206 protein-coding genes, 1 tRNA gene and 2 pseudogenes (1 of these 209 cut by a window edge) are annotated in these 230,686 nt (G+C 63.8%); 72 read left to right on the top strand and 137 right to left on the bottom strand.

All coding sequences use genetic code 11. The features are described 5' to 3' along the window. The 6 genes from XH98_RS33910 to XH98_RS33885 all read right to left on the bottom strand — a co-directional run. Positions 1–133, bottom strand: partial view of a sugar kinase gene (locus XH98_RS33910; RefSeq protein ID WP_271603145.1) — the start only. It extends 833 nt beyond the left edge of the window; the window shows 133 of its 966 coding nt (coding positions 1–133); it begins with the start codon at positions 131–133; the stop codon falls past the left edge of the window. Positions 134–162: 29 nt separating this feature from the next. Next, the gene (gene denD / locus XH98_RS33905; protein ID WP_271621154.1) at positions 163–1,149 is read right to left on the bottom strand and encodes a D-erythronate dehydrogenase; all 987 of its coding nucleotides are present in this window, start codon (positions 1,147–1,149) and stop codon (positions 163–165) included. Positions 1,150–1,222: 73 nt separating this feature from the next. Continuing rightward, positions 1,223–2,146 (bottom strand): carbohydrate ABC transporter permease, encoded by a 924-nt coding sequence (locus XH98_RS33900; protein WP_271603147.1) that lies wholly within the window; start codon positions 2,144–2,146, stop codon positions 1,223–1,225. Further along, positions 2,139–3,056 carry a carbohydrate ABC transporter permease gene (locus XH98_RS33895; protein WP_442868668.1) on the bottom strand — a complete coding sequence of 306 codons (918 nt, stop codon included), beginning with the start codon at positions 3,054–3,056 and terminating at the stop codon, positions 2,139–2,141. Before XH98_RS33895 ends, XH98_RS33900 begins: the two co-directional genes overlap by 8 nt. Before the next feature lie 98 nt (positions 3,057–3,154). Continuing rightward, positions 3,155–4,474 carry an ABC transporter substrate-binding protein gene (locus tag XH98_RS33890; protein WP_271603149.1) on the bottom strand — a complete coding sequence of 440 codons (1,320 nt, stop codon included), beginning with the start codon at positions 4,472–4,474 and terminating at the stop codon, positions 3,155–3,157. 39 nt (positions 4,475–4,513) lie between these two features. After that, on the bottom strand, positions 4,514–5,575 hold the full coding sequence (locus XH98_RS33885; RefSeq protein ID WP_271603150.1) for an ABC transporter ATP-binding protein: 1,062 nt from the start codon (positions 5,573–5,575) through the stop codon (positions 4,514–4,516). A 206-nt stretch (positions 5,576–5,781) separates the two neighbouring features. Here XH98_RS33885 and XH98_RS33880 point away from each other — a divergent pair, with 206 nt between their 5' ends. From XH98_RS33880 to XH98_RS33860, 5 genes are all read left to right on the top strand, one after another. Then, positions 5,782–6,879: a LacI family DNA-binding transcriptional regulator gene (locus XH98_RS33880; protein ID WP_271621153.1), complete on the top strand. Its 1,098-nt coding sequence runs from the start codon at positions 5,782–5,784 to the stop codon at positions 6,877–6,879. 127 nt (positions 6,880–7,006) lie between these two features. After that, positions 7,007–8,836, top strand: a complete 1,830-nt coding sequence (locus XH98_RS33875; protein ID WP_271603152.1) for an IlvD/Edd family dehydratase — start codon at positions 7,007–7,009, stop codon at positions 8,834–8,836. Positions 8,837–8,964: 128 nt separating this feature from the next. Beyond that, a complete protein-coding gene (locus XH98_RS33870) occupies positions 8,965–9,696 on the top strand; it encodes an SDR family oxidoreductase (RefSeq protein WP_271603153.1) in 732 nt (243 codons plus the stop codon). 20 nt (positions 9,697–9,716) lie between these two features. Further along, entirely contained in the window at positions 9,717–10,463 is a 747-nt protein-coding gene (locus XH98_RS33865; protein WP_271603154.1) for an SDR family NAD(P)-dependent oxidoreductase, read from the top strand. Between the two features lie 7 nt (positions 10,464–10,470). Beyond that, a complete protein-coding gene (locus XH98_RS33860) occupies positions 10,471–10,863 on the top strand; it encodes a GFA family protein (RefSeq protein ID WP_057758215.1) in 393 nt (130 codons plus the stop codon). A 2-nt stretch (positions 10,864–10,865) separates the two neighbouring features. On the opposite strand, the gene XH98_RS33855 is transcribed toward XH98_RS33860, so the two are convergent. Continuing rightward, positions 10,866–11,777 carry a DMT family transporter gene (locus tag XH98_RS33855; protein WP_271621152.1) on the bottom strand — a complete coding sequence of 304 codons (912 nt, stop codon included), beginning with the start codon at positions 11,775–11,777 and terminating at the stop codon, positions 10,866–10,868. A 92-nt stretch (positions 11,778–11,869) separates the two neighbouring features. On the opposite strand from XH98_RS33855, the gene XH98_RS33850 reads away from it, so the two are divergent. The 3 genes from XH98_RS33850 (at position 11,870) to XH98_RS33840 (ending at position 13,979) form a co-directional block, all read left to right on the top strand. Further along, the gene (locus XH98_RS33850) at positions 11,870–12,736 is read left to right on the top strand and encodes a LysR family transcriptional regulator (RefSeq protein ID WP_271621151.1); all 867 of its coding nucleotides are present in this window, start codon (positions 11,870–11,872) and stop codon (positions 12,734–12,736) included. Positions 12,737–12,804: 68 nt separating this feature from the next. Continuing rightward, positions 12,805–13,485 carry a site-2 protease family protein gene (locus XH98_RS33845; protein WP_271603157.1) on the top strand — a complete coding sequence of 227 codons (681 nt, stop codon included), beginning with the start codon at positions 12,805–12,807 and terminating at the stop codon, positions 13,483–13,485. A 71-nt stretch (positions 13,486–13,556) separates the two neighbouring features. After that, positions 13,557–13,979: a hypothetical protein gene (locus tag XH98_RS33840; protein ID WP_271621234.1), complete on the top strand. Its 423-nt coding sequence runs from the start codon at positions 13,557–13,559 to the stop codon at positions 13,977–13,979. Here XH98_RS33840 and XH98_RS33835 read toward each other — a convergent pair. The 6 genes from XH98_RS33835 to XH98_RS33810 form a co-directional block, all read right to left on the bottom strand. After that, positions 13,967–14,782: an energy transducer TonB gene (locus XH98_RS33835; RefSeq protein WP_271603158.1), complete on the bottom strand. Its 816-nt coding sequence runs from the start codon at positions 14,780–14,782 to the stop codon at positions 13,967–13,969. The genes XH98_RS33840 and XH98_RS33835 overlap by 13 nt on opposite strands. A 10-nt stretch (positions 14,783–14,792) precedes the next feature. Beyond that, the gene (exbD, locus tag XH98_RS33830; RefSeq protein WP_220001949.1) at positions 14,793–15,254 is read right to left on the bottom strand and encodes a TonB system transport protein ExbD; all 462 of its coding nucleotides are present in this window, start codon (positions 15,252–15,254) and stop codon (positions 14,793–14,795) included. Positions 15,255–15,257: 3 nt separating this feature from the next. Next, complete coding sequence (gene exbB, locus XH98_RS33825) at positions 15,258–16,277, bottom strand: tonB-system energizer ExbB (RefSeq protein WP_271621150.1); 1,020 nt, start codon at positions 16,275–16,277, stop codon at positions 15,258–15,260. Next, positions 16,274–16,963, bottom strand: coding sequence for a Fe2+-dependent dioxygenase (locus tag XH98_RS33820; protein WP_057758231.1), 690 nt, complete (start codon positions 16,961–16,963; stop codon positions 16,274–16,276). Before XH98_RS33820 ends, exbB begins: the two co-directional genes overlap by 4 nt. A gap of 20 nt (positions 16,964–16,983) precedes the next feature. Beyond that, positions 16,984–19,545: a TonB-dependent receptor gene (locus tag XH98_RS33815; protein WP_271621149.1), complete on the bottom strand. Its 2,562-nt coding sequence runs from the start codon at positions 19,543–19,545 to the stop codon at positions 16,984–16,986. Positions 19,546–19,881: 336 nt separating this feature from the next. Beyond that, entirely contained in the window at positions 19,882–20,121 is a 240-nt protein-coding gene (locus XH98_RS33810; protein ID WP_271603162.1) for a hypothetical protein, read from the bottom strand. Between the two features lie 390 nt (positions 20,122–20,511). Here XH98_RS33810 and XH98_RS33805 point away from each other — a divergent pair, with 390 nt between their 5' ends. From XH98_RS33805 to XH98_RS33795, 3 genes and pseudogenes are all read left to right on the top strand, one after another. After that, positions 20,512–21,687 (top strand): efflux RND transporter periplasmic adaptor subunit, encoded by a 1,176-nt coding sequence (locus XH98_RS33805; RefSeq protein WP_271603163.1) that lies wholly within the window; start codon positions 20,512–20,514, stop codon positions 21,685–21,687. After that, positions 21,684–24,824: a multidrug efflux RND transporter permease subunit gene (locus XH98_RS33800; RefSeq protein WP_271603164.1), complete on the top strand. Its 3,141-nt coding sequence runs from the start codon at positions 21,684–21,686 to the stop codon at positions 24,822–24,824. The genes XH98_RS33805 and XH98_RS33800 overlap by 4 nt, the downstream gene beginning before the upstream one ends. Before the next feature lie 64 nt (positions 24,825–24,888). Then, positions 24,889–25,459, top strand: a pseudogene (locus XH98_RS33795) (invasion associated locus B family protein). A 19-nt stretch (positions 25,460–25,478) separates the two neighbouring features. On the opposite strand, the gene XH98_RS33790 reads toward XH98_RS33795, so the two are convergent. The 13 genes from XH98_RS33790 to XH98_RS33725 all read right to left on the bottom strand — a co-directional run bounded on the left by XH98_RS33790 (position 25,479) and on the right by XH98_RS33725 (position 41,284). Further along, positions 25,479–26,342: an FkbM family methyltransferase gene (locus XH98_RS33790; RefSeq protein ID WP_220001942.1), complete on the bottom strand. Its 864-nt coding sequence runs from the start codon at positions 26,340–26,342 to the stop codon at positions 25,479–25,481. 64 nt (positions 26,343–26,406) lie between these two features. After that, entirely contained in the window at positions 26,407–28,413 is a 2,007-nt protein-coding gene (locus tag XH98_RS41305; protein ID WP_442868666.1) for an O-linked N-acetylglucosamine transferase, SPINDLY family protein, read from the bottom strand. A gap of 268 nt (positions 28,414–28,681) precedes the next feature. Further along, a complete protein-coding gene (locus tag XH98_RS33775; protein ID WP_271621146.1) occupies positions 28,682–30,163 on the bottom strand; it encodes a porin in 1,482 nt (493 codons plus the stop codon). Between the two features lie 773 nt (positions 30,164–30,936). Beyond that, a tRNA-Gln gene (locus XH98_RS33770) sits at positions 30,937–31,010 on the bottom strand. A 266-nt stretch (positions 31,011–31,276) separates the two neighbouring features. Beyond that, positions 31,277–32,302 (bottom strand): 4-hydroxythreonine-4-phosphate dehydrogenase PdxA, encoded by a 1,026-nt coding sequence (pdxA, locus tag XH98_RS33765; RefSeq protein WP_271621145.1) that lies wholly within the window; start codon positions 32,300–32,302, stop codon positions 31,277–31,279. Beyond that, positions 32,299–33,405 (bottom strand): four-carbon acid sugar kinase family protein, encoded by a 1,107-nt coding sequence (locus XH98_RS33760; RefSeq protein WP_271621144.1) that lies wholly within the window; start codon positions 33,403–33,405, stop codon positions 32,299–32,301. The genes pdxA and XH98_RS33760 overlap by 4 nt, the downstream gene beginning before the upstream one ends. Positions 33,406–33,427: 22 nt before the next feature. Further along, positions 33,428–34,318: a dihydrodipicolinate synthase family protein gene (locus XH98_RS33755; protein ID WP_271621233.1), complete on the bottom strand. Its 891-nt coding sequence runs from the start codon at positions 34,316–34,318 to the stop codon at positions 33,428–33,430. Positions 34,319–34,578: 260 nt separating this feature from the next. Then, entirely contained in the window at positions 34,579–34,782 is a 204-nt protein-coding gene (locus XH98_RS33750; protein WP_220001937.1) for a hypothetical protein, read from the bottom strand. A 119-nt stretch (positions 34,783–34,901) separates the two neighbouring features. Next, on the bottom strand, positions 34,902–35,807 hold the full coding sequence (rnz, locus tag XH98_RS33745) for a ribonuclease Z (RefSeq protein WP_271603170.1): 906 nt from the start codon (positions 35,805–35,807) through the stop codon (positions 34,902–34,904). A gap of 48 nt (positions 35,808–35,855) precedes the next feature. Then, complete coding sequence (locus XH98_RS33740) at positions 35,856–36,839, bottom strand: antibiotic biosynthesis monooxygenase (protein WP_271603171.1); 984 nt, start codon at positions 36,837–36,839, stop codon at positions 35,856–35,858. Between the two features lie 10 nt (positions 36,840–36,849). After that, a complete protein-coding gene (gene guaD / locus XH98_RS33735; protein WP_057758260.1) occupies positions 36,850–38,247 on the bottom strand; it encodes a guanine deaminase in 1,398 nt (465 codons plus the stop codon). Next, a complete protein-coding gene (locus tag XH98_RS33730; protein WP_271621143.1) occupies positions 38,244–39,479 on the bottom strand; it encodes a multidrug effflux MFS transporter in 1,236 nt (411 codons plus the stop codon). The genes guaD and XH98_RS33730 overlap by 4 nt, the downstream gene beginning before the upstream one ends. 413 nt (positions 39,480–39,892) lie before the next feature. After that, a complete protein-coding gene (locus XH98_RS33725) occupies positions 39,893–41,284 on the bottom strand; it encodes a serine hydrolase domain-containing protein (protein WP_271603174.1) in 1,392 nt (463 codons plus the stop codon). A 449-nt stretch (positions 41,285–41,733) separates the two neighbouring features. Between XH98_RS33725 and XH98_RS33720 the strand changes: the two genes are divergently transcribed. Next, positions 41,734–42,708 (top strand): ABC transporter substrate-binding protein, encoded by a 975-nt coding sequence (locus XH98_RS33720; RefSeq protein ID WP_271621142.1) that lies wholly within the window; start codon positions 41,734–41,736, stop codon positions 42,706–42,708. Between the two features lie 225 nt (positions 42,709–42,933). Beyond that, positions 42,934–43,677 carry a class I SAM-dependent methyltransferase gene (locus XH98_RS33715; RefSeq protein WP_271621141.1) on the top strand — a complete coding sequence of 248 codons (744 nt, stop codon included), beginning with the start codon at positions 42,934–42,936 and terminating at the stop codon, positions 43,675–43,677. 49 nt (positions 43,678–43,726) lie between these two features. On the opposite strand, the gene XH98_RS33710 is transcribed toward XH98_RS33715, so the two are convergent. Both XH98_RS33710 and XH98_RS33705 read right to left on the bottom strand, forming a co-directional pair. After that, complete coding sequence (locus XH98_RS33710) at positions 43,727–45,841, bottom strand: methyl-accepting chemotaxis protein (RefSeq protein ID WP_271621140.1); 2,115 nt, start codon at positions 45,839–45,841, stop codon at positions 43,727–43,729. A 232-nt stretch (positions 45,842–46,073) separates the two neighbouring features. Next, positions 46,074–46,676 (bottom strand): TetR/AcrR family transcriptional regulator, encoded by a 603-nt coding sequence (locus tag XH98_RS33705; RefSeq protein WP_271603178.1) that lies wholly within the window; start codon positions 46,674–46,676, stop codon positions 46,074–46,076. Between the two features lie 202 nt (positions 46,677–46,878). Between XH98_RS33705 and XH98_RS33700 the strand changes: the two genes are divergently transcribed. Both XH98_RS33700 and XH98_RS33695 read left to right on the top strand, forming a co-directional pair. Then, a complete protein-coding gene (locus XH98_RS33700; RefSeq protein ID WP_271603179.1) occupies positions 46,879–48,120 on the top strand; it encodes an efflux RND transporter periplasmic adaptor subunit in 1,242 nt (413 codons plus the stop codon). Between the two features lie 170 nt (positions 48,121–48,290). Then, on the top strand, positions 48,291–51,491 hold the full coding sequence (locus tag XH98_RS33695; RefSeq protein WP_271621232.1) for an efflux RND transporter permease subunit: 3,201 nt from the start codon (positions 48,291–48,293) through the stop codon (positions 51,489–51,491). Positions 51,492–51,528: 37 nt separating this feature from the next. On the opposite strand, the gene XH98_RS33690 is transcribed toward XH98_RS33695, so the two are convergent. From XH98_RS33690 to XH98_RS33665, 6 genes are all read right to left on the bottom strand, one after another. Continuing rightward, complete coding sequence (locus tag XH98_RS33690; RefSeq protein ID WP_271621139.1) at positions 51,529–52,026, bottom strand: hypothetical protein; 498 nt, start codon at positions 52,024–52,026, stop codon at positions 51,529–51,531. Positions 52,027–52,120: 94 nt separating this feature from the next. Next, a complete protein-coding gene (locus XH98_RS33685) occupies positions 52,121–52,567 on the bottom strand; it encodes a MaoC family dehydratase (protein WP_271621138.1) in 447 nt (148 codons plus the stop codon). Between the two features lie 387 nt (positions 52,568–52,954). Further along, positions 52,955–53,377 (bottom strand): hypothetical protein, encoded by a 423-nt coding sequence (locus tag XH98_RS33680; protein ID WP_271621137.1) that lies wholly within the window; start codon positions 53,375–53,377, stop codon positions 52,955–52,957. Positions 53,378–53,389: 12 nt separating this feature from the next. Beyond that, positions 53,390–53,611, bottom strand: coding sequence for a hypothetical protein (locus XH98_RS33675; protein ID WP_057758280.1), 222 nt, complete (start codon positions 53,609–53,611; stop codon positions 53,390–53,392). A 113-nt stretch (positions 53,612–53,724) separates the two neighbouring features. Further along, positions 53,725–54,543 carry a lytic murein transglycosylase gene (locus XH98_RS33670; protein WP_271621136.1) on the bottom strand — a complete coding sequence of 273 codons (819 nt, stop codon included), beginning with the start codon at positions 54,541–54,543 and terminating at the stop codon, positions 53,725–53,727. A gap of 234 nt (positions 54,544–54,777) precedes the next feature. Next, on the bottom strand, positions 54,778–56,637 hold the full coding sequence (locus tag XH98_RS33665; protein WP_271603184.1) for a flavin-containing monooxygenase: 1,860 nt from the start codon (positions 56,635–56,637) through the stop codon (positions 54,778–54,780). Positions 56,638–56,861: 224 nt separating this feature from the next. Here XH98_RS33665 and XH98_RS33660 point away from each other — a divergent pair, with 224 nt between their 5' ends. Continuing rightward, positions 56,862–57,971 (top strand): glycoside hydrolase family 172 protein, encoded by a 1,110-nt coding sequence (locus tag XH98_RS33660; RefSeq protein ID WP_271603185.1) that lies wholly within the window; start codon positions 56,862–56,864, stop codon positions 57,969–57,971. 31 nt (positions 57,972–58,002) lie between these two features. Here XH98_RS33660 and XH98_RS33655 read toward each other — a convergent pair whose 3' ends face one another. The 4 genes from XH98_RS33655 to XH98_RS33640 all read right to left on the bottom strand — a co-directional run bounded on the left by XH98_RS33655 (position 58,003) and on the right by XH98_RS33640 (position 62,194). Continuing rightward, positions 58,003–58,869, bottom strand: coding sequence for an efflux RND transporter periplasmic adaptor subunit (locus tag XH98_RS33655; protein ID WP_271621135.1), 867 nt, complete (start codon positions 58,867–58,869; stop codon positions 58,003–58,005). Further along, positions 58,866–59,072, bottom strand: a complete 207-nt coding sequence (locus XH98_RS33650) for a DUF1656 domain-containing protein (protein WP_271603187.1) — start codon at positions 59,070–59,072, stop codon at positions 58,866–58,868. The genes XH98_RS33655 and XH98_RS33650 overlap by 4 nt, the downstream gene beginning before the upstream one ends. Beyond that, positions 59,069–61,120, bottom strand: coding sequence for an FUSC family protein (locus XH98_RS33645; protein ID WP_271621134.1), 2,052 nt, complete (start codon positions 61,118–61,120; stop codon positions 59,069–59,071). The genes XH98_RS33650 and XH98_RS33645 overlap by 4 nt, the downstream gene beginning before the upstream one ends. Before the next feature lie 165 nt (positions 61,121–61,285). After that, positions 61,286–62,194 (bottom strand): amino acid ABC transporter substrate-binding protein, encoded by a 909-nt coding sequence (locus XH98_RS33640; RefSeq protein ID WP_271603189.1) that lies wholly within the window; start codon positions 62,192–62,194, stop codon positions 61,286–61,288. A gap of 190 nt (positions 62,195–62,384) precedes the next feature. On the opposite strand from XH98_RS33640, the gene XH98_RS33635 reads away from it, so the two are divergent. The 3 genes from XH98_RS33635 (at position 62,385) to XH98_RS33625 (ending at position 65,342) form a co-directional block, all read left to right on the top strand. After that, positions 62,385–63,626: an amidohydrolase family protein gene (locus tag XH98_RS33635; protein ID WP_271621133.1), complete on the top strand. Its 1,242-nt coding sequence runs from the start codon at positions 62,385–62,387 to the stop codon at positions 63,624–63,626. A gap of 36 nt (positions 63,627–63,662) precedes the next feature. After that, complete coding sequence (locus XH98_RS33630; RefSeq protein WP_271621132.1) at positions 63,663–64,868, top strand: amidohydrolase family protein; 1,206 nt, start codon at positions 63,663–63,665, stop codon at positions 64,866–64,868. 150 nt (positions 64,869–65,018) lie between these two features. Then, on the top strand, positions 65,019–65,342 hold the full coding sequence (locus tag XH98_RS33625; RefSeq protein WP_271621131.1) for a hypothetical protein: 324 nt from the start codon (positions 65,019–65,021) through the stop codon (positions 65,340–65,342). Positions 65,343–65,356: 14 nt separating this feature from the next. Here the strand turns inward: XH98_RS33625 and XH98_RS33620 are convergent, their stop codons facing one another. The 6 genes from XH98_RS33620 to XH98_RS33595 all read right to left on the bottom strand — a co-directional run bounded on the left by XH98_RS33620 (position 65,357) and on the right by XH98_RS33595 (position 70,824). Beyond that, positions 65,357–66,274, bottom strand: a complete 918-nt coding sequence (locus XH98_RS33620; protein WP_271621231.1) for a DUF1932 domain-containing protein — start codon at positions 66,272–66,274, stop codon at positions 65,357–65,359. Further along, complete coding sequence (locus XH98_RS33615) at positions 66,271–67,140, bottom strand: ABC transporter substrate-binding protein (RefSeq protein WP_271621130.1); 870 nt, start codon at positions 67,138–67,140, stop codon at positions 66,271–66,273. Before XH98_RS33615 ends, XH98_RS33620 begins: the two co-directional genes overlap by 4 nt. Positions 67,141–67,184: 44 nt before the next feature. Continuing rightward, positions 67,185–67,898, bottom strand: coding sequence for a PIG-L deacetylase family protein (locus tag XH98_RS33610; RefSeq protein WP_271621129.1), 714 nt, complete (start codon positions 67,896–67,898; stop codon positions 67,185–67,187). A 49-nt stretch (positions 67,899–67,947) separates the two neighbouring features. Then, positions 67,948–68,832, bottom strand: a complete 885-nt coding sequence (locus tag XH98_RS33605) for an amidohydrolase family protein (protein WP_271621128.1) — start codon at positions 68,830–68,832, stop codon at positions 67,948–67,950. 29 nt (positions 68,833–68,861) lie between these two features. Beyond that, entirely contained in the window at positions 68,862–69,572 is a 711-nt protein-coding gene (locus XH98_RS33600; RefSeq protein WP_271621127.1) for a TetR/AcrR family transcriptional regulator, read from the bottom strand. Between the two features lie 106 nt (positions 69,573–69,678). Further along, a complete protein-coding gene (locus tag XH98_RS33595; RefSeq protein WP_271603196.1) occupies positions 69,679–70,824 on the bottom strand; it encodes a mechanosensitive ion channel family protein in 1,146 nt (381 codons plus the stop codon). 121 nt (positions 70,825–70,945) lie between these two features. Between XH98_RS33595 and XH98_RS33590 the strand changes: the two genes are divergently transcribed. Next, positions 70,946–72,196, top strand: a complete 1,251-nt coding sequence (locus tag XH98_RS33590; protein ID WP_271621126.1) for a DUF763 domain-containing protein — start codon at positions 70,946–70,948, stop codon at positions 72,194–72,196. Here XH98_RS33590 and XH98_RS33585 read toward each other — a convergent pair. The 3 genes from XH98_RS33585 to XH98_RS33575 form a co-directional block, all read right to left on the bottom strand. Beyond that, complete coding sequence (locus tag XH98_RS33585) at positions 72,097–73,404, bottom strand: cytochrome P450 family protein (RefSeq protein WP_271621125.1); 1,308 nt, start codon at positions 73,402–73,404, stop codon at positions 72,097–72,099. The two genes, XH98_RS33590 and XH98_RS33585, sit on opposite strands and share 100 nt — an antisense overlap. Positions 73,405–73,478: 74 nt before the next feature. Beyond that, positions 73,479–73,805, bottom strand: coding sequence for a hypothetical protein (locus tag XH98_RS33580; protein ID WP_057758324.1), 327 nt, complete (start codon positions 73,803–73,805; stop codon positions 73,479–73,481). A 106-nt stretch (positions 73,806–73,911) separates the two neighbouring features. After that, positions 73,912–74,685, bottom strand: a complete 774-nt coding sequence (locus XH98_RS33575; RefSeq protein WP_271621124.1) for a ferredoxin--NADP reductase — start codon at positions 74,683–74,685, stop codon at positions 73,912–73,914. A 158-nt stretch (positions 74,686–74,843) separates the two neighbouring features. On the opposite strand from XH98_RS33575, the gene XH98_RS33570 reads away from it, so the two are divergent. Continuing rightward, positions 74,844–76,040 carry an amidohydrolase family protein gene (locus XH98_RS33570; RefSeq protein WP_271621123.1) on the top strand — a complete coding sequence of 399 codons (1,197 nt, stop codon included), beginning with the start codon at positions 74,844–74,846 and terminating at the stop codon, positions 76,038–76,040. A gap of 273 nt (positions 76,041–76,313) precedes the next feature. On the opposite strand, the gene XH98_RS33565 is transcribed toward XH98_RS33570, so the two are convergent. The 8 genes from XH98_RS33565 to XH98_RS33530 form a co-directional block, all read right to left on the bottom strand. Continuing rightward, entirely contained in the window at positions 76,314–76,769 is a 456-nt protein-coding gene (locus XH98_RS33565) for a MarR family winged helix-turn-helix transcriptional regulator (protein ID WP_220001903.1), read from the bottom strand. A gap of 12 nt (positions 76,770–76,781) precedes the next feature. Further along, positions 76,782–77,486 (bottom strand): ABC transporter ATP-binding protein, encoded by a 705-nt coding sequence (locus XH98_RS33560; protein ID WP_057758333.1) that lies wholly within the window; start codon positions 77,484–77,486, stop codon positions 76,782–76,784. Further along, complete coding sequence (locus XH98_RS33555) at positions 77,483–78,274, bottom strand: ABC transporter ATP-binding protein (RefSeq protein WP_271621122.1); 792 nt, start codon at positions 78,272–78,274, stop codon at positions 77,483–77,485. The genes XH98_RS33560 and XH98_RS33555 overlap by 4 nt, the downstream gene beginning before the upstream one ends. Next, on the bottom strand, positions 78,271–80,160 hold the full coding sequence (locus XH98_RS33550) for an ABC transporter permease (RefSeq protein ID WP_057758337.1): 1,890 nt from the start codon (positions 80,158–80,160) through the stop codon (positions 78,271–78,273). The genes XH98_RS33555 and XH98_RS33550 overlap by 4 nt, the downstream gene beginning before the upstream one ends. 144 nt (positions 80,161–80,304) lie before the next feature. Beyond that, positions 80,305–81,507, bottom strand: a complete 1,203-nt coding sequence (locus XH98_RS33545; protein WP_271621121.1) for an ABC transporter substrate-binding protein — start codon at positions 81,505–81,507, stop codon at positions 80,305–80,307. Between the two features lie 49 nt (positions 81,508–81,556). Next, positions 81,557–82,141 (bottom strand): amino acid synthesis family protein, encoded by a 585-nt coding sequence (locus XH98_RS33540; RefSeq protein WP_271603204.1) that lies wholly within the window; start codon positions 82,139–82,141, stop codon positions 81,557–81,559. Positions 82,142–82,156: 15 nt separating this feature from the next. Further along, the gene (locus tag XH98_RS33535) at positions 82,157–83,053 is read right to left on the bottom strand and encodes a UPF0280 family protein (RefSeq protein WP_271603205.1); all 897 of its coding nucleotides are present in this window, start codon (positions 83,051–83,053) and stop codon (positions 82,157–82,159) included. Further along, on the bottom strand, positions 83,050–84,507 hold the full coding sequence (locus tag XH98_RS33530; protein WP_271621120.1) for a 6-hydroxynicotinate reductase: 1,458 nt from the start codon (positions 84,505–84,507) through the stop codon (positions 83,050–83,052). The genes XH98_RS33535 and XH98_RS33530 overlap by 4 nt, the downstream gene beginning before the upstream one ends. Before the next feature lie 244 nt (positions 84,508–84,751). Here XH98_RS33530 and XH98_RS33525 point away from each other — a divergent pair, with 244 nt between their 5' ends. Together XH98_RS33525 and XH98_RS33520 are read left to right on the top strand one after the other, a co-directional pair. Then, a complete protein-coding gene (locus tag XH98_RS33525; RefSeq protein WP_271621119.1) occupies positions 84,752–85,234 on the top strand; it encodes a (2Fe-2S)-binding protein in 483 nt (160 codons plus the stop codon). Further along, positions 85,234–88,749 (top strand): molybdopterin cofactor-binding domain-containing protein, encoded by a 3,516-nt coding sequence (locus XH98_RS33520; protein WP_271621118.1) that lies wholly within the window; start codon positions 85,234–85,236, stop codon positions 88,747–88,749. Before XH98_RS33525 ends, XH98_RS33520 begins: the two co-directional genes overlap by 1 nt. A gap of 1 nt (position 88,750) precedes the next feature. Here XH98_RS33520 and XH98_RS33515 read toward each other — a convergent pair whose 3' ends face one another. Continuing rightward, positions 88,751–89,719 (bottom strand): catechol 2,3-dioxygenase, encoded by a 969-nt coding sequence (locus XH98_RS33515; RefSeq protein ID WP_220001893.1) that lies wholly within the window; start codon positions 89,717–89,719, stop codon positions 88,751–88,753. 363 nt (positions 89,720–90,082) lie between these two features. On the opposite strand from XH98_RS33515, the gene XH98_RS33510 reads away from it, so the two are divergent. The 4 genes from XH98_RS33510 (at position 90,083) to XH98_RS33495 (ending at position 93,986) form a co-directional block, all read left to right on the top strand. Next, entirely contained in the window at positions 90,083–91,822 is a 1,740-nt protein-coding gene (locus tag XH98_RS33510) for an ATP-binding protein (protein ID WP_271621117.1), read from the top strand. A gap of 239 nt (positions 91,823–92,061) precedes the next feature. After that, positions 92,062–92,652 (top strand): peroxidase-related enzyme, encoded by a 591-nt coding sequence (locus XH98_RS33505; RefSeq protein ID WP_271603210.1) that lies wholly within the window; start codon positions 92,062–92,064, stop codon positions 92,650–92,652. After that, the gene (locus XH98_RS33500; RefSeq protein WP_271603211.1) at positions 92,649–93,128 is read left to right on the top strand and encodes an MgtC/SapB family protein; all 480 of its coding nucleotides are present in this window, start codon (positions 92,649–92,651) and stop codon (positions 93,126–93,128) included. The genes XH98_RS33505 and XH98_RS33500 overlap by 4 nt, the downstream gene beginning before the upstream one ends. A gap of 195 nt (positions 93,129–93,323) precedes the next feature. Further along, positions 93,324–93,986 carry a flavin reductase family protein gene (locus tag XH98_RS33495; RefSeq protein ID WP_271603330.1) on the top strand — a complete coding sequence of 221 codons (663 nt, stop codon included), beginning with the start codon at positions 93,324–93,326 and terminating at the stop codon, positions 93,984–93,986. A 481-nt stretch (positions 93,987–94,467) separates the two neighbouring features. On the opposite strand, the gene XH98_RS33490 is transcribed toward XH98_RS33495, so the two are convergent. The 3 genes from XH98_RS33490 to XH98_RS33480 all read right to left on the bottom strand — a co-directional run bounded on the left by XH98_RS33490 (position 94,468) and on the right by XH98_RS33480 (position 95,927). Continuing rightward, positions 94,468–94,701: a DUF6894 family protein gene (locus XH98_RS33490; protein ID WP_057758362.1), complete on the bottom strand. Its 234-nt coding sequence runs from the start codon at positions 94,699–94,701 to the stop codon at positions 94,468–94,470. Positions 94,702–94,758: 57 nt separating this feature from the next. After that, on the bottom strand, positions 94,759–94,959 hold the full coding sequence (locus XH98_RS33485; RefSeq protein ID WP_271603212.1) for a hypothetical protein: 201 nt from the start codon (positions 94,957–94,959) through the stop codon (positions 94,759–94,761). Between the two features lie 236 nt (positions 94,960–95,195). Continuing rightward, positions 95,196–95,927 carry a Crp/Fnr family transcriptional regulator gene (locus XH98_RS33480; protein WP_271621116.1) on the bottom strand — a complete coding sequence of 244 codons (732 nt, stop codon included), beginning with the start codon at positions 95,925–95,927 and terminating at the stop codon, positions 95,196–95,198. A gap of 150 nt (positions 95,928–96,077) precedes the next feature. Here XH98_RS33480 and XH98_RS33475 point away from each other — a divergent pair, with 150 nt between their 5' ends. Both XH98_RS33475 and XH98_RS33470 read left to right on the top strand, forming a co-directional pair. Next, positions 96,078–96,278, top strand: coding sequence for a hypothetical protein (locus XH98_RS33475; protein ID WP_271603214.1), 201 nt, complete (start codon positions 96,078–96,080; stop codon positions 96,276–96,278). A 439-nt stretch (positions 96,279–96,717) separates the two neighbouring features. Next, positions 96,718–96,873, top strand: coding sequence for a hypothetical protein (locus XH98_RS33470; protein ID WP_271621115.1), 156 nt, complete (start codon positions 96,718–96,720; stop codon positions 96,871–96,873). 17 nt (positions 96,874–96,890) lie between these two features. On the opposite strand, the gene XH98_RS33465 is transcribed toward XH98_RS33470, so the two are convergent. Next, positions 96,891–97,517: a ParB-like protein gene (locus tag XH98_RS33465; protein WP_057758369.1), complete on the bottom strand. Its 627-nt coding sequence runs from the start codon at positions 97,515–97,517 to the stop codon at positions 96,891–96,893. Between the two features lie 291 nt (positions 97,518–97,808). Here XH98_RS33465 and XH98_RS33460 point away from each other — a divergent pair, with 291 nt between their 5' ends. The 6 genes from XH98_RS33460 to XH98_RS33435 all read left to right on the top strand — a co-directional run bounded on the left by XH98_RS33460 (position 97,809) and on the right by XH98_RS33435 (position 102,720). Next, entirely contained in the window at positions 97,809–98,153 is a 345-nt protein-coding gene (locus tag XH98_RS33460) for a hypothetical protein (RefSeq protein WP_271603215.1), read from the top strand. A gap of 354 nt (positions 98,154–98,507) precedes the next feature. Further along, entirely contained in the window at positions 98,508–98,795 is a 288-nt protein-coding gene (locus XH98_RS33455) for an acyl carrier protein (RefSeq protein WP_007592476.1), read from the top strand. A gap of 10 nt (positions 98,796–98,805) precedes the next feature. Then, on the top strand, positions 98,806–99,276 hold the full coding sequence (locus XH98_RS33450) for a 3-hydroxyacyl-ACP dehydratase FabZ family protein (protein ID WP_220001881.1): 471 nt from the start codon (positions 98,806–98,808) through the stop codon (positions 99,274–99,276). Next, positions 99,273–100,478 (top strand): beta-ketoacyl-ACP synthase, encoded by a 1,206-nt coding sequence (locus XH98_RS33445; RefSeq protein WP_057758375.1) that lies wholly within the window; start codon positions 99,273–99,275, stop codon positions 100,476–100,478. The genes XH98_RS33450 and XH98_RS33445 overlap by 4 nt, the downstream gene beginning before the upstream one ends. Positions 100,479–100,499: 21 nt before the next feature. Then, positions 100,500–101,777 carry a beta-ketoacyl-ACP synthase gene (locus tag XH98_RS33440; protein WP_220001879.1) on the top strand — a complete coding sequence of 426 codons (1,278 nt, stop codon included), beginning with the start codon at positions 100,500–100,502 and terminating at the stop codon, positions 101,775–101,777. Between the two features lie 10 nt (positions 101,778–101,787). Beyond that, the gene (locus XH98_RS33435) at positions 101,788–102,720 is read left to right on the top strand and encodes a lipid A biosynthesis lauroyl acyltransferase (RefSeq protein ID WP_271603218.1); all 933 of its coding nucleotides are present in this window, start codon (positions 101,788–101,790) and stop codon (positions 102,718–102,720) included. A 300-nt stretch (positions 102,721–103,020) separates the two neighbouring features. On the opposite strand, the gene XH98_RS33430 is transcribed toward XH98_RS33435, so the two are convergent. Further along, the gene (locus XH98_RS33430) at positions 103,021–104,757 is read right to left on the bottom strand and encodes a tetratricopeptide repeat protein (protein ID WP_271621114.1); all 1,737 of its coding nucleotides are present in this window, start codon (positions 104,755–104,757) and stop codon (positions 103,021–103,023) included. 188 nt (positions 104,758–104,945) lie between these two features. Between XH98_RS33430 and XH98_RS33425 the strand changes: the two genes are divergently transcribed. Both XH98_RS33425 and XH98_RS33420 read left to right on the top strand, forming a co-directional pair. Beyond that, positions 104,946–109,484, top strand: coding sequence for an autotransporter outer membrane beta-barrel domain-containing protein (locus XH98_RS33425; protein ID WP_271621113.1), 4,539 nt, complete (start codon positions 104,946–104,948; stop codon positions 109,482–109,484). Next, the gene (locus XH98_RS33420) at positions 109,474–114,078 is read left to right on the top strand and encodes an autotransporter domain-containing protein (RefSeq protein ID WP_271621112.1); all 4,605 of its coding nucleotides are present in this window, start codon (positions 109,474–109,476) and stop codon (positions 114,076–114,078) included. Before XH98_RS33425 ends, XH98_RS33420 begins: the two co-directional genes overlap by 11 nt. A 122-nt stretch (positions 114,079–114,200) precedes the next feature. Here XH98_RS33420 and XH98_RS33415 read toward each other — a convergent pair whose 3' ends face one another. From XH98_RS33415 to XH98_RS33360, 12 genes are all read right to left on the bottom strand, one after another. After that, complete coding sequence (locus XH98_RS33415; protein ID WP_271603222.1) at positions 114,201–115,313, bottom strand: polyamine ABC transporter substrate-binding protein; 1,113 nt, start codon at positions 115,311–115,313, stop codon at positions 114,201–114,203. Positions 115,314–115,319: 6 nt separating this feature from the next. Further along, positions 115,320–116,498 carry an aminotransferase gene (locus XH98_RS33410; protein ID WP_271603223.1) on the bottom strand — a complete coding sequence of 393 codons (1,179 nt, stop codon included), beginning with the start codon at positions 116,496–116,498 and terminating at the stop codon, positions 115,320–115,322. An 8-nt stretch (positions 116,499–116,506) separates the two neighbouring features. Continuing rightward, entirely contained in the window at positions 116,507–116,833 is a 327-nt protein-coding gene (locus XH98_RS33405; protein WP_271603224.1) for a rhodanese-like domain-containing protein, read from the bottom strand. 158 nt (positions 116,834–116,991) lie between these two features. Beyond that, complete coding sequence (locus tag XH98_RS33400; RefSeq protein ID WP_271621111.1) at positions 116,992–118,920, bottom strand: potassium transporter Kup; 1,929 nt, start codon at positions 118,918–118,920, stop codon at positions 116,992–116,994. Positions 118,921–119,073: 153 nt separating this feature from the next. Next, positions 119,074–120,972 (bottom strand): potassium transporter Kup, encoded by a 1,899-nt coding sequence (locus XH98_RS33395; RefSeq protein ID WP_057758399.1) that lies wholly within the window; start codon positions 120,970–120,972, stop codon positions 119,074–119,076. A gap of 173 nt (positions 120,973–121,145) precedes the next feature. Continuing rightward, a complete protein-coding gene (locus tag XH98_RS33390) occupies positions 121,146–121,976 on the bottom strand; it encodes an OmpA/MotB family protein (RefSeq protein WP_057758401.1) in 831 nt (276 codons plus the stop codon). A gap of 25 nt (positions 121,977–122,001) precedes the next feature. Continuing rightward, the gene (locus XH98_RS33385) at positions 122,002–122,775 is read right to left on the bottom strand and encodes a motility protein A (RefSeq protein WP_271621110.1); all 774 of its coding nucleotides are present in this window, start codon (positions 122,773–122,775) and stop codon (positions 122,002–122,004) included. A gap of 212 nt (positions 122,776–122,987) precedes the next feature. After that, on the bottom strand, positions 122,988–123,812 hold the full coding sequence (locus XH98_RS33380) for an SDR family NAD(P)-dependent oxidoreductase (protein ID WP_271621109.1): 825 nt from the start codon (positions 123,810–123,812) through the stop codon (positions 122,988–122,990). 15 nt (positions 123,813–123,827) lie between these two features. Next, positions 123,828–124,547, bottom strand: a complete 720-nt coding sequence (locus XH98_RS33375) for an RraA family protein (protein WP_057759062.1) — start codon at positions 124,545–124,547, stop codon at positions 123,828–123,830. Between the two features lie 120 nt (positions 124,548–124,667). Continuing rightward, the gene (locus XH98_RS33370) at positions 124,668–125,549 is read right to left on the bottom strand and encodes a CDP-alcohol phosphatidyltransferase family protein (RefSeq protein ID WP_271621108.1); all 882 of its coding nucleotides are present in this window, start codon (positions 125,547–125,549) and stop codon (positions 124,668–124,670) included. 87 nt (positions 125,550–125,636) lie between these two features. Continuing rightward, the gene (locus tag XH98_RS33365) at positions 125,637–126,341 is read right to left on the bottom strand and encodes a phosphatidylserine decarboxylase (protein WP_271603331.1); all 705 of its coding nucleotides are present in this window, start codon (positions 126,339–126,341) and stop codon (positions 125,637–125,639) included. Between the two features lie 74 nt (positions 126,342–126,415). Beyond that, positions 126,416–128,371: an ABCB family ABC transporter ATP-binding protein/permease gene (locus XH98_RS33360; protein ID WP_271603229.1), complete on the bottom strand. Its 1,956-nt coding sequence runs from the start codon at positions 128,369–128,371 to the stop codon at positions 126,416–126,418. A 202-nt stretch (positions 128,372–128,573) separates the two neighbouring features. On the opposite strand from XH98_RS33360, the gene XH98_RS33355 reads away from it, so the two are divergent. Then, positions 128,574–129,179, top strand: a complete 606-nt coding sequence (locus XH98_RS33355; RefSeq protein WP_271603230.1) for a TIGR00730 family Rossman fold protein — start codon at positions 128,574–128,576, stop codon at positions 129,177–129,179. A gap of 88 nt (positions 129,180–129,267) precedes the next feature. Here the strand turns inward: XH98_RS33355 and XH98_RS33350 are convergent, their stop codons facing one another. From XH98_RS33350 to cysS, 4 genes are all read right to left on the bottom strand, one after another. Then, positions 129,268–129,645 carry a VOC family protein gene (locus XH98_RS33350; protein WP_271603231.1) on the bottom strand — a complete coding sequence of 126 codons (378 nt, stop codon included), beginning with the start codon at positions 129,643–129,645 and terminating at the stop codon, positions 129,268–129,270. Positions 129,646–129,785: 140 nt separating this feature from the next. Then, entirely contained in the window at positions 129,786–131,384 is a 1,599-nt protein-coding gene (cimA, locus tag XH98_RS33345) for a citramalate synthase (protein ID WP_271603232.1), read from the bottom strand. Beyond that, a complete protein-coding gene (locus XH98_RS33340; RefSeq protein ID WP_271603233.1) occupies positions 131,381–131,872 on the bottom strand; it encodes a GNAT family N-acetyltransferase in 492 nt (163 codons plus the stop codon). The genes cimA and XH98_RS33340 overlap by 4 nt, the downstream gene beginning before the upstream one ends. Continuing rightward, the gene (cysS, locus tag XH98_RS33335) at positions 131,872–133,269 is read right to left on the bottom strand and encodes a cysteine--tRNA ligase (RefSeq protein ID WP_271621107.1); all 1,398 of its coding nucleotides are present in this window, start codon (positions 133,267–133,269) and stop codon (positions 131,872–131,874) included. Before cysS ends, XH98_RS33340 begins: the two co-directional genes overlap by 1 nt. A 295-nt stretch (positions 133,270–133,564) precedes the next feature. Between cysS and XH98_RS33330 the strand changes: the two genes are divergently transcribed. Both XH98_RS33330 and XH98_RS33325 read left to right on the top strand, forming a co-directional pair. Further along, positions 133,565–133,900, top strand: a complete 336-nt coding sequence (locus tag XH98_RS33330; RefSeq protein WP_271621106.1) for a hypothetical protein — start codon at positions 133,565–133,567, stop codon at positions 133,898–133,900. Positions 133,901–134,031: 131 nt separating this feature from the next. Beyond that, positions 134,032–135,213 (top strand): DUF2865 domain-containing protein, encoded by a 1,182-nt coding sequence (locus XH98_RS33325; RefSeq protein ID WP_271603236.1) that lies wholly within the window; start codon positions 134,032–134,034, stop codon positions 135,211–135,213. 104 nt (positions 135,214–135,317) lie between these two features. On the opposite strand, the gene XH98_RS33320 is transcribed toward XH98_RS33325, so the two are convergent. The 3 genes from XH98_RS33320 to XH98_RS33310 are packed head-to-tail and all read right to left on the bottom strand — an operon-like array spanning position 135,318 to position 138,837. Next, entirely contained in the window at positions 135,318–137,075 is a 1,758-nt protein-coding gene (locus XH98_RS33320; RefSeq protein WP_271621105.1) for an NAD+ synthase, read from the bottom strand. A gap of 15 nt (positions 137,076–137,090) precedes the next feature. Then, positions 137,091–137,444: a diacylglycerol kinase gene (locus XH98_RS33315; protein ID WP_271603238.1), complete on the bottom strand. Its 354-nt coding sequence runs from the start codon at positions 137,442–137,444 to the stop codon at positions 137,091–137,093. Between the two features lie 4 nt (positions 137,445–137,448). Further along, positions 137,449–138,837, bottom strand: a complete 1,389-nt coding sequence (locus tag XH98_RS33310; protein ID WP_271621104.1) for a class II 3-deoxy-7-phosphoheptulonate synthase — start codon at positions 138,835–138,837, stop codon at positions 137,449–137,451. Positions 138,838–139,018: 181 nt separating this feature from the next. Here XH98_RS33310 and XH98_RS33305 point away from each other — a divergent pair, with 181 nt between their 5' ends. Both XH98_RS33305 and XH98_RS33300 read left to right on the top strand, forming a co-directional pair. Then, positions 139,019–139,915, top strand: a complete 897-nt coding sequence (locus tag XH98_RS33305; RefSeq protein ID WP_271621103.1) for an alpha/beta hydrolase family protein — start codon at positions 139,019–139,021, stop codon at positions 139,913–139,915. Between the two features lie 137 nt (positions 139,916–140,052). Further along, positions 140,053–140,841 (top strand): COG4705 family protein, encoded by a 789-nt coding sequence (locus XH98_RS33300; protein WP_271621102.1) that lies wholly within the window; start codon positions 140,053–140,055, stop codon positions 140,839–140,841. On the opposite strand, the gene XH98_RS33295 is transcribed toward XH98_RS33300, so the two are convergent. Then, positions 140,838–141,101 carry a hypothetical protein gene (locus XH98_RS33295; RefSeq protein ID WP_271603242.1) on the bottom strand — a complete coding sequence of 88 codons (264 nt, stop codon included), beginning with the start codon at positions 141,099–141,101 and terminating at the stop codon, positions 140,838–140,840. The two genes, XH98_RS33300 and XH98_RS33295, sit on opposite strands and share 4 nt — an antisense overlap. A 235-nt stretch (positions 141,102–141,336) precedes the next feature. Continuing rightward, entirely contained in the window at positions 141,337–141,909 is a 573-nt protein-coding gene (locus XH98_RS33290) for a hypothetical protein (protein WP_271603243.1), read from the bottom strand. A 158-nt stretch (positions 141,910–142,067) separates the two neighbouring features. Between XH98_RS33290 and XH98_RS33285 the strand changes: the two genes are divergently transcribed. Further along, positions 142,068–143,006: a LysR family transcriptional regulator gene (locus XH98_RS33285; protein WP_271621101.1), complete on the top strand. Its 939-nt coding sequence runs from the start codon at positions 142,068–142,070 to the stop codon at positions 143,004–143,006. A 7-nt stretch (positions 143,007–143,013) separates the two neighbouring features. Here the strand turns inward: XH98_RS33285 and XH98_RS33280 are convergent, their stop codons facing one another. The 5 genes from XH98_RS33280 to XH98_RS33260 all read right to left on the bottom strand — a co-directional run bounded on the left by XH98_RS33280 (position 143,014) and on the right by XH98_RS33260 (position 145,859). Continuing rightward, a complete protein-coding gene (locus XH98_RS33280; protein WP_271603245.1) occupies positions 143,014–143,586 on the bottom strand; it encodes a TIGR00645 family protein in 573 nt (190 codons plus the stop codon). Positions 143,587–143,629: 43 nt separating this feature from the next. Then, a complete protein-coding gene (locus XH98_RS33275) occupies positions 143,630–144,265 on the bottom strand; it encodes a TerC family protein (protein ID WP_271603246.1) in 636 nt (211 codons plus the stop codon). Next, on the bottom strand, positions 144,262–144,624 hold the full coding sequence (locus XH98_RS33270) for a hypothetical protein (protein ID WP_271603247.1): 363 nt from the start codon (positions 144,622–144,624) through the stop codon (positions 144,262–144,264). The genes XH98_RS33275 and XH98_RS33270 overlap by 4 nt, the downstream gene beginning before the upstream one ends. A 3-nt stretch (positions 144,625–144,627) precedes the next feature. After that, the gene (locus tag XH98_RS33265) at positions 144,628–145,083 is read right to left on the bottom strand and encodes a TerB family tellurite resistance protein (RefSeq protein WP_271603248.1); all 456 of its coding nucleotides are present in this window, start codon (positions 145,081–145,083) and stop codon (positions 144,628–144,630) included. A 395-nt stretch (positions 145,084–145,478) separates the two neighbouring features. Continuing rightward, positions 145,479–145,859, bottom strand: a complete 381-nt coding sequence (locus tag XH98_RS33260) for a nuclear transport factor 2 family protein (RefSeq protein ID WP_271603249.1) — start codon at positions 145,857–145,859, stop codon at positions 145,479–145,481. A gap of 174 nt (positions 145,860–146,033) precedes the next feature. Between XH98_RS33260 and XH98_RS33255 the strand changes: the two genes are divergently transcribed. The 4 genes from XH98_RS33255 to XH98_RS33240 all read left to right on the top strand — a co-directional run bounded on the left by XH98_RS33255 (position 146,034) and on the right by XH98_RS33240 (position 150,522). Then, positions 146,034–147,785, top strand: a complete 1,752-nt coding sequence (locus XH98_RS33255; protein ID WP_271621100.1) for an MOSC and FAD-binding oxidoreductase domain-containing protein — start codon at positions 146,034–146,036, stop codon at positions 147,783–147,785. Positions 147,786–147,802: 17 nt separating this feature from the next. Next, entirely contained in the window at positions 147,803–148,393 is a 591-nt protein-coding gene (locus XH98_RS33250) for a redoxin domain-containing protein (protein ID WP_271603251.1), read from the top strand. Between the two features lie 106 nt (positions 148,394–148,499). After that, complete coding sequence (locus XH98_RS33245) at positions 148,500–149,129, top strand: FMN-binding negative transcriptional regulator (RefSeq protein ID WP_271621099.1); 630 nt, start codon at positions 148,500–148,502, stop codon at positions 149,127–149,129. Between the two features lie 163 nt (positions 149,130–149,292). Continuing rightward, positions 149,293–150,522 carry a carboxylate-amine ligase gene (locus XH98_RS33240; protein WP_271621098.1) on the top strand — a complete coding sequence of 410 codons (1,230 nt, stop codon included), beginning with the start codon at positions 149,293–149,295 and terminating at the stop codon, positions 150,520–150,522. A gap of 13 nt (positions 150,523–150,535) precedes the next feature. Here XH98_RS33240 and XH98_RS33235 read toward each other — a convergent pair whose 3' ends face one another. Next, complete coding sequence (locus tag XH98_RS33235) at positions 150,536–150,841, bottom strand: hypothetical protein (RefSeq protein ID WP_271603254.1); 306 nt, start codon at positions 150,839–150,841, stop codon at positions 150,536–150,538. Positions 150,842–151,193: 352 nt separating this feature from the next. On the opposite strand from XH98_RS33235, the gene XH98_RS33230 reads away from it, so the two are divergent. Further along, positions 151,194–152,333, top strand: a complete 1,140-nt coding sequence (locus XH98_RS33230; RefSeq protein WP_271603255.1) for a hypothetical protein — start codon at positions 151,194–151,196, stop codon at positions 152,331–152,333. 164 nt (positions 152,334–152,497) lie between these two features. On the opposite strand, the gene gor is transcribed toward XH98_RS33230, so the two are convergent. From gor to rpiA, 3 genes are all read right to left on the bottom strand, one after another. Then, a complete protein-coding gene (gor, locus tag XH98_RS33225; RefSeq protein ID WP_271621097.1) occupies positions 152,498–153,886 on the bottom strand; it encodes a glutathione-disulfide reductase in 1,389 nt (462 codons plus the stop codon). Between the two features lie 128 nt (positions 153,887–154,014). Then, positions 154,015–154,530: a DUF2059 domain-containing protein gene (locus tag XH98_RS33220; RefSeq protein ID WP_271603257.1), complete on the bottom strand. Its 516-nt coding sequence runs from the start codon at positions 154,528–154,530 to the stop codon at positions 154,015–154,017. A gap of 21 nt (positions 154,531–154,551) precedes the next feature. After that, positions 154,552–155,250, bottom strand: coding sequence for a ribose-5-phosphate isomerase RpiA (gene rpiA / locus XH98_RS33215; RefSeq protein ID WP_271603258.1), 699 nt, complete (start codon positions 155,248–155,250; stop codon positions 154,552–154,554). A 163-nt stretch (positions 155,251–155,413) separates the two neighbouring features. Here rpiA and XH98_RS33210 point away from each other — a divergent pair, with 163 nt between their 5' ends. From XH98_RS33210 to XH98_RS33185, 6 genes are all read left to right on the top strand, one after another. Next, on the top strand, positions 155,414–156,103 hold the full coding sequence (locus XH98_RS33210; protein ID WP_271621096.1) for an HAD-IA family hydrolase: 690 nt from the start codon (positions 155,414–155,416) through the stop codon (positions 156,101–156,103). Between the two features lie 158 nt (positions 156,104–156,261). Further along, entirely contained in the window at positions 156,262–156,732 is a 471-nt protein-coding gene (locus tag XH98_RS33205) for a hypothetical protein (RefSeq protein ID WP_271621095.1), read from the top strand. 122 nt (positions 156,733–156,854) lie between these two features. Next, the gene (gene moaA, locus XH98_RS33200; protein ID WP_271621094.1) at positions 156,855–157,889 is read left to right on the top strand and encodes a GTP 3',8-cyclase MoaA; all 1,035 of its coding nucleotides are present in this window, start codon (positions 156,855–156,857) and stop codon (positions 157,887–157,889) included. 312 nt (positions 157,890–158,201) lie between these two features. Further along, the gene (locus tag XH98_RS33195; RefSeq protein ID WP_057758465.1) at positions 158,202–158,741 is read left to right on the top strand and encodes a TRAP transporter small permease subunit; all 540 of its coding nucleotides are present in this window, start codon (positions 158,202–158,204) and stop codon (positions 158,739–158,741) included. Then, entirely contained in the window at positions 158,738–160,339 is a 1,602-nt protein-coding gene (locus tag XH98_RS33190; protein WP_271621093.1) for a TRAP transporter large permease, read from the top strand. The genes XH98_RS33195 and XH98_RS33190 overlap by 4 nt, the downstream gene beginning before the upstream one ends. A 338-nt stretch (positions 160,340–160,677) precedes the next feature. Continuing rightward, positions 160,678–161,967: a M20/M25/M40 family metallo-hydrolase gene (locus XH98_RS33185; protein ID WP_271621092.1), complete on the top strand. Its 1,290-nt coding sequence runs from the start codon at positions 160,678–160,680 to the stop codon at positions 161,965–161,967. A 175-nt stretch (positions 161,968–162,142) separates the two neighbouring features. On the opposite strand, the gene XH98_RS33180 is transcribed toward XH98_RS33185, so the two are convergent. Continuing rightward, the gene (locus tag XH98_RS33180; RefSeq protein ID WP_442868667.1) at positions 162,143–163,510 is read right to left on the bottom strand and encodes a sensor histidine kinase; all 1,368 of its coding nucleotides are present in this window, start codon (positions 163,508–163,510) and stop codon (positions 162,143–162,145) included. A gap of 22 nt (positions 163,511–163,532) precedes the next feature. Next, on the bottom strand, positions 163,533–164,207 hold the full coding sequence (locus XH98_RS33175) for a response regulator transcription factor (protein ID WP_271603264.1): 675 nt from the start codon (positions 164,205–164,207) through the stop codon (positions 163,533–163,535). A 298-nt stretch (positions 164,208–164,505) separates the two neighbouring features. Between XH98_RS33175 and XH98_RS33170 the strand changes: the two genes are divergently transcribed. Beyond that, positions 164,506–165,879, top strand: a complete 1,374-nt coding sequence (locus tag XH98_RS33170; protein WP_442868665.1) for an epoxide hydrolase family protein — start codon at positions 164,506–164,508, stop codon at positions 165,877–165,879. A 21-nt stretch (positions 165,880–165,900) separates the two neighbouring features. Here XH98_RS33170 and XH98_RS33165 read toward each other — a convergent pair whose 3' ends face one another. The 7 genes and pseudogenes from XH98_RS33165 to XH98_RS33135 all read right to left on the bottom strand — a co-directional run bounded on the left by XH98_RS33165 (position 165,901) and on the right by XH98_RS33135 (position 171,960). Beyond that, complete coding sequence (locus tag XH98_RS33165; RefSeq protein ID WP_271603265.1) at positions 165,901–166,659, bottom strand: sulfite exporter TauE/SafE family protein; 759 nt, start codon at positions 166,657–166,659, stop codon at positions 165,901–165,903. Positions 166,660–167,081: 422 nt separating this feature from the next. Next, on the bottom strand, positions 167,082–167,585 hold the full coding sequence (locus XH98_RS33160) for a methyltransferase family protein (protein WP_271621091.1): 504 nt from the start codon (positions 167,583–167,585) through the stop codon (positions 167,082–167,084). 277 nt (positions 167,586–167,862) lie between these two features. Further along, a pseudogene (locus XH98_RS33155) lies at positions 167,863–168,294 on the bottom strand (RNA polymerase sigma factor); the annotation flags it as partial. 119 nt (positions 168,295–168,413) lie between these two features. Further along, entirely contained in the window at positions 168,414–168,620 is a 207-nt protein-coding gene (locus tag XH98_RS33150) for a YgaP family membrane protein (RefSeq protein WP_271621090.1), read from the bottom strand. Between the two features lie 419 nt (positions 168,621–169,039). Next, positions 169,040–170,131, bottom strand: a complete 1,092-nt coding sequence (locus tag XH98_RS33145) for a TRAP transporter substrate-binding protein (RefSeq protein ID WP_057758482.1) — start codon at positions 170,129–170,131, stop codon at positions 169,040–169,042. 194 nt (positions 170,132–170,325) lie between these two features. Beyond that, complete coding sequence (locus tag XH98_RS33140) at positions 170,326–171,468, bottom strand: Mrp/NBP35 family ATP-binding protein (RefSeq protein WP_271621089.1); 1,143 nt, start codon at positions 171,466–171,468, stop codon at positions 170,326–170,328. A 54-nt stretch (positions 171,469–171,522) separates the two neighbouring features. Then, complete coding sequence (locus XH98_RS33135; RefSeq protein ID WP_271621088.1) at positions 171,523–171,960, bottom strand: VOC family protein; 438 nt, start codon at positions 171,958–171,960, stop codon at positions 171,523–171,525. Positions 171,961–172,094: 134 nt separating this feature from the next. On the opposite strand from XH98_RS33135, the gene XH98_RS33130 reads away from it, so the two are divergent. The 5 genes from XH98_RS33130 to XH98_RS33110 all read left to right on the top strand — a co-directional run bounded on the left by XH98_RS33130 (position 172,095) and on the right by XH98_RS33110 (position 176,881). Further along, the gene (locus tag XH98_RS33130; RefSeq protein WP_271621229.1) at positions 172,095–173,027 is read left to right on the top strand and encodes an NAD(P)-dependent oxidoreductase; all 933 of its coding nucleotides are present in this window, start codon (positions 172,095–172,097) and stop codon (positions 173,025–173,027) included. Between the two features lie 12 nt (positions 173,028–173,039). Then, positions 173,040–174,317 carry a sodium:proton antiporter NhaD gene (gene nhaD, locus XH98_RS33125; protein ID WP_271603272.1) on the top strand — a complete coding sequence of 426 codons (1,278 nt, stop codon included), beginning with the start codon at positions 173,040–173,042 and terminating at the stop codon, positions 174,315–174,317. 136 nt (positions 174,318–174,453) lie between these two features. Continuing rightward, positions 174,454–176,049, top strand: a complete 1,596-nt coding sequence (locus XH98_RS33120; RefSeq protein ID WP_271603273.1) for a sensor histidine kinase — start codon at positions 174,454–174,456, stop codon at positions 176,047–176,049. A gap of 45 nt (positions 176,050–176,094) precedes the next feature. After that, a complete protein-coding gene (locus XH98_RS33115; protein WP_057758492.1) occupies positions 176,095–176,298 on the top strand; it encodes a DUF1289 domain-containing protein in 204 nt (67 codons plus the stop codon). Between the two features lie 28 nt (positions 176,299–176,326). Then, the gene (locus XH98_RS33110) at positions 176,327–176,881 is read left to right on the top strand and encodes a TIGR02281 family clan AA aspartic protease (protein WP_271603274.1); all 555 of its coding nucleotides are present in this window, start codon (positions 176,327–176,329) and stop codon (positions 176,879–176,881) included. 3 nt (positions 176,882–176,884) lie between these two features. Here XH98_RS33110 and dusA read toward each other — a convergent pair whose 3' ends face one another. The 10 genes from dusA to XH98_RS33060 form a co-directional block, all read right to left on the bottom strand. After that, positions 176,885–177,880, bottom strand: coding sequence for a tRNA dihydrouridine(20/20a) synthase DusA (dusA, locus tag XH98_RS33105; RefSeq protein WP_271621087.1), 996 nt, complete (start codon positions 177,878–177,880; stop codon positions 176,885–176,887). Between the two features lie 147 nt (positions 177,881–178,027). Further along, entirely contained in the window at positions 178,028–179,350 is a 1,323-nt protein-coding gene (locus XH98_RS33100) for an NAD(P)/FAD-dependent oxidoreductase (RefSeq protein WP_271621086.1), read from the bottom strand. A 53-nt stretch (positions 179,351–179,403) separates the two neighbouring features. Beyond that, complete coding sequence (locus XH98_RS33095; protein WP_271603277.1) at positions 179,404–179,622, bottom strand: hypothetical protein; 219 nt, start codon at positions 179,620–179,622, stop codon at positions 179,404–179,406. Continuing rightward, complete coding sequence (locus tag XH98_RS33090; RefSeq protein ID WP_271621085.1) at positions 179,619–181,082, bottom strand: aldehyde dehydrogenase family protein; 1,464 nt, start codon at positions 181,080–181,082, stop codon at positions 179,619–179,621. Before XH98_RS33090 ends, XH98_RS33095 begins: the two co-directional genes overlap by 4 nt. Positions 181,083–181,104: 22 nt before the next feature. Next, on the bottom strand, positions 181,105–182,295 hold the full coding sequence (locus XH98_RS33085) for an alanine racemase (RefSeq protein ID WP_271621084.1): 1,191 nt from the start codon (positions 182,293–182,295) through the stop codon (positions 181,105–181,107). Between the two features lie 12 nt (positions 182,296–182,307). After that, positions 182,308–183,180: a GNAT family N-acetyltransferase gene (locus XH98_RS33080; RefSeq protein WP_271603280.1), complete on the bottom strand. Its 873-nt coding sequence runs from the start codon at positions 183,178–183,180 to the stop codon at positions 182,308–182,310. Positions 183,181–183,470: 290 nt separating this feature from the next. After that, on the bottom strand, positions 183,471–184,349 hold the full coding sequence (locus XH98_RS33075) for an ABC transporter permease (RefSeq protein WP_220001814.1): 879 nt from the start codon (positions 184,347–184,349) through the stop codon (positions 183,471–183,473). Positions 184,350–184,387: 38 nt separating this feature from the next. Further along, complete coding sequence (locus XH98_RS33070) at positions 184,388–185,338, bottom strand: ABC transporter permease (protein WP_271621083.1); 951 nt, start codon at positions 185,336–185,338, stop codon at positions 184,388–184,390. Positions 185,339–185,411: 73 nt separating this feature from the next. After that, on the bottom strand, positions 185,412–187,082 hold the full coding sequence (locus XH98_RS33065) for a peptide ABC transporter substrate-binding protein (protein WP_220001812.1): 1,671 nt from the start codon (positions 187,080–187,082) through the stop codon (positions 185,412–185,414). Next, positions 187,079–188,770 (bottom strand): ABC transporter ATP-binding protein, encoded by a 1,692-nt coding sequence (locus XH98_RS33060; protein WP_271603282.1) that lies wholly within the window; start codon positions 188,768–188,770, stop codon positions 187,079–187,081. Before XH98_RS33060 ends, XH98_RS33065 begins: the two co-directional genes overlap by 4 nt. A gap of 654 nt (positions 188,771–189,424) precedes the next feature. Here XH98_RS33060 and XH98_RS33055 point away from each other — a divergent pair. Together XH98_RS33055 and XH98_RS33050 are read left to right on the top strand one after the other, a co-directional pair. Next, positions 189,425–190,750 carry an NAD(P)/FAD-dependent oxidoreductase gene (locus tag XH98_RS33055; RefSeq protein WP_271621082.1) on the top strand — a complete coding sequence of 442 codons (1,326 nt, stop codon included), beginning with the start codon at positions 189,425–189,427 and terminating at the stop codon, positions 190,748–190,750. 114 nt (positions 190,751–190,864) lie between these two features. Beyond that, positions 190,865–191,341, top strand: coding sequence for an Lrp/AsnC family transcriptional regulator (locus XH98_RS33050; RefSeq protein ID WP_057758516.1), 477 nt, complete (start codon positions 190,865–190,867; stop codon positions 191,339–191,341). Positions 191,342–191,357: 16 nt separating this feature from the next. On the opposite strand, the gene XH98_RS33045 is transcribed toward XH98_RS33050, so the two are convergent. Beyond that, entirely contained in the window at positions 191,358–192,734 is a 1,377-nt protein-coding gene (locus XH98_RS33045) for an aspartate aminotransferase family protein (protein WP_271621081.1), read from the bottom strand. A 340-nt stretch (positions 192,735–193,074) separates the two neighbouring features. On the opposite strand from XH98_RS33045, the gene XH98_RS33040 reads away from it, so the two are divergent. Continuing rightward, on the top strand, positions 193,075–193,764 hold the full coding sequence (locus XH98_RS33040; RefSeq protein WP_271603285.1) for a haloacid dehalogenase type II: 690 nt from the start codon (positions 193,075–193,077) through the stop codon (positions 193,762–193,764). A gap of 134 nt (positions 193,765–193,898) precedes the next feature. Here the strand turns inward: XH98_RS33040 and XH98_RS33035 are convergent, their stop codons facing one another. From XH98_RS33035 to XH98_RS33025, 3 genes are all read right to left on the bottom strand, one after another. Then, entirely contained in the window at positions 193,899–195,356 is a 1,458-nt protein-coding gene (locus XH98_RS33035; protein ID WP_271621080.1) for an NAD-dependent succinate-semialdehyde dehydrogenase, read from the bottom strand. Positions 195,357–195,561: 205 nt separating this feature from the next. Further along, positions 195,562–195,918: a cupin domain-containing protein gene (locus tag XH98_RS33030; protein WP_057758522.1), complete on the bottom strand. Its 357-nt coding sequence runs from the start codon at positions 195,916–195,918 to the stop codon at positions 195,562–195,564. Positions 195,919–195,931: 13 nt separating this feature from the next. Next, a complete protein-coding gene (locus XH98_RS33025; protein WP_271603287.1) occupies positions 195,932–196,855 on the bottom strand; it encodes a 2-hydroxyacid dehydrogenase in 924 nt (307 codons plus the stop codon). A gap of 326 nt (positions 196,856–197,181) precedes the next feature. Between XH98_RS33025 and XH98_RS33020 the strand changes: the two genes are divergently transcribed. Next, positions 197,182–198,060: a GNAT family N-acetyltransferase gene (locus tag XH98_RS33020; protein ID WP_271621079.1), complete on the top strand. Its 879-nt coding sequence runs from the start codon at positions 197,182–197,184 to the stop codon at positions 198,058–198,060. A gap of 52 nt (positions 198,061–198,112) precedes the next feature. Here XH98_RS33020 and XH98_RS33015 read toward each other — a convergent pair whose 3' ends face one another. From XH98_RS33015 to dapA, 11 genes are all read right to left on the bottom strand, one after another. Then, on the bottom strand, positions 198,113–199,066 hold the full coding sequence (locus tag XH98_RS33015; RefSeq protein ID WP_271621078.1) for a dihydrodipicolinate synthase family protein: 954 nt from the start codon (positions 199,064–199,066) through the stop codon (positions 198,113–198,115). Continuing rightward, on the bottom strand, positions 199,067–199,855 hold the full coding sequence (locus XH98_RS33010; RefSeq protein ID WP_271621077.1) for an amino acid ABC transporter ATP-binding protein: 789 nt from the start codon (positions 199,853–199,855) through the stop codon (positions 199,067–199,069). It lies immediately after the preceding gene. Further along, on the bottom strand, positions 199,852–200,583 hold the full coding sequence (locus tag XH98_RS33005) for an amino acid ABC transporter permease (protein WP_271621076.1): 732 nt from the start codon (positions 200,581–200,583) through the stop codon (positions 199,852–199,854). The genes XH98_RS33010 and XH98_RS33005 overlap by 4 nt, the downstream gene beginning before the upstream one ends. 19 nt (positions 200,584–200,602) lie before the next feature. Next, positions 200,603–201,436, bottom strand: coding sequence for an ABC transporter substrate-binding protein (locus XH98_RS33000; protein WP_271603291.1), 834 nt, complete (start codon positions 201,434–201,436; stop codon positions 200,603–200,605). 120 nt (positions 201,437–201,556) lie between these two features. Further along, the gene (locus tag XH98_RS32995) at positions 201,557–201,859 is read right to left on the bottom strand and encodes a DUF4286 family protein (protein ID WP_271621075.1); all 303 of its coding nucleotides are present in this window, start codon (positions 201,857–201,859) and stop codon (positions 201,557–201,559) included. Between the two features lie 10 nt (positions 201,860–201,869). Beyond that, positions 201,870–202,811: a dihydrodipicolinate synthase family protein gene (locus XH98_RS32990; RefSeq protein WP_271603292.1), complete on the bottom strand. Its 942-nt coding sequence runs from the start codon at positions 202,809–202,811 to the stop codon at positions 201,870–201,872. Positions 202,812–202,819: 8 nt separating this feature from the next. Next, the gene (locus XH98_RS32985; protein WP_057758536.1) at positions 202,820–203,251 is read right to left on the bottom strand and encodes a MaoC/PaaZ C-terminal domain-containing protein; all 432 of its coding nucleotides are present in this window, start codon (positions 203,249–203,251) and stop codon (positions 202,820–202,822) included. A gap of 3 nt (positions 203,252–203,254) precedes the next feature. Next, complete coding sequence (locus XH98_RS32980) at positions 203,255–203,662, bottom strand: MaoC/PaaZ C-terminal domain-containing protein (protein ID WP_271603293.1); 408 nt, start codon at positions 203,660–203,662, stop codon at positions 203,255–203,257. 10 nt (positions 203,663–203,672) lie between these two features. After that, positions 203,673–204,836 carry an acyl-CoA dehydrogenase family protein gene (locus tag XH98_RS32975; protein WP_271621074.1) on the bottom strand — a complete coding sequence of 388 codons (1,164 nt, stop codon included), beginning with the start codon at positions 204,834–204,836 and terminating at the stop codon, positions 203,673–203,675. Next, positions 204,836–206,023, bottom strand: a complete 1,188-nt coding sequence (locus XH98_RS32970) for a CaiB/BaiF CoA transferase family protein (RefSeq protein ID WP_271603295.1) — start codon at positions 206,021–206,023, stop codon at positions 204,836–204,838. The genes XH98_RS32975 and XH98_RS32970 overlap by 1 nt, the downstream gene beginning before the upstream one ends. A 13-nt stretch (positions 206,024–206,036) precedes the next feature. Further along, positions 206,037–206,945, bottom strand: coding sequence for a 4-hydroxy-tetrahydrodipicolinate synthase (gene dapA, locus XH98_RS32965; protein ID WP_271603335.1), 909 nt, complete (start codon positions 206,943–206,945; stop codon positions 206,037–206,039). Positions 206,946–207,129: 184 nt separating this feature from the next. Here dapA and XH98_RS32960 point away from each other — a divergent pair, with 184 nt between their 5' ends. The 6 genes from XH98_RS32960 (at position 207,130) to XH98_RS32935 (ending at position 212,739) form a co-directional block, all read left to right on the top strand. Next, positions 207,130–208,215 carry a LacI family DNA-binding transcriptional regulator gene (locus XH98_RS32960; RefSeq protein WP_271621073.1) on the top strand — a complete coding sequence of 362 codons (1,086 nt, stop codon included), beginning with the start codon at positions 207,130–207,132 and terminating at the stop codon, positions 208,213–208,215. Between the two features lie 3 nt (positions 208,216–208,218). Beyond that, a complete protein-coding gene (locus tag XH98_RS32955; RefSeq protein WP_271603297.1) occupies positions 208,219–208,587 on the top strand; it encodes a tautomerase family protein in 369 nt (122 codons plus the stop codon). Between the two features lie 12 nt (positions 208,588–208,599). Next, entirely contained in the window at positions 208,600–209,742 is a 1,143-nt protein-coding gene (locus tag XH98_RS32950; protein ID WP_271621072.1) for an acyl-CoA dehydrogenase family protein, read from the top strand. A gap of 16 nt (positions 209,743–209,758) precedes the next feature. After that, a complete protein-coding gene (locus XH98_RS32945) occupies positions 209,759–211,342 on the top strand; it encodes an acyl CoA:acetate/3-ketoacid CoA transferase (protein ID WP_271621071.1) in 1,584 nt (527 codons plus the stop codon). An 8-nt stretch (positions 211,343–211,350) separates the two neighbouring features. Next, positions 211,351–211,839, top strand: coding sequence for a MaoC family dehydratase (locus XH98_RS32940; RefSeq protein ID WP_271603300.1), 489 nt, complete (start codon positions 211,351–211,353; stop codon positions 211,837–211,839). Positions 211,840–211,902: 63 nt separating this feature from the next. Continuing rightward, on the top strand, positions 211,903–212,739 hold the full coding sequence (locus XH98_RS32935; protein ID WP_271621070.1) for a transporter substrate-binding domain-containing protein: 837 nt from the start codon (positions 211,903–211,905) through the stop codon (positions 212,737–212,739). A 216-nt stretch (positions 212,740–212,955) separates the two neighbouring features. On the opposite strand, the gene XH98_RS32930 is transcribed toward XH98_RS32935, so the two are convergent. The 10 genes from XH98_RS32930 to XH98_RS32885 form a co-directional block, all read right to left on the bottom strand. Then, the gene (locus XH98_RS32930) at positions 212,956–213,585 is read right to left on the bottom strand and encodes a 2-hydroxychromene-2-carboxylate isomerase (RefSeq protein WP_271621069.1); all 630 of its coding nucleotides are present in this window, start codon (positions 213,583–213,585) and stop codon (positions 212,956–212,958) included. A gap of 86 nt (positions 213,586–213,671) precedes the next feature. Further along, positions 213,672–214,358, bottom strand: a complete 687-nt coding sequence (locus XH98_RS32925; RefSeq protein WP_271621068.1) for a glutathione binding-like protein — start codon at positions 214,356–214,358, stop codon at positions 213,672–213,674. An 11-nt stretch (positions 214,359–214,369) separates the two neighbouring features. After that, the gene (locus XH98_RS32920) at positions 214,370–216,706 is read right to left on the bottom strand and encodes a N,N-dimethylformamidase beta subunit family domain-containing protein (protein ID WP_271621067.1); all 2,337 of its coding nucleotides are present in this window, start codon (positions 216,704–216,706) and stop codon (positions 214,370–214,372) included. A 59-nt stretch (positions 216,707–216,765) separates the two neighbouring features. Beyond that, entirely contained in the window at positions 216,766–217,131 is a 366-nt protein-coding gene (locus tag XH98_RS32915) for a hypothetical protein (protein ID WP_271603305.1), read from the bottom strand. A 79-nt stretch (positions 217,132–217,210) separates the two neighbouring features. Beyond that, a complete protein-coding gene (locus tag XH98_RS32910; RefSeq protein WP_271621228.1) occupies positions 217,211–219,532 on the bottom strand; it encodes a N,N-dimethylformamidase beta subunit family domain-containing protein in 2,322 nt (773 codons plus the stop codon). 62 nt (positions 219,533–219,594) lie between these two features. Further along, a complete protein-coding gene (locus XH98_RS32905; protein WP_271621066.1) occupies positions 219,595–221,244 on the bottom strand; it encodes a branched-chain amino acid ABC transporter permease in 1,650 nt (549 codons plus the stop codon). Between the two features lie 3 nt (positions 221,245–221,247). Next, positions 221,248–222,129 (bottom strand): branched-chain amino acid ABC transporter permease, encoded by an 882-nt coding sequence (locus XH98_RS32900; protein ID WP_271621065.1) that lies wholly within the window; start codon positions 222,127–222,129, stop codon positions 221,248–221,250. Positions 222,130–222,132: 3 nt separating this feature from the next. Then, positions 222,133–222,900 (bottom strand): ABC transporter ATP-binding protein, encoded by a 768-nt coding sequence (locus XH98_RS32895; RefSeq protein WP_220001781.1) that lies wholly within the window; start codon positions 222,898–222,900, stop codon positions 222,133–222,135. Further along, on the bottom strand, positions 222,897–223,685 hold the full coding sequence (locus tag XH98_RS32890; RefSeq protein WP_271603309.1) for an ABC transporter ATP-binding protein: 789 nt from the start codon (positions 223,683–223,685) through the stop codon (positions 222,897–222,899). The genes XH98_RS32895 and XH98_RS32890 overlap by 4 nt, the downstream gene beginning before the upstream one ends. Next, positions 223,673–224,956, bottom strand: coding sequence for an ABC transporter substrate-binding protein (locus XH98_RS32885; RefSeq protein WP_271621064.1), 1,284 nt, complete (start codon positions 224,954–224,956; stop codon positions 223,673–223,675). The genes XH98_RS32890 and XH98_RS32885 overlap by 13 nt, the downstream gene beginning before the upstream one ends. A 649-nt stretch (positions 224,957–225,605) precedes the next feature. Here XH98_RS32885 and XH98_RS32880 point away from each other — a divergent pair. Then, complete coding sequence (locus XH98_RS32880; protein WP_271603311.1) at positions 225,606–226,643, top strand: response regulator transcription factor; 1,038 nt, start codon at positions 225,606–225,608, stop codon at positions 226,641–226,643. A gap of 15 nt (positions 226,644–226,658) precedes the next feature. Here XH98_RS32880 and XH98_RS32875 read toward each other — a convergent pair whose 3' ends face one another. Both XH98_RS32875 and XH98_RS32870 read right to left on the bottom strand, forming a co-directional pair. Continuing rightward, complete coding sequence (locus XH98_RS32875; protein WP_271603312.1) at positions 226,659–227,807, bottom strand: MFS transporter; 1,149 nt, start codon at positions 227,805–227,807, stop codon at positions 226,659–226,661. 121 nt (positions 227,808–227,928) lie between these two features. Further along, on the bottom strand, positions 227,929–229,887 hold the full coding sequence (locus tag XH98_RS32870) for a primary-amine oxidase (protein ID WP_271603313.1): 1,959 nt from the start codon (positions 229,885–229,887) through the stop codon (positions 227,929–227,931). Between the two features lie 305 nt (positions 229,888–230,192). Here XH98_RS32870 and XH98_RS32865 point away from each other — a divergent pair. Then, positions 230,193–230,686 (top strand): AMP-binding protein (locus tag XH98_RS32865; RefSeq protein ID WP_271621227.1); only part of this gene is annotated, 494 nt, incomplete at its 3' end.

Genomic DNA, 230,686 nt, shown 5'->3' with positions numbered 1-230,686 from the left:
CCAGATACACCGCTGTGTTGAGCGTGTCGCCGCCGAAGCCGCGCGAGAACAGGCCACCGCCCTGCCCTGCCTGCCCACCCTGAGCCTGTCGAAGCTCGACCATGCATTCACCGATGCAAGCCACGCTCGCCATCGTCATATCCACGCTGTTCATCAGTTACGTCAGGCGACGAAGTTGCCGCCGAGCTCGTCTTCGATGTGAATGCGGATGATGTCGTCAAAGGTCTTCTCGGCCGTGGTGAAGCCGAGCTCGAGCGCCCGCTTTGGGTTGAAATTGCGCGGCCAGCCCCCGACGATGCCGACAATGAAAGGATCGGGCTCCCGCTTGATGCGGGCAGCGACCTTCTCGCCGGCAACGCGCTTCAAGGCGGCGATCTGCTCGCCGACGGTGGCCGACAGGCCCGGCATCGTCAGATTGCGGCGCGGGCCGACCGTGGCGAGGTCCATGGTACCGGCGTGGAGCAGGAAGCCGACCGCCGAGCGCGGCGTCGCGTGCCAGTGGCGGACATCCTCCGACACCGGAAGCACCGCTTCCTTGCCGGCGAGCGGCTCACGGAGGATATTGGAGAAGAAGCCTGATGCCGCTTTGTTGGGCAGGCCAGGCCGGATGCAGATGGTCGGCAGGCGAATGCCGATGCCGTCGAGGAAGCCGCGGCGCGAATAATCCGCGAGGAGGAGTTCGCCGATCGCCTTCTGGGTCCCGTAGCTGAGCAGCGGGGTGTGGAAGAACTCGTCGCCGATCGCATCCGGGAACGGGGCGCCGAACACCGCGATCGACGACGTGAACACCACGCGCGGCTTGTAGCCGCCGCCGACCAGGCGGATGGCGTCGAGCAGCATCCGCGTGCCATCGAGATTGATGCGGTAGCCCTTGTCGAAATCGAGCTCGGCTTCGCCGGAGACGATGGCGGCGAGATGGAAGATCACGTCGGGACGGCCGGCGATCAGCTTTTCGGCAGCGCCCGGCACGGCAAAATCGCCCGAGACAGTCTCGACGGCAAAACCCGCCTTCTCCGGCTTCTTGGGCTCGACCACGTCGTGCATGGTCATCTTGGTGATGTCGCTCTTGCCGAGCCGGCCGTCGCGCAAGAGACGTTCACACAATTTGCGGCCGACCATGCCGGCAGCGCCCAGAACCAGAATGTGCAAGAGCCTACTCCTTCTTATTGGCCTTATTGGCCGGAACGCGCCGGAACCGACGCGCTGCAACGGCCGGCCGCCATCATTCCTTCACGGCGCCGGTCATCGCCGACACATAATGCTCCACGAAGAAGGCGTAAAGGATAACCAGCGGCAGCGACCCTGCCAGCGCTCCCGCCATCAGCGAGCCCCAGCGATAGATATCCCCGTCCACGAACTCGTTGACGATCGCGACTGGCACCGTCTTGTTGCTGGTCGATTGCAGGAAGGTCAACGCGTAGATGAACTCGTTCCAGCACAGTGTAAAGCAGAAGATGAAGGCCGAGATCAGGCCGGGAATTGCGAGCGGCACGACGATCTTGATCAAGATCTGCCAGCGGCTCGCCCCGTCGATCAGCGCGCATTCCTCGAGCTCGAACGGGATGGTCTTGAAATAGCCCATCAACAGCCAGGTCGAGAACGGGATCAGGATGGTCGGATAGGTCAGGATCAGCGCCAGCGGCGAATCGAACAGGCCATACTGATATACGACGGTGGCGAGCGGAATGAACAGGATCGACGGCGGCACCAGATAGGCGAGGAAGATCAAGCCGCCGACGAGATTGGCGCCCTTGTAACGCAAGCGCACGATGGCGTAGGCGGCGAACACCGAGGCGACAATCGAGAGCACCGTGGCGCAGATCGCCACGTACATCGTGTTCCAGAGCCAATGCGGATAGTAGCTCTCGAACAGCAGCTTGTGGAAGTGCTTGAAGGTCGGATTCCAGGTCCAGAACGGATTGTACTTGTCGAGATCGAGCAGCTGCTCGTCGGGCTTCACGGAGGTCAGCGCCATCCAGTAGAACGGGAACAGCAGGATGACGACGATGATCGTGAGCGGCAGATACAGCGTCACGATCCTGCGCGGCACCGACTGCAGATAGCTCATACCCTCGCTGTTGTCGACGCGGGGCGGCGTCGACAGCACGCTCTTGAGATCGACTTTGGAAGCAGGAAGATCAGTCATTGCTTTCTCCCTGCTGCCATTTGCGTCGCTGCAGGCCGAACCAGGAGACCATGATCGCGGCGAGCAGGAACGGAATCATGGCGCTGGAAATCGCGGCGCCCTCGCCGAGCTGCCCGGCGATGATCGCGCGCTGATAGGACAGGGTTGCCATCAGGTGGGTGGCGTTGACCGGGCCGCCACGCGTCATCGCCCAGATCAGCTGGAAGTCGGTGAACGTAAAGAGCACGGAGAAGGTCATCACGACCGCGATGATCGGCGTCAGCAGCGGATAGGTGATGTACCGGAAGTTCTGCCAGCGCGTGGCGCCGTCGAGCGTCGCCGCTTCATAGAGCGAGGGCGAGACAGTCTGCAGTCCTGCGAGCAGCGTGATCGCCACGAAAGGCACGCCGCGCCAGATATTGGCAAAGATCACGCAAATGCGCGCCCAGGTTGTATCGCCCAAAAAGTTGATGTTCTGGCTGATCAGGCCAAGATGCCTCAGCGACCAGGAAATGATCGAAAATTGCGAATCGAATATCCACCAGAAGGCGAGCGCGGAGAGTACCGTCGGGACGATGAAGGGGATGAGCACCATCGCGCGCAGCATCGCCTTGAAGGGCATGTGCTCGTTGAGTAGCAGCGCAAGGTAAAGCCCGATGCCGAATTTGAAAGCGCTGGCGACGAAGGTGTAGAGCAACGTGTTGAACACCGACAGCCAGAAAATGGAATCGTCCCACAGCCACTCGTAGTTTTCGGTGGCGATGAAGTGCCCGACCCTGCCGATGCGCGTGTCCGTGAAGGACAGCCAGATTCCGAGCCCGAGCGGATAGGCCAGGAAGAAGATCAGGAACATCATGGCCGGCACCATGAACCAGAAGCCGAGCCAATTGCGGTTGTGCTTGAGCTGGGTCCACGCGCCAGCCTTGCTCATCTGAGGCTTGGCCCGGGAAATTGCGACATCAGCCATGCCCGTTTATCCCTGATCGAAATGTTGAGGGGCGGGCGGCCGAAACCGCCCGCTCCGTGACGTCAGCGATAGATGCGCTTCAACTGCCGTTCGGCTTCAGCCATCGCGCCCTTTGCGTCCTTCGAACCGGTGCAGTAGTTGGCGAACATGTCGACGACGATGAAATCGGCGATCGCGGTGGCCGCCTTCTCGCCGACCGTGCCGATGCCGGATGCTGGCAGGGTGCGCTTGGAGGCCTGCGAGAACACGGTGTTCTTGGGGTCTGCGGTCCAGACCGGCGCCGTCTCATAGGCGTTCAGGGTCTGCGTCAGATAGCCTTGCGCGCCTTCCAGCCACTTCTCGTAGTTTTCCTTCTCCAGCATGAAAGCGATGAAGGCCTTCGCCGCATTCGGATATTTGGTGAAGTTGAAGGAGAGGATCGGCAGAGCAAGCTGAAGCTCGGTTGGCTTGCCGACCGGACCGACCGGATGCAGCGCGTGATAGGTGTCTTCCGCCAGTTCCTTCTTGGTGGGATCGGTCTTGGCGGCAACATAGATCGAAATGCCGTTGAGGGTGCAATAGAGCTCACCGGCCAGGTACGCCTTGTTGTTGGAGGAGTCGTTCCAGGACGGCGTGCCCGGGATGAAGGTGTCGTATAGCGCCTTGCAATACTCCAATGCCTTCGCGGTCTCGGGCGAATTGATGACGATCTTGTCGTTCTGGTCGACCGTGTAGGCGCCGTGGCCCCACAGGATCCAGTGCAGCCAACCATTGGCGTCGCCGCTGGCGTGTCCGAGCGCGAAGCCCGCCGGCGTGTTGTTCGCCTTGAGCGCCTTGCACATCTCGAGGAAGCTCGGGAAATCTTTCGGGAATTCCTTGAAGCCCGCCTTGTCCATCGCCGACTTGCGGTAGGTCATGTAGCCGCCGTTGGTCGCGACCGGGATGCCCAGCCAGTCATCGCCAAGCTTACAGGTCTTTGCTGCAGCGTCCGTCCAGCCGCCATATTTCTTGCCGAGATAGTCGGCGACGTCGTTCATCTTCAGGACTTTGGTCGGGAACAGCTGCGGCAGCGTGTGCAGGCCCCAAGCGACGTCGAGGCCGGAGCCCGTGTTGGCTGCAACGGATGCCTTTGGCTGCACGTCCTCGAAGGACTCGCTGAATACGTTCATTTCGGTGCCGGTGGCCGACTTGAAGGCTGCAACCATGGCATTGAACGCATCATCCTCCGACGGGACGAAACGCTTCCAGCGCATCACGGTGAGCTTCGCACCGGACTCCGCCTTCCAAGGCGAATCCGCAGCCCAGGCTTTCGCGAATTCGAACAGCGCAGGCCCGGTCAGCATGCCGCCGGCGGCCAGTGCCGTTCCGCCCTGAAGCAAAGCCCGGCGGGTGAAGTCTTTCATGTCGTCCTCCCAGTGATGCTTTTTTTTGCTTTGTTCAGGCTAAATTCGTTTGCCTGTCGCCTCGTCAAACAAGTGGATCACGCCCGGATCGGGTTTCAGCTTGACCTTGTCGCCTGGATTGAACTGGTGGCGCTCGCGGAAGACCGCGACGACCTGCTCGCCCCCGAGCTTCGCAAACACCTGCGTCTCCGAGCCGGTCGGCTCGACCACGACGATCTCGGCGTCGGCGCCGTCATCGGCAATGGTGAAATGCTCGGGACGGACGCCGTAAACCACGGGCTTGCCGTCCGAGGCAGCCGGCGCGCTCTTGAGCGGCAGCTTGACGCCGTTTGGTCCTTCGAAGGTCGCAACGCCGTTGACGCGGATATGCCCCTTCAGGAAATTCATGGCCGGTGAGCCAATGAAGCCGGCGACGAACTGGTTTTCCGGCCGGTCATAGAGCTCGAGCGGCGTGCCCATCTGCTCGACGATGCCGTCATGCATCACGACGATCTTGTCGGCCATGGTCATGGCCTCGATCTGGTCGTGGGTGACGTAAACGGTGGTGGTCTTGAGCCGCTGGTGCAGCTCCTTGATCTCGGTGCGCATGGCGACGCGCAGCTTGGCGTCGAGGTTCGACAACGGCTCGTCGAACAGGAAGACCTGGGGATCGCGCACGATGGCGCGGCCCATGGCGACGCGCTGGCGCTGGCCGCCCGAGAGCTGGCGCGGGTAGCGGTCGAGCAACGGCGTCAGGGCAAGAATTTCAGCGGCGCGCTTGACCCGCTTGCCGATCTCGTCCGAGCCGGCGTTCCGCAGCTTCAGCGAGAAGCCCATGTTCTCGGCGACGGTCATGTGCGGATAGAGCGCGTAATTCTGGAACACCATCGCAATGTCCCGCTCCTTGGGCTGGACATTGTTGACGACGCGATCGCCAATCGAGATCGTGCCTGAGGTGATGTTCTCGAGGCCTGCGAGCATGCGCAGCAGCGTCGACTTGCCGCAGCCGGAGGGGCCAACCAGGACGACGAACTGGCCATCCTCGATCGGGATCGAGACGCCGTGCAGGACCTCAAAATTGCCGAACGATTTCCGCACGTCGCGGATTTGCACAGACGACATCTAGCTCCCTCCTTCGACCGAGACGACACATCTCTGCAGCGCCGCCGCGGACTTGTTTTTTCTGAACTTCGCTGACCCGAAGCCCTCTTAACAGGCGACATTGTCAGCAGTTTGTGCGGGTTTGGCAATTTGTCTTTGGTTATTCGTTGCTGGTAGCGCTGTCAACGATCCTTTGTTTGCGGGAATGGCTGTGTTATGAGCAACAAATGGGTCGAAAGCGCACCAAGTCTGGCAAGATTCGGTTGGCGGAAGTCGCCGAGCTGGCCGGCGTCAGCCCGATCACGGCGTCCCGCTTCTTCCGCAATCCCGAGGCGCTCTCGATGGCCAAGCGGACGCGGGTCGAAAGCGCGGCCCGGGAGCTCGGCTATGTGCCCAACCTTGCGGCACGTGCGCTGGCCTCGCAGCGCACCGAAGTGATCGGCGTCTTGATTCCGTCGCTGACCAACAACGTGTTTTCCGACGTGCTGCGCGGCATCTATGACGCGTCCGAAGGCAGCCGTTACTCGATCCAGCTGTCCAACACGCGCTACTCCATTCTCCAGGAGGAGAAGCTGCTGCGGCTGTTTCTGGCACAGAAGCCGGCGGGACTGATCGTCACCGGCATCGACCAGACTACCGAGTCCCGCGCGATGCTTGAGGCGGCCGACTGCCCGATCGTGCAGATCATGGAGATCGGGCCCAATCCGGTCGACATGATGATCGGCTTCTCCCACTATGATGCGGCGCGCGCGGCAATTGCCCATTTGTTCGCGCAGGGCCACCGCAGGATCGGCTTCGTCGGCGCCCGCATGGATCCCCGGGTGCAGCGCCGGCTCGACGGCTATGCCGCAGCCATGAAAGAGGCCGGCCTGTTCGACCAAAGACTGACCGTGACGACGGCTACGCCGACCTCGGTGACGCTTGGCGGCGCGCTGTTCGCCGATCTGATCGCGCGCGAGCCCGACATCGACGCGGTGTTCTGCGCCAATGACGACCTCGCGCTCGGCGTTCTCTTCGAATGCCGCCGGCGCGAGATCCCGGTCCCCGACCAGATCGCGATCGTCGGCTTCAACGACCTCGAATTCATGGCCTCCTCGGTGCCGACGCTGACGAGCGTGCGGACCAATCGTTACGAGATGGGCAGCACGGCTGCCGCGATGCTGATTGAAGCGATCGAGGGAAAGCGCCCTGAAAAGCCCGTGCTCGATCTCGGCTTCACGGTGATCGAACGACAGAGTTCGCAAGCACAGCGGCCGACGGCGAGCCCCCGCGCGGGCGAATGGGTGGCCGCCGTACAAAATGATAGCGTTACCAACGACCCGTGAGTAGTATCCCAACCATGAGGAAATGTTCGCCAGCAGGCGGGCCGTCTGACCATGCTCGCGCTGCCGGGCAGCGCACCGATCGACATCCTGAACGTCGGACCGTGCGTTTGCATTGAAGGAGAAACCCATGACAAAAAACCCAACCAATGGGCACGCGCCCGCCGGCAACGGCACCCGCCGCCATCTTCGCTCGCAGGACTGGTTCAACAATCCGCATAATCCGGGCATGACCGCGCTCTATATGGAGCGCTACCTGAATTTCGGCCTCACCCGCGCCGAGCTGCAATCCGGCAAGCCGATCATCGGTATCGCCCAGACCGGCAACGACCTGTCGCCCTGCAACCGCCACCATATCGAGCTGGCCCACCGCGTCCGCGAGGGTATCCGCGAGGCCGGCGGCATTGCGATGGAATTCCCGACCCACCCGATCCAGGAGACCGGCAAGCGCCCGACCGCGGCGCTGGACCGCAACCTCGCTTATCTGGGCCTGGTCGAGGTGCTCTACGGCTACCCGCTCGACGGCGTGGTGCTGACCACCGGCTGCGACAAGACCACGCCGGCCTGCATGATGGCGGCGGCGACCGTCAACCTGCCCGCGATCGTGCTGTCGGGCGGGCCCATGCTGAACGGCTGGCACAATGGCGAGCGCACCGGCTCCGGCACCATCGTCTGGAAGTCGCGCGAGCGGCTCGCCGCCGGCGAGATCGACTATGAAGAGTTCATGGAGATCGTGGCGTCCTCGGCGCCGTCGGTCGGCCATTGCAACACCATGGGCACGGCCTCGACCATGAACGGCCTTGCCGAAGCGCTCGGCTTCTCGCTGCCGGGCTGCGCGGCCATCCCCGCTCCCTATCGCGAGCGCGGCCAGATCGCCTATGAGACGGGAAAACGTATTGTCGAGATGGTCTGGGAAGACCTCAAGCCGTCGGACATCCTGACCCGCAAGGCGTTCGAGAACTGTATCGTCATCAATTCGGCGATCGGCGGCTCGACCAACGCGCCGATCCACATCAACGCGTTGGCCCGACACATCGGCGTCGAGCTGTCGATCGACGACTGGCAGAAATTCGGCCACGACGTGCCGCTGCTGGTCAACATGCAGCCGGCCGGATTCTATCTTGGCGAGGAATTCCACCGCGCCGGCGGCGTGCCCGCGGTGGTGCGCGAATTGATGAAGCACAAGCGCATCCATGAGGACGCGGTCACCGTCAACGGCCGCGGCATCGGCGAGAATTGCAAGAATGCGCCGGCGCCCGACAACGACGTGATCTGGGCCTACGACAAGCCGCTGGTGAAGGACGCCGGCTTCCTGGTGCTGAGGGGCAATCTGTTCGATTCTGCGATCATGAAGACCTCGGTGATCTCCAAGGAGTTTCGCGATCGCTACTTGAGCAATCCGAAGGATCTGAACGCCTTCGAGGGCCGCGCCGTCGTGTTCGAGGGGCCGGAGGATTATCACGCGCGGATCGACGATGCCTCGCTCGACATCGACGAGCATTGCGTGCTGTTCATCCGCGGCACCGGCCCGATCGGTTACCCCGGTGGTGCCGAGGTCGTGAACATGCAGCCGCCGGCGGCGCTGATCAAACGCGGCATCCTGTCCCTGCCCTGCATCGGCGATGGCCGTCAGTCCGGCACCTCGGGCTCGCCGTCCATCCTGAACGCCTCGCCGGAAGCCGCCGCCAACGGCGGCCTCGCGATCCTCAGGACCGGCGACAAGGTCCGCATCGACCTCAACAAGGGCAGCGCCAACATCCTCATCTCCGAGGAGGAACTGAAGAAGCGCCATGCCGAGCTGAAGGCCGCCGGCGGCTTCAAGCATCCGCCGAACCAGACGCCGTGGCAGGAGATCTATCGTAGCACTGTCGGCCAGCAATCGACCGGCGCCTGCATGGAGCTCGCCACGCGCTACCAGAACGTCGCCTCGGCGTTTGGCGTGCCGCGGGATAATCACTGACGCTGTCATTCCGGGGCGCGCGCAGCGCGAGCCCGGAATCCATCAATCCACAAACTTTGCCGCACAATGGATTCCGGGCTCGCGCCAAGAGGCGCGCCCCGGAATGACCAACTCAAAGGGAGAACACCATGGCCAACCGCCTCAAGGGCAAGCGCGCCGTCGTCACGGCTGCAGCGGCAGGCATCGGGCGCGCATGCGCGCTCGCATTCGCGCGTGAAGGCGCAACCGTCATCGCCACCGACATCAACGAGGCCGGCATCGCAAGCCTGACCAAAGAAGGCATCACGGAAGTCGCCAAGCTCGACGTCCGCAACACCGCTGACGTCAATGCCTTTGCAAAACGTATCGGCAAGATCGACATCCTGCTCAACGCGGCCGGCTTCGTGCACCACGGGACCATCCTGGATTGCTCGGAAGAGGATTTCGATTTCTCGTTCGACCTCAACGTCAAGTCGATGCACCGGACCATCAAGGCCTTCCTGCCTGACATGATCGCGGGCGGCGGCGGCAGCATCGTCAACATCTCGTCCTGCGCGGCGCTGCGTCCGCCGGCGAACCGCTACGTTTACAGCTCATCCAAAGCCGCGGTGTCGCTGCTGTCGCGCGCGGTCGCGCTGGACTTCATCACCAAGGGCATCCGTTGCAACGCGATCTGCCCCGGCACCGTCGAGACCCCCTCGATGCTCGACCGCGCCGCAGCCCAAGGGCCGCAGGGCAAGGAGATGTTCATCTCGCGCCAGAAGATGGGCCGGCTCGGCACTGCCGAGGAGATCGCATCCATGGCGGTCTATCTCGGCAGCGACGAGAGCGCCTTCACCACCGGTGTCGACCTCGTGGTTGACGGCGGCTACATGCTCTGACGCCCACCGGATCACATCTGATGAACAAGATTGATCTCAACGACCGCGTCGCCGTCGTCACCGGCGGCGCGCAGGGCTTTGGCCGCGCCATCAGCGAGCGTTTCGTCGCCTCCGGCGCCAGGGTCGCAATCTGGGATTTTGATTCAGATTTGGCCGAGAAGACCGCCGCGGAGATCGGCGACAACGTCCGCGTCTTCAAGGTCGACGTGACCGACACCGCAGGCGTCGAGCAGGCCCGCGATGCGACGCTGGCAGCCTTCGGCAGGATCGACATCCTCGTCAACAATGCCGGCATCGCCGGCGTCAACAAGCCGGTCTGGGAGACCGATCTGGAGGAATGGCGGAAAGTCCTGCGCATCAACCTCGACGGTCCCTTCATCGTCTGCAAGGCCATCGTGCCGGTGATGCTCAAGCAGAAATACGGGCGGATCGTGAACATCGCCTCGATCGCCGGCAAGGAAGGCAATCCGAACGCCTCGCACTATTCAGCCTCCAAGGCTGGCCTGATCGCGCTGACCAAATCGCTCGGCAAGGAGCTCGCCGCGCATGACATTCTCGTGAATGCGGTGACGCCGGCGGCGGCCAAGACCGCGATCTTCGACCAGATGACGCAGCAGCATATCGATTTCATGCTGTCTAAAATCCCCAAAGCGCGCTTCGTGCTGGTGGAAGAACTGGCGGCGATGGTCGCATGGCTCGCATCCGAAGACTGCGCGTTCTCGACCGGCGCGGTGTTCGATATCTCGGGTGGACGGGCAACCTATTGAGGACACCATGATCCGGGAAGGTGGATGCCTGTGCGGCGCAGTACGGTTCAAGGCGGAGGGCGAACCGCTGAACGTGCGCATCTGTCACTGCCGCATGTGCCAGAAGGCGATGGGCTCGCCCTATTTCGCCCGCGCCCAGTTCGACCAGAAGGCGCTGACAGTCGAGGGTGAGACCGGCCGCTACAAGTCGTCTGAGGCGATCGACCGCGTGTTCTGCAAGACCTGCGGCACGCGGCTGTTCTCCTGGCGGCGCAACGGCACGCTGGCCGGCGTCGCGCTCGCGACCTTCGACGACCGCAACGCCTTCGCGCCGACCGAGCACATCTGGGTCTCGGAAAAGCTCGCCTGGGTGAAGCTCGACGACGGCCTGACGCAGTATGAGACGACGATCCCGGCCTGAGGTCAGGGCTGCCTTGAAACGGTGATGCTTGCCGCCCGCACGCGCTTTCCCGTTGTCGTGGCTAACCAAATCCCTGCGAACACCGCGACAATGCCGGCCGCGAGGTTCCAGCGCAGCGGCTCATGCAGCAGCCAGGCGCCGACCAGCGATGCCGTGATCGGATTGACCGTGACCGAAATCGCCACGCGCGTCGGCGTAGTCCGCTCCAACGCGAAGGCCCAGAGATAGAAGGTCAGCGCCGCGCCGAAGGCGCCGAGATAAAGCGCAGCCAGCCATTGGGGCGTGCCGAAATCTGCAACGGGCGCGAAGCTGCCTCGAAAACTTGAAAGCAGGATGAGGCAGAGACCGCCCGCGGCCATGCTCATGGTCGTAAACCCGATTGGGCTGGAGCGCCGGATCAGCGGCTTCGACCAGATGCCATACAGCGCCATGCACAGCGCAGCCGCCATCATCAGAAGATCACCGCGCCAGGCCCCTGACGGCGCCGAGCTCAAGTCAGAGAGAAGCGCGACGGCAACGCCCGATGTTGCCACGACGACACCAATTGACTTGCGCCAGGTCAGGGCTTCGCTGCCGAGCGCGGCGCCAATCACGAGCGACAACAGTGGCAGCGTCGATAGCGCGAGCGCGCCGCGCGCGGCTGTCGTGAAGATCAGCGATGCATTGAACAAGATTGGAAACAGCGCGAAAAACAATATGCCGAGCCCGACGGTAGCCGCCCAGTCATCGCGCTCCGGCCAGCGGTCGCCGCGCAGCAGGGTCAGCGGCAGTAGCAGCAGAAAGCCAATGCCAAACCGGAATGAGCCAATCGCCAGCGGATCGATGCTGCCGACGAGATAGCGCGTCGCGCCAATCGAGGTGCCGCCCAGCGCGCTCGACAGCACCGCGGCCAGAACGCCGAAAATCTCGCTCACGATTGCTCCCTGACGAACGCGCTGACGAACAGCATACGGGCCGTGTCAAAACTGAGAATGGAATTTCCGTCATGCTGGGATAACGTTCCGTCATGACCGCGCCCGACCTCGATCCCGATCTGCTGAGGGCTTTTCTCGCCGTCGCCGAGCATCGCTCGTTCACGCGCGCGGCCGATCGGCTCAACCGCACACAGTCGGCGGTGAGCGTGCAGGTCAGGCGCCTCGAGCAGCGGCTCGGCACAAAGTTGTTTCAGCGTAATCGGGACGGCATCGTGCAGACCGCCGCGGGCAAAGAGCTGCGCGCCTATGCCCAGCGTATCCTTGCCCTTCATGCGGAAGCGGTCGACGCCTTGCGCGCGCGCAAGCCCGAGGCGGTCATTCGCCTCGGCGTGATGGACGATTATGGCACGATCGTCGTTCCGCCGCTGCTGGCGAGCTTTGCCAAGAATCATCCGACCGTCAGGGTCGAGGTCGAGACCGGGCTGACCGCCACCATGCCGGCCCGCCTAGGCGAGGCCTATGACCTCGTCATCGCCATGCATCCGGAAGGGCGTGGCGAGGGCGAGCTGTTGCGGCGCGAGCAGGCCGTCTGGGCAGCCGCCGCCGCTTGTCGTGCCATGGCGGAAGACACCCTGCCCGTCGCGCTCTACCCGCCGGGCTGCCTGTTCCGCCAATGGGCCGCGGAAGCACTTGATCACGCCGGCCGGCCCTGGCGGCTCGCCTTTGTCAGCCGGACGACGGCGGCGGTGGAAGCGATCGCAGCGGAAGGCCTTGTGGTGACCGTCGTGAAGGCCGGCACCCTGCCGCGCCGCCTTCGACCTCTCGGCTTACGCGACGGCCTGCCGCCGCTGCCGGTGGCGGACATCCGCCTCCATTGCGCGCGCGGCCTATCGCGCCCGGCGGCACTGCTCGCCGATCATCTGCAGCGTGGCATTTCGGAACCGGCCACCCTATGTTGAGCTGAAGCATTGCTGCACCGCCTGACGGTCGTCTGCAAGGCGACAGGCACAAACAGGCTGGATGCGACGTGAACGTTTCCTTTTATGATCTCTCGGTGTGGGTGCTGCCGCTGGTGCTTGCCATCACCTTCCATGAAGCCGCGCACGGTTTTGTCGCGCACCGGCTCGGCGACGACACAGCCTGGCAGCTTGGGCGCGTCAGCTTCAATCCTGCCAGGCACATCGATCCGTTCGGCACGCTGATATTACCGGCGATGCTGCTGTTTGCGCATTCCCCGTTCCTGTTCGGCTATGCCAAGCCCGTGCCGGTGAATTTTCGCAAGCTCAACAATCCGAAGCTGGACATGGTCTGGGTCGCTCTCGCCGGTCCCGTCACCAACATCCTGCTGGCGCTGGTCGCAGGTCTCGCCCTCCACGCTTTGCCCTTGGCGCCGGCAGGCTCCGCGCAATGGATCTTTGACAATCTCAAGAATGCGCTGCTGATCAACGCCGTGCTGGCGGTCTTCAACATGATGCCGATACCGCCGCTCGACGGCGGACGGGTCGCGGTCGGGCTGTTGCCCCGCGCGCTCGCCCTGCCGCTGTCGCGACTCGAGCCGTTCGGCATGATGATCCTGATCGGGCTTCTGATTTTGCTACCGTTGGCGGGTTCCCAGTTCGGTCTAAATCTTGATGTTATTTCAGCAATACTGCGAACGTTGACCGGTTATGTGATTCAAGCTGTTCTCTTGGCCACCGGCAATGCGTAGTTGAAACCGTACTTGATATCCCTGAAGACAAAGCCGAAGGGCTAGAGGCCAACTTGGTCAAAGCTGCCGATATGCTGATCGCGCGTCGCGCGGACACCCGTGCCCGAGCCGATTTCGCCACCTGGAAGATGATGGCCAAGCTGAACGGGTTGTCGGCGCTGCCCCCTGACGCACAGGGCTTCCTGGACGGCTACAAGAAGCTGCTGGAGCGGATGAGCGAGGCTGAGGCGACAGAGACCGCCATCGCCGAGGTCTACAAATCCTACTATCTGGAGATGGGCGGCGGTGGAAACCCGCCCGACGTCCGCACGCGGCCGGCCGAACCGGCAAGGGACAATGTTACCGCTTTCCGGCGCCCGGCTCCAAAGCCGAAAAAGGCCGGCTTCTTCGGGGCAACGACGGCCGGAGGAACCCAGAAGCGCCCGCTGCCGGTGGCGCTGATCTTCGCCTGCCTGGTCGTGGTCTATGTCGGGATCAAGTTCTACTGGCGCTGAGCGCTATCAGCCTGTTTCGACGGCTTCTTGAAGTTCACCGGCAGGCTGAAGGCGAACTGATCGTCGGTCAGTTCGGCCGGCGGAACCGGCACCGGATCCGACCGGCGCACCATGGAAATGGCCGCATCGTCGAAGGCGGGATCCCCTGAGGATTCCGCGACATTGACGGACACGACATTGCCGCGCCGGTTCAGGACCAGGCTGAGCGTCACCGTCGTCGTCTTGATCTTGTCCTTGGGATAGCGCTTGTGAATCTCGAAATAGGCGCTGATCCGCTTGCCCCACTCGGCGGTCAGCTTGCGGATGTCCTTGCCGATGCCCTGATGGGGCGCCGCCGCCTTCTCGTCCTCGCGCGCGTCCTCGTTCAGTGCCTGCCTTGCCGATTCCTGGGCGTTCGGCATCTCCTCGACGGCCTGGGTCTCGACCTTAGCCACCTTCGTGGTGTCCTCCACCGGCTTCTTGGAGTCATTCTCGGTGACGAGGCGGTCCGGGTCCTCGGCCTCCTGGGGAATCTCCTTCGGCAGGTCGGTCTCCTTCACCTCGGCCTGCTGCTGCATCTGCTGCGGCTGGTACTGTGAGGCTTCGCTGTCCGGACCGGGCGGCAGATCCGTCTCGGGAAGCTTCGGTGAGGTCATTTCGACGGCGTATTCCGCGCCGTTCGCGCCGAGGCCGTCGTCACCGTCGTCGGCACGTAGGTTGGCGAGCGCGAGCGCGGCCCCGCCAAGATGCAGGCCAATCGCTACGACAGCGGCCACGATCCACAACGGCCGCGAGGATTTTGCCTCGAACACAGGGTCGGTCATCGCGCCGCCATCAGGGTTGGACTGCCCCTTGCGCCGGCCCGGCCGCCGCAGGAGGTGCCTCTAGCGCCACCAGCTTGATCCGAGAATAGCCGCCGGATCGCAGGATTTCCATCACGCCCATCAACTCGCCATACGGCACCGCCTTGTCGGCGCGCAGGAACAGATATTTGTCCTTGCTCATATCGGCGATGGCATCGAGCGAGCTGACGAGGTCGGTGCGCTTGACCGGATTCTCTCCGATCGCCAGCGTCAGATCGGGCTTGATGCTGACATAGGTCGGCTTGTCCGGCTTCTTCTGCGGCTGCGCGCTCGACGTCGGCAGGTCAATCGGCAGATCGACTGTCGACAGCGGAGCTGCGACCATGAAGATGATCAGCAGCACCAGGATGACGTCGATGAACGGCGTGACGTTGATGTCATGCGTTTCGGAGAAATCGTCGTCGTCATCATTCTCGGTGAGCGAGACAGCCATGGCTTACTCCGCCGCGTGCGAATGCGCGCTGCCATGGCTGCGGTCGAGATCGCGCGACAACAGCCGGGCGGCGGCGCCCGAGGCGCGGCTGACGAGCTCGAGATAGCCCTTCGTCACGCGCGAGAAGTGATTGTAGATGATGACGGCAGGAATAGCGGCGACGAGACCGATGGCAGTGGCGAGCAGCGCCTCGGCGATGCCGGGGGCAACCACAGCAAGATTGGTCGTCTGCGACTTCGAGATGCCGATAAAACTGTTCATGATGCCCCAGACGGTGCCGAACAGACCGACGAAGGGTGACGTCGAACCGATGGTCGCAAGCACACCCATACCGACGCGGATGCGCCGCGCTTCCGCGCGCACGATCTCGGCGAAGCTCGACGCCGCACGCTCCTTGATGCCGCCGTCGCTGGACAGGCCCGCCGACATCCGCGCTTCGCGCAGCGCGGCACTCAGGAAGGACGGCAGGATGCCCTGCTTGGTGCCGAGCGCCATCTGGGCTTCCGCGAGCGACCGCGCCTCTGCAATCCTCTTCAGCGCCGAACGAAGCCTCGTGGAGGCGATCGACAGCTCGATCGATTTTGCGATGAAGACGGTCCAGGTCACAAGCGAGGCGAAGGCAAGCCCGATCATGACCGCCTTCACGATGACGTCCGCCGACATGAACATCACCCAGGGCGACAATTCCTTCATGGCCGGCGCGATGCCGGCCTTCGGCGCTGGCTCGGATGCCGGGGCGATGGCAGCCTCGGTCGCGGGAGCGCTGGGCGTCGCGGCCATGGGCGCCGCAGCCGTGGGCGTGGCAGCCGTGGCGGCTGCGGTCGAAGGCGCCGCGGTAGCGCTTGGTTGCGCCGCGGTAGCGGCAGTAGCCGGCGCCGGCAGGGCCGCCGCAGGTGCAGGCGCTGTGGGCCGAGCCTGCGCCGCCGCCTGGGGTTGTGTCTGGGCAGCAGCAGGCGCTGTGTGCCAGGTGGCCGCGAGCAGCGCGGTTGCAACGAGGCTTGCGTGGAAAGATGCGAACTTCATACTTCGGCCCAGTTGCGAATGAGGTTGTGATAGATACCCGTCAATTTGACCGTTTCGGGATCGTCGCGCCCGAGCCGTGCCACCAGCGCCTGAATGGCGGTGTCGAGGTCAAAGATCATGCTGCGGGCTTGATCGTCCCGTATCATGCTCTGGAGCCAGAAGAAAGACGCAACCCGCGCCCCCCTCGTCACCGGGGTGACCAGATGCAGGCTGGTCGAGGGATAGAGCACGCAGTCCCCAGCTGGCAACTTCACTTCGTGCGAACCGTAGGTGTCCTCGATCACAAGTTCGCCACCATCGTAATCTTCGGGCTCGCTGAGGAATAACGTGACCGACAGATCGGTGCGAATGCGAAGGCCGGTCAGGCGGTCGCCGCGGATCGCGTTGTCGACATGCAGGCCGAAATAGTGGCCGCTGTCCGCCGCATAGCGGTTGAACAGCGGCGGAAAGATCTGGAGCGGGATTGCGGCCGCCAGGAACCGCGGGTTCGCCGTCAGCGCCGAGATGATGCGATGGCCGAGCTTGCGCGCGACCTCACCGTCCGGCGGCAACTGCTCGTTGCGCTTGACCATGGCTGACTGCGCGCCCGCGGTGGAACGGCCGTCTTCCCATTCGCTGGCATCCATGATGCGGCGAAACTCCGCCACATCATCCTTGCTCAGGACGCCTTCAATGCATGTCAGCATGGCACCTCGTCAGTTCTCCATCAGTAGCGTGCGGACAGGACCAGATAGGCGGCGCGTCCCGGCGCCTCCAGCACGAACGGAGTCGCGCTCTGGTACAGCGCGTCGTAGTAGCGCTTGTCGAAGATGTTGTTGACGAACAGCTTCACCTGCCAGTTCTTGTTGATCTTGGCTTCCGCGAACGCATCAAAGCGCCAGTAGCTCGGAATCGACGTGCCCTGGTTGGCCGCGAGCAAAGTGCCGCCATAGATCTTGGAGCGGTACACCGCCTGCCCGCCCAACTCCCAGGTATCGTTGAGCTGGTACTTCGAGAGCAGGCTGAACGACTGGTGCGCGATGTTGGCAAGCGGACGCCCGACATTGGAGGCGTAGAGTGTCGTGTTGGCCGGCGGGGCCAGGGACTTCGTCACCTCCGACTGCATCAGCACGAGGCCGCCGAACACGCTCCATTTGTCCGTGATCTTGCCACCCACCCCGAGATCGATGCCGCGGACGCGATAGGCAGCGCCCGCCGTGATGCACGACACGGTCCTTGCCGGAGCCACAGGGGCGAAGGTACAGCCAAGCGCCGCCGCCGCGGCCGTGCTGCCGACGTTCTGCGCCTCGCGCGCGTTTTCCTTGGTCGTCTCGAACAACGCGGCAGTCAGCAGCAGGTGGCGATCGAACAACTCCCATTTGGTGCCGAGCTCGATGGCCTTGTTCTTCTCGGGCCCGAAGATCTGGTTGTTGCCACCGGCCAGATTCGGATTGATGCCGCCATAGGCGGTGCTGGTGCCGTCGAATTCCGAGCCTACGGGATTCGCCGAGGTCGCATAGGCGGCATAAACGCTGCCGTTGGGCAGTGGCTTCAGCGTGAGGCCGAGGTTGTAATCCGGAACCAGGAATTGCGCGGACTGCTGCCCGAAAGCACCCGCCGCCGTGAAAGCCGATGTCTTGATGCTGTAATCGTCATAGCGGAAACCGCCGTTGAGGATGAGGACATCGCGATAATTCGCGCTGTCCATGACGTAGCCGCTGATGGTTTCAATCCCAATCTTGGTCGGCCTACCGGTCAGGCCCCCCGGTATCGGGAACGGATTGTCGGTGGCCTGCGGATAAAACACGCTGACGCCGGACGTCGATCCCGAGCCGGTGAAAGGCGTCGTCCCGGTCGTGATCTCCGAGCCAAGCCCGGTGTAAGTGTCGATCGACGATCGCTCGTTGTCGTATTCGATGCCTGCAAGCAATGTGTGCTTGAAGCCGGCATGATCGTCGAACTTGTACGTCGCCTCGGTCTGGTTGGCGAACACGTCGGTGGCCTGGTAGCGGCTCTGCGGGTTGGCGCTCACAGTATAAGCCGTGAACGGAGCGCCTGCGGCCAGCGTCGGCGATTCCGGCAGTGTGCCGATGTAGTTCTGCGTCGAGTGCGATTCCCGGATCTTGTTGGTGAGCAGCAGATCGGGCGTGACCTGAACTTCTGCATTGATCGTGCCGATATCCTGGCCGGTCCGGTAGAAATCGCGATTGACGAAGCCGTAGAAATTATTCCGGTTGACCCCGAAGTCCGGGAAAGGCCCGCCTGATGTCGACGACGTGCTCGGCCGATAATACGGCACGCCGAAATCGGGAATGCCCGTCAGCTCGGTGTGGATGTAATTGCCGGTGATCTTGATGGCGTCGGTCGGCTTCCAGGTCGTGGCGACGAAGGCGCCATCGCGGTTGTCCTTGACGCGATCCCGCCCCGCAACGTCGGCATCCTGAAACAGGCCCCCGGCGCGAACGGCGAGCGACGGGTTGATCACCTGGTTGACGTCGAGCGTGACACGCTTGGTCTGGTCGGTGCCAAACGTCGTGTCCATGTTATAGAAGCTCTTCTCGGTCACTGCCTGCTTGGTGACGATGTTGATGGCGCCACCCGCCGTGCCGCGGCCCGCGAAGGACGACGCTGGACCGCGCAGGATCTCGACCTGCTCGGTGAAGAAGTTCTCGCGCACGCTGACGCCGGCATCGCGCACGCCGTCGATGAAGACGTCGTTGCGGGCGTCAAAGCCGCGGATGAAGAAGCGATCGCCGAAAGCGTTGCCGCCCTCGCCGGTGCCGAGCGTCACACCGGCCGTGCTCAGGATCGCCTGCTTCAGCGTGGTGGCGCCCTTGTCCTCGAGGACTTCCTTGCTCAGCACCGTGATCGACTTCGGCGTATCGACCAGCTTCTCCGGAAACTTGCCGCCGGCCTGGACGTGATCGACCTTGTAGGGCGCAGCCGGATCTGCATAGGGATTGCGATCGGGCGACGGTGCGGCCGCATCGACGACCGGGGCCACTGCAGCCTGCTGACGTTGTTGTGCCGCACGCCGCAGCGCGTTGCGGGCGCGGACCTGATCGGGCGTCGGTTTCGCGGTGGTGGAGCGCGGCCGCTCCTTGGGCGCGTCGACGTTGACGGGTGGCAGACTTGTCTGCTGCGCTTGTGCTGCGCTCGATACCGACGCGACTGCGATCAGGCCTGCAACGGTGGAAGCAGTCTTGCCAGCCGTACCATCGAAATTGCCGACCAATGCTTGCCGTACCGCGGTCGAACGCAACGACCGCGGAGCCCTTGCCATACCCATCCTACGCCCCCATTCCAATTGCTGCAGTGTGTCGCACCGTGACAGAGCGACACACTGGTCGTATCGAGCGGGGCAATGAGGGTCAACGCAGTCACGGCATGAGCAACGTTGAATCCATCCAGATCAAAACGATTCTAAATTTGGGTTTGAAACCGTTCTAAGCTCGAGCTTGTAAGCGTTCTAAACTGGAGCCGATGTTTGTCCTTGCGATGCGCGGTTCGTGCATCGCGCTTTGCGTCAAAGCACGGGACGCCTGTCGCAGCAGGCATTGTCGCGCGACACGTTGATGCAGCGGGACATAGCGACACTCGTCTTCGGCATCATCTTGCGCAGCCGTCAGTCGCTGCTCGGGGGCTTCATCAGCGAGAACAATTCATCGACGGTGCGCTGCGCGGTTGCACGCACGCGATCGGTGTTGTCCATGCCCACGATGTTGACGCCGCCAACGACGGCTTTGATCTCGTCGCGGAAGTCGGTGAGAAAGCGCAAGGGATCGCGCTGCTCATTGGCTACGCGAGCGATCAACCCCGTAATCAGAATCTGGCACGCGATCAGCTTGCCGTTCAATTCGTCCATTCCGCACTCCTGACGTGGCGGCGCCGATATGAACGATGCTGGTTTTGGTGACAACCGAAACGCGACCGGAGCGGTTTAGAACCGTTCTCGCGAAGGCAAATGCGCCCGCACCTGCACAGCGCGTTCGCTCGCGTCCTCCATCGCAACGTCACGACGCCTGCGAGTATTCTCTGTCTCTTGCACGCTCCTCGCTCGTCACAAGAGAATGCAGCACTGCACACCGGCGCGTCACCCGGTTGCCTACGGGGTGCAAAGCTTTCCAATTGTTTAGGATTCTCAACTGATAGTGCTGTTTACACTGGAACTTGGCGTGTAATATACAAGCCTTGCTGGAACCCTTTGATTGCCCCGCCATTCGTTGTTTTGGGCATACAAGCCGATACGCTCACAATGAAAAAGTCACGGCCGATCCTGTGGATTGTCATCATCGCAGCCGTGGCCGCCGGCGGCTATTACGGCTGGCAGCGATACCAGGCCGCGGAGGCCGGGAAAGCCCAGACTGCACAGAAGGGTGCGCCGCGCGCGCCCGCCGTGCCGGTCAGCATCGCGCCGGTCCAGAAGACCGATTTCCCGGTTTACCTGACTGGTCTCGGCACCGTTCAGGGCTTCAACACCGTACAAGTCCGGACCCGGGTGGATGGCCAGATCGACAAGATCGCCTTCACCGAAGGCCAGATCGTCAAGCAGGGCGAGTTGCTGGTCTCGATCGATCCCCGCCCCTATCAAGCCACGCTCGACCAGGCCAAGGCCAAGAAGGCGCAGGACGAGGCTAGCCTGGCCAATGCCAATCTCGAGCTGCAGCGTGCGATGAAGCTCGGCGAATTCGCGACCGCACAGCGCGTCGATACCCAGCGCTCGACCGTCGCCCAGCTCACCGCCCAGATCGCCGCCGACGAAGCCGCGATCGCCAACGCCCAGACCCAGCTCGACTACACCCAGATCACGGCGCCGATCACGGGCGTCGCCGGCCTGCGCCAGGTCGACATCGGCAACATCGTCAACGCCTCGAACCAGACCGGTGTCGTCACCATCGCGCAGGTCGAACCGATCACGGTGATCTTCACCGCGCCGGAGGACCAGCTGCCCTATATCAGCGAGGGCCAGAAATCCGGCGAGCTCAGGGTGATTGCGTTCACCACCGACGGCAAGAAGACGCTGGCCGAAGGCAAGCTTGCCGTCATCAACAACCAGGTTGATACGACCAGCGGGACGATCAGGCTGAAGGCGGTGTTCGACAACAAGGAGCACACGCTGTGGCCGGGACAATCGGTGTCGACGCGGCTGCTGGTGCGGACGCTGAAAGACGCGACCATCGTTCCCGATGACGCGGTCCAGCATTCGACCAACGGCCTCTACGCCTATACCGTCGGCCAGGACAACAAGGCCGAGGTTCGCAAGATCAAGGTCGCCTATTCCATCGACGGACGCTCGGTCATCGAGGAAGGCTTGAGTCCCGGCCAGCAGGTGATCACCGGCGGCCAGTACAAGGTTCAGCCCGGCAGTCTGGTCTCGACGACTGTCGCGAGTTCGGATCCGGTCCAGAAAAACAAGGTCCAACAGGAATGACCGACGGCGGGATTTCGGCACCTTTCATCCGTTATCCCATCGGCACATCGCTGCTGATGGCCGGCATTCTTTTTGTCGGCCTCGTCGCCTATCCGCTGCTGCCGGTGGCGCCGCTGCCGCAGGTGGACTTCCCGACCATCCAGGTCACGGCCAACTTGCCGGGCGGCAGCCCGGAGACGATGGCCTCGTCGGTCGCCCAGCCGCTGGAGCGCCAGTTCGCCCAGATTCCCGGCATCGCGCAGATGACCTCGACGAGCTATCTGGGCACCGCCTCGATCACCATCCAGTTCGACCTCAACCGCAGCATCGACGGTGCGGCGAATGACGTGCAGGGCGCCATCAACGCCGCCAGCGGCCAATTGCCGAAGAACCTGCCCTCGCCGCCGACCTACCGCAAGGTGAACCCGGCCGACTCCCCGATCCTGCTGCTGTCGGCGACATCGGACACACTGCCCCTGACCACGGTCAGCGATTCGATCGACGCCCAGCTCGCCCAGCAGATCAGCCAGATCTCCGGCGTCGCACAGGTCTTCATCGGCGGCCAGCAGAAACCCTCGATCCGCATCCAGGTCGATCCGGCGAAGCTGGTCGCCAAGGGCCTGTCGATGGAGGACGTGCGTAGCCAGATCGCGATCACCACGGTCGACAGCCCGAAGGGCAATATCGACGGCGAGAAGCGCGCCTACACGATCTACGCCAACGATCAGCTCACCCAGTCCAAGGACTGGAACGACGTCATCATCGCCTACCGCAACGGCGGCCCGCTGCGCATCCGCGACATCGGGCAGGCGGTCAGCGGCGCCGAGGATGCCAAGCAGGCGGCCTGGGCCAATGGCAAGCGCGGCGTATTCCTGGTGGTGTTCAAGCAGCCGGGCGCCAACGTCATCGAAACCGTCGACCGGATCAAGGCGACCCTGCCCCGCCTCGTCGCAGCGATCCCGCCCGCGATCAAGATCGAGCTCATCAGCGACCGCACCACGACCATTCGTGCCGCGGTCGAGGACGTCCAGTTCACGCTGCTGCTGACCATCGCCCTCGTGGTCATGGTCATCTTCGTGTTCCTGCGCAGCTTCTGGGCGACGGTGATTCCCACCGTCACGGTTCCGCTGGCGCTGCTGGGGGCCTGCGCCCTGATGTGGGTGTTCGGCTATTCGCTCGACAATCTGTCGCTGATGGCGCTCACGATCGCCGTCGGCTTCGTGGTCGACGACGCCATCGTGATGCTGGAGAACATCACGCGTTACATCGAAGAAGGCGAAAAGCCGCTCGCTGCCGCCTTCAGAGGCTCCAAGGAGATCGGCTTCACCATCGTCTCGATCTCCATCTCGCTGGTCGCCGTGCTGATCCCGCTGCTCCTGATGGGCGGCATCATCGGACGCCTGTTCCGCGAATTCGCGGTCGTGCTGGCGATGACGATCTTCGTGTCGATGTTCGTGTCGCTGACCCTGACGCCGATGATGGCCTCGCGCTTTCTGCGTGCCCATGGCGAAGTGACCCACGGCAAATTCTATAAGTGGAGCGAGAGCGCCTTCGACGCGATGCTGCGCGGCTACGAATGGGGGCTCGACCATGCCCTGGCCTGGCGGCGCACCACCCTCGTGGTCTTCTTCGCCACGCTTGGGCTGTCGATCTATCTCTTCGTCCTGATCCCGAAGGGCTTCTTCCCGCAGCAGGACGTCGGCCTAATAACGGCGACCTCGGAGGCCTCGCAGGACATCTCCTTCGCCGAGATGCAGCGCCGGCAGGTCGAGCTCGGCAAGATCGTCATGCAGGACCCCGACGTCGCGACGATCGCGATGAACATCGGCGGCAGCGGCCGCGCCGGCAACAACGGCAACATGTTCATCACGCTGAAGCCGCGCGACAAGCGCGAGGCATCGGCACAGCAGATCATTGCGCGGCTGCGCCCCAAGCTCGAGAAGGTATCGGGCGCCCGTCTGTACATGCAGGCGGCCCAGGATGTCCGCCTCGGCGGCCGGCCGACCCGCACGCAGTTCGAGTTCACCTTGCAGGATGCCGATCTCGCCGAGCTCAACGACTGGGCACCGAAGATCCTGGCCAAGATGCAGACGCTGCCGGAGCTGCGCGACGTCGCCACCGACCAGCAGACCCAGGGCACGACGGTTCAGCTCAAGATCAACCGCGACACCGCCGCGCGCTATGGCATCCAGCCGCAGCTGATCGACGACACGCTGTACGACGCCTTCGGGCAGCGGCAGGTGACGCAGTATTTCACCCAGCTCAACACCTACAAGGTGATCCTGGAGATCCTGCCGGAAATGCAGGGCAATCTCGACAGCCTCAACAAGCTTTATCTGAAGTCGCCGCTGACAGGCGACCAGGTGCCGCTCTCGACCTTCGCGACTTGGACCACCGACCCGGTCCGCCCGCTCTCGATCAGCCACCAGGGCCAATTCCCGGCGATCACCATCAGCTTCAACCTCGCCCAGGGCGTGGCGCTCGGCCAGGCCACCGAGGCCGTGCAGAAGGCGATGGCCGATCTCGGCGCGCCGGCGACGCTGAACTCGAGCTTCCAGGGCACCGCGCAGGCGTTCCAGCAATCGCTCGGCACCGTGCCGCTTTTGATCCTCGCGGCGCTGGTCGTGGTCTATCTGATCCTCGGCATCCTCTACGAGAGCTACATCCATCCGATCACGATTCTGTCGACCCTGCCCTCGGCCGGCGTCGGCGCGCTCGCGATCCTGATGGCCGCCGGATTCGAGTTCAGCCTCATTGCCTTGATCGGCGTCATCCTGCTGATCGGCATCGTGAAGAAGAACGGCATCATGATGGTCGACTTCGCCATCGCGGCCGAGCGCGACGAGCACAAGACGCCGGAGGAATCGATCCGGCAGGCCGCGCTGCTGCGCTTCCGCCCGATCATGATGACGACGATGGCAGCATTGCTGGGCGGCGTGCCGCTGATGCTCGGCCACGGCACCGGCGCCGAGATCCGCCAGCCGCTCGGCTACGCCATGGTCGGCGGCCTCATCGTCAGCCAAGCGCTGACGCTGTTCACCACACCGGTGGTCTATCTCTACCTCGACAAATTCTCCAACCTGTTCAAGGGCGGCTCTGCCGACGAGGATGGGCTCGAGACGTCGGAGCACGGCACCGTCAAGGAAGCCGCCGAGTAAGCTTGCGTCGCGACATCCGCGACGCTACAGCCAAGCCCTCGGTTCAAGCCAACGCGGTCACGCCATGCCCATGCAATCCAGACTTGTCGCCCTTGCCGCCGCTGTTCTGTTGTCGACGGGCGCTGCGTCTGCCCAGCAGGGCAGCAAGAAGAACGCGGCTTCCCCTGCCCCCGCCGCCCAGCCGACGCCTGCACCAACCCAACCGCAGGCCGAGAGCACGGCCGCCTCAGCCCGGCTGGATCGCGCGCTGCACCAGCGCGAGCCGCGACGCCCCGCTCGAATGCGCGATCGAGCAGAACGCAGTGCTGACCAAGACCGGCCAGACCATCGTCTTGATCAACATCCGCGTCGCGCCCGACACCCGCACGCCGGTTGCGCTGCTGCAGCTGCCTCTCGGCCTCAATCTCCCGCTCGGCGCCAAGCTTCAGGTCGACGAAGGCAAGACGATCGATCTGCAGATCCAGACCTGCGAGAACCGCGGCTGCTATGCCTCGACGCCGATCGCGCCCGACCTGCTCGCGAGCCTTCGCTCGGGCAAGCAGCTGAAGGTCTCCTTTCAGAACATGGCCAAGGAGACGATCGCGATCCCGATGCCGTTGAACGACTTCGCCGCGGCCTACGACAAGATCAAGTAATTTGCGCGGCCAGCTCTGATCAGCGTTGCGGAAGCTGGATGGACGCCATGTAGTCGCGGATCGACCGATCAGGGATCGACTTGCGCGCAATCAGGTGATGAATACAGTTCGCAGCAAGGTCGAATGAGCGGTAGCAATGATGGGCGATCATTGCCAGATGCTTGAGTTGCTCGACCGTCATGTCAGTCGGCCGCATGAAGTTTCGCACATAGACGATATCGGCCTCCAGCAGCTGGTTCATCGCCGCGTAGGGATTGGATGGGTCGCTCAAGGGAGCGATCATACGCCGGTTGATGGCCGTAAAGGCGTGAGGAACGAACCCCTGCTTGCGCAATTCGCCATCGATATCGCCGAATGTCGGCTGCTCCTTGTAAAGGCAAAGAAACGAGACCTCCGTTTGAATGGCGACGGCCTGCTTCAGCTTCTGCCGCCCGCTTCCGAAGACCGCCAGCTCGGAGCCCTGAACGTCGATTTTCAGGAAATCCAGATCCCGGATTTCGGCGATATCGTCGAGCCGGCGGGTCTGAACCGGATGTTCGCTGACGACGCTGCCCCATTCGGAAAATTTCGCAAAATGCGACAGCACATTCTGATCCGGAAGCAGCAGGCTCGTCATTCCCGGGATTCGGCACAGACGCAGCTTTGCCTTGTGCCCATTGCCGACGACATAGTGATAGTAGCTCTCGAGGTCGCTCTTGCGGGCATTGAGCTCTGCAAGCGCTTCGTCCTGCGGTTCAAAGCCAACGACGGTACAAAGCCTTCGTTGCAGCATCGCCTTGTAGGGCGGCTCGCCATCGATCGGATTGGCTCCGACATCCACGACCGCGGTCAGCCGTGCGGGCCGGATGAGATTATTGAGAAGGTCCGGTTCGTTGTCAGTCATTTCAGGAGAAGCCTCTGGAAGGAATGACATGAGGCTTCACGCCGAGGCGACCTCATGATGAGATTTACACGGCAAACGAGGCCGGCGCTTCGCCAGCGCAATGCCGACGCCACATTTCATCGAAAGCCTTTTCGATGTGCCGCGTCATGCGGGCGGTATCGAACAGCGGCGAAGTGGTCCGCTGCGACACCAGCTTGCTCTTCAGGGCGCTTCGAAGTTCGGAATCATGCGCGATCCGAAGCGCCAAGCTCTCATAATCGTTTAGCGATTGCGTCACCAGTTCAGGCAGGCCGACAGCGTTCAGGATGCTGGCTGCAACGCGTCCCGCAAAGGCGGTGCCGAGGCAGGTCACAACCGGCAAGCCGGCCCAGAGAGCGTCGCTGGCCGCCGTATGGGCATTGTAGGGCAGTGTGTCCAGGTACAGATCGGCGAGTTGGTGGCGCGCCAGGTGCGCGTCGGCAGCCACTTGTGGGGCGAACACGATCCTCTCTGCCGCGATGCCGCGCGCAACGGCCTCACGCTTCAGGTTCTCCCTGGCGATCGGGTCGCCATCAAGCAGCCAGAGGACGCTGCCGGCGGTCTCGGCAAGCAGCCGCATCCAGACATCGAACAGCACGGGCGTGATCTTGGATGTTCTGTTGAACGCACAGTAGACGAACGCATCGTCCCGCAGTCCGACCTCGCTTCTGGCAGGTACATTTGCAAGCGATCGCCTTGCGTCGGTCGCCTGATAGCTGTCCGGAAGGTAAATCACCTTCTCGGCGTAGTGCTTCTGCTCGGCTTCGGGAATGACGATCCGGTCGGCCATGATGTAGTCGATATAGGACGCGCCCATCGTGCCGGCAAAGCCGAGATAGTTGACCTGGATGGGAGCGGCCCGGTGCGCGAGGATTTTCGGCCTCGCGCCCGCGGTGAAGCCTCCGAGATCGACGAGAACCTCGATGTCGAGCTGGCGGATCAGCTTGACCACATCCTCGTCGGCAAGATGGCTGACATCTTCAAAGCGTTCGAATGCTGCCTCCATCCGGCGGCGCATCGCGCTGCGGTCATCTGGCCCGTAGGACATGGCGCTGACGGCGAAGCGCTCACGGTCGTGCGCCTCAAAAACCCCGGCCATCAAATTTGCGGTGGCGTGATTGCGAAAATCGGCGGACAAGTACCCGATCCGCAGCCGGGAAACCGGTGACGGCGTTCTGGGTCTCGCCGCACCTCGGTCTGGGGCGACCTCGGCGACGAATGTCTTCGCACAGGTCAATTGGCGTGCGGGAGACGACGAAGCATGAAGGAACATGAAGGGATCGACCGCCACGCCGGATTCGACGGCCTCGTCCAGGCCGGCCTGTTCACGTTCGAAATCGCGCCAATCGGCCCACTTCCGCCTGGCATCGACGAGCTTGCTCAAGGCGAACGGGAAGGCCTTGTTGAGTGCGACAGTTGTTTCGAGTGCTCCGATCGCTTCGTCGTGTCGGCCCATTTGGCCAAGGACCTCGGACAAGACGAAATGAAGCTGCGGATTCGACGGTGCAAGCGCGACGGCTCTTTGGTAGCTGCCAAGCGCTTCGTCGAGCTGACCGAGCTGCCGGAACGCACTGCCCCGGTTGGCGAACGCTGCGCTCGATGGCGCGATCGCAATGGCGCGATCAAATTCCGCGATGGCCCCGTGAAGCTCCTGCCGAGCCATCAGGATCGCTCCGCGATTGAGATGCGCATCGGCGAAATCAGGCGACAGGGCAATCGCTTTCGCGAACCAGGCCAGCGCATCGTCCGTCTTGTCCAATGCACGCAGCACGTTGGCATAGTTGAAAACGACGTCGGGATTGCCGGCATCGACGCGGGCGGCCTTCTTGAGCAGCGGCTCGGCGTCCGCCAAATTGCCGCGCTGAGCGTGCAACAGCCCCAACATATGCAGCGCGACAGGATGCGTCTTGCTTCCCTTCAGGACTGAAGTATAGGCCCGCTCCGCCTCCAACAGATTGCCCGAACGGTGCGCCGCAATGGCCTGGTCCAGACTAGCCGAGGGATGGAACGAGATGGGGGCCGACGCTCCCTTGTTGCGGCTTTGCTGCGCCATAAGACTGGTTCTGCACCCGACGACGGTTGGTCTCTTGGTGAATTGGTGCAAAAACTCTAGTCGCCTTCGCTAGAGAGAACAACGGCCCGCGCCATCGCGCTGCAAGGCACGAAATCACTGCGCAAATGCCCATTTTCGCACGCGGTAATCGATGCCGACCAACTCGGCTTTTCGATCCTTCGCGCGGTGACGATGTTCAAAGTGACCTGCAAAAAAATGACCCCCAGCGAAACCGCTGGGGGTCTTTGTCGTCGGCTCAGGACTGAGCTTAGAAGTTACGCTGAGCGCGGAGGAGCAGGGCGACCGAGTCCTGGTCCTTCAGCTCATAGAGAGCTGCCGGCTTGGCAGCGGCCGCAAGGCCCGGGCTCGCGATGGTGCCCGAGTACTTCTGGTCAAGACGCGACCAGCTCACGTCCGCCGTGAAGGCCAGGTTCTTCACCGGGGTCCACACGGTGTTGACACCGATCACAGCGAAGTTGAAGTCCGGGTTGCAGTTGCCCGTGAGACCAAGCAACGTGACCATGTTCGCGCAGATCGCGGCCTTGCCGCCGGAACCGTACTGAATGGCGCCGTAGCCACCATAGATCGCGCTCGCCCAGTTCGGGCTCCAGTTGTGGGTGTAGCCACCGCGGAAGCCCCAGGACTTGACGGATTCGATGCCAGAGCCGGTGGTGTAGACACCATCAGCAATGCCGGCGAAGCCGAGGCCCTGATAGGCAATGCCGCTACCGCTGTACATGAAGAACGTCTGCGGGAACAGGCTCTGGAAGTTGTAGCGGCTCGCACCGTCGGTGTAGACCGCCTGCAAGTTGATCGAGTCACCCGCACCAGTCGGGATGTTCTTGATCGACAACGAACCCTGGACCGCCCAGCCCCACTTGTCGCCCGGGTGACCCGTGGGTTCCGTCGCGCCGTAGTAGGCAGCATGCATGTCATGCGCGGCAACCGAGATCTGAGCCAGACCCCAGGCCTGGTCAACACGGATCGCACCGGTGATGTCCGGCGAGCGCGTGCCACCCCAGTTGTTGGCGCCGTACGCACCCGTGATCATGCCGGCCGCGGTCGCGCTCGACAGATTCCACAGGTTCGACTGACCACCAGCGGAGGTCGTTTCATCCTCGAGTGCGATCGAGCCGGTGATGCCCTGGCCGAAGTCAGCGGTATAGGCGACCTGGTTGATACCGGTCACGTGGTTGGAACCGCCCGGAAGGGTATCGGGACCGCCAGCCGGATAGCTCTGCCACGGGGCGTCGAAGATCGAGACCGTGCGGCCGAAGGTGAAGCCGGCGAACTGGATGAACGCATGGTACAGGCCGAGCGAGGCCGAAGTGTTAGGCGTACCATTGAGGGTCGACGGGTTGCTGTTGCTGACAGCTTGCGTATCCCAGGTGAAGACCATGTCGGCGAAGGTGCGAACCACGCCGTACTCGGTCGCCGTGCGCGTATCGACCGTGAGGTCCATACGAGCGCGCATGCCCCAGTAGTTCGTCAGACGGTTGTTCGAACCCTGGTTCGCGCCCTGACGGAAGCCATAGTCGCCGCCCTGGGCCCAGTAGTCAGCGCGGACGTAGCCGCCGAACTTGATGCAGGTATCGGTGCCCGGCATGTAGTAGAAACCCGCACCGTACAGGGAGCAGATCTTCACGTATTCGACCGCCTTGGCCTTCACGGGGAGATCGGCTGCTTGAGCTCCGCCCACGGCGATCAGACCCGCCGCTGAGCCGAGCAAAAGGCTCTTAACCAACTTCATGTTAAACCTCCAAGTTGCTCTTCAGGGAAGGTCACTGACCCGAACGGCCAATTCCCCAACCCCCTTTAAATCACCGCTTTGGCCGCCTTCGCGTCTTCGGACACACCCGCATGAACGCGAGGGACTTAAGCGAAAGACCTAAACGGGACGACCTTGGGATGCCCCCCTCCGTCGCCCGATCACCATGATGGATGGCCGATGCACACGCAACATCCGAACGGGCCCAAACACCGCCGAACAATCCGAATCCGGGCAGGTGTTGCACAAAAATCACGCAACATTTTTTCGGCCAAGATCGAATAATCATTTGATTTTACTTCATAAAATATCGATCACAGCTGCGTGACGCCCAGGGTCCCCGACGGAACCCGCCGCTATGCGGTTTGCAGGCGAACCCTGGAGACCGCACTTCAGGGCTTGGAAAGGTCGAATCGGGCCGCGTGGAAAGAGCGGTCCGCACCACACGTCATCGCAGCAGCGACACGCGCCTTTCAAATTATTACTGTTACGCGGACGCATCAGTTCACGAGCCGTATTTTGCGCGGCGAGTGAAGATCGCAGCTATGCGAAGGCGAATCGCCACGGCCCAGGTCGGTCACAACGCGATGAGCTGCTGAACAGAGATTGCCGGACGAGGATGGTGACCGCGTTCGCTCATCGCAACGTCGGAGCGCGGGCGCGCCGACAACGCGAGCGCGGCGCCGGGCGCGGATTCTGCCAGGTGTTCCGCGCTCGGCCGATCAATGGACGATCCAGGCCGGGAATCTGACGCTTGGCTGGGGAACCTGGATTCGAACCAAGACAAACAGAGTCAGAGTCTGTTGTGCTACCGTTACACCATTCCCCAACGGAATAGCCGAACAAATTCAACGTCTTACTGATTTGTCCGACTGTGGCCGGCAGCGCGGTTTGCGCAAATCGCGGCTCAGGCGTGCAGCCTTCTACCTGCTCAGCCATAGGCTGGCAAGCGCGGCTGTGCATCTGGAGGATCGCACGACGATCGCACTTGCCGGATCGATCGAACGCGAGTTCGGCGGGTTCGCCGCCGCCGCCGCTCGCGCGCGGCGACGACGGCTAGAACGCGACGAGATTGGGATCAATCATCATCGCGCTTCAGGAAGCGCCGGCGGCAAGACGCTCGGCATAATCAACGGCCTCGATCAGGCTGTGCTCGTTGGCGATGCCCCTGCCGGCAATGTCGAAAGCGGTGCCGTGATCGACCGAGGTGCGGATGATCGGCAGGCCCAGCGTAATGTTGACGCCTGAGAGTTCCTGCCAGCGACCGGTCGTGGGATCGACCTGGAAGCCGAGCAGTTTTACGGGAATGTGCCCCTGGTCGTGATACATCGCGACCGCTGCATCGAACTGGCCGGCGCGCAGCTTGACGAAGATGGTGTCGCCCGGCACGGGGCCGACGACGTCCAGACCATCGGCGACGGCTTTGGCGATCGTCGGCGCGGAAATGTCGATATCCTGCCGGCCGAACAGACCGCCCTCGCCGGCATGCGGATTGAGCGCGGCGATCGCGATCTTGGGCTTTGCAATGCCGAGCCGACGCAGCGCGTCATTGGTGAGATCAATCACCATGCGCAGTCGCTCCGGGGTCAGACGCTTCGGCACGTCCTCCAGCGCCACATGGGTCGAGACATGGCTGACGCGCATGTTGCCATGGGCGAGCAACATCACCGAGCCGCGCACGCCGGTGAGATGCGCCAGCATCTCGGTATGGCCCGGGAAGTGGTAGCCGGCCTTGTTGAGCGCTTCCTTGTTCAGGGGCGCCGTGACGATCGCCGCGGTGCGGCCGGACTGCGTCAGCCGGACGCCCTGCTCGATCGCCTTATAGGCAAAGCGGCCGCCATCGGCACTGAGCACGCCCGGCTTGATCGGATCGCCTTCGGCGTCGGCTTGCAGGTAGCAGAGATTGGGCCAGTCGCGATCGTCGGCGGTGACCTCCGGGATCGCAACGTTGGCGCCGAGCGTAGCCTTCGCGCCATCCAGCGCCGCGCCGCTGCCGATGATGAGCAGGCGGAGATCGCCTCTGGCAATCCGTTCCTTCAATCCGACGCAGGCCTTGACGATGATCTCTGGCCCGATTCCGGCGGGATCGCCCATGGTGACGGCGAGGTGACGAGAGGTCATGTCGGACTCTCCAAGTTGAGCAAATGATTGTCCCGCAGCAGATCGCGCCACAACTCGCGCGCGCCGAATGCCCCGGATTTCGAGATGACATCGACGTCGGCCCAGCGGCCACCCTGCAGCGTCGAGCGGGGCAGGCCGGGCACGATGCGACCCGTAACCTGAAGCGCATGCGCACCGAGCGCAACGCATACGGCCTTCAACGTCTCGCCGCCGGCAACGATCAGGGTTCCCGGCGGATCGAGGGCAGCGGTGAGCGCCGTCAATTCGCGAGCGATCCGTTGCGCGGCCTCGGCGCGCGACAGGTCATCGGGAAGCGCGAATTTCACCAAGGCCACGCCGCCGTCTTCGAGTTTGCGCTGAACGCGCATGCTGCTTTCACCTTCGGCCAACGAAATTGTCGCCTCACCGCACGCTGCAAGCTGCGCTGCGGTTGCGGCTTGATCCGAGCCGAACAATCCGAGCACGGGCCGCTTAAGTTGAGGCGAAGCATCGGCGCGATGATTGCGCGCAAGCGCACCGGCCAAACCGCCGCTGCCGCACCAGAGCACAGGTCCCGGCATGCGTCGCCCCATTTCGGCGACGCGGTCGAGATCGAGGTCGCTCTCAGCGTCGAAGACCTGAACACCGCCCTGTGACAGCGTGTCGGAACAACCCCGCTGCGCCGCGATGCCCTCCTGCCTTAGCTGATCCAGCAGATTGTCGCCAACGCGATGCCAGTCGCCCTGCACGGTGCGCGCATATTGCTGGCCCTCGACTGTGCGGCGTCCCTGATAGTCGAAAGCAGGTGCGACCACGCAAGACGCCCAATGGCCGGTGTTCAGGCAAGCGCCGAGTTCGGCCGCCCACGCACCACGAAGCAGGCTGTCGACTTTCTTGTAGGCGATCTCGCCGTCCTGAAGCAGCGGCGCCAGCCGAGTGACGATCTCCACACTCTCGGTCTTCGAACGCTCACGAGTGCCGCTGTCGATGGCCAGGCTCCGCAAGACTGACGCAGCGGACGCCTCCGACCAGATCACGTCGAACGGCCCGCACAGGCCGACGAACTCCGCCGCGGCGTCGAGCGCGCCGGTAAGATCGTCGGCAAGCATACGGACGCGCGTCATCGCCATGCCTTGTCGTTAGCCTCTAAGCGGCTTTCGCGAATGCTGCGGCACTTGCGAGCAATTCTTTCACTTGAGCTGCCGGCAAGGTCTCGAGCGGCGGCCGCAGGCGCTGCCAGCCGGCGTGACCTGTGCGCTCAGCCATCAGCGCCTTGAGCGACGGCATCTGCACGAAGCGCGAGACCAACTCGCGCGCCTTGACGATGCGCGCCTGCGCTGCGGCGAGGCTTGCATCGCCGTCGCTGTCGCGGAAATGCTTGAAGACATAGGCAAGGTCGCGGGCGACGAGGTTCGAGGTCGCGGTGATGCAGCCCGCGCCGCCCTTGCGCAGCAGCGGCAGCAGCAGCGGGTCGGCGCCCGTCAGCACCGCAAAGCCCGGGAAACGCTCGACCATCGCGGTCATGTTGGCGAAGTCACCGGAAGAGTCCTTGATGCCGACGATGGTCGACGGATAGTCCTTGCGCAGCCGCTCGATCAGCGCATGCGAGATCGGCTGCATCGACGTCTGCGGGATGTGATAGAGCACGATCCTGAGCCTGGGATTGGCGATGCGCTGGATGATCTCGCTGTAGGCGGCATAGACGCCGTCGTCGCTGACGTTCTTGTAATAGAACGGCGGCAGCATCACCACGGTCTCGACGCCGACCGACAGCGCGTGGCGCGTCAACGCAACAGTCTCGGTGAAGGCCGCGACGCCGGTGCCCGGCAGCAACTGGTTGGGCTTGATGCCGCCAGCGATCACGGCCTCCAACAATGTGGTCCGCTCGGAGACCGAGAAGGAGTTCGCCTCCCCCGTCGTGCCGAGCATTGCGATGCCGTCGCAGCCTTCTTCCAGCAGATAGCGGCAATGCGCGATGAAGCGCGCGTGATCAGGCGCGAGCTCGGCGTCGAGCGGCGTCAGCGCGGCGGAGAACACGCCATGCGGGTGCAAGGACTGTGAGTGCGAGGAGTCGGGTTGCAGCGATGATGTCGACAAAGCTTCCTCCGTTCGTTGGATCGACGTTGTTCGAAGTGCGAACATCCATGATCTGATCCGTTGGTAAGAGCCGGCCGCCGCGGCGTCAACGGCCGCGGCTGTCATGCAGGGCATTCGGGCACGGCCAAGGTGCCCGGTACAGGATCTCGCGATCAAGTCGGAACTATCGAGGTGATCGCGGGATGCGATCCAGGCGGCGGCTATTCCGGAACGAGCGTCGCAAGCCCGGCTTCGATGATGCTGATTTCCTCGCTGACCTGCGCGATGGCCTGCTTCGGGTCGACACCGGTCACGGCCACCAATTGCCGCAGGAGGTCCTGGCGATGCGTCAAAATACCTTCGAGCGCACGGCGATCGTTCAGCCTCACATAGCCCTCGACGATCAGTTCAACGGAACGCGACATCAATACTCTCAATACAACCTGATTTCTGATCTCGCGAAAATACCGCGCTGGCGCGCGGCTGCGGGAATGAAGTCGCGTCAACCTTGACCGGTAAGATTAATGAACGTGCAACGCACGGCCTAAACAGTGATCCGATCCAGATCAGCGGCGATCCTGACGCTCGGGAAGATCCTTGCAGCTTCGGCCAGGATCTCGTCGTTCTCATAACGACCCGACAGATGAGTCAGAACGAGCTGCCGGACGTTGTTGGCAGCCGCGAACCGCGCCGCCTCTGCTGCCGTGAGGTGGCCGTAGTCTCGCGCCGTCGCAGCATCCTTGTGCAGGAACGTCGCCTCGATCACGAGCAGATCGGCAGCCGCGACGTGCGTCGAAAGTCCCTCGGTGGTCTCGGTGTCGCCGATCACCACCAACTTCTTGCCGCCGCTTGGCGGCCCCAGAACATCCTCCGGGTCAATCGTCCGGCCCCCTTCAACGACGATCGGCCGACCTGCGGCCAGCTCACCGCGCATGGGTCCATCGGGCACACCAAGTGCTGAGAGACGATCAGACAACAGATGACGGCGCGCCGGACTCTGGAATGAGAAGCCGAAACTGTCGGTGTCGCGATGGCGGACCGGAAAGCAGTCGATGCTGAAGTCGCCTGCGTTGATGACCTGCCCTTCCGACAGGGGCACAAACTCCAGTGCTATCGGCGCCCTTCCCGCGCCCCACAGGCCTGCAAGCATGCGGATCACGATATCGAGCGTTTCAGGCCCGCCATGGATGGTCATCACGTCGGAAGTCTGCCGAAGCCCCATCGTCGAGAAGAGACCGGGGATGCCCAGCACGTGATCAAGATGTCCATGCGTGAGAAGAATGCGATCGAGCCGCCGAAAGCCGGCGCCACTTCGCAGCAACTGGCGCTGCGTTCCCTCCCCGCAATCGATCAGCATGCGCGTGCCCGCGGCCTCGAGGAGGAGCGCCGGATGATTGCGTTCAGCAGACGGAACGCTTGCGGAGGTGCCAAGGAATGTCAGGGCGAACATGGTGGTCAGTTGTCCAGCGGATCGGCCGAGGCCCGCCCCCAGACGGCCTCACCGTCCCCAATGCCACGTGAGCAGCAGTGCGTATAGCCCCATTGATGCGGCATAGAGTGCAGCAAGCAGTGCGTAGCCCGCGATCTGACGGCCAAACGCGGCCTTCGGCGCGATCCACCAATCGAGCGCCTTGAACGCAGTAGGCACGAGCCACCAGCCGAGCAGCTGAGTGCTGACGAGATTGCCGACGAAGAGCGAAAGCCAGATCGGCACCCCATGGCTGTCGATCAGCGGATGGCTGATGAAAGTGCCCCAGAGATAGACCACGGGATAGAGCACCAAGAGGACGATGAGGTTGCTCTTCCAGATCAGGTTCAAACTTTGCTCCGGGGCCTGGGCCTTGCCGGCCGGGAACCAGAAATTGAAGCCGTAGCTTGCCCTCTTCACGCTCATGCCGGCGTTGAAGCGCGCACCCTCTTTCAACAGCGTCTGCCGCAAGGGCGAGTCGAGCCAGGCGCTGAGGTTCGCATCGCTGTCGAACGACAGGATGATGATCCACTCATCGTGCAGGCCCGGAATTGGCCGCTCGATCTTGTGGCGGAGGAATCCCTTGAACTCGGCTTCTGCGGCCTGAATGCGCTGCTGCCATTTGAGGAAGTCGTCCTCCAACCCAACTGGCACCTTGAAGGAAATGACGGCGGAGACGGCGCTGTCGCGCTCGACGCCGGTATCGGGCAGGATATGGACATCCTCCGAACCGACGAAGTAGCGCTGCACCTCCGCGATCAGTTTCGCCCGCACCTCGCTCTGAAGCCAGGCGCGCGCCGCGGCCGGGCTCGCAAAACGCACGATCGTCACCCAGTCGACATGCGCCGGCGGCTGTGGCGGAACCACCTCCTGGCCGAGAAAGCCGGGCCATGCCTTGAGCACCTCGCCCACCTCGCCGTTCCATCGGGCGAACGCGGCAAAGCCATCGTCGGCGATCCGGCGCTGGATGACGAGTGCGACCGCCTGACCGGCCTTGTCGGGTGATCCGTTCATCGCGTCCGTTTCAACTCTTCTTGTAGAGACGCTTGCCCATCACCCAGGTCTCGTCGACGCAGCGATCGTCACCGACCATCATGACGGCGAACAGCATGCTCGCGGCCTCATCCATCGTGCGCGGACCGGCGCCGTCGGCGATCAGCGACTGGTGCCAGGCTTGCGCGATTTGCCCGCCGTTGGGATCGAGCGCGACGAAATCGGCCTCCTTGCCCGGCTCGAAATTGCCGAGCCTGTCGTCGATATAGAGACCTTCCGCCCCGCCGAGCGTGATCGACCAGAAGCCACGATAGGGCGAGAGCTTGTTGCGCTCGGCTTCGGCAAGATCCTTGCGCGCCGGATCAATGCTGCCATCGAGCAGCGTGTTGTTGCACATACCGACCTTGTAGGCGTCATCTAACACGGAGATCATCGAGAAGCGGTTGCCGCCGCCGACGTCGGTGCCGAACGACATTTTCACGCGATGCTCCGGATCGGTGGCGCGGCCGAGGCGGAACAGGCCGCTGCCGAGAAACAGGTTCGAGCACGGGCAGAACACCACCGCCGCCCCCTTCTTCGACATGCGGCGGAACTCGTTGTTCGAGAGGTAGACGCCGTGGCCGCCGGAGAATTTTGGGCCGACCAGATCGAACTTCTCATAGACGCCGAGATAATCCTGGCAGTCCGGATGCTCGACCAGCACCCCAGTGCACTCGGCCGGGTTCTCGGAGATGTGGGTATTGACCCAGCAGTCGGGATGCTCGTGCTTGAGGCGCTGGCACGCCTTCAGCAGCTCCGGCGAGGCGCCGAAAGCAAAGCGCGGCGTGATGGCATAGAGGTTGCGGCCCTTGTTGTGGTACTGGGCGATCAGCCGCTTGCTGTCGCGATAGAAATTCTCGGGAGTATCGATGAAATCGGCGGGTGCGTTGCGATCGATCCCGGTGAGGCCGGCGATAACGCGCATGTTGCGGCGAGCCGCTTCCTCGAACAGCTCTTCGGTCGAGACCGGCGAGGAGCTGGTAAAGGCCTGGCAGGTGGTGGTGCCGGACGCCAGCAGCGCGTCGAGGAAACGCTTCACGCCCTCGCGCGCGTAATTGCGATCGCGGTATTTGAGCTCTTCCGGATAGACCCATTTCTGCAGCCAGGGCAGCAGCTGCTCGCCATAGGCACCCAACACGCGGGTCTGCGGCAAATGGATATGGCCGTCGATGAAGCCGGGGACGATGATGCGGTCCTTGATGTCAGTGATCTCGACGCCCGGATGCGCGGCCGCGATCTTCTCGTAGGGCCCGAACGCCTTGATGATGCCGTCGGTGACGACCATGAGGCCGTCCTGATGGAAGCGCGCTGCGGCCTGCTCGTTGCCGACGTGCTTCCAGGGATCGTCGACGAAGTCGAAGAACGTGCCGCGAATACCGACTGTGGTCATGACGTGATTCCTTCTTGTGTCTGGGTGGCCTGGCGCGCCGCGGGCAACGAGATCGCGAGCAGCACGCCCGCGATGGCGCAGAGGCCGAGATAGAGCAGTCCGATCGGCGCCTGTGTCTCTTCGGGCAACACCGCCGCGATCGCCATGGCGCCGCTGACGGCGAGATAGCAGAGCGCGCTGATGAGGCCGCCGATCAGGCCATGGTCCCGCTCGAACAGGCCGAGCCCCATGCCGTACATCATCGGGCACAGCACGCCGCAGCCGCCGAGCACCAGCGCGCCGCCCAGTGTGATCGACGCGAAGTCGAGGCCGAGCGTCATGCCTGTTCCGGTCAGGACGCCGGCGCCGGCAACAAACAGCGCGAAGGCGCCGAAGCCGAGCATCCGGGCCGGCAAAAGCTGCGCGAAATGCGCGCAGCCGAGTTCGCCGGCGAGATTGACGCCGCCAAGGCCGAGCGCGACGAGGCCGTAGATGGCCGCGGAGTAACCGAGCCCGGTCTGATAGAAGAACGGCGCGACGACGCCGAACGCCAACTGCGCGCTGGCGGCCGCAGCGAAGACCAGCACGAAGGCGAGGAAGCCCGGACGCAGCAGCGCATCGCGCAGGATGCCCGCGGTGCGGCGCGGATCGAATGGCGCACGTCGTTCGGCTGGCAGCGTCTCGGGCAGGAGGAACACGACGATCATGGCGACGGTGCTTGCGGCGATGGCGATGACGATGAAGACACCGCGCCAGGATGTGAGGTCGACGATGAAGCCACCGGCCGCCGGCGCAAGCACGGGTGCGAGCCCCCAGGCGGCGCCAAGCAGACCGGAGATCGCGGTCAGCTCACGGCCGCGATAGCAGTCGGCGGCAACCGCATAGGCGACCACGAGGCAGGTGCAGCCGCCGATGCCTTGCAGGAAACGCAATCCCAGCAGCAGCGAGGCGCTGGTGGCCATCGCACAGGCGACGCTCATGGCGATGAGCATCGCAAGACCCGCGAGCAGGACGCCGCGACGCCCGAGCGTATCGGAGGCAATGCCGACAGGCACCAGCGCGAGGCTCATGCCGAGCATATAAGCGGTGACGGTGTTCTGCATCGACGCGGAGTCGGTCGCCAGATCCACCACCATCTGCGGCAGGCCCGGCGTATAGGCATCGAGCGGAATCTGGCTGAACGGCACGACGCACAGCAGGATCGGCACGATCCCCCGCTTGGCGCGACCGGCGTCCGAAGCAAGTGCAGTCATGAACAACGCCCCCACAGTGCCCGCGGGCCCCGTCTTTCGTGCGCGCAATGAGACGCGACGATGCGGGTTGCGGGTCTTGACGCGCGGGACCGTGTCACAACTTTATGTAGAAATTCTTAGAGGTCCGGTTTCGATGCGCTTAGCCGTTGTTCGGGCGCCTTGCGGCGTGAGGACGCCCAGTCGAAAACGCGAAAACAACCCCATGCACAGTACAAATCACTGGCGAATTTCGCGTCTCGCGCCGCGCGCCGCGCTGACGCCGGGAGGCTTGACACGTCGGGCAAAACAGGCGCGCGACGGCATAATCTCCAGTCGTGAATCCGCAATCGCTCCGAACCATTAACTGTTCGGAAGCCATCGCCGTTGCGAACGCGGCTTGCTCCGGACGTCGCGAGCCGATTGCTGCATGCAGATCACTGAGGCATCGCCATCCCGTCGATTTGCATGACACCAAGCTGGTCGAACAACTCGATCCGTTCACCGTTCAGCACTGGAACGTAGCAGCGACGTCTGGCATCCGAGATTAAGAGACAGAGCCTATCCCCCGCGACCGTCCATGTCCCGGCGGCAGGTCCGAAGGCCTCGTCCCAGTGCGGATAAGTCATCCGGCCGTCGGGCTCGAATCGCATTGTGAGCGGACCATTCCTGAGCTTGGCACCGAAGCTGATCGTCTTGCCCTGGAGTTTTGCGAGAAGGGTCTCACCTGTCGGTCGTTCGCCGGCCGCTGCGGTGAGCGAGGCATCGGGCCCCGGATCATAGCCCTCGGCCTTCAGGATCAGCCAGAACAGCCTGCCGATACTACGAAAAGAAGGTTCGGTGAAGGGCGTGTCGCGGTCGACACGATGCACCACGACGAGGTCGAGCGCGGGCACGACCAAGGCGTATTGGCCGCCGGCACCTTGGGCCAAAAAGCTGCCTTTCGGCAAAGTGACCGTAGGCGCAACGTCACCGCCCAGAAAACCGATCCACCAGAGATAGCCATAGCCCGGCAGGGGTGCCGCTTTCGAATGGCTGCGCGTGCTCTCTTCCACCCACTCCCGCGGCACGATCTGGTGTCCGGCCCAATTGCCTTTGCGCAGATAGAGAAGTGCAAAACGCGCCAAGTCCCGAGCGCTCATGCGGATCTCATAGGCGGGGTGGATAGATGCTTCGCCGCGGACGTAGCTGCCATCCTGTTGGCGGTAGTCCTGCATGCCGATTGGCTTTGCGATTCTTAGGTCGAGCGCCTCGAAGATGCCGCTGCCAGTTGCGTGCTCGTAGATCGTGCCGAGCGCGTTGAAGTCCCAATTGTTGTAATACCAGAAGGTGCCGGGCGGGTGGCTGCCGCGCGGCGGTCTCATCCTGGCCATATCAGGCGTCTCATAGAGCGCCGCGTGGTAGACCCCGGAACGCGCTTCGAGCAGTTCGCGCACCGTCGCGCCCTTCTCGAACCCGGTCAAGCCAGGCGGATTATCGTCGATGCCGAGTTCGCCAAGCGTGCTGTCGAGGTTGATCAGGTGATCCGACACTGCGATGCCGACCAGGGCGCTGAGCAGGCTCTTGCGGATTGAAGCGACTTCCATTGGCTTCGTCGTATTGCCCCACTCGGCCACCACCTTCCCGTGCTGAACGATCACAACCGCGCTCGAGCCAATCTGATCCGAAAAGGATCGCGCTTGGGCCAATTCGGTCTCTGACCAGCCCAATTCTGCAGGAGTGACGCGCTCCCACTCCGCTGCCGGGAAACCATCTTCAGCTGTGGCAGCCTCGAACCGAACCAAAGCGCCGAGCAGCACGAGGGCGAAAATAATCTGGCGAATATACATTGCATCCCACCCGCTGCGAGCCTGACCTGATCGCTGCACAATACTCATTGACGGATTGGCGGAGCCAGGCAGAACGCCTGTTGAAGTATTTTCTTTGGATTCCCGCCAGCGCAGAGACGCACTATCAACAGTACGGCAGATGCAAGTTGCCGCGGCCAGCCAGCAGATGCGCCGCGTCGTGGGCGTTGTCCCCATCTACGGTGTGCTAGGCGATCCGACGAGGTTGCCTCAGCTGGCGGCCTCCTTCATTTTGGAAGGTCGCTTGTAGGCCCATCTGCGAAGTGGCGCCTCGCCTGCCGGAGCTCTGCTCACTTCGTCAGAGCAGACCAAATTTGCTCAACCTGAGTTCTTCGCTGTTTGACCCTCAGCGGACGATCACGACCTGTTTTAGCCCTATCGAAAATTGGACCGAGCCGATAGGCTGCTACTATCTGGACCGGTAATAGCCCATGAGGCGACGTAGTGTTCTCGGCATTTTGAGTGGCGCGGCGTTGTTGCCGGTTGCGACGTATGGGCAAAAGCGAGCGATGCCGTTGCTTGGCTTCCTTGGCGTTTCGAGCCTCGCAGATCAACAACCCCGCGTCGATGCCTTCGTTCGGCGCATGCGCGAGCTGGGCTGGTTCGAAAACAAGACGATCTTATTTGAGTATCGATGGGCGGAAGGCCGGTCGGAGCGATATTCTGAAATCGCAGCTGAGTTTGCCAAACTCAAGGTCGATCTCATCGTGACCGCAGGTGCTGGGCCGGTATTGGCCGTTAAACGGGCGGCACCTGAAATCCCAGTCGTGTTTGCGATAGCGACTGATCCGGTCGCGACAGGAATCGTCAGTAGCCTTGCGCATCCCGGTGGCAATGCCACCGGCTTGTCTTATCTCGGGCCCGATCTTGCCGGCAAGCGCGTGCAGTTGTCGCGCGAGGTCATCCCTGGCTTGTCCCGACTCGGAATTATGGCCAATCGGCTTGCTCCCGGTCCGATGCTCGAGCTGCAGGACGTTGAAAACGCCGCCATCAAGATTGGTATCGCAGCCACTCTCTTCAAGATTGTCGCACTCGATGACATCGAAGCTGTGTTCACATCGTTTAAGGACCGATGCGATGCGCTTTATGTATGCTCCGATCCTCTAGTTAACGCTGGACGTTTTCGTATCGTCAGTCAGGGGCTCGCGGCGAGCGTACCAACGGTGTTTGGCGAACGCGACAGTGTTAGCGCCGGTGGGCTATTCTCCTACGGTCCAAACGTTCCTGACATGTATCGGCGTGCTGCGGATCTTGTTGATAAGATACTTCGCGGCACCAAGCCTGGAGAAATTCCAGTCGAACAACCCACCAAAATTGAGTTCGTGATCAATCTCAAGACCGCCAAGGCGATTGGCCTGGACGTTTCACCAATCATTTTGGCGCGAGCCGACGAAGTTATTGAGTAGACGATGGATCGGAGAATGACTGCTTATAGCCCGTATGCGAACCTTCTCGCGTCGCATCGGACGTCCGCTTCTAGGGGCAGAGCAGGCCTGTAAGTCGGCAGGCCAAGGTCTCGCGAAATGACGCCATAGCGATCCTCATGGGTTGCAGACGTCGATAATGCAGGTGACCTCTATCTGCGACTTCGATATGTTGCAGTTTGCTGCCAGGTTGAGGGGAGTCCAGCCATGGCGACGTCAACTGCCAACGGCTATTCGAGCAGAGTGAGCGAGTATGTCTCCGGGCGTCCCGAATATCCGGTGGCCTTGCTCTCTGACCTGCCGCAGTCCGACACGATCATCGATCTTGGCGCAGGCACCGGGAAATTTACTGAGCTGTTGGCACTGAGCGGAAAGCACATTCTCGCGGTGGAACCGATCGCTGAGATGGCTGCGCGCATTCCGGTCGATCGTCTGGCGGCAGTTGAAGTCCTTATCGGTAGTGCCGAGAGCATTCCGGCGCCTGATAGAGTTGCGGGTCTGGTTTGTTGCGCTACCGCCTTTCATTGGTTCGACTATGAAAAGGCGACACGGGAGATTTTTCGAGTTCTGAAGCCGAACGGCGCTCTCGCTTTGATCTGGAATGTGCGAGACGAGCGCGTACCCTGGGTCGCGGCGTTTTCTAGGATCATGGATGGCTATGCGAGTGATACACCGCGGCAGTCTACCGGCAAATGGCGCGTGATCTTCGACGATGCGCGCTTTCGCCACCTGGAGAGTAAAAGCTATCCATTCAGTCAATCCATGCCGCCCAGCGGAATCATGGACCGCGCCCTGTCGACCAGCTTCATCGCTGTCTTGCCGAGTGAGGAACAGGACCGCGTTCGCACCGCGGTTGATAGCATCATCCAAAATGATCCCGCGCTGATCGGGCACCACATCGTCGCGTTTCCTTACGTGACGGAGCTGCACCTATTCGCAAAACAGGGCTGACCGCAATCCTCGGCCCGTCGGTCGTATCCCATTCACTTGCTGCGGTGGGTTACGCCGCGCGCATGTCTTCCAGGAACTTCCCGACCTCGAGCTTGAGCCGGCCGGAGTCTGCGGCGAGCAACTGGGCGGTGGCCAACACATGCGAGGAGGCCGAGCCGGTCTCGCTCGCGCCATGCCGGACGTCGGTGACGTTTGCGGAGACCTGCTGGGTGCCGTTCGCCGCCTGCTGCACGTTGCGGGCGATTTCCTGCGTGGCCGCGCCTTGCTCTTCGACGGCGGCAGCGATGGCCGAGGAGATTTCCGACAGCTTCTCGATCGTGCCGCTGATCTCCCTGATCGCGCCGACCGATTCCTGTGTCGCGGACTGGACGCTGGTAATCTGTTGACGGATTTCCTCGGTTGCCTTCGCGGTCTGCTGCGCCAGCGCTTTCACCTCGGAGGCGACCACGGCAAAGCCGCGGCCGCTATCGCCGGCGCGCGCCGCCTCGATGGTGGCGTTCAGCGCCAGCAGATTGGTTTGGCTGGCGATCGAGTCGATCAGTTCCACGACGTCACCGATCCGACCCGCGGCCTGCGACAATTCGCTGACGCGTTCATTGGTGCGGCTAGCCTGCTCAACCGCGTCTCCGGCGATGCGTGCGGATTCCTGGACCTGGCGGCTGATCTCGTGGACCGAGGAGGTCAGTTCCTCGGTGGCGGAGGCTACCGACTGCACGTTGGCGGAGGCTTCATTTGAGGCGTCTGCGACCGCCATCGACAGCACCTTCGACCGATCGGCCGTGGTGTTCAGTGTACCGGCGGCAGCCTCGAGTTCGGTCGCCGCGGACGAAACCGTGTTCACGATCTCGCCGACCATGGCCTCGAAATTGCGCGTGATGGTCTCGACGCGGCGGCTGCGCGCGATCTGCGCTTCGGCGTCACGCGCGACTCCCTCGTCCGCGAGTTTCTTCGCGATCAGCGCATCCTTGAAGATCTGGAGCGCGTTTGCCATGGTACCGATCTCGTCGCCGCGATGTCCGTCCGGAATTGCGACATCGAGATCGCGGTCGGCAAGCCGCAGAGTCGCGCCCGTCAGTCGAGTCAGCGGGCGGATGACCTGGCGCATCACCGCGACGACGACTGCGAGCGAGGTGGCGAACACGACGAAGAGAGCCGCAAGAGCCCAGACGAGCCGGGTCTGCGCCTGCCCGATCGCTGCGTCATTGGCCCTGTGGGCAAAGCTCAAGGCGGCGTCGCGCAGACCCAGCACGCTGTTCAGGACGGTCCCCCAGTCGGCCTCGCCGACCGGGGAAGGACGCCCCTCGCGTGCGGCCGCGGCGACGTCGCGAAACCGTGGCTCGCCTTCATCCATCAGTGTCGTGCGCACCGGCTTGATGGCGTTCACGAGCTCAGGCGCATCTCCGGCATTGTGCACACCTTGCTCGATCTGCTTCCAGATCAGCGCGACCTGGCCGCTCAGCTCGGTCGCTTCGACGATCTGTGCCGCAGACATGGGCTGCTTACGGACCAGAAGTCCGAGGAGGGCCGCACGGGAGCCGTTGATCGCGCGCATGGCTTGCGCTCTTTGTGCGAGCTCCGCCGACGGCAGCAGATTTTCGATGTCGCTTCCGACGCGCGACAGGCTGATCAAGGCTTCGCTTGTCGCCGCCGTGAGTGCATCGACCGCGCGGGCCAGACCGTCGACGATGGCCGACTGGCTGTTGGCGGGGCGCTGCGCCTTGGGCTGCATCGCCGCCTGACGCGCGACATTGCGCGTATTCTGCAAGGCTGTTTCGGCGGCTTCGATCGATCCCGCCGGCAGCTCAGCCGCGCGAATGGCCTGCTTTGCGGCACCGATCGCGGCATCCGTGGCGGCGAGTGCCTTGTCCAGAGCGGACAGGTTCTCGGGCGTGGCAGCATCGGTCAAACCCATGACCGCGAACCAGGCGGAGCGTTCGGCCGGGATCCGGCTGTTGGCCTTCATCACCAGTTCGAATGCGGACAGCGCGCGCGCCGCACTTTCGCTCTTGCGGAGATCGCCCCATCCGCTCCAGGCGATTGCTGCCGCGAAAGCCACCGCGAGAAGGCTCGTGATCAGATTGCCGGCCAGCAACCGCCATCGCAGGCTGATGCCCTTCTGTCGACTGACGGATGAGCGTTCCGGCGAAAAGGAAAGATCTGACATCATGGCACCAGGCAAAATCGCGCGATTGAGCTGTGGAAGGTATCGATGGGTCGCTCGCCCGGGCACGGTACTTCGCAATCGCAACCAAACTCTTACGCTTCGAGCCCGCGCATTTACGGATGCCGATCATCGACCTGACGCACGGACTGACGTCCGCGATGATCTTGAACGGGCGATGCCATGCCCGACGCCTGCTCATCGCGAGGCCACCCCCTACCAACGGCGGCGTAGCCTAGTCCCGCGCCGACTGCGCCTCGACGGCCTGCACCGCTACGCTCGCCACCTGACGCAGCGCCTCTCGGTCGGAGCCCGACGATGCCATCACGCCCATGCCGACCGATACGGCCGACACATAGCGCGCGAGCGCGGCGGGATCGGATGCCGGCTTCAGGTCGCCCTCCGCCTTTGCACGGATGAAACGCTCGCGGAGCTGGTCTTCGTTCTGGGCTCTGCGCGCGGCAAGCTCGAAGGGGACGTTCTCGGAGCCAGTCCCGCAGGCGATGCCGCCTTGCACGAGCAGGCAGCCGGGCGGATTGGCGGGATCGGTCTGCTTCTCGGCGATGCCCATCAGCATCCGCTCGGCGACCTCGCGGGCGGTCGGTGCGGACACCACCTCGTCCATCCAGGCGCCGCGTAATTTGGTGTAGCGGTCGAGCGCGGCCTTGAGCAGGCCTTCCTTGTTGCCGAAACAGGCATACAGGCTCGGCGGGTTGATCCCCATGGCCTCCGTGAGCTGGGCAATCGTGGCGCCTTCATAGCCGTGGCGCCAAAACACTTCCATCGCCCGGTCCAACGCGACGTCAGCGTCGAATTCGCGGGGGCGTCCCATGCCCATGTCACTGATCTCCTCGGATTCGGCGCCGTCCCTCGATCTTAACGCCAGCTCCTATCTATTTGTTCTATCGTTCTTTTCTTTTCCGCCTTCCCATTCTTGCGGTAAGCAGCTACAATTTTCTTAGCGAACGGTACATAAGTATCTTGCGCTGCGATATCCAGCTCCACATCTGTAGTGAACACTACATATCTGGAGCGCGCAAATGCCCCCCACCCAAAAAGTCTCTCGTCCCGGCCGCATCCGCCGTCTTCTCGGTGGCGTTGCTGTTGTGGGCGCCCTCGCCGTGGCCGGCTCGATCGCGACCGGCCACTACCTCCGTTCGGCCCAGGCCACCGCAACGGCGGCGGCGGCCGAACAGGCCGTGCCGGTGACGGTCGCTCTGATCGAGCCGAAGCAGACCGTGCTGTGGGACGATTTCTCCGGCCGGCTCGAGGCCATCCAGCGCGTCGAGCTGCGGCCGCGCGTTGCCGGTGCGATCCTGTCGACCAATTTCACCGAAGGCGCGCTGGTGAAGGCCGGCGACGTTCTCTTCAAGATTGATCCGGCGCCTTATGCCGCCGAGGTGGACAAGGCTGCCGCACAGCTCGAAGCCGCGAAGGCGCGCGTCGTCTTCACCCAGAGCGAGCTCGAACGCGGCGCGCAGCTGGTCGGCAACGCCGTGGTGACGCGGCGCGATTACGACCAGCGCGACAACGCCAATCGCGAGGCCATCGCCAACGTCAAGGCGGCCGAAGCGACGCTGCAGACCGCAAAGCTCAATCTCGACTACACCGAGGTGCGCGCGCCGGTTGACGGCCGCGTCGGCAAGATCGAGGTCACCGTCGGCAATCTCGTCGCTGCCGGCACCGCCTCTCCCATCCTGACCTCGCTGGTCTCGGTCAATCCGATCTACGCCTCGTTCGATGCGGATGAAGAGGTCGTGCTGCGGGCGCTGAATTCGATCGCGGATGGCAGCGGCAAGCGCGGCAATCTCGACCAGATCCCGGTGGAGATGACGACGTCAGGCGGCCTTTCGGCCAAGGGCCACATCCAGCTCATCGACAACCAGGTCAACGGCCAGAGCGGCACCATCCGCGTCCGCGCGGTCTTCCAGAACGACGACGGGCGTCTGATCCCCGGCCAGTTCGCCCGCGTGCGGATGGGCCAGCCGATGCAGCAGACCCTGGTGATGATCGACGAACGCGCGATCGGCACCGACCAGGACAAGAAGTTCGTGATGGCTGTAGGCGATGACAGCCGCGCAGTGTATCGGCCGATCACGCTCGGCGGCGCGGTCGACGGCCTGCGCATCGTCACCGCGGGGCTGAAGACTGGCGATCGCATCGTCGTCAACGGTCTGCAACGCGTGCGTCCGGGCGCCCTCCTCAAGACGGAAGTGGCGGCGATGGGTGCGCGCGGGCAGCAAGCTTCCAACCACAGCAACCAGGACGTGGTGCAACGCTAGTGTTCTCCGTCATTCCGGGGCGCGCATAGCGCGAACTACGGTGCGCAATTGCGCACCTGAGAATCTGGAGATTACGAAACTCCGACTATCTCACCTCTGGATTCCGGGTTCGCGGGCTCTGCCCGCGCCCCGGAATGACGGGAGAGGTGTCTCTCGCGCAAGGCAAGTTCATGAATCTCTCGAAATTTTTCATCGATCGTCCGATCTTCGCCGGCGTGCTGTCGGTGCTGATCTTCCTCGCCGGGCTGATCTCGCTGTTCGCGATGCCGATCTCGGAATACCCTGACGTGGTGCCGCCCTCCGTCCTGGTGCGGGCGACCTACCCTGGCGCCAATCCCAAGGTGATCGCGGAAACGGTGGCGACGCCGATCGAGGAGCAGATCAACGGCGTCGAAGGCATGCTCTACATGTCTAGCCAGGCCACCACCGACGGCGCGATGACGCTGACGGTGACGTTCCGCCTCGGCACCGACCCCGACAAGGCGACGCAGCTGGTGCAGAACCGGGTGCAGCAGGCCGAGCCGCGCCTGCCGGCCGTGGTGCGCCAGCTCGGCATCATCACCAAGAAGTCGTCGCCCGACCTCACCATGGTCGTGCATCTGCTGTCGCCGAACAACCGCTACGACATGACCTATTTGCGCAACTACGCGGTGCTGAACGTCAAGGATCGCCTGGCGCGGATCGACGGCGTCGGCGACGTCCAGCTCTATGGCGCCGGCGACTATTCGATGCGGGTCTGGGTCGATCCGCAGAAGGCGGCCGAGCACGGTCTGACCGCCAGCGACATCGTCAAGGCGATCCAGGCGCAGAACGTCGAGGCCGCCGCCGGCGTGGTCGGCTCGTCGCCGAACGTCAGGGGTATCGACCTGCAGCTCTCCGTCAATGCGGAGGGGCGGCTCGCCAACGAAGAGCAGTTCGGCGACATCGTGGTCAAGACAGGCACGCGCGGCGAAGTCGTGCGCCTGCGTGACGTCGCGCGCATCGAGCTGGGAGCCTCCGAATACGGCCTGCGCTCGCTGCTCGACAACAAGCAGGCGGTGGCGATCCCGATCTTCCAGGCGCCCGGCTCCAACGCGCTGCAGATTTCCGATCACGTCCGTGCCACCATGGCGGAGATCAAGAAGAACATGCCGGAGGGCGTGTCCTACCAGATCGTCTACGATCCCACCCAGTTCGTGCGCTCCTCGATCGAGGCCGTGATCCATACGCTGCTGGAGGCGATCGCGCTGGTGGTGCTGGTCGTGATCCTGTTCCTGCAGACTTGGCGCGCCTCGATCATCCCGCTGCTGGCCGTGCCGGTGTCGATCGTCGGCACCTTCGCGGTGATGCACGTGTTCGGCTTCTCCATCAACGCGCTCAGCCTGTTCGGCCTCGTGCTCGCGATCGGCATCGTCGTCGACGACGCCATCGTCGTGGTCGAGAATGTCGAGCGCAACATCGAGGCCGGACTGTCGCCGCGCGATGCGACCTATCAGGCGATGCGCGAGGTCTCGGGGCCGATCATCGCGATCGCGATGGTGCTGATCGCGGTGTTCGTGCCGCTCGCCTTCATCTCCGGCTTGACGGGACAGTTCTACAAGCAGTTCGCGCTGACGATCGCGATCTCGACCGTGATCTCGGCGATCAACTCGCTGACCTTGTCGCCGGCGCTGTCGGCGCTGCTGCTCAAGGGCCACGACGAGCCGAAGGATCGGCTGACGATCATTCTCGAAAAGGGTTTTGGCTGGTTCTTCCGCCGCTTCAACCGGGCCTTCACCTACTCCTCGAACAGCTATAGCGGCACCGTGACCAAGGTGATCTCGGGCAAGGCCGCGGTGATGGGTCTCTACGTCGTCCTCGTCGGCGTCACCGCTTTCCTGTTCCAGCAGGTGCCTGGTGGCTTCGTGCCGGGCCAGGACAAGCAATATCTGGTCGGCTTCTCGCGCCTGCCCGATGGCGCCACGCTCGACCGCACCGAAGAGGTGATCCGCAAGATGAGCGACATCGCGCTGACCCAGCCCGGTGTCGAGAGCTCGGTTGCCTTCCCGGGCCTGTCGATCTCCGGCTTCACCAACTCCTCCAACGCCGGCATCGTGTTCTCGACGCTGAAACCGTTCGACGAGCGCAAGGATCCCTCGCTGAGCGGCCCTGCGCTCGCCGCCGAGCTGAACAAGAAATATGCCGGCATCCAGGAAGCCTTCATCGCCATGTTCCCGCCGCCGCCGGTCAACGGCCTCGGCACCATCGGTGGCTTCAAGCTGCAGATCGAGGACCGCGCGGGCCTTGGCTATGAGGCGCTGAACGACGCCACCAAGGCGTTCATGGCGGCGATGCAGAAGGCGCCGGAGATCGCCGGCGTGTTCTCGAGCTTCCAGGTCAACGTGCCCCAGCTGTTCGCCGATATCGACCGCACCAAGGCGCTGCAACTGGGCGTGCCCGTGACCGAGGTGTTCAACACGCTGCAGATTTACCTCGGCTCCTACTACGTCAACGACTTCAACAAGTTTGGCCGCACCTATTCAGTCCGGGTCCAGGCCGACGCGCCGTTCCGTGCCCGTGCCGACGATATCAGGCAGTTGAAGGTGCGCTCGTCCTCCGGCGACATGGTGCCGCTGTCGGCTCTGCTCACGATCCGCCAGAGCGCGGGTCCGGAGCGCGCGATCCGCTATAACGGCTTCCTGTCGTCCGACATCAACGCCGCCGCTGCGCCCGGTTACTCCTCCGGCCAGGCGCAGGAAGCGGCGACGCGCATCGCGGCGGAGGTGCTGCCACCCGGCTTTGCCTTCGAATGGACCGACCTCACCTATCAGGAGTTCATCGCCGGCAATTCCGGGCTCTGGGTGTTCCCGCTGGCGATCCTGCTGGTGTTCCTGGTGCTGGCCGCGCTCTATGAGAGCCTGACCCTGCCGCTCTCGATCATCATGATCGTGCCGATGGGCCTGTTGGCTGCGATGTTCGGCGTCTGGCTCTCCAAGGGTGACAACAACGTCTTCACCCAGATCGGCCTGATCGTGCTCGTGGGACTCTCCGCCAAGAACGCGATCCTGATCGTCGAATTCGCCCGCGAGCTTGAATTCGCCGGCCGCACGCCGATCCGGGCCGCGATCGAAGCGAGCCGGCTGCGCCTGCGTCCGATCCTGATGACGTCGATGGCGTTCATCATGGGCGTGCTGCCGCTGGTGCTCTCGACCGGCGCCGGTTCCGAGATGCGGCGCGCGATGGGCGTTGCCGTGTTCTCCGGCATGATCGGCGTCACCGTGTTCGGCCTGTTCCTGACGCCGGTGTTCTATGTGCTGCTGCGGACCGTCACCGGCATGAAGCCGCTGGTGCATCACGGCAGCGACATCAGCGCGGCACCGGTGCAGGGCTCGGTCGCCAATCCCGGGCACTAAAGCCTGATGGGACCGGACAACCAGATCGCGCCTCGATCTATTTCCGGTTCTCCTCGCAGAACTTCAGCGCGGCGAGCGCCTCGCCGGCGCGCGGGATCTGCATCTCGATGCTGTCGTCGTCATCGTCCTCGAAGTCCAGCGTCAGACGCTTGGCTCTCGAGAGGCGGTCCATGATGGACTGATCGTACTCGAAGATGCCGCGCACGGTGGTCTTGTCCATGACCTCCCACTTCGCCTTCGCCATGATGTCGACGTCGTCGGTGCCGACGTCGGCACGCAGGATCTCGCCGACCTTGTCCCACTCCCAGCCATCATAGATCATCACGATCACGATGGCCTTGTCCGAATAGGTGATGACGATGACGTAGTCGCGGTTCTCGTCGTCCTTGTCCTTGTAGCCGCGGCTCGCGTTGCAATGGGTGTCCTGGGTCCGTTTCTCGATGGTCCAGTCGCCGACCTTGGATTGCTGCGCCACCGCTGGCCCGGCGATCAAGGCCGCGGCGAACAGTCCAGCGGCAAGGCAGATTAGTTTCATGTCAGCCTCCAGCGCTTCCCCGCGCCAAGCTGACCACCTCTGCCGGAAAGCCGCAAGGGCCGGCTCGACGCGGCCGCCGGCGAAGGGGGGCCGGCTACGTTCGCCTTGGCACGATCGCGATCGGGGTGAAGGTGTAAACCTCCTCGCCGTTCTGATTGAACATCGTCCACTTCACCATGGCGATGCCCTGCGGCTTCGACTTCGACGGCGTCAGGCTCATGACCTCGCCGACCAGATGCAGCCGGTCGTTGGGCCGCACTGGAATGGTCCAGCGCAAGCCGTCGACGCCGGCGCCGATCAGCGGGTGCAGGCCGAAGGGCCGGGTCTGGATCGCCAGATTCATGGCGATCGCCGCGGTGTGCCAACCCGAGGCAGCCAGGCCCTTGAACAGGGTGTCCTTGGCGGCTTCGTGATCCAGATGCATCGGCTGCGGGTCGAACTCGGCGGCGAACCGCTTGATGTCGGCTTCGCTGACCACGACCTCGGGGGATTTGAAGCGCATCCCGACGGTGAGATCGTCGAACCAGGCGACCTGAGCCATGATTTTGCCTCGAAATGTGACATGCCGCGCGCGCAATGCACACGACCAAAAGGTGGATCGTTCAAGGGATGTAGCGGTTCGGCTGCCCGCAGGATAGGTCCCGGTTCCCCGCGAAACCCCTTTCCTATCTCGACGAAACACGCCTGAAACAGAGAGCCGGTTATCTAGTTGTCAAAATCATACAGGGACGTGCGCCATGCAATTCTTCCTCGACCTGATCAGCGAATATGCCTGCTGCCAGCACCTCGTCGCGCAGCCGCTTGGGGAGGACGACATATGATCGAGCTCATCTCCGTTGTCCTCGCCCTGTGCAGCATCGCCGTCTTCGCAGCGCACGCGGTGGACGCCTATCGCACCACCCACTTCTAGCCAACAGCGGCGGCGCGGTTAGAACGGCCGCCGGTAGAAGTGCTCTGAATGCGTCGCCGGCGGAAACCGGTTGGCGAGCGCGAGTGCCCCCTTTTCGTCCGTCTCGAGCGCGATCTTCTGCGCCAGCATGACGTCGCCCGGCACCAGGAAGCCTGACGGGACGAAGCACCACCCCATCGTTGCATTGCCTGACGCATCGACCTCGTGGACGTTGGCGGCCGTGCCGTAGTGGATGCGATAGCGCTTGCCGCTATCGCAGCCGATGACGTCGAAATGCCGGTACTGATCGAACTGAGCGCGCTGCTCGTCGGAGAGCCATTCAGCCAATAACCGCCTCCCCCGCGCCTCGGGCGTGTTCTCGCCGAAGAAGCGCCGGTAGAGCTCGCGGAGCGCGTGCAACCGCGCCCGCGCGGGCGCGCGGAGTCTGAAGACCGCGATCATGGACCGTTCAGATCAACCGCCGACCAGGCGGGGATAGAACAGCGTTTCGTGCGCGGTCGGGTCGAACGATTTGATACGCGTAACTTCGCCGGGGCCGGTCCGATACGCGGCGGTGAAGCCCGCACCGGTCAATTCCCGAAAGCGTTGTTCGGCCTGCGCCAACGCTTCGGCATTTTCGGGATCAAACTCGTGGCGTGTATCGCCAGTCTGGTCCATCACGATCTGGGTAGCCATGTTGAGTTCTCCTCATGCCCAGCCCTGAACTTGATCTAAGCAAACCTCGTGCCGTCGGTTCCTGAAAGCAACAACTTTCTCTCTGAGACGTCCAGTCACGCCTTGCGGAGCACTCAACGCACCGCCGCCGTCCCGCCACCCCCGTCGATCTGCCGGCCCATCAGCGCAATGGCCTTTTGGTAGACGCCGGCCGCATTCCAGGCCTGGATGGCGGCGAAATTCGGCTCGCCCGGCTGGTAACCGGCTCCCGCACGCCAGCCATTGGCCTTGAGGAAGTTCGCCGTCGAGCTCAGCGCGTTGGCGGCGACGTCGAGATTGCCGGTGCCATAGGCCAGGATGTTCTTGGGCATGAACTGGGTCTGGCCGACCTCGCCATGCATGGAGCCGCGGGTCGCCCCTGATAGCACACCGCGGTCGACCAGCTTCAGCGCCGCATAGAGCTGCTCGGTGAAGAATTCGGGGCGACGGCAGTCATAGGCCAGCGTTGCGATCGACGAGAGCATGTTCTGGTTGCCGCGCTGGCTGCCGAAGCCGGTTTCCATGCCCCAGATCGCGATCAGCGGTCCCGGCGGCACGCCGTAACGCTGCTCGATCGAGGCGAACATCGCCGCCTGGGATTGCTTCAGAGACCGGCCGCGCGCCACGATGGTGGTGGCGCCACGCTTGGCCAGGAACTGGTCAAGCGACAGCGAAAAACTGTGCTGGCTGCGGTCGGCATTGATGGTGGCGCTGGCGTAATTGGTCTGCATCAGCGCCGCGATCGCGGTCTGGCCGATGCCCTTGCCCTGCGCTTCCGCGCTGAACTCGCGCTTCCAGGCCTCGAAACCGCCGGGCCCGTTGCCGCATTGCGCAGCCATGGCCGAGGGAGCCAGGGACAACAGCAGCGCGGCCGCGCCGATCAACGCCGTCGCAACGGTCCTGCCCTCAGTCATTCCTGCGCTTCCTTCTCTCAGATTTGCGCGACCGGCTCGCGCGCGGGCATGATCCTACGTCAGCCGGATCAGCTCAAGCCCCGACCGGTGCAATCAATGCAAGCAATGCGCTTGACATGAATCAAAGGCTGCCGTCGGTCCCGAGCAGGAAATCCACCATGAGGCCCTGGTGCTGCCGGTACATGTCTGTTCCGGTCGCGGTGACGCAGCCGTAGGGGGCCGGGATCATGCCGTTCATGCGGAGATCGGAGCGCCGTCGCTCTTCGCGTCGGCGCCATAGGTCAATTCCAGTCCGTCCAGATTGCCCTCCTTGCGCCAGATGGCGAGCAGCCTGAGAAACGCCATCGGTCCGCGCCAATACTGGCTATTGCGCGCCGCGATCGGATCGAACACGCCTTCATTGTTGTAGTAGCCCGGCGTGCATTCGGCGAGATAGGTCTGGCGGCCCACCGCGGCCTTCACCACCTCATCGACCCAGGCGTTCTCGGCCGCGAGCGTCGGCTCCAATGTCCTTGCGCCGCGCTTGCGCGCCTCAGATATCACATAGGCGATGTGCTGCGATTGCTCGTCGATGATGTGCGGGAAGTTGGCGCTCTGGCCGGCCTGCACGGTCACGATCAGGAAGCAGTTCGGGAAGCCGCGGCTGTAGAAGCCGTGCATCGTCTTGACGCCATCGCGCCAGCGCGCGGACAGGCTCATGCCGTCGCGGCCGTAGACTTCAAACCCCATGCGGCGCGCATAGTCGGTGCCGACCTCGAAACCGCTGGCATAGATCAGGCAGTCGAGCTCATAGGCCTTGCCGCCGGCGACGACCGCATTCTCCGTGATGGCTTCGACGCCCCTGCCTTTGGTATCGACGAGATGCACATTGGGACGGTTGAACGTGTCGAGATATTCGTCGTGAAAGCACGGCCGCTTGCAGAACGCCTTGTACCAGGGCTTCAGCGCCGCTGCTGCCGCCTCATCCTTCACGATCGCATCGACGCGGGCGCGGATCTCCTCCATCTTGCGATAGTCGGCCTGCTCGATCACCTTCAGCGCCTCTTCCATCGAGGCGACCTTATGCTTCTGGCGGCGCGGCGCCAGCAGGATCTCGCCGAGCAGGCCGGTCCAGCCGTCCTGCACCAGATCCTGCTCGAACGGCTCGCCTGAAATCACCGCAGTGAAATTGTCCATCCGCTCGCGTTGCCAGCCGGGCTTCAGGCTTTCCACCCAGGCGGCATCCGTCGGGCGGTCGGCGCGCACACCGATCGCGGACGGCGTGCGCTGGAACACGTAGAGCTCTTTGGCCGAGCGGCCGAGATGCGGCACGCATTGCACCGATGTGGCGCCGGTGCCGATGATGCCGACGCGCTTGTCGGCAAGCCCGGTAAGACCGCCCTCCGCACTGCCGCCGGTGTAAGCATAATCCCAACGGCTGGTATGGAAGCTGTGACCCCTGAAGCTCTCGATGCCGGGGATACCGGGCAGCTTCGGCCGGCTCAGCGGGCCTCCCGCGAGAATCACGAAGCGCGCGCGGATGCGATCGCCCCGATCGGTCTCGACCAGCCAGCGCCCCTCCTGCTCCTGCCATGTCATGCACGAGATGACGGTCTGAAACAGCGCACGCGCGTACAGATCGAAATGGCGGCCGATGCGGCGCGAGTGTTCGTAGATCTCCGGCGCGCGCGCATATTTGCGAACCGGCATGTATCCGGTCTCTTCCAGCAGCGGCAGGTAGATGTAGCTCTCGGTATCGCAGGCCGCGCCCGGATAACGATTCCAGTACCAGGTGCCGCCGAAATCGGCGGCCTTTTCCACAATGCGGAAATCGTCGATACCGGCCGCGCGCAGACGCGCGCCACACAACAGGCCGCCGAAGCCACCGCCGACAACAAGCACTTCGGTTTCTTCGCTTAAGGCTTTGCGCGCAAAACCGGCATCGGCCCAGGGATCGTCGAGATAGCGGGCAAAGTCGCCTGTTACCTCGACATATTGCGCCTTGCCCTCGGAGCGCAGACGCAGGTCACGCTCGTCGCGATAACGCGCACGCAAGGCCTCGATGTCGATCGTAGGTATGCCGGCTGTTTCGGTCTTGTGTCTTTCCGCTGACATCGATCTCCTCCACCGCGGGCCGCTGCTTCGCCGGCAGCTTCCGCCACTTAGCCCCGAAAAAGTGACGCATGCAATCGCGTCCATCGGAGATGGCGGGAACGCCCTCTTCCTCTCGTCGTCGGCAACAGGGAGCGACCGTGCTTTCGCTACGCCGTCATCTTCATCTTTTGGTAGATTCGGCAGCGATATATCCCTGATATCGCTAACTCCTGATCGAGGACATCATGGCGTTTTCCGGATTGGGCCTGCATCTCGGCAATTTGTCGCGCCTGTCGGACGCGCAGACGCGGTCGATCAGCCCCGAGAATTTCACCGGTGAAAAGGGCAAGGGCGGCATCTCCGTCGATGGCCCGGCAGCGCGTCAGGCCCGCGACCTCGGCCGGGGCTGGAAGGTGTCTCCCTATGTCGTGATCGAGCCCGGCGCGACGTTCACGCTCGCGAACATCGAGGGCCAGGGCGCGATCCAGCAGATCTGGATGACGCTGGCGCGCGGACGGCTTCGCCATTCCATCCTGCGCATCTACTGGGACGACCAGGCGCAGCCGAGCGTGGAATGCCCGGCCGGCGATTTCTTCGCCTGTGGCTGGGAGGAATTTGCGCAGGTGTCGTCGCTCGCGGTCTGCGTCAATCCGGGACGCGCCTTCAATTGCTATTGGGAAATGCCGTTCCGCAAGCGCGCCCGCTTCACGCTGGAGAACCGCAGCGAAGAGGCGCTGACCGTCTACTACCAGATCAACTACACCCTGACCGAGGTGCCGGAAGACTGCGCCTATTTCCATGCGCAATTCCGCCGCACCAATCCGCTTCCTTTCAAGGAGGTCTACACCATTCTCGACGGCATCAATGGCCGCGGCCATTATGTCGGCACCTACATGGCCTGGGGCGTCAACAACAACGGTTGGTGGGGCGAAGGCGAGATCAAGTTCTTCATCGACGGCGACGGCGAATTCCCGACCATCTGCGGCACCGGCACGGAGGACTATTTCTGCGGCGCCTATAATTTCGATCCCCATGTCGCGCATGCCGGCCAGGGGCAATCCCGCTATGTGGAGTTCACAACGCCCTATGCCGGCCTGCCGCAGGTGATCCGGCCCGACGGCGTCTACAAATCGCAGCAACGGTTCGGCCTGTACCGCTGGCACATCCCCGATCCGATCCGCTTTCAGAGCGACCTGCGCGTGACCATCCAGGCGCTCGGCTGGCTGCCCGGCGTCAGGGAATCGAAATATCTCCCGCTGCAGGACGACATCGCCTCGGTCGCGTTCTGGTATCAGACACTGCCGACGGCAATATTCCCTGAGCTGCCCGGGCCGGACTATCTGGAAATAGCTTAGGGCGTGATCCAGAAAAGCGTGCAACGCGCCTTCAATTCAACACCTCCACCGTCGCCGAGCGCCCCGCGACCAGCGAGATTGCCTCGGGCACGGGATCCAGCGCGATGCGCACGGGCACACGCTGGGCGAGACGCACCCAGCTGAATGTCGGATTGACGTTGGCAAGCAGATTCGCACCCTCGGCACGGTCGCGGTCCTCGATGCCGGCAGCAATGCTCTCGACACGGCCGGTAAGGGTCGCCTTCTCGCCCATCAGACGAACCTGAACCTTGTCGCCGACGCGGATGCGCGCAAGCTTCGTCTCTTCGAAATAACCCTCGACATGCAGCGTGTCGCTGTCGACCAGCGCCATCACGCCCCTGCCCGCGGAGACGTAAGCGCCGGGCCGCAGATCCATGTTGGTGATCACGCCATTCACGGACGCCCGGACCTCGCTACGATCGAAATTGAGCTGGGCGACCGCGCGATCGGCGACCGCGGCATCGAAGGCGGCCTTGGCCTGAAGCTGGGTCGCGAGTACCTGCTCCTGCTTCTGCTGCGACACCGCGTCCGTCGTCAGCGCGGTATAGCGCTTCAGATCGGCATTGGCCTGGTCGAGCGTGGCCTGATGACCGGCGACAGCCGCATCGGCCTGCCGCAGCGCCAGCGCAAAGCGCTCACGATCGATCCTGAACAGCACGTCGCCGCGATGGACCTTCTGGTTGTCCTTGACCAGCACTTCGGTGACGAAGCCGGAGACATCGGGCGCGACCTGTACCACGTCGGCCCGCACGCGGCCGTCGCGGGTCCAGGGCGATTCCATGTAGTAGCCCCAAAGCTCGCGGCCGACACCGATCGCGGCGATAACAGCGATGATGGTCACCGCAAGCCGGCCGAGCCAGGCAAAATTTCCTTTCATGAGAGATACTCCGAGAGATAGACGACGCCGCCGAGCAGGCAGACGAAGACTGCGAAATCGAACAGCGCGCGGTGCCAGACCAGGCGATAGAGGTCGAAGCGCTGCATGATCCGGCGCAGGAGCGCGCTCAGCACATAGGCGACGATGATCCAGAGCAAGAGCGCCGGCACGAGCACACCGTAGATGTCGATCACATATCTCATGCCGCCACACTTGCATCTGCGCGCGGCCGATAGGCCGGCGCGTCCGGGAATAGGCCGCGCCTGATACCGACGAGGCCGATCAGCGCGTCTTCCCGCGCGGTGTCATTGGGATCCTTCACCGCCTGGCCCAGCGCTCGGTCGACGCTGGCCAGAAGCTCGCGCGGCATGCCCTCGCCCGCGTAGTTGCGGCAGGCGACGGCGAGCTGGTCGAGCATGTCGTCGATGACTGATATGGTCGACGCCGCGAGCCCGTAGCGCGCCCGGCGCAGATCGATGATGTTGATGCCGATGCGGAGCTGCACGAGGCTATCGGCGTCGCGCCGGTCGCTCTCGGACAGGAAGGCGATGCGCTGCACCAACAACCCGAGACGGTGCAGCATGAGCCCGGCGAACTCCGCGCGGTCGCGTTTGCCGCGCCGTTCGGCAGCGATCGCGATCGTGATCCAGCTCGACAGCACCAGGCGGTTGGCGATCCACTCGGCGCCCACCCCCCGCGCGATCCGCGTCACGACCTCCGCCATGATGACGCCGACGAAGAACGCGACAGCGGAATTGGCAAAGGACGCGAAGTCGGCCGCGTAGGTCGATTGCAGCGCGAGCAGCGTCGCGGTGTTGGCGGCGAGCGCCATGCCGGTGCCCGCCGTGGCGGGCCGGCTGATCAGCAAGCCATAGAGCAGGAAAGTCGGCGCCAGCGCAACGATCAGGACCTCGATATGGGAGATCGCGGGAATGATCGCGAACAGATAGATCGCGACCACGACGATGCCGACCAGCGACCACAGGCCGAAACTGCGGATGAATCGCGCGGGCTCATCCTGCGCGGCGAAGAACGAGCAGGCCACGGCCGCCATCATCGGCGCCGAGGCGCCGTCCGGCCAGCCCGTGCCGATCCAGAACGCGCAGGAGATCAGGATCGCCACGGTCGCGCCCGCTGCCGACCACAGTGCCAGGCCGCGATCGCGGTGACGCACCGGCGCAGCGCCAGCCTCGGATCGAAACGCCAGATCGAGCGTGGAGACGTTGCGGTTCTCGGCAATCGCCTCGGTCAGCGCACGGCAGTCGCGCGAGAGGTCAACCAGATCGCGCAACCGTGCCAGCAGGCTGGTGGTGATGATCCGTTCCCAGGACGCGCTGTCGTTCAGCCCCGCCTGCTGCTCCGCTATCGCGCCGCGGACACGGTCGGCCGGCTGCCGCGCGCTGACGTCGCTTCCAATCCATTGCGCAAGCTCGTCCAGCAGGCGCTTCAGCTCGGGCTGCCGCTGCAGGGCCTCCTCGCCCAATGCAGCCAGACGGTCCTCGATCGAGGCGATCACGGGCAGCAAGGTCAACATCCGCAGCCGGATTTCGCCGAGGCCGGTCACGGCATTGCGGTCGGTCAGGCGATCATAGGCAAGATGAGTTGAGAGCGTGTCGATCTCGACGATGTCGGTCGCGAGCTTGAGGCGCTTGTCGCGGCGCGTTTCGTCGGTCGCCTCCCGCAGCAGAACGACCTGGCTGAGGCGGCGTGCATCGGAAAGCCAGGTGTCCACGCGATGAGCCACGGCCGGCGCGACGCTGCGGGGGAACACGATGGTCGAGACCAGGCTGGCACAGATGATCCCGAGCGAGATCTCCTCCAGCCGCGCCACCGCGGTGTCGAAGATCGCACCTGGTTGGGACACCGAGGGAAAACCGATCAGGGCCACCGTGTATCCCGCCAGCATGAACAGATAGCTGCGCGGCGTGCCGTCGAGCAGCGACAGATAGAGACAGAATCCGACCCAGAGCGCGATCGCGAGGCATAGCAGTTCCGGCGCATTGACCAGATTTGGCACCAGCACCACCGTCATGGTGGCGCCGACCAGCGTGCCCATCACGCGGAAGAACGCCTTCGAGCTGGTGGCGCCGGCCAGCGGCTGCGAGGTGATGTAGACCGTCGCCATCGCCCAATAGGGCCGCGGCAGGTCCATGGCGAGCGCAATGACAAGCGCCAGCATCGAGGCGGCAAACGTCTTCAACGCGAAAATCAAGTCCGCGTGGCGGACCAGAAACGACTCACTTTCGCGCATGACTATTTCGCCTCTGGAAGCGCCGCTGCCCCGATGCGCTGTGCGTCGCGAAGGTTATCGCAAGTTCGTCCCCACCGATATCCTTCGGACCTCGCCCACCCCTTTCGGATGTAGCGTTTTGGCACGGGTCTCTCCCAGCGCTGAGAGGTGGAAGCCGCCCTCGCCTCACTTCACCGCATACACGTCCGGATCGGCGCTCGAGCTCGGGTTCTTGAAGGCGGCGCGCAAGGCCGGCGACATCGGAACGTTGTAATTGATGCCGTTCGGCGGGGTCGGCGATTCCAGCCACTTCCTGTAGAGCACCTCGATCTCCGGGCTTGCGTAGAGCTCGGCGGTCGCGCGATCGGCCAACGCCTTGAACGGCGCGTCGTCCCGACGCAGCATGATCCCGTAGGGCTCTGGCTTGGAGAAGGTCTCGTCGCTGATCATGAACTGCGCCGGCTCCTTCGAGCGCGCAATGGCGACCGCGAGCTGAATGTCGTCGAGCGCGTAGGCCTGCGCGCGGTCGGTCTCGAGCAGCAGGAAGGCCTCGGCCTGATCCACGGCCGGCATGATCTTGATGCCGAGATCGCGCTCGGTGTTGACCTTGGCGAGCTGGTTCAAATTGACCGAGCCCGCCACAGCCGTGACCGCCTTGCCCTTGAGGTCGTCGATGGTGTTGATCTTCGCGGCCTTCTTGGCGGCAAAGCGCGTCGCGCTGAGGAAGTGCGTGTTGGTGAAGGCGACCTGCTTCTGGCGGTCGGCATTGTTGGTGGTCGCCGAGCAGTGCAGGTCGAGCGTGCCGTTGACCATCAGCGGGATGCGGTTCGACGAGGTCACCGCGACATAGTCGACGGCAATGTCGGGCATGCCGAGTTGCTTCTTCACGGCGTCCACGATTCTGAGGCAGATATCCATGGCAAAGCCGACCGGCTTCTGGTTGCCGTCGAGATAGCTGAAGGGCACCGAGGCTTCCTGATAGCCCAGCGCAATTTTCCTGGTCTCCTTGACCTTCTGGAGCGTACCGGAGAGATCTTCGGCAGACGCTGCGCCGGCAAGACAGGTGACGGCCAAGAGAACGGCGGGTAGACGCATCGAAAGCTCCTGAAAAGGTCGCGCCGCCATGCCGGGCGCAATCGAGGCGGTGATAGCCCAGCCGCCCGCCAGCCACCAGACCGGCCTGGGTCTACCAGCTATCGCGGCTTTCGATATGGCGGCAGGCCCTTCGTCTCCGCTACATTGGCACGATCGTAGGACTCGCCGATCTATCAGCCAGATCTTCGCCATGACCGCACAGACCGCTTTCGACCTGATCTACCGCAATGCCCTGCTACGATCGTCCCCGACACCCGTCGATATCGGCGTGAAGGGCGGACGCATCGCTGCGATCGAACAAAAACTCGCCTGCGAGGCCGTCGAGGTCGATCTCGGAGGACGGCTGGCGGTGCCCGGATTCGTCGACACCCACATCCATCTCGACAAGGCCTGCCTGCTCGAACGCTGCGGGCACATCCACGGCACGCTCGGCGATGCCATCCGTGCCGTCTCGGCGATGAAGCGGGATTTCAGCACCGACGACGTCCATGCGCGCGGTGCCAAAGTGCTCGAACGCGCCATCGTGCACGGCACCACGCACATGCGCACCCATGTCGAGATCGACCCGCGTATTGGCCTGCGCAGCTTCGAGGCGATCAAGGCGCTCAAGCGCGACTACGGCTGGGCGATTGATCTTGAGCTTTGCGTGTTCCCGCAGGAAGGGCTGACCAACGATCCCGGCGCCGACGAGCTGCTGGTTCAGGCCCTGCGTGACGGTGCCGATGCAATCGGCGGCTGCCCCTATACCGACACCGACCCGAATGCGCATCTGGCACGCATCTTCGACCTCGCCCAGGAGTTCAATCTCGATGTTGACCTCCATCTCGATTTCGATCTCGATCCCTCCTGGTCGCATCTCGACGAAGTCGTCAGGCAGACCGATGAACGCAATTACGGAGGCCGCGTCGCAATTGGGCACGCCACAAAGCTTTCGGCCCTACCGCCGGAGCGGCTGAAGGCCGCCACCGCGCAATTGGCCAAGGCCGGCGTCGCCGTTACCGTGCTGCCGTCGACCGACCTTTATCTGATGGGGCGCGAGGCCACCCACAACGCGCCGCGCGGGCTGACGCTGGCGCACAAGCTCGCGGGCGAGGGCATCGTCTGCTCGATCGCGACCAACAATGTGCTCAATCCGTTCACGCCGTTCGGCGATGCCTCGCTGCTGCGAATGGCGAACTTCTACGCCAATGTCGCCCACGCCGCCGTCGGCGATTTCGACACCTGCCTCGATCTCGTCACCGAGCTGCCGGCGCGGCTGATGAATCTCGGGGATTACGGGATCGCGATCGGCAAGCCTGCCGATCTCGTCGTGCTCGATACCAACGACAGCCGCTTCGCCATTGCGGAGCTGCCGGATATCCTGATGGGATTCAAAAGCGGGCGGCAGACGTTTGAGCGGTCGCCGGCCAGGCTGCTTCGCCCGCGAAACTGAACCAGGCGCGACACATCGACCCGACGGAGCAACCGGATGGCCTTCGACAAGATCTTCCTGAACGCGCGCTTCGATGGCGGGGCGCGGCATCACATCGCGGTCAAGGATGGCCTGATCGCTGCGCTTCTGCCGGCCGACGCGCCCGCTGGCGGCGCCAAGACTATTGATCTCGGCAATGCCCTTGTCGTTCCCGGCTTCGTCGAAGGCCACATCCATCTCGACACCAGCTTCTACGGCGACGCCTGGCGTCCGCACAAGCCGTGCACCAATGGCTTCAACGTGCACGAACGCGTGGCCTTCCAGGCCGAGAACATGGCCGAGGCGGCGCCGATGGACGTGCGGGCGCGCAACCAGCTCGATCTCTGCATCGGCAACGGCTCCACGCAGATGCGCAGCCACGTCATGGTCGATGGCTCCGTCGGCCTGAAATCGCTCGAGACGATCCTGCGCGTGCGCGAGGAATACAAGAGCTTGATCGACATCCAGCTCGTCGCCTTTCCCCAGAGCGGCATCCTGACCAGCCCAGGCACGCCGCAATTGCTCGATGAGGCCATCGGCCTCGGTGCGAACCTCGTCGGCGGGCTCGATCCCGCCAGCTTTGATCGTGACGTCGAGAAGCACCTGGACGTCGTGTTCGGCGTCGCCGAAAAGCACGGTGTCGACGTCGACATCCACCTGCACGACATGGGCACGCTCGGCGGCTTCGAGATCGAGCAGATCGCCGCGCGCACGCGCGCGCTCGGCATGGAGGGCCACGTCGCCATCAGCCACGCTTACGGGCTCGGCGATATCACCCTGGACCAGCTCAAGAGCGTCGCCGACATCCTCGCCCGCTCCGGCGTCGCGATCATGACCAACGCCCCGGGCGCCCGCGCCTTCCCGCCGATCCTTATCCTGCGCAGCGCCGGCGTCACCGTGTTCAGCGGCAACGACAATATCAGGGATTCCTGGTGGCCCTATGGCGACGGCGACATGCTGCGCCGGGCGACGACGCTCGGCTATCGCTCGGGCTTCAACACCGATGAGGAGTTACGTGTCGCCTTTGACGTCGTTACCTTGTCAGGGGCCAGGGCGCTGCGACTTGAAGGCTACGGCCTGCATGTCGGCGCCCAGGCCGATTTCGTGGCGTTGAACGCCGAGCATGTTCCGGAGGCCGTGGTCGCCGTGCCGCAAGGCCGCGCTGTCTACAAGGCAGGTATGCTCGTCGCGCGCGACGGCAGGATTGCCGGGAAACGTCCCTGATCCCCACCGCTTTCCGGCCGGATTCATCGCCAATCGCCCCCAAGATGGAGTCCAGTAGAATCCCGGACCGTAGCTCCACGCGTTGCTAGAAAGGTGGCCCTAACCATAATTGGGCACGCGCACTGACCATCTGCGTTCTCCGGGGAAGTTATGGATACGTTCGGCGCATTCAGCAGCCTTGATTATCAATCCATCCGGGCCAGGACGCCCGCCGAGACCGCCATCAAGCGATTGAGCGGCATCGGCGAGGTGCTGTCGGGGCTCGACACCGCCACGATCCGCTCGCCGGACGATATGGCCCGCGCGCTGCGCACGCTCGATACCGCCGACAAGTGCATTCGCATGATCCTGACCGAATTCAAAAGCGAGCGTACCAAGGACGTCATCCGCGAAGCCGATCGCCTGATTGACTCGATCGAACTCGCCCGCGATGAAATCTCGGGCCTGCACCACGCCAGCGAAGCCGCGAGCTGAGCGCTTGCTCGGCCCTAACGCTTGATCTTTGCGAGAATACGATCCGCCTCGGTACGCCAATCCGCGCTGCGAGCGAATTCCTGCGTACCCTTCGGCCCGAACACCCCCTCATCCGCGAGATCTGCGACCCAGGCCTGACGCTCGGCGGTGCCCTCCGCCGACCAGGGCGTCAGGCCGGCCTCACGCACCGTCTCGGCGACCTCACGCACCTCTTCGGCGCGTCGACGGCCGTGCTCGATCACCCGCTGGAAGAAATAGGCGCCCTGCTTCTCCCAGTTGATGCCGGGAAACGTCTCCGCGAGTGAAGCCAGCACCGCATCCTCGACGCCATAAGCGCGTGCGGTCGTAAAACTTTCGATCACCATGGCCTCCAGGCCCTTGATCATGATGCTGCGGCACATCTTCACGGCCGAGGACACGCCGAGCCTGTCGCTGGCGACCTTGGCCGCGAAGCCGATCGCGTTCAGCAGCGGCTCCAGCTCCCTCGCGCCGGGGCCACCAAGCAGCAGTGGCACCTTGATGCGATACGGCGGCACCGAGGTCATCACGGCGCCCTCGACATAACGTCCGGCAGCGCCATCGATCAGCGCTGCTGCACGCTGCTTGGCGCCCGGCGAGGCTGAATTGAAATCGAGAAACCAGGTGCCCCTGATGATCGCATCAGCGCAGGCTTTTGCCACCGGCACGGCCTGGCTGGCGGTAACGGCCGAGATGATGAAGTCGGATTTTGCGGTCAGTTCGGCATGAGACGCTGCGAGCATCACGCCGAACCTCGCAGCATGTTGCTCCATCGCAGCGCCCTGCCCGCCTCCGAGCTTGATGTCGTAAGCCGCGACCTTGATGTCCTGCTGGCGCAGATCCTCGGCCAGGATCCGGCCGACCTCGCCATAGCCCACCAGCCCGATCTGCCACCGCTTCGGATCTGCCATCAGTTCAGTCCTCGTGTCGTCGCGTCAAAAAGCTCCTCGATCGCATAGCGGCGCGGAATCAGCGCCTGCTGGAATGCGTAGTCGACGATCAGCTCCAATGGTTTTCTGTTCGCTTCAATGCCGAACGGCAACAGATCGGGTGTCGCCGCCGGCCCCATCTGCTCCTTATTCCGCTTGAGCAGATCATAGACAGCAGCGACGATTTCGGGGCGCGTTTTCGCGAGGCCTTCGGTCACGACCACGAGATGATTGACCGGCACGACGCCGCGGCGCGCATACCATTTGGCGGCTTCCGTCGCGGGATCGGGGAAGAGCGACTTCAGCTCGGGATTGTCAGTGGTCTCGCCAAGGACGGCGTCGACCTCGCCATCCAGCAGCATCTGCAGGACCTTCTTGTCTGTCGGCGCCCGCTCGGTGGTGTCGACATATTCGGCGACGTGCGGATCCTCGAACGTCACCCATTTGATCTTGTCGAGATTGACACCGTAATCGTTGGCGAGGATGCCCCGGATCCAGGCCCCGGTCGTCGTGGTGAACGAGCGGATGCCAACGCGCTTGCCTTCGAGATCATCAGGTCCAAGCGTCCCGCGCGCGGGGTTGTACAGCGCATAGGCATGCTGGAAGCGGCCGAGCATGGTCGCCGGCAACAGCACCAGCGGCTTGCCGTGCGCCTTCGCCATCAGATAGGTGACGATCGCCATCTCGCAGACGTCGAACGCCTGCTCGCGCACCATCGGTTTGAACGCCGTGTTGGTCGGCGTGTACTCGATGAAGTCGAGTTCGAACAGATCGGCGCGAAGCTCGCCGCTCTTCACCGCCTTGACGTGAGGGTGATTGCCGAGCACGGCCCTCAGCTTGAGACGATCCATCGGCGCGCCCCCCGATCAGACGATGTTTCGAACGAGGACCGGCTTCATGCCAGCTCCTCCGCAACCGTCGGAAACAGGCGCTGATAGGCTTCGCCATAGGTCATGGGCACGCCCGTATTGCGGCTGCCCTGGATGCCGCGGTTGAGCGCGACGCGCTCGTAATAACCCCAGAGATGCTTTTGCGCGGCGAGGATCTGAAACGCCTCGTATTTCTCCTTCCAGACCTCGTCGATCTTGAGCAGCAGGTCCGGCTTGTAATTGCACTGCTCGGGCTGGTGCGGCTCGAACAGGAACACCGGTGGCGCGGAATATTTGTACTGCGCGCCGGGCTCATGGCCCATCGCCTGCGCAACCACGCGCGTCTCCTGGGCGAAATGCGCCGCGTTTGGATGGTCGAAATTGTAGGGGTCTTCCAGCGCGTGCGTCAGCACGAAGCTCGGATTGAGTTCGCGGTAGATGTCGACCATGCGGTCGAAATGCGCCTCGGTCAGCTTGAGCGGATAGTCGCCGCAATCGAAAAATTCGATCTCGGCACCGAGCAGCTTTGCCGCCCGCTCCGCCTCGTCCTTGCGGCCGGCCTTGACCGATTGCAGCGTCGCGCCCTTCTCCTTCCAGGCGAACTGGCTCTCGCCGCGCTCGCCAAAGGACATGCAGACGATCTTCATGCGATAGCCCTTCTTCGCATGCAGCGCGATAGCGCCGCCGGCACGCCAGACGAAATCGCCGGGATGGGCGGTGATCACGAGACCGGTTTTCATGGGAGAACCCCCTCTTCTGAAGTAGACGCCCTGTCGATCGCCACCGTGGTCATCCGTCGAATCCAAACAGGCGCGCGGGATTATCGACCAGGATCTTTTGCTGGAGCTTCGGCTCCGGCGCGAACAGCGGGATCAGGTCGACAAGATCGCCGTCATTCGGCATCACCTTGACGTTGGGATGCGGCCAGTCGGTGCCCCAGATGACGCGGTCCGGTGCGGTCTCGACGATCTTTCGCGCGAACGGCACGGCATCGGTGAAGGGCGGACCGGCCGAGGACACACGCTCCGAGCCGCAGGTCTTGACCCAGCATTTTTCATCGCGCCACAGCAGCTCGATCAGGATTTTGAACGGGAGCTGGTCGAGCCCTTCGGCGGCCTTGACCCGCCCCATATGGTCGATCGTGTAGCTCAGCGGCAGCCTGGTCAGCATGTCGGCATAGTCAGGCAGATCGATCGCATCGAAATGCAGATCGATGTGCCAGCCGAGCGGCGTCACCATCGCGACGATGCGGTCGAAAACGCGCTTGTCGGGCACGCCGCCGAGATGGCGGACGAAATTGAAACGGCAGCCGCGGAAGCCGCCTTCGTGCAGCACGCGCAAGCCCCGCTCGGTGATGCTGTCGTCGATATTGGCGACCGCGCGGTAGGCGCCGTTGCTCTGCGCGATGGCGTCGAGCGCCACCGTGTTGTCGGTGCCGTGCACGCTGGCATTGACGATGACCGCGCGCTCGACGCCGAGCTTGGCGTGCAACGCCTTGAAGTCCTCGAGCGGCGCATCCGGAGGCGTGTAGGATCGGTCGGGCGCGTAAGGATATTTCGCGCCGGGGCCGAAGATGTGGCAATGCGCGTCGCAGGACAGTTTTGGCAGCCTGAACTTTGGCGTGCGCGTGTTGGGATCGGGCGGTGGAATGGTGGGCGTGTACGTCATCGTCATCACTTGAACCGCCGAGCGAGACGTTTCTTTCAAGTCTTGTTGCTTGCGACAGTCGGCCGCCGCGCCGGCACGGCCTGATCCAGCGCTGGCGCCTGGAACGCGGCCACGGTCGCCTGCACCATCTGCTCGATGGCATTGGCGGCATCGCTGCCGTCGGCCTCGCCGCGCGACAGGCGCGAGACACGTTCGGGCGTCACGAGCGAGTAGTAAAGCGCGCCGAGCAGGAAGTGGCTGCGCCAGACGATGTCGGTGCGCGGAATGTGCGGCAGGCTCTCGTGGATCGCGTCGATGAAGGCGTGGCTGGTGTCGTCGAACGTCTGAGCAATGATCTTTCGCGCCACGTCGTTGCCCTCGGCCGACATCACCGCGCGCAGCCGCGTGAAACGAGCGCCGCCACCGGCAAGATCACTGCCCGAGGTGAAGGCCGGCACCACATAGGCCCGAACGATGGCTTCCAGCCGGTCCTGCAGATCGCGCACGCGCCTGGCGGCGGCGAGCAGCTCCGAGCGGCGCAAGTTCATCGGTCCGCAATGGCGCCGGTAGATCTCCAGCAGCAGGCCGTCCTTGGTCTTGAAATGATAGGTGACGCTGCCGGGATTGGCGCCGGCCGCGTGCGCGATGTCGCGCACCGAGACGGCGTTGAAGCCGTTGGTGGCGAACAGCTCCTCGGCCGCGGCGAGAATCGCCTCGCGCATGTTCGGCTTGCGGGCCGTTTCCTTGCTGGTGGGCTTGCGTGCCATGCTATTTGTACTATCGTACAAAAGAACAGGTCTCGTCAACAAAAACCAGCGGCAACGTCCGGAAAGCTGAAGGCTGCCGACATCCGCACTCAGCGAGGCTCTCCTCTCAGTTGTGCGCGCCCGCCCGCATCTTCTCCGGCGCGGCCGGACGCCGGAGCAACTCGGCATCATCGCCCCCACCCTGCGGGATCAAGATGGCGCGCTCGCGCGGCAGTGCCTCCGGCATCTCGTCGCGGATGAAGGCGATCAGCTTCTCCCTGACCTCGCAGCGCAGGTCCCAGGATTGCGGCGCGTTCCGCGCGCTGACCAGCGCGCGCAACTCGATGGTGCGCTGGTCCGCATCGATCACCTGGAGATTGACCACCGCACCGTCCCATAGCTTGGATTCCTTCACGGCTCCCTCCAGCCAGCGCCGGATGCGCGGCACGTCGGCGCGGTAGTCGACATGGAGCGCGATGACGCCGATCAGGGAGGCCGTGTCGCGCGTCCAGTTCTGGAACGGCTTTTCGATGAAATAGGACAGCGGCACCACCATGCGGCGCCAGTCCCACAGCCGGATCACGACATAGGTCGCGGCGATGTCCTCGACCCAGCCCCACTCGTTCTCGATGATCACGGCATCCTCGATGCGGATCGGCTGGGTGATGGCGATCTGCAGGCCCGCGATCAGATTGCTGAGCAGCGGCCGCGCCGCCAAGCCGACGATGATACCGGCCGCGCCGGCGGAGGCGAACAGGCTGACGCCATATTGCCTGACCGAATCGAACGTCATCAGCGCCGTCGACACCGTGATGATGACGATGATGATGTCGGTCACGCGCTTGAACACGCGCACCTGGGTCACGTGCTTGCGCGCAACGAAGTTTTCGCTGACGTCGCGAAAATTCTGCAAATAGCGCGCCGCGCTCATGTCGACGATGCGGATCGAGATCCAGCCAATCAGCGCGATGAAGGCAACCACGAACAGGCGCGTCAGCGGGTTGCGGAACGCATCGTCCAGCGGCGCGAGCGGCAGCACCAGCGCGACGGCGGCAAGACACAGCGCGAGCTGGGCCGGCCCCGCCGTGCGCTCGATGAACACGCTCAGCAGCGGAAGCCGGGTTCCGAAGGTGCGATTGAGCAGCCAGGCCGCGAGTCGATAGAACGAGAGCGCGATCAGCATCGCCCCGGCGACCAGGCCGAGACCGATAAACCATGACGGTATCCACCCGAACATCCTGTCGATGTCGGTCATGACGGCTTGGCGATTCATTCATGTCCCCGCAATTGCGTTGGCGACCCAACGCTCTTTCGGCGGCTTCGCTCCCACGCCCAGTGCAATGCAGCATCCCTCTGGTGCAACCGTCGCCGAATTGCGCTATGTGTGGGCAATCATGACTCGCCGAACCGGCAGCGCCGATCTTCCCTTGCACACCGGACGAGTTCCGCCGTGGCTGGCGAGCCGCATGGCATCGCTGGGTGCCATCGTCACGCAAGCGATCGTGCTGCATTATGGCCGCGACGCATTCATGCAGCGGCTGTCGCATCCGTTCTGGTTCCAGTCGTTCGGCGCCGTGATGGGGATGGACTGGCACTCCTCAGGCATCACGACGTCGGTGATCGGGGCGCTCAAGCGCGGGCTCGGCCCGCTCCAGGACGAGCTCGGCATCTATGTCTGCGGCGGCCGCGGCCGGCATTCGCGCAAGACGCCGGACGAGTTGTCGCAGCTCGGCGACCGCGTCGGCTTCGACGGCGCAGAGCTCACGCGCGCCAGCCGCCTCGTGGCCAAGGTCGACAGCGCCGCCGTGCAGGACGGTTTCGATCTCTATCTGCACGGCTTCTTCGTCACCGCCGACGGCAAATGGACGGTGGTGCAGCAGGGCATGAACGGCGACAAGCGCCAGGCCCGCCGCTATCACTGGCATTCTGAAGCGTTAAAGAGTTTTGTCGACGCGCCCCACAGCGCCATCGACGGGCCGCAGCAGGGCGAGATCGTCAATCTCACCGACCATCGCGCCGACATCTCGCGCAGCGCGCAGCTCGAGCTGCTCAACGAGCTCGGCCCCGATCGCATCCTCACCGAATTCGAACGGCTTTCGGGCACGACGCCCGAGCCGGAGCAGGCCATGCTGCCGCATCTGATCATGCCCGCGCATCATGACGTCAGGCCGAAAGACGTGTTCGCACGCCGCCTGCATGGCACGCTCGCGGCCGCAGCCGAGCGCGGACCGGTCGATTTCCCTGAACTGTTGCTGACGCCGGGCGTCGGTGCGCGCACCGTGCGATCGCTGGCGATGGTCGCCGAGGTCGTGCATGGCGCACCCTATCGGTTCAAAGATCCTGCGCGCTTCTCGCTCGCCCATGGCGGCAAGGACCGGCATCCCTATCCGGTTCCGATCAAGGTCTATGACGAGACCATCCGCGTGCTGAAGGGCGCGATCCAAAGCGCGAAACTCGGACGCGAGGAAGAGATCCAGGCGATCAAGCGCCTCGACGACCAGGCCCGGCGGCTTGAGCGCACCGCAAACGGGCCATCGGTCGAAGCCTATATCGCCGGTGAGCGTGAGGCCTCGCCCGATCTCGATGGCCGTTCCGTGTTTGGCTGGGAGCGCGATCTCATGGCGTCGCGCAAATCGACGGGCTGACGGTCGGACGCGATCACCGGGAGCTTCGCGATCGCACGCAGGCCCGGTCGCTTGCGCCAGTGAACCTGCGAAGCATCGACTGCGAGAGCAAGGCGTGGCCAGCGGGTGAACAGCGCCTCGAGCGCGCAGGCTGCCTCGATACGCGCGAGCTGATGGCCCAGGCAGAAATGGATACCCGTCCCGAACGACATGTGCCGGTTCGGCTTGCGTTCCAGATCCAGGCGCTCCGGCTGCTCGTGCACCGCCGGATCCATATTCGCGGCGGCGAGCATCACCATGACGCGATCGCCCTTCTTCAACGGCACTCCCGCAAGCTCGATGTCTCTACGCACGTAGCGTGGCTTCGAAAACTGCACCGGGGAGACGAAGCGCAAAAACTCCTCGACGGCGAGCGCGGCGCGGCTCCAGTCCTGTTCCATCCAGTCCCGCAATCCAGGATTTCTGAGCAGCTCGTAAACCGAGCCGCTGATCAGATGCGTGGTGGTCTCCGAGCCCGCCGCCAGCAGCAGGAACACCATCGATACCATTTCGTCCGGCGTGATCTCGCCGCCCTCGCGTTCGACCTGGACCAGTTCGGCAATCAGGCCCTCGCCGCCCCGCTCGCGCGCGATCTGCAACTGTTCCTGGAGGTAAGTCCGCATCTTGCGGAACGCGAACAGCAAGCGAAAGAAGCTGACGACGTTCGTCAGTGAGGACATCGCATTGGCCCAGGCGATGAAGCGCGGACGATCGGCCATCGGCAGGCCGAGCAGCTCTGAGATCACCGACAGGGGCAGAATGCGCGCATAGCGCTCAACCAGATCGGCGGGAGTACCGTTCGCGAACAGCTCGTCGGCCAGACCATCCGCAATGGCGCGGATGCGCGGCTCCATCGCAACGATGGCCCGGCGGCGAAAGGCTTCGTCCACAATGCTGCGCAGCCTGGTATGATCAGGCTCGTCCATCGTCAGCATGTTGTTGGCGACGGTCTTGACCAGCCCCGGCATCCACCAGCGCAGGCCGGCGATTTCGCCGTCTTCCTTGCGCAGCGTGAAGATCGTACTGTCCTTCAGCACTTGCGCCGTCGCATCGTGAGTGGTGGTGATCCAGACGTCACCGACGAGGGGGAAATGCGTGGCGACCACAGGGCCCTGCGCGCGCAGCGCGGCAATGGCCTTGGGCGGATCGCGAAAGAAGGCCTCGCTGGTGAAATCGAGGCGCGGTGCCATGGGATCACCAAATTGGTTCGTGGCGCCTCAACCAGATGGTGAGCGAGGCCACCGGCGCAAGGGCCGGAACCGGGCTATCCCCGCCCCGGCGAGCGTGGCCCCGCCTTGCGCTGCTGCTGCGTCGTATAGGCATCCCAATGGCTCCAGCTGCCATTGCTGAGGCTTTGCAGATCGGTGCCGAGCGGACGGCGCGTGCGCTTGTCATGCTCGGCGATGACGCGTTCGGACTGCGCAATCTTGCGCTTGAGTTCCCCGATGGTCTTCTGGGTCTCGCCGCTGCGCTTGGAGGACGCAATCTCGCCCATCGTGAAGCGCGCGGTCTCGAGCGCCTTCAACTCGGCGCGGTTTTTCTTCAACTGAACCCGGTGCCAGGCGATGTTGCTGTCGCTGTCCGCAACCATGTGGGAACTCCGCTGATTCGCTCCCACAGTGTATCAAGCGCCGAATCGGCAGGGCAACGCCCGGCCGAAGGCGAAAATGCGGAGATATTGCGAGAAAGCGCCGCTTTTAGCGTTCGGCAAACGCCTTTTCGACCACGAACTGGGCGGGTTCACCATGGTTGCCCTCGACGAAGCCGCGCTCGCCCAGCAGCACGCGGGTGTCGGCGACCAGCGCCGGGCTGCCGCAGATCATGACGCGGTCATGGGCCGCCTCGATGGCCGGCAGGCCGATATCGGTGAACAGCTTGCCCGAAGTAATGAGGTCGGTGATGCGGCCGCGGTTGCGGAAGGGATCACGGGTCACGGTCGGGTAATAGATCAGCTGGTTCTGGATGTACTCGCCGAGCAGTTCGTCCTTGGGCAGGTGCTCGGTGATCATCTCGCCATAGGCGAGTTCCCTGACGTGACGGCAGCCGTGCAGCAGCACGACCTTCTCGAACCGCTCATAGGTTTCGGGGTCCTTGATCACGCTCAGGAACGGCGCGAGACCGGTACCGGTGCCGACGAGATAGAGGTTGCGGCCCGCTTCCAGATTGTCGATGACCAGCGTGCCGGTGGCCTTGCGGCTGACGATGATCTCGTCACCTTGCTTCAGATGCTGGAGGCGCGAGGTCAGCGGACCATCGGGCACCTTGATCGAGAAGAATTCGAGCGTGTCCTCGTAATTGGCGCTGGCGACGCTGTAGGCCCGCAGCAGCGGCTTCTCGCCGACCTTGAGCCCGATCATGGTGAATTCGCCGTTGCGGAAACGGAAGGTCGGGCTGCGGGTGGTCTTGAAGGAGAACAGCGTGTCGGTCCAGTGGTGGACGCTCAAAACGCTTTCCTGATTGAAATTGCTCATCTCACCCTTCCGTTTCGCTTCTCACGCGGTCTCGAGGCGGTCAGCTATGCGTCGTTTGTATACGATCATTCGTATACTAATGAATAATCCCGCTTGATCCCGCGGTCAAGGCTGCCCAAGATCGAAAGCGTTGCAGTTGGGAATGAGGAGCCCTTTCCATGGCGCATGACGCACCCCAGGCCACCGGACCCTCGAAGCTGGTGATCCGCAATATCGGCCTGATTCTGTCCGGCGCGCTGGAAAAACCCATTCTGGACGGCGACACCATCGTCGCCGAGAACGGCAAGATATCAGCCGTCGGGCGTTACAAGGACCTCAACACCGAAGGCGCGACCACCATCGTCGACGCCAACGGCACGACGGTCACCCCAGGCCTGATCGACAGCCACGTCCATCCTGTCGCGGGCGACTGGACGCCGCGGCAGAACCAGATCAACTGGATCGACAGCTCGCTCCATGGCGGCATCACCACCATGATCTCGGCGGGCGAAGTGCACATGCCCGGCCGCCCCCGCGACGTCGTCGGGCTGAAGGCGATGGCGATCTTCGCCCAGCGCGCGTTCTGGACGCTGCGTCCGGGCGGTGTGAAGGTTCACGCCGGTGCGCCGGTGATCGAATGCGAGATGGTCGAGGAAGACTTCAAGGAAATGGCCGCCGCCGGCGTCAAGCTGCTCGGCGAAGTCGGGCTCGGCGGTGTGAAGGACGGCCCGACGGCGCGCAAGATGGTCGGCTGGGCGCGCAAATACGGCATCCAGAGCACCATTCACACCGGCGGCCCCTCGATCCCCGGCTCCGGCCTGATCGACAAGGACGTGGTGTTGGAGGCCGATACCGACGTGGTTGGCCACATCAATGGCGGCCACACCGCGCTGCCGGACGACCAGATCCGCTGCATCTGCGAGGGCTGCAAGCGCGGGCTCGAGATCGTTCACAACGGCAATGAGCGCTCGGCGCTCTACACGCTGCGCATCGCGCGCGAGATGGGCGATCTGCACCGCGTCATCCTCGGCACCGACGGGCCGGCCGGCTCCGGTGTGCAGCCGCTCGGCATCTTGCGCATGGTCTCGATGCTGTCCTCGATCGGCGAGCTGCCGGCCGAGCTCGCGTTTTGCCTTGCCACCGGCAACACCGCGCGGATGCGACAGCTCGATTGCGGCCTCATCGAAGTCGGCCGCGCCGCCGACTTCGTCATCATGGACAAGGCCCAGCACTCGCCCGGCAAGAATATCCTGGAGAGCGTCCAGCTCGGCGACCTCCCCGGCATCGGCATGACCATCATCGACGGCATCGTGCGGACGCAACGCAGCCGCAACACGCCGCCGGCCGGGAGAGTGCCGGAGGTGGTGGCGAAGTAGGCGGGGAAATAGTGCCGTAGGGTGGGCAAAGCGAAGCGTGCCCACCATCTTTTGTAAGTCGCAAAGAACGTGGGCACGGCGCAAGAGCGCCTTTGCCCACCCTAGGAGACCGTCACCGCACCTTGTTCAGCAACGCCATCAAGAGTGCCGTAGGGTGGGTTAGCCTTGTGGACTGCGCGAAGCGCAGACCGCGAGGCGTAACCCACCAACTTCGCTCAGCCTTCGCGGAAACATGGTGGGTTACGCCTTCGGCTAACCCACCCTACGGGACCGTCACCGCAGCTTGTTCAGCAGCGCCATCAACAGCTCGCGCTCTTTCGCATCGAGCGGTGCCAGCGTTTCGCGCGTGATCGCAATCGCGTTCGGCGCGAGTTTCTCGGCAAGCTGCTGACCGGCGCGCGTCAGGCTCACCAGCAGCCGCCGCCCGTCTTCGGGATCCTGGCTGGTCTCGGTGAGGCCGCGGGCCGTGAGGCGGTCGATCACGCCCTTGATGGTCGCGACGTCCATCGCAGTCAGCCGTCCGAGCTGGTTCTGCGAGCACGGCCCGGTCTCGGCAAGCTTCGACAGCGCTGCCCACTGTGTCGGCGTCAGGTTGATGCCGATGTCGCGGGAGAAGATCGCGCTGTGGCGCTGCCAAACCTGGCGCAGGATGAAGCCGACCTGCTCGTCGAGCACATAAGGCGGTTTTGCCGGTTTGACGTTCTTCTTCGCCGTAACGCTTCTCGCCATCCGTCCCCGCCCTCACAACGACAAATGCGCGTCACGAATATCCGGACGCGCGTCAAGCTCGGCCATGGTGCCGCCGAAGCAAATGCGGCCGCGCTCGATGATATAGGCGCGATCGGAAATCAGCCGTGCAAAATGCAAATTCTGCTCGGAGACGACGATGCTGACGCCTTCCTTCTTCATGGTCAGGATGGCATCGACCATCTGCTCCACGATCTTCGGCGACAGGCCTTCCGAGGGCTCATCCAGCAACACCAGCGATGGATTACCCATCAGCGTGCGCGCGATGGTCAGCATCTGCTGCTCACCGCCGCTCATGCGGCCGCCGGGACGATTCTTCATTTCGCCCAGATTCGGAAACAGCGCGAACAGTTTTTCGCGATCCCAGTGCGGCGCATTCGGCCGTTTCGGCTGGCGGCCGACTTCGAGATTCTCCTCCACCGTCAAATCGGTGAAGATGCGCCGCTCCTCCGGCACGTAACCGAGCCCCTCGCGCACGATCTCATGCGTCGGCTTGGCCGAGACGTCCTTGCCCTCGAACATGATGCGGCCGGTGCGCTGCGCGACGAGGCCGACGATCGAGCGGAACGTGGTCGACTTGCCGGCGCCGTTGCGACCGAGCAGTGCCACGACCTCGCCCTCACCGACCTCGAAACCGATGTCGAACAGGATATGCGCAGGGCCGTAATGACTATTGAGGTCTTGCACCGCGAGCTTCATGCCGAAGCCCCCTCGCGATGCCCGCCCTCGTACAGCAGCCCCTCGCCGAGATAGATCGCCTGCACCTGCGGATTGCCGCGCACCTCGGCCGGCGAGCCCTCGGCGATCAGCGTGCCGCGATTGAGCACGATGATGCGGTCGGCATGCTCGAACACCACGTCCATGTCGTGCTCGGTAAAGAGCACGCCGATCGACTTCTCCTTCGCGATCTGCGCCGTGAGCCGCATCAGCTCGACGCGCTCGCGCGGCGCCATGCCGGCCGTCGGCTCGTCCATCAGCAAAAGCTTCGGATCGTTGGCGAGCGCCACCGCAAGCTCGAGGCGCTTGAGGTCGCCATAGGCGAGCTCGCCGCAGGGCCGGTCCGCATAGCCGCTCATGCCGACCAGCTCGAGCAGCCGGCCGGCCTCGTTGCGGTCGACGTCAGGCGCCGAACCCCAGAAATTGAACAGCTGCCTGCCATGCGAGATCAGCGCGACCTGCACGTTCTCGCGTACCGTCATGGTCGCGAAGGTCGCCGTGATCTGGAAGGTGCGCCCCACGCCCATGCGCCAGATCTCGCGCGGCTTCTTGCCCGTGGTCTCCTCGCCAAGCAGGCGCACTTGGCCGCTATCAGGCTTGTTCTGGCCGTTGAGCATGTCGAAGCAGGTGCTCTTGCCCGCGCCGTTCGGGCCGATCAGCGCCAGGATTTCGCCTGATCGCAGCGAGAACGAGACGCCGCGCACGGCGTGGATGCCGCCATAGGATTTGGTCAGGCCTTCGACCGCGAGAAGTGGGGGTGCGAGGCTCATTCGGCAGACTCGATCGGCTTGGCGAGTAAGGAGGATCCCGGCGGCGATGACTTCCTGCGGCGCTGCGCCAGCACCTCGAGCATGCCGACGATGCCTTTGGGGAAGACGACGACGATCAGCACGATGAAGCCGCCGAGCACGAGCTTGGACAGATCGGTCTGGCTCACCAGCCAGATGTTCAGCGCCTTGTAGACGATGGCGCCGATCACCCCGCCGGATACCGTTTCGACGCCGCCGAGCAGCACCATGACCAGCGCATCGACCGAGAGCGAGATGCCGAGATTATCAGGGAATACGCTGCCCTTCAGATAGGCGAACAGCGCGCCGCCGATGCCGGCAGTGGTGCCCGCGATCACGAACGCCGTCCACTGGATGCGCTTGGCATCGATGCCGACGGCCTCACTGCGCAGCACCGAGTCACGCGTGGCGCGCAGCGCGTAGCCGAACGGCGAGAACACTGCGATCCGCAGCGCAATGGTGACGAGCGCCGCAACGCCGAGCGCCAGCCAGTAGAAATGCGACGGGCTCGCAGCCCAGCTCGCGGGCCAGACGCCCAATATGCCGTTGTCGCCACCTGTGACGCTGACCCATTGGAACGCGATCGACCACACGATCTGCGCAAAGGCCAGCGTCAACATCGCAAAGTAGACGCCGGAGAGCTGCACCGCGAAGAAGCCGAACACGGCGGCCCCCATGCAGCCGAGCAGCGGGCCGAGCAGCAGGCAGACAATCATCGGCAGTCCCGCCAGCTTGGCGAGGAACGCGACGCCATAGGCGCCGAGGCCGAAATAGGCGGCGTGGCCGAACGAGGCCAGCCCGCCGACCGACATCAGGAAATGCAGGGAGACGGCGAAGATCACGAAGATCGCGATCTCGGAGCCGACGGTCAGCGCGTAATTGCCCGCGAACAGCGGCAGCAGCGCCGCGACGACGAGCGCCGCCAGCGACGCCAGCCGCTCGTTCGACGTCAGTGGCCGCCACGGATTGACCGTGAGGCCCGGCGTCTTGCGCGCGGCCGCCTCCGGCTTGCCGAACAGGCCCCAGGGCCGGACGATCAGCACCACGGCCATCACCAGGAAGACCAGGATGATGGAAATTTTTGGAAAGATCAGGATGCCGAACGCGTTCAACTCGGAGACCAGCACCGCCGCAACGAAGGCGCCGACGATGCTGCCAAGGCCGCCGATCACGACGACCACAAAGACCTCGACGATGATGCGCAGATCCATGGCGTGATGCACGGCATCGCGCGGAATCTGGAGCGCGCCGCCGAGGGCGGCAAGGAAGACGCCGACCGCGAACACCGACGTGAATAGCCATTTCTGATTGACGCCGAGCGCGGCGACCATGTCGCGGTCCTGCGTCGCCGCGCGCACCAGCACGCCCCAGCGCGTGCGCTGGAACAGCAGCCAGAGAATGCCGAGTACGACGGGCCCGAGCACGATCAGGAACAGATCGTAGCTCGGGATGTTCTGGCCGAAGAAATCGACCGCGCCCTTGAAGCCCGGCGCGCGGCGGCCGACGAGATCGTCAGGCCCCCAGATCAGCACGACGAGATCCTCGACCATCAGTGTGAGGCCGAAGGTGCCGAGCAGCTGGAATAGCTCGGGGGCGTGATAGATGCGACGGAGCAGCACCATCTCGACGAGGACGCCGATCAGCGCGACCGCCAACGCCGCCGCGACCACCCCGCCCCAGAAGCCGAACGCTCCGGAGAAGCGCTCGGTCAGCGTGAAGGCGATATAGGCACCGATCATGTAGAAGGCGCCATGCGCGAAATTCACGATCCGCGTCACGCCAAAGATGATCGACAGGCCCGAGGCCACCAGGAACAGCGACGCTGCGCTGGCGAGTCCGGTCAGAAACTGTACGACGTAAAAGGCCATCGGCGGTCCGGGTTAGGTGGACGTAGGGTGGGTTAGCGCAGCGTAACCCACCATCTTTTCGCGTGTAGCACCTAAAGTGGTGGGTTACGCCCTGCAGATGCGCTTTGCGCATCTGCAGGGCTAACCCACCCTACGGCACCGCGGTCAATCCTTCGGGCGCAGCTTCTCGACTTCGGCATCACCAGGCAGATAGTCCGCGCCCTTCTTGTAAGCAGCATCCACCATCACGCCCTTGCCGTCCTTCTGCGCGGTCTTGCCGACGAAGGCGCCGAGCGTCGACTGGTGGTCGATCTTGCGGAAGGTGATCTCGCCGAACGGCGACGGCATCGAGATGCCTTCGGCGGCCGCGATCATCTTGTCGGTATCGGTCGAGCCGGCCTTGGCCAGGATCGCCGCCGCCGCCTTGATGGTCTGGTAGCCGACGATCGAACCGAGGCGCGGATAATCGTTGTACTTGGCCTGATAGGCCTTCAGGAACGCATCATGCTCGGGCGTCTTGATCGAGTACCAGGGATAGCCGGTGACGATCCAGCCCTCGGGAGTCTCGTCCTTGAGCGGATCGAGATATTCGGGCTCGCCGGTCAGGAAGGACACGACCTCGCGCCCCTTGAACAGGCCGCGGGTGTTGCCTTCACGCACGAGCTTGACGAGGTCGGGACCGAAGGTGACGTTGAGGATGGCCTCCGGATTGGCCTGCGCCACAGCCTGCACCACCGGACCTGCATCGATCTTGCCCTGCGGCGGCCACTGCTCGTCGACCCATTGGATGTCAGGACGCTTCTCCGACATCAGCTTCTTGAACACTGATACCGCCGACTGGCCGTATTCATAGTTCGGCGCAATCGTCGCCCAGCGTTTTGCCGGCAACTTGCTGGCGGCTTCCACCAGCATGGCGGCCTGCATGTAGTTGGAGGGACGCAGGCGGAAGGTGTACTTGTTGCCCTTCGCCCAGGTCACGGCGTCCGTCAGCGGCTCGGCCGCGAGGAAGAACACCTTCTTCTGGTTGGCGAAGTCGGAGACCGCAAGGCCGATATTCGACAGGAACGTCCCCGTCAGCATCGCAACGCCCTCGCTGGAGACGAGCTCGTTGGCCGCGGTCTGCGCATCGGCCGGCTTGCCGCCGTCGTCCTTGGAGACGACCACAAGCTTCTTGCCGTTGATGCCGCCAGATGCGTTGATCTCTTCGACCGCGAGCTGCCAGCCCTTGCGGTAGGGTTCGGTGAATGCAGGCAGCAGCGAGTAGCTGTTGATCTCGCCGATCTTGATGTCCTCCGCCAGGGCCGAATGGCCCATGCCGGCAGCCAGAAGCGCAAAGGCAGCGCCGACGACGTAATTTCTTGCTCGCATCCCAACCTCCAGTTTTTAACTCGCCAAATCTTCTGTTTCAGACCATCTTCTATTTCAAACCGTCTTCGCCCTTGATCTCGGCCACCGTCAGCCCGCCGACGCGCGGCAAAGGACGGCCGCTGTCGGTGACGGCGACGGCCACCATGATCTCGTTGGCGCGCGGCGCGTCGTTGATCTGCACTTCCATGCCGTCGAAATGGCTGCGCACGAAGGCGGCGTCCTTATGCCCGAGCGGAATGTCGAGCGTGGTGCCGGGGCCGCTGCGCTTCTTGGACGATGGAATCAGCGCCGCACCCTTGCCCAGAACTTTTCGCACCGGCGCGCCCATCTTGGGATGAAGGATCGCGGCGGCATGTTCGAGCTCGCCGTTCTCGCCGACCGCGGCGGCCTTGCCGTAGCTGTGCGCCTTGGCGCCATCGATGCCGAGCGCAGCCACCGCGCGCTTCGCCAGCAAATCACCAAGCTCCTCGCCGATCGCGATCAGCGGCGAGAGATCCTCGACATATCTTCCGGCAAAGGGATTCTCGATCACGGCGATCGCCGCCGCGCGTCTGGTCGGCGGCGAAACCTGACGGCCCATCTCCATCTGCGTCTCTTCGACGACGGTGACGATCTTGCGGATGATCACGCTCATGCTTCACGTCCCTGTTCAGGCATCGACCGCGTTCTCCAGCATCAGCGGGCGCGATCGCTGCTCCTCTATGGTCCTGGTTCCGATGACAAGCATATCACCACAAAGCCTGAGCACGGCCCCCTCGATCAATCCGCGATCGAACAATTGCCGTGCACATTCCGCGCCAGATTCGAGCGCGGCGCCGATCTCTGCTTGCGACAATTCCCCGACGTCGCGGGTGACGAGACGCGCGCCGAGATCGCTGTCGGGCTGAAGCTCGTTGGCGGGTTGCCTGACGATGGCGGGATGGCCGGGCAGATCGACGGCATTGGCGATCACGGTCGCCGCCGCATCGGCCTGCGAGGCGGTCGCCGCCAACACCGTCACTGCATCGGCAATGCCGAGCGAAAAGCTGCGGCCATGGCGGCCGCTGGTGGCGATGCCGCGCACGGGATCGTCCGCATCGATCCTCATGGCGCGCATCACGCCATCGCGGTCGGGCCGATCCATCAGGCCGACGGAAAAATGCTCGCCCCGCCCGAGATGCAGGGCGATGTCGCCGCCATTGTTGACATAGGCACGGTCGAGCGACGCGGCGCCGAGCATCGCGCCGAGAATCTCCTCAGCCACGCTGCCGGCCACTGCTGCCATGGGCGTGATGAAACAATCGGCGGCGTAGGGCGCGACAGCTGCATGCATCCGGCGCGCAACGATGCCCTTCAGCGAAGTTCGCGCCTCGGCGGCCTTGCGCAGCTCCGGCAGTTCCGTACAGAGCTCATCGAGCAGTCCGGTGAACCGCCGCGATGCAGCCTCATAGGCCGCGCGCACCTGATGCGCCGGGCCCCTCGCCTCGACGATCAGGTCAATCGGTCCATCCTGCAAATGCAGCCGCCGGCCATCAGACAGCAATGCGATTTGCGGGAGCCGTGTCATGCCCGTCGTCCCGGGATCGGATGCTGCCAGGGCAGCTGACGGACATCGTCGCCGCCTTTCACCTCGGACAGCGGCTTGACATAATCCATGTGCCCGCCGAGCGCGGCATAGTCGGACAGTTTCATCGTGAATTCGATCGGCGCGACCAGTGCCGGCGTCGGCACATAACCGAACGCGCCCGCGGGCATCTGCGTCACGTCGACCATGTAGGTGATGCCGCCGCCCGGCCAGACATAAACCGCCGCACCGCCGCTGGTAACGCGCGTCAGCGCGTCCTTCACCGAGCGCGTCAGCCGCACCGGGTTGTCAGTGACGCCGGCGCGCAGCGAACCGCCCGCACCGGCCATGAACAGCACCGTGCACAGCGCCGGCTCACAATTTTCCTGGATGCGCTCGACCGTGAATTTCAAATCGGCCGGCATCTCGGTCTCGACCGGCTTCAAGGCCTCGTCGAGCACGTAGTAGGACGAATGCTCGCCCGTCGTGGACACCATCAGCATCGAGAGGCCGGGCTTGGCCTCCTTGGGATCGAACGGCCCGAGGATCGCAAGCGGATCGGAGATATTGGTTCCACCCCACCCGGTGCCGGGATCGGCGACCTGGAAATAGCGGCCGGGCGTCGAGCGCCGGCCCTTCATCTTGATGCCGGTGTCGGCGATGTCGAGCAGCTTTCCCGCCTGATGCTCGGAGAGCACGCCGGTGATGTGGTCGTCCACGACGACGACCTCATCCACCTTGCCGTGCCATTGTTTGGCGAACATGCCGATCGTCGCCGAGCCGCAGCCGACGCGCATGCGCTCTTCCTTCACGCCGTTGACGATCGGCGGCTGGCCGGCCTGCACCACAATGCTGGCGCCGCCGTCGATGGTCAGCTCCACCGCCTTGCAATTGGCAAGGTCCATCAGCGTGTCGCAGGTGACGCGCCCCTCTTTCTTGGAGCCGCCAGTCAGATGGTGCACGCCGCCGAGCGACAGCATCTGCGAGCCGTATTCGCTGGTGGTGACGTGGCCGACCGCCTCGCCCTGCGCGCGCACGGTCGCGGTCTCCGGCCCGAGATAGCGGTCGGTGTCGATCTTCACCTTGACGCCGCAATAGGAGAAGATGCCCTCGGTGACGACAGTCACCATGTCGACGCCGTCGACCTCGGAGGAGACGATGAAAGGCGCCGGCTTGTAGTCGGGGTAGGTTGTCCCCGCGCCGATCGCGGTCACGAAGGTCGAGGGCTCGTGGACGAGCTTGCCGTCCCAGTCTTCGCTGCGGCTGAACGGCACCAGCTTGCCGCCCTGCGACACGGTACGTTCCAGAATAACGTGCGGATCGACGCGGACGAGCTTGCCATCGTGGTTGGCATAGCGGTCGCAAGCGCCCGCCGCGTCCGGCTTGATGTAGCACATCACCGGACAGGCATCGCAGCGGATCTTGTCGGTGGCCGCGCTCGTCGTTTCCATCACCATGTCAAAGCCAGCAGAGCGTGCGATTATCATTCGTATACGAACGATGTTGCGCGCGGTCCCGATAGCTGTCAAGCGGCGCCGCGCGCGAAAAGGCGCGCCTGCCGAATAAAACCTCATTTGCCTCCCGGCCTTGTCCACAAAGCGGGCAGCCACGCTGCACTGCGGCATGACGGCTTGCACGTTTGTGTACAAACGGTATCGTCGCGACGTAGAAACTTTACGACCGCAGGGTTTGGGAACGAGGATGACGCAGCCACCGATCCGCCTCACCGTGAACGGCAGGATCCACGACGTCACGGCGGAGCGCCAGACGCCGCTGCTCTACGTGCTGCGCAACGATCTCGGACTCAACGGGCCGAAATATGGTTGCGGCCTCGGTGAATGCGGCACCTGCACTGTCCTGATCGACGGCGCGGCCGCCCGCTCCTGCGTGATTCCGGTCAGCGGTTGCGCCGGGCGCGACATCGTGACGCTCGAAGGCCTCGGCACAAGCGACAAGCCTGACGTGGTGCAGCAGGCCTTCATCGACGAGCAGGCCGCGCAATGCGGCTACTGCCTCAACGGCATGATCATGACCACCAAGGCGCTGCTCGCGATCAACCCGCAGCCGACCGAGCAGGAAGCGCTCGCGGCGTTGCGCTACAATCTCTGCCGCTGCGGCACGCATGTCGAAATCCTGCGCGCCGTGATGCGCGCCTCGAGCCAGCTCGCCGAGGCCGTTGATTGATGGCCTCTCTTGCTTCGAATGCAGCTGCGCGAGGCTCGCTCATCGTCGTCCGCACGGTGGACGAGGTCACATCGGAAACCTTCATCCGCATCACCGCGGACGGTTCAGTCACGGCCTATAACGGCCACGTCGATCTCGGCACAGGAATCCGCACCGCGCTCGGCCAGATCGTCGCCGAAGAGCTGGACGTCTCCTTTGCGCGAGTCATCGTGGTGCTCGGCGACACCGCCGTCGTACCGAACCAGGGCGCCACGATCGCCAGCGAAACCATCCAGATCACGGCCGTTCCGCTGCGCAAGGCTGCAGCGCAAGCGCGACAGTTCTTGATCGCGCGCGCGGCCGAGCGGCTGGAGCTGCCGGAGACTGAGCTCAAGATCGAAGACGGCCTGGTGCGCGGTCATAATCACAGCGTCAGCTATGGCGAGCTGATTGGCGGCGAAACCATTCGTCTCGAACTGGCCGATGACGTTACCGTCAAGGCCGCCAGCGACTACGCCATCGTCGGCCAGTCGATGCCGCGCGTCGATCTTCCCGCCAAGGCCACGGGCGAATTGACCTTCGTGCACGATATCCGCCTGCCCGGCATGCTGCATGGCCGCGTGGTGCGCCCACCCTACTCCGGCGTCGATGCCGGCCCGTTCGTCGGCACCTGCCTGATCGCCGTCGATGAAGCTTCCGTGCGCGGCATTCCCGGCATCGTAGCCGTCGTCCGCATCGGCGATTTCGTCGGTGTCGTCGCCGAGCGCGAGGAGAACGCGATTCGCGCCGCCGAGCAGCTCAAGGTGAGCTGGAAGCCGACGCCGGCGTTGACCGATCTCGCTGATGTCGAGACCGCGCTGCGCGCCCAGCCGTCGACGCCCCGCACGCTGATCGACAAGGGCGACGTCGATGCGGCGATCTCGGGCGCGGCCAAGCCGATGCGGCGCACCTACGTCTGGCCGTACCAGATGCACGCCTCGATCGGCCCGTCCTGCGCGGTCGCGGACTTCCAGGACGGCAATATCCGGGTCTGGTCCGGCACGCAGAATCCGCATGTGCTGCGCGCCGATCTCGCCCTACTTGTCGAACGTCCCGAGAGCGAGGTCGAGGTCATCCGCCTGGAGGCCGCCGGCTGCTATGGCCGCAACTGCGCCGACGACGTCACCGCGGATGCGCTGCTGCTGTCGCGCGCGGTCGGTCGGCCCGTGCGCGTGCAGCTGACGCGCGAGCAGGAGCACGCCTGGGAGCCCAAGGGCACCGCGCAGCTGATCGACGTCAATGGCGGGCTCGATGCTGATGGCGGCATCGCCGGCTACGACCTCGCCACGCGCTATCCCTCGAACGCAGCGCCGACGCTGGCGCTGCTGCTCACGGGGCGCATCTCGCCCGAGCCCGCGGTCCTGCAAATGGGCGACCGCACCGCGATCCCGCCTTACGACTACGACCACATGCGCGTCGTCGCCCATGACATGGCGCCGATCGTGCGCGCGTCCTGGTTTCGCGGCGTCTCGGCGCTGCCGAACACCTTTGCGCATGAATCCTACATCGACGAGGCCGCGACCGAAGCCGGCGTCGATCCGATCGAATACCGCCTGCGTTATCTGAAAGACCAGCGCGCTGTCGATCTCGTCAATGCGGTGGCCGAACGCGCCGGCTGGACGCCACGTCCGGTGCGCGAGGAGAAGGACGGCGAGATCGTGCACGGGCGCGGTTTTGCCTACGCACTCTACGTCCACAGCAAATTCCCCGGCTATGGCGCCGCGTGGTCGGCCTGGGTTGCGGACGTTGCCGTGAACAAAACCACCGGCGAGGTCAGCGTCACCCGCGTCGTCGCGGGGCAGGACTCCGGCCTGATGATCAATCCGGACGGCGTGCGCCACCAGATCCATGGCAACGTCATCCAGTCCACCAGCCGCGCGCTGATGGAAGAAGTTTCGTTCGAGCGGGGCGCGGTGGCGGCGCGCGAATGGGGTGCTTATCCGATCATCCCCTTCCCCGACGTGCCGAAGATCGACGTCCTGATGCTGCCGCGACAGGACCAGCCACCGCTCGGCGTCGGCGAGTCCGCGTCAGTCCCGAGTGCGGCCGCGATCGCCAATGCGATCTTCGATGCGACAGGCGTGCGCTTTCGCGAGCCACCCTTCACGCCGGATCGTATCCTCAAGGGATTGCACGGCGAGACATCGCCCCTGCCGCAAGCCCTGCCCGCGCCCGCCGCACCGCCTCCATCGCGCATCTGGGAAAATCCCTTCGCCAAGCGCGCCGGCATTTTCGCAACGATCGCGGCCGTCTGCACCGCCGCGATCGGCATCGGCACAGCGCTGCTGCCGGGCCGCGCCATCGCGCCGATCGCTCGGCCCGACGCATCGATCTATTCCGCGGCTACGATCGCGCGCGGCCAGGAGCTCGCAGCGCTCGGCAATTGCGCGGAGTGCCACACCAACCTTGGCGGCGTGCTCAACGCAGGCGGCCGCGCGCTGGAGACACCGTTCGGCACGATCTATTCGACCAACATCACGACTGATGTCGAGACTGGCATCGGCGCCTGGTCCTATCCCGCCTTCGAGCGCGCCATGCGCGAGGGGCTGCACCGCGACGGGCGGCAGCTCTATCCCGCGTTCCCCTACACGCACTTCGCCAAGACCAGCGACGCCGACATGCAGGCGCTCTACGCTTACCTGATGGCCCAGCCTGCGGTGCGCGCGACGGCCCCTGCGAACACGCTCGCCTTCCCGTTCAACATCCGCCCGCTGCTCGCGGGCTGGAATGCGCTGTTCCACGACACCCAACAGTTCAAGCCCGATCCGGCAAAGTCCGCGCAATGGAATCGCGGCGCCTATCTGGTCGAGAGCCTCGGTCATTGCAGCGCCTGCCATTCGCCGCGCAATACTGTTGGCGCCGAGCAGCGCCAGGCCTATCTCGCCGGCGGCTTTGCGGAAGGTTGGGAGGCGCCGCCATTGACCTCGCTCTCGCACGCGCCGATCCCGTGGAGCGAGGACGAGCTGTTCACCTATTTGCGCACGGGCCATTCGCGCTATCACGGCGTCGCGGCCGGCCCGATGGCGCCGATCATCAGGGATCTCAAGGCCCTGCCCGATCAGGACATCCGCGCGATGGCGGTCTATCTCGGCTCGTTCAACCATACCGTCGCCGATGCGCCCGCACTCGCGACGAAGCTCGAGAGCGCAACCCAGGTCACCGTGACATCATCGACCGGCGCGCGGCTCTATCAAGGCGCCTGCGCCGTCTGTCACGAGGTCGGTGGCCTGCCGCTGTTCGGCAGCCGGCCTTCGCTCGCGCTCAACAGCAATCTGCACAGCGCGACGGCGGACAATCTGGTGCAGGTGATCCTGCAGGGCATCAGCGAACCCGTATCGAGCGACCTCGGCTACATGCCCGCGTTTGGGAATAGCATGAGCGATGCGCAGGTCGGGGAGCTCGTCACCTTCCTGCGCGGTCAGTTTGCGCCGGACAAGCCGGCCTGGACCGGCTTGCGCGAGACGATCGCGCGCGTGAGATCGTCAACGACGCACTAAATCAAGCGCGCGTCTTCATCTCCACCGGAGGCGTGCCATGGGTGTGGAACGACTCGATCGTCTTCAGCCCCCAGGCCTGGCCCTTCTTGCGCTCCTCTTCCGTCCATACGATCGGCTTCCAGTCCGGCGCGAGGATCAGGCGCGCGCCGGCATTGGCGACTTCGACGCGGTTGCCGCCGGGCTCGTAGACATAGAGGAAGAAGGTCTGCTGGATCGCGTGCTTGTGCGGTCCGGTCTCGATATGCACGCCGTTCTCCAGGAAGATATCAGCCGCGCGAAGAATCTCCTCGCGGCTGTCGAGCGCGTAGGTGACGTGGTGGAAGCGGCCGGGCGTGCCGGAATGGTCGAGCGAATAGGCGAAATCGTAGCTCTTGTTCGACATGGTCAGCCACATCGCAGCCTCGCGGCCGTCATTGAGCACGATCTGCTCGGTCAGCCGGCAGCCGAGATAGGTCTCGAAGAACTCGCGGTTGGCCTTGATGTCGACGGCGAGGCAGTTGAGATGGTCGAGCCGGCGGACATTGACGCCGCGCGCGGGAAAGCGCTGCGCCTGATTCTTCAGCGCCGGCTTCAGCTCCGGCGGCGCCTGATACCATTCGGTCTCATAATAGAGTTCGACGATGTGTCCGTCGGGGTCGCGGCAACGGAACGTCGGTCCCTGCCCCATGTCGCCGTCGATCCAGCCGATGTCGAAGCCGGAGCCTTTCAGCGCGGCGACGCGGCGCTCCAGTGCCTGCTGGCTGCGCGCGCGCAGTGCCATATGCTCCATGCCTGACGTCTTCGAGGCCGTCAGCTTGAGCGAATAGCGCTCGTAATCGTCCCAGCCGCGCAGGTACACCGACTCGCCCTTCCGCCCGCTGATGGTCATGCCCATGACGTCGACGAAGAACTTCAGGCTCTCGTCGGGTTTCGGCGTCAGCAGCTCCATGTGGCCGAGATGAGCGAGATCGAGGATCGGTTCGGGCTGCATGGGTGTTCTCCAAAGCCTCGGCGGGCGCGGCTCATTTGTACTAATGTACAAATGATTAGGTCTCGTCAACAAACCCGTGCGTGCCGGCCGACGAGCAGCCCCGCCTCGTCACTGCGAGGGTCATTCCCCCGACGGCGGGCGGACTGCCCGAATGGTAAAATTTTCCTTAATTCGAATGAGGCTCAAGGGCCTGGAAAACCGGCATTTTCGGGCGGTTTCCGGCAGCAAGCATGCACTCGGAACAACTCTAGCCGTCGAATTGTAGCGGATTTAACAAAGCCCCCACGACTGCCGTTTAACCGTTTGTGCAGCGACGCCCCCGCATAGTCGCAGAAACAGTCTGACTTTTCAGGTTCATCCATCGTGACATCCTTTGGACGCGTGATTTCGGTACGTGGATCGCTCGCCCGGGTCGGGCTTCTGGCGCAGAGCCAGATGTCGATCTCGGAGGTGCGGGCCACGGTCGGCCGCTTCGTCAGCATCCGCTGCGCCAGCTCGGTCATCGTCGCCATGATCACCGAAGTGTCCTGCGAGAATCTCGCGAGCACCGGCGAATACGTCGCGATCGCCTCGGTCGACCTGCTCGGCGAAATCCTCAACGCCGCCGACAAGGCCAAATTCCAGCGCGGCGTCACCAATTATCCGACCATTGGCGATGCCGTCGACCTGATCACCAGCCAGGAGCTGCGCACGATCTACGCGCCGACCGGGTCGGACCAGATCAATGTCGGCTTCCTCCAGCAGGACCGCTCGGTCATCGCCTATGTCGACATCGAGGAAATGCTGTCCAAGCATTTTGCGGTGCTGGGATCGACCGGCGTCGGTAAATCGACCGGCGTGTCGCTGCTGCTCAACGAGATCCTGAAGGCGCGGCCGAACCTGCGCATCTTCCTGCTCGACGTGCACAACGAATATGGCCGCTGCTTCGGCGACCGCGCCCTGGTGCTCAACCCGCGAAACCTGAAGCTGCCGTTCTGGCTGTTCAATTTCGAGGAAATCGTCGACGTGCTGTTCGGCGGCCGCGCCGGCGTGCCGGAGGAACTCGACGTCCTCGCCGAGGTGATCCCGATCGCCAAGGGCATCTACACGCAATATCAGAACACCGACCGGCTTGGCCTGAAGCGCGTCGATCCGAAGCAGATCGGCTTCACCGTCGACACGCCGGTGCCGTACCGTCTGGTCGATCTGGTCTCGCTGATCGACGAGCGCATGGGCAAGCTGGAAAACCGCTCCTCGCGCATCATCTATCATAAGCTGATCTCGCGCATCGAAGCCGTGAAGAACGATCCGCGCTACGCCTTCATGTTCGACAACGCCAATGTCGGCGGCGACACCATGGCCGAGGTGATCAGCCATCTGTTCCGCCTGCCCGCCAACGGCAAACCGATGACGGTGATGCAACTGGCCGGCTTCCCGGCGGAGGTCATCGATTCCGTCGTGTCGGTGCTGTGCCGCATGGCCTTCGACTTCGGCCTGTGGAGCGACGGCGTCTCGCCGATGCTGTTCGTCTGCGAAGAGGCGCACCGCTACGCCTCCGCCGACCGCAATATCGGCTTCGGGCCGACCCGCAAGGCGGTCTCGCGCATCGCCAAGGAAGGCCGCAAATACGGCGTCTATCTCGGCCTGATCACGCAGCGCCCTGCAGAGCTCGACGCCACCATCATCTCCCAGTGCAACACGCTGTTCACGATGCGTCTTGCCAACGACCGCGACCAGGCGCTGCTGCGCGCCGCCGTCTCGGACGCGGCCGCGAACCTGTTGTCCTTCGTACCCTCGCTCGGCACCCGCGAGGTGCTGGCGTTCGGCGAAGGCGTCGCGCTGCCGACGCGCCTGCGCTTCAAGGAAGTGCCGCCGCATCAATTGCCGCGCGGCGAAGCCACCATTTCGAGTGTGCCGTCGATCTCTGCCGGTCACGACATGCATTTCGTCGGCGCCGTGCTCGAGCGTTGGCGCGGAGCGACCTCGCAACGCGACGTGCCGAACGATCCGGTGTTCGCCGCGCCGCCCGCCAAGACGCTCGCGCCGGCCGAAACACCGATGCTGCAGCCCTCGCTGGGCCTCGACCCCGACCGCTTCTCGCTGCTGAAGAAGCCGCTGCGGTAAGGCCTCGCTCTATCCACGTCGTCATTGCGAGCGCAGCGAAGCAATCCAGAGTCTTTCCGCAGAGGGTCTGGATCGCTTCGCGGAGCCGTCATCGGGCCGCGCTTCGCGCGGACCCGGTGGCTCGCAATGACGGTGCAAGAGGCGCCAGCGCCGCTTCTTCGATCGGCGTGCTGCTGGCACATTGAGGCCCCGGTCCGCATCGACTATGGTTTCCCGCCCCCAAGCCGGAATCCATGCCAATGACAAAATCCGCAGCGCAACGCTTCTCCGCACCCGCCATCGACAAGTTGCCCGACGACATCCGCACCCGCCTCCTCGCCGTGCAGGAAAAGAGCGGCTTCGTGCCCAACGTCTTCCTGACGCTGGCCTACCGGCCTGACGAGTTCCGCGCTTTCTTCGCCTATCACGATGCGCTGATGGAAAAGGATGGCGGCCTCACAAAGGCCGAGCGCGAGATGATCGTGGTGGCGACCTCCGCCGCCAACCAGTGCCAATATTGCGTGATCGCCCATGGCGCCATCCTGCGCATTCGCGCCAAGAACCCGCTGATTGCCGACCAGATCGCGATCAACTATCGCAAGGCCGACATCACGCCGCGGCAGAAGGCGATGCTCGATTTCGCGATGAAGATCTCGGCGGACGCGCAGCGCATCTCCGAGGAGGATTTCGCAAGCCTCGCCCCGCACGGCTTTAGCGACGACGACATCTGGGACATCGCCGCGATCTCGGCCTTCTTCGCGCTGTCCAATCGACTGGCGAATTTCACCGGCATGCGGCCGAACGACGAATTCTACCTGATGGGCCGCCTTCCGAAGACCGAAAAGCAATGACCGAGCTCGACTGGAGCGAAATCCTGCTGCGCCTCGGCGTTGCCACACTTGCCGGCAGCGCGATCGGGCTCAACCGCGATTTGCAGGGCAAGCCGCTCGGGCTGAAGACGCTCGGCGTCGTCGGCCTCTCCACCGCGACCGTGGTGCTGCTCGCGCTACAGCTCTCCGAGCCCGGCAAGGTCGTCGATGCCACCAGCCGGGTCATCCAGGGCGTCCTCACCGGCATCGGCTTTCTCGGCGCCGGCGTCATCGTCCATGAAAGCGAGCGGCTTCGCGTTCGCGGGCTGACCAGCGCCGCCTGCACCTTCCTCGCCGCCTGCCTCGGCGTGGTCTGCGGCGCCGGACAGTGGAAGACCGTCGCGATCGCGCTGGCGCTGACCTTCGTGTTGCTCACGATCGGCCGCCGGATCGAGCGCCACCTGCACCGCATGCTCGGCGGCAAGGACGAGCCGCACGAGGACAACAGGCAGGCGTAGAGCATGATCCGGAAAAGTGTGAGGCGGTTTTCCGAAAAGATCATGCTCAAACAAAGAGCTAAAGCGCGATGAGATCGCGCTTTAGCAGCCCTTGCTCAAATCTTCCGCTCGCATATTGCTCCGACGCGCTGATAATTGCCGCGAAAGATTTCGCTGATGCCCGCCACCGGCGACCGTTCGAACCTGAGAGACATGATGGATACCAGCGCTCACGACCCCGGCGACGTCACGTTCGACTTCCGCGAACTGTCCGCGCGCGACAAATACAAGCTCTTGATCGGCACCGTCGTGCCGCGGCCGATCGCGCTGGTGACGACGGTCGACCCCGACGGGAAGATCAACGCCGCGCCGTTCAGCTTCTTCAACTGCCTGTCGGCCGATCCGCCGATTCTTGCGCTCGGAGTCGAGAACCATCCGGACATGCGGTTCAAGGACACCGGTCTCAACATCCGCCTGACCGAGGTCTTCACCGTCAACATCGTCTCGCACGCCATCGCCGAAGCGATGCATGTCTGCGCCGTGCCGTTCGCGCCGGAGCAGGATGAACTTCAGGCCGCGGGCCTGACTGCGATGCCGGGCAAGACCGTGGCCTCACCCTGGATCAAGGAGGCGCCGGCCGCCTTCGAATGCCGCCGACATGTCACGCTCGAACTCGGCAAGTCGCGTCAGATCATCCTGGGCGAGATTCTATTCGCGCATTACCACGCGGAGGTCGTGGATGCCGAGCGCCTCCACATCGACCCGGCGAAACTCGATGCCATCGCCAGGCTCGGTGGCAGCACCTGCTCCACCATTCGCGACCGTTTCGACATGGAAACGCCGACGCTCGACGACTATTGGAGCCAGCGGCAGTCGTAGGCGATCGTCGATCACGGGGTCCTTGTTGCGCGAGATCTAAGCTACCCGCGAGTTCCTGCAACCTCGAGAAAGAGCGGCCCTCGCTCAAGGGGTTCGAGCGAAGGCAAAGGTAGGGAGGGGACGGGTCGCCAATCGTGGTGCGATGCCGTCGTTCCTAAGTCGGAGGCCGAAGTCCGGGCGAAGAGACCCAATCGTCCAGATGCGCCGTGGTGTCCGCGTTGCGCGCTTGCTTGAGAAGCTGGTCCCGCTCGATGCCCGCTGGCAGCGCCTCGGCGCGCTTACGCATCGCGAGGGCAAGCCTCGCCAAGGTCTCTCGGAGTGTCTCGGCTTGTTGGACGCGACGCCAGTGCTTCATGTCGCCCCCCGTCCAATCAGGGATCCCGGGGTCCGGGCAAGGATCCCTGGTTAACGCTACGACCGAACAACGCGGCGTTCTCCAACATAGGTTATGGCTGCACTGCGATTTAGACGGCCGCGACCGTCAGCCGAGGCTTGCGCGGATCGATATCTGCAAGACGCGCGCACCGTCCTCGGTCTGCACCTCCAGACGCCAATCATCGTCGGGCTGCAGATCGCCATCGAGGTCGCGCAAGCAGTCGCCGGCGTACCGTGTCGCGACTTCCCAGGCCGCACGTCGATCCGGAAGTTCCTGGCCAAGCTCGTCGCGGTCGTTCAACCGATCGCCGCTACAGATGTTGAAGTAGAATTTGGGCATCGCCAAACCCCGTCCCGGGATTCCTGACGGGTAAAGTAACCCATGTTAATTTCGTTCCTATTCGCCCTGCTGGCCTGACGTGGCCAACCATCCGTTGATGCTTCGTGCAATCTCCGCCTGACGCGCCTTCTGCAACATGATGTTGCGAGCTTCACCCAGCGGAAGGCTTACCGCCGCCTTGCGCGCCGCTACCGCCGCCTGCTCCAATCGATCGTCGAAGGGTACGGTCTGCTTACGACGGTTGCGCTTTTGTGTCATGGAAACCTCCAGTCCGGTTTCCACGCTGCGCCTCGACGGCGCCGATGTCGCTAACCTGGGTTACAGCGCATTGACCTATAAATTTGCACTTCGGAGGAACAATTACGCCTTCTTCGCGTCTCGCGCCAAGACGCCGGAACTAGCCGTCTGCCAGCTCTTCGACCGCGAGCGGGATCCACATCGGGGATGAGACGGCTGTCCTCGCGGATATCAAATAAAAGCGCGGCATCCGGGCCTCAGAGGGTTGGCGATTGATGCAGGTAACGGGGTTCGAAATCCGCTAGTTCCTGAAACTTCCGCTCGTCGAGCACGGTGACGCGGCCGCGATTGAGCTCGACGATCCCCTCCTGGCGCAGCTGTCTGATCACCCGGTTGGCGTGCACTGCGGTGATGCCCAGCGCCTCGCCGATCTGCTCCTGCGTCAGAGGCATTTCAAAGCTGTCGCTGTCCAGCCGCCCGATCATCCTGAGGCGCTCGCGCAGCTCGATCATGACATGGGCGAGCCGTGCCGGTGCGGGACGTTGGCCGACATTGACGATCCATTCGCGAAACATCGCGGAGTCGATCAGCGTGTCGCGCCAGAACATCTCGGCCACGCGCGGGCTGCGCCGATGCAATTTTTGCAGCGCCTCATGACTGATGAAACCGAGCGTCGCCGGCGTCAGCGTCGATAGATCATGGTCCATCACGTGCAGAAACAAGCTCATGAGATCAGGGATCTCGCCGGGAATATGCAGCGAAAGGATCTGCCGCTTGCCATTCGCGAGGGTCTTGGAGCGCGCGCAAAATCCGTCCACGATCAGGCAGCAGTCGGTCGCACGCTCGCCATCGCGCACCACCGCCGTCTCGGCCGGAAACTGCCGCACCGAGATCGGAAGGGCTTCGACCTCCTTGATATCCTCCTCCGCAATTGCGGAAGAAACGCGCAGTCGCTCGATGAGCGCCGCGCGGATCGCGTCGCTGGGCACTTTCTCTGGCTCCCGTCGTGGAGAAGGAACTCAAGGCGCCGCAGCGCCCGCCGGGACAAAACCCGCGATCGCCTCGCACGGTTCCAACAAAAGTTAAGGACGCGGCTTGGTGGCGCGTGGTTGGCTTGGCGCTCGAAAGGGCAATTCATCATGAAGAAGCGCAATCGTACGCGACCGGCCCAGTCCCTTCAGGAACGCCTGACCAGGTTCACGCAGAACGCCCGCGCCGCGGCCAACAATCTTCCGGTCGGCGCCGAGCGTCACGCACTGCTGCAAAAGGCACGCGACGGCGAGGCCGCCGCGGCGATGGAGCGTTTGCTCTCCTCCCCCGACCCACAAGGTCCGAAATAGGCGGGCCGGGCGGCTGGATCGCTAGTGCTTTACCATCAGCGGGAGCGCAGGTGCGAAGCGCTCCTCGAACGTCAAAGTCCTGGCCTGGTGGACCGCCGCGAACGACGCCGAGATTCCTGCTGAAGCAACCACGGCCAAGCCAATTGCGAAAACCAGACGGCGCATGTGAGCCTCCCTTGTGAGCTCGACTACCATGATTAAGTGGAGCGGCTCTGTTTCAGGACGGTTTCGTCAGCGCGGAAAATGATTGCGTTCAAGCGGCTGTGATGAGGTCGGCCTCGTCGGGCCGCATGCCATCACCAACTGATGAGTATCGCCGTTGTCTTGCAGCGAGCGCGAGGAGTGGCGGGAATTTCCAGCCCGCGAGCGCGATCGGATATCGCAAGGACAGAGCGACAGGCACACCCTGCTTGCGTGCCGCGCCTTCGAGGAAACTCACATGAAGATCGTGATTCAAAAGCTCAATGGTCTGTGGCACCTCATCGTCGGGTCGTGTCGAATCCGTACCCCCTTTCTGGAGACCCAGGACCGCGCGCTGGTCGTGACATACGCCAGGCGCGCCTACCCTGGCGCCAAGATCTTCCAGCGCGACTGATGGAAGCGTTGCGCGCCTCAATCGTCCGATGCCGGCCCGCACCAGCCGGGCAGGTAGATTGCATCCTTGCTCTTGGCCGCAGCCAGCGCCTTCTCGAGCGCCTTGTCGAAATTGGCGTCCACCGCCTTGCGCGACAACTTGCGGCGCAGGAAGTCGGCCCATAGAAATTCGGAGAACGGCGTAGTGTCCTTGGCGAAGCCGCCCATGCGGCGGAGTTCGCCGGCGAGGCTGCGGAACGGATCGTCCTTGAGATCGGCGACCGATTTCGGCAGATCGCGGAATGACCGGCGCTCGCCCTTGGAGTCATAAGGGTAGACCCAGCGCTTGTTGTCCATCACGCCCCAGAACGCTTCTTTCTCGACCATGCGAAGGTCGCCGACGACAGTGACCAGCACCTGCTTGATGCCCTCGTCGTGGAGCGCGCGGCCGAGATGGTGATGGTCGATGACGTAGTAGCGTCCGTCAGGGCCGGCGACGACGGGGATCATGTGGGTGCCAAGCAGGTCGGACTGCTTGTTCTTGCCGTGCTCGCGCCAGCGCTTGCGCTTCTCCTTGACCTCGCGCATGCCGACCGTCATCTGCGTCGGCCGAAGCGACAGGATCGGTACCGGGTGCACTCTCGGCTCGCGCGCGTTGGTCGTCATGATCGAGGGCCTCTCATCTGGTTGCAAGCTGTCGTTCGGGTTCCCGATTATGCCATGGGCCTTGCGGCGGCAACATGCGTTCGGGAGACACCAAGCGCGACCCGGACCCGCAGTGTTGCAGCGCAACCCAGAGGTTCCTGATGCCGGGATGACAACCGGGGCCGGTGATGACGCTTCTGTCCAGGAAGATCATTCCAACGCGCAATGCACGTGCGCGTTGAGAAGATTTTCTGCACCCACGAAGTCGCCTGTGCTATCTAAAAATCGCTGCTTCGGAGTGATCCCCGCCCCATGAAATCCCAGCGGCCCATAACCTCGGACGACGAGCACCAGGTGCTCCAGTTCAGGCCGCGCACGACGCCCGCTCCGGTGATCCGTCGGGGCAGCGGCGTCGTCCAGAAGCTGCATGCAGCGGCGCCCGAGCCGCTCGACCTGTCGCGCTACCAGCAGCCCCGCGCCGAGCCCGACGATTACCGGCATCGCATGCTCGCCAACGTCGCCGCGCTCGCCTTTACCATCGCCCTGACTGCGATCGGGATCTGGCTCGCGGTCAGCATCGCCGATCTGCGCCGCACACAGGATTGCGTGCTGATGGGCCGCCGGGACTGCGTCAGGATCACGACACCGCACATCTAGGCCCGGCCGGGGACGTCGTCGTGCCCGGGCTGGTCCCGCCTGCGCGGCTGAAGCCGCTTCGGCGCGGCGAAGGCCCGGGCATCCACGTGTTTTGGGCAGCTGACAAGGCGTGGATGGCCGGGACAAGCCCGGCCATGACGGTGCGACCACAGAACGCCAGTACGGGGATGGGGCAGCATCCCCAGCCCTGTCCCCCACCCCGTCCGGCTCCATTGAACTCGGGGCGGCGCTCCGATATACGGGCTCTCGACCCGTCCAGAGGGGGGTTTGAGGGCGTCATCAGGGGCGCGATGCCCACCCACCGTGCCGCTCTGGGAACCTGACAAATATCAGCAATATATCAAAGGCTTAGTGATGTCCTCCACATTCGATCAGGTCGCTACGATCATCGCTGAAACCTGCGACATCCCGCGCGACACGATCACGCCGGATAGCCATGCCATCGATGACCTCGGCATCGACAGCCTCGATTTCCTGGACATCGCGTTCGCGATCGACAAGCAGTTCGGCATCAAGCTGCCGCTGGAAAAGTGGACCCAGGAAGTCAACGACGGCAAGGCGACCACCGAGCAGTATTTCGTGCTGAAGAACCTGTGCGCGCGCATCGACGAGCTGGTTGCCGCCAAGGGCGCGAGCGCCTGATCGGGCGGTCATGCAACTCGAATACTTCCACATGATCGATCGCATCGTCGACCTCAAGGTCGACGAGAAGACGATCGTCGTCGAGGCCCAGGTCCCCAAGGAGAGCACCGTCTTCGAGGGGCACTTCCCGGGCTATCCCCTGATGCCCGGCGTGCTGCTGATCGAATCGATGGCACAGGCCTCGGGCTTTCTCCTGCTTGGTGTGCTCAAGTTCGAGCGCATGCCGATTCTCGCTGCCGTGAAGGAAGCCAAGGTCCGCGGCTCGGTGTTTCCGGGCGACCTCATGACGCTCGAGGCGAGCGTCGCCCATGAGGGCTCGGGCTACGCGATGACCGAGGCGAAGCTCCGGGTTGGCGGCAAGCTCCGCGCGAACTCGAGCCTCACTTTTACGCTGATCCCCTTCCCCAATTCGGATATGCGCGGATACATGGACGCGGTCGCAACCCGCGTCGGCTTTCCGCAACAGGCCGTTTCGCCATGACTGACACCGTTTCGAAGCCGGGCCAGACCGAAGTCTGGATCACCGGTATTGGTCTTGCCACCTCGCTTGGCGAAGGGCTCGACGCCAACTGGGCCGCGCTCCAGGAAAAGCGCATCAATGTCGACGAGACCGGCTTTGCGCCCTTCATCGTGCACCCGCTGCTGCCCGTCTCCTTCGACAGCCAGATCCCGAAGAAGGGTGACCAGCGCCAGATGGAAGCCTGGCAGCGCATCGGCGTCTATGCCGCGGGCCTCGCGCTCGACTCGGCCGGCATCAAGGGCAACAAGGATATCCTGTCGAAGATCGACATGGTGGTGGCTGCCGGCGGCGGCGAGCGCGACCTCAACGTCGACACCGGCGTACTGAACGCCGAAGCCAGGGGCGCCAATGCCCCCGGCTTCCTCAACGAGCGGCTGATGAGCGATCTCCGGCCGACGTTGTTTCTGGCCCAGCTCTCCAATCTGCTCGCCGGCAATATCGCCATCGTCAACGGTCTCGGCGGCACCTCCCGCACCTTCATGGGCGAAGAGGTTGCGGGCGCCGATGCGCTGCGCATCGCGCTGTCGCGCATCGCCTCGGGCGAGAGCGACATTGCGCTGGTCGGTGGCTCGCATAATGGCGAGCGCAAGGACCTGTTGGTCCTCTATGAATTCGGCGACTTCAACCTAAAGGACAAGTTCGCTCCGGTCTGGGCGCGCAAGGACCATCCCGGCTTCGCGCTCGGCTCGGCCGGCGCCTTCCTTGTGCTGGAATCGAAAGCGCACGCGGAAGCGCGCGGCGCCAAGCCTTACGCAAAGCTGTCGAGCGTGGTGACCGATCTGGCCCGCCGCAAGCAGTCCGGCGACATGGAAGCGACGCTGGAGAAGCTCTGGGACAAGCTGCCGAAGCGCGCGGGCAAGGGCGCGATCATCTCGGGCGCATCAGGCGCAGAGCCGGCGACCTCGGAGGAGCGCGACTTCCTGAAGAAGCACACCGACTTCCCGGTACGCGCGACCGGTACGATGTTCGGGCACACCATGGAAACGCAGTTCCCGCTCGGGATTGCGCTCGCCGCGCTCTCGATCTCGCGTGGGGCGCTGTTCCCGCCGAACGATTCGACCGGGACCGAGATTGAAATGCAGGGGGCGCCCACCCAGATTGTCGTGGTGGGAGCCGGACACTGGCGCGGCGAAGGCATGGCGCTGGTCGAGGCGGTTGACTAGCTTCATCGGGGGACGATCGACATGACTGCACCACGCGACAAACTCGGGCGTCCCGTCGTCGTCGTCACCGGCATGGGCATCATGACCTCGCTCGGTGCCGGCAAGGCCGACAATTGGTCGAAGCTCGTTGCAGGCGAATCCGGCATCCGCACCATCACGCGCTTTCCGGTCGACGGCCTGAAGACCACGATGGCCGGCACGGTCGATTTCGTCAGCGTCGATCCGTTCTCCTCGACCGGCCTGTCCGAGCGGATGGCCGAGCTCGTCACGGAGGAAGCCCTCGAGCAGGCCGGCATCGGCGCCAAGGGCGATTTCCCGGGTCCGCTCTTCCTCGCGGTTGCACCGGTCGAAGTGGAGTGGCCGCAGCGCCGCGAGCTCGGCCGCACCGTGGGCGCGCCCGACTTCACTTACGACGATCTCTTGCGCATCTCCGGCGGCGGCAAGTTCAGCGCCTATCATCATCGCTTCATGTTCGGCTCGGTCGCAGCCCACCTCGCCGAGACCTTCGGCACCAAGGGCTCGCCGATCTCGCTGTCGACGGCCTGCGCATCCGGCGCGACCTCGATCCAGCTCGGCGTCGAGGCGATCCGCCGCGGCGAGACCGATGCGGCGCTGTGCGTCGCCACCGACGGCACCGTGAATCCGGAAGCGCTGGTGCGCTTCTCGCTGCTGTCGGCTCTGTCGACCCAGAACGATCCGCCGCAGGCGGCCTCCCGCCCCTTCTCCAAGAACCGCGACGGTTTTGTCATGGCCGAAGGCGCCGGCGCGCTGGTGCTGGAGAGCTACGAAGCAGCTCTCGCGCGTGGAGCAAAGATTCTCGGCGTGATCGCCGGCTGCGGCGAGCTCACCGATTCCTTCCATCGCACCCGCTCCTCGCCCGACGGCAAGCCGATCATCGGCTGCATGAACAAGACCCTGGCCGATGCCGGCATGACGCCCGACCAGATCGACCACATCAACGCGCACGGCACCGCGACGCCCGAGAACGACAAGATGGAGTTCAACACGACCTCGGCCGTGTTCGGCGATCTCGCGCAGAAGATTCCGGTCACCTCCAACAAGTCGATGGTCGGCCACACCATCTCGGCGGCCGGCGCGGTCGAGGCGATCTTCTCGCTGCTGACGCTCGAGCATCAGCGCATTCCGCCGACCATCAATTACGAGACGCCGGATCCCACCATCCTGTTCAACGTGGTCGGCAACAAGGCGCGCGATGCCCGCGTCACCGCGGTGATGTCGAACTCGTTCGGCTTCGGCGGCCAGAACGCATCGCTGATCCTGACCCGCGAACCGGCCTGACCAACGCAGCATGGCGCTGATTCCCATCAGCACGAAGATTCGCGCGCGCAATGCAGCCAAATCGATCGCCGGAGGCCTGATTGGCGCCGCCACCGTCGGCATGCTGCGCACCACGCGCTATTTCGACCCGGTCAAGACCTCGGACTTCTTCGCGCGCGTCACCAAGCTGGTCGGCCCGCGCCTGCGCGAGCATCGCATCGGCCGCGCCAATCTCACCGCGGCGTTTCCCGAGAAGTCGCCCGAGGAGATCGAGCAGATCCTGATGGGCGTGTGGGACAATCTCGGCCGCGTCGGTGCCGAGTTCGCCCATATCGACCATGTCTGGGATTACGATCGCGCGCATCCGGAACGCAGCCGGATCGAGTTGTCGCCGCGCACAATCGAGCTGTACGACCAGATCCGTGACGACGGCAAGCCGGCGCTGATCTTCGCCGCGCACCTGGCCAATTGGGAATTGCCCGCGCTCGCCGCGCCCGCGCACGGGCTCGATGCGGCGATCCTCTACCGCCGGCCGAACATCGCCTCCGCCGACCGCATCATCCAGGAGATGCGCCAGGTCAACATGGGCACGCTGATCCCGGCGGGCCGCGACGCGCCCTTGCGGCTCGGACAGGCGCTCAAGGACGGCAAGCACGTCGCCATGCTGATCGACCAATATCTGACCGGCGGCGTCGAGGTCACCTTTTTCGGCCGCAAGACCCGCGCCAACCCGACACTGGCGCGCCTGCTCCGCCAGGTCGAGTGCCCGATCCACGGCGTGCGCGTCATCCGCCTGCCAAACTTCCGCTTCCGCGCCGAGCTGACCGAAGAGATTCCCCCGGTGCGCGACGCCGACGGCAAGATCGACATCCAGGGCACGATGCAGGCGATCACGAGCGTCGTCGAAGGCTGGGTGCGCGAACATCCCGAGCAGTGGCTGTGGCTGCACCGGCGGTGGCGGTAGGCGCTTGTCATTGCGAGCGCAGCGAAGCAATCCAGAATCCCTCCGCGGAAAGACTCTGGATTGCTTCGCTGCGCTCGCAATGACGATGCTATTCGTCCCGTCATCCTGAGGTGCGAGTTGCGCAGTGCATTTGCACTGCGCGGCGAGCCTCGAAGGATGCATGGCCCCGATGCAGCCGGGCCGCCGCCCTTCGAGGCTTGCTCTGCGGCGCGGCGCGCCACAGAGCGCGCACCTCAGGTTGACGGTCTGACTTTCTCTGACAGGAAGCGAGGAAGGCTCGACGCCGGACGGAGCGCGCCCTCACTCCTCCGGCAACCCCGCATCCACCTCGGCCTGCACGACGCGTTCCCAAGCCGCGACACAGATCGGGCTTGCGTTCTTCATCGGCGGCCAGACGCTTTGCCTGTTGGTGCCGGGCCGCAAGCGCAGGCCTTCCGCGATCGCCGCCCTCGCCTCCTCGTCCCGGCCTAATCTCTGATAGGCGGCGGCGAGCAGGAAATGCGAGCGGCCGGTCCCCGGCGTGATGGCGATCGAACGCTGCAGCCACGGCAGCGCTTCCTCGTAGCGGCCCATCAAGGCATTCGCCGTGCCTGCGCCGAGCAGCCAGGTCCAGCGCGAGGCCGGCGGCGTGTCGTAACGATCGGCCTGCTGGAACGTGGTGAGCGCATCGTCGAAGCGGCCGAGATAGATCTGGCCCAATCCGATCAGATAGAGCGCCGCCCCGTCCCACGGATCGAAGCTCAAGGCTTTGGCGCAGGTGACGAGGCTTTCGACGAAATGGTTGGTGGCGCTGAGGAAGCGGCAAGAGGCCTCCAGCACCGGGATCGAATTCGGCCTCGATCGCAACGCCTGCTCCAGCGTCGCATTGGCCCTCGCCTCGACCGCGACCGCCTCCTCCGGGCTGAACCAGACCATCTGGATGCCGCGCATCTGCAGCGAGGCGAGCGCGACCGCGATGTCGAGATTCTCAGGGTCGTCGTTCAGCGCCTTCTGCAGCATGGCCTGCGCCGCGCCAAAACGCTCGCGCGTGGTCTGGTTGATCGAGGCGAGCGCCTGCTCGACCGCCACCTTGTCGCCGCCCGCCGACATCATGCGGCGCGCCGATGACGATGCACGCGGCTCCAGGATTTCATTGAGACGGCGCGCCAGCACATGGCCGACGCCCGCCGCGAGTCGCGCCTGCGCACGCTGCGCGTCCACCCCCTCGACATTGACCGACACTGTCGCGACCGACTGTACCTCGCCGCTCGCAGTCTTGATGATGCGCGCCCGCAACGTCCAGGATTGATCGGCAAGCTGCAACTCGCCGCGCAGCTCGTAATCGGATGAGGTGGCAGGCGCGGCCGAGCTCTCGCCGCCCGCGACGACCGCGATCCGCGGCGCTACCACGCTGATGTTCTGGATCCTGGCAAAACCGTCGGTCAGACGGCCGGTGACCTCCCCCGCCATGGCCACGCCACTTGGGTCGTTGCTGGCATCAACGATCGGTATCACCGCAATGCGCGGCGGCGCCGGCTTGAACAGCAGGTCCGGCTTCAGCACGGGCGCGGCCACCGCGAGCCCCATGACGATCACGCCAAGCCCCGCCACAACGGCGGCCACGGCACGATGACTCAAACCGAAGATGGGGCGCTGAGGGCGCGCAGGCTGCGCCATGACCACGGCCGTCGGCTCGGGCTCACCCGCCTCGGTCGCAGCCGACAACGCTGCCTCGGCCTGCGCCGTGACATCAGGCGCCTCCGCGACTTCCGCCGCCAGCAGATAGCCGCCGCCGGAGGCGAGCTTGATCAGCTGCCGCCGTTCGTCGCCAAGCGCGGCGCGGAGCTCGCGGATGCACTGGAACAGGCTGTCCTCGCCGACATGGACGTTCGGCCAGACCGCCTCCATCAGCTCCTGCTTGCTCAGCACCCGGCCGCCGCTGGTTGCAAAGAGCCGCAGCATCTCGAATGTCTTGGGCCGGAGCTTGATTGCAACGCCATCGGCCGAACGCAGCTCCGCGCGCTGCTGGTCCAGCTCGAAGCCGGCGAAACGAAGCAATTGAACCCCCGAAGCGTCTGTCTGGGCGGCTCCTATAGAGGAACTGTGTCGAAAAAGCCCGGAAAAATGTCCTGAAGCGGAAATATCAGAAATCTTCAGAAAGCTCCCACCCCCTTATCAGGACACCACCCCGACCCCGATGCGATGAATCAACCCGTGGACTCGTGGGTCGTGTGCTGGGGGACGTGGTGCGGACGGGGAAAGATTGTTTCAAGGCCGGCAGCCGTCTGCGGGCCGCGCTGCTGACGTCATCGGCGCTGGCCCTGGCCTGGGCGCTGCCGGCCTCGCCATCGCGCGCCGCGTCGAATGGCACCTGGCTCACCTCCCCCGGCAGCAACGATTACAGCAACGGCGCCAATTGGGACGGCGGCTTCGTGCCGGTGGGCACGGCCTCGTTCGGCACCTCCAATACCACCAGCCTGGTGATTACGAGCGCCAGCAGCGTCGGCGGCTGGACCTTCAATGCCGGCGCCTCGAACTACACGTTCGACGCCGGCGGTCAGCTGAACTTCACGGGTGCCGGAATCACCGTCAACGGCGGTGGTGTCACGATTAACTACAACAACGGCATGTCGTCATCGTTCACCGGTTCAAGCACCGCCGGCGACGCTACCCTCAACATCAACTACCTCGCCGACCTTGTGTTCTCCGGCAACAGCACGGCCGGCAATGCCGCCATCAACAACAACAGTCAAATCGAGTTTACCACGACCGGTCCCGTCACGGCCGGCTCGATCTCGGGCAGCGGGTATTTCGACCTCGGCGGCAACCAACTGACGGTCGGCTCCAACAATCTGTCGACCGAAGTGACCGGCGCTATTTTCAACGGCTCGCTGGTCAAGATCGGCAGCGGCACGCTGACCTTGTTGGGCGCCAAAACCTATGCCGGCGGCACCACGATCAACGGCGGCACGTTACAGCTCGGCAGTGCCGGCGGCGGCGGCGCCATTCTGGGGAGCGTCACCGTTGGCGTCGGCGGCACGTTCAGCGTCTTCAACGGCGACACCAGCGGCATCACCGGCATCACCAACGACGGAACCACGATCTTCCACAACGGAAGCAGCGCGGGCAGCGCCACCATCACCAACAGCGGCACCCTCTCGTTCTACGACGATGGCACGGCGGGCGCTTCAACCATCACCAACACGGGACACGGCACCGTCGACTTCTACGACCGCAGCACGGCCGGAAACGCGACCATCAACCATAGTCCCACCGATTACACCGCCGCTGTCACCTTCCACAATTCCAGCACCGCCGGAACCGCCAACATCACCAACGATGGCGCCGGCTCGGTTTATTTCCGCGACGCAAGCACGGCGGCAAGCGCAACCATCAACAACAACCTCAACAGAACGATGGCGTTTTACGACGCCAGCACGGCCGGCAGCGCGACCATCAACAACTACGGCGGTCTGACATATTTCTACGGCACGAGCACGGCCGGCGGCGCCACCATCACCAACTTTAGCTACGGCCAGCTCAGCTTCAACGACTCGACCTCGGCCGCAAACGCCAACATCACCAGCGGTCACTACGGCTTCGTTGGCTTCTTCAATTCGAGCACGGCTGGCAGTGCCACCATCAACATCAACGACTTCACCGGCATGCTGACTTTTCACGGCGCCAGTACGGCCGGCAGCGCCACCATCACCAGCACCGGCAATACGATATTTTACGATACCAGTACCGCTGGCAGCGCGACGATCAATAACAACAGCATGCTCTCCTTCTACGGCTCGAGCACGGCTGGCACTGCTGTCATCACCAACACCAACTCGGTCACTTTCAATCAGATGAGCTCGGCCGCGAGCGCCGGCATTACCAACAACGGCGTCCTGTCCTTCAGTGGTTCGAGCACGGCGGCAAGCGCAGCGATCACCAACAACCTTGCAACCAATTTCGCCGGCGCCAGCACGGCGGCAAGCGCGAGCATCACCAACACCTATAATATCCTTTTCAGCGGCAATAGCACGGCCGGCAACGCCGTCATTACCAACAATGGCGGCGGTCCCTTCCACAATTCCGTCGGAAACACCTCTTTCATGGACAACTCGACTGCGGGCAATGCGCAGTTGATCAACAACGACCCGAGCGCCGTCTTCGATTTTTCCCGCAGCTCCGGCCCGAACGGCGATCACAAGCTCAGCGCCGGTTCGATTGCCGGCAATGGCACGTTCTATCTCGGCGATAACGAACTTACGGTCGGCGGCAACAATCTGTCGACCGCCGTCAGCGGCGTCATTGCCGATGGTGGCAGCACCAGCGGCACCGGCGCCTCGCTGGTGAAATCAGGCACCGGCACGCTGACGCTGTCCGGCGCCAACACCTATACCGGCGGCACCACCTTCGCCGGCGGAACGGTCAGCGTCTCCTCGGACGCCAATCTGGGCGATGCGGCGGGCAGCCTGACCTTCAAGGGCGGCACCTTGCAGGTCACCGGCACGACATTCAACACCACCGCACGCACCGTGGTTTTGGGGGTCGGCGGCGGCACGCTTGATATTGCTGACGCGACCAACAATTTCGTCGTCAGCCAGAGCATCAGCGGCAGCACGCTGACCAAGACCGGCGCCGGCACGCTGACCATGACCGGCGCGGCAGGTTTTTCCGGCGCGACGGTGTCCGCCGGCACGCTGGCATTCCTCAACGCCTCGGCCGGTAGCGCAGACATCACCAACAACGCGCAATTGGCATTCTACGGCAACTCCACGGCCGGCAACGCAATCATCAACAACAGCGGCAATGTGCTGTTCGACGGCAATTCGACGGCCGGCAGTGCGCAGCTCATCAACACTGCGTCCAGCGCCGTCATCAACTTCTTCACCCCCGGCCCGAGCAGCGACGGCAGGATCAGCGCCGGCTCGATCGCCGGCAGCGGCCACTTCAACCTCAACGGCGGGGAACTGACGGTCGGCGGCAATAATCTGTCGACCAATGTCACCGGCGTGCTCACCGGCGACGGACACAACACCGGAACATCGCTGGTCAAGGTCGGCGCCGGCACGCTGACGCTTTCGGGCATCAACACCTACACCGGCGCGACGATCGTCAACGGCGGCACGCTATCGGTGAACGGCTCGCTCGGCTCATCGAGCGGCATCACTGTGAACAGCGGCGGCACGCTCAGTGGCACCGGCACCGTCGGCAACACGACCATCGCGAGCGGCGGCACCCTGGCGCCGGGCAATTCCATCGGCACACTCAGCGTCAGCGGCAACCTCGCCTTCAGCGCCGGCAGCTTCTACCGGGTCGAGGTCTCCACCACCGCCGCCGACCGGACCAATGTCTCGGGCACCGCGACGCTCACCGGCGCCACCGTGCAGGCGGTGGCGATCCCCGGCAGCTTCCGCAGCCAGACCTACACTATTCTCAACGCGACCGGCGGCCTTGGTGGAACGCAGTTCGCCGGGCTGAGCGTCAGCGGCAGCTTCAGCCCCGCGCGCAATCCGCACCTCACCTACGATCCGAACAACGTCTATCTCGTGCTCGATCCCGGCGCGATCGTGCTGCCGGCGGGCACCGGCGCCAACCAGAGCAACGTGGCCGGCGCCATCAACGGAGCCGTCGCGGGCGGCGGGACGCCGCCCGCCGGCTTCGACGCGCTGCTCAACATGGGCCAGCCGCAGCTCAACCACGGGCTCAGCCAGGTCTCCGGCCAGCCCGGCGCCGCCGGCACGCAGGCCTCGTTCAATGCCATGCAGCAATTCGTCGGCATGCTCGATCCGCTGGGTGGCGGCGCGGATGGCGAACGCGGCGGCACGGCTGGCGACGGCGGGACGCTGGGCTACGCGTCCACCCAACCAAACGACGCCCGGGTACGCGAAGCCTACGCCGCAGTGACGCCGCGCGCGGCGAGCGGCGAGGTCATCGACCGGCGCTGGGGCGTGTGGGCCTCTGCTTACGGCGGCGCCAGCACGTTGAACGGCAACACTGCATCAGGTTCGAGCACCACCACCAGCCGCATCTACGGCACCGTCGTCGGTGCCGACTATCGCCTCTCGCCGAACACGCTGCTCGGCTTCGCGCTCGGCGGCGCCGGCTACAATTTCGCGCTGTCCGATAGCCTCGGCAGCGGCCGCGCCGATCTGTTCCAGGCCGGCTTCTATGCCCGTCACAATTTCGGGCCAGCCTATCTCTCAGCGGCGCTCGCCTATGGCTGGCAAGACGTCACCACCGATCGCACCGTGACGGTGTCAGGCACCGACAAGCTCACCGCCAACTTCAAGGCCAGCACCTTCTCGGGCCGCCTCGAAGCTGGCTGGCGCTTCGCACCGATCCCCGCCTCCAGTTTCGGCGTGACGCCCTACGCAGCGGTGCAAGTCACCACCTTCCACGTCCCCGGCTACGGCGAGACCGCGATCGTCGGCAGCAACCAATTCGCGCTGTCCTACACCGCGCAGGACACGACGAACGTTCGCACCGAGCTCGGCGCCCGCACCGACCAGCGCTTCCTCGTCAGCGACGGCGTGCTCACCTTGCGCGGTCGCCTCGCCTGGGCCCACGACACCAACACCAACCGCCTGGTCAGCGCCGCCTTCCAGACGCTGCCGGGCGCTGCCTTCACGGTCAACGGCGCGCAGCCGGCGGCCGACTCCGCGCTGGTCGGTGGGCGCGCGGAGATGAAATGGCGAAACGGCCTCTCGCTCGCCGGCACGATCGAAGGTGAGTTCTCCCAGAGCACGCAGACCTACACGGGCAAGGGCACGGTGCGGTATGAGTGGTAGGCGTCCGATCGGTCTTGCCGCGATTGTTTTGATCGCTGGTTTGCTGGCCACCCCGGCACGTGCGCAAAGCGGTGGCGCCGGCGGTGACGGCGACTATGCGCAGACGGGACAAACCGGCGGCGCCGGCGGCGTTGCGGGCATCAATGGCGGGGTCGGAGGCAACGGTGGCGCGCCGAACCGGTCGTGTGTCTGCACTGGCGGCGGCGGCGGTGGCGGCGCTGTGGGTGCAGCGGGCGGAGCCGGTGGCCCGGGCGGCTCCAATTCGCTTCCCACCGGCGGCACCGGTGGGGGCGTCGGACAGGATGGGACTGATGGAACGGGTTTGAACTATACGGCCAGTGGAGGCGGCGGTGGCGGCGGCGCCGCCATCGGGCTGAGCGGCGCGAGCTTGAACAATTCCGCGACGCTGACGGGTGGAAATGGCGGCAAGGGCGGAAATGGCGGGGTCAGCGCCGACGTCGCGGGCGGCGGCGGTGGTGGCGGTGCGGGCAGCAGCGCATTCACCGTCACCGGCGCCGGAATCGTGTCGAACAGCGGCGGCATCACGGGCGGCGCGGGCGGCGCGGGTGGCGCCGGCGCTATCGCCGGCAACGGTGGTGACGGCGGCAACGGGATCGTTGTGACGGCGACGGGCGTGACCGTCAACAATTCGGGAGCGATTTCTGGCGGCGCCGGCGGTGCTGGCGGCGCACACATCTCCGATCCCTATACGCTGGCACGGGCCGGAGCGGCAGGCATCGGAGGCGCCGGCATTATCGGCGCCGGCCTGACCATCACCAACAGCGGCACGATTGCCGGCGGCGCTGGATACGGTGTCGGAGGCAACGCCATCAGCTTCACGGGCGGCGCCAACACGCTGACGTCGGTTGGCGGCACGCTGACCGGCAATCTCGGCCTTGCCAATGGTGTCGGCGCCGGCTTGACCTTTGCGCAGACGACCGCGGCCGGCGCCTCAGGCGACGTGGCGATCTCCGGCATCACCGGCCTCACAGGCGGCGCCACCGATGCCTCGGTGGCTATCAGGCTCGACGGCGGACGCTCGCTCACCATCACCGGTGCCAGCACCTATAGCGGCGGTACCGCGGTGAGCGACGGATCGACACTCATCATCGGCAACAGCAATTCACTCGGCACCGGCACGCTGACGATGGGCGAGACACTTGCCGGAGTCACCAGGCTGGTATTGGCCGGCGACGGTCTTACCATTGCCAATACCATCGTCATCAACAGCGATCCCATCATCACCGTCGCGGCAGGCACGACCAATACGATGTCGGGGCCGATCAGCGGCGCCGGCGACATCGTGCTCAATGGCGGCGGCACATTGGTGCTGTCAGGCGCCAATACATACACCGGCGGCACCACGATCTGCGGCACCGCCTGCGGCGCGGCGGGCGGCAGCAGCGTGCTTCAGATCGGCGTCGACACTGTCGGCACGCCGGGCGCTATCGTCTCCTCGGCGATCGGCACCGGTACGCTCACCTTTGATGGTGGCACGCTGCAAGCCGGCGGCAATTTGACCGTCGCCAATGCTGCGCAGATCAATGCCGCCGGCGCTACGATCGACTCCAACGGATACACCTTCACCTATTCCGGCAACATCGCCGACGCTGCAGGTCAAACGGGCCGCCTGCTGCTCAAGAACACCAACGGCACCGTGATCCTGTCTGGCACCAACACCTATTCCGGCGGCACCACGGTCGCCGGCGGCACGGTGCGGGCGACCAACGGCAGTGCGCTCGGCACCGGCACGATCACCCTGCAAAACGCCCGATTCCAGGCCGGCGGCACAAGCGACCTGACTTTCGCCAACAACTTCAAGATCGATCAGTCAACCAACGGCAGCATCTTCGACGCCAACGGCAAGACGCTGACGATCGCCGGCAATATTACCGACGGCACCGGCTCCGGCCAGGTGACGATCGCGGACTTCACGTACCACCGGAACAAGGTGGTGTTGCTCGGTACCAACACCTACAGCGGCGGCACCAGAATCGGCTCACCGCTGGTGCTTGGTGATGCCACCCACACCGCGTCCATCATCGGTCAGGTCGTCAACTACGACAGTCTCTACATCCGGAATGCCGACACCTCGGCGATTACCAGCCTGATCACAAACGGGTCCAGCTACACGGAATTCTCGGGCACGACGACCGCGAGCGCCATGACCGTCAGCAATCTCGGCGCCGTCTACTTTCTCAATATGAGCAGCGCCGGCAACGCTACGATCACTAACAATTACTTCTACATCGGCGGGCCGATTGTCTATGGCAACGTGCAGTTCGGCACGATGGGAGGAACCGATACCAGCACCGCGGGCCGTGCGACGATCAACAACAACGGCGGCTACACTGCCTTTTACGGGGCGACCAATGCCGGGACCGCCACCATCATCAACGACTCCGGCTCGACGACGTTTATGGATCAGTCGTCGGCGGCCGGAGCGACGATCACGAACCGTAATGGTGGCACTACCTCTTTCGGCGGGTGTTGCGTCAACGAAAACGTGACGGCAGGCAATGCCGCCATCACCAACAACGATGGGGGTTGGACCGTTTTTCAGGGCAGTGCGACCGCGGGCAGCGCCGTCATCACCACCAATTCCGGCGGCCAAACCATCTTCTACCAGAATGCAACGGGCGGCGACGCACAGTTCATCACCAATGGTACCGGCTATGCCGACTTCTCCTTCAGTCGCGGCACCAACGGCGGTGGCCGCATCACAGCCGGCTCGATTGCCGGCTCCGGTTCCTATTCCATCGGCGGCGGCAACACGCTCGTGGTCGGCAGCAACAACCTTTCGACGACGGTCAGCGGCGTGATCTCCGATTTCAATACCGCCCCATGGTGCGGTTGCGGCACGACCGGTCCGGGTAATCTGGAGAAGATCGGCACCGGCACGCTGACGCTCTCGGGCACCAACACCTATACCGGCACCACCGTCGTCAACGGCGGCATGCTCCAGATCGACGGTTCGATCGCATCCTCGGGCCTGACCAGAGTGAACGCGGGCGGCGTCCTCTCCGGCGCCGGCACCCTCGGCAACACCGTGATCGCCAACGGCGGCATCCTGCTGGCCGGCAACGGCACGCCGGGCTCGTCCTTGACCGTCGCAGGCAACCTCGCCTTCCAGTCGGGCGCGCTGTATCTGGTGACGGTCAACGCGAGCGCGGCCTCATCGGTCAACGTCACCGGCACGGCCACACTCGGTGGCGGGATCGGCGTGAGCATCGCTACCGGCAGCACCGTTGCCAAGCAATACACGCTGGTCTCCGCGGCCGGTGGCCGCAGCGGAACGTTCACCAGTTTCGCGGTAACAGGCGTGCCGTCCGGCCTCGCTGCGAGCGTCGGCTACGATGCCGGTCACGCCTACCTGAATTTCGCGCTCGATTACGGCACCCGAACCAACCTCGATACCAACCAGAAGACGGTCGCGGCCGCGCTGCAGAACTTCTTCGACGCCAATGGCGGCATCAACTCCGCCTTCGTCGGGCGCTCCGCAAATGGCCTGTCGCAGCTTTCCGGCGAGAGCGCGACTGGATCGCAGCAGACCACGTTCGGCGCCATGAGCCAGTTCATGGGATTGCTGATCGATCCGTTCGTCGTTGGGCGCGACGGCGGCGCTCCCGCCGTGCCATACGCCGACGAGAGCGCTTCGTTCGCCGATCAGGCGCGCAGCGGCGACGCCCGCGACGCCTTCGCCAGCATTTCGCGCAAGGCGCCGCATGCGGAGTCCGCCTTCGACCAGCGCTGGAACGTCTGGGCGGCGGGCTTCGGCGGCTCGCAGACCACCAGCGGCAACACGTTGGCTGGCTCGAACAACACGACGAGCAGCCTCTACGGCACCGCTGTCGGCGCGGACTATCGCTTCTCGCCGAACACCATCGCCGGCTTCGCGCTCGCCGGCGGCGGCACCAGCTTCAGCGTCAGCGGCCTCGGCTGGGGCCGCTCGGATCTGTTCCAGGCCGGCGCCTTCCTGCGCCACCATTTCGGCCCGGCCTATCTCACCGCGGCGCTCGCCTATGGCTGGCAGGACGTCACCACCGATCGCATCGTGACGCTCACCGGCACCGACCGCCTGCGCGCCGAGTTCAACGCCAATGCCTGGAGCGGCCGCGTCGAAGGCGGTTATCGCTTTGTCGCGCCGTGGACCGGCGGCCTCGGCCTCACGCCCTATGCCGCAGGTCAGTTCACGACGTTCAACCTGCCGGCCTATGCGGAGTCAGTCGTCTCGGGGAGCAATGCTTTCGCTCTCGCCTACACCGCCAGCAGCGTGACCGACGCCCGCAGCGAGCTCGGCCTGCGCACCGATAAATCCTTCGCCATGGCGAACGGCGTCCTCACCCTGCGCGGCCGCGCGGCCTGGGCCCACGACTTCAATCCCGACCGCAACGTCGCCGCGACTTTTCAGGCGCTCCCCGGCGCGAGCTTCGTCGTCGGCGGTGCGCGACCGGCGGCCGACTCCGCGCTCACCACGGCGTCCGCAGAGATGAGATGGCTGAACGGCTGGTCGGCGGCAGTAAGCTTCGAGGGCGAGTTCTCCGACGTGACGCGTTCCTACGCCGGCAAGGGGACGGTACGCTACGAGTGGTAGGTGGCGCCTGCTCTCTCGCGATGCTGCGAGCTGGTGTTTTGCCCGACGTGTCAAATGACCGGAGCCTAGGCGGCAGCGGTTCTACTGTGCATGGGGTTGTTTTGCGGAAATGGATTCGCGCCTCATCGCCCCGTCTTCACCTTGGTCCAGAGGCGGTTGATGATGCGCTGGGTGGCGGGATCGCGGGCGGTGATGACGAACAGCTTTGCGAGCGTCGCCTCGTCAGGATAGATGTTCTTGTCGTTCAAAATCTTCGGGTCGACCAGTTTCTGGCTGGCGAGATTGCCGTTGGCGTAGGACAAAAAGTCCGAGTTCTTGGCGGCGACGTCGGGGCGATAGAGATAGTTGATCAGCTCGTAGGCTTCCTTGACGTTCTTGGCATCCGCGGGGATCGCGAGATTGTCGAAGAACATCTGCGCGCCCTCCTTCGGAATGGTGTAGCCGATCTCGATGCCGCTCTTGGCCTCGGCCGCGCGGGCGCGGGCCTGCATGATGTCGCCGGACCAGCCGACCACGAAGCAGATCTCGCCGGTCGCGAGCGCGCTTAAGTATTCCGACGAGTGAAACTTGCGCACGGACGGGCGGACTTTTGCGACGGCGTCCGCGGCCTTCTCGAGGTCGGCCTGCTTGGTCGAGTTCGGATCGAGCCCGAGATAGCTCAGCGCCGCCGGAAAGATGTCGTCGGCGGAGTCGAGCATATGCACGCCGCATTCTTTGAACTTGGCGAGGTTCTCCGGCTTGAAGACGATGTCCCAGCTGTCGATCTTGGCGTCGGGACCCAGGATCTGCTTCACCTTGGCGACGTTGTAGCCGATGCCCGTCGTGCCCCACATGTAGTTCGCGGCGTAGACGTTGCCGGGGTCGTAGGTGGCGAGGCGCTGCGTCACCACGGGCCAGGCGTTGGCGAGGTTCGGCAGCTGCGACTTGTCGAGCTTCTGGAAGATGTTCGCCTTGATCTGACGCTGCAGGAAATAGGCCGTGGGCACCACGACGTCATAGCCGGACTTGCCGGCCATCAGCCGCGTCTCCAGCGTCTCGTTGGCATCGAAGGTGTCGTAGACCACCTTGATGCCGGTCTCCCTGGTGAAGGCCTCAAGGACGTCGGGCGCCATGTAGTTCGACCAGTTGTAGAAGTTGACGACCCGCTCCTCGGCGCCCGCCCCTTGCGAGAGCAACGTCAGCGCCGCGGCGATCGCAAGACCAAGGCGAAACCTGGAGCGGCTGACGTTGGTCATCTCTGTCTACCTCTTGCGTCCACGTATCGCATCCGACAGCCGCTCCAGCGCGGTGTCGAGCGTCTGGTCTTTCTTGGCAAAGCAGAAGCGCACCACCGAGGTCACAGGGTCCTGCTCGTAGAATGCCGAGACCGGAATCGCCGCGACCTTGTAGTCCTTCACGATCCGCCAGCAGAACTCGGTATCGCTCTCGTTGAGCCCGAGCGGCGACAGGTCGACGGTGAGGAAGTAGGTGCCTTGCGACTTCAGCACGGGGAAGCCGAGGCTCTCGAGGCCCCTGGTCAGGCGATCCCGGCTCCGCGTCAGGTCTTTCCGCATCGACAGGAAGTAGTCGTCGGACTTGCCGAGGCCGTAGGCCACGGCGGCCTGCAGGTTCGGCGCGGTGGTGAAGGTCAGGAACTGGTGCACCTTGGCGGCGACGCGCAATAGCGGCGGCGCGGCGCAGACGAAGCCGATCTTCCAGCCCGTCAGCGAGAAGATCTTGCCGGCCGAACCGACCTTGATGGTGCGCTCGCGCATGCCGGGGACGGTGATCAGCGGGATGTGTTTGTGCTCGTCGAAGGTGACGTGCTCCCAGACCTCGTCGCAAATCGCGATGACGTCGAACTCCTGGCAGTACCGCGCCAAGAGCTCGAGGTCCTCGCGCGGATACACCACCGCCGATGGATTCAGGGGATTGTTGAACAGCACCGCCTTGGTCTTTGAATTGAAGACGCTTTTCAGCATGTCCTCATTCAGTCGCCAGTGCGGCGGCTCGAGCCGCACCAGGCGCGGAATGCCGCCGGCCTGGCGGATGATCGGCAGGTAGGAATCATAGACCGGCTGGAAGCAGACCACCTCGTCACCGGGCTGCACCACCGCCAGGATCGCCGAGGTCAGCGCCTCGGTGCCGCCTGACGTCACCATCACCTCGCTCATCGGATCGAGCTTGAGGCCATGCCAGTGGCCGTAATGGGTCGCGATCGCCTGACGCAGCTCCGGGATGCCCATCATCGACGGATACTGGTTGTAGCCGTTGAGCGAGGCGTCGGCCGCGGCGCGGCGGATGTCCTCGGGGCCGGGATCATCGGGAAAGCCCTGGCCGAGATTGATGGCGGCATTGTCGCGCGCGGCCTGCGACATCGCCTCGAAGATGGTGACAGGAAGGTCGGCGAAGACCTTGTTCAGGGAAGAGCTTTTGGACATCGACCCGATCAGCCACCGACCTTGCTGGGAAGCCCGGCCGCCTTCCAGCCAAGCATGCCGCCGGCCAGATGCTTGTTGTAGGGCAGGCCCGCCGCTTGCGCCGCCAGCGAGGCGGTCACCGAGCGCTTGCCGGAGCGGCAGGCGAACACGACGTCCTTGCCTTGGGGATCAGGGATTGCCTTGGGATCGAAGGTCGAGAGCGGCACGACCACGCCGTACGGGTAAGCCTCGGCCTCGACCTCGTTCGGCTCACGGACGTCGACCAGCAGATAGCGCCCTTCCGCGACACCCTTGGAGACCTCGTCCGGGGTCAGATCCTGTACTTGATTTGCCACATCATCCTCCAAAGTCGGGGGCGCTCGCCGGAGTGATCCCGGCCGGCGGCAACCTCGCCTCTCGGCAAGCGAAAATCAAGCGCTACAAAGGCTTGAGCTGCCTTGCGCAAGTTAAAGCTAAATCGCAGCGACTTGAAGTGCGGCTTTGAATCCGGGCGCTAGATCGTGACCTGCGTGCCGACCTCGACCACGCGCCCCGAGGGGATCTGGAAATAGTCGGTGGCATCGTTTGCCGAACGGCTGAGCGAGATGAACAGCCGGTCCTGCCAGCGCGGCATGCCCGAATGGGCGGCAGGCTTGAGCGCCCTGCGCGACAGGAAGAACGAGGTCGACATGATGTCGAACTGCCAGCCGAGCTTGCGGGCGATGGCGAGGGCCTTCGGCACGTTGGGCGATTCCATGAAGCCGAACTTCAGCCTCACCTTGGAGAAGGTCGGTGAGATCTGCTCCAGGCGGACGCGCTCGGCCGGATCGATGCGCGGGGTCTGCGCGGTCTCGATGGTGAGAATGACATTCTTCTCGTGAAGCACTTTGTAGTGTTTCAGACTATGCATCAGCGCAGTCGGCGCGCTCAGGGGATCGCTGGTGAGGAACACCGCGGTTCCAGGGACCCGCTGCGGTGGCCGCTTTTCCAGCATCGCCACGAGGTCGGCGAGCGGGAATTCGAGCTTGCGCGACTTCTCGAACAGCAGCCGGCTGCCGCGCCGCCACGTGTACATCAGCAGGATCATGAGGGAGCCGAGCGCGAGCGGCACCCAGCCGCCCTCGAACACCTTGAGCAGGTTGGCGGCGAGGAACGTCAGGTCGAGGAACAGGAACGGCGCGATCAGGGCCGCGGCTCCCAGCGGAGACCACTTCCAGGCCTTCCAGATCACGACAAAGCCCATCAAACCGGTGACCACCATGGTGCCGGTCACGGCGATGCCGTAGGCCGAGGCCAGCGCGCTGGAGGAGCGGAACAACAGGACCATCAAGATCACGGCAACCAGCAGCAGCTGGTTGATGCGCGGGATGAAGATCTGGCCGGAATGGGCTTCGGATGTATGGCGAATTTCAAAGCGCGGCAGCAGCCCGAGCTGAATCGCCTGCCGCGTCAGCGAGTAGGCGCCGGTAATGACGGCCTGGCTGGCGATGACGGTGGCGGCGGTGGCAAGCACAACCATGCCGCCGCGGACCCAGCCTTGGGGGAACAGCTGGAAGAACGGACTCTCGATCGCGGCGGGATCGCCGAGCACGAGAGCACCCTGCCCCAGATAGTTCAGCGCCAACGACGGCAGCACGACGAACAGCCAGGCGGTCTGGATCGGCCGCTTGCCGAAGTGGCCGAGGTCGGCATAGAGCGCCTCGGCACCGGTCACGGCGAGAAACACGGCGCCCAGCGTGACGAAGCCGATAATGCCGTGGTGGAGCATGAAGGAAACGGCATAGAACGGGTTCAGGGCGAGCAGCACCTGCGGCTGCCGGATGATCGGACCGATCGCCGCGATCGCGATCACCGCGAACCAGACGCACATCACGGGTCCGAAGAACGCCGCGACGCGGGCGGTGCCGCGCGACTGCACGGCAAACAGGACGACCAGGATCACGACGGTCAGCGGAACGATGTAGGGCTCGAACGTCAGCGTGACGTCCTTCATGCCTTCGATCGCCGACAGCACGGAGACCGCCGGCGTGATCACGGCATCGCCATAGAACAGCGCGCCGGAAATGATACCGAGCAGGACGATGGTCGCCCCGCCGGTGCCGACCGCGCGCTGGGCCAGCGCCATCAAGGCGAGCGTGCCGCCCTCGCCGTTGTTGTCGGCGCGGAGCAGGATCACGACGTATTTCAGCGTCACCACGACGACGAGCGCCCATAGAATCAGCGAGACGACGCCGAGCACGGCGACCGTCGTGGGCGCGCCTTCCGCGCCCGATGCCGCCATCACCGCCTCGCGAAACGCGTAGAGCGGGCTGGTGCCGATATCGCCGTAGACGACGCCGATGCTGCCGAGCGTCAGCGCGCCGAAACCGACGGTGGTGTGGGCGTCGCCACGCCCATTGGCCGCCGCCGTTTCCGGGGCGGGAACTGCTACGTCACTTGTCATGGGAGAGCCTGGTGGCCTCTAAAAATGCTTCACTGCACAACGGCTGAAGAGAGCGCGCGGCTTATAGTCCTGCGCTGCCGGCATGGCCTAGCCCGATTCTGGGCCCTAGGCATGCAAAATTCACATAGGTCCGCCATTGCGTCCCATTTGCCCTCAAATGGTGACTTGGGTTCCGACTTCAACCACCCGGCCGGTCGGAATCTGGAAATAGTCGGTGGCGTCGTTGGCCGAGCGGCTGAGCGCAATGAACAGGTGGTCCTGCCAGAGCGGCATGCCCGATTGCGCCGAGGCCTTCAGCGAGCGCCGCGACACGAAGAACGACGTCGACATGATGTCGAACTGCCAGCCCTGCTTGCGCGCGATCGCGAGAGCCTTGGGCACGTTAGGCTGCTCCATGAAGCCGAAGCGCAGCCGCACCTTGGAGAACTTCTCGCTGATCTTCTCCATCTTGAAGCGCTCGGAGAGATCGACCCGCGGCGTGTGCGCGGTCTCGATGGTCAGGATCACGTTGTGCTCATGCAGCACCTTGTTGTGCTTGAGATTGTGCAGCAGCGCGGTCGGCACGAAAGCGGGATCGCTGGTCAGGAACACTGCCGTGCCCTTGACGATGTGCGGTGGCCGCTTCTCCAGGCTGCGGATCAGGTCGTCCAGTGGCACCTCGATCCGGCGCGTCTTCTGGATCAGGATTGCCGAGCCGCGCCGCCAGGTCCAGATCGTCGCCGCCATCGTCGCACCGAAAAGCAGCGGGACCCAGGCGCCTTCGAGCAGCTTCAGGAGATTGGCGCTGAAGAAGGTGATATCGACCATGACGAAAGGCAGGATCACCACGGCAGCGGTCGCAGCCTTCCAGTTCCACAATTTCCAGATCACCACAAAGCCCATGATGCCGTCGGCGACCATGGTGGTGGAGACCGCAATGCCATAGGCCGAGGCGAGATTGCTGGGCGTGTGAAACAGCAGCACCAGCAGCATCACGCCGATCAGCAGCAGCCGGTTGACCCGCGGCAGATAGATTTGGCCGGCATGGGTCTCCGACGTGTAGCGCACTTCGAAGCGCGGCAAGAGGCCGAGTTGCACGGCCTGATAGACCAGCGAATAGGCACCGGTGATCACCGCCTGGCTCGCGATGACGGTGGCAGCAGTCGCGAGCCCGACCAGCGGCAGCACCAGATGCTCGGGCACCATGCGATAGAACGAATGCTCGATCGCGCTGGGATCGGACAGCACCAGCGCGCCCTGGCCGAAATAGTTGATCAGCAGCGAGGGCAGCACGAAGAACATCCAGGCCGATTGGATCGGCTTGCGGCCGAAATGACCGAGGTCGGCATAGAGCGCTTCACCGCCGGTCACGGCGAGAAACACGGCGCCAAGCGTCACCAGGCCGATCGTGCCGTGCGACAGCAGGAATTGCAGCGCGTAATAGGGATTGATCGCAGCCAGCACCGACGGGTCGTCGGCGATGTGAATGACGCCGAGCACCGCGAGACATCCGAACCAGACCACCATCACCGGTCCGAAGGCCGAGGCCACCAGCGCCGTGCCCTTGCTCTGCACCGCAAACAGCAGCACCAGGATCAGCACCGTGAGTGGCACGACATAGTGCTCGAATGCGGGCGTCGCGAGCTTGAGTCCGTCGACCGCCGATAGCACCGAGATCGCCGGCGTGATCATGGAATCACCGATGAACATCGAGGCGCCGACCACGCCGAGCGCGAGCAGGAACCAACTCCGCCGCCCCAGCGCGCGCTGGCCGAGCGCCATCAAGGAGAGCGTGCCACCCTCCCCGTTATTGTCGGCGCGCAGCAGCAGCAGCACGTATTTGGCGGTGACGACGATCAGCAGCGCCCACAGGATCAGTGACAGCACGCCGAGCACCATGATCCGCGTCACCGGCGCGCCGTGCGCCGCGCCCCTCACCGCCTCGTGAAACGCGTAAAGCGGCGAGGTGCCGATGTCGCCGAAGACGACACCGATGCTCCCGAGCGTCAGGGCCCAAAAACCTGATGTGACCGGCCCCTCCTGGGTCTCGGTCTGTGTGATGCTCGCCGTCATGCGGGTGGAAAACGTTTCGTCCCTGGAATTGATCCGGCGCCTTTCGACGCTTCAGACGCGCCTGTCAATCGGCCCGCCACCATAGCAGGAGCCGCGGCAGATGCTGTGACGGCGCAGCCACGTTCGCCAGCATGGAGACCGGCCGCCTGAGGTAAAATGGTAGCGCAAGGGATTTAGGGCTTCAAGTTCGGCGGCAGCGGCGGATCTTCGCGCATCAGGGTGATGGTCACGCGGCGGTTCGCCGCGAGCGATGGATCGTCCGGGAACAACGGCTGGGTATCCGCCTTGCCGGAGACGGCGAAGATGTGCGATGGCGGCAGGCCCTCGCGTTCGAGGATCTGGCGCACCGCGTTGGCGCGATCGGCCGACAGGTCGAAGGCACCATAGTCGCTGCGCGTCGGCACGAAGCCGGCCGCGGTGTGGCCCGCGATGGAGACACGCAAGGGCGTGGCCTTGAGCGGGACCGCGAGCTTCTCGATCAGGCGCCGGGTGCGATCGTAAGGCACCTTGGACCCATCCGCGAACATCGAGCGGCCGTCCTGGTCGACGATCTCGAGGTTGAGGCCCTGCTTGGTCTCCTCGAACATGATGTGCTTGGACATTTCGGTCAGTTCCGGCATGTCCTGCAGCGCCTGACGCAGCGAGGCCGCGGCCAGTGCGAAATTGCGATCGATCTTCATCTTCGCGCCCTGGGTGCGGTCGCGATCTTCCTGGTCCGGCGTCGGCGTGTTGGAGGCGTCCTCCGGCTCGATGTGATCGACGTTCTTCAGCCGCGGCCGGGTCGGCAGACCATCGGACTCGACGATGCCGGCGTAGCGCGCCTCGCTCTGGACGCCGAAGGCGTCACGCATCGAGCCTGCGACGACCTTGAGCTTGTTGGCATCCTGGGTCGAGAATGCGACGAGCATCACGAAGAAGCTCATCATCAGTCCCATCAGGTCGGCGAAGGTCACGAACCAGCCGTGACCGCCTCCGTGAGCATCGCCGCGCTTCTTCTTGGCCATATCTCGATATCCGGACCGGGCAGCCTTATGCCGGCACCGGCTCGCCTTCGGCGTGGCGATGCTTCTCCGGCAGATAGGCCAGCAGCATTTCGCGCACGAGCGTCGGGCTCTTGGAGTCGCGGATCATCAGGATGCCGTCGATGATCAGCGTGCGGTTGGTTTCCTCGTCGAGCAGCTTGCCGTGCAGCTTGTCCGCGATCGGCAGACAGAACAGGTTCGCCACCAGCGCGCCGTACAGCGTCGCGAGCAGCGCGGTTGCCATGAACGGGCCGAGCTTGGACGGGTCGGTCATGTTCGCAAACATCTGCACCATGCCGATCAGCGTGCCGATCATACCGAACGCCGGCGCGCAGTCCCCGATGGCGCGGTAGATCTTGCTGCCCTCGTCGAGGTGCATGAGGAAGTTGTCGCGATCACGCTCGAGATTGTCCCGGATGAAATCGAGGTCGTAGCCGTCCGCGACGTAGCGGATGCCCTTGGCAAGGAACGGCTCGTCGGTCTCGACCTTTTCGAGGCCGACCGGTCCCTGCTTGCGGGCGATCTCGGCGATGCGGGCGAGCTCGTCGACGAGGTCGTGCGCCGACAGCCGGCTCATGGTGAAGGCGAATTTGGCGCCGAGCGGCAGGCCGTGCATCAGCGCCGACAGCGGAAAGCGGATCATGGTCGCCGCGATCGAGCCACCGAAGATGATGATCATCGCATGTTCGGAGATGAACATGTGGAGATCACCGCCCAAGAGCATCATGGTGGCGATGACGCCAAAGCCCACCACAAGGCCCACGCCGGTCATGATATCCATGGCAGACTCCAACGCGAACGCAACAACGGCCATCCTGGCCGCTGGCACGGTCCAACCCGAACCGCATCGGAAACCCTAGAGGGGCGCCCTTAAAGCCGCGTAAAGGTTAAGTTCATCCGATGCGACCGAGCGGCGCAATGCGACGGAACGACCGTGGCTTTGCCCTTGTGCGACATGAATCTCAACGCTTTGCTAACCATAATTGAGGCGCGTCAGGACGACAGTCCCGTCAGCTCCAGGCTGAGCGCGCGCAGGCGGCGGCGCGCATCGGCATCATAGGCCTGCGGATTGGCGCGTGCCTCGTTCATGCCGTTGAAGAACAGGCCGCTTCGAGCGGCAACGTCGTCGCCCTCGACCAGATGCAGGATCGCCGCGCCGCCCTGCTCCACCGTCGACATCGGCGTGATGCCGCCGGCGCGCACCATCGTGGTGTTCATATAGGTCGCCGGATGCAGCGCATTCACGGTGATCCGGTCGCTTTTCAATTCCTCCGCGAGATCGATCGTGAACATGATCTGCGACAGCTTGCTCTGCGCATAGGCGCGCGAGCCGCTATAGCCTTTCGTGATCATGACGTCGTCGAAATCGATCGGATGCTGGCCGAGCGAAGCGACATTGACGATGCGCGAGGGCGCCGCGGCCTTCAGCAACGGTAGCAGCAAATGGACCAGCAGGAAGCCTGAGAGATAGTTCACGGCAAAGCGCAGTTCGTGACCATCGCGGCTCTCCTGCCGTTGCGGCCCGTCATTCTGCGAGCCGATGCCGGCGTTGCTGACGAGGACGTCCAGGCGTTTGTGGTCACGGATCACAGCCGCCGCAAGCTCGCGCGTGCCTGCCATTGACGATAGATCGGCCTGATAGAAGGTCGGCGCGGCGTGACCGGCCTTCACGATCTCGTCGATCAGCGCCTTTGCGCGCTCAGCACTCCGGCCATGGATTAGGACATCAGCGCCTTCGGCGGCAAGGCGGGTTGCAACATAGCGCCCGACACCATCGGTCGAGCCCGTGATCAGCACCGTCTTGCCGCGCATGTTCATGACGTCACTCCTGGACTAGTGAATCTCCGCCGAGCGTTTCAGCGCGGCCTTGAGCTTCTCCAGCGAAAAGTCGGGGCTGCGCGCGATCTCGAGGATCGGCGTCTCGCGGCGGCCGCAGAGCTCGGCGGCTTCAGGCAGTTTCGCAGCGACGTCGAGCGGGATCACGATGGCGCCATGCCGGTCGGCGTGGATCAGATCGTCCGACCTCACGGTCATGCCGGCGACGCGCACCTCGCCGCCGAAGCTCTCGGCATGCACCCATGCATGCGACGGGCCGATCGAACCGGCCAGCGCCTGGAAACCAGGAGCCCATTGCGGGATGTCGCGGATCGAGCCGTCGGTGATGACGCCGAGGCAGCCGAGCGCCTTGTGCACGTTGCTTTGCACCTCGCCCCAGAACGCGCCGTAGCCAACGTCGGGGCCGTCGATGTCCTGGATCACCGAGATGCGCGGACCGTGGCCGGTTCCGACATACTCATAATATTCGATGCGGCGCTTCGACTGTTCCTCGGCCGGGAGCGAGGATTTCAGGACCGAGCGGATCGCAACCGTGCGGGCATAGCCGACGATCGGAGGCAGATCCGGGAACGGGCAGACCAACTGTTTGGTGGTGTAGCCGATCAGGCGGCGCTCCGGCGCCACGATCTCCATGGCATTGCAGATCGTCGGCGTGTCATAGCGGCCCAGCGCTTCGAGGACGGAAGCGGGCAGCGGCCCGGTCGCGGTATTGGTCACGGCGTTCTCTCCCAGATTGGCGGCTGATTGACGCGATGCCGCCGACACAGGGCGATATAGCCGAGATCGGGCCTTAACCCAACTCGGGTGGCCTCATGGCAGATATCCGCGTGCGATCGCTCAGTGCAGCCGTCCGGGCCGGTCGTCGTCGTGCGGCGGCTCCGACAGGCTTGTCAGTGTCGGCGCCGACGGCGGCGACGGGACTTCGCCGCTGGGCGGCGTGGTGGCCTGCATCGCGCGCGCCTGGTCACGGTAGGATTTGTAGCCGAGCGGCAGGGCGAGCAGATACAGCACCGTGCCGATCGACAGCACGTACCAGGGATAGCTGATCAGAAGCGCAATGAAGAAGATCACCGCGACGAACGCGGGCAGCACGAGTTCGGGAGGCACCCGCATGCGCATGCTCTTGCCGGAGAACACCGGCAGCCGCGACACCATCAGGAAGGCGATCAGCAGCGTGTAGCCGGCCGTCAGAGCCGCAGGCCAGCGCCCGAGATCCAGGAACGCCGCATAGATCGGCAACATCACCGTGATGGCGCCGGCCGGCGCCGGCACGCCGGTGAAGAAATTGGCGGCGAATGCCGGCTTGTTCGGATCATCAAGCGTGGCGTTGAAGCGCGCGAGCCGCAGGCACATGGAGATCGCAAACACCATGGCCGCGATCCAGCCGGCATTGCCGAGCTCGTGCAGCTGCCAGAAGTACAGCATCAGTCCCGGGGCGACGCCGAAATTGACGAAGTCGGCGAGGCTGTCGAGTTCGGCACCGAATTTGGACTGGCCCTTGATCAGCCGCGCGATGCGGCCATCGATGCCGTCGAGCGCGGCCGCGAACACGATGGCGTAGACGGCGAGCGTCATCCGCCCCTCGATCGAGAGCCGGATCGCCGTCAGCCCGGCGCAGATCGCCAGCAGCGTGATGACATTGGGCACCAGCATCCGCACCGGGATCGGGCGGAACCGCCGGCGGCGAATATCTGGATCTCGGTCGTCGTAGGGCGTCATTGGCTCGTCCTTACCTCTGGGCGAGATATAGCAAGCCGTGCTCCCCTCCGCCATCGCGGCGGAAGGCCCCCGACAGCGGCGTCTTGGTCAACTGGCGCGGTAGGTGCGGCCGGGGTCGTCGCCGGTGAGGTCGGCCAGGATGGTCTCGCCCGCAATCGCTGTCTGCCCTTCCGAGACCAGCGCCTTGGTACCGACCGGCAGGTAGACGTCGAGTCGCGAGCCGAAGCGGATCAGGCCGAACCGCTCGCCGGCACCGACCGCCTGCCCTTCCCTAACGAAGCAGACGATGCGCTTGGCCACCAGGCCCGCGATCTGGATCACGCCGATGCGGCCCTGCGGCGTCGAGATAACGAGCGAATTGCGCTCATTGTCCTCGCTCGCCTTGTCCAGCTCGGCGTTGATGAACAAGCCCGGCCGATAGGCGATGCGGTCCACCCTGCCCGCGACGGGAGCGCGATTCACGTGGCAGTTGAACACGCTCATGAACACCGAGATGCGCGGCAGCGGCCGGTCGCCGAGGCCAAGCTCGGCCGGCGGCAACGCCATGGTGATCATCGAGACCCGGCCGTCGGCCGGCGACACCACGAGCCCGTCGCGCTGCGGCGTCACGCGAACGGGATCGCGGAAGAACAGCGCGCACCACACGGTGAGGATCGTGCCGATCCATCCCAGCGGCGACCACAGCCAGAACAGGACCAGGCTTGCCAGCGCAAAGCCGCCGATGAAGGGATAGCCCTCCTTGTGGATCGGCGGGATCTGACGCTGGATCGAATCGAGAATGGACATCGCTATCTGCCGCTGGAGGGGTTGGTGGCGCGGGTCGTCGCGCCGGCCTGTTTAGGCCAGAGTTGGGACCGGAGACAAGCTCACTCCGCGGCCGCCTGCGCCGCGAGGGCGTCCTCGACCGGCGGCGGCTCCCGGTTGGGCGCCTCGCTGCTGTCGGCCATACGAGCCAGTTTCTCGCGCGCGGCCTCGGCCTCGCGCTGCCTGTTCCACATGCTGGCGTAGAGTCCGTCCTGTGCGAGCAGGCTGGCATGGGTACCGCGCTCGGCGATGCGCCCCTGCTCCAGCACGATGATCTCGTCGGCGCCGACGATGGTCGAGAGGCGGTGTGCGATCACCAGCGAGGTGCGGTTCTTCGCGACGCGGTCGAGCGCGCCCTGGATCTCATGCTCGGTGTGGGTGTCGAGCGCCGACGTCGCCTCATCAAGCACCAGGATCGGCGGCGCCTTCAAGACGGTGCGCGCGATCGCGACGCGCTGCTTCTCGCCGCCCGACAATTTCAGGCCGCGTTCTCCGACCTGGGTCTCGTAGCCCATCGGCGCCATGCGGATGAAATGGTCGATCTGCGCAAGACTTGCGGCTTCCTCGACCTCGGCATCGGTCGCATCCCAGCGGCCATAACGGATGTTGTAGCGGATGGTGTCGTTGAACAGCACCGTGTCCTGCGGCACCATGCCGATCGAGGCGCGCAAGCTCGCTTGCGTGACCTGCCGGATATCCTGGCCATCGATCAGGATCTTGCCGCCGGAGACGTCGTAGAGGCGGAAGAGAAGGCGCGAGATGGTCGACTTGCCGGCGCCTGACGGGCCGACGATCGCCACCGTCTTGCCGGCCGGCACCTCGAAGCTGATGCCTTTGAGGATCGGCCGCTTCGGCTCATAGGCAAAGCGCACGTCCTCGAAGCGCACGGTGCCGGCGGAAACGACCAGCGGCCGCGCACCGGGCGCGTCCTTGATCTCGGCCTCGCGGTGGATCACGTTGAACATCTTCTCGATGTCGATGATCGCCTGCTTGATCTCGCGATAGACCATGCCCATGAAATTCAGGGGTTGGTACAGCTGGATCATCATGGCGTTGACCAGCACGAAATCGCCGACCGTGTTGGTGCCGTTGCGCACGCCGATCGCGCACATCAGCATCGTCGCGGTCAGCCCCAGCGTGAAGATCACGGCCTGCCCCGTGTTGAGCACGGCGAGTGATGTGTAGGCGTGGACGCTCGACTCCTCGTAGCGCGCGACCGAGCGGTCGTAGCGTTGCGCCTCGCGCGCCTCGGCGCTGAAATATTTGACGGTCTCGTAATTGAGCAGGGAGTCGATCGCCTTGGTGTTCGCGTCGGTGTCGGAATCGTTCATCTTGCGGCGGATGCCGATCCGCCACTCGGTCGCGACGTAGGTGTAGTACATGTAGACCGCCACCGTGATCAGCGTCGCGACCACGTAGCGCCAGTCGAACTGCCACAGCAGCACCGCCATCAGCAGCGAGACCTCGACAATGGTCGGGATCAGCTGAAGGATCACCATGCGCACGATGACCTCGATGCCCGCGCGGCCGCGCTCGAGCACGCGCGTCAGGCCCCCGGTCTTGCGCTCGAGGTGAAAACGCAGCGAGAGCTCGTGCATATGGATGAAAGTGATGTTCGCGAGCTTGCGCACCGCATGCATGGCGACACGCGCAAAGATGCCGTCGCGCCATTGCGTCAGCACCGCCATCACGATGCGCATGAGGCCGTAGCTCGCCGTCAGCAGCAGCGGCGATGCGACCACCCAGAGGTGCCAGTTGCCGGCCTGCACCGGCGCTGTGTTGGCCCCGGTGAGCGCATCGGTTGCCCATTTGAAGCTGAACGGCACCGTCAGCGTGATCAACTTGGCCGCGAGCAGCAGCACCATCGACCAGACCACGCGCATTTTCAGGTCGAAGCGGTCGCTCGGCCAGATATAGGGCCACAGATGCGCAAGCGTGCCCATCAGCGTGGCCCGCTCCAGCGGTCCGGCAGCGGAGGCAGGAACGTCGGTGCCGTCTAGCGATTGAGGTTGGTCCATCAAGAAAGCCTGAGGGCCCACCAAAGGCGGGCGGCGCTGCGATTAACGATTTGTGCCCCCCATATAGAGACTTCCCGATGCCAAAGCACCCCGCCAGATGGCGAATCTTCGATTGTTTGTCGCCGTTTACCGGTAGATTTCCGGGTGGTCCGAATCACCTGAAGGGCTTGACGCCACTTCGCTGCAATGCATCATGACAGCAATGAGCACCATTAAAACCGTTTGTGTCTATTGCGGCTCCGGCCCCGGAACCAATCCCCACTTCACCGCAGGCGCCAAAGCGTTCGGCAAGGCGCTGGCCGAGAACAATATCCGCCTTGTCTATGGCGGCGGCTCGCTGGGCCTGATGGGCTCGGTCGCGACGTCAGTGCTGGACCACGGCGGCACCGTCACCGGCATCATTCCCGAATTCCTGCGCAAGCGCGAGAATGCGCTGACGCGCGTGCAGGAAATGATCGTCACGCCCGACATGCACGAGCGCAAGCGGCTGATGTTCGAGCGCTCCGACGCCTTCGTGGCGCTGCCCGGCGGGATCGGCACGCTGGAGGAGCTGGTCGAGCAATTGACCTGGAAGCAGCTCGGCCGGCACGCCAAGCCGGTGCTGCTCGCCAACATCGACAATTTCTGGGAGCCGCTGTTCTCGCTGCTGTCGCACATGCGCCAGACCGAGTTCATCCGCGCCGGCCTCTCGGTCGACATCCTCAAGGCCGATCGCGTCGAGGAGATCCTGCCGAAGCTGAAGGCGGCTGCGGCACAGATCGCCGAGACGGAAAAGCAGATGGCGCCGGAAGTCGCGCGCAAGCTGTAGAGCTTTTTTGCTTGCGCATGATCTCCGCGCAAACGCGTTCCGCGTTTGTCGCGAGGGAAAACCGCCACACACTTTTCCGGATCATGCGCTACTCCTGCGGAAACGTCACCGCCTCGATCCGGTTGCCGTCGGGGTCGACGACGAAGGCCGCGTAATAGCGCACGCGGTCATGCGGACGGAGGCCCGGCGCGCCGTCGGAGGCGCCGCCGTTCGCAACCGCAGCAGCGTGGAATGCATCGACCTCTCCTGTCGTCTTCGCCCGCAGACAGATATGCACACCGCTCTCCGGGGGGACTGGCGGCATGGCCTCGCGCAGATTGATCCAGAATTCAGGATAGGCCTTGCCGAAGCCGACCGTGCGCGGCCGGGTGACCAGGCGCGTGAGCCCGAGCGTGGCGAGCGTGGCCTCATAGAACCTTGCGGAGCGATCGAGATTGCTGACGCCGACGGAGATGTGGTCGATCATGACTTGCTCTCTCCTCATTCTCCGCTGTCATCGCCCGGCTTGACCGGGCGATCCAGTACTCCGAGACGCCGCGGCGTTACGGAGAAGCCGCGGCGTACTGGATACCCCGCTTTCGCGGGGTATGACAGCCGTCGTGGGGTTTACGCCGGCGCGCCCGACTTCACGAGCTTGTAGATCACCGAATCCATCAGCGCCTGGAACGAGGCGTCGATGATGTTCGGGGACACGCCGACCGTGGTCCAGCGGTCGCCGTTCTCGTCCTCGCTCTCGATCAAGACGCGCGTCACCGCGCCGGTGCCGCCATTGAGGATACGGACGCGGTAATCGATCAGCGTCAGGCCCTCGATGTATTTCTGGTATTTGCCGAGATCCTTGCGCAGCGCGACGTCGAGCGCGTTGACGGGACCGTTGCCTTCGGCGGCGGAGATCAGGCGTTCGCCGGCGACGTCGACCTTGACCACGGCGAGCGCCACGGTGACGCGCTCGCCGAGCGCGTTGTAGCGCTGCTCGACATTGACGTCGAACTGTTCGACCTCGAAATAATGCGGCACCTTGCCGAGCGTCCGGCGCGCCAGCAGGTCGAACGAGGCATTGGCGGATTCATAGGCGTAGCCCTGCGCCTCGCGCTCCTTCAACTCCTCGACCAGTCGCGTCAGCTTCGGATCGCTCTTCTCGTAAGGAATGCCGGCACGATCGAGCTCGGCGATGACGTTGGAGCGGCCGGCCTGGTCCGACACCAGCACCTTGCGGTGATTGCCGACCAGTTCAGGCAGCACATGCTCGTAGGTCTGCGGATCCTTCATCACGGCGGAGGCGTGGATGCCTGTCTTGGTGACGAAGGCGCTCTCGCCGACATAGGCCGCATGGCGGTTCGGCACGCGGTTGAGCATGTCGTCGAGCGTGCGCGAGACCTTGACGAGCGTCGCCAGCTTTTGCGGCGTCACCGAGATCTCGAAGGCGTCCGAAAATTCCTTCTTCAATTTCAGCGTCGGGATCAGTGAGCAGAGATTGGCATTGCCGCAGCGCTCGCCGAGGCCGTTCAGCGTGCCCTGGATCTGCCGCGCGCCGGCGCGCACCGCGGCCAGCGAATTCGCCACCGCTTGCTCGGTGTCGTTATGGGCGTGGATGCCGACATGGTCGCCGGGAATGTGTCTTGTCACTTCAGCGACGATGGTCTCGACCTCGTGCGGCATGGTGCCGCCATTGGTGTCGCACAGGACCACCCAGCGCGCGCCGGCATCGAAGGCCGCCTTGGCGCAGGCGAGCGCAAAGCTGGCATCTTCCTTGTAACCGTCGAAGAAATGCTCGCAGTCGAGCATGACCTCGCGGCCCGCGGCCTTCGCCGCCGCGACGCTGTCGCGAATCGAGGCGAGGTTCTCCTCCTTCGTCGTCTCCAGCGCGACGCGCACCTGATAGGCCGAGGACTTTGCCACGAAACAGATCGCGTCGGCCTTCGCCTCCAGCAGCCCGGCGACACCGGGATCGTTGGAGACCGAGCGCCCTGCCCGCCGTGTCATGCCGAACGCGGTAAAGCGCGCATGGTTGAGTTTCGGCCTGGAGCCGAAGAACTCGGTGTCGAGCGGATTGGCGCCGGGATAGCCGCCCTCGACATAGTCGATGCCGAGATCGTCGAGCATGTCAGCGATGACCTGCTTGTCGGCCAGGGTGAAATCGACGCCGTTGGTCTGCGCGCCGTCGCGCAGCGTGGTGTCGAACAGATAGAGGCGCTCCTTACTCATTGCGTCGCTCCGAGCGTCTTTTTCATGGTGGTGTTGGCGAGCCACTCATCGTTGACGGTGACGCTGTTGCGCTGCTGGGCCGTGTAGCCGCGCTTGGCGAAGAAGTTCTGGGCGGTGTCGCTGGCATCGACCGTGAGGTTAGTGGCGCCGCGGCCGCCGGCAAGCTTCTCCAGCGCGTCGACCAGCAGGGTTGCGATACCCTGCCCCGCCGCGGCCGGATGAACATAGAGCATGCGGATATGGTCGGCGCCGCGCAGCGAGGCAAAGCCGACGGGGGAGCCGTCGAGCGTCGCCACCAGCGTCAGGTCGGACGCGAGGTGCTTGCCGAACTCCTCGTCCTCCGCCATCTCCATCCAGGCCTGCTGCTGCGCCTCGCTGTAGTCGTCACCGGTCAATTCCTCGATGCTGGCAGCGAAGATCGCGGCCAGCATCGGAACATCGGCCGGCAGGAACGGCCGCAAGCCGGGCTTGGGATGCGCTTGTGCCATCACGCCAGCTCCCAGGTCGTCACCGGCTTGCCGTCGGCATCCTTGCCGTCCTTGAGCACCACGCCCTTGGCGGCGAGCTCGTCGCGGATCCGATCGGATTCCCTAAAATCCTTTCGCGCGCGCGCAGCCGTGCGCTCCGCAATCAGGCGGTCGATCTCGCCGGCATCGACGCCGCTCGCCTCGCGCTTGCGGCCTTCCCATTGCGCCAGGCTCTCGGACAGGAAGCCGAGCAGACGCAGCGAGGCCGAAAGGCCGGCCGCATCGGACGCATTGCGCAGACCATGCAGCGCCGCGATTGCCTGCGGCGTGTTGAGATCGTCGAGCAGCGCGTCGACCACAGACGCCGCGGGCTTGGAGGGCGCCACGTCGGCCGCAAAGCGATACCAATCGTTGAGCGTCTTGGCGCTCTCCTCCAGCGACTTCATGGTCCAGTCGATCGGCGAGGTGTAATGCGTCTTCAGCATGTTGAGGCGCAGCGCTTCACCCGGCCAGTCCTTGAGCAGCTCGTGGATGGTGACGAAGTTGCCGAGGCTCTTCGACATCTTCTCACTCTCGACCTGCAGGAAGCCGTTGTGCATCCAGGTGTTCGCCATGCGCTGCTGGTGGAAGGCGCAGCAGGTCTGGGCGATCTCGTTCTCGTGATGCGGAAACACGAGATCGATGCCGCCGCCATGGATGTCGAACTGCTCGCCGAGATGCTTCCAGGCCATGGCCGAGCACTCGATGTGCCAGCCCGGACGCCCCTCGACCTTGATGCCTGATGGCGACGGCCAGGACGGCTCGCCGGGCTTGGACGGCTTCCACAGCACGAAGTCGGTCGAATCCTTCTTGTAGGGGGCGACGTCGACGCGGGCACCGGCGATCATCTCGTCCAGCGAACGCTTCGACAGCGCGCCATAGCGCGGCAGTCCGTCATTGACCGCATTCATCGCCTGCGGCGAGAACAGCACGTGATCCTCGGCGACATAGGCGAAACCGCCCTTGACCAGCCGTTCGATGATCTCGCGCATCGCGCCGATATGCTCGGTCGCGCGCGGCTCGACGCTTGGCCGCAAGCACCCAAGCGCGTCCACGTCGGCGTGAAACTGCTTGCCGGTCTGCTCGGTAACCTTGCGGATCGCCTCGTTCAGCGGCAGGCCGGGAAAATCCCGCGCGGCGCGGTCGTTGATCTTGTCGTCGACGTCGGTGATGTTGCGGACATATTTGACGTGGGCCTCGCCATAGAGATGGCGGAGCAGCCGAAACAGCACGTCGAACACGATCACCGGCCGCGCATTGCCGATATGGGCGTAGTCATAGACGGTCGGTCCGCAGACATACATGCGGACGTTGTTCGGATCGAGCGGCACAAAGGGCCGCTTTTCTCTGGTCAGCGTATCGTGAAGACGCAATTCCATATGGACACCCATCGGCTGTTGGCCGGGCGTCCAGTGCTCTCAATGTGTTTTGAGAAAAGACGGCTCCAGCCAGCGAATCGCTAGCTCGTAATCTCGCGGCAAATAATGCAGATGGCGAGGAGACCGTTCATGCGGCGACATATGGGCCCTGAGGCCGGCTTTCGTCAAGAGAGCCACGGAAATGCCGCTTTATTTCCGCAAAGCCCGTCGCCCCCGCCGGGATGGTTCATCATCCTTAACCATTTGAGCCCATTCTGGAACCGGCGGTTCCTGTTTTTTGCCCCAAGGTGTTTTCATGCGATCCTTGCTCGCGCTCATTTGCTGCGCCTCGATGCTTGGCGCCTCAATCCTTGGCGCCTCGATCCTTGGCGCCTCCAGCGCCTGCGCCGAGACCCGCATCTTCATCATTTCTAACCAGCCCGACGGCTATGGCGTCGACCAGTGTCTGGCCAAGGGCGAAAAATGCGGCGCGCAGGTCGCCCGCAGCTACTGCCAGTCACGAGACTTTGCACAGGCATCTAGCTACCGCCGAGTCGATCCCGACGAAATTACCGGGTCTGTCCCCAAATCCGGCGCAAATTGCTCCCATGGCCATTGCGACGAATATGTCGCAATCACGTGCCAGCGCTGAATTTCGCTCGGAGCTGGCGGACCTTAGGACCTGTCTTCGGCCCCTGAAACGACGTGACGATGCCGCCGGAAGCGGCTATTGGAGGGCGCGCGTCGGCCCCCCAGATCACTGAGGGCCGTGACCTCGCTAGAATGGCGGATATGCCTGAATTTTTGTCTCTGTCCCGTCCCCGCTTCCTCATTGCCAGCACAGTGCTTCTCAGCCTCGTGCTCGCGACTGATGCCTTCGCACAGGCTGGCCCGCCGGGCGCGCCGCCGCCTCCACCTGCCCAGGGCGGCCTCGGCCCGAACCCGATGTGCGTGCGCCTTGAAGGTCAGCTCGCCGCGCTCGACCGCGGGACGGGCGGCGATCCCGCACGCGAGGACCAGATCCGTCGCTACCAGGATTCCCAGGCCAAGCAGCAGGCCGAGCTCGACCGCGTCACCATGCAGGCCAAGCGCATGGGCTGCGACTCCTCCGGCTTCTTCTCGCTGTTCAACGGCCAATCCGCACAATGCGGTCCGGTCAACACCCAGATCCAGCAGATGCGCGCCAATCTGGACCAGATCACCGGCAATCTCGAGCGCCTGCGCGGTGGCGGTCCCGGCGGCAGCCCCGAACGCGACAGCCAGCGCCGCTCGGTGCTGATGGCGCTGGCGCAGAACAATTGCGGCCCGCAATACGCCAATGCCGTGCAGTCGCAGGGCGGCAACTTCCTGAGCAATCTGTTCGGTGGCGGCAACAACCCCAACAATCCGCCGGGCGCGCCGCCAGCCGATTTCGGCGGCCCGCAGTCCGGCACCTATCGCACCGTCTGCGTGCGCACCTGCGACGGCGCCTATTTCCCGATCTCGTATGCGACCGTGCCCGCGCGCTTCCCCGACGACGAGAAGACCTGCAAGGCGCTTTGTCCAGCGGCCGAAGCCACCCTCTACGCCCACCGCAATCCCGGTGAGGACATGAGCTCCGCGGTCTCCATCAGCGGCCAGCCCTACACGGCGCTGCCGACCGCCTTCAAATTCCGCAGCGAGTTCAACCCGTCCTGCTCCTGCAAGGCGGCCGGCCAGAGCTGGGCCGACGCGCTGAAATCGGCCGACGACAAGGCCGCCGTGGAGCAGCAGGGCGACATCATCGTCACCGAGGAGAGCGCCAAGAAGATGCAGCAACGGCAGCTCACCAAGGGCGCGCCGGCGAATGCAAAGAAGGGCGCAGCGCCGGCCACCGCCGCCGCACCGGCCGCGACCCCGCCTGCGGATGCGAGCCCCACGACCACGTCGGAGAACAAGCCGATCCGCTCGGTTGGCCCGCAGTTCTTGCCGCAGCAGCAAAAGTAATCAGCCACACCACGGCGACCGTAGGGTGGGCACAAGCGCGTAGCGCTGTGCCCACCGCTCGAAATGGTGGGCACGCTTCGCTTTGCCCACCCTACTCTGTCAACTCATCCCTCGAACGCGTCGATCGACGCCTGACCGCCGCGCGAGATCAGCGTCTCGTCGGGTGCGGGCAGCTTTTCGCCCCGATCGCGGAAGCGGTTGGTGATGGGATAGCGGCGGTCGCGGCCGAAGTTTTTCCGCGTCACCTTCACGCCCGGCGCGGCCTGGCGGCGCTTGTATTCGGCGACGTTGAGGAGATGGTCGATCCGGGTCACCGTCTCGCGGTCGAAGCCGGCTGCGATGATCGCCTCGAGCGGCTCCTCGTGTTCGACCAGACGTTCGAGAATCGCATCGAGCACGTCGTAAGGCGGCAGTGAATCCTGATCGGTCTGGTTGTCGCGCAATTCGGCCGTCGGCGGCCGCGTGATGATGTCGGGCGGGATCACCTCGCCCGCGGGCCCCAGCGCGTCGTCGGGCCTCCAGCTGTTTCGCAGCGCCGCCAACCGGAACACCTGCGTCTTGTAAATGTCCTTGATCGGATTGAAGCCGCCGTTCATGTCGCCATAGAGCGTGGCATAGCCGACCGACATCTCGGACTTGTTGCCTGTCGTCACCACCATCAGCCCGGTCTTGTTGGAGATCGCCATCAGCAGCGTGCCGCGGGTGCGGGCCTGGAGATTCTCTTCGGTGATGTCAGGCGGCAGGTTCTTGAACAGGCCGGACAGGATGGTCTCGAAGCCGTTTACGGCTTCCGCAATCGGCAGCACTTCGTAACGGATACCGAGATGGCCGGCGAGCTCGCCGGCATCGGCAATCGAGTGTGCTGCCGTGTAGCGATAAGGCAGCATCACGCCGTGCACCTGATCGGCACCGAGCGCATCGACCGCGATCGCCGCACACAGTGCGGAATCGATGCCGCCGGAGATGCCGAGCAGCACGCCGGGAAAGCCGTTCTTGGTCACATAGTCGCGCAGGCCCAGCACGCAGGCAGCGTAATCGGCGCGGTCGCCTTCCGGCTGCTCGGCGATCGGACCGGTGCAGCGCCAATCGCCGCCGTTCCTGGTAAAGCGCAACGTCGTGATGCTCTCTGCGAACGCCGGCAATTGCGCGGCGAACGAGAGATCGCCATTGAGCGCGAACGAGGCTCCGTCGAACACGAGCTCGTCCTGGCCGCAGACCTGATTGAGATAGACCAGCGGCAGGCCGCTCTCGGTGACCCGCGCGACCGCCACCGACAGGCGCACATCGTTCTTGTCGCGGGCATAGGGCGAGCCGTTCGGCACCAGAATGATCTCGGCGCCGGTCTCGGCGAGCGTCTCGACCACGTTCTCGTAATCCTCGGACTCTTCCAGCCAGATGTCCTCGCAGATCGGCACGCCGATCCGCACGCCGCGCACGGTGACAGGGCCCGAGGCAGGTCCGCGCGAAAACAACCGCTTCTCGTCGAACACGCCGTAATTCGGCAGATTGCACTTGAAGCGAAGGCCCGCGATGCGCCCACCATCGAGCAGCGCGCAGGCATTGTAGAGCTTGCCGTCCTCGACCCAGGGCGTGCCGACCAGCAATGCCGGGCCGCCGTCAACGGTTTCGCGCGCGAGCGCCTCGATGGCCGCGCGGCAGGCGGCCTGGAAGGCCGGCTTCTGCACCAGATCCTCCGGCGGATAGCCGGCGATGAACAATTCCGGAAACAGCACGAGGTCGGCGCCATCGGCGATGGCGCGCGCTCGTGCGATGCGAACCTTCGCGGCATTGCCCTCGATGTCGCCCACGGTCGGATTGAGCTGGGCGAGCGTGACCGCGAATGCGCTGAGACGTTCGGTCATGGTCGTCTCGTCCAGCTAGAGGAAACCCAATCGCTCGATGATGGCGATGATCCAGAATGCGCCGGCCATCAACAGCGCGACGCCCACTGCGGCCGAGCCCATGTCCTTGACCCGGCCGATCTGCTTGTCGTGGTCCATGGTCAGGCGATCGGCGAGCTTCTCGATCGCGGTGTTGAGCAGCTCCACGACCAGCACGAACGCAACCGCACACACCAGCTCGACGGCGCGCATCGCGGTGGCGGCGACGAACCACGCCACCGGCAGCGACAGGATCAGCGCAAAGATCTCCTCGCGGATGGCCTGTTCCGAACGGAACGCAAAGGCCATTCCGTTGCGGGAATTGATCGTGGCCTTCCAGAATCGCAGCAAGGTCCTAGAGCCCCGCTGCGGCCGGCATCGGCCGAACCTTGCCGGCGCGTTCCTGCTTCAGCAGTTCGGCGACCAGGAAGGCCATGTCGATGGATTGCTCCGCATTGAGACGGGGATCGCAGACCGTGTGATAGCGGTCGTTGAGATCCTCGTCGGTGATGGCGCGGGCGCCGCCGATGCACTCGGTGACGTCCTGGCCGGTCATCTCCAGATGCACGCCGCCGGCATAGGTGCCTTCCGCGGCGTGGATCGTGAAGAACGACTTCACCTCGGACAGCACACGGTCGAACGGCCGCGTCTTGTAGCCCGTCGTGGAGGTGATGGTGTTGCCGTGCATCGGATCGCACGACCAGACCACCACCTTGCCCTCGCGCTTCACCGCACGGATCAGGCCCGGCAGATGATCGGCGACCTTGTCGGAGCCGAAGCGGTTGATCAGGGTCAGCCGGCCGGGCTCGTTGTCGGGGTTGAGCACGTCGATCAGCTTCAACAGCTCGTCGGGCTTGAGCGAAGGGCCGCACTTCAGGCCGATCGGGTTCCTGATGCCACGGAAATATTCGACATGACCATGATCGAGCTGACGGGTGCGGTCGCCGATCCAGATCATGTGACCCGAGGTCGCATACCAGTCGCCGGTGGTGGAATCGACCCGGGTCATGGCCTGCTCGTAGCCGAGCAGCAGCGCCTCATGGCTGGTGTAGAAATCGGTGGCGCGCAGCTCAGGATGGCTCTCGAGATCGAGGCCGCAGGCGCGCATGAAGTTGAGCGCGTCCGAGATGCGGTCGGCCAGCTCCTTGTAGCGGCGGGACTGCGGTGAATCCTTGAGGAAGCCAAGCATCCACTCGTGCACGCTGCCGAGATTGGCGTAGCCGCCGGTCGCGAATGCGCGCAAAAGGTTCAGCGTCGCGGCCGACTGGCGATAGGCCATCAGCTGGCGCTGCGGATCGGGAATGCGCGCTTCCTTGGTGAAGGCGATGTCGTTAACGATGTCGCCGCGATAGCTCGGCAGCTCGACGCCATTGACCTTCTCGGTCGGCGACGACCGTGGCTTGGCGAACTGGCCGGCGACGCGGCCGACCTTCACCACCGGCACCGCGCCGGCATAGGTCAGCACCACCGCCATCTGCAGCAGCACGCGGAAGAAATCGCGGATGTTGTTGGCGCCGTGCTCGGCGAAGCTCTCGGCGCAATCGCCGCCCTGGAGCAGGAAGGCATCGCCGGCGGCAACGCGCCCCAGCGCCTTCTTCAGGTTGCGCGCCTCGCCGGCGAACACCAGCGGCGGAAAGGTCGCAAGCTGCGCCTCGACGTCGGCCAGGGCCTTGGCGTCGGGATAGTCGGGCACCTGTAGCACCGGCTTGCTGCGCCAGGACTCGGGCGTCCACCGCTCGGACATCGCAATCTCTCCGTGAAGCAAAAAGTGCAACCTGATCTGTGGGTTGCGAGGGCCGCCTTATACACAGGCTGGCACGACACCGCCAGTTGTAAATCCATTTTGCAACGCAAACCCTTGCGAGCAAAGCCGAATTCGCATTTGCTAGGGGGCGGCAGAAGAAACCGGCAAGACAGCTTCCCCCATGGACGCGCCACTGGACGACGTTTTCATCGACGAGATCAGCTTCCCGGCGACCGACGGATATGCGCTAGCAGGCACGCTGTTTCTGCCTCGCGGCGCCAAGCGCAATGCCGTCCTGATCAATTCGGCGACCGCCGTCCCGCGCAAGATCTACAAGGGCTTTGCCTCCTACCTTGCCCATCGCGGCTGCGCGGTGCTCACTTACGACTATCGCGGCATTGGCGACTCCCGCCTGCCGGCGATGGTCGGCCACATCAAGCCGAAATCGCTGGTTGGTTTCAAGGCCTCGATGTCGGACTGGGCCGCGCAGGACGTCACCGCCGCGGTGCGCTGGATGCGCGAGCGCTATCGCGGCCTTCCGCTCGCTTACGTCGGCCACTCCTTCGGAGGCCAGGCGCTCGGGCTGATCGAGAACAACAGCGAGATTTCGCGCGCGGCGTTCGTGGCCTCGCAGGCTGCGACCTGGCGGCTGATGACGTCGCCTGAAAAATACCGCGTCTTCGCCTTCATGAATTTTGTCGGCGTGCCCCTCACCCATGCGCTCGGCTACGCGCCGGGCTGGGCCGGCATCGGCGAGGATTTGCCCAAGGGGGTGTTCCTGCAATGGGCCGATTGGGTTTCGAGCCCGCGCTATCTGTTCGATTCGAAACTGCCGGCGCTGGAGAACTTTGCCAGGTTCAAAGGCGAGTTGCGCGCGCTCTGCTTCTCCGACGATCCCTGGGCGACGCGCCCCGCGGTCGAGCTGCTCACGTCAGGCTTCACTGCGATCAAGCCGGAAGTGCTGACGGTGAAGCCGTCCGACGTCGGTGCCAGGGCGATCGGCCATTTCGGCTTCTTCCGCCCCGAACACCGCGACACGCTGTGGCGTGGCCTCGCGGAATGGATCCAGGGAGAGTGAGCGTCACGCCTTGTTGAAGGCAGCCGCCTCCTTCTCGTCATTGATGCAATGAAACTGATCTCCGCCGTTGCCGTTTGGCAACTGCTACGACGTCGGCAACGCGATTCATCGCGTATGCGGGACGCCGCGAGGAGATCATGCAAGATTCCGCCAAGAGCGCTGTTGCAAGCGAAAGCAAGGTCCCCGAGGTCACGCTCGGCTTCTGGATCATCAAGATCGCCGCCACGACGCTGGGCGAGACCGGCGGCGACACTGTGACGATGACGCTGAACTGGGGTTATCTCGCCGGCACGTGCCTGTTCCTGGGGGCGCTGGTCGTCCTGGTCGCGGCACAGATCCGCGCGCAGAAATTTCATCCGGCGCTGTATTGGGCAACCATCGCGGCCTCGACCACCTTCGGAACCACGATGGCCGACTTCGCCGACCGTTCGCTCGGGATCGGCTACACCGGCGGCGCGACGCTGCTGCTCGCCTGTCTCGTGCTGGTGCTGGTTCTCTGGTATCGCACCGAAGGCACGATCTCGGTCAACAGCGTCAGCACGCCGCGGGCGGAAGCCTTCTATTGGGGAGCGATCACCTTCTCGCAGACGCTGGGCACCGCACTCGGCGACTGGATCGCCGACACCGGCGACATGGGCTATCGCGGCGGCGCGCTGATCTTTGCGGCCGGGCTCGCCATTGTCGCAGCACTCTATTTCTGGACGCGTGTCTCTCGCGTGACCCTGTTCTGGGCCGCCTTCATCCTGACGCGACCGCTGGGCGCAACCGTCGGCGATTTCCTCGACAAGCCGCTCTACCAAGGTGGGCTGGCGCTCAGCCGGCCGCTGGCCTCGATCGTGATTGCGACATTCATGGTGATCTGCCTGCTGCTGATCCCGCAGCGCGCGGGGCAGCATCCGGGCGATCACGCAACCGAGCGCGCCTAGCGGATGATCGTCGTCAGCGACGAGTAGCGCTTGTTCGGCCTGGCCTCGGCCGCCGAGAACTGCGCAAAGGCGTCGCTGACACGGGTCGCCGGCGGCGTGTCGCTGGCGAAGCGGAATTCCTGTGGCCGCGGCGCGTAAAAGCTGGCGCTGTAGTAGGAATCATCGAAGCGCGCCTCTCCGATCCCGAACAATGCGTCGCATGCGTACAGGAGCGCGTAGACTCCCACGACTGCGACGACGACCTCCTTGAGAACTGCCATGTTGATGCCCTGCCCTTTTGCGGCAGAATGCAGGCCGGTTCCAAAACTCTGGTTTAAGGCGCCGCGCTTCTTGTCCGCACGGTTTGCCTCTCCTGAGCGGATTGCAGACAATTTTATCGATCTCGAAAAGAGAGCGCCTCGCGATTTGCTTCCGAGGCGACAGGAGCGGCGCCGGGCTGGCCGGCGGCGCAACTTGTCCGCCATAGGCAACAAGGCCGCGGCTTGCAACTCTGGGTCAGAAAACCGGCTCGTCCTTCAGCGCCGCGATCACCTGCTGGCCCGGCGCGGTGAGACGATACGTCACCAGCGGACGGCTCGACGGCGGCTTGCGGTCGATCTCGACGATGTAGCCGCGCACCATCAGCGCTTCGAAGCTGCCGTAATAGCCGTACATGCTGATCTGGTTCTGCCTCAGCAGCTTGAACTCGCGCAGCAGGCGGATCTCGTTGCCCGAAAGCAGCGAGCGTCGCACCCGCTGCACGAAGCTCGCGCGCTGCTCGAACCAGGTCGCATCGGGCAGCTCGCGCGCAGCAGGCACGGCGTCGCGGTCGCAAGGACGCGCCTCGACATCCGCCTTCACTGCCGGGACCGACGGCAAGCTGCTGCCGACCGCTTCCCTGGCATCGTCGAGCAAGGCGATCGGCCAGCGCCGCTTGTTGTCGATCATGACAGGCGGCGGCACCACGTTGTCGCGCACCAGCTGCTCGAAGCGGCCGGCGGTGACGCCGACATAAGCAGCCGCGCGGCGGCGATCGACCAGGCGGGCCTCCCGCCCGTGCCCCAGCTCGCAAGCGATCGTCTCGTTCACCCCAAATCCCCCACCGCATCGTTGCGGGCGCGTCGCCGCGCGGGCCCGAAGGGCCCGTCGGCGGATGACACTAGGGTGAAATCAGCGTTCTCAAAAGGCAGAGAGATTCGTACAGGTTGCTGCCGTTTCGGCAACAGCTATAGTGGACCAGGGGTCCCATGCGCTTTCATTCACCTTCCATCCAGTATTTCCACGCCGTCCGTCGCACCGGCTCGATCCGGGCTGCGGCGCGCCTTTTGAACGTGGCTTCGTCAGCCGTCAGCCGCCAGATTCTCAAGCTTGAACAAGAGGTTGGATCTCCGTTGTTCGAGCGGACCGCGCGCGGCCTGACGCTCACGACCGTGGGCGAGATGCTGGCCCGCCACGTCATGAACGTGCTGCAGGACCTCGATCGCTTCCGTTCCGACGTCGCATCGCTGTCCGGGGCCTGGCACGGCACCATCAGCATCGCCTGCATCGAGTCCCTCACGGAGTCGGTGCTGCCGGATCTGATTGCCTCGCATCGCAGCAGGGCCCGGCGCGTCAGCTTCACCACCGAGGTGATGGGGTCATCCGACGTGCTCGAGGCCCTGCGGCGGGGTGAAGCCGATATCGGCATCGCCATCGCGCTCAGGCACCCGCCCGACCTGCGCCAGGTCGCGTTGAAGCGGTTTCGCCTCGGTGCCCTCATCGCCCGCGAACATCCGCTGGCGCGCCGCAAGACCGTGACGCTGGAGCAATGTCTCGCCTTCCCCGTCATTCAGGCGCTGCCGGAGCTGTCGATCTATCATCTGCTGCAGCCCTTGATCGCACAGCTGTCCGAGACGCCGGAGCCGGCGATCCTGGCCAACTCGATCGACCTGATGCGCGAGCTCGCCGCGCGCGGCGTCGGTATCGCCTTCCAGACCCAGCTCGGCATCGGCAGGCTGTCGCGCGACGCGCAGCTTGTGTTCCTGCCGCTCGACAATGCCGGCAGCCCGGTCTGGTCGGATCTCGGCATCTATGTCCGCGCCGAGCGCACCCTGCCCGCCTTTACGGACTCATTTCTCCAGGAGCTGGTGCGCGAGCTGGGCGAGCGCGAGCGGCGCGAGAGCGCGGCGTACCCGCACGTCACGTGATGCGCGCTCAGGCGTGACCGTTCTCCCTGCGATGCCCGACATCGCTGAGGCGGTCGACCCAGGCGATGCCGATCGCCGAGATGATGAAGGTCAGATGGATCAGCACCTGCCACATCACGCCGGTCTCGGTGAAATTGCTGCGCGTGGTTCCGAGATTGCCGGCCTCGATGAAGGTCCTGAGCAGCGAGATCGAGGAGATGCCGACGATCGCCATCGCGAGCTTGATCTTGAGCACGCTGGCATTGACGTGACTCAGCCATTCCGGCTCGTCGGGATGGCCGCGCAGATTCAGGCGCGAGACGAAGGTTTCGTAGCCGCCGACGATCACCATCACGAGCAGGTTCGAGATCATGACGACGTCGATCAGCCCGAGCACGACCAGCATGATCTGCTGCTCGCTGGCGTCGAACGAGTGCGCGACCAGGTGCCAGAGCTCTTTCAGGAACAGCAGCACATAGACCGCCTGCGCGACGATCAGGCCGACATAGAGCGGCAATTGCAGCCAGCGCGAGCCAAAAATCAGCCGCGGAAACAGGCCGACCGGCGGGTTCGCCAAAGCTGCTTTGGGTTCGGACGACATCGATGACTCCAGGAAGGCGAAGCAGGAAAAACCAAGGTGTGATTTAGAGACTTGCGATGACAGGCACGAGCTCGAGCGAGCCGCGATAGATCATCTCGAAGGCGACGTAGACGATGATGGCGAGGCCGACATAGGCGATCCAGCGCTGCGTCTGCAGCAGGCGGCCGAGCAGATCGGCGGCAACGCCCATCAGCGCGACCGACAGCAACAGGCCGAACGCCAGGATGTAGGGATGCTCGCGCGCGGCGCCCGCGACCGCGAGCACGTTGTCGAGCGACATCGAAACGTCGGCGGCAACGATCTGCATCGCCGCCTGCCCGAACGTCTTGCGCCGCACCTCCGTGTTGCCACTATTGCCATGACTGAACGCGAGCTGGCTGGAATGCGCCGCCTGCTCGCGCAGCTCGCGCCACATCTTCCAGCACACCCATAGCAGCAGCACGCCGCCGGCCAGCAGCAGGCCGATCACCTGCAAAAGCTGCGTTGCAACGCCGGCGAAGACGATACGCAACGCGGTCGCGGCGGCGATGCCGACGATGATGGCGCGGCGACGCTGTTCGGACGGCAGACCGGCGGCGGCAAGGCCGATGACGACGGCGTTGTCGCCGGCGAGCACGAGGTCGATCAGAACGACCTGGAGCAGCGCCGTCAGCGCGTCGGCCGTGATGAAGTCAATCATGTCTCGTCATTCTTCGGATCTGACGGGTCCAGCCAGTGCGGCTTGCGGCGCTCGATCCAGTCGAAGGCCTTTGAGCGCGACGCGCGTAGCGCCGGCACGTCCTCGGCGAGCAGCGCGAGGCCGAGCGGCAGCATCCAGATGCCAAGCACCGGCAGGAACGACAGCACGCCACCGACGACGAGCAGCGCGCCGGAGGGAATCCGGATCCAGCGGCTGGACGGTTGCAGGAGATAGTCGACGGTGCCGGCAAGGCGCGGCGGTAACCGATGGACGAGCGCGTCGAGCCGCGGGTCGCCGCCGGCAGGTCTGCCGCTGGCGCCCCCGGATTTCGTCCTCTGTTCGTTCGAAGCTGTGCTCATCGATCACCCCTTCGCGGCGGTACTGGCCGCTCCGACCGGCTTGGCGCGCGGCAGCACCAGCGTCAGCAGGCGCAACAACTTGATCGCCTGCACCTCGTGCGGATGCACGTCTTCGTCCGCCGCCGCGACGCGCTCCGACAGCTCGATGAGATGGGACGACAGCGGCAGATCCGAGACCGGACGCAGTGTGTCGATGACGACATTGGCGAAGTCAGGCTCCTCGAGCCGTGCGGCGAGCTCGTCGAACATGGACGACAGGCGGTCATCACTGATGTGCGGCGCCAGACCGCGCTCCCTGATGAAGCGGATCACCTCGTCGCGCTCGACCGGTGACACGCGGCGATCGGCGACTGCAACCAGCGCGCCTGATATCACCAGCGCTACTGCAGCCTGCTCGTTGAAGCGCGACGGCTCGGTGATCTCGGCTTCGATGGAATTGGTGTCGTTGGCGTCAGACATCGTCGCTCCCAGTGCTTGCGAAATGGCCGCGCGGAGCTTGCGATGGGGACGATGAGGTCGGAGAGAGGTCAAGAAGGCCCGACAATCGGCTGATCCATCGCATTCGCGCGGGGACAGGTCATCCGACATCGCGAGGTTTTGCTGAGAGGGTCAGCGTCCTCGCCAGAGGGGCCCGGATTCTTGTTCGCTCGAGAGATAAAGATGAGGAGGAGGGAATCAAGCCGGCCGACGTGCGGCGAGCCGCCGCAGCGAGGTTCCATGTTGCCATATTCCTCGCCGTCATCGCCCGCGTAAGCGGGCGATCCGGTACTCTGTGACAACAGTGATCCGCCGATAAGCCGCGGCGTACTGGATTCCCCGCCTGCGCGGGGAATGACAGCGGAGTGTTCGCGCGTCTACCCCACCCGCTCCACGAGATCCGCGCGCGATGGTGACGGATCGAACCGGTCGCCGAAATATTGCGTTTCGTGCGCCACCAATCCGTCACGCAGTTCCATGATGCTGACGACGTAGGACGGCACCCCGTCATAGGTCAGGACGAACTCGCTCACCCAGAGATCGCCGCCGCCGATGATCCGCCGCACCGTAAAGCGCTTCTTGTTCGGCTGCACGAAGCGGCTCTGCTGAATGTTCCGGCGTCCGCGGATGCGTTCGCCGGACTGCGGATAGTCGAGCACGGCATCGTCGCGATAGATGTCATGCTCGGCCTCGAAATCGTTCGCGTCCGAAGCGTCCCAATGACGCTGCAGCGCCGCGCGTGTGGCCAGGTCATCCATCGCGATCTCCCGCCTTGTCGTTTCCCGCTTCTAGATCAGCGTGCAGGCGGGCGGCGGCAAGACCCCCTAGCAAAGTCTAACAACGCCTAACGCGCCAAAGCCACGATCCGGGTGCAGATTGAGACTGCCTCGATCCGGAATCCGCCGGGTCGACGGGCGGCGCCGGAGACAGAAATGGCACGCTTGCTGTCCGTCAATGTCGGCCTGCCGCGCGACGTCGCCTGGCAAGGCAGGACGGTCCATACCGGCATCTGGAAGGCTCCCATCGAGGGCCGGCGCAGGGTGCGGCAGCTCAACATCGATGGCGATGGCCAGGGAGATACCGCGGGTCACGGCGGCGAACAGCGCGCGGTGTACGTCTATCAGGACGCATCCTATCGCTACTGGCAAGGACATATGGGGCGCTCGAACCTCGTCCCTGGTCAATTCGGCGAGAACTTCACGGTCGAAGGCCTCGCCGATACCGACGTCTGCATCGGAGATCGCTACAGGATCGGCTCTGCCTTGTTTGAAGTGACCCAGCCGCGCGTCACGTGCTACCGGCTCGGCATTCGCATGCAGGAGCCCGACATGGCCGCACTGCTGGTCAAGCACGGCCGGCCCGGTTTCTATTTTCGCGTGATCGAGGAAGGTGACGTCGGGGCCGGCGACGAGATCATTCAGGTCGCGCGCGGACCTGAAAGCATGAGCGTGGCCGAGATCAATGCGCTGCTTTACCTGCCCCCTCACCCGCGCGACCGGCTCGAACGCGCGCTCAGGATTCCGGCGCTGAGCCGTGGCTGGCGTCATTCCTTCGAGGCCCTGCTTGGCCAGAATGCGCCAGCCGGCAATGCCGGGCTCGGCCCGGCGGCGGGCCCGCCTCCGGCATGGCGCGGATTCCGGCCGTTCCGCGTCGAGCGCAAGATCGTCGAAACCAACGACGTGACGTCGTTGGTCCTCGAACCTGCGGATGGACACGCCGGGGCCGCCGCCCTGCCCGGTCAGTTCGTCATCATCAGGTTCGGGCCTCCCAACACGGCGGCAATGACCCGCAGCTATTCGCTATCGAGCCGGGCTGATGCGGCGTCCTACCGCCTCAGCATCAAACGGGAGCCGCACGGCATCGCCAGCACATACGTCGCCGACCAGCTCCGGCCCGGCGACGTCGTGCAACTCGGTGCGCCCCGCGGCAGCTTTACGCTACGACAAGACACGCAACCCGTCGTCCTGCTGAGTGCCGGCATTGGCGTGACGCCGGTGCTCGCGATGCTTCACGCGCTCGCAGCAGAAGCATCGCAACGAGATGTCTGGTGGCTGCATGGTGCCCGCAACCGCCGCGAGCATGCCTTCGCGGTCGAGGTGCGCGAACTCCTGACCAGACTTCCCCACCATCATAGCCATGTCTGCTACAGCAGGCCCGATCCCGGCGACCGGCCGGAAATCGATTTCGACAGCGTAGGACATCTGGATGCTGCCCTGCTCCGGCAACTCGATTTGCCAGGCGACGCCGACTTCTATCTGTGCGGACCGGGCCCCTTCATGAGCGACCTCACCTCGGGGCTCCGCGCGTCGGGCGTGGCGCCCGATCGTATCCACACCGAGTTGTTTGGCGCCAGGCCGTCGCTGACGCCGGGCATCGCGACGTCGACGAAGAAGATGTCCCCGCATAGGCCGGCGGGAGCGGCGGGTCCCGGGCCCATGGTGTCCTTTGCCCGTAGCGGCCTCAATGTCCGCTGGGCGCCGTCCTATGCCAGCCTGCTCGAGCTGGCCGAGGCCTGCGACATCCCCGTGCGCTGGTCATGCCGGACGGGAGTGTGCCACAACTGCGAGAGCGGCCTCATTGCCGGTGACGTCAGCTATCAGCCCGATCCGCTCGACGCGCCGGCGGACGGAAATGTGCTGATCTGCTGCGCCCGGCCCCACAGCGAGATCGTGATCGATCTCTAAAGACACAGGAGAGCCTCATGCGACCCGACATGATGCCAGGAGCGACCTTCCCCGACTACGAGCTCAGCGACCACACCGGCAAGCACCGCAGGCTCTCGGAACTGCAGGGCATCGATCCCATGATCGTCGTGCTAGGCCGCGGCGGCTTCTGTCCGAAGGACCGTCGCCAGACCGAAGGTCTGCTGCAGCTCCATCGCGAGATGGAGGTCGGCTATTGCCGGCTCGTCACCATCACCACCGATACCATCATCCAGACCAACGAATACCGAACCGGCGCCGGAGCCCACTGGCCTTTCCTGTCCGATCCCAGACGGATCGTGCAGAAGGATCTCGACATCGCCGAATACACCGATCCCGTCCACAATCCCATGATTCCCCATGTCATCGTGCTGGCGCCCGGCTTGCGTATTCACAAGATTTATAACGGCTACTGGTTCTTCGGTCGCCCGACCGTCGAAGAGCTTCGCGGGGATCTCAGAGCCGTCAGCATGAGCTGCCGTCCGGATTGGGACATCACCGCGCCCGGGTTCAGGGCGCAGTGGGACCAGGGCCGCAAGGAGCACTTTTATCCCTACGGCAAGACTTACGCCGAAACGCTCGGCGAATAGGGTGAAAACGCAGGCGATTGCCGATCCGGCCTGATGAAATCATTGAGAACCGGCGGTTTATGACAGGCCGGATTCCGGCTATCCGTATCAGGAACGGAGACCCGCCATGTACATCCCCCCGGCTTTCAGGGACGACGACATCGAGAGCATCCGCGCAACCATTCGCGCCGCCGGCCTCGCAAGCCTCGTCACGGCGACCACCGATGGTCCGGTCGCGACCCCGTTGCCGCTTTTCCTCGACGAGGCCGAAGGTGAGCGCGGCGTGCTGTACGGGCATGTCGCCAAGGCCAATCCGCAATGGAAGCTGCCGCCGATCGGCGATGCGCTCGCGATCTTCTCAGGTCCCGACGCCTATGTGACGCCGTCCTGGTACGCGACCAAGCAGGAGACCGAGAAGGTCGTGCCGACCTGGAACTACGTCGCCGTGCATGCCTACGGCCCGGTGGAATTCTTCCACGAGCCGGAGCGCCTGCTCGAGGTCGTGACACGGCTGACCAGCAAGCACGAAGGCGCGCGCGCAAAGCCGTGGGCGGTTCGTGACGCGCCTGCGGATTTCATCGCCGCGCAGCTGCGCGGGATCGTCGGCGTGCGCATCCCCGTCATCAGGTTCGAAGGCAAGCGCAAGATGAGCCAGAACCGGCCGGAGGCCGATCGCATCGGCGTCGCGCAAGGTCTTGCGGCGAGCGACAACGCCGGGGATCGCGAGGTCGCAAGCCTGATCCCGCTTCCGACCTAAACGGCGCCTTACATCACCGAGCCCGAGCATCCATCGATCGCGCGCAGCCGAAGCTGCGAAAATGGTTCCGCTCGGCCTTGCAATTTCCAGCGGCTCCAATGCGGAACCGGCTCCCCATCCGACGGATTATCGCCCGCAGGTAGTACCATCGCCGGTGGCACGGATGACAATTGCTTCGGATGTGTTGAAATTGCTGCGCCTCGATTCCTCCGACGACAAGCAGCATCTCGTCATTCGCTCCGCTGGCGGGCGTGGCAAGGCGGCCGACTATTCCTTCGGCATCGAGGAGGAGTATTTCCTCGCCGATCGTCGCACCCTCGAGGTCGCGATCCGGACTCCGAACGAGCTGTTCGAATCGGCGAACTGGTCGACCGGCGGCCAGGCCATGCGCGAGATGCTGCAATCCCAGCTCGAGGTCGCCACCAATGTTCACGTCGACGTCAATGACGCGCGGGAAGAGCTGAGATTCCTGCGCCGCGAGGTCGCCAACGTTGCCGCACAATATGGCTTTGCCATCATGGCCTGCGGCACGCACCCCACGGCGGTCTGGCGCATGTCGCAGCCGAGCCCGAAGCCGCGCTATGCGGAGATGATCGAGGATCTGCGCAGCATCGGCCATCGCAACCTGATGTGCGGCATGCATGTCCATGTTCAACTGCCGGATCCCGAGAAGCGGATGGCGGTGATGCGGGCAATGCTGCCGCATCTGCCGCTGTTCATCGCGCTCGCGGCGTCCTCGCCGTTCTGGAATTCGCACAAGACGGGACTGAAGGGCTACCGGCTGGCGGCCTATTCCGAGCTGCCGCGCACCGGCCTGCCCGAGTTGTTCGAGAGCAAGCGCGACTACGACGACTATGTCGGCGCATTGCAGCGCTCCGGCGTGATTCCCGACGAGAGCCACATCTGGTGGGCGATGCGACCATCGATGAAGCATCCGACACTGGAGCTTCGCGCGCCCGACACCTGCACCTTCGTCGACGACGCCGTCGCCATCGCTTCGCTGTATCGCTGCCTGACGCGGCATCTCTATCTGCGGCCGCATCTGTCGAAGCAGGTCACCGCGGTCGAACGCGCCATTGCGGTCGAGAACAAATGGCGCGCCCAGCGCTACGGCACGGATTGCATCTTTGCATCAAGGGAGGGTCCGGTGACGATCTCGGAGATGCTGTCGCGACTCATCGACGACACCTCCGAGGATGCGGATGCCCTGGGATGCTCCGCCGAAATCGCGCACTGCCGCACCATTGTGGACCGCGGCAGCTCCGCTGAATTTCAGCTTCGCGCCTATCGCGAAGGCGGCGACGATATCGCAGCCGTGTCACGATGGATCGCGACATCGACGATCTCAGGAACGAGCGCGCCGATCGGGCGTAGTGCTCAAGCGCCGTCATAGCGCGCCATTCGCCTTAAGCCCGCGCCACCAGGCGTGGGAACACCGACTCGACAGTCGGCGCCTGTGCAGCAGCCAGCTTTCGCGCCGACCTGCGCCGCGGAATGAAGAAGCTGCTCACGACGATCGGATCGAAATCGCCGAGCGCGGTCCGCTCCTTCACCAGCAGGCTCATGACCGAGCGCATCTTGATGACCTCCTGCGCCACGAAGCTGCAGTCCTCATCGCGGTTGATCTGCTCGTGCATGATCGCCTCAGCCTCGCGCATGCTGACGCGAAGCGCCCTGATGGTTCTGCGGATGTCATTGATGCGGTTGTCCATGGCTGCCTCCCTCTCGGTCAAAGCATAAGAACAAAACATGAACAAGATGTCAATCACCGCCGCGACCAGTTGCGGTGTCCCGCGCGATCCGCCGACGGCGCCACTGCACGTGCACTGAGATGCTTGCCGACAAATTAGACAAGTCATCCGCTATCCGGAAATCGCAGGGCTCGTGAGGAGTGCCCTGCGTTCGACCTCAGCGGCCGATCTAACCTCCCGTGCAGCCACCGGATTTCTTCCTGAACGGCTCACCGCACGCCGGCACCAGGCGTGCTTGCTGCTTCGCAAATCAACTGGCCCAAAATTCGCAATGACATTGCGAGCTTGGCAATGGCGCAGAGCGGAGAACGTCATGAACGTGCATGCTGCGGGCGATCTCAAGACATCAGGCCTCACCCATCCGAACGGCGCGCCGCTCCGCCTCAACACGCAAGACTTCGTTGCGATCGATCGCGACAAGAACGCCAAGTTCGAAGCGACCTATCGGCCGCAAGCGCTCTACAACAGAGCCAACGAAGGCTTTCACGCCAACAACGAGACCTTCCTGCTCCACGAGGTCGCGACCAATTTGCCGATCTACCGCCCCGACACCGGCCCCACCGACTTCCATCTGCATCTGCCGCCCGGCGGCTTTCAGCTCGTGCTGGTGACCTCGGGCGCATTCACCTTCGATTACGACGGGCGCTGGTACAATGTCGGCCCCGGCGCGGTGATGCTGCAAAGCGCCATCGTGCATCGCCAGCTGTTCTATACCTGGTCAGGCCTTTCGACCGAAGAGAACTTGAAAACGCCGCAGACCGTGGTGCCCGATCCGATCTCGATGGGCTATTCCGGCAAATTCCTCGAGGCCTTCATCACCGATCCCACCACCTTCCCGAATCCGACCATCGTCGGACCGGACCAGATCAACGAAGACGAAACGCCGCGCGTGGCCTGGAGCCACCCGCTGCATGATCGTCCCGCCGATGCCGGCTTCTGGCTGCAGGATCCCCTGGCACTGGATGCGCTCTACAAGCCGCTCACCGAAGGTCCGGTCAAATCGGCCCTGCAGGTTTATGTGCGCGACATCGGCATCGAGATTCCGAGCGGCCATCTCGTCACCGGCCACGTCATCGCCACCGACCCGCGTGGGCACGCCCTGTTGCCGAAGAGCACGTCGGCCGCCGCGGATGCAACGTGCTTTGCCAAGGGTGAGGTCGCGATCTATCGCGTCATTCGCGGCACCGCCGAGTTCAAGAGGAAGTCTGGCGAGAGCTTTGAACTCTCTGCTGGCGATGTTGTGACGGCGGGCAAGGACTCGATCAGCCTCGTCGGCCTTGGCGAAAACACCCAGGTGCTGCGGCTCGGCCTGCTCAAGGGCATCAACGATCTTCGCAGCTGGACACCGACGCAGCGCGACGAGATCGACGGTCTCGCCGGCCAGATCATCACGCACAAGGACATTCGACCGCTGCGCACCGAAGGCAAGCCGGTCGGATATTTATACGGCTGAGCGCATTTGGTAAGTCAGTTTGCGTTTCTCCCGTAGGGAGAGGGTCGGATCGCATCAAAGATGCGATCCGGGTGAGGGGTTACAGTCTCACGGAGCGCTGCGGCCCCTCACCCGGATTGCTCCGCAATCCGACCTCTCCCCGCTGGGGAGAGGTGAACCAAGCCCTACTCCGCCGCCTGGCGCACGTGGCGCGCGGTCGGGGTGCGCATGGTCACGAGCTCCTCGGCCGCGGTCGGATGCAGTGCGATGGTCGCATCGAAATCGGCTTTCGTCGCCTTCATCTTCACCGCGATCGCGACGGCTTGCGTCACCTCGGCGGCGCCATCGCCGACGATGTGACAGCCGAGCACGCGATCGGTCGAACCGTCGACCACGAGCTTCATCAGCACGCGGGTGTCGCGGCCCGACATCGTCGCCTTGATCGGGCGGAACGTCGTCTTGTAGATGTCGACGTGGCTGAACTGCGCGCGCGCCTCGGTTTCGGTCAGGCCGACCGTGCCGACCTCCGGCTGCGAGAACACCGCCGTCGGGATGTTGGAATGATCGACCTGCACCTCGCGCTTGCCGAACACGGTGTCGGCGAAGGCATGGCCCTCGCGGATCGCGACCGGCGTCAGGTTGAAGCGATGGGTGACGTCGCCGATCGCATAGATGCTGTCGACCGAGCTCTTGGAGAAATGATCGACTGCGATGCCGCCGTTGTTCGGATTGATGGCGACACCGGCGTTCTCGAGGCCAAGATTGGCGACGTTGGGATGGCGGCCGATCGCGAACATGACCTGGTCGGAAGCGATGCTCGAGCCGTTCGACAGATGCGTGGTGAATTCCTCGCCGTGACGATCGACCTTCGTCACCGTGCAGCCGGTGAGAATGGTGATGCCCTGCTTTTCCATTTCGCTGCGGACATGGGCACGCACGTCTTCGTCGAAGCCACGCAGAATGTTGTCGCCGCGATAGATCACGGTGACGTCGGAGCCGAAGCCGGCAAAGATGCCGGCGAATTCCAGCGCGATGTAGCCGCCGCCCTGGATCACGATCCGCTTCGGCAGCTTCTTCAGATGAAACGCCTCGTTGGACGAGATCACATGCTCGATGCCGGGGATCGCGACGCCATGATTGGGCGCACCGCCGGTGGCGATCAGAATATATTTCGCAGTGATCTTCTTGTCGTCCGCGAGCAGGCGGACGGTGTGCTTGTCCTCGATGACAGCACGGCTTTTGACCACTTGCGCGCCCGACTTCTCGACATTGGTCGTGTAGGCCGCCTCCAGCCGCGCGATCTCCTTGTCCTTGTTGGCGATCAAGGTCGGCCAGTCGAAGCTCGCGGGCGGAACGGTCCAGCCGAAACCGGCGGCATCCTCGAGCTCGTGACGAAAGTGCGAGCCGATCACGAATAGCTTCTTCGGCACGCAGCCGCGGATCACGCAGGTGCCGCCCATACGGTACTCTTCCGCGATCATCACGCAAGCGCCGTACCCGGCCGCGATGCGGGCGGCACGCACGCCGCCCGAACCGCCACCAATGACAAAGAGGTCGACGTCGAATTCAGCCATTGTCCACTCCGACCCCTTTCAGAGCATGATCCGGAAAAGTGTGAAGCGGTTTTCCGAAAAGATCATGCTCAAACGACAACCTTAAGCGCGATGCCGCGCTTTAGGGATTTCCGATCAGATAGGTACGGTCAGATATCCTTGCCACGCTTCTTCATCTCGGCCCGGAAGGCGCTGGCGACGACTTCCGAGAAGTGCTGCGCCCACTCGTTCATGACCTGCATGCTGAGGTTGATGGCCTTGGGTTCGGCGGTGAGCAGCTTCTGGCCGAGCGGCGACCTGTAGAAGGTGACGAGATCCTTGAGCTCCTGCTCGGTGAACATGCCGGCATAGACCCCCACCATGCCGTCGCCGATCTCCTGCTCGCGGCCGGCCAGCTGCTTGGCGATAACAGGGGCGAGCTCGTTGAGGTCCTTCTGGTAGTTGAGGTTCTGCCCGATCAGCGTGGCCTTGACCTTCTCGACCATGCCGGGCACCGCGCCGGCGTACATCGCGCTGGCATTCTTCAGCGTCAAAATCTCCTTTGCCGCGGCAATGGCGGCCGGAGTCAATGGGGCCGGCTGCTGTTGCGCGGTCGCGGGTACGGCCCCCAGCGCCAGCGCGAAGGCGAGGCACGCGGCGGGCACGATCTTCAAAACGCTCTTCATTCCTAGTCTCCTTTTGGCGGCTTATCGCCGTTCAATCACGCGGATTCCGTCGCCACCCGCCAAAACAGCCGAGCTGGCCAAGCCGATGAACAACCCATGCTCGACCACGCCGGGGATCGCGCTCAGCGCCTTGGCGAGGCTCGCCGGATCGGCAATACGCCCGAGCTGGGCATCGACGATCCAGTGGCCGCCATCGGTGACGAAAACGTGGCCATCTTTGGCCTTGCGGACCGCCATTTGCCCGGAAACGCCGCATTGCGCAAATGCCTTCTCGATGGCGCGGCGGGTCGCCCCGAGGCCAAACGGGATCACCTCGACCGGCAGCGGAAAGCGCCCGAGCGTCGGCACCCATTTGGTGTCATCGGCAATGACGATCATGCGATCCGAAGCGGCCGCCACGATCTTCTCGCGCAGCAATGCCCCACCGCCGCCCTTGATCAGATTAAGCTGCGGATCGATCTCGTCGGCGCCGTCGACGGTGAGGTCGAGGTGGTCGATCTCGTCGAGCGTGGTCAACGGCACGCCACAGCGCTCCGCATCCGCGCGGGTCGCTTCCGAGGTCGGCACACCGATCACATTGAGCCCGGCGGCAACGCGCTCTCCCAGCAGCTCGACGAAATGCTTGGCCGTCGAGCCGGTCCCGAGCCCGAGCTGCATCCCGTCACGCACCTCGTCCAGCGCGCGCGCCGCGGCCTGCCGCTTCAACTGGTCCATATTCACGTCTGCGCCCGCCTCTCGAAATCAGGTGTGCCGCCGATAGCCGCTTGCGGCGGCCTATGTAGCCTCGTTTTTCCCCCGAGAACAGGGCCCGGAACAGGCCCATAAGCTGATCTTACGGCCCTGCCCCTTGCGTCGGCCCGGGCGGACCGATAGCGCTTTTTGCATGACCTCCAAAGACAACATCGGCCCCTACACCCTCGTGTTCGATCTCGACGGCACGCTTGTGGATACGGCGCCAGACCTGATCACCGCCCTGAACTACGTGCTCGACCGTGAAGGCCTGCCGCCGGTGCCGATGGCCTCGGCCCGGAATATGATCGGCGCCGGCGCCCGCAAGCTGATCGAGCGGGGCCTGGAGGCCGAAGGGCGGACGGTCACGCCTGGCGACATGGACCGCATGACGGCCGATTTCATCGCCTATTACGCCGACCATATTGCGATCGAATCCCGCCCCTTCGAGGGGTTGCTTGACGCGCTCGACCTGTTCGCCGCGCAGGGCCATCGGCTTGCGGTCTGCACCAACAAGCTGGAATGGCTGTCGAAGCGGCTTTTGGACCAGCTCGATCTGAGCCGCCGCTTCGCGGCGATCTGCGGGGCGGATACGTTCGGCGTCCAGAAGCCGGATCCGACCATTTTTCGCCAGACCGTGGCGCGGGCGGGCGGTGAGATCAAAGCCAGTATCATGGTGGGGGATGCCGGAACCGACGTCGGCGTGGCCCGGCGCGCCGGCGTGCCCGTCATCGGGGTCAGCTTCGGCTATACGGACGTGCCCATCGCCGAGCTGAAGCCGGACCGGCTGATCCATCACATGCGCGACCTGCCGGCTGCCGCCCGCAGCCTGATGACCGCCTAGCCGTCCGGCAAGCTCCTGAGATAGCTCGATTATCCCAGCGGAACCCGCGTTAACCATCTATTAACTATGCATTGTCCGCCGGTTGCTTGCCCGGAACGACGCCCCTAAGGTCCGCGCGGGGTTATGTGGCGGTTCGTCGCAGTAGAAGTGGATGGGTCATGCGTCGTGTCATCGCGATTGCGTTAGCGGGAGCGAGCCTCGGTGGCTGCTCCTCGATGTCTTGGGACATGTTCAAATCGGCGCCGCCGACCCTTCAGGTCCGGCTCGAATCAAATCCCCCCGGGGCCGATGCGACGACCTCGCTGGGTGGAGGCTGCAAGACCCCCTGCTCCGTCTCGATTCCTGCCCCTGAGGCGCCGTTCACGGTCACCTACGCGCTGCCCAAATATCAGCCGACCACCGTGCCGGTGAACGTAATCAAGACTCCCGGCGATCTCACCACCTCTGCGACTGTGGCCACCGACCCGAATCCGGTCTTCGGGGAACTTCAGCCTGCAGTGCCGCTGAAGCCCGTGAAGAAGAAGCCGCACCGGCCGAAGACGCCGAAACCGGTCGCAGCCGCGCCCGCCGATGCTGCAGCGCCCGCAGCCGCCACGGCGTTCCCCGATCCGAACGCCGGCAAGCGCTGATCTTCCGTGCACTGCACGATTGTCCTTGTGGCATACCATGCTTAGATTGGCCGCTGAGCATCGCTTGAAGCAGCGGTGCGCCCGTCGCCGTCAGTGACAAGGCATTTGGCAAGGCATTTGGTATGAACGGATCCACTGCGAGTCCCCTCGCCGCGCTGTCGAGCCCGATGACCGATCCGTTCGGTCGCACCATTTCCTATCTGCGCGTCTCCGTCACCGATCGCTGCGATTTGCGCTGCTTCTATTGCATGTCGGAAGACATGACGTTCCTGCCCAAGGCGGACCTCCTAACGCTCGAGGAACTCGACCGGCTCTGTTCCGCCTTCATCGCCAAGGGCGTGAAAAAGCTGCGGCTCACCGGCGGCGAACCGCTGGTCCGGCGCAACGTGATGTCGCTGGTGCGCTCGCTGTCGCGGCACCTTGAGAGCGGCGCGCTGGGCGAGCTCACGCTGACCACCAACGGCACGCAACTGGCAAAATATGCGCAGGAGCTTGCCGATTGCGGCGTCCGCCGCATCAACGTCTCGCTCGATACGCTCGATCCCCGGAAATTTCGCGAGATCACGCGCTGGGGCGAGATCGACAAGGTGCTGGAAGGCATCGAGGCCGCGCGCGCTGCGGGCCTTGCCGTGAAGATCAACGCAGTGGCGCTGAAGAACCTCAACGAGGACGAGCTCCCCGACCTGATGCGCTGGGCCCATGGCAAGGGTATGGGCCTGACCCTGATCGAGGTGATGCCGATGGGCGAGATCGGCGCGGGCCGCATCGACCAATATCTGCCGCTCTCGCTGGTGCGCGCGCGGCTTGCCCAGCAATTCACGCTGACGGATCTGGCCGAGAGCACCGGCGGGCCGGCCCGCTATGTCAGCGTCGCCGAGACCGGCGGCAAGCTCGGCTTCATCACGCCGATGACCCACAATTTCTGTGAATCCTGCAACCGGGTGCGCATCACCTGCACCGGCACGCTGCACACCTGCCTCGGCCACGAGGATGCCTCGGACTTGCGCAAGCCGTTGCGCGCCTCCAGCGACGACATCCTGCTTGCGGATGCGATCGACCGCGCCATCGGGCTGAAGCCCAAGGGCCACGATTTCATTATCGACCGCCGCCACGACCGCCCCAGCGTCTCCAGGCATATGAGCGTCACCGGCGGCTGAGAATTCGCCGCCGGCGCGGTTGCCTTAAGCTTTTGCGATCTTAAGCTTTTGACCCGCCGTCAATTTGCCCATTTTCCGATTGACGGCGCACAAGCCCGCTGATTTGGTGCGACCGCCTTTGCTTGCCCGGCAGCCATAAGCCGGCCCGCCCCTTTGGCGGTCGCGGTCAAGACAGCAAGGCGCGAGGGGAGGACTGACGCCGCAATCGCTTTCGGTCTGCGATCCGTGCGGTCGCGTGCTTTTGCACGCCGGCCGGGCGTTGCGTGCTGAAGCCTCCCGTGAAGTGTTAGGCCGCGACGGAGAGAAGGTAAAATGCGTCCATTGCTGGCGATGAGTAACGCCATCGACGCCCTCAATGAGAAGATTGGGTACGTCTGTAACCTGCTCGTGCTCTTCGCATGCCTGGTCAGCGCGGCCAATGCCATGATCCGCTACGCGTTCAGCTACTCGTCCAACGGCTGGCTGGAGCTGCAATGGTACATGTTCGCGATCCTGGTGATGTTCGGCGCGTCCTACACCTTCAAGCGCAACGAGCATGTGCGGGTCGAGATCCTCTATCTGATGCTGTCCGAGCGCGGCCAGCTCTGGCTCGACCTGATCGGCACGCTGTTCTTCCTGATCCCTTCCTGCCTCCTGCTCGCCTATCTGTCCTGGCCGTTCTTCATGCAGGCTTATGACGTCGGCGAGATGTCGGGCAATGCCGGCGGCCTGGTCCGCTGGCCCATCAAGTTCGTGATCCCCGCCGGCTTCGTGATGCTGGCGCTGCAGGGTGTTTCCGAAGTCATCAAGCGTATCGCGGCTCTCCAGGGCTATGTGACGATCGACGCCAAGTACGAGAGGCCGACCCAATGATTACGCTGGAGATGATGCCGCCGTTGATGTTCGGCGGCCTGGTTCTGGCGATGCTGCTTGGCTTCCCCGTCGCGTTCACGCTTGCCGCGGTCGGCCTCTCCTTCGGCTTCCTCGCCATCCATCTCGGATTCTTCGACCTCAACTTCCTGCAGGCGATCCCGGGCCGCGTGTTCGGCAGCGTGCTCTCCAACGAGCTGCTGCTCGCGATCCCGTTTTTCACCTTCATGGGCGCCATATTGGAGAGATGCGGCCTCGCCGAGGACATGCTGGACTCGATGGGCCAGCTGTTCGGCCCTATCAGAGGCGGCCTCGGCTACTCCGTCATCATCGTCGGCTTCATCCTCGGCGCCATCACCGGCACGGTGGCGGCGCAGGTCATCGCCATGGCGCTGATCTCGATGCCGGTGATGATCCGCTACGGCTACAACATGCGCTACATCACCGGCGTGCTGGCGGCCTCCGGCACCATCACGCAGCTGGTGCCGCCCTCGCTGGTGCTGATCGTGCTCGCCGACCAGCTCGGCAAGTCGGTCGGCGACATGTATCTCGGCGCCTGGGGCCCCTCGGTGTTCCAGATCCTGCTGTTCGCCGGCTACACCTTCATCCTCGGCCTGATCAAGCCCGAGCACGTGCCGCCGGTGCCGAAGGAAGCGCGCACGCTGACCGGCTGGGCGCTGTGGAAGAAGTGCCTGATGGGCATCATCCCCTCGGCCGTGCTGATCTTCGTCGTGCTCGGCACCATGATGATGGGCCTTGCGACCCCGACCGAAGCCGGCGCCATGGGCGCGGTCGGTGCCATCGTGCTCGCCGCGATCCACCACAAGGATTTCACCTCGACCGACCGCAAGGTGCTGATCATAGGCGTGGTTGCTGCCGGCATCGGCACCATCGTCGCGATGTTGTTCACCGAGAACGTGATCTTCAAGATCGCGTTCGCCATCGCCTATCTCGCGGTCGCCTGGATCTGCATCCAGGCCGCGCGCATCCCCGACCTGCGCGACCTGATCAAGCAGGGCTACGAAACCACCATGCGCATCACCTGCATGGTCACCTTCATCCTGATCGGCTCGACCTGCTTCTCGGTGGTGTTCCTCGGCGTCTCCGGCGGCGTCTGGCTCGAGCACATGCTGACCTCGCTGCCCGGCGGTGTCTGGGGCTTCCTGATCTTCATCAACCTCTTCATCTTCTTCCTGGCGTTCTTCCTCGATTTCTTCGAGATCGCCTTCATCATCCTGCCGATGATCGCGCCGATCGCGCAGAAGATCCTGGGGCCCGTCGTCGGCGACGGACCTGCGCTGATCTGGTTCGGTGTCATGCTCTGCGTCAACATGCAGACCTCGTTCCTGCATCCGCCGTTCGGCTTCGCGCTGTTCTACCTGCGCGGCGTCGCGCCGAAGGAAGTGAAGAGCTCCGACATCTATTGGGGCGCGATGCCCTGGATCGGCCTGCAGTTGATCATGGTGCTGATCGTGATCGCCTTCCCGATCACCGTGACGGGCCTGCTCGACAAGCCCGTCAATGTCGACCTCGACAAGGTCAAGATCGAGGTGCCCCAGATCGACCTGCCGCCGCTGGATTTGGGACCACCGCAGAAGTAGCCTTCTTCCTTCTCCCCTTGTGGGAGAATAGGCGGCCTTCGGCCGCCGTTCTCAAGAACGCCGAAGCGAAGCTTCGGCTGTGGCGCCGGATGAGGGGTTCTCTCCACGGGCGCAGATATCGTAGGGTGGGCAAAGCGAAGCGTGCCCACGCACTGCAAACTTCGGTTAGAGATGGTGGGCACGGCGCAAGTGCGCCTTTGCCCACCCTACGATTCCGGATTCGCGGAGAGAGACCGCTCACCCGTCTCGCCGCTATCTCGGCGACAGGCCGACCCGCGTGACACGTGCGGCAAACACGGGCATACCGGACATTCCTCGAACTCACACGGAATGCCCGTATGCCCCGCTTGTACTCTGCTCCTTCGCTCGCCGGTTCGCTCATCGCCTCGCTCTGGCTCGCCTGCGCCGCAACTATCGCGCACGCCGAACCGATGGCCGACATCCATGCGCTGGCCCAGAAGGAGCGGCAGCCGCTGCTCGATACGCTGCGCGATCTCGTCAACATCGAAACCGGCAGCGGGGATGTCGAGGGCCTCAATGTGATCGCGGGCCGCGTCGCCGACCAGCTCAGGCAGATCGGCGGCGAGGTGGAGATCCTGCAACCCACCGACATCTATCGGCTCGATGACACGCCGGAGAAGATTGGACCTGCCGTGCACGCCACCTTCAAGGGCAGCGGCACCAGGAAGATCATGCTGATCGCCCACATGGACACGGTGTATCTGCGGGGCATGCTGAAGGACCAGCCGTTCCGCATCGACGGCGACAAGGCCTATGGCCTCGGCATCGCCGACGACAAGCAGGGCGTCGCGCTCATTCTCCACACCGTCGCGATGCTGCAGAAACTGAACTTCAGGGATTACGGCACGCTGACGGTGCTCACCAATAGCGACGAGGAGATCTCCTCGCCCGGCTGGCGCAGCACCATCACCAAGTTCGCTTCCGATCAGGACGTCGTGTTCTCGTTCGAAGGCGGCGGCACCGACGGCTCGGTTCGGCTCGCCACCAGCGGCATCGGCTCGGCCTATCTGACGGTGACAGGCAGGTCGTCGCATGCCGGTTCCCGCCCCGAGGGCGGCATCAACGCGCTCTACGAGCTCTCGCACCAGGTGCTGCAGATGAAGGATCTGTCCAAGCCCGAGCAGGGCCTGAAGCTGAACTGGACCGTCGCGAAAGCCGGCACCAACCGCAACGTGATCCCGGCCGAAGCCACCGCGCAGGCCGATGCGCGCGCGCTGAAGGTTTCCGATTTCGACGAGCTGGAGAAGACTCTGCAGCAGAAGATCAAGAATCGCCTGCTGCCGGACTCCAAGGTCGAGCTGAAATTCGAAGTGCGGCGCCCACCGCTCGAGGCCAACGACGCCTCGCGCCGCGTGGCGGCCTACGCCAGGACGATCTATCAAGAGCTCGGACTATCCATGAACGTTGCCGAGAAGGCGACGGGCGGCGGCACCGATGCCGCATTTGCCGCGCTCAAGACCAAGGGCGCCGTGGTCGAAGGCATGGGGCTGTCAGGCTTCGGCGCGCATTCCAATGACGCCGAATATGTGAAGCTCGACACCATCGTGCCGCGCCTCTATCTGACCACGCGGATGATCATGGATCTGTCGACCGGCAAGCTGAAATAGCCGTGCTGTCTTCCTTCTCCCTTTGTGGAAGTAGTGGTTCTCTCCACGAGCGCAGATATCGTAGGGTGGGCAAAGCGAAGCGTGCCCACGTACTGCAAAATCCGGTTAGAGATGGTGGGCACGGCGCAAGTGCGCCTTTGCCCACCCTACAATTCCTGAAAGCAAGGGAAGAGGGCTAAGCCCCCTCCTCCGCCAGCCTGAACCGCAGCGTGAACTCGGCGCCGCCGCCGGGGAGATTGTCCACCGCAACCGTTGCGGCATGATCGTCGGCGACGCCCCGCACGATCGAGAGGCCGAGGCCCGCACCGTCGCTGCGCTGGCGATCCCTGCGCCAGAAGCGCTGGAAGATCAGCTCGCGCTCGGCCTCGGTGACTCCGGGGCCGCAATCGCGCACCCGCACCGAACCGTCGTCGCCGACCTCGACGTCGACCGACGTCTCCTTCGCGGTGAACTTGATGGCGTTTTCGGCGAGGTTGAAGACCGCGCGCTGCAGCATCTCGGAATTGCCGTGGATCAGCACGGGCGCCTCGGCGCCCTTGAGCGCGATGTCCTTGTGCTGCGCAATCGCAAGGGGCGCGATCGCGCCGACCACCTCGGCGCAGACGGCGCGCAAGTCGGCGGTCTCGCCGGGATCGAGCACCAAGGTGTCGAGCTCGGCGATCTCCAGCAGCTGGGCGACGATCCGGCTCATGCCTTCGATGTCGTCATGCAGCGCCTGCCGCACCGCATTGTTACCGAGCGTCTCGACCCGCGTGCGCAGGATCGCGAGCGGCGTGCGCAGCTGATGCGCGGCATCGGCGGTGAACTGGCGCTGCAGGCGAAAGCCGTCCTCGAGGCGATCGAGCGCCTGGTTCACCGCGGTGACGAGCGGCATGATCTCGCGCGGAATCTGCTCCGTCGGAAGACGGACGTCGGTGCGAGCAGGGCCGATATTGCTGGCTTCTTCCGAGGCCTTCCAGAGCGGCGCAATGGCGCGGCGGAAGATGAAGATGTCGATGGCGAGCAGGATCAGAAGAATGGGAATGGTGATCCAGCCGACCCGTCGGAAGAAGTTGGACACGATATCGTCGGTGATGACGTCGCGATGGGACAAATCTTCCCCGACCCTGATGCTAACGGTGGTGCCGTCGATCGTCTGCGTCACTTCGGCACCCGAGATCGTGTCCGACCGCGCATCGCCGGTCTTCTTGTGCGATGAGAACAGCAGGCGGCCGTCGACGTCGCGGATATCGTACTGATAGCGGCCATAGGCTTCCGAATAGAGTCCCCGCAGGCTGTCCGGCAGATTGAACGTCACCTTGCCGTCTGGCTGGACGGAGATGCGCTCGGCAAGGGTCTCGGCCTGGGCCCGCATCGCCGCACGATGCAGCTGGTCGATCTCGGAGTTCAACAGCCAGATCAGGACCAGCGGCAGGAAGATCGCCACCACCGCGACCGCGATGATGTGCAGGAACACGATGCGCGAGATCAGCGATTTGAACGACGGGGCCCGGAGTCTGGATCCGGTCTTGTATCCGGCCCTGTCTCCGGTCCTGGACCCGATCTGGAATCCGCCCCAGGCCACGCTATTTCTCCTCGGCCATCATGTAGCCGACGCCGCGGATCGTGTGGATCACGACCTTGGCGCCGTGTTCAGTGAGCTGCTTGCGCAACCGGGAGACATAGACCTCGACCGCATTGGAGGCGACCTCGCCCTCGAGCCCGAAGATGTGATCCTCGACATTCTTCTTCGGCACCACCCGGCCCTGCCGGCGCAGCAAGATCTCCAGCACGGAGGTCTCGCGCGAGGAGATGATCCGCGGCTTGTCGTCGACGAAGATCTGGCGGCTCTCGGTGTCGTAGACGAGATTGGCAAGCCGCAACGACCGGCCGAGCAATTGCCCCGGACGGCGCAGGATCGCTTCCAGCCGCGCCACCAGCTCCTCCATCGCGAACGGCTTGGCCAGATAGTCGTCCGCGCCGCTGCGCAGGCCGTTGACGCGATCCTGCAAGCCGCCGCGCGCGGTCAGCACCAGCACCGGCAGCGGCTCCATCTGCCGTCGCAGCTCACGCAGCACCATTAGGCCGTCGCCGTCGGGCAGGCCGAGGTCCAGGATCATCGCGGCGTAGGCCACGTTGCGCACCGCCCCACGCGCCTCCTCGGTGCTACCGACGATATCGCTCTCATAGCCGGCAGCTGCCAGCCCGCTGGCAACCAGCCGCGACAGCTCGACATTATCCTCGACGATCAGAAGGCGCATGCAGTAAACTCAAGCTTCCGGCATTTCCGAACCGCGCGCACGCGGCGATTGCCGATCTGTTCCACCATTCAGCGGATTGGGCCAGCGAAAAATGACGCGGTCGGGCTTTCTTCCGGGCGCATCTTTAGCGGCCTGGAACGACGAGACGCCGCCTGAAAGCGCCGACGCAACAAAGGCTAACGACCTCTCACAACTCATAACAGGCGCGTCCCGCGCTTTGGCGGGATGATCCGGACGAAGCGCCAAAGCACATCCCAAAGTACATCCCAAGGCACATCCCAGGCAAAGGAGAGGTTCCATGAGGACGTTCATCAGACCGCAGGCCGCCGCTACGGCGGTGATGTCCAGCAACGAAGCCGTCGACCACGATAGGCGCAAGCTCCTCACCACGGCCACTACCGGCATCATGGCGGCCGGCGTCGCAACCCTGCTTCCGGCCCGCCCGGCACCAGCCGCAACGAAGGACGCGATCCGCCCCTTCAAGATCAATATCACCGACAAGGCGCTCACCGATCTCCGACACCGTCTCGCCATCACCCGCTGGCCCGACAAGGAGACCGTCGACGACGACTCGCAAGGCGTGCCTCAGGCCACGCAACAGGCGCTCATCCGCTATTGGCAGACCGACTACGACTGGCGAAAGGTCGAGGCGCGGCTCAACGCGTTGCCGCAATTTCTGACCGAGATCGACGGCCTCGACATTCATTTCCTGCACATCCGCTCGAAGCATCCGAACGCGCTGCCGATGATCGTGACGCATGGCTGGCCCGGGTCGGTGATCGAGCAGCTCAAGATCATCGATCCCCTGACCAATCCGACCGCGCATGGCGGCGGCGCCGACGACGCCTTTGATCTCGTCATCCCCTCGATGCCCGGCTATGGATTTTCGGGCAAGCCGACCACCACGGGCTGGGATCCGCAGCGCATCGCGCGGGCCTGGGTCGTGCTGATGAAGCGGCTCGGCTACAGCAGGTTCGTCGCGCAGGGCGGCGACTGGGGCTCGCCTGTTACGAACGAGATGGCCAAGCTCGGCGCGCCGGAACTGATCGGCATTCACGTCAACCTGCCCGGCGTCGTGCCGCCGGAGATTTTCAAGGCCGTGGCCTCGGGCGACCCTGCACCGGCCGACCTTACCGACGAGGAGAAGCACGTCTTCGCCCAGCTCAAGATTCAGTTCACGAAGCGGCGCGCCTATGCGCAGATCATGGGCACGCGGCCGCAGACGCTGTCGGGCCTTGCCGATTCCCCTGCCGGCCTTGCCGCCTGGCTGCTCGATCACGGCGACGGCTACGCCCAGCCGGCCGCGGCGATCGCCTCGGCCGTCGCAGGGCGTACCGTCAACGGGCATTCAGCGGGAGCGCTAACGCGCGACGACGTGCTCGACAACATCTCGCTGTACTGGCTGACCAACACCGCGATCTCCTCGGCGCGCCTCTATTGGGAGAACAAGATCAATCTCTATCTGCCGGCCAATGTCACCATCGCGGCCGCCGTGACGGCGTTCCCCGGCGAGAGCTTTGTGGCGCCGAAGAGCTGGGCCGAGCGGGCCTATCACAAGCTGATCTACTTCCATCAGGCCGAGGCCGGCGGGCACTTTGCGGCATGGGAGCAGCCCGCGATTTTCAGCCGCGAGATTCGCGACGCCTTCCGGCCGCTGCGCAGTTCAACCTGACCGCCACGACGGTGCGGCCGCTCAGGCGAGATAGCCGGACACACCGTCCCACAGCAGCTTCAGCGCCGTGACGACCAGCAGCCCGTAGCAAGCGCGGAAGACCTGCTGCTGGTCCAGCCGTCCGTGCAGGCGCCAGCCGAGCCAGACCCCGGCGGGAATGGCGAATAGACAGATCGCCATCACGATCCATTCGTTGCCGCTGGGACGCGTCAGCAGCAGCCATGGCACCGCCTTGGTGGCATTGCCGACGGTGAAGAACAGGCTGGTCGTTCCGGCATAGACCTCCTTGCTGAGGCCGAGCGGCAACAGATACATCGCCAGCGGCGGTCCGCCGGAATGCGCGACCATGGTCGTGACACCCGAGGCGAGACCGGCTGCGATCGCCTTCGGCGTCGAACGCGGCGCAATGGTCACCTTGGGATCGCCGAAGAACCACAGGCCGACGAAAATCAACGTCACGACCGCCATCACGATCGCGACGGCGCGGTGGTCCAGCACGCGAAACAAGAGATAGCCAAGACCGATGCCGATCACGAGCCCGGGCAATAGCAGCACCAGGTCCGGCTTCGACCAGGTCGACGGCTTCCAGTAGCGCAGCGCAAACAGGTCCATCGCGATGAACAGCGGCGCGAGCAGGCCGCCGGCGGTCACCGGGTCCATCACAAAGGACAGCAGCGGAATGCCGACGATGGAAAAGCCGCCGCCGAATGCGCCCTTCATGAAGCAGATCAGGAACACGCCTGAGAAGGCGATGAGGATGGTGGTGAGCGTCAGATCCATGCTCGTCTCCGGCACCACCTGACAATCCGCTGCCCTATGAAGCCTTCCGGCGTGGTGTGTCCTCACTCCGGAAAAACAGGCGTGGCAGCGCTGAAGGCACGCCGAACGACAATCCGATGAAGGCGAGAAACAGGTCGAAATAACTGGGGTGCATGGTCGTGGCTCCGTGCTCCCGGTAAAACCCGGTGCAATCTGATGATTGCCCTTAATATGATCCGACCTATATCTCAGGACAATAATTACATTGATCTCGGTGCAATTTGACGGGGCGGACAAACCTATTGTGGCTCCCGTTGAATCCTGGGGAGGAGGCCCGATCTCACGGCAACGTCATCGTGCCCCTGGGCGCGGCCCTGAGCTTCCCAGGACCGCGCTCCAAGCGCCGCGGCTCTACCTGCTTGATACTGCCAGTAGTCATTCCCTCAAGTGTTTGAGCATGGCGGCAACCGCGGAATCCAGCGCGGCACACTCGTCTGAAAGTTCTCATACTCCGTGCCGAATGTTTGCTTCAGCGTCGGTTCTTCGATCATCACCACCCAGACATGAAAGAAAAGCCAGAGCAGCGCGCCGTACCAGAGGAGACGCCAATCCCCAAACAAAAGGGCCTGCCCAAAAACGACAGCGACGACCGCGATGTAGATCGGATTGCGCACGTAGCGATAAAGGCCGGTCACGACGAGCTTCTGTGGCGGCGCGATCGGAGCGGGCGTCCCCAGCCCCTCCAGTGCAAAACGGGCAAATGAATCCAGAATTCCGGGCACTCCGGCGATAATCAATGCAACGCCAACAATGCGGATTAGATCGACGCCGAGAAAAGCAGGCCCAAACTCCCAGCGGGTCATCGACCACGGGATCAGCCCTGCGAGCACACACGGCGCAACCAGGAAGAATAGTGCAGAGCCCAAGACAGCACTCACCCTTTGCATGGTGATCCCCTGATGCTTTCGCTGGCGGCACACTTTCCTGAAAGAGCATCCGTTGGTTCGCGACGGCCCTGCGCAAGCGTCTCGACCAGGCCCACAGTCCAGCACATCGGGCATCCGCGTAACGCGATGAGAGCGGCAACGCCCGCGCCCAGGGCTAGCCAGGGGTGCGCGGTCTGATGGACGATAGCCCAAGCGAGCAGTGCCGCCGCAGCTGCGCCGCGCATCAGGTGTGCGCCCAGGAAAGCGCTGCCGAACATGCCAACTCCACGAAGATAATTCATGTGCTCTCTCGTCCGCTGTCCTTTGTGTCGAGCAGATACTCGCGCACCAATGTGCGGGCGCGGCGCAGGCGGCTCTTGGCCGCTTCGCGCGTCACGCCGAGCCGCCGGGCGATTTCGCCAATCGTCAGATCTTCGAGATCGCGCAGCAGCAGCACTTCGCGATGCGACGGCGAAAGCGACTCGATCGCGTCGACCAGGTCTATGCGCAACTCGTCCGGTGGGACCTTTGCGATCTCGCGCGACTCCTCGGGGCTGGCCAGCTCCTCGACTCCGCGCATCAGCATCAGCGCCGGCAGCATGCAAAGGCGCGCAATGACGGTCAGCAGCCAGCCCGCGAGTGCGGCTGGAGTGCGGATCGTGCCCACGCGCCGGTACACGACGATGAGTGCCTCTTGCACCACGTCTTCGATCAGCGAGGCGCGGTAGCAAAGGCGCCGGGCCTAGCGTCGAATGTCCGGCTGCAGCACCACCAACAGCTGTGTGAGCGCATGCCGGTCGCCCGACTGTGCCGCGAGCAAGAGATCGTCTGATACGCGCGCCAAGGCGGTCACTCCTCCAGTGGCTCGCGCCCGGCGACGGCGCAAGCAGGACAATAGCCGAACACGCCAGTAACCAGCGTCACCATACCCGCACCGCTGAGCAGTAGCCCGAGGGGCGAAGCGTGCAGCGCAACCACTCCGCAGATGAGCATCAAGCCACCGCCGATCAGCCTGGCTGCGCGCCCCCGCTCGCCAACGTTCTTCCTGTACCACATGGTTCTGTGCTCCGGTTCGTGACACGCCGCTATGGCGTCCTCATCCAGACAAGAGGGGGCAAACCCGGCGCCGGGGTCGCGGCCCAGAAAATAATTTTTGAGGGGGTGCGAGCTTCGGCAGGCAGGCGTGGCCGTCGGCCGCAGCCCCCGGGCCATCTTCAGGTGGTCTGGCTGTCGTACCTCTATGAGCCGACTTGAGCCACGCGCGAATTTCGGATTATTCGATTATCGCTTTATGCCACTGTTTTGCCCGACGGGTCAAGCCCGGCACCCATCCACTCGTCACCCTAACGCCCACCCCGCCTCTACTGTGCATGGGGTTGTTTTGCGGATTTCGAATGCAGCTGTGACCTCACCCACGAAAAAGCCCGGCCTCGCGAACGAGGCCGGGCCATTCGATCCGACAGACTGGTCGAGGATCAGCCGCGGGTGCGCGAGCGGATCATGAAGCTGTCGTAGGTGTACTCGGCGACCTGCCACCACAGATATTCGTCGGAGCGGTACGCCTGCATCGCGTCGATCGACTTCTTGAAGTCGGCGTTCTTGGCCGACAGCTCGGCCCACAGCTCGTTGGTCGCCTTGAGGCAGGCTTCCAGCACTTCGTTGGTGAAGGGACGCAGCTGCGTGCCGCCGGCGACCAGTCGCTTCAGCGCCGCCGGGTTCTGCATGTCGTAGCGCGCGGCCATCCAGCTGTTGGCGTTGGCCGCCGCGTTGGTGAGGATCGCCTGGTAGTTCTTCGGCAGCGAATTCCACTTGTCGAGGTTGGTGAAGGCGTGGACCATCGGACCACCCTCCCAGAAGCCCGGATAGTAATAGTACTTGGCGACCTTGGCGAAGCCGAGCTTTTCGTCATCATAGGGGCCGACCCATTCGGCGGCGTCGATGGTGCCCTTCTCCAGCGCCGGATAGATGTCGCCGCCGGCGAGCTGCTGCGGCACCACGCCGACCTTCTGGAGCACCTGGCCGGCGATGCCGCCGATGCGGAACTTCAGGCCGGAGAGGTCCGCAACGGTCTTGATCTCCTTGCGAAACCAGCCGCCCATCTGGGTGCCGGTGTTGCCGCAGGCGAAGCCGATCACATTCGACTTCTTGAAGAACTCGTTGCCGAGCTCGGCGCCGCCGCCCTGGTACCACCAGGAGTTCTGCTGGCGCGCGTTGAGGCCGAACGGCACCGAGGCGTAGATCGCCCAGGTCGGGTCCTTGCCGACATAGTAGTAGGAGACGGTGTGGCACATCTCGACCGTGCCGTTCGAGGTCGCATCGAGCGCCTGCAGGCCGGGGACGACTTCGCCGGCCGCGAATACCTGGATCTGGAACTTGTTGTCGGTCATCTCGGCGACGTACTTCGCCAGCTGCTCACCACCGCCATAGATGGTGTCGAGCGACTTCGGGAAGCTCGACGTCATGCGCCACTTGATCTCGGGCGAGGACTGCGCAATCGCCGGCGAGGCCACCGCGGCTGACGCCGCCGCGCCTGCTGCCGACACTTTCAGAAAATCACGACGCTTCATTTTCAGGTCTCTCCTTGCTGGGGCGTGTCCCCGAACTTCCTCTTTGCTGCCACTCGTTCCTTCGACACGGATTTGAGCCGCATCGAACCGAAGGGGCTTTGCTGCCGTGGCGTTTAACACGGAAGCCCTTGCCACGGAACGCGACATTGGCATGACGGGGGGCGACGAAAGTCGCATGTCCCCAGACATCAGGCTCAGGCTGCGGAAATCGCGCCCTTGAGCTGGTCCCGGACCTGTCCCGCAATGGCGCGATAGATCGCCGCATGCGGGCCACCAGGTTCGCTGTCCACGACGGGATTGCCGGCATCGGACGTGGCGCGAATCGACATGTGCAGCGGGATCTCGCCGAGGAACGGTACCCCGAGCTTCTCGGCCTCGTGGCGCGCGCCGCCATGGCCGAAGATGTCGGATTTCGTGCCGCAATGCGGGCACTGGAAGTAGCTCATGTTCTCGACGATGCCGAGCACGGGCACGTTGACCTTCTTGAACATGGCCAGCCCACGCCGCGCGTCGATCAGCGACAGGTCCTGCGGGGTCGAGACGATCACGGCGCCCTTCAGAGGCACGTTCTGCGCCAGCGTGAGCTGGGCATCGCCTGTGCCCGGCGGCATGTCGACGACGAGCACGTCGAGCGTGCCCCATGCGACATCGCGCAGCATCTGCGTCACCGCCGACATCACCATCGGCCCGCGCCAGATCATCGCGGTCTCTTCCTCGACCAGGAAGCCGATCGACATGATGGCGAGGCCGAAGCGCCGCAGCGGAATCATCTTGCGCTCGCCATTCAGCTCCGGCTTCTCGTGCAGGCCGGTCAGCCGCGGCACCGAGGGGCCGTAGATGTCGGCATCGAGCAGCCCGACCTTGAGGCCGAGGTCACGCAAGCCGAGCGCCAGATTGAGGGCGGTGGTCGACTTGCCGACGCCGCCCTTGCCCGAGGCGACCGCGATTACGGCGGCGACGCCCGGAATTTCCGACTGCCGCGCCATCGGCGATTGGGCGCCGCCCTGTGGCGGCGGCTTGTGGGCGTGGACCGGCTGCACGCCTGGTGTGCCACGGCTCGGCTGCGGGGGTGGCGGCGGCGTGCTGCCAGGCTTGCGCTCGGCTGTGAGGGCGACCATGACGGTGGTGACGTCGGGGATGGCGCGCACGGCGGCCTCGGCCTCGGCCCGGACGGATTCCCAGGCCCGCGCCTCGGCGGCATCGACGTTGATCGAGAAGAACACCTTGCCATCGGACGCGCTGATCGCGCTCAGCACATTGGCATTGGTGAGCGCGACCCCGCGGGGCGACTTGATCTTGGCGAGGCTGTCGAGGACCTGTTGCTGCGTCACGCTCAAAGCGCATCTCCTGGAAGTTCAAGATGCCCCATTAGAGCGGAAACGGCCAAAAGGCTACTGCCTGCCGATATCGTCAGCCATCTCCTTGGGCGCGGCCCCCTGCTCCAGGGCCGCCTCGTAATTGAGCTCGATCATGACCCCGTTGGGGTCATGGACGAAGATCTGCCAGAGCTCGCCGCCGGGCACCTGGCGGGAGTCGAATTTCATGCCCTTGGCAGCGAGGCGCTGCTTCATGCCGTCGAAGCCCCGGCTGACGAAGGCGACGTGGTGGACCACGCCGGAATCCGGCTTTTGCGGCTCGGAGGTCGGGGAAATATCGACGAGGTGCACGACCGGCTTGCCCTCGCTGTACATCCAGGCCCCGGGGAAGGCGAAATTCGGTCGGGGTCCTTTTTCGAGGCCCAGCACGTCCTCGTAGAAGCGTACCGTGTCGGCCAGATGCCGGGTCCGAATATTGAAATGATCGAGGACGCCAACGCTCACGCTGCCCATGCCTTTGCTCCCTTTTTTTATGCAGGTCCTTGAGGCCCGCCATCCTAGCACAGGAGGCCGCCAAACGAAGCCGTTGCCCTCCGCCCCTAACGGTTTATGGTGCGCCCGTTCCCCCCTCAGGCGGAACCTTAGGGATCCTCGGCTGGCGCCCCTCGCCCGGCTGCAACCGTAAAACTCAAGCTACGGACACACATATGGCTAAAGTCGCTTTCCTCGGTCTCGGCGTGATGGGTTTCCCCATGGCCGGACACCTCGTGAAAAAAGGGGGCCATGAGGTCACCGTCTACAACCGCACCGCGGCCAAGGCGAAGGAGTGGGCGGACAAGTTCGGCGGCAAGACGGCACCGACCCCGAAGGCTGCCGCCGAGGGCCAGGATTTCGTGATGTGCTGCGTCGGCAATGACAACGATCTGCGCGCCGTCACGATCGGCCCCGACGGCGCATTCGCCGGCATGAAGAAGGGCGCGACCTTCGTCGATCACACCACCGCCTCAGCAGAAGTCGCGCGCGAGCTCGACGCGGCGGCGACCAAGGCCGGCTTCAAGTTCATCGACGCGCCCGTCTCCGGCGGCCAGGCCGGCGCCGAGAACGGCGTGCTGACGGTGATGTGCGGCGGCGCGCAGGATGCCTATGCCGGCGCCGAGCCGATCATCACGGGCGCCTATGCACGGATGTGCAAGCTGCTCGGGCCCGCCGGAAGCGGCCAGCTGACCAAGATGGTCAACCAGATCTGCATCGGCGGCCTTGTGCAGGGCCTGTCGGAAGGTATCCACTTCGCCAAGAAGAGCGGCCTCGACGTCGCGGCCGTGATCGAGACCATCTCCAAGGGCGCGGCGCAGTCCTGGCAGATGGAGAACCGCTACAAGACCATGAACGAGGGCAAGTACGATTTCGGCTTCGCGGTCGAATGGATGCGCAAGGATCTCTCGATCGCGCTCGCCGAAGCCCGCCGCAACGGCGCCAGCCTGCCGGTCACCGCGCTGGTCGACCAATTCTACGCCGAGGTCGAGAAGATGGGCGGCAAGCGCTGGGATACGTCGAGCCTGCTCGCGCGCCTCAATCGCTGACCTGATACTGCCTTGCTGACCGCGATCGCAGCAATCTTCGTCGTGACCTATGCGGCGATCGCGCTCGAGCATCCCCTCGGGATCAGCAAGACCGCGACCGCGCTTCTCGGCGCGGGTCTGCTCTGGACCATCTACGCGGTCACGATCAGGGATCACGCGCTGGTCAGTCATCAGCTCGACGAGTCCGTCGCGGCTACCGCGCAGATCGTGTTCTTCCTGATCGGAGCGATGACGATCGTCGAGGTGGTCGACGCCCATGACGGCTTCGAGGTCATCACCTCCCGCATCAACACGACGAGCCAGGTCACGCTGGTATGGGTGGTCGGCTTCGTCTCCTTTGTCCTGAGCGCGATCCTGGACAATCTGACGACCACCATCGTCATGATCTCGCTCATCCAGCGCCTGATCGCCCGGCGCGACGACCGCTTGCTATTCGCCTCCCTCATCGTCATTGCGGCGAATGCCGGCGGCGCATGGACCGTGATCGGCGACGTCACCACCACCATGCTGTGGATCGGCGGCCAGATCACGCCGTTGAAGATCATGCGCGCGCTGTTCCTGCCCGCGCTGGTCAATCTGCTCGTGCCGCTCACCTTCATCAGCCTGTCGCTCAGGGGCAAGACCATCGCGGCGCCGCAATCGGAGGATGGAGTGCTCGCCGTTGACCGGTTCGAACGTAACCTGATGTTCTATCTCGGGCTCGGCGTGCTGATTGCGGTGCCGGCCTTCAAGACGCTCACGCATCTGCCGCCCTTCATGGGCGTGCTGATCGGCCTCGGTATCGTCTGGCTGGTCGGCGAGGTCCTTCACCGCAACAAGGATGAGCACGTGCGCCAGCCCCTCTCGCTCGGGCATGCGCTGACCCGGATCGACATGGGCTCGATTGTGTTCTTCACGGGCATTCTGCTCGCGGTCGCCTGCCTCGAACACGCCGGCCTCCTGACGATGCTGGCCAGATGGCTGGAGGCGACGATCGGCCGCCAGGACGTCATCGTCGTCGTGCTTGGCCTGTTCAGCGCCATCATCGACAACGTGCCGCTGGTCGCGGCGACCATGGGCATGTACGACCTCGGCCACTACCCGACGGACAGCTTCCTCTGGGAGTTCATCGCCTATTGCGCCGGCACCGGTGGCTCGATCCTGATCATCGGCTCGGCGGCGGGCGTTGCCGCGATGGGGCTGGAGCGGATCGAGTTCCTCTGGTACGCCCGACGCATCGCGGGCGCGGCGCTTGCGGGCTATCTGGCTGGCGCCGTGGTCTATGTCGCGCAGCATGCGTGGCTGCACTGAGCGGCGGCCCGATCCAAATTTAACGCCTCGTTAACGTAATTCTTTAGCTCCTTAAGTCACCTCTTAAGGATTTCTTGCCAGAGATAGACAATGCAGAAGGCGCGCGTCCGACGCGGGCAGGAATCGTTGTTGCTTGATGAGTAACCCCGCTGAAAAGCCTGAGGTAGTGCAGCTTCCGGCCGCGCCGGTCAGCGCTCCATCAGCGAGCAGCCGAAGGGCTGCGTCGCAGCGGGTCCGCGAGGCACGCGATAAGTTAACGTCGACCAGCGGAACCCGGCCGGCCTTCGACGCCGAGCTGTTGCGCCAATATGCCCAGACGCGGCTATCGGCATCCTATGTCGTAATGCTGCTGGTGGTCGCGACCGGTGTGCTGTTCGGACTGTGGATGCAGCCGATCCCCGCCGCCGCCTGGACCGCCGGCATGATCTGCCTTCACGCGGCGATGATCCGCAGCTGCCGCCGCTTCCTGGCAGAGCCTGCCTCGCCGGCGGCAACGCGGGCCTGGCGGACACGTTTCGTCGTGCTCGACCTGCTCTATGGCCTGTGCTGGATGGCGATCCTGATCCATCCCGTGCTCGACATGGTCACGGAAACGCTGATGATGTTCCTGATGCTGCTGGTGATCGCAGTGTCGAGCATGCTGGCCGCCAATCTGCCGATCGCAGCCCTCGCCGCCACCGCGCCTGTTGCGGTCGCCATGGCGCTGAGCTTTGCGATGACCGGCTCGCTGGACAATTACATCCTGGCCGCGCTCGCGCTCGCGGCCGAAGGCTATTTCGTGTTGCTGGCGCATCGTCTTCACTCATCGACCTTCGCGACGCTGGAGGCGCGGGCCGAGAAGGACGCGTTGATCGGCGAGCTCGAACAGGCCAAGGCGATCTCGGACGAGGCGCGGCACCGCGCCGAATCCGCCAACGTGGCGAAATCGCGCTTCCTGGCGCAGATGAGCCATGAGCTGCGCACGCCGCTCAACGCCATCCTCGGCTTCTCCGAGGTGATGAAAAGCGAGATCTTTGGTGCGCATGCGGTGCCGGTCTACAAGGAATATTCCGCCGACATCCACAATTCGGGCGTGCATCTGCTCAACCTCATCAACGAGATCCTCGATTTGTCGCGGATCGAGGCCGGCCGCTACGAATTGAACGAGGAAGCGGTGTCGCTGGTCGGCATCGTCGCCGACTGCCATCATCTCATGAAACTGCGCGCCTCGAGCCGAGGCATCACCATCCACGAAGTGTTCGAGCAGGCGATGCCGCGGCTCTGGGCCGACGAGCGCGCGATCCGCCAAGTCGTGCTCAATCTGCTTTCGAACTCGATCAAGTTCACCCCGCAGGGCGGCGAAATCTGGCTGAAGGCCGGCTGGACCGCCTCGGGAGGCCAGTACCTCTCGGTCAGGGATTCCGGCTCCGGCATCCCCGAGGACGAGATCCCGGTCGTGCTCGCCTCGTTCGGCCAGGGCTCCAACTCGATCAAATCGGCCGAACAGGGCGCGGGCCTCGGCCTGCCCATCGCCAAAAACCTGATCGATCTGCATGGCGGCACCTTCACGCTGAAGTCGAAACTGCGCATCGGCACCGAGGTGATTGTCACCTTCCCACCGGAGCGCGTGATGAGCGCGCTGGCGCCGCTGTCGGAGGATTCGCCGCCACTGCAGCCGGACAATTCCACCGTTCCCGACGAGAAGCGCCGGCCGCGCCACAGACCGATTATGAGCGCAGGCACGGGCTCGTAAAACACATGCTTGCCGACATGCCCGATATTCCTTCACTATGTCCGTATGAGCAAAGAAACTCCGTGCGTCGCCGTCTGCATGATCGATCCCAAAACCAAGCTGTGCTTCGGCTGCGGCCGGACCTTGCCGGAGATCGCGCGCTGGCACGCCATGGAGAGCGTCGAACGGCTCGCCGTCATGGCGCTGTTGCCGGCGCGCATGGCGGACGCTGGCCTTTTGCCGATCGCGGGATTGCCGAAACGCGCCTGACGGGCGTCCGGGCCATCGGAGGCGTGCAATGATCCGCCTCCTGCTCGTTCTCATCCTGCTGGCAGGAACCGCGGGCGCTGTCGTCGCCTATGGCGATCCCGACCGGATCGCGCGCGCAAGCCACACGGTCTCACACATTTTCCGCGCGCAGACCGCGATGCCCGCCCCCGCCGTGCAGATCCAGCGCGGTCAGGGTGGAGAATTTGCGCTGCGCGCCAAGATCAACGGCGTCGCCGCGCCGATGGTGATCGACACCGGCGCCACCTCCGTGGTGCTGACCTGGGAGACCGCAAAGGCGATCGGCCTGCCACTCGAGATGCTCGAATACGACGTCGACCTCGAAACGGCCGGCGGCCACACCAAGGCAGCCCGGCTGACGCTCGATCGTCTCGCCGTCGGCCAACTCGTCGAGAAATCGGTGCCGGCCCTCGTTGTGCCGCGCGGGCAGATGAAGACCAATTTGCTCGGCATGAGCTTCCTCGATCGCCTCGAGAGCTGGGGCGTGCGCTCCGACACGCTGATGCTCACCGGCTATCCGGAGCTGCAAAGTAGCCATCGCCGCGCCCGCACGGCAGTGGATTGAGGACTAGGCTGCCGCCTCGGCCGGCGCGCGTGCCCCAACACGCGCGATCGCATCGCGCAGCACATCAACCCCAGCTCCCGGCCTGACGCCCTGTTCGGCAAGATGGCGACGGAAGGCCCGCGCGCCGGGCACTGCGTGGAAGGCGCCGACGAAATGCCGCGTGATGGCGTGCAGGCGCGTACCGCGTGCGAGCTGCGCCTCGATATAAGGCATCATCGCCTCGAACGCGTCCTGCATCGTCGCATGCGGCGCAACTTCGCCGAAGATGTCGCTATCGACGGCGAGCAGCCGCCACGGCTCCTGATAGGCGGCCCGGCCGAGCATCACGCCATCGACATGCGCAAGATGCGCTTTCGCCTCCTCAATACCGAGAACGCCGCCATTGATGATAACAGGCACATCCGGCATCGCGCGCTTGAGCCGATAGACACGATCATAATCGAGCGGCGGGATGTCACGGTTTTCCTTCGGCGACAGACCGTTCAGCCACGCTTTTCGCGCATGTACGATCAGCGCGTCGCTGCCTGCAGCCACGACGGCGCGCGCCAGCGTATCCAGCGCGACTTCGGGATCCTGGTCATCGATGCCGATGCGGCACTTCACCGTAACGGGAACGGAGACCGCGCCCTTCATCGCGTCGACACATCTCGCGACGAGCTCCGGTTCCGCCATCAGGCAGGCACCGAAGCGACCATCCTTTACGCGGTCGGACGGACAGCCGACATTGAGATTGATCTCGTCATAGCCGAACTGTTCGCCGATCCGCGCAGCTTTCGCGAGCTCACCAGGATCCGATCCGCCAAGCTGAAGCGCGACCGGGTGCTCCACCGCGTCAAAGCCGAGCAGCCGCTCCCGATCGCCATGAATGATAGCGCCGGTGGTCAGCATCTCCGTGTACAGCAGCGCCCGCTGAGTCAGATGGCGGTGGAACACCCGGCAATGCCGGTCGGTCCAATCCATCATCGGAGCCACGGAAAAGAGATAGCTTTGCGATTTCAAAAACTTACACCCTACTCCAATCGGCTAGGCCATGAAAAGCGGGCTTACGCCGCTGACCATTCGAAGCGCGCATATCCTTTGCCTGAACGCACTTCCGGTTCAACTGGAATAAAGAGGCCGCGATCTGTTCCATCAGCGGCCCGATCGTCAGATGGCGGCGATGTCCAGCTTCGAGCCGTCGACCAAACGCGAGAGCCGGAACGGTGTGGGATCGACGCAAGGCGTGTCGTTAACGACAAGCTCTGCGGCCAGATAGCCCAGCCCCGGGCCCAAACCGAAGCCGTGACCCGAGCAGCCCGCCGCGAGGACGAGGCCTTGCACCCCGTCCACCTGCGACACCACAGGAACTGCATCCGGCGTGCAATCGACGAAGCCGCCCCAGGCGCTATTGATCTTGATTTCGCCGAGTTGGGGGAAGGTTTTCCGGACACTCTCCACCACTTGGCTCACCAGCCATTTCAAGGGCGGAGGATCCAGCACGCGATTCTGCTCGAAGATCCTGTTGTCGTTGGTCAGCAGCGCCGCCATTGAATCCGGCCCCGAAACGAACGATTGGCCGACGCCGAGCCTGACGTTCTTCAGGCGACGCATGAACTGCGGCATGAATTCCCGGCTATACCGGATAGCCTGAGGCGTGATTTCGAGGTTCGCCTTGCCGCTGATCGCAAGCGTATAGCTGCCGTCCAGTCGGCGCGTGATCGTGCAGTAGGGAGTGGAGACCGCCTCGCCTATGTTGATTGTCGGGGTAGAGCGCAGCGCGGTCTGACGGATGCTCGCTTGAGGGAAACTGATCCCGAGCGGCCGAAGGAGGCGCGAGGACCAGGCGCCGGCCGCGCACAGCACCGCGCTGGTTCTGATATAGCCCTTCTCCGTCTGCACGCCCACGATCCTGCCATTGGCCAAGTCGAGCGCCCGCGCGGCGCATCCCTGGTGGATTGTGGCGCCCAGAGTTCTGGCCCCGTCGGCGATACCAGGCGCGGCAAGCGCAGGTTCGGCCTTGCCGTCCCGAGCCGAATAGGTCCCGCCGACCCATTTGTCGCGCGCTTCGGGGACGCGCTCGGCCACCTCCGCCCGGCTCAGCACGCGGGTGTCGACGTCGTACTCCCTGGCGACCTCGCGCCACCTTTCCCAGCCGGCGAGCACGGCCTCGTCGTGGGTCGCATAGACGAGACCGCAGCGTCGAAATCCGAGGTCCCGATTGATATCGCGCGTGAGCTCGTCCCACAGCCGCATGGAGATCACCGAGAGCGGCAATTCGCGGCGATCGCGGTTCTGCTGACGGCACCAACCCCAGTTTCGGCTCGATTGTTCACAGGCGACGTGGCCCTTCTCGAGGAGCGCCACGGAGAGGCCGCGCTTCGCCAGGTAATAGGCGGCCGTAGAGCCGAGGATGCCGCCGCCGACAATGACGATTTCGGCCTCGGCTGGGAGACGCTCATCGCTGTGAATGCGCTCGACGTAGGGCGACATGTTTCAACGAACCTCGGCTGCCGGGAATGCGGAAGCAAAATCCCGATCAGCCTTCATCGCATCAGGCGCGCGATAGAATGTGCTGAAATCATCTCGGACTTCGCAAGATGTACGGGTTTTTGACCGCTTGATCGAACGATGCTGCTCAAGCCCCGGCCGAGTCCCAATTCGGCGAAGGGCGGCGCGACCTGTTCGTCCGTTGGATTGCGCATGTAGCCCTCGGAAATTCCCCCGATCTCAATCGATTGCCCCGGTAGATCGCTCGCCTTCATCGATAAAATCCGAGGACGGCCTTGGTCTCCAGATACTCCTCCATGCCCTCAAGGCCGTATTCCCGGCCGTTGCCAGAGCGCTTGTAGCCGCCGAAAGGTGCGTTGGGGTCCCAGTCGGGATGGTTGAGATGCACTTGGCCCGACTGGATTTGACGGGCGACTGCGCGCGCCGTCTCCATGTCAGCGCCTTGTACATGGGCGCCGAGGCCGTAGACGGTGTCGTTGGCGATCGCGATCGCTTCGTCCACCGAGTCGTAGGGAATGATCGCCAGCACCGGGCCGAAGATCTCCTCCTGCGCGATCCTCATGTCGCGATGGACGTCCGAGAAGATGGTCGGTCGCGCATACAAGCCAGTCTGAAGGTCCTCAGGCCGCCCCGGCCCGCCTATGACGAGCTTGGCGCCTTCCTTCAGACCGACATCGATCATGGTCTGCACGCGCTCGAACTGCGGCCGGTTAGCAATCGGACCATGAGTCGTGCTTTCCGCAAGGGGATCGCCGACAACCAGTTCTGAAGCAGCCGCGGCCGCCAAGGTCTCGACCCCTTCCATGTGTGAGCGAGGCACGAGCATGCGGGTCGGTGCGCTGCAGGATTGACCGAGATTGCGGAAGGCGGCGCCGACGCCGAGCGGAACAGCGCGGCTGAGATCGGCGTCCGGCAAGATGATATTCGGCGACTTGCCGCCGAGCTCCTGGGCAACGCGCTTGACGGTGGGCGCTGCCGCTTGCGCGACGAGAACGCCAGCGCGCGTCGAGCCGGTAATCGAGATCATGTCCACCTGCGGATGCGACGCCAGACGAGCGCCCACGATCGGACCTGTTCCATTGACGAGGTTGAAGACGCCGGGCGGACAACCGGCATCGCCCATCACCTCGGCGAATAGCAAAGCGCTCAGGGGCGACAATTCGCTCGGCTTCAACACCACCGTGCAACCGGCCGCTAGCGCCGGGCCGACCTTGGCTGTGATCTGGTAGAGAGGCCAATTCCAGGGGGTGATGAGACCGCAGACCCCAATCGCCTCTCGCATGATCGCGGTGCTGCCGCGTGGGGTGACGAACGGATAGTTCGCGAGATTGTCGCGTGCGACACGGATATGTTCGGCAGCCAGCGGCACCTGGGCTCGGCGCGCATAGGTGATGGCAGCTCCCATCTCGCACGTCAGCGCCTGCGCGAACAGTTCCAGCCGCTCAAGGAGCAAGGCGTGAATCCGGTCGAGCAGCGCCGCCCTGTCAGTAGGCGGTGTCATGGACCAGCCGGAGAAGGCTCGCCTGGCGGCTGAGATGGCACAGTCCACGTCATCGTCATCGCCGAGCGCGACGTCAGCGATCGGCTGCTCCGTCGCCGGATTGACGACGGTTGCTGCTGCCGCGACTGATCCGATCGGCTTCCGCCATTCTCCGTCGATGTAGAATTTTCCGAGGAAGCCGGCTTCCGTCAGATGTCGAAGGGGCGAGGTCATTGGAAGCAATCCTTTCGACGGCCTACCAGCCGCCCATCCGGAGCCATCGCGCTTCGATCGCGTCGCTGCCGGCGGAGACGACGTTGTACAATTCGTGTTGCGACGCCGTTGCACAGGCGTGATTGGGCAGGATGCGGACCTTCGCGCCGACCGGAAGATTGGGCAAAGCGTGCGCCGACCCGGGCCTGATGGCGAGGATCCCGTGCTCCTGGCTCGCTTGCGAAACGATCAGGTCGGGATAGATCCTGCCGGCCGCATCGCAGACCAGACCGTATCCCTGGTCGACCCGCTGCGCCGCGGTGCCGCGGTCGCGCGACAGCGCCATCCACCCCGCATCGACCAAAATCCAGCCCTTCTCGGGCTTCGTGCCGATCACGGTGGCGAGCACCGAGATGGCGATGTCGTCGGTGGTGCAGACGCCGACACCGTGCATGACCAGATCGAAGAACATGTAGACGCCGCAGCGCATTTCCGTGACGCCGGTCAAGTCTTCGGCGAAATGGGCGGTGGGCGTGGAGCCGACGCTCACGACAGGGCATTCATGCTCCGCCGCGCGCAATGTCGTTGCGGCGGCGACGGCCACGGCCCTTTCGTTCTCCGCAGCCGCGACAAGGGCCGCGGGCGTGCTGAGGCCGTAGGATTCGCCGGCATGCGTGAGAATGCCGGCGATCTTGACGCCTGCCTCGGCGAGCGCCGCCGCGACGGCGATGAGCTTGGAATCGGTCGCCGTCAGCCCGCCGCGGTGACCGTCGCAGTCGATCTCGATGAAGGCGGATGGTGTCACACCAACGATACGACCGGCTGCGCCAAGCATGGCCGCCTGCTCCGGCGAATCGAGCAGCACCTTGAGGTCGACGCCTGCTTTCCGCAGGCGCATTGCTCTGTCGGCGGTGTGAGGAGAAAGTCCCACGGCATAGGTGATATCCCGGAATCCATGCTGCGCGAAATACTCCGCCTCCGCCAAGGTTGAGACAGTGATTGGTCCCGCCCCCGATGGATAGACGCGTTGGGCGACGTCAATGGATTTCGCCGTCTTCATATGGGGACGCAGCACGACGCCTTGCCCTGCCATACGAGAGGACAGGCGCACGAGATTGCGGTCCAGGCGGTCCTTGTCGAGCAGGAGAGCCGGTGTTGCCAACGCACCGACCGTTGCGACCGTCTCGCCCGGACCGGCATCTGGGATATCAGTTCTGTCCTCGACGCGCAGCATCCCGATGTCCCCTTATCCGAATGACTGGTTGGCGAGCCCGAACATGCGGGCCGGTCCAGTCCATGGAGCCGGTGTCCCCAGCACCATGGTGGTGGCATCACTGACCCGTTGCAGCCCGATGCTTTCGAGCCATTCCCCGAGTTGCGAGGAGGCCGGAGTATCGATCCGGACGAAGACAGGACCGAGCCGCGCGATCGCGAATTCGATCAGCGCGCGTGCATCGGTCGGGCTTTCGGCCACCACGGGGCCGATGACGTGCCCGCGGCCGAAAAGACGAGAGATGGCGTAGCCGCAAAGCATGCCGTCGCGCAGCAGGACATAACAGTCACCGCTATCGAACAGCCGATTCAGCAACTGCCGCCGCTCCAACCCCGTAGCAATGCGGTCGAGCCGCGCGATCGCTCCGAACTCCGATGCGGCCATCGGCCTGAGGAGGCCAGGTCGCGGCGTCTCGTGGCTTGGGCGTGGAATTCCCTGATGCTGATGGATGATCCCGGTCGGCACAAAGCCGCGGCGGCGATAAAGCGTGACGCCTTCGGCGGTCGAGTTCAGCGAGATGATCCGCGGGCGCGCGGACGTCAGCAACGCATCCATCAGCCGCGCCCCATAGCCGCGGCCCTGAGCGGCCTTCGCGACGATGATCATGCCGGCGGACGCATGCGTCTCGCCGTACGGCCACCACGCCGCGGTGCCGATCACCGTCCCACCGCGCTGCAGAACAAAGCCATAGCCCAACTGCAGCGCAACGTCCCAATCCTCGATCCGGTAGGGCCAGGACATCTCCTGCGAGAGCTTCAGGGCGCCTTCCAGATGCGATCTGGAGAAAGGAAGCAGGGCCACGTCCGCATTGTCGCGACCTTCGGCCTGGTATGCTGCGGTTGTCATATTGAGTCGACGTCTCTTGCGGGGTTTGCCGGCTAATCGCCAATGCCTGATAGCGTGAGGCCACCTCATGATCCCCGCGCAGTTCGCAGCGTAACTTGGGTCCGACGGCATTACGCCGCCGGGCGGGCGCAAAGTTCGGCATAGAATTTCATTGATGATGCGGCAACAGGATCAATCTGCTGCCATCGGCGGTGAGGCGTCCCACCAATAGGGCGTCGCCTTCTCGTCAACTCTCGGCGCGTGCATGGCGTTTGCGTCTCGTATGATCAGCCGTGGCTCGGCTCGACGTATCAAATGTGGTCGTCGCGAACGTCGAGGGCATCTCGCAGACCGTCGCCGATGAAGTTGAAGCTCGTCACCGCAATCGTAATTGCGGCACCGGGAATGATCGCGAGCCATGGAGCGCTCGCCAGATATTGCTGGGCGCCGTTGAGCATGTTGCCCCAGCTCGGCAGCGGCGGCTGGATGCCGTAGCCGAGGAAGCTGATATAGGCTTCCAGCAGAATCGCGCGGGCGACCGCCAGGCTTGCGGCCACGATGATGGGACCCATGGCATTGGGCAAGATCTCGCGGAACATGATATGCTTCCCGCTGAGCCCCACCATGCGTGCAGCCTGGACAAACTCGCGCTCGCGCAGCGAACGGACTTCGGCCTCGACGATCCTGGCAGTTTCCATCCAGCTCGTGACGGCAATGATGACGGTGATCATGACGGGACTCGGCCGCAGCGTCGCGGCCAGCGCCAGGACGAGGAAGATCGAGGGATAGGACAGGAAGCCGTCCACGGTACGCATCAGCGCCACCCCGACCCAGCCACCGCGATAGCCGGCCGTCACGCCGACCAAGGTGCCGATCAGCGTTGACAGCAACATCGCGGAGAAACCCACCAGCAGCGAGATGCGCCCGGCCATCAAGAGCCGTGCGGCCAGGTCACGTCCCAAGGGGTCGGTGCCCAAATAGTGCTGACCGCTGAGAGGTGGAGCAAAGCGCGCGCGCAGGTCGATCTGGAGGGTATCGTAAGGCAAGGCATAGGGACCGAGGACGCACGCCAGCACGAGCAGGCTGATCATCGCGATCCCAACGAGCGCCAGATGATGACGCGTGAAGCGGGACACCGCACGGCTGTGCCACCAGCGAGTCGGAGTAGCGGGCGCGGCGATGACGGTCATATCTGCTGCCTCCTGTTATCAGGCGTTACTCCGCGGGCTCAGCCCAGGCGAATGCGCGGGTCGACGGTGGCGATGATGATGTCTGCGATCAGGTTGCCCAACACGACCAGGATGGCCGAGAATATCAACAACCCCATCACGACGGGATAGTCGCTGTAACCGAGACTATCGAGAAACAGCCGACCCATTCCCGGCCACGTAAAGACCGTCTCGGTGACCAATGCGCCGGTGAGGATGCTGGGCAGCTGCATCCCTGCCAGCGTGATCATCGGCAGCAATGCATTGCCGACGACATGCTTCAGCAGGATGCGGCGTTCGCTGACGCCCTTGGCGCGCGCCGTCTTGACGAAATCCTGGCTCAGTGCATCCAGTGTCGCCGCGCGCATGTAGCGGCTCCAGATCGCGACGTGAACGAGCGACAGCACCAGACTCGGCAGAATCAGGTGGTGCAGATAGTCCAGCACCGAGCCGTCGCCGATCGTGTACATGTTACCTGCAGGAACCCACCCGAGCTTCAGGGTGAAGATGTAGATGCCAATGAGGCCGAACCAGAAAGTCGGAACCGACAGGGCGACCATGGCGCCGACGGTTGCGCAGTAGTCAAACAGGGAATAGCGGTGAGTGGCGCCGCGGATTCCGATCCAGGCGCCGAGCGCGATCGCAAATGCGGTGGACGTGCCCATGAGCAGCAGCGTCGCCAGCAGGTGCCGACCAATCACCGCCAGCACCGAAGAGCCGTCGCGAAATGAGTGTCCCCAATCGCCCTGGAGCAGCCGCCAGGCCCAATCGAGATACTGAATCCATAGCGGCCGGTTTAGCCCGAGCTGCGCCGCGAGCCGCTCCACATCCTTCTGCGTCATGCCCGGATCGAGCCCGAACTGCGCGAGAGGACCGCCGGGCATGAGGTTGAGAACCGTGAAGCCGATGATCGAGACGATCACCAGCAGCACGATGCTCTGCGAGAGACGATTGAGCAGGAACCCGGACATTCGAGTCACCATGTTGGCGTTGCAGCATCACTCCAGCGCCGATCTCGGCCACAGGGCCTCGGCCGGCAGCACATCAGCTTGCCCAATACCAAGCCAGCGCGTTCCACGATTCCGTGCGCGTATTGCCGTTCGGCACGAAGCCGTTGATCCCTTTCTTGAGGCCTTCGACCGCATTGCTCTGGTACAACGGAAGGAAGGGCAGGTCGCGACGGACCAGTTCCTGGACGCGAGCGTAGATCGCGCGCCGGGCTTCCGGATCGAAGGTGCGCGCGCCCTTGTCGAGCAGCGCATCGACCTCCGGATTCGCATACTGCGCATTATTCGAGCCGCGGCCGCCCTTCGCGGCGATCGACCGCGAGTGCAAGCGATTGGTTACGTCGGGGTCTGCGCCGATCAAGTAGGTGCTGCCGACGATGACGGAATCGAATTTTGATTGCCCCCAGAACTCGCCCCACATCACGGCGGCGGGCAGGTTCGATATCTTCATCTCGACCCCCAGCTGAGCAAACGTCTGCTGCAGGTACTGCTGCACCTGTTCGCGCAAGGGATCGCCGGACGTGGTCGAATTGGTAAAGGACAGACGAACGCCGTTCTTGGTGCGAATGCCGTCGCCTCCCGGCGCCCAGCCGGCTTGATCGAGGATCTTGCGCGCGCGATTGAGATCGAACTGGTGCAGCGGCAGATTGGCGTTGAAGAAGAAGGACTGCCGCGGCATGAAGGTCTCTGTCGGGGCCGGCACTCCATAATAGAGCCCCTGGATGATCGCCTCCTTGTCGATCGCCGCGTAAAGCGCCTCGCGGACCGCAAGCTCCTTGAACTGCGGCCGCTCCAGGTTCAGGTAGAAGGACTCGAATGAGGTCCTCGGGACGAGGGTCACGACGCGGTTCGGCAGCGTTTTGGCTTCCCCGTAGTGATCAGGGGTGATGTAGGGCTGCCCCACCAGATCGATGTCGCCGCTCTTGAATTGGGTGTAGAGGACGGTGAGGTCGGGAATGTATTTGAAGACCAGCCTCTCGATGTGAGGGCCTTCACCGAAATAGTCGGGGTTAGCCACAAGCTCGAGATGATCGCCGGCGACGCGCTGTCCCCATTTGAACGGACCGGTGCCGACCGGCGCCTGGTTAAAGGCGGCGTTGTTCGGATTGGCCTCCGTCCCCAGAATGTGCTTGGGGACGATGAAGGTCTCGGTCAGGAACGACAAATACGGCGCAAAGGCCTCTTCCATTCGCCACGAGATCTCTGTCGGTGAGATCACGGTGATGTCGCGCACGAGAGCATGTCCGGCGGTACGCCAAGCCCGGAAGTCGGGATTCGTGATCAGCTCGAGCGTGAACTTCACGTCCTCGGCACCGAAAGGCCTGCCATCGTGCCAGCGAACGTCGTCACGCAGACGAATGCGCCACTGGAGACCGTCCTGCGAGATGCCCCCATTCTTCTGGTCCGGCACTTCCACCGCAAGGTTGGGCTGTATGGCGCCTTGAGGATCGATGCGGAACAGCGCGTCGAAAACCGAGAAATGCACGCCGTCATCGACTTCGATGTGGGCCATCAGCGGATTGAATACGGTCGGCTCTTGTCCGAGCCCGACGATCACGCGGCCGCTCGGCTTTGCCGCAGAGCTACGAGCGAAGGCGGGCTCGCCAAGGAGGTTCGGCGTGATGAAGGCAGCAGCTCCGCCGAACGCCACCATTCGCAAGGCATCGCGCCGCGAGTAGTTCGATGTATCCGCAGACCGCTTGATCATAACGACTCTCCTTGCTTGGGGTTCTCGACGTAGCCTTCATGTTGGGGCATGCTTCCGGGCTGCTCGCCCGGGATCGCCGCCACCAGCTCTCGCGTGTAACTGGATTTCGGGGCGAGAAAGATCTGGGACGGCGGACCGCGTTCCACGATTTGTCCTCGATGCATGACGGCGATTTCGTCGCAGATCTGGCTGGCGACGCGCAGATCATGCGTGATGAAGATCATCGAGACGCCCGTCTCGCGCTGAATCTGGTCCAGCAGTTTCAGGATCTGGGCCTGGATCGATACGTCGAGCGCAGAGACCGCTTCGTCGGCAATCAGCAGCTTTGGCTTGAACATCAGCGCCCGGGCGATGCCGATGCGTTGGCGCTGCCCGCCGGAGAACTCGTGTGGATAGCGGTCGAAGGCTCCTGAATCGAGGCCGACATGGGTCAGAAGCTCCCGCGCCCGCTCGTCGGCTTCACTGTAGCGCATCCCATGCGCGACGGGACCAACTGTCAGAATTTGCCCGACCGTCGATCGCGGATTGAGCGAAGCAAAAGGATCCTGGAAGATCATCTGGATTTTTGGCCGCAACGGCCGAAACTTGGCTTCAGAAAGCCCAGCCAGGTCGCGGCCCTCGAACAGAATCGAGCCGCTGTCGCTCTCCATAAGCTTGATCAGCAGCCGGCCGAGCGACGATTTCCCCGAGCCGCTTTCGCCGACGACGCCGAGCGTGCGCCCCGACGAGAGATCGAAGGTGACGCCATTGACCGCGGGCACGATGCGCTGCGTACGGAAAAGTGCACTGCCGCTACGATAGGTCTTTACGAGGCTTTCAACCTTCAGGATGGGTTCCCTGTCGGCAGCGTCCAAGGCAACACGGTCCTTACCGGTCAGGTGCGGCACGGCCGCGATCAGGCGCCGCGTATAGAGGTGGCTGGGCGACTTCAGGACTTGCGCTGCACCGCCCTGCTCCACGCAATGGCCTTTCTCCATTACCACGACGTAATCGGCGATCTCGGCCACGACGCCGAAATCGTGGGTGATGAACATGACGCTCATCCCCTTGCGGCGCTGTATGTCGCGGATCAATTGCAGGATCTGCGCCTGGGTCGTGACATCAAGTGCGGTGGTCGGCTCGTCCGCAATCAGGATCGCAGGCTCGAGGGCCAGAGCCATGGCGATCATGACCCGCTGCCGCTGTCCGCCCGAAAGCCGGAAGGGATATTGGTGATACATGAGTTGCGGGTCGGGCAAACCCACTTCAATCAACAGGTCGATGGCCCGGCTGCGACGGGACGCCGGCGTGCCGACATCGTGCGCGGCCATCACCTCCTCGATCTGCGCACCCACGGTCATCAGCGGGTTGAGCGCCGAGAGAGGGTCTTGAAAGATCATCGACACGACGCGGCCGCGCAGGCTGCGAAGCTTGTCGGCCGAGAGGCCTACGATATTCATCCCATCCAGGCGGATCTCACCCGAGGAGACCCGGATCGCCTTCGGGAGAAGACCCATGATCGCGTTGGCGGTGACCGACTTGCCCGATCCGGATTCCCCGATGATACAGAGAATCTGTCCGCGTTTCAGATCGAAAGAGATGTTCTCGACGGCGTAGGCCCGCTCCATCCCTTCCGGCAGACTCACGGTCAGCTCGCGCACCGACAGCGCGACATCGACGGGGCTTGCCGCCTGGATGCCAGAGGCCATGCGAGCATCCTCCTCTTTCAAGCCAGTGCCGTCATCTTGCTGCGGCCGGCGCCTTCGGCTCCTTGCGCCTCCACGCTCCTTGGACAAGTCAATAATTCGCCGCTCAACTTGCCATTCCTTCGTTGGAGGCTGCGACATGATTCAGGCCTCTTCGCGCAAGAAGCAAGAGCAGATGCCCAGAACGCAGCGCCACCCAATTTGGCCAACTCGATCGAAGCGAAGCTCAGATAGCATCCGCGTTACGACTTGATCGCTTCCGAAGGCCTGTTCCTGGACAAGGCTCATGCAAGTTGCCTCTATGGACCTCGACCCATCGATCGGTTGGTTCTGCCGATCTTGACGATTTCGATCACCCCGGAGTCGCCGAAAGCCGGCGTCGAAGCAGCAGGAACTTCTGAAAACGAAGTCTGATTTGGCATTTCAGTCTGCGCGGCCAGGTCTGCTGCGGCGCGCTGCCAAGAGAGCGCGCGATGGATTGCAGGGTACCTGCATCGGCCTCGCCTCTGCAAACTGCGGCGCATGCAAAGAATTGTCGCAATAATTGCCTGTCTCAAAGGCAGCAAACCGCATGATATTCGGTCACACCACCAAAGTCCGCCGGGCCTGCCGCAACTCCTCGGTTACGCTACGGCAACCACCGGAGATCACCGTCCGATGAGCGCACCGCTCCTGCATATCGAATCCAGTCCGTCCTTGCCTCGTGAGACAGACGTCGTGGTCATCGGCGGCGGCGTGGTGGGCGTATTCACGAGCTACTATCTCGCCCGTCGCGGCCTCAAGGTCGCCCTGCTTGAAAAGGGCCGCGTCGCCGCCGAACAATCAAGCCGCAACTGGGGATGGTGCCGCCAGCAGAACCGCGACGCCCGCGAGCTGCCGCTTGCAACCAAGAGCCTCGCGCTCTGGGAGCGAGTTGCCGAGGAGACGGGTGAGGATATCGGTTTTCGCCGTTGCGGTCTGCTGTACTTGTCAAACGACGAAAATGAGCTGGCCGGCTGGGCCAAGTGGCGCGACTTCGCCAGGACCGTCGGCGTTACGACGCACATGTTGAGCGCCGAGGAGGCGAACGCGAGAGGCAAGATGACCGGTCGCAAGTGGAAAGGAGGCGTATTCTCGCCAACCGATGGGACGGCGGACACCTCAAAGGCCGTGCCCATCGCGGCGCGTGCGATCATGGCGGCGGGCGGCACGGTGCACCAGCATTGCGCGGCGCGCGGCATAGAGCTCACTGCCGGCCGGGTCAGCGGAGTGGTGACCGAAGCCGGCACGATCCGGACGAAAACGGTGGTCATGGCAGGAGGCGCGTGGGCGTCTTCGTTTTGCAACCAGCTTGGTATTCGCTTTCCGCAGGCATCCGTGCGCTCTTCCATTCTCGCGCTGGCTCCCGGCGCGGCCGGGCTGCCTGATGCCCTGTACGCCGGGCTGGTATCGGCCACGCGACGCGGCAATGGCGGATACACGCTGGCAATCAGCGGGCGTGCGCGGGTCGATCCGACGCCGCAGCAGTTCAGGTTCGGCCGCGAATTCCTGCCCATGTTCGCGCGCCGGTGGCGAAGTCTCAGCCCTGGGGCTTTCGAGGGCCTGAGGCAGGGCCATGAATCCCTGGCGAAATGGCGTCTCGATGCGGTGACCCCGATGGAGCTGAACCGGACGCTCGATCCACGCCCTGACATGAGGCAGATTCGGCTGACGCACCGAAGAGCCTGCAGGCTCGTGCCGGAACTCCGGCACGTCGCGATCTCGAACGTCTGGGCCGGCTACATCGACAGCACGCCGGACGGCATTCCCGCGATCGGTGAAGTTGAATCGATTCCAGGTTTCATTCTTGCGGCGGGGTTCAGCGGCCACGGTTTTGGAATTGGCCCGGGCGCGGGGCATATGATCGCCGACATCATCACGGGCAGTCCGCCCATTGTCGATCCGCGCCCCTACAGGCCGGAGCGGCTGAAAATGAGCGCCTGGGGCAAGGTCAGCGAGTTCTAAAGGCAGTTTCCACCGTCCGGTGGGAAAACACGCTGGTTGATGTTATGACAATATGTATGACGCAGAAGTCTCAGATCCTTGACGCCGTTGTCGCCCCCATCTCATGGCATTGCGATGAAGCTTGATAAGATCGACATCAGGATTTTATGCGAACTGCAGAAGAACGGGCGGATTTCCAACGTCGAGCTCGCAGAGCTGATCAACCTTTCTCCGAGCCCGTGCCTGATGCGCGTGAAGAGGCTCCAGACGGAAGGTTTCATCACCGGCTATTCCGCCCAGATTGACGTTTCCAAGCTCGGCCAAACTCTGACTGTCTTCGCCGAAATCACCCTCAAGAATCATCGTCAGATCGATTTCGCGCGCTTTCTCACGACGATCGAGAAGATCGATTCCGTGGTCGAGTGCCATCTCGTTTCGGGCGGATACGACTATCTCGTCAAATTCATCACGGCCGGGATCAGCGAGTACCAGGCGGTCATGGAACGCCTGGTCGAGATGGATATCGGCATCGACAAATATTTCAGTTTCGTCGTGCTGAAATCGCCGATCGTGAAGTCCCATTTGCCGCTCGAAAGCATCTTCAATAGCTGACAAGCAGGCGCAGCGATCAACCTTTCATCGCTGCGCGGACGTCCTTGTCTTCGAGCGTCTGGTCGAGCGTGACCCTTGTCCGTTCGATGATGCCGTCGATATCCGCATCCGTGCAGCAGAGCGGCGGCGCATAGCCCAGCACGCCCTGCGCGAAGGCGCGGATGACGAGGCCGTTGTCCCATGCACGATCGAAGATACGGCGCGCCGCGTCGGCTTCCGCCGGCAGCGGCGTCTTGCGCTGCTTGTCGGTGACAAGCTCGATTGCGCCCAGCATACCACGCCCCCTGACATCGCCGACGAGCGGATGATCGGCAAGCCCGCGAAGTCCTTCCATCAGAAGATGCCCGGCCTTACGGCCGTTCTCCAGCAGGCCGTTTTCGTAAAGATCCAGGCACGCGAGCCCGACGGCTGCGCTGACGGGGTGTGCGGAATAGGTGTAGCCGTGGCCGACAGCCGCCTTGCCGGCGCCGTCTGCAATGGTGTTGTAGACGCGGTCGGACACCAGAACGGCCCCCATCGGCACATAGCCCGACGTCAGGCCCTTGGCCGTGGTCATGAGATCCGGCACGACATCGTCCTCTTCACAAGCGAACAGCGGACCGACACGGCCGAAGCCGGTGATGACCTCATCGGCAACGAACAGAACATCGTGCTCCCTGCAAACAGCATGCATCGCCTTCAGCCAAGACGGCGGCGGAACGAGGACGCCTCCTGACCCCTGTATCGGCTCGACATAGAAGGCGGCGACGCGTTCGGCGCCGAGTTCGGCGATCTTGGCTCGCAACGCCGCGACCGAGGCCGCAATGATGGCCTGTGGATGGGGACCGACAGGATTGCGATAGGCGTAGTGCGACGGAATCTTGTGCTGCCAGTTGTATGGCACTCCAAATCCCGCATGAAAGGCCGGCAGAGCAGTCAGGCCGGATCCGGCGGTCGACGATCCATGGTAGCCATGCTCGAGCGAAATGAACTGGTCCTTCTGCGGCCTACCCTTGGCGTGATAATAGTACCGGATGAACCGGATCGTGCTGTCGACGGCATCGGAGCCGCCCAAGGTGAAATAGACATGGTTCAGATCGCCAGGCGCCAATTCGGCCAGCCTGGCGGCCAGCCGGATCGCCGGGTCGGAGCCCAACCCGAAATAGCCCGTCGCATAAGGCAGCTCGCGGAGCTGCCTCAAGGCCGCCTCGACGATGCTGTCCTGTCCGTAGCCGGCATTGACACACCACAGGCCCGCAAAACCGTCCAGCAATTGACGTCCCGAGACGTCGGTCAGCGTCGCGCCCTTCCCCGACTTCAGCACACGGACGCCTGTCGCCTCGTGGCTGCGATAGGATGAGACCGGGTGAATCAGATGCGCGCGATCGAGCTCAATCAGCGAGTTGCTCAACATGTCGTCCTCCAGATCAGCCGCAATGCTCGTGCGGCCCGCTCCGATGTCTTCGGAGCTCAACGTAAGACGCCCAGAACAGCACTTGCTCCCAGGCTGGACATCGACGAAGGGCATTTTGACTGTCATTGACGACCTGCGCCGCATCTTATGCCGGCATCTGCGCCAGGCATTGGTGCTCAAGTCGAAATCACCTGTTCGCACAACTCTCTGCCATGCCTGCGATCCGATACGACACAATCTGCTTCCGGCCGCCGCGACAGCGGTGCTTTATCCGGCCGTCTGCCCGCTATGATCCCTGTCGTACCGGAGCGCGGTGCGTGAGGACGAAAAGGATCGAGCCATGGCAACGTTTAGACCCAAGTACATCACCTTCGACTGTTACGGCACGCTGACCAATTTCGACATGGCCGGCGCAGCAAGGAGAGTCTATGGCTCCGAGCTCTCGTCGACGGCTATGGCAAAGCTGATCAAGGATTTTTCGGCTTACCGCCTCGACGAGGTTCTCGGCGCCTGGAAGCCGTACTTCGAGGTCGTGCACAATGCGCTGGAGCGCGCGTGCAAGCGCAACGGCATCGCATTTCGTCCGGAGCATGCCCAGCGCATCAATGAAGAGATCCACACATGGGGTCCACATCCCGACGTCCCAGCGGGTCTGGCCAAAGTCGCCAGGGAGATTCCGCTGGTCATCCTGTCGAACTCCATGAAGAACCTCATCATGTCGAACGTGGAGAAGCTCGGTGCCCCCTTCCACATGGTCATCACGGCCGAGGAAACCGGCGCCTACAAGCCGCACATGAAGGGCTTTGAGTACATGTTTGACAAGCTGGGCTGCGGGCCGGAAGACATTACCCACGTCTCCTCCTCCTTCCGCTACGACCTGATGACGGCCTACGATCTCGGAATCAAGAACAAGGTCTGGGTCAACCGCGGTCACGAGCCCGCGAACCCCTTCTATGAATACACCGAGGTCGCTGACATCGGAGGGCTTGCTGCGGCAGTCGGCCTTGAGCCCCTGCGCAAAAGCGCCTGAGCGCAGTTCCCTCGGGTTCTCTCGTTGCGCTTCAGCTCTTCAAAAGCTTCAATCGAGATCGGTACGCAGTGAAGGAAAAAGGGGGCGGTTCGACCGCCCCCTTTTCTTGTTTCAGCTGCTGATTCGATGGCCGCTCAGTCCAAACCGCCGACATGGAGCGCCTTGGTCTCGAGATATTCTTCTATCCCGAGCTGGGATCCCTCGCGTCCGAGGCCCGACTGCTTGACGCCACCGAACGGCGCCACCTCGGTCGAGATCAGGCCGGTGTTCAAGCCGACCATGCCGAACTCGAGCGCCTCGGCAACACGCCATGAGCGTTTGAGGTTTTCAGTATAGAAATAGGCGGCAAGGCCGAATGGCGTGCCATTTGCGATCGCAATCGCCTCGTCCTCGGTCTCGAAGCGGAAAAGCGGTGCGACCGGCCCGAAGGTCTCCTCTGAAGCCAGCAGCATCTCGGTGGTTGCGCCGCCGAGCACGACAGGGCGGGCATATTGCCGACCTTCCGGCACCGCCCCACTCTCCGCGATGATCTTTGCGCCCTTGTTCAGGGCGTCCGTAACGTGCCGCTTGATCTTCTCGATCGCCGCGCCATTGATCATCGGCCCAATCGCAACGTCGTCTTCCGTGCCGGGACCGACCTTCATTTTTGCGACCTGGCTGGCAAGCTTCCGGGCGAAGGCGTCGTAAATGCCGGATTGAACCAGAATGCGATTGCAGCAGACGCACGTTTGCCCGCCATTGCGGAATTTTGACGCAATCGCCCCCTCGACCGCCCGGTCGATATCGGCATCGTCAAAAACGATGAACGGCGCGTTGCCACCGAGCTCAAGGCTCAGTCTCTTGATGTTGTCGGCGGCGCCCTTCATCAGCAAAGCGCCGACGCGGGTCGATCCGGTGAACGAGATCTTGCGGACGGTTTCGTTGGCCATCAGCTCCGCGCCAATGTCTGCCGGCATGCCCGTCACGATGTTGATCACGCCCGCCGGAATTCCGGCCCGCTCAGCCAGAACAGCAATGGCGAGAGCTGAAAAAGGCGTAAATTCGGAAGGTTTGATGACGACTGTGCAGCCCGCGGCAAGCGCTGGTGCCACCTTGCGCGTGATCATCGCGTTGGGGAAATTCCAGGGCGTGATGATCCCGCAGACGCCGACGGGCTCTTTCAGCACCAGAATGCGGCGATCGGCTGTGGGCGCCGGGATAGTCGATCCGTTGATGCGGCGGGCCTCTTCGGCAAACCATTTGACGAAGGATGCGCCATAACGGATTTCTCCGAGCGATTCAGCAAGCGGCTTGCCCTGTTCCAGCGTGAGCAGAAGCGCCAGATCCTGCTCATGGCGTCGCATGAGCTCATACCAACGCTCCAGCAGCGCGGCACGCTCTGCATGAGTCTTTGCCTTCCAGTGCTTGAACGCAGCGGCCGCAGCCTCGATTGCTGCCCTGGTCTCGTCTTTGCCCATGTCAGGGATGGTGCCAAGCACTTTCTGGCTGGCAGGATCGATGACATCAACGGTGGCTTTCGTGCTCGCATCCCGCCAGTCGCCGCCGATCAGCGCTTGCTGGCGAAACAGATCCTTGTCCTTCAACGCAATCATGGGCTTGCTCCTTGCCTTCGGGCCCGGCCTCACCATCACTGCCTGATTTGCGCGTGGCGAGGCGAAGTCGCTTCATGCGAGCCATACAGGACGGCACGCCGCATTTTTCATTGAGAATGAAGTGTCTGGCCGCGTTGAATTTGGTTAGGCGCGGTCCCGGAGGTCGAACATTCTGAGGGCTGCTAGTGCTGCCCTCAACGTTGTCTCAGTCATAATGGCAGACGTAGATCTTTCGCACGGTCTCGATCGTCCGCCAGACCCCGACGAAGCCGGGCTTCATCACAAAGCTGTCGCCGGCGCGGTACCTCCTGGTCTCACCCCCCTTTTCCTCGATTTCGATGACGCCCGAGAGAATGTGGCAGAACTCGAAGGTGGTGCCCTTGATGGAATGGGTCTCGCCCGGCGTTGCTTCCCAGACGCCGGTCAGCACCTTCTCGCCTTTCGAGGCGTCCTGGGCCCAGGTCTTGAACGATGGATTGCCGGAAATGAGCCGTTCCGGGGCAGGCAATGCGTTCTTCGGTGCGAAGTCCGGATTGGTGTCGATGGTGATCAGAAGTGACATGGCGTTTTTCCTGTTAGTAGCCGAGTGCTCGATCGACAAGGCCGATCGGATTTTGTCCAGCACGGTGACGCCGGATGTTCTCTATGACGGCTTGTGCTGCCGAATGCGGTTGCGTCACGGACGCGATATGCGGCGTGATGATCACCTTCGGATGAGACCAGAGTGGATGGCTTTCCGGCAGCGGCTCGGGATCGGTGACGTCAAGCATCGCTGCTGCCAAATGCCCGCTGTCGAGCGCCTCGATCAGTGCGCCCTGGTCAAGCTGCGGGCCGCGGCCGACGTGTAGCAGCCTCGCTCCCGCTGGCAAAAGCGAGAAGAGCCTTGCGTTCAGGATACCGCTTGTTTGCTCCGTCAGGGGAAGAAGACATACGAGGATATCGGTTCCTCGCAGGAAATCGCCAAGCTGGTCGTCCCCATGAAAGCAGGCGACTCCCTCGACCACCTTCTTGCTGCGGCTCCACGTGGCAAGGGAAAATCGAAACGGCTTCAATCGGTCGATCGCGGCTTGCGCCAGCATGCCAAGGCCGAGGAAGCCAATACGCCGATCGGTCGCCTGGGACGTTGCTAGCGCTTGCCAAACGCCCCTGCTCTGCTGCTCCCGGTAGGCCAGCATCTCGCGATGCAGCGTCAGCACACCAAGGACGACGTATTCCTGCATCATGCGAACGATGCCATCCTCGACCATGCGCACGAGCTTTACATGACCAGGTATGGTCTCCGGCTTGAACTGGTCGACCCCAGCCCCTATGGAAAAGAGCAACTCCAGATTACAAAAGCGCGAGAGATCGTCGGGCGCGCTCCAGGTCAGCAGGTAGCGCACCTTTTCCGGGTCGAAATTTTCGCTGCAATGGTAAAATTCCAGATCGGGGAGCTCGCACGCAAAAGCCTTCCGGAAGATTGCCCCCCTGGCAGCATCAGAATTGAAAAGAAATGCCATCGATGCACGCCCCTGCCCCGCCCGGCATGTCGACGACGCCGGGAAAAGCGATTAGCCTTGCAAGACTCTCTTGGGGATTCACGGCGATCCGCTCTGCCTGCACAGTTCTTGCCGAACACCGAGAGGGTAGCTGCAAGCCGGAGCTTTCCCTGCCGAATTACGTTGCAAGACAGGCCGAAGATTTCGAAAAGAAGGCCCAAACAGGCGAAACCTGCTGGCTTTCCGTGCGATAGTGCGGCGAAATGCGCCCGCTGTCCATTTTGGCGGGAGAGAAAAGGCGCGATGTGCGAGAGATTGGCATCCCGCGAAGGAATGGACGAGTCGAGATGGGACGAACGGTACGCGTGAAGTCCTTTGAACTGGCTGCGAAAGACGTCAACGACGTTGATGTGACGCTGCTCCACGCGCTCTCGGCTGGGGTTGGCTGGCCGCATCGGCCCAAGGATTGGGATTTCTTGCGCCGCGCAGGCCACGGGATCGTAGCCGTTGATGGCATAGGACGCGTCTTCGGCAGCGCGATGTGGTTTCCATATGGCCGCGAATTCGCGACCATTGGCCTCGTGATCACATCGCCTCGAACCCAGGCTCAGGGTACTGGCCGTTGGCTCATGGAGCAGGTGTTCGAGCGGTGTGGCAACCGGAATTTGAGCCTCAACTCGACCGATGCCGCGTATCATCTATATCTTTCGCTGGGCTTCACGAAGGAGGCCACGGTGTATCAGTGGCAAGGCGAGGTCGTGTCACCACCTCCGCCAGTGCCGGCGCTGGATGGTGAATTGAGCCCGCTGTCCACCGACGATACCGAAGCGATCGCGGCACTGGACGAGCGCGCGTTCGGAGCCAACCGTCACAAGCTGCTTGCACTGCTTTCCGAAGGCGCGTCAATCTTCGTCCTGCGCCGCGCCGGTGAGACCGTCGGTTATTCCATGAAGCGCGAATTCGGGCGCGGTCATGTGATCGGCCCGATCGTCGCCAGCAATGATTGTGACGCGATCCATCTTACGGCCGTCCATCTCAAGGATCTCGCCGGAAGGTTCGCCCGCGTGGATACGCGGGAGCAAACGGGCCTGTTTGCGGACTTCCTTCAACAGAGCCGCCTCGGGATGAGCGACACCGTCACAACCATGTCCAAGGGACGGCGATTCCTGAACCGAAGGGAAAACGAGCCGTGGGTCTATGGATTGGCCGGTCACGCCTTGAGCTGAAGCTGTGAAGCGCTTCGTCAATTGAAGGCTGGCGCGCATCGTCCTTCGTTTCCTAGAGGGCGCCGGCAATCCGCAGCGCCTGTTCGAGTGCTCGCGACTCGTTTGGTGTGGCCGAAGGCTGCGGCGGCCGTACTGCGTCACACGAAAGACGTCCGAGCAATTTCAGGCACGCCTTGAGCCGCGCCGTCGCCCGTCCTCCCGGCGCATTGCGATAGATCGCGACAGCAAGGGGATAGAGCTTCTCATGCGCGGCGCGCGCCCGCGCCCAGTCGCCTGCCTCGGCCGCATCCCAGAGGCTGACGACAAGCTCCGGCACCACGCAGGCGAGGCTGACCTGGCTGCCGGCCGAGCCGACGAGATAGCTCGTCAGCAGATGTTCGTCGCCGGAGCCGAGCACGACGAAGTCCGGACGCAGCTGGCGGATCAGCCGCGAGTTCTGCTCGTACGTCGCAACCTCCCAGCTGCCCTCCTTGATCGCAACGAAGCGAGGATCTTCGACGAGCCGTTCCAGCAGCGACGGGACGTAGGGCATCGCGCCCGCGCCGACGGGCGCGGCATAGAGCATCAGCGGTGCGGCCGTCGCATCGCGGATGCGGCGGTGATGCTCGATCACGCAGTCATCGGCATGGCCGAGCGCCCAGCTGTTGGGAGGAAACACCAGCAGCCCATCCGCGCCGGCCCTCTCCAGCGCAGCCGCCTCGCGCGCGGCCTGGAGGCTCGATTCATGATTGACCCCCGAGACAATCAGGCAGTCCTCCGGCGCGTGTCGGCGCGCCAGCTCCACGACCCGCACTTTCTCGGCCAGCGACAGAACGAAATTCTCGCCGGCATGACCGTTGACGAGGAGCCCATTTATGCCGGGCGTGCACGCGACTGCGGCGAGATGGGCTGAGAGTTGCGCCTCATCCACGGCGAAATCGACCGTCATCGGCACGATCGTGGCGGCGTGGATGCCGCGCAGGCGCGCGCCAAATGTTTGCGTCATGTCGCCGGATACGGCCGCCATCTAGTGAATGATCTGGTCGAGGAACGTCCGCGCCCGCTCCGACTTCGGATGCTTGAAGAATTCCTCAGGCGCGGCCTGCTCGACCACCTTGCCCTCGTTCATGAACACGATGCGGTCGGCAACCTCGCGGGCAAAGCCCATTTCATGGGTCACGCACAGCATGGTCATGCCCTCTTCGGCGAGCTTCTTCATCGTCTCCAGCACCTCCTTGACCATCTCAGGATCGAGCGCCGAGGTCGGCTCGTCGAACAGCATGATCTTGGGACGCATGCAGAGTGCCCGCGCGATGGCGACGCGCTGCTGCTGGCCGCCCGAGAGCTGCCCAGGATATTTCTCGGCCTGGTCCGGAATCCGGACTTTCGTCAGGAAATGCATGGCGAGGTCCTTGGCCTCCGCCTCGCTCATGCCGTTCGCGGTCATTGGCGCCAGAGTGCAATTCTCCAGCACCGTCATGTGCGGGAACAGATTGAAGCTCTGGAATACCATGCCGGTGTCGCGTCTGACCGCATCGATGTTCTTGCGCTGATGGTCGAGTTCGACGCCGTTGACATAGATCAGCCCCTCGTCGTGCTTCTCGATGTGGTTGATGCAGCGGATGAGCGTCGACTTGCCCGAGCCGGAGGGACCACAGACAACGATCTTCTCGCCCTTGGCGACCTTGAGATCGACCTCGTTCAACGCCGTGAAGTCACCATAGTGCTTGTAGACCGCCTCCATGCGCACCGCAGGTACCTCACTGAGCTGCGGCTGCACTGTTGCACGTTCCGTCATCATCGGTGTCTGGCTCATGCCCGGGCCTCCGCGCTCGCCCGCGTGACCGGCGCCGCCGTCGCGACCTTCCTGGATTTCGCAACGCTCGACCGTCCGAAATGCTTCTCGAGCCGGCGCTGCACCGCATCCCAGACTGATGTGAGGATCAGGTAATACGCGGTCGCGGCCGCATAGACTTCGAGGATCTGGAAATGCTCCTGCATCAGCATGTCACTGCGGCGCATCAGCTCCTCGACCGAGATCACCGAAGCAAGCGAGGTCGCCTTCAACAGCGAGTTGATGGAGTTGCCGAGCGGCGGGATCATCAGCCGGAACGCCTGCGGCAGGGTGACGCGACGGAACGTCACCCATGGCGACAGGCTGAGTGCCCAGGCCGCTTCGCGTTGCCCCGCCGAGACGGCCATGAAGCCGCTGCGCACGATCTCGGCGAGATAGGCCGCCTCGTTGAGGATCAGGCCGACGAGCGCGCAGGTGATCACGGAGAACTTGATCCCGAGCTGCGGCAGCCCGCTGTAGATCACCACCAGCTGGATCAAGAGCGGCGTGCCGCGGAAGAACCAGATGTAGAGGCGCGCGGCACCCGCGAGCACCGGATTGGACGACATGCGCAATAGCGCGATGCCCATGCCGAGGATCAATCCGCCGACGACCGCCGCTACCGTCAAGCCGATGGTGACGAGCACTCCCTTCATCAGGAAGTAGTTGAAGAAGTAGCTGACGGCGGCCGTCAAACTGAAATGGCTCATCGGCTCGTCTCCGTTGATATCAGGCCGGACCGGGGCCGGCGATCGCAAGCGGCTGGTCGGCCGGCATGGCAGTCAGGCCGAACTTGTCGAACAGTGCCTGATAAAAGCCGTCAGCCCGCATCGCGTTGAGCGCCTTGACGACTGCGTCAACCACCACCTTGTTACGGAAGCCGAGCGTCGTACGCGCGGTGCCTAGGCCGCTCAGCACTTCCTTGACGCGGCCCCGGCTGGTGAGATCGCGCGCGACACTATCGACCAGCAGCGCGTTATCCACTTGGCCCGCAAGCAGCGCGCTGACGACGTTGGTCGCGGTGGGGAACGTCCGCATCTCGACGGCGGCTCCACCTTTCGCAACGCTGGCGTCGCTGAGTTTCTTGAGCCAGTTCATCTGGTAGCTGCTGACCTCGACCGCGGATGACTTTCCGATCAGATCGTTTTCAGTAGCAATTTTTGTGCCGCTGTCGGGCGCAACTACGACCGAAATCGCCTGAATGGCGTAGGGCACCATGTACATCAGCTTGGAGCGTTCCTCGGTCCAGAACATGCCGGTGTCGATGCCGTCGATGCGGGCGGCGTTGAGCGCGGGAATCATCGCCGGAAAATCCATCCGGACGAGTTCGACCGGAAGGCACAACCGCTTGCCGAGCTCGGCGGCGAGTTCCACGTTGAGCCCCTGCAACTGCCCGTCCTTGTCGACGAATTGCTGCGGCGGATTGGTCGGGTTGATGGAGAGCTGCAGTTTACCGGGCGCGATCAGATTGTCATCGGTGATCGCGGGCGTACACGCGGCATGCGCGGACGCGGATGCGAGAACGAGTACAGCAGCACCCAAGCGAAGCAGTGTCGAAACCATGAATACCTCCAGTAAGACGCCAATAACCGATGCAGTCCCTCTTCCGGAATTCCCTCAACGTTTCTTGGATGCGGCCGGCCGGATCTTGCGATCCTGCAGGCAGCATCGTCTTCGATCTGCTCAGGCGGGTCCCGACATCGGCCTCAGCTGGATGCGCATGAAATTCTTCACCAGAGATTCAAACGGACCGAAGCCTTTCACCTTCAGGAACTCCGGTGTCTCGAATGCCCATCGTCCCGCGACTTCGTACATCGCGGCGTATCTCGGTCCGTCGCCGATGGAGACGAAGCGCCTTGCCGAGAGCCAGCCGGGACAGGCGAGCAGATCGGGAAAGTGCTTCTGCTCGTACCAGGTGTTGAACGCAGCCTCGTGCTCCGGATCGATGTCGACCCGCACGATATGGATGAAGGCTTCGTCCGGCATGCACCGTCCCTCATGCCAGACGAATGTCGCCGGCCGCGCGCGCGGCACCGACGGTGGTTGCGATGGCGTCGCACAGTGCAGGCAGAACCGGCAGCAGCGGCGGACGCGGATCGGCGTTGCGGATCAGGCCGAGCGCTTTCAGCCCGACCTTCATGCGCGTGTGCATGTCCATGATCGGCGCAGGCCCATAGATCGACCGCACGATCGGATAGAGCCGCTCGTTGACGGCGCGCATCGCCTTGAGGTCGTCGGCGAGCGCAGCCTGCCACAGCTCTGCGAACAAATGCGGTGCGAGGCTGACCAGGCCGGAGAGAACGCCGTCGCCGCCGACGGCGAGTTGCGGCAGGAACCAGTTGAAGTTCGACGGCAGGATGGCGACAGTAGCGTCGGCCTGCTTCACCGCCCGCCGGTTCTCGTCATAGGCCAGCATGGTATCGCTGCCTTCCTTGACGGCGATGACGCTGTCGAGCGCTGCGATCTTCGCCAGCGTCTCCGGCGAATAGCCGAAGCCGGACGCCAGCGGATACTGGAAGATGGAGACCGGAATTCCGATCGCGGAGCTCACCGCCTGCACGAAAGCCAGGGGCGCGCGCGAGGTCGCGGATGCTCCGCCGCCCAGCGGCGCCGGTGGGAACAGCACGGCGCAATCGGCGCCGGCAGCTTCCGCGAGTTGCGCCTGATGGATCGCCTCCGCCGTGGAATGCGCGATGATGCCCGAAAGCAGCGGCTTCCCGCCGATCTGCCGGCGCGTCCGCGCGATCACCGCCTGCCGTTCATCATCCGAAAGCGACCCGCCCTCGCCCGCATGTCCATTGACGAACACTGCCGCGATTCCGTCCGGACAGGCGCAATAGTCGAGCAGGCGGGCATAACCGTCCCAGTCGATGGACAGATTATCCTTAAAGGGCAGCACGGTTGCGACCGTGACGCCACGTAAGTCGGGTTTCTTCATCGGCTTGCTCATGACGATTTGCGCCGCGGGAATTTCAGGCTCGCCCGCGCCTTCAGCACTTCCAGGCCGTTCTCGTTACGCGCGCTCGCCTCCCAGATGATGGTGCGGGTCTCATCGAGCTGCTCGGCGATCCAGACGTCGAAGGTGAGCGTGTCGCCGTAGAACACGGGACCAGTGAACCAGAACCGGTCCTCTACCGAGACCCCGATGGTGCCAACCAGCTCAGAGGTGAGGATGCTGGTGCAGAGGCCGGCAACCATGATGCCGGGCGCCAGCCTGCGGCCAAAGCGCGTCGCGCCGGCATAGACCTCATCGACGTGAACCGGGCCAAAATCGCCGGTGGCGGCGATATAGAGCGCGCCGTCGGCCTCGGTGATGGTCTTGCTCAGGCTGACCCTGTCATTCACCTTGAGATCATCAAAGGATTTTGGCTCGTACATGGCTCAGCCCTTGGCAAAGGGAACCAGTGTCGCGGTGCCGTCCACCACGGTCGCGCCTGAGGGTGACAGCGTGCAGGTAACGCGACAGACCGCATCATCACCATCAACGGAGACGATCTCGGCCCTGGCCTCGACGGACTCGCCGACGATCACCGGCGCGGCAAAGTTCAGCGCGATGCTGCCGATCCGCCGTGTCGGTCCGCCGAGCTGGCTGAGACAGGTGGTAGCGAGACCGCCGACGGCGAGCTCGAAGGCAACCATGTTGGCGGCGCCGACCTTCCTGGCGCGAACGGCATCGACGTAGAGACCGCCGAGATTGCCGCTGATTCCCGTGAACATCGCCTGTTCGGCAACGGTCATAGTCTTGCGGAACGCGAACGCAGCGCCGGGCTTGAGAGGTGCGTGAGCCATGAAACGCTTCCTAGAGCTGCAAGCCGTTCTTGATGGTGCTGCGCGCAACCAGCATGCGGTGGATTTCGGAGGTGCCGTCATAGATGCGGGTGACGCGGGCGTCGCGATACATGCGCTCCAGCGGCAGATCCTTGCTGAATCCCATGCCGCCGAACACCTGGATGGAGCGGTCGACCACGCGGCCCTGCATCTCGGAGGCCGCGACCTTGATCATCGAGACCTTGTCGCGCGCATCCCGGCCCTGGTCTATGTCCCAGGCGGCGTTCAGCACCATCATCTTGACGCCAAAGATCTCGGTGGCGGAATCGGCGATCAGCTTCTGCACCATCTGGAAGTCGCCGATCAGCTGGCCGAACTGGCGACGCTCGCCGGCGTGCTTGCGCATCATCTCCAGCGCGCGCTGCGCCATGCCGACGGCGCGGGCGCCGATATGGGCGAGCCGGATCTGCAGCACGCTCTGCATGATCAGCTTGAAGCCGCCGCCGATCTCGCCGAGCACGGCCGCCTTGGGAATGCGGCAGTTCTCGAAGCTCAGCTCGGCATGGCCATAGCCGCGATGGCCCATCATCGGCTGGATGCGCGCGACCTTGAAGCCGGCCGTAGCTCGATCGACCAGGAACAGCGTGATGCCGCCCCGCGCCCGCTTCTCCTTGTCGGTCAGCGCCATCAGGATCACGTAGTCGGCAATGTCGCCGTCGCTGATGAAATGCTTGGTGCCGTTGAGGACCCACTGATCGCCGTCGAGCTGAGCGGTCGTGCTGATCGACGCCGCGTCTGAGCCGGCGCCCGGCTCGGTGATCGCCATGGCGCAGATCTTGTCGCCCTTCACCGTCGGCAGCAAATAGCGCTCGACCTGATCGCCCTTGCAGGCCATCAGCATCGGATAGACCTGGCCGAACACCCGGCGGATCAGCGCGTCCGAGGTCTTGCCGAATTCCTCCTCGACCAGGCAATGCTCGACGCAAGACAGCCCGCCGCCGCCGACATCGGCCGGCATGTTCATGGCGTAAAGGCCGAGCTTCTGCGCCTTGGCCTTGGTCACCGCCAGCGCATCCGCCGGCACTTTGGCTGTCTGTTCGACAATATCTTCGAGCGGCTGCACCTCCGTCTCGACGAAACGGCGGACGGTGTCGACCAAAAGGCGGGTCTCCTCAGGCAGCGAGAAATCGATCATCACGCCACTCCCACAGCCTTGCTGATGACCATCGCGTCGATCTCCGCCGCGCCGTAGCCGATCTCGCCAAGCACCTCGCGGGTCTGGGCGCCCAGTCGCTGCGGCACTAATCTCACCTCCGGCGTTTCGCCGTCATATCGCGCGGGATGCGCGACCATTCGGATCGGCGCGCCCCCCGCGCTCTCGGCGCTCTTGAACGCGCCGAGATGATTGAGCTGGGGATCGGAGACCAGGTCGCGATAATCCTGCACGGGCGCGTGCCAAACCCGCGCGGCTTCCAGCGCGGGCAGCCATTCCGCCGTCGGCTTCCGCTTCAACCGCGCGGCAACGATCCGCGTGATCTCCTCGCGCTTCGAGAAACTGTCACTCTCCCCGAACTGCTTCAGCTCTTCGCTGTCGAGCGCGACCGCGAGCGCCTTGGGCGAGGCCATCGAGATTGCCATATGGCCGTCTGCCGTCGCGTGAATGCCATAGGGACCGGGGCTGAACCACGCCGCGATGCCGGCCGGCCCGCGGGGCGTCGGCGACGGCGCGCCATTCAGCCAGGCGGTCAGCGGCTCGACCTGGAGATCGAGCGCGGCCTGATAGAGGTTGACCTCGACGAGCTGCCCCTTGCCGGACTTCGTCCGCGCGAACAGCGCCGCGAGAATACTCATCGCATAGAGCGAGGCGGCATGCTGATCGACAATGACGGCACCGACCGCCGTCGGTTCGCCATCGGCACGCCCCGTCCGCATTGCAAGGCCCGACATCGCCTGAAGCAGCAGGTCCTGACCGGGACGATCTTTGTACGGCCCCTCCGATCCGAAGCCGGTGGCAACCGCATAGATCAAACCGGGGTTGATCGCCTTGAGTGTGTCGTAGCCGAGGCCGAGCTTGGCCATCGTGCCTGGCCGGAAATTCTCCATCACGACATCGGCGGTCGCGACCAGCTTCTTCACCGCGGCTATGCCATCGGGATGCTTGAGATCGACGGCGAGGCTGCGCTTGTTACGCCCCGTGGCCAGATGATTGACGCTGTCGCCCGCGACGAAGTGGTTGGCAACCGCCCAGTTGCGCTGGAACGCGCCCTCGATCGGCTCGACTGCGATGACGTCGGCGCCGAGATCGGCCAGCGTCTGCGCCGCCAACGGGCCTGCGAGATAGTGATTGAAGCTGAGGATCTTGACGCCGTCGAGCAGGTTCATCCGTTCACCTCATTCAAGCAGCCGCAACCGGCGCGCCGCGCCACGCGAGATCGAACGTCTTGACCAGGGCGCGCGCGGCCGCATCCTGTGCTGCCGGCAGCGGCAGACGCGGCGGGCGCGGGTAGCCGGCTGCAAAACCCATGTGGTTGAGCAGCGCCTTGCTGCCGGCGACGTAGGCCTGGCCGCCGACGAATTCGATTACCGGCAGGTATCTGAGATAGAGCTCGTGCGCTTCCTTAATCGCGCCGTGGTCGGCGACGAGGCTGAAGATGCGGGCCATTTCCGTCGGGACCACGTTGGAGGCCACCGCCACCCAGCCCTGCGCGCCCTCGACGAAGGATTCGAAGCCGAGGATGCCGCCGAACACGGTCATCCTGTCACCGCAGAGGCGGATGATGTCGCGCACGCGCGTTACCTCCAGCGTCGACTCCTTGATATAGAGACAGTTGTCGATCTCGGCGATGCGCGCCACCAGCTGCGGCTTGAGATCGACATTGGCGGTCGCCGGATTGTTGTAGACCATGATCGGCAGCGAGATCGCATCCGCCACCGTCTTGTAGTGGTGCACGAGCTCGTCGTCGGTCGGCGTCGAATAGAACGGCGGAATGATCATCACGCCGTCGGCGCCCAGTTTTTCGGCACGGCGGCTGAGGCGCACCACTTCGCGCGTATCTTCTGCCCCGGTGCCGATCAGCACCGGCACCCGGCCTGCGGCTTGGCGGATGACGACCTCCGCAACCAGCATCTTCTCGTCATCGTCCATGGACAGGAACTCGCCGGTCGAGCCGAGCGGGATCAACCCATGAATGCCCGCCGCAATCTGCCAGTCGACGAAGGCGCGCAGTGCCGTCACGTCGACCTCGCCCGCTGCGGTGAACGGCGTGATCATAACGGTGTAGGTGCCGCGGAACGTCTTCATCAGGGAGCTGCCGGGTGCTCAGGTGGATTCGGAGGATAGGCGCCGCCTGCTGAATATCCGCACGATTTATGCAATCGTTTGCATAACTGGCTCTGCATTGGGCAACACCATCCATTTTTTGAGCTTGATCCGCGAGGAATAAGCTCATAGCGTTTCTGCAATCGTTTGCAGTCTATCGGCAGGTTTGATGAGCGTCACGCTCAAAGATGTGGCACTGGCGGCCCGCGTTTCGGTCAGCACTGCTTCCCGAGCGCTGACGGGAACCGGCCTGACCAGCGAACGCACGCAGCAGCGTCTGGCGCGCATCGCGCGCGAGCTCGGCTACCGGCCGAACCCGATTGCGCGCGGCCTCAAGACCGGACAGTCGCGGCTCGTGGCGCTGCTGGTGCACAATCTCACCAACGCCTCGTTCCAGGTGATGGCCGAAGTGGTGCAGGCACGCCTGAAGGCGCTGGGTTACCAGATGCTTCTGTGCATCGGCGGCGACGATCCGCAAGCCGAGAGCGACACCCTCACCACGCTGGTCGATCACCGCATCGACGGGCTGATCGTGGTGCCCACGGGCAAGAACGGCGCGCAGCTCAAGACGCTCTCCAAGGACGTGCCCATCGTCTGCCTGGTGCGGCGCGACGACGCGACCGATCTCGAGACCGTGCTCGCCGACGATCCGCAAGGCGCCTATCTGGGCACGCGCCACCTGATCGAGCTCGGGCACAAGCGGATCGGGCTGATCGTCGGCCGCCAGGACACGACGTCGGGCCGCGAACGATTGTCCGGCTATGTCCGCGCCCTGCGTGAGGCCGGCATCGCCAGGGACGACACATTGATTCATGCCGGCCACTACGTCCCGGAGACTGGCGCGACCTACGCCCGCAAGCTGCTCGATCTCCCCCGGCCGCCGAGCGCGATCTTCGTTGCCAATCATGAGGCAACGCTCGGCGTGCTGCGGGTGACGGCGGAGCGAAACATCGCTATTCCCGACGATCTCTCGCTGCTCTGTTATGAAGACATGCCGTGGTTCGAATGGCATCGCCCGGCGATCAGCATTGTCGACAACGGCGCGCGGGATCTTGCCAATCTCGCCGTCGACCGGCTGCTGCATCGCATGGACGTCAAGGGCAACGGCAATGACGGGGTGCGCGAATATCGCGTCGGCGCCCGACTGATCAAGCGCGATTCCTGCCGCCAGATCGACGCCCCCGCCCCAGCTAAATCCGGCAAGTCCAAATCCTCTTCATCCAAACCGTCTGCGGCCAAATCCGCGAAGGCCTGACCGATGCCCTATGTCGAAGTACTCGCCCAGAAAGTTCCAAACCAGCGCAAGGCCGCGCTGGCGCGGTCGGTGACGGACGGCCTGATGTCGGCGTTCGGCGTCACCGCGGATACGGTCACGCTCTATTTCCTGAACATTGCGCCCGACGACTACGCTCATGCCGGCACGTTCGGCGCTCCCGCCACCGGCCAGCGCATCTTGCTCAAGGTCCACGCCTTCCGCCGCAGCGAGGCCGAGCGGCGCGCCGCCGCCATCGCGCTGACCCGCGCCGTGTCCAGCGCCTATGGCGTGCCCGGCGACGACGTCGCGGTCTATTTCATCGACCGAGACCGCAGCGAAGTGTCCCACGATTCCAAACTCGCCAGCGACTGACGGGAGCACGCCATGGACCGCTTCTACAGCCAGGACCAGAAAGCACTCCGCGACACCGCCCGCCGCTTCGCAGAGGCGGAGATCCTGCCGCGCGCCGCTGCGATCGACCGCGAGGACCGTTTCGACCGCGCACTCTACAAAAGCATGGCCGATCTCGGCCTGTTCGGCATCTGCCTGCGTGAAGGCGCCGGCGGCGCCGGGCTCGATGCGGTCGCGGCCTGCATCGCAATGGAGGAACTGGCGCGCTGCTCCGGTGCGGTCGCCAACGCCTTCGCGATTCCGGTCGAGGCCGTGCTGTTCTTCGACCATCACGGCACCGAGGCGCACAAGGCGCTGATCCCGAAGATCCTGAGCGGCGACATCATTCCCGCCACCGCCGTCTCAGAGCCCGACCACGGCTCCGACGTAGCTAGCATCCGCACCAACGCGGTGCGCGAGGGCAATGGCTGGCGGCTCAACGGCACCAAGGCGTGGGTCACGCTCGGCGGCGTCGCTGACCGCATCATGGTGTTCGCGCGCACCGGCAGCGAGGCAGGCCACCGTTCCATCTCCTGCCTCCTCGTCGACGGCGCCCTGCCCGGCATCGCCCGCGGCAAGAACGAGGAGCTGCTCGGCATGCACGGCCTCGACGATTGCCAGATCACGTTCTCCGATGTGCGCCTACCCTCGGACAGCGTGATGGGGCCGGAGAACCAGGCCTTCAAAATGGCCATGAGCAATTTCAACTTCAGCCGGCTGATGATGGCCTCGATGGCGCTTGGCATGGCACAGGCCGCGTTCGAGGACGCCACCGCTTATGCCAAGGACCGCAAGCAGTTCGGCCAGGCCATCATCGGCTTCCAGGCGGTGCAGTTCATGCTCGCCGACATGTCGACCGACATCGCCGCCGCGCGTCTCCTGATCCACCACGCCGCCCGCTTGCACGATGTCGGCGAGCCGATCGCCAAGGAGGCGGCGCAGGCAAAACTGTTTACGACAGATATGGCGATGAAACACGTCTCCAACGCACTGCAGATTCACGGCGGCAACGGCTATTCGCGCGAGTACCGCATCGAGCGGCTGTTCCGCGACGTGCGTCTCGCCCAGATCTACGAAGGCACCAACCAGATCCAGCGGCTGATCATCGCGCGGCAGGTCGAGAAGGACGCCGCGTGATAGGACATCTGCGCTCATGCTAAGCATCATCACCGCGGCAGAGGCCGCAAGTTTGATCCGCGACGCCGATACGTTAATTGTCGGCGGCAATGGCGGCACGGGGGCAGCCGAAGCGATCCTCGACGCGCTGGAGCAGCGCTTCCTTGGCGGCCAGGGCCCGCATGGGCTCACGCTGATCAACATCACCGGCGTCGGCGCCGTGACCGAGAAGGGCCTCTGCCATCTCGCCCATGAAGGCCTGATCGCGCGGGTGATCGGCGGCAATTTCGGTCTTCAGGTGCCGTTCATGCGGCTCGTCCGCGACGAATTGATCGACGCCTACAATTTCCCGCAAGGCGTGATGAGCCAACTTTGCCGCGCCATGGCGGCGAAACATCCGGGCGTGCTCACCCATGTCGGCCTCAACACCTATATGGACCCGCGCCAGGACGGCGGACGCATGAACAAGCGCACCACCGCGGCGCTGGTCGACCTGCTCGAGTTGCACGGCCAGTCCTGGCTGCTCTACCGCGTTCCCGCCCCGCCCAACGTCGCCATCATCCGCGGCACCTCGGCCGATGAGGACGGCTATATCAGCATGGAGCACGAGGGCACGACGCGCGAGGATCTCTCGATCGCGCAGGCCGTGCACAATGCCGGCGGCACCGTGATCTGCCAGGTCAAGCGCATCGTGAAGCGCGGCTCGATTCATCCGCAGATGGTGAAGATCCCCGGCTTCCTGATCGACCACGTCGTGCTCGAGCCCGAGCAGATGCAGACCTACGGCACCGTCTACGATCCGGCGCGCTGCGGCGAGACGCGCGTCCCGGTGGCGATGATCACGCCCGATCCGCTCACCGAGCGGCGTGTGATCGCGCGCCGCGCCGCCTTCGAGCTACGGCCGCGCGACGTCGTCAATCTCGGCGTCGGCATCTCCGCCATGATCCCCAATGTCGCGGCCGAGGAAGGTATTTCGGATCTGATCACGCTGACGGTGGAATCGGGCGTGGTCGGTGGCGTACCCGGCCATGCGCGAGAATTCGGCACCGCGATCAATCCGCGCGTCATTCTCGACCAGGCCTATCAGTTCGACTTCTACGACGGCGGCGGATTGTCCTGCGCCTTCCTGTCCTTCGCTGAGGTGGATGAAGCCGGCAACGTCAACGTCACCCGCTTCGGCGAGCGACGCGACGGCTCCGGTGGCTTCATCGACATCACCCAGAATGCGAAGCGGCTGATCTTCAGCGGCACCATGACCGGCGGCAAGTTCGACATCGGTGTCGAGAACGGCCGCCTCGCCATCCGGCGCGACGGCGCCTTCCGCAAATTCGTCCCGCAGGTCGGCCAGATCAGCTTCAGCGCCTCGTTCGCCGCGCAGCGCGGCCAGCACGTCAGCTACGTCACCGAGCGCGCCGTGTTCGAGCTGGAGAACGGCCACGTGACGTTGACCGAGATCGCGCCGGGCGTGCGCCTGGAGGAGGACATCCTCGCTCATATGGGCTTTCGCCCGCGCATCAGCCCGCAATTGAAGGACATGGACCCGCGCATCTTCCGCTCCGGGCCGATGGGAATCGCGCAAGCCTTCAACGCCCTGCCAGCGCGGCCGCGCAAGGTCGCCTGAGGATCACCATGGACACGAGCGCACCGATCAATCTCCGTTACGAGGACATCGCGCTCGGCGCGGAGTTCGAGACCGCCGTGCACACCGTGACCGAGGCTGACATCGCAGTCTTCGCCGACGTCACGCGCGATCACCACCCGCTCCATATCGACGGCGCCTATGCGCGTTCGCGCGGGTTTCCTGCCGTGATCGGCCACGGCCTGTTCGGCCTGTCGCTGATGGAGGGGCTGAAGTCGGAGCTGAGGCTGTACGAGGAGACCTCGGTGGCCTCGCTTGGCTGGGACGAGGTGAAATTCAAGGGGCCAATCGTTGCCGGCGACAGCCTGCGCGTTCGTTTCCGCTTCGTCGAGAAGCGGCCGACCAAAAATCCTGAACGAGGAATCGTCGTGGAGGCGCTCGACCTGCTCAACCAGCGCGACGAGGTCGTGACTGCGGCGCGCCACATCTCGCTGATCCTGACCCGGCAAGCCGATCGCGGCGTGCCGGCTGCCACGTGACAACGACGAAGCCTCGGACCGGAGACGGCTCAACTGCCACCCACGATTGACAGGAGTACCTCGATGCGACTTCCAGAAACCTTCTCCGCCCTCGCCCTTCTGGTCGGCCTGACCCAGGCCGTCGGTGCCCAGACCTGCACGCCGAAAGTGCCGGCGTCGAGCCTGATCGAAGCGCCCAAATGGCAGATGTCGATCAACCCGACCTTGCCGCCGCAACAATTCGTCGACGACAAGGGCGAGTTGCAGGGCCTCAACGTCGAGCTCGCCCGCGAGATCGCCAAGCGCATCTGCGTCGAGCCAGTGTTCCTGCGCATGGACTTCCCGCCCATGATCCCGGCGCTGCGCTCGGGCCGCTTCGACGCCATCAACACCGGCCTGTTCTGGACCGAGGAGCGTTCGAAGATGCTCTACCTCGTGCCTTACGCGCAGCAGGCGATCAGCATCTACACCGACCCCTCCTCCAGCCTGAAGCTCGAGAAATTCGAGGATCTCGCCGGCCGCGTGGTCGGGGTGGAATCGGCGACTTACACCGAGCGTAAGGCGCGTGAATTCAGCACGGCCATGGAGGCCAAGGGTCTCAAGCCGATCGATCTGCGCACCTTCACCACGGTAACCGCGACCTCGGCAGCGCTGCGCGCTGGCCAGCTCGAGGCCGCGCTGAATATCAACGAGACCGCAAACTCGCTGGAGCAGAAGGGCATTGCCAAGATCTGGGTTCGCGACATCGCCGGCACCGACATCACCTTTGCTTTCCGTGACAAGCTGCTCGCACAGGCCGCCGCAGATGCGCTGACCGCGATCCGGGCCGACGGCACCTACGACAAGCTGTTTGACAGGTTCGGCATGACTAAGCTGAAGGCGACGACGTTCGCCATTCGCGGCGACGGGCCGACGAATTGACCGGCCTGCGCCACCTCATGTGTGGGCGCGCACATACGAGCGACCGAATTGGGGAGTGTGCGCGGCCTTCCGGAAACTGGCGCGGCCAGGTCCGCCGTAAGAATATGTCAGAGACCTTCGTCGTCGTAAGGACGGTGAGATTGGGCGCTCGACATGGAGCGCAACATTGACCGCCGCGGATCACCGAAACCAAGGGCTGCTGCGCAGGTCTCCGGCTCAGGGAGCACTGTTGCAGGCCGAACGGCTCTGTGCCATCCGGCGCTCCAGCAACTCACGGACCAGCGGCAGGCGATCGTTGCCAAAATACATATCGGTCTTGTCAACGAACATTGTCGGCGATCCGAAGCCGCCGCGAGCGATCACCTCGTCCGTGTTGGCCCGGAGTTGGTTCTTGACCGCTTCTTCGCTGATCCCCCGAAAAAACTCCTCAGGGTCGACGTCTACCTTCTTGCAGATGTTCGTCAGCACCGCATCCTGGGAGATGTCTTTATCCTCGCCCCAATAGGCCTCGAACACCGCGGTAGCGAACGGAACCATCCCGCCTCCGAGCCAGATGCAGCCGCGCATCGCCTTTACGCTGTTCACCGGAAAAACCGTCGGTGGCATCTTGATCGCAAGCCCGGCTGAGCGCGCCCAGTCTGCAAGATCCTTCAACATGTACTGCGCTTTCGGCACGATCGGACTTTCGCGCGAGGCATAAACGCTCGGGTTAACCGCATTGAAGATGCCGCCAGCCAGCACTGGCCGCCACGACAGCGGCTCGCCACACTCCTTTGCCAGCCGCTGGATGTTGTGGAAAGCGAGATAAGTCCATGGACTTGAGCAGTCGAAGAAGAACTCTATCATCGATCATACACTCTCTTCTTGACTGACATCCAATGCGGCGTAACCGCCTTTTGATTTTCACTCGCCGGAGGTCGCACAACCTTCCGTCACGACTTCGGTGCGCCGAACATGATTTTTCTTGCCTCGTCAGAGAACGGCTCCTTCACAAATTTGCCGACCGCAAGCCCGGCCTGGACTTGCGGCCGCCCGCGGACTTCCGCATACCAGCGCTTGACGTTCGGATAGTCGTCGAGTGTGAAGCCTTGCGCCTTATGGGTCATCGTCCACGGGAAACAAGCGATGTCGGCTATCGTGTATTCGTTGCCGGCGACGAAGCGTCCGGTCCTGCCCAATTGGGCGTCAAGCACACCATACAATCGTGTCGCCTCCCGCTGATAACGATCGATCGCATAGGGGATCTTCTCCGGCGCATAGAGGCGGAAATGACCGTGCTGACCGAGCATCGGTCCAAGACCGGCCATCTGCCACATTAGCCATTGTAAGACCCGGGTACGACCACGCACGTCCACTGGCAGAAATCGTCCGGTCTTCTCGGCCAGGTAGATCATGATCGCACCCGTCTCGAACACGGAGATGGGCTCGCCATCGTCGGCAGGCGCGCGATCAACAATCGCTGGAATACGATTGTTCGGGCTGATGGCGAGAAACTCGGGAGTGAACTGTTCACCAGCGCGAATATCGATCGGCACGACGGTATATGGCAGCCCCAGTTCCTCGAGCAGAATCGAGATCTTCCAGCCGTTGGGGGTCGGCGCATAGTGCAAGTCAATCATACCGGTCGTTCCTAGGGGGCGACTCGTTCGAGCCCTGCTGTGCTCTTCCTAGGTCTGTTCGAGCCGGGCAACGGACCCGGCCTGACGAACGCGTCTACCACGTTGCTCAGAAGCTGCGAGACGTTGTTCTCGAAGCCGTTGATAGGAAGGGCACTTCCGAACGCGATGGATCCGGTTGCAAACACCGCGCCATTATTCAGCGCCTCGAAATATACCATGTCGGCCCGCAGGATGTAGTTGTGCGTCCCGCTGAATCCTTGGTGGGCGTGGGCTCCCTCCTCGTCGTGGGCGATGTAGTTGTCGGGGTGCCCTCCCGAGGATGCGATGATCTTGGTGTTGGGCGGCGTGCCGAATCCCAGCTTGTAGCAGTCGATCTCAATGCCCGCCGCTCCGCCGTTGCCCAGGCCGAAATCACCTATGATCTCGCCTTCGATCCCCTCCGTGATCCAAGCGAGCGCAGGATCATAGCTGTCGGGCATCCGCCGATAAGGCTGGCTATGGGCGAAGCCCTCGCCGGCAAATGTGTTGCCGACCAGCTTCTGCCCCCAGCGCTGAAAGCCGGTCCAGATTCCACCCATCTGACCCGTCGTGGCGAGGTAGTATTCGCCCGGCCGCGCCGCCCAGGCAATCCAGTGCCCACCTGTCTTGCGGCACTCCATGATCCACGGTTCGTCATCGCGAAACGCCACATTGCAGCAGAAGCTGTTGGCGCCCATGCAGATAAAGCGCCCGCCGCCGGCGATGTAATCCTCATGCGCGTCGAGCATGCGCTCGGAATGATATTCCGGATGCGTGGAATTCAAAATGCATGCGTAGGGCGCCATCGCTGCGACACCCTCCAGATGTACATCTTCGTCGGTCAATACGTCGTAGTCGTATCCCTTGTGCTCCAGCCATGCCAGGATTGAGAGGTCTGCCGGAAAATTCCACGGCAAGTCGAATGCGGCGATCCGGTATTTCGGCCGCATGTTCACCATCGGGCGACGGTAGCTCGTGTAGCAGACGCCAGCGCCATCCGCATGCGTGTCGTAGCAGCCCGCACCGAACTCCGGATTTTCGTAGATTTCAATATCGACCTCGGAGATCGTCGGCGGCTGGCCCGCCATTGGCTGCACGATCTGGCCGTCTGTCGCGAAGCGCTCGTTGGCATAGGCCAGGTAGGTCGCGGTGGAAAACAACAGAGCAATTCGCGCTGTAGGCATGCGGGGCCGAACGAAGAAAACGATGTACTCTTCGGCCAGGCCCTCGCCGTCGCCGCCGCGTACTCTCATCGCGTAGGCTCCGCTGCGCAGCGTTTCGGGCAGCTCGAGCGTCTTTGTGGCCTTCCAATTGCTGTCGATCATCGCGTCGGCATGAAACTCGATGCCACCGTATTGATCCGGGGCAAGCCGGAAGCAGTCGTTGCGGCCGTTCCAGTTGTAGCCGGTCTGTGCACGCACCGGCCTGTTGTAGCCCTTCGCATCGAGCCGGTTCGGTCCGATGTCGACTACGACATCGCCGATCCCACGATCGGTATACCCCTTCGTGGGGTCCCAATATGCGACCATGCCGTCCAATGGGGGCTGCCCGCCTGAGCGGATCGCATCGAGCTCCTCGCGACCCAAAGGACGATCGAACACACCACAACGATCGATCTTGCCGCAGTACAGCTGCGAGACGAAATGCCCGCGCAGCGCGTGCCAGTCGCGCGATCCCGCCACGAGGAACGGCGCATCAGGCAGGTTGTTCTGCCTGAACCGAAACATCTCCGACGCATGAGAGCGGTATTCGACCGGCGCGACTTTGCTGAGCAGGCTGTTGTAGCGGTTCACGACCCCTTCCTGGTACAACGTGGCGCGACCGCTTCGCGCATCGAATGTGGCGGCGACGAAATACCAGGACTGCTTCTGCAGGGGCAGTTCAGCCTGGAGATAGTCGATCTCGTTTCCGCAGCCGACCCAGAACTCGAGCCTGCCGCTTGGATTGATGCCAAGGCCATAGCCGTGATTCCTGTCGTTGTCCCAGCGGCCCAGCAAGCATTGCCGATGCCCGACATCGGGCCAGGTCGGCCAGATGAATGCACAGAGCGTGATGCTGCCGTCGAGCGCGAGCTTGCGATTGGGGTCCCTCACCTCGAGGAAGGCACCGACCTGCGTGAACTGCTTCTCGACCTGCCAAGTGCCGTTGGCGACGCAATCGATTTCTTCCTCGATGAATCCCGGACCATGCGGATGCTCGTCGCCATGAATCAGGCGCACGAGATGGGCTTCAGCGGTCGACGTGCCGTCGGCACTGACATGAAATTGTATGGTGTCGCCCGGCTTCACCGAGATCTTATCTGCGTAGCCGAATATCTTGATCTGCGCCATGGTGCGGAGTTTCCCATCGAAAAGCCGGACCAGGTGCCCTGCCCGGCAGGCGTGTTGCACTAGGTTTCGAGAAGATCGCGGATGCAGCGCAGGAACAGGCCGTGACGGGCATCGTTCGCCGACGTGTAAACGGCATCATCGACCAAACGCGGGGGGACTCCCCGACGTCCTGAGAGCCTGACGACCTGATACCGCCGGAACGGCTCGACGGCCCGGACCGCATATCTTTGCTCGAGCGGGCGTTGACGAAAATAGATCAACAGTCTCTCGAGCATTTCGCTGTGCTGTCCCAAAGGCGATTGCCGGTGCTCCTCGATGACCTCGGGGTTCACCAGCGTCCGCAGAAACTCGCGGCGGAAGCCGTCGAAACGATCCCGGACGATGATGTCGCGGTCCTCGGACCTGTCGTATTCGAGAGGCAGCATCCTCAGCTCTCCACCTGCAAATGTTCGACGTGACCCACGGCCGCGGAACGTGCCGACGCGGCTCCCCCCAACCGATGCATCAAGCCCACTGCTTTTCCTCATTGACCCAGGCGAACCCGGGCAACCTGCCGTCCCTGGCGAATGCCTCCACGACATTCGCCAGCACGCGGGATGCGCTGTTCCTGAAATTGTTGATCGGCAGCGATTGTGCGAATGCGACCGAGCCACATGCAAACACGGCGCCGCCATGGGGGGCCGTGAAGTAGGTCATGTCGGCATGAACCCGCCAGTCATACGACCCATAGAGCCCAAGGTAGGAATAGAGGACGAGCTGCTGGTTCACGACAAAGCTGTCCGTGTGGCCCCCTGACGAGGCGATGATCTTGGTGTGCGGCGGCGTGCCCAGAGCGCGGTCATAATAGTCGAGCGCCAGCCCCGCGGCGCCGTCATTGGCAAGACCGGCGTCACCGATGATCTCGCCATCGACACCTTTGGTGATCCAGGACACGGTGCGGTGATAGCTGTCCGGCATCCTCCGGTACGGTTCGCTTCGTCCACCGCCAGAGCTGCTGAGGCCTATGCCGACCAGCTTCTGGGTCGCCCGTCCGAGCACCTTCCAGGGACCACCACGCATCCCGTCGGTTGCCATGTAGTGCTCGCCGTAGCGGGACACCCACGGCTTGTACCCATCATCGCGACGTCGACACTCCATGATCCATGGTTCGCCGTCGCGAATGCCGGCCGTGGCGTTGAACCCGTTGCCGCCTGCATAGATGTAACGACCGCCGCCGGCGATATAGTCCTCGGTCGCATCCAACATTCGCTCGGTGTAATATTCCGGGCGCGAGCCGCTGATAACGCATGCGTACGGCGACAACGCCTCCGACCCGTCGCGATGGAGGTCCTCGTCGGTCAGGACCTCGTACTCGAAGCCGCTCTGGTCCAGCCATGCGATGATCGATAGGTCCGCAGCCAATCCCGAAGCCACATCGAGGCTCGGCATCCTGTACCTCGGCCGCATGTTCATGACCGGACGGTGATAGGAGCTGTAGCACACGCCATTGCCATCGGCGTGCATGTCGTATGTCGACAGCCCGAAATCGTCTCGCCTATGCATCTCGATATCGATATCGGACAACACAGCCGACTGTCCCGTCAAAGCTTCGCGCTCCGGGTGGTCGAAGCTCAGGCGCTCGTTCGCAAAGGCAAGGTAGGTGAGCGTCGGAAACAGGAATGCAATACGCGCCCGTGGCCTTCCCGGCCGCACGAAGAAGACGACATGCTCCTCGCTGACGCTCTTTCCCCAGCCAGATCGCAGCCTCATGGCATAACAGCCACTTTTGAGACCGTGCGGCAGGGCGACGGCCATGGTCGCCTTCCAATTGCAATCCGTCAGCGCGTCGGCATGAAACTCGATCCCGCCGAACTCTTGCGGAGCCAGACGGAAACAATCGGTGAAGCCGTCCCAGTTCCAGCCGGTCTGGCCGCGAACGGGCCGATTGTATCCTCGGGCATTCAGCTTGTGCCGGCCGACGTCGACCACGAGGTCACCGATGCCGCGGTCGGTGTAGCCGGCGCTCGTATCCCAGTAGGCGACCAGGCTGTCCATCGCAGGGACGAGCCCGCTCCTGATCGTGTCGAGCTCGGCGGGCTGCAAGACCTGATCAAATGCACCGCACCGGTCGATCTTGCCCCAATAGAGCTCAGCCACGCAGACCCGCCTCTCCGCGTTGCGGCTAGCCGAACCTGCCATCAGAAACGGAGTTGAGTCCAGACTACCGGGCTTGCTCCGGAAAACCGCAGATTTGCGGGATTCGTAGTCCACCAGGGCGACCTTGCCTAGCAGGCCGTTGTACCTGTTGCCGACACCGACCTGGTGCAAGGTCGCACGCCGGGTCTCGGCGTCGAAGGTCGCGGCCACGAAATACCACATCTGTACCTGCAGCGGCACGTTAGCGGTCAGGCGCTCGACCTCTTCGCCGCGTCCGATCCAGAACTGCAGATAACCTTTCTCGTCGATGCCGATCCCGTAGCCCTGCTTTTGATCGCCGGCCCATCGACCAATTATGGTCTGCCGCTTTCCGGATGCTGGCCAAGTCGGGTGAACGAAGGCGAACAGAGTGAAGCTATTTGCAAATGCCAGCCGGCCCTCCGGATCATCGACCTCGAGAAACGATCCTACCTGGGTGAACTGCGGCTCGACCCGCCACCTGCCGTTCGAAGTACACGCCACCTCTTCCTCGACGAAGCCTGGTCCTGCTGGGTTCTGATCACCATGGATCAGGCGCACCAGTTGCGCCTCGGCGGTATCCGTCCCCTCGGCACTGACATGAAACTGAATGGTCTCGCCCGGCTTGACCGAGATCCTGTCCGTGTAACCAAAAAGTCTGACCGGTGTCACCGCCAACTCCTTCCTTTACAGGCCCAGCGTCCGCCGCGCAGATCGGAACGCTTCCTCCGCGATCAGGACTCCAGTAGATCCTGAACGCGCCGCATGAAGACGCCGTGGCAGGCCTCATCCGGCGTCGCGTAGATTCGGTCCTCCACCACACGCGGCGCTACGCCACGATGTCCGGATAGAGCGACGATGCGATATCCTTCGAAGCGTTCCACGGCCATGATGGCGTACTTTTCCACCTGGGGGCGGGTGCGGAAGTAGATCAGCAGCCGTTCGAGCGCCTCACTGTGCTGCCCGTTGAGGGAGTGGCGATGCTCCTCGATGATCTCCGGAGACACCAGAGTCTTGAGATGGTCGCGGGTCATCTTGTCGTGGCGCCGCTGATAGATGACGCTCTTGTCCTCGGTTTCGGTCGCTTCCTCGGGTAGCATCTCGCCGCCCTTTTCCGCTCGCGTCGATCGCCGCTCGCTCTTCTTCTTGTCGCGCCAGGCACGGAACTGCGCCTTGATGCCGAACAGCCCGTTACGCAGGTAGAGCACGACCAGGAGCATGATGAGCCCGATGATCATGAAGCGGGCCGGTCCCCACGTATTCAGCACCTGGTCGAAGAACACGACGATGAGCGTTCCGACCACCGCGCCTTCGGCACGTCCAACGCCGCCGATGACCAACATGGCGAGGCCGAGCAGCACGGTGTCGAAGTTGAAGATCGAGAACGCCACGCCACCGAAATTCGAGGTGTAGAATCCGCCGATGAAGCCCAGCGCCGCCGACGAGACGAGGAACACCCAGACGCGCGCCTGGCGGAAGTTGACCCCTGTCGCCTCGGCGAAAGCCTCGCGCTTTTCGGGCGCCATGCGCAGGATTCGCCCGAGCCGGCGGCCGTTGACGAACCGGTAAAGCAGCAAAGCCAGCAGCATCAGGCCGAAGCAGGCGTAATACGCCAAGAGCAATTGACCCAGCTGCGACCAGTCTTCCGGTATGTAGGTCGTGGCACCGTACAGGCCGCCATTCGCGGACCCGAACTCCTTCGAAGTCACGAAGTAGACCCGGCAGAGCTCGTTGAGACCAAGGGTGAGAAGCGCATAGTAGAATCCGTCGAGCCGCGTGGCCGGCAGCGCGATGATCCCACCGAAGATCAGCCCCACCAGAGCCCCGAGCGGCGGCAACAACCACCAGGGCAATGCGAACTTGACGGCAAGCAATGCCGTGACGAACGCTGCCGCCCCGACGACTGCATAGGTGGCGAGCGAAAAGACGCCCGCAGTTCCCATGATGAGCATCCAACACAGACTGATAGCAGCATAGATGCCGAACGTGGCTCCCGCCGTCAGCAGCGTGTTCTGCAGATCGCCTGGCGTGAACAGGGGAGCGATCGCCAGCGCAAGAAGCCCCAACATCCACCAGATGGGCCGCTTGTCGACGATCGTCTTCTCCGCGCGCAAGGTCTTTGGGTTATACTCACCGCGGAGGCGAAGCACGCGGCGGCGTGTCGGCCAGTAGCGAAGACGATTCCACATCGTTCCGCCGTGGCCTGGCCATTTGTAATAGTAGCGAAGACGGCCGACCGCATTCAGCTTCGTCGCCGATCGACGAGTTCTTTGCCAGACCTCCTGGTGGCTGTGGAACGGAATGGTCGGGAGCTCTTCGACGTCGCGTTTGCCGCCCCAGACAAAGAGCGGATTGCGCCACTTGATGCCGCCATCAATTGACATTGCTCAGGCCTCCCTCGCCTTGTCGAGCAGCCCGGCGATGCCGCGCGGACGGACCAAGAGGATGACGATAATCACGACGAACTGGGTAATGAGAACGTAGCGGCCGCCGATCGATATGCCCGTCAGCGCCTCGTTGAGGCCGAGCACGATCGCGGCGATGACGGCGCCGCGCACGCTGCCGAGCCCGCCGCAAAGCGCAATGCTGACGCCCTTGATCATCGGCATCAGTCCGCCGAACGGCGAGATATAGTACGTCTGGGAGAGAAGAACGGCCGCGAGGCCCGCCAAACCGCCCGTGATGCCCATGACGTAGAACGATGTTCGCCGAACGCCGATGCCGACGATGGATGCCGCATGAGGATTCATCATCATGGCGCGGATTTCGAGGCCACGGCGACTCGACTGCATCCACCTCAGAACGACCGCCAATATCAGGACGGATGTCACCACGTTCCCGACCTTGTCCGCCGTTAAGACCACGCCCGGCAAGGACACCGACCAGTTGCCGAAGATCTCCGGCAGACTCTTCGATCGCGGGCCGAACCACCAGAGCAGGAATTGCGTGCCGATCAGATTTATCGCCAGCGTCGCAATCAGCCCCCGAATGGTGAAGTTTGGTTTGTCGTGGATCGGTATGAACCCGACCGCACAGATGATCACTCCCCCGAGCGCGCCTGCGAGGATACCCGCGGCCAGCACTGCAGGCCCCGATGTGGAGACATGCTGCGCAAAAAGCCAGCCGCCATAGCCCGCGAATGCAAATATGAAGCCGTAAGCAAGGTTGAGCAGGCCGAGGCTCGACCACGTGATCGAAATTCCGATCGCAAGCGTGCCGTAAATGCACGCAAGGACGATGGTGTTGCTGACGATGAACCAGATATCCACGTTTTACGCCTTTCGATAAACGTTCAACGCGAGGGCCGCCGAGGCCTCACCCTTGAGCTTTCCGACATGCATGCCGATGACGCGGTCGACCCGTCCCTCGAGCAGCGCAACGTTCTGCTCCGCGATGATCATCGCGGCATTCCCGAGCTTGACGGCCATCAGGGCGTTGATCACGCTCTTGCCGATCTTGGGTGCCAGCCCGAGCGATGGCTCGTCGACGAGGAAGAGAGACGCATCCGTCATCAGGCCGCGGCCAATCGATACCATCCGCCGTTCGCCGCCCGACAGGCGCCCCACGGGTACGCCCATCAGTTTCCGCAACGGTGGAAATATCTCCAGGATGCGGAGCTTGCGCGCAGCGCGATCGCGCCAGGCCGCCGCGGTGTAGGCCCCGGAATCGAGATGCTCCTCGACGGTCAGGCCATGGAAGATCTCGTCGCCTTGAGGAATCAACGCCAATCCTGCGCGCACGATCTCGTGGGTGTAGCGCCCCGGCCCTTGGCTTCGCGTGCGGCCGACCTCCCTGCCGTTGAGCTTGATCGAACCGCGCTGCCAGCCGGTAAGTCCGGCGATTGCATAGAACAGGGTCGACTTGCCATGGCCGTTCAAGCCGACAATGCCGATCCGCTCCCCACACTGAACGACGAGGTCGAGATCGTGGATGACGCGAACCGGCCCATAGCCTGCGGACAGTCCCTTGACGTTCAGGACCTCGCGCTGCGGCTGACGCGCCGGAGCGCCCGGCAAATGGTTGCTCACGGAGATATTCATGTATCGGCCTCTTCGCTGAAATCCTCGAAGTAGGCCGCGTGAACCTTCGGATCCGCCATGACGTCGTGCATCAGTCCCTCGGAAATGACCTCTCCGGCATCCATCACCAGAATGCGGTCGGCGATCGTCCCGAGGAGCTCGATGCGGTGCTCGACGATGAGGATCGCAATGTTCATTTCCTTGGCAAGGATCCGCAGCAGGGTATCGATCTCGTCGACCTCCGAATTGATCAGGCCGGCCGCCGGCTCATCCAGCAGCAGCAACGAGGGTCGGCGCATCAGAAGGCAGGCCAGCAGCAATTTGCGCCGGTTGAAGGTCTCGAGCTGCGTCGCCGGCGTGTCGTCACTGATCTTCAGACCGACGAGATCGGCGCCATATTCAGCATCGAACCTCGTGAGAAACGGACGATGAGCCTGACGCGCCGCCTTGAACGTCTCGCCGACGGTCAGCTCGTCAGGAACGACCGGCGTCTGGAACGTGCGACCGATCCCCAGCCGCGAGCGAGAATACAACGGCAAGCTCGTAACATTCTCGCCCTTGAACCACACTGAGCCGCTCTTTGGCGGCATACGGCCAGACAGGATTTCAAACAGACTGGTCTTGCCCGCGCCGTTCGGTCCGATGATGCCCAGCACCTCCCCGGCCTCAACATGCAGGTTGATATCGCGGAGGATCTCGCGACCGCCGAGATCGAGCGAGATGCCGCTGCAGGAGAACAGGGCGGCCTTTCCGTCCTGTTCAGCCGTACCGTTTCGGGAGATCTGTCTGAGCATCAGCTCCACCACGGCGCAGAGATCAGCTTCGTTTCCGAGACCGGACCGGGATAGACGATCTTGTGCTCGCCCCCCTGGATCTGGACGTAGAGCTGCGCGACGCCGGCCTCGAGCTTACGTGCCTGCAATTCGTCGCCGCCATTGTCCGGGAAATGGAGTGCTTCCTGATATGGGTTGCCCATATCGACGTGGCCGCAGACCCCGCGCTGCGGGTTGGCGCGGATCCAGTCGCAGACCTCCCTGAACTTCCGGGGATCGCCGACCGCTTCCCAAGCCTTCTTGAGATAGTAAGTCTGATCGTAGGCAATGCCGGTATAGGCAAGCCCGGCAATGCCGGGGAAACGCTTCTTGTACTTCTGTCTGTAGGCGAGCCCCCTTTCGTCTCCGTAGATGCCCATGGTCGTGCCCCAGACGAAGCCGTTCGCCGCCGAACCGGCAAGCTCGAGGAATTCCGGCTGCGAGGGGCCGTACTGGAGATAGACGAGCGAATCGCGCACCGGGCTTGCCACAAACTGCTTGCAGAACGCGGCGTATTCAGCAGCCACCCAATGGTCCACCATGATCGCGGCGGCATCGACCTCCTTCATCTCGCGAATGACCGGTGCCCAGTCCTGCACGGGATACTGGATATCGGTAATACGGGCGACTTCGAACTTGCCGCGCCGCTTGATCGCTTCCTGAGCCGCACGCGATATCGTTTGGCAGTAACCGATCTGCTCCTGAATGATATGAACCTTGCGGTTCTTTGGCTTCCAGGCGCCCCCCTGCTCCTGGTCTTCGAGCCAGAGAGCATAGCTCCATCCGTAGTTCACCTCGGACGGACAGAACTGGAAGATGTGGCTGTATTTGTCCGGCTGCTCCTTGACGGCAGCGGTGCCCGCGCGTTGCGCGTTGCCGTTGATGTAGGGACATTTGTACTTCACCGTCGCGTCCATCGCCGGCAGCGGGACGAGCGTGAAGGCAAAGGAGATCGCGTCGACCTTGGCATCAACGCAGGCGGCCAGCGCCTGCTTGGAGGATTCCGGCGACAGAACGTTCATATCCGTTGTGAACAGCTTCAGCGGTCTGCCGAGGATGCCGCCTGCGGCATTGATCTCCTCCGTCGCGAGCGTCGTCCCGTTCAGGAAGTCCTGATGATCCGCGACACCCGCCGCGGCCGTTTGGCAGTAGGGAACTCCGAGAACGATCGGCTGGGCGGCAAGCGCCGTCCGTCCAACGAACGGTGCGGCCATGGCGGCGCCGATGCCCGCGGTCACTGAACGCCTGGTGAGTTTGAGAACCATCCGAGCAACCTCTCCTGCAATCGCGCGCGCGTTCTCGGCATCGCGACCGAGACCAGGCCGGATTTCTGTTAGGGCTAAGACGATGCGGTCAGGCACCGTCCGGTGATAGCGGTCTCGATCCGTATCGCCACGGACTGACATGGTGGTTTCGGCCGAACCGCATGGATCAGAGCCTCGGTTTTCTGCCGATTTTCAGCAATACGTCAGCTGACCGATTTTGAAGCTGGCCTTGAGGGCTCCGGTGTGATCCAGGACTACGCTGCGGGTGCGAACCGAACTCAGGGTGACGACTTGCGCAGCAAGCCACGCCCAGATTTTCATCAGACGGCGGCGCTGAGAGTCATCTTACGTCAGAATTGTTGGCCCTGAATGAGGTGGAGTGTGACACTGCTTTGACTAAAGGAGTAACCGCCTCTAACATGCAATTGCAGCTTTAAGCTCGCCGTCTCGGCTCGATCCGGGACGGTCGAGATCAGCCGAGCGAATGGCCACATCGTCATGTGGCAGTTCGCAATGGTTGGCGCGGTCCTTGCTCTGCTGAGGACGCGAAGCACTACGCAGTGCCGCCGATCTAACGGATCGTTAGCGGCCAAAAAGAAGATTCGATCACGAACCGTCGGCAAGATCTTTCACGAGCTGGAGGCTCACCGTGAAATCGGCAGCGATCGACCATATGATGTCAGCGACGGTGCGGCTCGATACACCGGCGGCGGCCCTGAATGATCAAATCATCGATCAGGCCACGCAGGTGACCCGCCTTTTACGCGAGTTCGTTAGGAGCGAGGCGATCGCCCTGATCGCGATGGACCCGATATCCCGAACCCATCGCCCTCTTGCCGCCGACGGGTACACGGACAGAACGATGTCCTACGTGCTCGACGGATTCCCTAACTCCTGCCCTGCCTACGCGATCGCTCGTGAGAAAGACACGCATTCGCTGCGCTGGCGGGACTACAAGCGGGACTGGAATCTCTATTTGCCGGATACATTCACCGCTCAAGAATACCTGATGCCGGATGGCTTCAGAGAAGGCTCGACGATGTGTCTGCGCGTCGCGGATGGCCGCTACATTGGGGCCATCCACATGAGCTGGTCCAAGGAGGCGCACGCCAAGGACGAGCACCGCGAGATGACGGAGCGCTTCCGCCCGATTCTGCTGAACATCTGCGATCAGCTCAGGACGCCACAGTTGCTGGCCGATGAGCTGGCACCCGGCGCCTATGCCATCGCAGTCTCCCCGAACGGGTTTGCATTTCACCTCCCCAACCGTAATCCAGGACCGTATCTCGGCGAAGGTGGAGAGCTTCGCCGGCTCGTGCTGGAGAAGGCGAAGTCGCCCAGCGCTCAACGCTTCGTCTGGCCGGACGAGGCAGGCCGCTGTCACCAGATTACGATCACGCCCTGTCGCGGAAACATCCTCCTGATCACAGAACAATGCATTCGCTGGCCGTACAATCTCTCCCTCCGCGAGATACAGATCCTGCATCTCGTGACCAGCGGCGCGTCAAATCCCAACATCGCCGAGCAACTCTTCGTGTCGCCACGCACGGTCTCCACACACATCGAGCACATCCTCGCAAAGATGGGCTGCGACTCGCGCACGCGACTCGCGGCGCTCGCGGTGTCCGAAGGACTGCTGCTGGCGGAGTCCCCCTCGCGACGGTCTCGGAACTTCGCTGGCCATTGATCGGCCGCAGCCATTTCAGCTGGATGGCGCGCCTTGCGCACGCGCATCCTTCAGAAGCACCACGAGACCCGCGGCCACGAGGCAGGCGAGGCCGACGCCGGCGAATCCGACCGCGTAGGCTGCGGGGCCGAGGGCGCCGATCCCGGCCGAAGCGATAGCGCCTCCTGCCAGGTGCATCACCGTCATCCAGCCCATCGCTCTGCCGACGTGGCGCGTGCCTAGATTTCCGGACATCAGCCTGACCAGTGCAGGGAACGTCAGTGCCGCATCAAGACCATAGAGTGCGCCAAACCGGGCCAATTCGACCAAGCTGAAGCCGGTGAACGGAAGCCAGAGCAAGAGGAGCGCGCGGACGACGAAGTAGAGCGCCAGCACCGTTCGCGCGGGGCACCGGTCCGCGAGATGCCCGCTCACCACACTTCCTATCGCACCGCCGAACACGACAATCGCCATGACATCGGCGCTCGATGTGAGGTCGAGGCCCGTGCCCATGCAGATCATACCGAGTTGGCCATCGATCAAGCCGGATGTCGACGCGCCGCAGATGCAGAAGATCGTGGCAAGAACCCAGAAGCGCCAGTTCTTCTCCTTTGAACGCGATGCCCCATGCCGCTTGAACCTGGGCTCTCGCAGCAAGGCTCCTCGACCGGATATAGGGGCAAGGACAACGGCAATCGCCGTGGCGAGCACGCCAACGGCAGCGGCCTGGAACACGAAGCACCAATCCAGCGCGTTGGCCGCGCGCGATGCCAGCAGCAGTCCCGCCGCCGATCCCAGCGGCTGCATCGACGCCAGGAGACCGTAGCGTGTCCCGCAATGCGTCGCGCCGCCACGACTCCCGATCATCGCGCCGAGAAGGGCGGCGCTCAAAGAGCCACTGAAACCAACACCCAACCCCCAGGCCACAGTGAGATGCCATGGTGACGCCGCCTGCGTCGTCGATGCAAGCGATAACGCAAGGAGGGCCAGACTGCCGATCAACGGCGCTCGAACGCCCCAGCGTTCGAGGCTGTACGCCGCGAACGGCGATGCACTCGCGGAGACTGCAATGCCGAGCGTGATCGGCAAGGACACGTCGGGGGGCTGGAAGCCCCGATCTTGCTGGATCGTGACGGCCAGCAACGCGGGGAGGACGCGTGCGGCTGCGCTTGCAAAGATCGCCAAAGCGACGATCGCGGAGGCAATCGGCCTGAAGCACGCTGTCCTTGCAAAGGACGAGGCACGACCGGCCCTCGATGCCGGTCGGACGAACTGGAACGCGACGGGTCGGATGGCGAGCCGCGCCCTACTCGGCGGCCTGCGCATGACAACTCGCGGCGTTCGTGTCGGGCGCGAGATCGATGCCAGGATTGCGATCGAAGAAACCGCTGGGCATCAGCTTGAATCCGGTGAAGATGCAGGGTTGAACGGGAAAGTCCTCAGGGCGGACCTGGTGGTGAAGACCGAAGACGTGCCAGAGCACGATATCCGTGTTCTCGATATTCCGGTTTTTCTTGACAAAGTCGGAGACACCTCCCGTTCCATCCGAGTGGTTCATGTGTTCGCCAGCCGGATATCGCTCTTCCGGATCGAAGGCCGTCACCCAGAGCTGGTTCCTGACAAAAGTCGATCGCCTGCCCGACGGCGATTCCGGATGGATGAATGGTGTCACGGGGTGACTGGCCTCGAGCTTGTACCCGGTCGGCGTTCCAACCCAGTTCTTGCGATTGGGGTTGATAATCTTCCAGGCCCGATGCGTCGCCGGGTTCACCTGGCGGCACCCGCCGAGCTCGGTCTTGAGAACCGTCTCCTCCTCGTAGAAGCCGTTGCCATAGGCATTATCCGGCCCCCAGGGATCGGCCTTCGTGTTGAGCTCGACGACACTGTTTTCGTCACCGTCGATATTCATGTCGAGGCGCGCGCAGAAAATGTGCTGGTGAATGTGACCGACGACGCCGGGGGCGACTTCCTTGCCGTATTTGCCGGGGTGGCCCGGCTCGCACGCGGCCGTATTGATGATGCCAGTGGCCTTCAGCTCGAACTGGATCGAGCCGTCCGTGTGGAAGTACCAGAACAGCCCATATTCGTAGTTGGCGACCGTCGCGATGCAGGACACCACCAGCCTTCGGGCACGCCGCGACTCAACATTGTTAGAGCGGAAGTCCCAATGCTTCCACAGCAGGCCGGCATCCTCCTCATGGATGCAGATCGCGTTTTCGATGGTGACCACTTTGCCGTCCATCGTTGCGAGATGTGCATCGAGATAGGCTATGGCACCGAGGCAATCGCAGCCGAGCTTCAGCGAATTGGCGAGCTTGCCTATGCCGTACTCGCCGATGTCGAAGACGTTCTTCCGGAAATGCCCCTTCTCTGTAGTGCCGTATGGGACGACCATTTCCACCAGCGACGCGCGGTGCGCGATCGGCCGTCCATCGTAGCTGATATCATGCAGAGTTAGGCCCTCGCGTGAATTGAAACCGACAAGCACGGACCACCGGTCCCATTCCAGCCGATGCCCATCGAGCTTGAACGAAACCCCCTCGGGCTGAACGATATTGAGCGGCTTATAGGGCGTACGCGGATTTTTGATGAATTCCGCCTCGTAGTTCACCTCCGCCTTCGGAAGCGGGATGATCTCGTGGTCATCGACGCGGATAATCTCGTAGGTCTTGATGTCAACCACGGCGTTCAGGCCGCCGATGGGGTGCGCGTAGAGATTGTCGTTCTGTCGTAGACGCACCCATGCGAAGACGTGGGCGAGATAGCGCCCGTCCTCGCCCGGAATGTCAAAATTTCCCGCCGACCACGGATCGACGCAGACGAGCGACATGTCCTTGATGCCGCGCTTCTTGCAGGCGGCAATGAACTCGGGAGCCGCGCGGACGGCATCTTCGATGGCCGTGAACTGCTCGAGCTGGATCATCGGCTTCGCCGAGGGGAGATAGCTGGAGGTGAGGATCCTCTGCTCCGTCAGCGAGACGGTTAGCCGCCAGATACCGTCCTGCCTGATTTGAAACAGATTAACGCGTGCAGTTCTGTTGATCTGCTCTCCGGACCTGTACCGACGAACGATGGTCTTTGCCGGTTCGAGAAGCTCGATCGTCTCAAAGAGAAAGTCGGCGCCATATTGTGGATCTTTGCGAACGATCTCAATGACGGCTCGAATTTCGGCAGCGGTCAGGGGATCAAGAGGATGCTTCACTTCATCCGCACGTTGGTCGTCCGACGAGCAGCTGCAGGACGATGGAGCAACGACCGTATCCATTATCTACCTCCTTCTTGGCGCTAATTAGCGCAAGCCTAATCCGAGAATTGCAGACCAGCCTCAGTCTGCAACACCCAACCACCTCAGCAACGCCTTTGCTTGATCCAACCATGCTCGCTCGTATCCAAGCGATGGACGGCGTGCGGTTCGTAACCAGCTGGTCGCAGAGCTTCCGCTGCGGGTCATTCTCCGACAATACGTCAGTCGACCGATTCTGCAGGCTCGGGCGTGCTGCTATCAGATGGATTGTTGATTTGCGATCAGGCGGCTGCGTAATCGACTGGTGCCCAGGGAGGGAGCGACTGGTGAGTGAAAAGCACAATCCCTATGACGTGGGTTTGGATAAGTGTCCGGCCAATTTCTTGCCTTTGACGCCGTTGAGCTTTCTATCGCGCACAGCAGCCGTCTATCCAGATCTCACAAGCACCATTTACGGAGATCGCAGCTTCACATGGGCGCAGGTTCATGAGCGCTGCAAACGGTTTGCATCGTACCTCCGGTGGCACGGTGTTGGCGCAGGTGATACGGTAGCGGCCATGCTCCCGAACGTTCCGGCCATGAACGAGCTTCACTTCTCGGTGCCGATGGTCGGCGCGGCGCTCAACGCGCTCAACGTCCGCCTCGATCCGCCCTCCATCGCCTTCCAGCTCGACCATGGCGGCGCCAAGATCATCCTGGTCGACCCGGAATTCGCCGGTGTCATCACCGATGCGCTGGCGCAGATGACCGGGCCAAAGCCGTTCGTGATCGACGTCGACGATGCCGCGTTCAAGGGTGGCAAGCGCATCGGCGAGATCGA

The sequence above is a fragment of the Bradyrhizobium sp. CCBAU 51745 genome, assembly GCF_028128715.1.
GTDB lineage: Bacteria > Pseudomonadota > Alphaproteobacteria > Rhizobiales > Xanthobacteraceae > Bradyrhizobium > Bradyrhizobium manausense.
The sequence above is the reverse complement of the archived record's forward strand: the minus strand, read 5'-3'. Positions and strand labels throughout refer to the sequence as shown.

Coding starts and splice junctions, on each gene's coding strand:
- XH98_RS33900 (WP_271603147.1), bottom strand. CDS start 2,146: ATGACTGATCTTCCTGCTTCCAAAGTCGATCTCAAGAGCGTGCTGTCG.
- XH98_RS33895 (WP_442868668.1), bottom strand. CDS start 3,056: ATGAGCAAGGCTGGCGCGTGGACCCAGCTCAAGCACAACCGCAATTGG.
- XH98_RS33890 (WP_271603149.1), bottom strand. CDS start 4,474: ATGAAAGACTTCACCCGCCGGGCTTTGCTTCAGGGCGGAACGGCACTG.
- XH98_RS33885 (WP_271603150.1), bottom strand. CDS start 5,575: ATGTCGTCTGTGCAAATCCGCGACGTGCGGAAATCGTTCGGCAATTTT.
- XH98_RS33880 (WP_271621153.1), top strand. CDS start 5,782: ATGGGTCGAAAGCGCACCAAGTCTGGCAAGATTCGGTTGGCGGAAGTC.
- XH98_RS33875 (WP_271603152.1), top strand. CDS start 7,007: ATGACAAAAAACCCAACCAATGGGCACGCGCCCGCCGGCAACGGCACC.
- XH98_RS33870 (WP_271603153.1), top strand. CDS start 8,965: ATGGCCAACCGCCTCAAGGGCAAGCGCGCCGTCGTCACGGCTGCAGCG.
- XH98_RS33865 (WP_271603154.1), top strand. CDS start 9,717: ATGAACAAGATTGATCTCAACGACCGCGTCGCCGTCGTCACCGGCGGC.
- XH98_RS33860 (WP_057758215.1), top strand. CDS start 10,471: ATGATCCGGGAAGGTGGATGCCTGTGCGGCGCAGTACGGTTCAAGGCG.
- XH98_RS33850 (WP_271621151.1), top strand. CDS start 11,870: ATGACCGCGCCCGACCTCGATCCCGATCTGCTGAGGGCTTTTCTCGCC.
- XH98_RS33840 (WP_271621234.1), top strand. CDS start 13,557: ATGCTGATCGCGCGTCGCGCGGACACCCGTGCCCGAGCCGATTTCGCC.
- XH98_RS33835 (WP_271603158.1), bottom strand. CDS start 14,782: ATGACCGACCCTGTGTTCGAGGCAAAATCCTCGCGGCCGTTGTGGATC.
- exbD (WP_220001949.1), bottom strand. CDS start 15,254: ATGGCTGTCTCGCTCACCGAGAATGATGACGACGACGATTTCTCCGAA.
- exbB (WP_271621150.1), bottom strand. CDS start 16,277: ATGAAGTTCGCATCTTTCCACGCAAGCCTCGTTGCAACCGCGCTGCTC.
- XH98_RS33820 (WP_057758231.1), bottom strand. CDS start 16,963: ATGCTGACATGCATTGAAGGCGTCCTGAGCAAGGATGATGTGGCGGAG.
- XH98_RS33815 (WP_271621149.1), bottom strand. CDS start 19,545: ATGGGTATGGCAAGGGCTCCGCGGTCGTTGCGTTCGACCGCGGTACGG.
- XH98_RS33810 (WP_271603162.1), bottom strand. CDS start 20,121: ATGGACGAATTGAACGGCAAGCTGATCGCGTGCCAGATTCTGATTACG.
- XH98_RS33805 (WP_271603163.1), top strand. CDS start 20,512: ATGAAAAAGTCACGGCCGATCCTGTGGATTGTCATCATCGCAGCCGTG.
- XH98_RS33800 (WP_271603164.1), top strand. CDS start 21,684: ATGACCGACGGCGGGATTTCGGCACCTTTCATCCGTTATCCCATCGGC.
- XH98_RS33790 (WP_220001942.1), bottom strand. CDS start 26,342: ATGACTGACAACGAACCGGACCTTCTCAATAATCTCATCCGGCCCGCA.
- XH98_RS41305 (WP_442868666.1), bottom strand. CDS start 28,413: ATGGCGCAGCAAAGCCGCAACAAGGGAGCGTCGGCCCCCATCTCGTTC.
- XH98_RS33775 (WP_271621146.1), bottom strand. CDS start 30,163: ATGAAGTTGGTTAAGAGCCTTTTGCTCGGCTCAGCGGCGGGTCTGATC.
- pdxA (WP_271621145.1), bottom strand. CDS start 32,302: ATGACCTCTCGTCACCTCGCCGTCACCATGGGCGATCCCGCCGGAATC.
- XH98_RS33760 (WP_271621144.1), bottom strand. CDS start 33,405: ATGACGCGCGTCCGTATGCTTGCCGACGATCTTACCGGCGCGCTCGAC.
- XH98_RS33750 (WP_220001937.1), bottom strand. CDS start 34,782: ATGTCGCGTTCCGTTGAACTGATCGTCGAGGGCTATGTGAGGCTGAAC.
- rnz (WP_271603170.1), bottom strand. CDS start 35,807: ATGTTCGCCCTGACATTCCTTGGCACCTCCGCAAGCGTTCCGTCTGCT.
- XH98_RS33740 (WP_271603171.1), bottom strand. CDS start 36,839: ATGAACGGATCACCCGACAAGGCCGGTCAGGCGGTCGCACTCGTCATC.
- guaD (WP_057758260.1), bottom strand. CDS start 38,247: ATGACCACAGTCGGTATTCGCGGCACGTTCTTCGACTTCGTCGACGAT.
- XH98_RS33730 (WP_271621143.1), bottom strand. CDS start 39,479: ATGACTGCACTTGCTTCGGACGCCGGTCGCGCCAAGCGGGGGATCGTG.
- XH98_RS33725 (WP_271603174.1), bottom strand. CDS start 41,284: ATGTATATTCGCCAGATTATTTTCGCCCTCGTGCTGCTCGGCGCTTTG.
- XH98_RS33720 (WP_271621142.1), top strand. CDS start 41,734: ATGAGGCGACGTAGTGTTCTCGGCATTTTGAGTGGCGCGGCGTTGTTG.
- XH98_RS33715 (WP_271621141.1), top strand. CDS start 42,934: ATGGCGACGTCAACTGCCAACGGCTATTCGAGCAGAGTGAGCGAGTAT.
- XH98_RS33710 (WP_271621140.1), bottom strand. CDS start 45,841: ATGTCAGATCTTTCCTTTTCGCCGGAACGCTCATCCGTCAGTCGACAG.
- XH98_RS33705 (WP_271603178.1), bottom strand. CDS start 46,676: ATGGGCATGGGACGCCCCCGCGAATTCGACGCTGACGTCGCGTTGGAC.
- XH98_RS33700 (WP_271603179.1), top strand. CDS start 46,879: ATGCCCCCCACCCAAAAAGTCTCTCGTCCCGGCCGCATCCGCCGTCTT.
- XH98_RS33695 (WP_271621232.1), top strand. CDS start 48,291: ATGAATCTCTCGAAATTTTTCATCGATCGTCCGATCTTCGCCGGCGTG.
- XH98_RS33690 (WP_271621139.1), bottom strand. CDS start 52,026: ATGAAACTAATCTGCCTTGCCGCTGGACTGTTCGCCGCGGCCTTGATC.
- XH98_RS33685 (WP_271621138.1), bottom strand. CDS start 52,567: ATGGCTCAGGTCGCCTGGTTCGACGATCTCACCGTCGGGATGCGCTTC.
- XH98_RS33680 (WP_271621137.1), bottom strand. CDS start 53,377: ATGATCGCGGTCTTCAGACTCCGCGCGCCCGCGCGGGCGCGGTTGCAC.
- XH98_RS33675 (WP_057758280.1), bottom strand. CDS start 53,611: ATGGCTACCCAGATCGTGATGGACCAGACTGGCGATACACGCCACGAG.
- XH98_RS33670 (WP_271621136.1), bottom strand. CDS start 54,543: ATGACTGAGGGCAGGACCGTTGCGACGGCGTTGATCGGCGCGGCCGCG.
- XH98_RS33665 (WP_271603184.1), bottom strand. CDS start 56,637: ATGTCAGCGGAAAGACACAAGACCGAAACAGCCGGCATACCTACGATC.
- XH98_RS33660 (WP_271603185.1), top strand. CDS start 56,862: ATGGCGTTTTCCGGATTGGGCCTGCATCTCGGCAATTTGTCGCGCCTG.
- XH98_RS33655 (WP_271621135.1), bottom strand. CDS start 58,869: ATGAAAGGAAATTTTGCCTGGCTCGGCCGGCTTGCGGTGACCATCATC.
- XH98_RS33650 (WP_271603187.1), bottom strand. CDS start 59,072: ATGAGATATGTGATCGACATCTACGGTGTGCTCGTGCCGGCGCTCTTG.
- XH98_RS33645 (WP_271621134.1), bottom strand. CDS start 61,120: ATGCGCGAAAGTGAGTCGTTTCTGGTCCGCCACGCGGACTTGATTTTC.
- XH98_RS33640 (WP_271603189.1), bottom strand. CDS start 62,194: ATGCGTCTACCCGCCGTTCTCTTGGCCGTCACCTGTCTTGCCGGCGCA.
- XH98_RS33635 (WP_271621133.1), top strand. CDS start 62,385: ATGACCGCACAGACCGCTTTCGACCTGATCTACCGCAATGCCCTGCTA.
- XH98_RS33630 (WP_271621132.1), top strand. CDS start 63,663: ATGGCCTTCGACAAGATCTTCCTGAACGCGCGCTTCGATGGCGGGGCG.
- XH98_RS33625 (WP_271621131.1), top strand. CDS start 65,019: ATGGATACGTTCGGCGCATTCAGCAGCCTTGATTATCAATCCATCCGG.
- XH98_RS33615 (WP_271621130.1), bottom strand. CDS start 67,140: ATGGATCGTCTCAAGCTGAGGGCCGTGCTCGGCAATCACCCTCACGTC.
- XH98_RS33610 (WP_271621129.1), bottom strand. CDS start 67,898: ATGAAAACCGGTCTCGTGATCACCGCCCATCCCGGCGATTTCGTCTGG.
- XH98_RS33605 (WP_271621128.1), bottom strand. CDS start 68,832: ATGACGATGACGTACACGCCCACCATTCCACCGCCCGATCCCAACACG.
- XH98_RS33600 (WP_271621127.1), bottom strand. CDS start 69,572: ATGGCACGCAAGCCCACCAGCAAGGAAACGGCCCGCAAGCCGAACATG.
- XH98_RS33595 (WP_271603196.1), bottom strand. CDS start 70,824: ATGAATCGCCAAGCCGTCATGACCGACATCGACAGGATGTTCGGGTGG.
- XH98_RS33590 (WP_271621126.1), top strand. CDS start 70,946: ATGACTCGCCGAACCGGCAGCGCCGATCTTCCCTTGCACACCGGACGA.
- XH98_RS33585 (WP_271621125.1), bottom strand. CDS start 73,404: ATGGCACCGCGCCTCGATTTCACCAGCGAGGCCTTCTTTCGCGATCCG.
- XH98_RS33580 (WP_057758324.1), bottom strand. CDS start 73,805: ATGGTTGCGGACAGCGACAGCAACATCGCCTGGCACCGGGTTCAGTTG.
- XH98_RS33575 (WP_271621124.1), bottom strand. CDS start 74,685: ATGAGCAATTTCAATCAGGAAAGCGTTTTGAGCGTCCACCACTGGACC.
- XH98_RS33570 (WP_271621123.1), top strand. CDS start 74,844: ATGGCGCATGACGCACCCCAGGCCACCGGACCCTCGAAGCTGGTGATC.
- XH98_RS33565 (WP_220001903.1), bottom strand. CDS start 76,769: ATGGCGAGAAGCGTTACGGCGAAGAAGAACGTCAAACCGGCAAAACCG.
- XH98_RS33560 (WP_057758333.1), bottom strand. CDS start 77,486: ATGAAGCTCGCGGTGCAAGACCTCAATAGTCATTACGGCCCTGCGCAT.
- XH98_RS33555 (WP_271621122.1), bottom strand. CDS start 78,274: ATGAGCCTCGCACCCCCACTTCTCGCGGTCGAAGGCCTGACCAAATCC.
- XH98_RS33550 (WP_057758337.1), bottom strand. CDS start 80,160: ATGGCCTTTTACGTCGTACAGTTTCTGACCGGACTCGCCAGCGCAGCG.
- XH98_RS33545 (WP_271621121.1), bottom strand. CDS start 81,507: ATGCGAGCAAGAAATTACGTCGTCGGCGCTGCCTTTGCGCTTCTGGCT.
- XH98_RS33540 (WP_271603204.1), bottom strand. CDS start 82,141: ATGAGCGTGATCATCCGCAAGATCGTCACCGTCGTCGAAGAGACGCAG.
- XH98_RS33535 (WP_271603205.1), bottom strand. CDS start 83,053: ATGACACGGCTCCCGCAAATCGCATTGCTGTCTGATGGCCGGCGGCTG.
- XH98_RS33530 (WP_271621120.1), bottom strand. CDS start 84,507: ATGGTGATGGAAACGACGAGCGCGGCCACCGACAAGATCCGCTGCGAT.
- XH98_RS33525 (WP_271621119.1), top strand. CDS start 84,752: ATGACGCAGCCACCGATCCGCCTCACCGTGAACGGCAGGATCCACGAC.
- XH98_RS33520 (WP_271621118.1), top strand. CDS start 85,234: ATGGCCTCTCTTGCTTCGAATGCAGCTGCGCGAGGCTCGCTCATCGTC.
- XH98_RS33515 (WP_220001893.1), bottom strand. CDS start 89,719: ATGCAGCCCGAACCGATCCTCGATCTCGCTCATCTCGGCCACATGGAG.
- XH98_RS33505 (WP_271603210.1), top strand. CDS start 92,062: ATGACAAAATCCGCAGCGCAACGCTTCTCCGCACCCGCCATCGACAAG.
- XH98_RS33500 (WP_271603211.1), top strand. CDS start 92,649: ATGACCGAGCTCGACTGGAGCGAAATCCTGCTGCGCCTCGGCGTTGCC.
- XH98_RS33495 (WP_271603330.1), top strand. CDS start 93,324: ATGGATACCAGCGCTCACGACCCCGGCGACGTCACGTTCGACTTCCGC.
- XH98_RS33490 (WP_057758362.1), bottom strand. CDS start 94,701: ATGCCCAAATTCTACTTCAACATCTGTAGCGGCGATCGGTTGAACGAC.
- XH98_RS33485 (WP_271603212.1), bottom strand. CDS start 94,959: ATGACACAAAAGCGCAACCGTCGTAAGCAGACCGTACCCTTCGACGAT.
- XH98_RS33475 (WP_271603214.1), top strand. CDS start 96,078: ATGAAGAAGCGCAATCGTACGCGACCGGCCCAGTCCCTTCAGGAACGC.
- XH98_RS33470 (WP_271621115.1), top strand. CDS start 96,718: ATGAAGATCGTGATTCAAAAGCTCAATGGTCTGTGGCACCTCATCGTC.
- XH98_RS33465 (WP_057758369.1), bottom strand. CDS start 97,517: ATGACGACCAACGCGCGCGAGCCGAGAGTGCACCCGGTACCGATCCTG.
- XH98_RS33460 (WP_271603215.1), top strand. CDS start 97,809: ATGAAATCCCAGCGGCCCATAACCTCGGACGACGAGCACCAGGTGCTC.
- XH98_RS33455 (WP_007592476.1), top strand. CDS start 98,508: ATGTCCTCCACATTCGATCAGGTCGCTACGATCATCGCTGAAACCTGC.
- XH98_RS33450 (WP_220001881.1), top strand. CDS start 98,806: ATGCAACTCGAATACTTCCACATGATCGATCGCATCGTCGACCTCAAG.
- XH98_RS33445 (WP_057758375.1), top strand. CDS start 99,273: ATGACTGACACCGTTTCGAAGCCGGGCCAGACCGAAGTCTGGATCACC.
- XH98_RS33440 (WP_220001879.1), top strand. CDS start 100,500: ATGACTGCACCACGCGACAAACTCGGGCGTCCCGTCGTCGTCGTCACC.
- XH98_RS33435 (WP_271603218.1), top strand. CDS start 101,788: ATGGCGCTGATTCCCATCAGCACGAAGATTCGCGCGCGCAATGCAGCC.
- XH98_RS33420 (WP_271621112.1), top strand. CDS start 109,474: ATGAGTGGTAGGCGTCCGATCGGTCTTGCCGCGATTGTTTTGATCGCT.
- XH98_RS33415 (WP_271603222.1), bottom strand. CDS start 115,313: ATGACCAACGTCAGCCGCTCCAGGTTTCGCCTTGGTCTTGCGATCGCC.
- XH98_RS33410 (WP_271603223.1), bottom strand. CDS start 116,498: ATGTCCAAAAGCTCTTCCCTGAACAAGGTCTTCGCCGACCTTCCTGTC.
- XH98_RS33400 (WP_271621111.1), bottom strand. CDS start 118,920: ATGACAAGTGACGTAGCAGTTCCCGCCCCGGAAACGGCGGCGGCCAAT.
- XH98_RS33395 (WP_057758399.1), bottom strand. CDS start 120,972: ATGACGGCGAGCATCACACAGACCGAGACCCAGGAGGGGCCGGTCACA.
- XH98_RS33390 (WP_057758401.1), bottom strand. CDS start 121,976: ATGGCCAAGAAGAAGCGCGGCGATGCTCACGGAGGCGGTCACGGCTGG.
- XH98_RS33385 (WP_271621110.1), bottom strand. CDS start 122,775: ATGGATATCATGACCGGCGTGGGCCTTGTGGTGGGCTTTGGCGTCATC.
- XH98_RS33380 (WP_271621109.1), bottom strand. CDS start 123,812: ATGAACATGCGCGGCAAGACGGTGCTGATCACGGGCTCGACCGATGGT.
- XH98_RS33370 (WP_271621108.1), bottom strand. CDS start 125,549: ATGACGCCCTACGACGACCGAGATCCAGATATTCGCCGCCGGCGGTTC.
- XH98_RS33360 (WP_271603229.1), bottom strand. CDS start 128,371: ATGGACCAACCTCAATCGCTAGACGGCACCGACGTTCCTGCCTCCGCT.
- XH98_RS33355 (WP_271603230.1), top strand. CDS start 128,574: ATGAGCACCATTAAAACCGTTTGTGTCTATTGCGGCTCCGGCCCCGGA.
- XH98_RS33350 (WP_271603231.1), bottom strand. CDS start 129,645: ATGATCGACCACATCTCCGTCGGCGTCAGCAATCTCGATCGCTCCGCA.
- cimA (WP_271603232.1), bottom strand. CDS start 131,384: ATGAGTAAGGAGCGCCTCTATCTGTTCGACACCACGCTGCGCGACGGC.
- XH98_RS33340 (WP_271603233.1), bottom strand. CDS start 131,872: ATGGCACAAGCGCATCCCAAGCCCGGCTTGCGGCCGTTCCTGCCGGCC.
- cysS (WP_271621107.1), bottom strand. CDS start 133,269: ATGGAATTGCGTCTTCACGATACGCTGACCAGAGAAAAGCGGCCCTTT.
- XH98_RS33330 (WP_271621106.1), top strand. CDS start 133,565: ATGCGATCCTTGCTCGCGCTCATTTGCTGCGCCTCGATGCTTGGCGCC.
- XH98_RS33325 (WP_271603236.1), top strand. CDS start 134,032: ATGGCGGATATGCCTGAATTTTTGTCTCTGTCCCGTCCCCGCTTCCTC.
- XH98_RS33320 (WP_271621105.1), bottom strand. CDS start 137,075: ATGACCGAACGTCTCAGCGCATTCGCGGTCACGCTCGCCCAGCTCAAT.
- XH98_RS33310 (WP_271621104.1), bottom strand. CDS start 138,837: ATGTCCGAGCGGTGGACGCCCGAGTCCTGGCGCAGCAAGCCGGTGCTA.
- XH98_RS33305 (WP_271621103.1), top strand. CDS start 139,019: ATGGACGCGCCACTGGACGACGTTTTCATCGACGAGATCAGCTTCCCG.
- XH98_RS33300 (WP_271621102.1), top strand. CDS start 140,053: ATGCAAGATTCCGCCAAGAGCGCTGTTGCAAGCGAAAGCAAGGTCCCC.
- XH98_RS33295 (WP_271603242.1), bottom strand. CDS start 141,101: ATGGCAGTTCTCAAGGAGGTCGTCGTCGCAGTCGTGGGAGTCTACGCG.
- XH98_RS33285 (WP_271621101.1), top strand. CDS start 142,068: ATGCGCTTTCATTCACCTTCCATCCAGTATTTCCACGCCGTCCGTCGC.
- XH98_RS33280 (WP_271603245.1), bottom strand. CDS start 143,586: ATGTCGTCCGAACCCAAAGCAGCTTTGGCGAACCCGCCGGTCGGCCTG.
- XH98_RS33275 (WP_271603246.1), bottom strand. CDS start 144,265: ATGATTGACTTCATCACGGCCGACGCGCTGACGGCGCTGCTCCAGGTC.
- XH98_RS33270 (WP_271603247.1), bottom strand. CDS start 144,624: ATGAGCACAGCTTCGAACGAACAGAGGACGAAATCCGGGGGCGCCAGC.
- XH98_RS33265 (WP_271603248.1), bottom strand. CDS start 145,083: ATGTCTGACGCCAACGACACCAATTCCATCGAAGCCGAGATCACCGAG.
- XH98_RS33260 (WP_271603249.1), bottom strand. CDS start 145,859: ATGGATGACCTGGCCACACGCGCGGCGCTGCAGCGTCATTGGGACGCT.
- XH98_RS33255 (WP_271621100.1), top strand. CDS start 146,034: ATGGCACGCTTGCTGTCCGTCAATGTCGGCCTGCCGCGCGACGTCGCC.
- XH98_RS33250 (WP_271603251.1), top strand. CDS start 147,803: ATGCGACCCGACATGATGCCAGGAGCGACCTTCCCCGACTACGAGCTC.
- XH98_RS33245 (WP_271621099.1), top strand. CDS start 148,500: ATGTACATCCCCCCGGCTTTCAGGGACGACGACATCGAGAGCATCCGC.
- XH98_RS33240 (WP_271621098.1), top strand. CDS start 149,293: ATGACAATTGCTTCGGATGTGTTGAAATTGCTGCGCCTCGATTCCTCC.
- XH98_RS33235 (WP_271603254.1), bottom strand. CDS start 150,841: ATGGACAACCGCATCAATGACATCCGCAGAACCATCAGGGCGCTTCGC.
- XH98_RS33230 (WP_271603255.1), top strand. CDS start 151,194: ATGAACGTGCATGCTGCGGGCGATCTCAAGACATCAGGCCTCACCCAT.
- gor (WP_271621097.1), bottom strand. CDS start 153,886: ATGGCTGAATTCGACGTCGACCTCTTTGTCATTGGTGGCGGTTCGGGC.
- XH98_RS33220 (WP_271603257.1), bottom strand. CDS start 154,530: ATGAAGAGCGTTTTGAAGATCGTGCCCGCCGCGTGCCTCGCCTTCGCG.
- XH98_RS33210 (WP_271621096.1), top strand. CDS start 155,414: ATGACCTCCAAAGACAACATCGGCCCCTACACCCTCGTGTTCGATCTC.
- XH98_RS33205 (WP_271621095.1), top strand. CDS start 156,262: ATGCGTCGTGTCATCGCGATTGCGTTAGCGGGAGCGAGCCTCGGTGGC.
- moaA (WP_271621094.1), top strand. CDS start 156,855: ATGAACGGATCCACTGCGAGTCCCCTCGCCGCGCTGTCGAGCCCGATG.
- XH98_RS33195 (WP_057758465.1), top strand. CDS start 158,202: ATGCGTCCATTGCTGGCGATGAGTAACGCCATCGACGCCCTCAATGAG.
- XH98_RS33190 (WP_271621093.1), top strand. CDS start 158,738: ATGATTACGCTGGAGATGATGCCGCCGTTGATGTTCGGCGGCCTGGTT.
- XH98_RS33185 (WP_271621092.1), top strand. CDS start 160,678: ATGCCCCGCTTGTACTCTGCTCCTTCGCTCGCCGGTTCGCTCATCGCC.
- XH98_RS33175 (WP_271603264.1), bottom strand. CDS start 164,207: ATGCGCCTTCTGATCGTCGAGGATAATGTCGAGCTGTCGCGGCTGGTT.
- XH98_RS33170 (WP_442868665.1), top strand. CDS start 164,506: ATGAGGACGTTCATCAGACCGCAGGCCGCCGCTACGGCGGTGATGTCC.
- XH98_RS33165 (WP_271603265.1), bottom strand. CDS start 166,659: ATGGATCTGACGCTCACCACCATCCTCATCGCCTTCTCAGGCGTGTTC.
- XH98_RS33160 (WP_271621091.1), bottom strand. CDS start 167,585: ATGCAAAGGGTGAGTGCTGTCTTGGGCTCTGCACTATTCTTCCTGGTT.
- XH98_RS33150 (WP_271621090.1), bottom strand. CDS start 168,620: ATGTGGTACAGGAAGAACGTTGGCGAGCGGGGGCGCGCAGCCAGGCTG.
- XH98_RS33145 (WP_057758482.1), bottom strand. CDS start 170,131: ATGAAGCGTCGTGATTTTCTGAAAGTGTCGGCAGCAGGCGCGGCGGCG.
- XH98_RS33135 (WP_271621088.1), bottom strand. CDS start 171,960: ATGGGCAGCGTGAGCGTTGGCGTCCTCGATCATTTCAATATTCGGACC.
- XH98_RS33120 (WP_271603273.1), top strand. CDS start 174,454: ATGAGTAACCCCGCTGAAAAGCCTGAGGTAGTGCAGCTTCCGGCCGCG.
- XH98_RS33115 (WP_057758492.1), top strand. CDS start 176,095: ATGAGCAAAGAAACTCCGTGCGTCGCCGTCTGCATGATCGATCCCAAA.
- XH98_RS33110 (WP_271603274.1), top strand. CDS start 176,327: ATGATCCGCCTCCTGCTCGTTCTCATCCTGCTGGCAGGAACCGCGGGC.
- XH98_RS33100 (WP_271621086.1), bottom strand. CDS start 179,350: ATGTCGCCCTACGTCGAGCGCATTCACAGCGATGAGCGTCTCCCAGCC.
- XH98_RS33095 (WP_271603277.1), bottom strand. CDS start 179,622: ATGAAGGCGAGCGATCTACCGGGGCAATCGATTGAGATCGGGGGAATT.
- XH98_RS33090 (WP_271621085.1), bottom strand. CDS start 181,082: ATGACCTCGCCCCTTCGACATCTGACGGAAGCCGGCTTCCTCGGAAAA.
- XH98_RS33085 (WP_271621084.1), bottom strand. CDS start 182,295: ATGCTGCGCGTCGAGGACAGAACTGATATCCCAGATGCCGGTCCGGGC.
- XH98_RS33080 (WP_271603280.1), bottom strand. CDS start 183,180: ATGACAACCGCAGCATACCAGGCCGAAGGTCGCGACAATGCGGACGTG.
- XH98_RS33075 (WP_220001814.1), bottom strand. CDS start 184,349: ATGACCGTCATCGCCGCGCCCGCTACTCCGACTCGCTGGTGGCACAGC.
- XH98_RS33070 (WP_271621083.1), bottom strand. CDS start 185,338: ATGTCCGGGTTCCTGCTCAATCGTCTCTCGCAGAGCATCGTGCTGCTG.
- XH98_RS33065 (WP_220001812.1), bottom strand. CDS start 187,082: ATGATCAAGCGGTCTGCGGATACATCGAACTACTCGCGGCGCGATGCC.
- XH98_RS33060 (WP_271603282.1), bottom strand. CDS start 188,770: ATGGCCTCTGGCATCCAGGCGGCAAGCCCCGTCGATGTCGCGCTGTCG.
- XH98_RS33055 (WP_271621082.1), top strand. CDS start 189,425: ATGAGCGCACCGCTCCTGCATATCGAATCCAGTCCGTCCTTGCCTCGT.
- XH98_RS33050 (WP_057758516.1), top strand. CDS start 190,865: ATGAAGCTTGATAAGATCGACATCAGGATTTTATGCGAACTGCAGAAG.
- XH98_RS33045 (WP_271621081.1), bottom strand. CDS start 192,734: ATGTTGAGCAACTCGCTGATTGAGCTCGATCGCGCGCATCTGATTCAC.
- XH98_RS33040 (WP_271603285.1), top strand. CDS start 193,075: ATGGCAACGTTTAGACCCAAGTACATCACCTTCGACTGTTACGGCACG.
- XH98_RS33035 (WP_271621080.1), bottom strand. CDS start 195,356: ATGATTGCGTTGAAGGACAAGGATCTGTTTCGCCAGCAAGCGCTGATC.
- XH98_RS33030 (WP_057758522.1), bottom strand. CDS start 195,918: ATGTCACTTCTGATCACCATCGACACCAATCCGGACTTCGCACCGAAG.
- XH98_RS33025 (WP_271603287.1), bottom strand. CDS start 196,855: ATGGCATTTCTTTTCAATTCTGATGCTGCCAGGGGGGCAATCTTCCGG.
- XH98_RS33020 (WP_271621079.1), top strand. CDS start 197,182: ATGGGACGAACGGTACGCGTGAAGTCCTTTGAACTGGCTGCGAAAGAC.
- XH98_RS33015 (WP_271621078.1), bottom strand. CDS start 199,066: ATGGCGGCCGTATCCGGCGACATGACGCAAACATTTGGCGCGCGCCTG.
- XH98_RS33010 (WP_271621077.1), bottom strand. CDS start 199,855: ATGAGCCAGACACCGATGATGACGGAACGTGCAACAGTGCAGCCGCAG.
- XH98_RS33005 (WP_271621076.1), bottom strand. CDS start 200,583: ATGAGCCATTTCAGTTTGACGGCCGCCGTCAGCTACTTCTTCAACTAC.
- XH98_RS33000 (WP_271603291.1), bottom strand. CDS start 201,436: ATGGTTTCGACACTGCTTCGCTTGGGTGCTGCTGTACTCGTTCTCGCA.
- XH98_RS32995 (WP_271621075.1), bottom strand. CDS start 201,859: ATGCCGGACGAAGCCTTCATCCATATCGTGCGGGTCGACATCGATCCG.
- XH98_RS32990 (WP_271603292.1), bottom strand. CDS start 202,811: ATGAAGAAACCCGACTTACGTGGCGTCACGGTCGCAACCGTGCTGCCC.
- XH98_RS32985 (WP_057758536.1), bottom strand. CDS start 203,251: ATGTACGAGCCAAAATCCTTTGATGATCTCAAGGTGAATGACAGGGTC.
- XH98_RS32980 (WP_271603293.1), bottom strand. CDS start 203,662: ATGGCTCACGCACCTCTCAAGCCCGGCGCTGCGTTCGCGTTCCGCAAG.
- XH98_RS32975 (WP_271621074.1), bottom strand. CDS start 204,836: ATGATCGATTTCTCGCTGCCTGAGGAGACCCGCCTTTTGGTCGACACC.
- XH98_RS32970 (WP_271603295.1), bottom strand. CDS start 206,023: ATGAACCTGCTCGACGGCGTCAAGATCCTCAGCTTCAATCACTATCTC.
- XH98_RS32960 (WP_271621073.1), top strand. CDS start 207,130: ATGAGCGTCACGCTCAAAGATGTGGCACTGGCGGCCCGCGTTTCGGTC.
- XH98_RS32955 (WP_271603297.1), top strand. CDS start 208,219: ATGCCCTATGTCGAAGTACTCGCCCAGAAAGTTCCAAACCAGCGCAAG.
- XH98_RS32950 (WP_271621072.1), top strand. CDS start 208,600: ATGGACCGCTTCTACAGCCAGGACCAGAAAGCACTCCGCGACACCGCC.
- XH98_RS32945 (WP_271621071.1), top strand. CDS start 209,759: ATGCTAAGCATCATCACCGCGGCAGAGGCCGCAAGTTTGATCCGCGAC.
- XH98_RS32940 (WP_271603300.1), top strand. CDS start 211,351: ATGGACACGAGCGCACCGATCAATCTCCGTTACGAGGACATCGCGCTC.
- XH98_RS32935 (WP_271621070.1), top strand. CDS start 211,903: ATGCGACTTCCAGAAACCTTCTCCGCCCTCGCCCTTCTGGTCGGCCTG.
- XH98_RS32930 (WP_271621069.1), bottom strand. CDS start 213,585: ATGATAGAGTTCTTCTTCGACTGCTCAAGTCCATGGACTTATCTCGCT.
- XH98_RS32925 (WP_271621068.1), bottom strand. CDS start 214,358: ATGATTGACTTGCACTATGCGCCGACCCCCAACGGCTGGAAGATCTCG.
- XH98_RS32920 (WP_271621067.1), bottom strand. CDS start 216,706: ATGGCGCAGATCAAGATATTCGGCTACGCAGATAAGATCTCGGTGAAG.
- XH98_RS32915 (WP_271603305.1), bottom strand. CDS start 217,131: ATGCTGCCTCTCGAATACGACAGGTCCGAGGACCGCGACATCATCGTC.
- XH98_RS32905 (WP_271621066.1), bottom strand. CDS start 221,244: ATGTCAATTGATGGCGGCATCAAGTGGCGCAATCCGCTCTTTGTCTGG.
- XH98_RS32895 (WP_220001781.1), bottom strand. CDS start 222,900: ATGAATATCTCCGTGAGCAACCATTTGCCGGGCGCTCCGGCGCGTCAG.
- XH98_RS32885 (WP_271621064.1), bottom strand. CDS start 224,956: ATGGTTCTCAAACTCACCAGGCGTTCAGTGACCGCGGGCATCGGCGCC.
- XH98_RS32870 (WP_271603313.1), bottom strand. CDS start 229,887: ATGGATACGGTCGTTGCTCCATCGTCCTGCAGCTGCTCGTCGGACGAC.